The 230,686-nt window shown below is 58.9% G+C and carries 201 protein-coding genes and 2 pseudogenes (2 of these 203 only partly in view); 110 read left to right on the forward strand and 93 right to left on the reverse strand.

Annotation, left to right across the window (positions count from 1 at the left end; all coding sequences use genetic code 11):
- The 3 genes in view from FHT82_RS00255 to atzF are tightly spaced (at most 3 nt apart) and all read left to right on the forward strand, a layout consistent with a single transcriptional unit that may run on beyond the window.
- Positions 1-337 carry the 3' portion of an urea amidolyase associated protein UAAP2 gene (locus FHT82_RS00255; RefSeq protein WP_183725192.1) on the forward strand. It extends 314 nt beyond the left edge of the window, so 337 of the gene's 651 nt are visible here — the last part of the coding sequence; the start codon falls outside the window, past its left edge; it ends in the stop codon at positions 335-337.
- Between the two features lie 2 nt (positions 338-339).
- A complete protein-coding gene (gene uca / locus FHT82_RS00260) occupies positions 340-3,879 on the forward strand; it encodes an urea carboxylase (RefSeq protein WP_183725193.1) in 3,540 nt (1,179 codons plus the stop codon).
- A 3-nt stretch (positions 3,880-3,882) separates the two neighbouring features.
- Positions 3,883-5,688: an allophanate hydrolase gene (gene atzF, locus FHT82_RS00265; protein ID WP_183725195.1), complete on the forward strand. Its 1,806-nt coding sequence runs from the start codon at positions 3,883-3,885 to the stop codon at positions 5,686-5,688.
- Between the two features lie 208 nt (positions 5,689-5,896).
- On the opposite strand, the gene FHT82_RS00270 is transcribed toward atzF, so the two are convergent.
- Positions 5,897-7,072 (reverse strand): adenylate/guanylate cyclase domain-containing protein, encoded by a 1,176-nt coding sequence (locus tag FHT82_RS00270; protein WP_183725197.1) that lies wholly within the window; start codon positions 7,070-7,072, stop codon positions 5,897-5,899.
- Between the two features lie 239 nt (positions 7,073-7,311).
- Here FHT82_RS00270 and FHT82_RS00275 point away from each other — a divergent pair, with 239 nt between their 5' ends.
- Positions 7,312-7,509, forward strand: coding sequence for a hypothetical protein (locus FHT82_RS00275; protein ID WP_183725199.1), 198 nt, complete (start codon positions 7,312-7,314; stop codon positions 7,507-7,509).
- Positions 7,510-7,574: 65 nt separating this feature from the next.
- Here the strand turns inward: FHT82_RS00275 and FHT82_RS00280 are convergent, their stop codons facing one another.
- The 7 genes from FHT82_RS00280 to FHT82_RS00310 all read right to left on the reverse strand — a co-directional run bounded on the left by FHT82_RS00280 (position 7,575) and on the right by FHT82_RS00310 (position 15,854).
- Entirely contained in the window at positions 7,575-9,410 is a 1,836-nt protein-coding gene (locus FHT82_RS00280; RefSeq protein ID WP_183725201.1) for an ABC transporter ATP-binding protein, read from the reverse strand.
- 33 nt (positions 9,411-9,443) lie between these two features.
- Positions 9,444-10,640: an aminotransferase class V-fold PLP-dependent enzyme gene (locus FHT82_RS00285; protein ID WP_183725203.1), complete on the reverse strand. Its 1,197-nt coding sequence runs from the start codon at positions 10,638-10,640 to the stop codon at positions 9,444-9,446.
- 50 nt (positions 10,641-10,690) lie between these two features.
- The gene (locus FHT82_RS00290; protein ID WP_183725205.1) at positions 10,691-11,206 is read right to left on the reverse strand and encodes a RidA family protein; all 516 of its coding nucleotides are present in this window, start codon (positions 11,204-11,206) and stop codon (positions 10,691-10,693) included.
- A gap of 23 nt (positions 11,207-11,229) precedes the next feature.
- Positions 11,230-12,438, reverse strand: a complete 1,209-nt coding sequence (locus FHT82_RS00295) for an amidohydrolase/deacetylase family metallohydrolase (protein ID WP_183725207.1) — start codon at positions 12,436-12,438, stop codon at positions 11,230-11,232.
- Positions 12,439-13,308 (reverse strand): ABC transporter permease, encoded by an 870-nt coding sequence (locus FHT82_RS00300; RefSeq protein ID WP_183725210.1) that lies wholly within the window; start codon positions 13,306-13,308, stop codon positions 12,439-12,441.
- A complete protein-coding gene (locus FHT82_RS00305) occupies positions 13,308-14,249 on the reverse strand; it encodes an ABC transporter permease (RefSeq protein ID WP_183725212.1) in 942 nt (313 codons plus the stop codon). The genes FHT82_RS00300 and FHT82_RS00305 overlap by 1 nt, the downstream gene beginning before the upstream one ends.
- Before the next feature lie 78 nt (positions 14,250-14,327).
- On the reverse strand, positions 14,328-15,854 hold the full coding sequence (locus FHT82_RS00310) for an ABC transporter substrate-binding protein (protein ID WP_183725214.1): 1,527 nt from the start codon (positions 15,852-15,854) through the stop codon (positions 14,328-14,330).
- 739 nt (positions 15,855-16,593) lie between these two features.
- On the opposite strand from FHT82_RS00310, the gene FHT82_RS00315 reads away from it, so the two are divergent.
- The 9 genes from FHT82_RS00315 (at position 16,594) to FHT82_RS00355 (ending at position 29,428) form a co-directional block, all read left to right on the forward strand.
- On the forward strand, positions 16,594-16,863 hold the full coding sequence (locus FHT82_RS00315; RefSeq protein WP_183727185.1) for an SDR family oxidoreductase: 270 nt from the start codon (positions 16,594-16,596) through the stop codon (positions 16,861-16,863).
- A 402-nt stretch (positions 16,864-17,265) separates the two neighbouring features.
- Entirely contained in the window at positions 17,266-17,766 is a 501-nt protein-coding gene (locus FHT82_RS00320) for a hypothetical protein (RefSeq protein WP_183725216.1), read from the forward strand.
- Positions 17,766-19,034, forward strand: a complete 1,269-nt coding sequence (locus FHT82_RS00325; RefSeq protein ID WP_183725217.1) for a hypothetical protein — start codon at positions 17,766-17,768, stop codon at positions 19,032-19,034. The genes FHT82_RS00320 and FHT82_RS00325 overlap by 1 nt, the downstream gene beginning before the upstream one ends.
- Positions 19,035-20,258: 1,224 nt before the next feature.
- Positions 20,259-21,257 carry an NAD-dependent epimerase/dehydratase family protein gene (locus FHT82_RS00330; RefSeq protein ID WP_183725219.1) on the forward strand — a complete coding sequence of 333 codons (999 nt, stop codon included), beginning with the start codon at positions 20,259-20,261 and terminating at the stop codon, positions 21,255-21,257.
- A 33-nt stretch (positions 21,258-21,290) separates the two neighbouring features.
- On the forward strand, positions 21,291-22,469 hold the full coding sequence (locus FHT82_RS00335) for a glycosyltransferase (protein WP_183725221.1): 1,179 nt from the start codon (positions 21,291-21,293) through the stop codon (positions 22,467-22,469).
- A complete protein-coding gene (locus FHT82_RS00340; protein ID WP_183725224.1) occupies positions 22,463-25,474 on the forward strand; it encodes a glycosyltransferase in 3,012 nt (1,003 codons plus the stop codon). The genes FHT82_RS00335 and FHT82_RS00340 overlap by 7 nt, the downstream gene beginning before the upstream one ends.
- A 6-nt stretch (positions 25,475-25,480) precedes the next feature.
- Complete coding sequence (locus tag FHT82_RS00345) at positions 25,481-26,566, forward strand: glycosyltransferase family 2 protein (RefSeq protein WP_183725226.1); 1,086 nt, start codon at positions 25,481-25,483, stop codon at positions 26,564-26,566.
- Positions 26,563-28,305 carry an ABC transporter ATP-binding protein gene (locus FHT82_RS00350; RefSeq protein ID WP_183725228.1) on the forward strand — a complete coding sequence of 581 codons (1,743 nt, stop codon included), beginning with the start codon at positions 26,563-26,565 and terminating at the stop codon, positions 28,303-28,305. Before FHT82_RS00345 ends, FHT82_RS00350 begins: the two co-directional genes overlap by 4 nt.
- A gap of 10 nt (positions 28,306-28,315) precedes the next feature.
- Positions 28,316-29,428 carry a glycosyltransferase family 2 protein gene (locus tag FHT82_RS00355; RefSeq protein WP_183725230.1) on the forward strand — a complete coding sequence of 371 codons (1,113 nt, stop codon included), beginning with the start codon at positions 28,316-28,318 and terminating at the stop codon, positions 29,426-29,428.
- A 44-nt stretch (positions 29,429-29,472) separates the two neighbouring features.
- Here FHT82_RS00355 and FHT82_RS00360 read toward each other — a convergent pair whose 3' ends face one another.
- A complete protein-coding gene (locus FHT82_RS00360; RefSeq protein WP_183725232.1) occupies positions 29,473-30,387 on the reverse strand; it encodes a DMT family transporter in 915 nt (304 codons plus the stop codon).
- A 297-nt stretch (positions 30,388-30,684) separates the two neighbouring features.
- Here FHT82_RS00360 and FHT82_RS00365 point away from each other — a divergent pair, with 297 nt between their 5' ends.
- Positions 30,685-31,887 carry an ROK family transcriptional regulator gene (locus FHT82_RS00365; protein WP_183725234.1) on the forward strand — a complete coding sequence of 401 codons (1,203 nt, stop codon included), beginning with the start codon at positions 30,685-30,687 and terminating at the stop codon, positions 31,885-31,887.
- Between the two features lie 21 nt (positions 31,888-31,908).
- On the opposite strand, the gene FHT82_RS00370 is transcribed toward FHT82_RS00365, so the two are convergent.
- On the reverse strand, positions 31,909-32,823 hold the full coding sequence (locus tag FHT82_RS00370; RefSeq protein ID WP_183725235.1) for a DMT family transporter: 915 nt from the start codon (positions 32,821-32,823) through the stop codon (positions 31,909-31,911).
- Between the two features lie 277 nt (positions 32,824-33,100).
- On the opposite strand from FHT82_RS00370, the gene FHT82_RS00375 reads away from it, so the two are divergent.
- The gene (locus FHT82_RS00375) at positions 33,101-33,841 is read left to right on the forward strand and encodes an AraC family transcriptional regulator (RefSeq protein ID WP_183727187.1); all 741 of its coding nucleotides are present in this window, start codon (positions 33,101-33,103) and stop codon (positions 33,839-33,841) included.
- A 147-nt stretch (positions 33,842-33,988) separates the two neighbouring features.
- On the opposite strand, the gene FHT82_RS00380 is transcribed toward FHT82_RS00375, so the two are convergent.
- On the reverse strand, positions 33,989-34,804 hold the full coding sequence (locus tag FHT82_RS00380) for an oxidoreductase (RefSeq protein ID WP_183725237.1): 816 nt from the start codon (positions 34,802-34,804) through the stop codon (positions 33,989-33,991).
- A gap of 85 nt (positions 34,805-34,889) precedes the next feature.
- On the opposite strand from FHT82_RS00380, the gene FHT82_RS00385 reads away from it, so the two are divergent.
- Complete coding sequence (locus tag FHT82_RS00385) at positions 34,890-35,351, forward strand: helix-turn-helix domain-containing protein (protein ID WP_183725239.1); 462 nt, start codon at positions 34,890-34,892, stop codon at positions 35,349-35,351.
- A gap of 122 nt (positions 35,352-35,473) precedes the next feature.
- Here FHT82_RS00385 and FHT82_RS00390 read toward each other — a convergent pair whose 3' ends face one another.
- The 3 genes from FHT82_RS00390 to FHT82_RS00400 form a co-directional block, all read right to left on the reverse strand.
- Complete coding sequence (locus tag FHT82_RS00390) at positions 35,474-37,495, reverse strand: beta-N-acetylhexosaminidase (protein ID WP_183725241.1); 2,022 nt, start codon at positions 37,493-37,495, stop codon at positions 35,474-35,476.
- Positions 37,496-37,525: 30 nt separating this feature from the next.
- Positions 37,526-37,996 carry a GNAT family N-acetyltransferase gene (locus tag FHT82_RS00395; protein ID WP_183725243.1) on the reverse strand — a complete coding sequence of 157 codons (471 nt, stop codon included), beginning with the start codon at positions 37,994-37,996 and terminating at the stop codon, positions 37,526-37,528.
- Positions 37,997-38,433: 437 nt separating this feature from the next.
- Positions 38,434-38,901, reverse strand: a complete 468-nt coding sequence (locus FHT82_RS00400; protein WP_183725245.1) for an Lrp/AsnC family transcriptional regulator — start codon at positions 38,899-38,901, stop codon at positions 38,434-38,436.
- A gap of 132 nt (positions 38,902-39,033) precedes the next feature.
- Between FHT82_RS00400 and FHT82_RS00405 the strand changes: the two genes are divergently transcribed.
- A complete protein-coding gene (locus FHT82_RS00405) occupies positions 39,034-39,450 on the forward strand; it encodes a DUF2000 domain-containing protein (RefSeq protein ID WP_183725246.1) in 417 nt (138 codons plus the stop codon).
- Positions 39,451-39,950: 500 nt separating this feature from the next.
- Here the strand turns inward: FHT82_RS00405 and FHT82_RS00410 are convergent, their stop codons facing one another.
- Positions 39,951-40,139, reverse strand: a complete 189-nt coding sequence (locus tag FHT82_RS00410; protein WP_183727339.1) for a hypothetical protein — start codon at positions 40,137-40,139, stop codon at positions 39,951-39,953.
- A 297-nt stretch (positions 40,140-40,436) separates the two neighbouring features.
- On the opposite strand from FHT82_RS00410, the gene FHT82_RS00415 reads away from it, so the two are divergent.
- From FHT82_RS00415 to FHT82_RS00430, 4 genes are all read left to right on the forward strand, one after another.
- Positions 40,437-40,931: a GXWXG domain-containing protein gene (locus FHT82_RS00415; RefSeq protein ID WP_246698016.1), complete on the forward strand. Its 495-nt coding sequence runs from the start codon at positions 40,437-40,439 to the stop codon at positions 40,929-40,931.
- A gap of 4 nt (positions 40,932-40,935) precedes the next feature.
- Positions 40,936-41,304, forward strand: a complete 369-nt coding sequence (locus FHT82_RS00420) for a cytochrome c family protein (RefSeq protein WP_183725248.1) — start codon at positions 40,936-40,938, stop codon at positions 41,302-41,304.
- A 189-nt stretch (positions 41,305-41,493) separates the two neighbouring features.
- Positions 41,494-41,940, forward strand: coding sequence for an SRPBCC family protein (locus FHT82_RS00425; protein ID WP_183725250.1), 447 nt, complete (start codon positions 41,494-41,496; stop codon positions 41,938-41,940).
- A gap of 114 nt (positions 41,941-42,054) precedes the next feature.
- On the forward strand, positions 42,055-43,113 hold the full coding sequence (locus tag FHT82_RS00430) for an adenylate/guanylate cyclase domain-containing protein (protein WP_183725252.1): 1,059 nt from the start codon (positions 42,055-42,057) through the stop codon (positions 43,111-43,113).
- 64 nt (positions 43,114-43,177) lie between these two features.
- Here FHT82_RS00430 and FHT82_RS00435 read toward each other — a convergent pair whose 3' ends face one another.
- Together FHT82_RS00435 and FHT82_RS00440 are read right to left on the reverse strand one after the other, a co-directional pair.
- Positions 43,178-51,673, reverse strand: coding sequence for a glucoamylase family protein (locus FHT82_RS00435; RefSeq protein ID WP_183725254.1), 8,496 nt, complete (start codon positions 51,671-51,673; stop codon positions 43,178-43,180).
- A gap of 666 nt (positions 51,674-52,339) precedes the next feature.
- Positions 52,340-53,359, reverse strand: coding sequence for a LacI family DNA-binding transcriptional regulator (locus tag FHT82_RS00440; protein WP_183725256.1), 1,020 nt, complete (start codon positions 53,357-53,359; stop codon positions 52,340-52,342).
- 142 nt (positions 53,360-53,501) lie between these two features.
- Here FHT82_RS00440 and FHT82_RS00445 point away from each other — a divergent pair, with 142 nt between their 5' ends.
- The 5 genes from FHT82_RS00445 to FHT82_RS00465 all read left to right on the forward strand — a co-directional run bounded on the left by FHT82_RS00445 (position 53,502) and on the right by FHT82_RS00465 (position 59,917).
- The gene (locus FHT82_RS00445; RefSeq protein ID WP_183725258.1) at positions 53,502-55,835 is read left to right on the forward strand and encodes an alpha-L-rhamnosidase; all 2,334 of its coding nucleotides are present in this window, start codon (positions 53,502-53,504) and stop codon (positions 55,833-55,835) included.
- Between the two features lie 75 nt (positions 55,836-55,910).
- Complete coding sequence (locus tag FHT82_RS00450; protein WP_183725268.1) at positions 55,911-57,185, forward strand: extracellular solute-binding protein; 1,275 nt, start codon at positions 55,911-55,913, stop codon at positions 57,183-57,185.
- A 63-nt stretch (positions 57,186-57,248) separates the two neighbouring features.
- On the forward strand, positions 57,249-58,112 hold the full coding sequence (locus FHT82_RS00455) for a sugar ABC transporter permease (RefSeq protein ID WP_007823368.1): 864 nt from the start codon (positions 57,249-57,251) through the stop codon (positions 58,110-58,112).
- Positions 58,109-58,933, forward strand: a complete 825-nt coding sequence (locus FHT82_RS00460; protein WP_183725271.1) for a carbohydrate ABC transporter permease — start codon at positions 58,109-58,111, stop codon at positions 58,931-58,933. Before FHT82_RS00455 ends, FHT82_RS00460 begins: the two co-directional genes overlap by 4 nt.
- A gap of 3 nt (positions 58,934-58,936) precedes the next feature.
- Positions 58,937-59,917, forward strand: coding sequence for an ABC transporter ATP-binding protein (locus FHT82_RS00465; RefSeq protein WP_183725273.1), 981 nt, complete (start codon positions 58,937-58,939; stop codon positions 59,915-59,917).
- Positions 59,918-59,920: 3 nt separating this feature from the next.
- On the opposite strand, the gene FHT82_RS00470 is transcribed toward FHT82_RS00465, so the two are convergent.
- Positions 59,921-60,205 (reverse strand): acylphosphatase, encoded by a 285-nt coding sequence (locus FHT82_RS00470; RefSeq protein WP_183725275.1) that lies wholly within the window; start codon positions 60,203-60,205, stop codon positions 59,921-59,923.
- Between the two features lie 207 nt (positions 60,206-60,412).
- On the reverse strand, positions 60,413-61,321 hold the full coding sequence (locus FHT82_RS00475) for a helix-turn-helix domain-containing protein (RefSeq protein WP_183725277.1): 909 nt from the start codon (positions 61,319-61,321) through the stop codon (positions 60,413-60,415).
- 85 nt (positions 61,322-61,406) lie between these two features.
- Here FHT82_RS00475 and FHT82_RS00480 point away from each other — a divergent pair, with 85 nt between their 5' ends.
- The 7 genes from FHT82_RS00480 to FHT82_RS00510 all read left to right on the forward strand — a co-directional run bounded on the left by FHT82_RS00480 (position 61,407) and on the right by FHT82_RS00510 (position 68,419).
- The gene (locus FHT82_RS00480; protein WP_183725279.1) at positions 61,407-62,681 is read left to right on the forward strand and encodes an ABC transporter substrate-binding protein; all 1,275 of its coding nucleotides are present in this window, start codon (positions 61,407-61,409) and stop codon (positions 62,679-62,681) included.
- A gap of 80 nt (positions 62,682-62,761) precedes the next feature.
- Positions 62,762-63,622, forward strand: a complete 861-nt coding sequence (locus FHT82_RS00485) for a sugar ABC transporter permease (protein WP_183725281.1) — start codon at positions 62,762-62,764, stop codon at positions 63,620-63,622.
- Positions 63,619-64,455 carry a carbohydrate ABC transporter permease gene (locus tag FHT82_RS00490; protein WP_183725283.1) on the forward strand — a complete coding sequence of 279 codons (837 nt, stop codon included), beginning with the start codon at positions 63,619-63,621 and terminating at the stop codon, positions 64,453-64,455. Before FHT82_RS00485 ends, FHT82_RS00490 begins: the two co-directional genes overlap by 4 nt.
- A gap of 11 nt (positions 64,456-64,466) precedes the next feature.
- Complete coding sequence (gene ugpC / locus FHT82_RS00495) at positions 64,467-65,552, forward strand: sn-glycerol-3-phosphate ABC transporter ATP-binding protein UgpC (protein ID WP_183725285.1); 1,086 nt, start codon at positions 64,467-64,469, stop codon at positions 65,550-65,552.
- A 35-nt stretch (positions 65,553-65,587) separates the two neighbouring features.
- Positions 65,588-67,591, forward strand: a complete 2,004-nt coding sequence (locus tag FHT82_RS00500; RefSeq protein ID WP_183725287.1) for an aldo/keto reductase — start codon at positions 65,588-65,590, stop codon at positions 67,589-67,591.
- 170 nt (positions 67,592-67,761) lie between these two features.
- Positions 67,762-67,980 carry a hypothetical protein gene (locus tag FHT82_RS00505; RefSeq protein WP_183725289.1) on the forward strand — a complete coding sequence of 73 codons (219 nt, stop codon included), beginning with the start codon at positions 67,762-67,764 and terminating at the stop codon, positions 67,978-67,980.
- A gap of 64 nt (positions 67,981-68,044) precedes the next feature.
- Positions 68,045-68,419, forward strand: a complete 375-nt coding sequence (locus tag FHT82_RS00510) for a hypothetical protein (protein WP_183725291.1) — start codon at positions 68,045-68,047, stop codon at positions 68,417-68,419.
- 33 nt (positions 68,420-68,452) lie between these two features.
- Here FHT82_RS00510 and FHT82_RS00515 read toward each other — a convergent pair.
- Both FHT82_RS00515 and FHT82_RS00520 read right to left on the reverse strand, forming a co-directional pair.
- A pseudogene (locus FHT82_RS00515) lies at positions 68,453-68,662 on the reverse strand (DUF2934 domain-containing protein); the annotation flags it as partial.
- A 253-nt stretch (positions 68,663-68,915) separates the two neighbouring features.
- Positions 68,916-69,689 carry a siderophore-interacting protein gene (locus FHT82_RS00520; protein ID WP_183727192.1) on the reverse strand — a complete coding sequence of 258 codons (774 nt, stop codon included), beginning with the start codon at positions 69,687-69,689 and terminating at the stop codon, positions 68,916-68,918.
- Between the two features lie 318 nt (positions 69,690-70,007).
- Here FHT82_RS00520 and FHT82_RS00525 point away from each other — a divergent pair, with 318 nt between their 5' ends.
- A complete protein-coding gene (locus FHT82_RS00525; RefSeq protein ID WP_183725293.1) occupies positions 70,008-70,271 on the forward strand; it encodes a DUF982 domain-containing protein in 264 nt (87 codons plus the stop codon).
- Between the two features lie 116 nt (positions 70,272-70,387).
- Positions 70,388-71,293: a lytic transglycosylase domain-containing protein gene (locus FHT82_RS00530; RefSeq protein ID WP_348647564.1), complete on the forward strand. Its 906-nt coding sequence runs from the start codon at positions 70,388-70,390 to the stop codon at positions 71,291-71,293.
- A gap of 259 nt (positions 71,294-71,552) precedes the next feature.
- Here FHT82_RS00530 and FHT82_RS00535 read toward each other — a convergent pair whose 3' ends face one another.
- From FHT82_RS00535 to FHT82_RS00555, 5 genes are read right to left on the reverse strand one after another with little or no spacing between them, the layout of a single operon-like run.
- Complete coding sequence (locus tag FHT82_RS00535; protein ID WP_183725295.1) at positions 71,553-72,617, reverse strand: DUF2218 domain-containing protein; 1,065 nt, start codon at positions 72,615-72,617, stop codon at positions 71,553-71,555.
- Entirely contained in the window at positions 72,614-73,456 is an 843-nt protein-coding gene (locus FHT82_RS00540; RefSeq protein ID WP_183725297.1) for an ABC transporter ATP-binding protein, read from the reverse strand. Before FHT82_RS00540 ends, FHT82_RS00535 begins: the two co-directional genes overlap by 4 nt.
- Positions 73,453-74,493 (reverse strand): iron ABC transporter permease, encoded by a 1,041-nt coding sequence (locus tag FHT82_RS00545; RefSeq protein WP_183725298.1) that lies wholly within the window; start codon positions 74,491-74,493, stop codon positions 73,453-73,455. The genes FHT82_RS00540 and FHT82_RS00545 overlap by 4 nt, the downstream gene beginning before the upstream one ends.
- Positions 74,490-75,533 (reverse strand): iron ABC transporter permease, encoded by a 1,044-nt coding sequence (locus tag FHT82_RS00550; protein ID WP_183725300.1) that lies wholly within the window; start codon positions 75,531-75,533, stop codon positions 74,490-74,492. The genes FHT82_RS00545 and FHT82_RS00550 overlap by 4 nt, the downstream gene beginning before the upstream one ends.
- The gene (locus tag FHT82_RS00555) at positions 75,530-76,492 is read right to left on the reverse strand and encodes an iron-siderophore ABC transporter substrate-binding protein (protein WP_246698064.1); all 963 of its coding nucleotides are present in this window, start codon (positions 76,490-76,492) and stop codon (positions 75,530-75,532) included. Before FHT82_RS00555 ends, FHT82_RS00550 begins: the two co-directional genes overlap by 4 nt.
- Before the next feature lie 383 nt (positions 76,493-76,875).
- Between FHT82_RS00555 and FHT82_RS00560 the strand changes: the two genes are divergently transcribed.
- A complete protein-coding gene (locus FHT82_RS00560) occupies positions 76,876-79,005 on the forward strand; it encodes a TonB-dependent siderophore receptor (RefSeq protein WP_183727194.1) in 2,130 nt (709 codons plus the stop codon).
- A gap of 37 nt (positions 79,006-79,042) precedes the next feature.
- Here FHT82_RS00560 and FHT82_RS00565 read toward each other — a convergent pair whose 3' ends face one another.
- The gene (locus tag FHT82_RS00565; RefSeq protein ID WP_183725304.1) at positions 79,043-79,939 is read right to left on the reverse strand and encodes an AraC family transcriptional regulator; all 897 of its coding nucleotides are present in this window, start codon (positions 79,937-79,939) and stop codon (positions 79,043-79,045) included.
- 492 nt (positions 79,940-80,431) lie between these two features.
- Positions 80,432-80,578, reverse strand: a complete 147-nt coding sequence (locus FHT82_RS00570; RefSeq protein WP_183725306.1) for a DUF1127 domain-containing protein — start codon at positions 80,576-80,578, stop codon at positions 80,432-80,434.
- Positions 80,579-80,835: 257 nt separating this feature from the next.
- Here FHT82_RS00570 and FHT82_RS00575 point away from each other — a divergent pair, with 257 nt between their 5' ends.
- Complete coding sequence (locus FHT82_RS00575) at positions 80,836-81,144, forward strand: hypothetical protein (RefSeq protein WP_183725308.1); 309 nt, start codon at positions 80,836-80,838, stop codon at positions 81,142-81,144.
- Positions 81,116-82,024, forward strand: coding sequence for a TIGR03571 family LLM class oxidoreductase (locus FHT82_RS00580; protein ID WP_246698017.1), 909 nt, complete (start codon positions 81,116-81,118; stop codon positions 82,022-82,024). The genes FHT82_RS00575 and FHT82_RS00580 overlap by 29 nt, the downstream gene beginning before the upstream one ends.
- Before the next feature lie 4 nt (positions 82,025-82,028).
- Here FHT82_RS00580 and FHT82_RS00585 read toward each other — a convergent pair whose 3' ends face one another.
- Entirely contained in the window at positions 82,029-82,808 is a 780-nt protein-coding gene (locus FHT82_RS00585; protein WP_183727195.1) for a DUF1194 domain-containing protein, read from the reverse strand.
- A 228-nt stretch (positions 82,809-83,036) separates the two neighbouring features.
- Between FHT82_RS00585 and FHT82_RS00590 the strand changes: the two genes are divergently transcribed.
- Complete coding sequence (locus FHT82_RS00590) at positions 83,037-83,279, forward strand: DUF6074 family protein (RefSeq protein WP_183725312.1); 243 nt, start codon at positions 83,037-83,039, stop codon at positions 83,277-83,279.
- Positions 83,280-83,285: 6 nt separating this feature from the next.
- Here the strand turns inward: FHT82_RS00590 and FHT82_RS00595 are convergent, their stop codons facing one another.
- Entirely contained in the window at positions 83,286-83,588 is a 303-nt protein-coding gene (locus FHT82_RS00595; protein ID WP_183725314.1) for a hypothetical protein, read from the reverse strand.
- A 299-nt stretch (positions 83,589-83,887) separates the two neighbouring features.
- Here FHT82_RS00595 and FHT82_RS00600 point away from each other — a divergent pair, with 299 nt between their 5' ends.
- The 3 genes from FHT82_RS00600 to FHT82_RS00610 all read left to right on the forward strand — a co-directional run bounded on the left by FHT82_RS00600 (position 83,888) and on the right by FHT82_RS00610 (position 86,958).
- A complete protein-coding gene (locus FHT82_RS00600) occupies positions 83,888-85,048 on the forward strand; it encodes an HlyD family secretion protein (RefSeq protein ID WP_183725316.1) in 1,161 nt (386 codons plus the stop codon).
- A 1-nt stretch (position 85,049) separates the two neighbouring features.
- Positions 85,050-86,660, forward strand: coding sequence for a DHA2 family efflux MFS transporter permease subunit (locus FHT82_RS00605; protein ID WP_183725318.1), 1,611 nt, complete (start codon positions 85,050-85,052; stop codon positions 86,658-86,660).
- A 106-nt stretch (positions 86,661-86,766) separates the two neighbouring features.
- Positions 86,767-86,958, forward strand: coding sequence for a hypothetical protein (locus FHT82_RS00610; RefSeq protein WP_183725320.1), 192 nt, complete (start codon positions 86,767-86,769; stop codon positions 86,956-86,958).
- 57 nt (positions 86,959-87,015) lie between these two features.
- On the opposite strand, the gene FHT82_RS00615 is transcribed toward FHT82_RS00610, so the two are convergent.
- The 6 genes from FHT82_RS00615 to FHT82_RS00640 all read right to left on the reverse strand — a co-directional run bounded on the left by FHT82_RS00615 (position 87,016) and on the right by FHT82_RS00640 (position 93,161).
- Positions 87,016-88,086 carry an ABC transporter ATP-binding protein gene (locus tag FHT82_RS00615; protein ID WP_183725321.1) on the reverse strand — a complete coding sequence of 357 codons (1,071 nt, stop codon included), beginning with the start codon at positions 88,084-88,086 and terminating at the stop codon, positions 87,016-87,018.
- On the reverse strand, positions 88,083-88,910 hold the full coding sequence (locus FHT82_RS00620; protein ID WP_183725323.1) for a carbohydrate ABC transporter permease: 828 nt from the start codon (positions 88,908-88,910) through the stop codon (positions 88,083-88,085). Before FHT82_RS00620 ends, FHT82_RS00615 begins: the two co-directional genes overlap by 4 nt.
- Complete coding sequence (locus FHT82_RS00625) at positions 88,907-89,809, reverse strand: sugar ABC transporter permease (protein ID WP_183725325.1); 903 nt, start codon at positions 89,807-89,809, stop codon at positions 88,907-88,909. The genes FHT82_RS00620 and FHT82_RS00625 overlap by 4 nt, the downstream gene beginning before the upstream one ends.
- A 105-nt stretch (positions 89,810-89,914) precedes the next feature.
- Positions 89,915-91,147, reverse strand: coding sequence for a sugar ABC transporter substrate-binding protein (locus tag FHT82_RS00630; protein ID WP_183725327.1), 1,233 nt, complete (start codon positions 91,145-91,147; stop codon positions 89,915-89,917).
- Positions 91,148-91,212: 65 nt separating this feature from the next.
- Positions 91,213-92,115: a sugar phosphate isomerase/epimerase gene (locus FHT82_RS00635; RefSeq protein WP_183725329.1), complete on the reverse strand. Its 903-nt coding sequence runs from the start codon at positions 92,113-92,115 to the stop codon at positions 91,213-91,215.
- A gap of 11 nt (positions 92,116-92,126) precedes the next feature.
- Positions 92,127-93,161 carry a Gfo/Idh/MocA family oxidoreductase gene (locus FHT82_RS00640; protein ID WP_183725330.1) on the reverse strand — a complete coding sequence of 345 codons (1,035 nt, stop codon included), beginning with the start codon at positions 93,159-93,161 and terminating at the stop codon, positions 92,127-92,129.
- A 286-nt stretch (positions 93,162-93,447) separates the two neighbouring features.
- On the opposite strand from FHT82_RS00640, the gene FHT82_RS00645 reads away from it, so the two are divergent.
- Entirely contained in the window at positions 93,448-94,488 is a 1,041-nt protein-coding gene (locus tag FHT82_RS00645; RefSeq protein WP_183727196.1) for a substrate-binding domain-containing protein, read from the forward strand.
- Positions 94,489-94,566: 78 nt separating this feature from the next.
- On the opposite strand, the gene FHT82_RS00650 is transcribed toward FHT82_RS00645, so the two are convergent.
- The 4 genes from FHT82_RS00650 to FHT82_RS00665 form a co-directional block, all read right to left on the reverse strand.
- Entirely contained in the window at positions 94,567-95,523 is a 957-nt protein-coding gene (locus FHT82_RS00650) for a rhizobiocin (protein WP_183725332.1), read from the reverse strand.
- Between the two features lie 181 nt (positions 95,524-95,704).
- Complete coding sequence (locus FHT82_RS00655; RefSeq protein ID WP_183725334.1) at positions 95,705-97,009, reverse strand: HlyD family type I secretion periplasmic adaptor subunit; 1,305 nt, start codon at positions 97,007-97,009, stop codon at positions 95,705-95,707.
- 10 nt (positions 97,010-97,019) lie between these two features.
- Entirely contained in the window at positions 97,020-98,726 is a 1,707-nt protein-coding gene (locus tag FHT82_RS00660; RefSeq protein ID WP_348647565.1) for a type I secretion system permease/ATPase, read from the reverse strand.
- A gap of 442 nt (positions 98,727-99,168) precedes the next feature.
- Positions 99,169-99,762, reverse strand: coding sequence for a transglutaminase-like cysteine peptidase (locus tag FHT82_RS00665; protein ID WP_183725336.1), 594 nt, complete (start codon positions 99,760-99,762; stop codon positions 99,169-99,171).
- Between the two features lie 87 nt (positions 99,763-99,849).
- Between FHT82_RS00665 and FHT82_RS00670 the strand changes: the two genes are divergently transcribed.
- The 4 genes from FHT82_RS00670 to FHT82_RS00685 all read left to right on the forward strand — a co-directional run bounded on the left by FHT82_RS00670 (position 99,850) and on the right by FHT82_RS00685 (position 104,649).
- Positions 99,850-101,517, forward strand: coding sequence for an O-antigen ligase family protein (locus FHT82_RS00670; RefSeq protein WP_246698018.1), 1,668 nt, complete (start codon positions 99,850-99,852; stop codon positions 101,515-101,517).
- A gap of 403 nt (positions 101,518-101,920) precedes the next feature.
- On the forward strand, positions 101,921-102,982 hold the full coding sequence (locus tag FHT82_RS00675; RefSeq protein ID WP_348647566.1) for a polysaccharide biosynthesis/export family protein: 1,062 nt from the start codon (positions 101,921-101,923) through the stop codon (positions 102,980-102,982).
- A gap of 94 nt (positions 102,983-103,076) precedes the next feature.
- Positions 103,077-103,727 (forward strand): hypothetical protein, encoded by a 651-nt coding sequence (locus tag FHT82_RS00680; protein WP_183725340.1) that lies wholly within the window; start codon positions 103,077-103,079, stop codon positions 103,725-103,727.
- 151 nt (positions 103,728-103,878) lie between these two features.
- On the forward strand, positions 103,879-104,649 hold the full coding sequence (locus FHT82_RS00685) for a hypothetical protein (RefSeq protein ID WP_183725342.1): 771 nt from the start codon (positions 103,879-103,881) through the stop codon (positions 104,647-104,649).
- Between the two features lie 17 nt (positions 104,650-104,666).
- Here FHT82_RS00685 and FHT82_RS00690 read toward each other — a convergent pair whose 3' ends face one another.
- A complete protein-coding gene (locus tag FHT82_RS00690) occupies positions 104,667-105,575 on the reverse strand; it encodes a metallophosphoesterase family protein (RefSeq protein WP_348647567.1) in 909 nt (302 codons plus the stop codon).
- Positions 105,576-105,817: 242 nt separating this feature from the next.
- Between FHT82_RS00690 and FHT82_RS00695 the strand changes: the two genes are divergently transcribed.
- The 4 genes from FHT82_RS00695 to FHT82_RS00710 all read left to right on the forward strand — a co-directional run bounded on the left by FHT82_RS00695 (position 105,818) and on the right by FHT82_RS00710 (position 110,891).
- Positions 105,818-106,864 carry a glycosyltransferase family A protein gene (locus FHT82_RS00695; protein WP_183725344.1) on the forward strand — a complete coding sequence of 349 codons (1,047 nt, stop codon included), beginning with the start codon at positions 105,818-105,820 and terminating at the stop codon, positions 106,862-106,864.
- 316 nt (positions 106,865-107,180) lie between these two features.
- Positions 107,181-108,641, forward strand: coding sequence for an oligosaccharide flippase family protein (locus FHT82_RS00700; protein WP_183725346.1), 1,461 nt, complete (start codon positions 107,181-107,183; stop codon positions 108,639-108,641).
- 62 nt (positions 108,642-108,703) lie between these two features.
- Positions 108,704-109,846, forward strand: coding sequence for a glycosyltransferase family A protein (locus FHT82_RS00705; protein WP_183725348.1), 1,143 nt, complete (start codon positions 108,704-108,706; stop codon positions 109,844-109,846).
- 37 nt (positions 109,847-109,883) lie between these two features.
- Entirely contained in the window at positions 109,884-110,891 is a 1,008-nt protein-coding gene (locus tag FHT82_RS00710) for a polysaccharide pyruvyl transferase family protein (protein WP_183725349.1), read from the forward strand.
- A 143-nt stretch (positions 110,892-111,034) separates the two neighbouring features.
- Here the strand turns inward: FHT82_RS00710 and FHT82_RS00715 are convergent, their stop codons facing one another.
- Positions 111,035-112,006, reverse strand: coding sequence for a glycosyltransferase family A protein (locus FHT82_RS00715; protein ID WP_183725351.1), 972 nt, complete (start codon positions 112,004-112,006; stop codon positions 111,035-111,037).
- A gap of 145 nt (positions 112,007-112,151) precedes the next feature.
- Here FHT82_RS00715 and FHT82_RS00720 point away from each other — a divergent pair, with 145 nt between their 5' ends.
- Positions 112,152-113,273, forward strand: coding sequence for an endo-1,4-beta-xylanase (locus tag FHT82_RS00720; protein WP_183725353.1), 1,122 nt, complete (start codon positions 112,152-112,154; stop codon positions 113,271-113,273).
- Between the two features lie 321 nt (positions 113,274-113,594).
- The gene (locus tag FHT82_RS00725) at positions 113,595-114,827 is read left to right on the forward strand and encodes an acyltransferase (RefSeq protein ID WP_183725355.1); all 1,233 of its coding nucleotides are present in this window, start codon (positions 113,595-113,597) and stop codon (positions 114,825-114,827) included.
- 206 nt (positions 114,828-115,033) lie between these two features.
- Here the strand turns inward: FHT82_RS00725 and FHT82_RS00730 are convergent, their stop codons facing one another.
- The 5 genes from FHT82_RS00730 to FHT82_RS00750 form a co-directional block, all read right to left on the reverse strand.
- Positions 115,034-116,398 carry an O-antigen ligase gene (locus FHT82_RS00730; protein WP_183725357.1) on the reverse strand — a complete coding sequence of 455 codons (1,365 nt, stop codon included), beginning with the start codon at positions 116,396-116,398 and terminating at the stop codon, positions 115,034-115,036.
- Positions 116,395-117,558 (reverse strand): acyltransferase, encoded by a 1,164-nt coding sequence (locus FHT82_RS00735; RefSeq protein ID WP_183725359.1) that lies wholly within the window; start codon positions 117,556-117,558, stop codon positions 116,395-116,397. The genes FHT82_RS00730 and FHT82_RS00735 overlap by 4 nt, the downstream gene beginning before the upstream one ends.
- Positions 117,555-118,664 (reverse strand): glycosyltransferase, encoded by a 1,110-nt coding sequence (locus FHT82_RS00740; protein WP_183725361.1) that lies wholly within the window; start codon positions 118,662-118,664, stop codon positions 117,555-117,557. The genes FHT82_RS00735 and FHT82_RS00740 overlap by 4 nt, the downstream gene beginning before the upstream one ends.
- Before the next feature lie 56 nt (positions 118,665-118,720).
- Positions 118,721-119,182, reverse strand: a complete 462-nt coding sequence (locus FHT82_RS00745) for an acyltransferase (protein WP_183727200.1) — start codon at positions 119,180-119,182, stop codon at positions 118,721-118,723.
- Positions 119,183-119,519: 337 nt separating this feature from the next.
- Positions 119,520-120,575: a hypothetical protein gene (locus tag FHT82_RS00750; RefSeq protein ID WP_183725363.1), complete on the reverse strand. Its 1,056-nt coding sequence runs from the start codon at positions 120,573-120,575 to the stop codon at positions 119,520-119,522.
- 405 nt (positions 120,576-120,980) lie between these two features.
- Here FHT82_RS00750 and FHT82_RS00755 point away from each other — a divergent pair, with 405 nt between their 5' ends.
- Positions 120,981-122,462, forward strand: coding sequence for an SGNH/GDSL hydrolase family protein (locus FHT82_RS00755; RefSeq protein ID WP_246698020.1), 1,482 nt, complete (start codon positions 120,981-120,983; stop codon positions 122,460-122,462).
- Positions 122,463-122,546: 84 nt separating this feature from the next.
- Here the strand turns inward: FHT82_RS00755 and FHT82_RS00760 are convergent, their stop codons facing one another.
- Together FHT82_RS00760 and FHT82_RS00765 are read right to left on the reverse strand one after the other, a co-directional pair.
- On the reverse strand, positions 122,547-123,641 hold the full coding sequence (locus tag FHT82_RS00760) for a glycosyltransferase family 4 protein (protein ID WP_183725367.1): 1,095 nt from the start codon (positions 123,639-123,641) through the stop codon (positions 122,547-122,549).
- A 30-nt stretch (positions 123,642-123,671) separates the two neighbouring features.
- The gene (locus FHT82_RS00765; protein WP_246698021.1) at positions 123,672-124,244 is read right to left on the reverse strand and encodes an SGNH/GDSL hydrolase family protein; all 573 of its coding nucleotides are present in this window, start codon (positions 124,242-124,244) and stop codon (positions 123,672-123,674) included.
- Positions 124,245-124,771: 527 nt separating this feature from the next.
- Here FHT82_RS00765 and FHT82_RS00770 point away from each other — a divergent pair.
- Both FHT82_RS00770 and FHT82_RS00775 read left to right on the forward strand, forming a co-directional pair.
- A complete protein-coding gene (locus FHT82_RS00770) occupies positions 124,772-125,968 on the forward strand; it encodes a glycosyltransferase family 4 protein (RefSeq protein WP_348647568.1) in 1,197 nt (398 codons plus the stop codon).
- A 213-nt stretch (positions 125,969-126,181) separates the two neighbouring features.
- A complete protein-coding gene (locus FHT82_RS00775) occupies positions 126,182-128,395 on the forward strand; it encodes a polysaccharide biosynthesis tyrosine autokinase (RefSeq protein WP_348647579.1) in 2,214 nt (737 codons plus the stop codon).
- Between the two features lie 63 nt (positions 128,396-128,458).
- Here FHT82_RS00775 and FHT82_RS00780 read toward each other — a convergent pair whose 3' ends face one another.
- The 3 genes from FHT82_RS00780 to ung form a co-directional block, all read right to left on the reverse strand.
- Positions 128,459-129,067, reverse strand: coding sequence for an alpha/beta hydrolase (locus FHT82_RS00780; RefSeq protein ID WP_183725373.1), 609 nt, complete (start codon positions 129,065-129,067; stop codon positions 128,459-128,461).
- Positions 129,068-129,081: 14 nt separating this feature from the next.
- On the reverse strand, positions 129,082-130,014 hold the full coding sequence (locus FHT82_RS00785) for a VOC family protein (RefSeq protein WP_183725375.1): 933 nt from the start codon (positions 130,012-130,014) through the stop codon (positions 129,082-129,084).
- A gap of 129 nt (positions 130,015-130,143) precedes the next feature.
- Positions 130,144-130,836: a uracil-DNA glycosylase gene (ung, locus tag FHT82_RS00790; RefSeq protein ID WP_183725377.1), complete on the reverse strand. Its 693-nt coding sequence runs from the start codon at positions 130,834-130,836 to the stop codon at positions 130,144-130,146.
- A gap of 290 nt (positions 130,837-131,126) precedes the next feature.
- On the opposite strand from ung, the gene FHT82_RS00795 reads away from it, so the two are divergent.
- From FHT82_RS00795 to FHT82_RS00805, 3 genes are all read left to right on the forward strand, one after another.
- Positions 131,127-132,551 (forward strand): phosphomannomutase, encoded by a 1,425-nt coding sequence (locus FHT82_RS00795; RefSeq protein ID WP_183725379.1) that lies wholly within the window; start codon positions 131,127-131,129, stop codon positions 132,549-132,551.
- Between the two features lie 43 nt (positions 132,552-132,594).
- The gene (locus tag FHT82_RS00800) at positions 132,595-134,022 is read left to right on the forward strand and encodes a mannose-1-phosphate guanylyltransferase/mannose-6-phosphate isomerase (protein ID WP_183725381.1); all 1,428 of its coding nucleotides are present in this window, start codon (positions 132,595-132,597) and stop codon (positions 134,020-134,022) included.
- Between the two features lie 84 nt (positions 134,023-134,106).
- Positions 134,107-135,423 carry a UDP-glucose/GDP-mannose dehydrogenase family protein gene (locus FHT82_RS00805; RefSeq protein ID WP_183725383.1) on the forward strand — a complete coding sequence of 439 codons (1,317 nt, stop codon included), beginning with the start codon at positions 134,107-134,109 and terminating at the stop codon, positions 135,421-135,423.
- A 337-nt stretch (positions 135,424-135,760) separates the two neighbouring features.
- On the opposite strand, the gene FHT82_RS00810 is transcribed toward FHT82_RS00805, so the two are convergent.
- Positions 135,761-138,985, reverse strand: coding sequence for a heparin lyase I family protein (locus FHT82_RS00810; protein WP_183725392.1), 3,225 nt, complete (start codon positions 138,983-138,985; stop codon positions 135,761-135,763).
- A gap of 252 nt (positions 138,986-139,237) precedes the next feature.
- Between FHT82_RS00810 and FHT82_RS00815 the strand changes: the two genes are divergently transcribed.
- Genes FHT82_RS00815 through FHT82_RS00840 form a run of 6 tightly spaced genes read left to right on the forward strand, consistent with a single transcriptional unit; the run spans position 139,238 to position 144,981 of the window.
- Positions 139,238-140,497, forward strand: coding sequence for an ABC transporter substrate-binding protein (locus tag FHT82_RS00815; protein ID WP_183725394.1), 1,260 nt, complete (start codon positions 139,238-139,240; stop codon positions 140,495-140,497).
- Between the two features lie 60 nt (positions 140,498-140,557).
- Positions 140,558-141,427, forward strand: a complete 870-nt coding sequence (locus FHT82_RS00820) for a sugar ABC transporter permease (protein ID WP_183725396.1) — start codon at positions 140,558-140,560, stop codon at positions 141,425-141,427.
- Positions 141,417-142,226 (forward strand): carbohydrate ABC transporter permease, encoded by an 810-nt coding sequence (locus FHT82_RS00825; RefSeq protein ID WP_183725398.1) that lies wholly within the window; start codon positions 141,417-141,419, stop codon positions 142,224-142,226. The genes FHT82_RS00820 and FHT82_RS00825 overlap by 11 nt, the downstream gene beginning before the upstream one ends.
- Before the next feature lie 24 nt (positions 142,227-142,250).
- On the forward strand, positions 142,251-143,000 hold the full coding sequence (locus FHT82_RS00830; protein ID WP_183725399.1) for a glycerophosphodiester phosphodiesterase family protein: 750 nt from the start codon (positions 142,251-142,253) through the stop codon (positions 142,998-143,000).
- Positions 142,997-144,037 carry an ATP-binding cassette domain-containing protein gene (locus tag FHT82_RS00835; RefSeq protein ID WP_183725402.1) on the forward strand — a complete coding sequence of 347 codons (1,041 nt, stop codon included), beginning with the start codon at positions 142,997-142,999 and terminating at the stop codon, positions 144,035-144,037. The genes FHT82_RS00830 and FHT82_RS00835 overlap by 4 nt, the downstream gene beginning before the upstream one ends.
- A 56-nt stretch (positions 144,038-144,093) precedes the next feature.
- Positions 144,094-144,981, forward strand: a complete 888-nt coding sequence (locus FHT82_RS00840; protein ID WP_183725404.1) for a MurR/RpiR family transcriptional regulator — start codon at positions 144,094-144,096, stop codon at positions 144,979-144,981.
- A gap of 89 nt (positions 144,982-145,070) precedes the next feature.
- Here the strand turns inward: FHT82_RS00840 and minE are convergent, their stop codons facing one another.
- Genes minE through minC form a run of 3 tightly spaced genes read right to left on the reverse strand, consistent with a single transcriptional unit; the run spans position 145,071 to position 146,914 of the window.
- Positions 145,071-145,328 carry a cell division topological specificity factor MinE gene (gene minE / locus FHT82_RS00845; RefSeq protein ID WP_183725406.1) on the reverse strand — a complete coding sequence of 86 codons (258 nt, stop codon included), beginning with the start codon at positions 145,326-145,328 and terminating at the stop codon, positions 145,071-145,073.
- A complete protein-coding gene (gene minD, locus FHT82_RS00850; RefSeq protein ID WP_183725408.1) occupies positions 145,325-146,140 on the reverse strand; it encodes a septum site-determining protein MinD in 816 nt (271 codons plus the stop codon). Before minD ends, minE begins: the two co-directional genes overlap by 4 nt.
- A 30-nt stretch (positions 146,141-146,170) precedes the next feature.
- Positions 146,171-146,914, reverse strand: coding sequence for a septum site-determining protein MinC (gene minC / locus FHT82_RS00855; RefSeq protein WP_183725410.1), 744 nt, complete (start codon positions 146,912-146,914; stop codon positions 146,171-146,173).
- 313 nt (positions 146,915-147,227) lie between these two features.
- Between minC and FHT82_RS00860 the strand changes: the two genes are divergently transcribed.
- Positions 147,228-147,857 (forward strand): alpha/beta family hydrolase, encoded by a 630-nt coding sequence (locus FHT82_RS00860; RefSeq protein ID WP_183725412.1) that lies wholly within the window; start codon positions 147,228-147,230, stop codon positions 147,855-147,857.
- Positions 147,858-148,052: 195 nt separating this feature from the next.
- Positions 148,053-149,321 (forward strand): acyltransferase, encoded by a 1,269-nt coding sequence (locus FHT82_RS00865; protein WP_183725414.1) that lies wholly within the window; start codon positions 148,053-148,055, stop codon positions 149,319-149,321.
- Positions 149,322-149,384: 63 nt separating this feature from the next.
- On the opposite strand, the gene FHT82_RS00870 is transcribed toward FHT82_RS00865, so the two are convergent.
- Positions 149,385-149,579: a hypothetical protein gene (locus FHT82_RS00870; RefSeq protein ID WP_183725416.1), complete on the reverse strand. Its 195-nt coding sequence runs from the start codon at positions 149,577-149,579 to the stop codon at positions 149,385-149,387.
- A 580-nt stretch (positions 149,580-150,159) separates the two neighbouring features.
- Here FHT82_RS00870 and xth point away from each other — a divergent pair.
- Entirely contained in the window at positions 150,160-150,957 is a 798-nt protein-coding gene (xth, locus tag FHT82_RS00875; RefSeq protein WP_183725418.1) for an exodeoxyribonuclease III, read from the forward strand.
- Here xth and FHT82_RS00880 read toward each other — a convergent pair.
- The gene (locus tag FHT82_RS00880; protein ID WP_183725420.1) at positions 150,911-151,207 is read right to left on the reverse strand and encodes a hypothetical protein; all 297 of its coding nucleotides are present in this window, start codon (positions 151,205-151,207) and stop codon (positions 150,911-150,913) included. The two genes, xth and FHT82_RS00880, sit on opposite strands and share 47 nt — an antisense overlap.
- A gap of 198 nt (positions 151,208-151,405) precedes the next feature.
- Between FHT82_RS00880 and FHT82_RS00885 the strand changes: the two genes are divergently transcribed.
- A complete protein-coding gene (locus FHT82_RS00885; protein ID WP_183725422.1) occupies positions 151,406-151,960 on the forward strand; it encodes a hypothetical protein in 555 nt (184 codons plus the stop codon).
- A 70-nt stretch (positions 151,961-152,030) separates the two neighbouring features.
- Here the strand turns inward: FHT82_RS00885 and FHT82_RS00890 are convergent, their stop codons facing one another.
- On the reverse strand, positions 152,031-152,294 hold the full coding sequence (locus tag FHT82_RS00890; protein ID WP_183725424.1) for a hypothetical protein: 264 nt from the start codon (positions 152,292-152,294) through the stop codon (positions 152,031-152,033).
- 311 nt (positions 152,295-152,605) lie between these two features.
- Here FHT82_RS00890 and FHT82_RS00895 point away from each other — a divergent pair, with 311 nt between their 5' ends.
- The 3 genes from FHT82_RS00895 to treS all read left to right on the forward strand — a co-directional run bounded on the left by FHT82_RS00895 (position 152,606) and on the right by treS (position 154,969).
- A complete protein-coding gene (locus tag FHT82_RS00895) occupies positions 152,606-152,869 on the forward strand; it encodes a hypothetical protein (RefSeq protein WP_183725426.1) in 264 nt (87 codons plus the stop codon).
- Positions 152,870-152,881: 12 nt separating this feature from the next.
- Positions 152,882-153,256 (forward strand): GFA family protein, encoded by a 375-nt coding sequence (locus FHT82_RS00900; protein WP_183725428.1) that lies wholly within the window; start codon positions 152,882-152,884, stop codon positions 153,254-153,256.
- 69 nt (positions 153,257-153,325) lie between these two features.
- Entirely contained in the window at positions 153,326-154,969 is a 1,644-nt protein-coding gene (treS, locus tag FHT82_RS00905) for a maltose alpha-D-glucosyltransferase (RefSeq protein WP_183725430.1), read from the forward strand.
- Between the two features lie 28 nt (positions 154,970-154,997).
- On the opposite strand, the gene FHT82_RS00910 is transcribed toward treS, so the two are convergent.
- Both FHT82_RS00910 and FHT82_RS00915 read right to left on the reverse strand, forming a co-directional pair.
- Positions 154,998-155,387: a hypothetical protein gene (locus FHT82_RS00910; protein WP_183725432.1), complete on the reverse strand. Its 390-nt coding sequence runs from the start codon at positions 155,385-155,387 to the stop codon at positions 154,998-155,000.
- 252 nt (positions 155,388-155,639) lie between these two features.
- The gene (locus FHT82_RS00915) at positions 155,640-157,151 is read right to left on the reverse strand and encodes an oligosaccharide flippase family protein (protein ID WP_183725434.1); all 1,512 of its coding nucleotides are present in this window, start codon (positions 157,149-157,151) and stop codon (positions 155,640-155,642) included.
- Positions 157,152-157,394: 243 nt separating this feature from the next.
- On the opposite strand from FHT82_RS00915, the gene FHT82_RS00920 reads away from it, so the two are divergent.
- From FHT82_RS00920 to FHT82_RS00955, 8 genes are all read left to right on the forward strand, one after another.
- The gene (locus tag FHT82_RS00920) at positions 157,395-158,066 is read left to right on the forward strand and encodes a hypothetical protein (RefSeq protein ID WP_210276638.1); all 672 of its coding nucleotides are present in this window, start codon (positions 157,395-157,397) and stop codon (positions 158,064-158,066) included.
- Positions 158,063-158,692, forward strand: coding sequence for an HAD family phosphatase (locus tag FHT82_RS00925; RefSeq protein ID WP_183725438.1), 630 nt, complete (start codon positions 158,063-158,065; stop codon positions 158,690-158,692). Before FHT82_RS00920 ends, FHT82_RS00925 begins: the two co-directional genes overlap by 4 nt.
- Positions 158,689-160,182: a glycosyltransferase family 2 protein gene (locus FHT82_RS00930; RefSeq protein ID WP_183725440.1), complete on the forward strand. Its 1,494-nt coding sequence runs from the start codon at positions 158,689-158,691 to the stop codon at positions 160,180-160,182. Before FHT82_RS00925 ends, FHT82_RS00930 begins: the two co-directional genes overlap by 4 nt.
- Positions 160,175-160,930 carry a hypothetical protein gene (locus FHT82_RS00935; RefSeq protein WP_210276639.1) on the forward strand — a complete coding sequence of 252 codons (756 nt, stop codon included), beginning with the start codon at positions 160,175-160,177 and terminating at the stop codon, positions 160,928-160,930. Before FHT82_RS00930 ends, FHT82_RS00935 begins: the two co-directional genes overlap by 8 nt.
- A 111-nt stretch (positions 160,931-161,041) precedes the next feature.
- The gene (locus FHT82_RS00940; RefSeq protein WP_183725442.1) at positions 161,042-162,019 is read left to right on the forward strand and encodes a glycosyltransferase; all 978 of its coding nucleotides are present in this window, start codon (positions 161,042-161,044) and stop codon (positions 162,017-162,019) included.
- A 413-nt stretch (positions 162,020-162,432) separates the two neighbouring features.
- Entirely contained in the window at positions 162,433-162,603 is a 171-nt protein-coding gene (locus FHT82_RS00945; protein ID WP_183725444.1) for a hypothetical protein, read from the forward strand.
- Between the two features lie 71 nt (positions 162,604-162,674).
- On the forward strand, positions 162,675-164,063 hold the full coding sequence (locus FHT82_RS00950) for a sensor histidine kinase (RefSeq protein WP_183725446.1): 1,389 nt from the start codon (positions 162,675-162,677) through the stop codon (positions 164,061-164,063).
- Between the two features lies 1 nt (position 164,064).
- On the forward strand, positions 164,065-164,688 hold the full coding sequence (locus FHT82_RS00955) for a response regulator transcription factor (RefSeq protein ID WP_183725448.1): 624 nt from the start codon (positions 164,065-164,067) through the stop codon (positions 164,686-164,688).
- On the opposite strand, the gene FHT82_RS00960 is transcribed toward FHT82_RS00955, so the two are convergent.
- The 3 genes and pseudogenes from FHT82_RS00960 to FHT82_RS00970 all read right to left on the reverse strand — a co-directional run bounded on the left by FHT82_RS00960 (position 164,685) and on the right by FHT82_RS00970 (position 165,979).
- The gene (locus FHT82_RS00960; RefSeq protein WP_183725450.1) at positions 164,685-165,221 is read right to left on the reverse strand and encodes a hypothetical protein; all 537 of its coding nucleotides are present in this window, start codon (positions 165,219-165,221) and stop codon (positions 164,685-164,687) included. The genes FHT82_RS00955 and FHT82_RS00960 overlap by 4 nt on opposite strands.
- 179 nt (positions 165,222-165,400) lie before the next feature.
- Positions 165,401-165,513 (reverse strand): annotated as a pseudogene (locus FHT82_RS00965) (BA14K family protein); the annotation flags it as partial.
- A gap of 31 nt (positions 165,514-165,544) precedes the next feature.
- A complete protein-coding gene (locus tag FHT82_RS00970; protein WP_183725452.1) occupies positions 165,545-165,979 on the reverse strand; it encodes a BA14K family protein in 435 nt (144 codons plus the stop codon).
- Between the two features lie 264 nt (positions 165,980-166,243).
- On the opposite strand from FHT82_RS00970, the gene FHT82_RS00975 reads away from it, so the two are divergent.
- The 10 genes from FHT82_RS00975 (at position 166,244) to FHT82_RS01020 (ending at position 176,334) form a co-directional block, all read left to right on the forward strand.
- Complete coding sequence (locus FHT82_RS00975) at positions 166,244-167,512, forward strand: DUF763 domain-containing protein (RefSeq protein ID WP_183725454.1); 1,269 nt, start codon at positions 166,244-166,246, stop codon at positions 167,510-167,512.
- 220 nt (positions 167,513-167,732) lie between these two features.
- Positions 167,733-168,005 carry an acylphosphatase gene (locus tag FHT82_RS00980; protein ID WP_183725456.1) on the forward strand — a complete coding sequence of 91 codons (273 nt, stop codon included), beginning with the start codon at positions 167,733-167,735 and terminating at the stop codon, positions 168,003-168,005.
- A gap of 149 nt (positions 168,006-168,154) precedes the next feature.
- Positions 168,155-168,796, forward strand: a complete 642-nt coding sequence (locus FHT82_RS00985) for a Rieske 2Fe-2S domain-containing protein (RefSeq protein ID WP_183725465.1) — start codon at positions 168,155-168,157, stop codon at positions 168,794-168,796.
- The gene (locus FHT82_RS00990; RefSeq protein WP_183727203.1) at positions 168,796-169,641 is read left to right on the forward strand and encodes an aromatic ring-hydroxylating dioxygenase subunit alpha; all 846 of its coding nucleotides are present in this window, start codon (positions 168,796-168,798) and stop codon (positions 169,639-169,641) included. Before FHT82_RS00985 ends, FHT82_RS00990 begins: the two co-directional genes overlap by 1 nt.
- Positions 169,638-170,297, forward strand: a complete 660-nt coding sequence (locus tag FHT82_RS00995) for a glutathione S-transferase family protein (RefSeq protein WP_183725467.1) — start codon at positions 169,638-169,640, stop codon at positions 170,295-170,297. Before FHT82_RS00990 ends, FHT82_RS00995 begins: the two co-directional genes overlap by 4 nt.
- A 1-nt stretch (position 170,298) precedes the next feature.
- On the forward strand, positions 170,299-171,678 hold the full coding sequence (locus tag FHT82_RS01000; RefSeq protein ID WP_183725469.1) for an amidohydrolase: 1,380 nt from the start codon (positions 170,299-170,301) through the stop codon (positions 171,676-171,678).
- 23 nt (positions 171,679-171,701) lie between these two features.
- Positions 171,702-172,802 (forward strand): BMP family ABC transporter substrate-binding protein, encoded by a 1,101-nt coding sequence (locus FHT82_RS01005; RefSeq protein ID WP_183725471.1) that lies wholly within the window; start codon positions 171,702-171,704, stop codon positions 172,800-172,802.
- Positions 172,803-172,805: 3 nt separating this feature from the next.
- Positions 172,806-174,329 carry an ABC transporter ATP-binding protein gene (locus FHT82_RS01010; protein ID WP_183725473.1) on the forward strand — a complete coding sequence of 508 codons (1,524 nt, stop codon included), beginning with the start codon at positions 172,806-172,808 and terminating at the stop codon, positions 174,327-174,329.
- Positions 174,326-175,426: an ABC transporter permease gene (locus FHT82_RS01015; RefSeq protein ID WP_183725474.1), complete on the forward strand. Its 1,101-nt coding sequence runs from the start codon at positions 174,326-174,328 to the stop codon at positions 175,424-175,426. Before FHT82_RS01010 ends, FHT82_RS01015 begins: the two co-directional genes overlap by 4 nt.
- Complete coding sequence (locus FHT82_RS01020) at positions 175,423-176,334, forward strand: ABC transporter permease (RefSeq protein WP_183725476.1); 912 nt, start codon at positions 175,423-175,425, stop codon at positions 176,332-176,334. Before FHT82_RS01015 ends, FHT82_RS01020 begins: the two co-directional genes overlap by 4 nt.
- A 41-nt stretch (positions 176,335-176,375) precedes the next feature.
- Here the strand turns inward: FHT82_RS01020 and FHT82_RS01025 are convergent, their stop codons facing one another.
- Positions 176,376-177,290, reverse strand: coding sequence for a proline iminopeptidase-family hydrolase (locus FHT82_RS01025; protein ID WP_183725478.1), 915 nt, complete (start codon positions 177,288-177,290; stop codon positions 176,376-176,378).
- A gap of 53 nt (positions 177,291-177,343) precedes the next feature.
- Positions 177,344-178,126, reverse strand: a complete 783-nt coding sequence (locus FHT82_RS01030; protein WP_183725480.1) for a LuxR family transcriptional regulator — start codon at positions 178,124-178,126, stop codon at positions 177,344-177,346.
- A 125-nt stretch (positions 178,127-178,251) separates the two neighbouring features.
- Here FHT82_RS01030 and FHT82_RS01035 point away from each other — a divergent pair, with 125 nt between their 5' ends.
- The 7 genes from FHT82_RS01035 to FHT82_RS01065 are packed head-to-tail and all read left to right on the forward strand — an operon-like array spanning position 178,252 to position 185,243.
- Complete coding sequence (locus FHT82_RS01035; RefSeq protein ID WP_183725481.1) at positions 178,252-179,142, forward strand: proline iminopeptidase-family hydrolase; 891 nt, start codon at positions 178,252-178,254, stop codon at positions 179,140-179,142.
- 51 nt (positions 179,143-179,193) lie between these two features.
- Entirely contained in the window at positions 179,194-180,132 is a 939-nt protein-coding gene (locus FHT82_RS01040; RefSeq protein ID WP_183725483.1) for an ABC transporter permease, read from the forward strand.
- Positions 180,129-180,980: an ABC transporter permease gene (locus FHT82_RS01045; RefSeq protein WP_183725485.1), complete on the forward strand. Its 852-nt coding sequence runs from the start codon at positions 180,129-180,131 to the stop codon at positions 180,978-180,980. Before FHT82_RS01040 ends, FHT82_RS01045 begins: the two co-directional genes overlap by 4 nt.
- Positions 180,977-182,680 (forward strand): ABC transporter ATP-binding protein, encoded by a 1,704-nt coding sequence (locus FHT82_RS01050; RefSeq protein WP_183725487.1) that lies wholly within the window; start codon positions 180,977-180,979, stop codon positions 182,678-182,680. The genes FHT82_RS01045 and FHT82_RS01050 overlap by 4 nt, the downstream gene beginning before the upstream one ends.
- Positions 182,681-182,699: 19 nt before the next feature.
- Positions 182,700-184,214 carry an ABC transporter substrate-binding protein gene (locus tag FHT82_RS01055; RefSeq protein ID WP_183725488.1) on the forward strand — a complete coding sequence of 505 codons (1,515 nt, stop codon included), beginning with the start codon at positions 182,700-182,702 and terminating at the stop codon, positions 184,212-184,214.
- Between the two features lie 55 nt (positions 184,215-184,269).
- Complete coding sequence (locus FHT82_RS01060) at positions 184,270-184,464, forward strand: hypothetical protein (RefSeq protein ID WP_183725490.1); 195 nt, start codon at positions 184,270-184,272, stop codon at positions 184,462-184,464.
- Entirely contained in the window at positions 184,461-185,243 is a 783-nt protein-coding gene (locus tag FHT82_RS01065) for an amidase family protein (RefSeq protein WP_210276662.1), read from the forward strand. The genes FHT82_RS01060 and FHT82_RS01065 overlap by 4 nt, the downstream gene beginning before the upstream one ends.
- A gap of 16 nt (positions 185,244-185,259) precedes the next feature.
- Here the strand turns inward: FHT82_RS01065 and FHT82_RS01070 are convergent, their stop codons facing one another.
- The 10 genes from FHT82_RS01070 to FHT82_RS01115 form a co-directional block, all read right to left on the reverse strand.
- Positions 185,260-186,984, reverse strand: a complete 1,725-nt coding sequence (locus tag FHT82_RS01070; RefSeq protein WP_183725492.1) for a M14 family zinc carboxypeptidase — start codon at positions 186,982-186,984, stop codon at positions 185,260-185,262.
- Complete coding sequence (locus tag FHT82_RS01075; protein ID WP_183725494.1) at positions 186,981-187,832, reverse strand: ABC transporter permease; 852 nt, start codon at positions 187,830-187,832, stop codon at positions 186,981-186,983. The genes FHT82_RS01070 and FHT82_RS01075 overlap by 4 nt, the downstream gene beginning before the upstream one ends.
- A 3-nt stretch (positions 187,833-187,835) precedes the next feature.
- A complete protein-coding gene (locus FHT82_RS01080) occupies positions 187,836-188,759 on the reverse strand; it encodes an ABC transporter permease (RefSeq protein WP_183725496.1) in 924 nt (307 codons plus the stop codon).
- A gap of 60 nt (positions 188,760-188,819) precedes the next feature.
- Complete coding sequence (locus FHT82_RS01085; RefSeq protein WP_246698069.1) at positions 188,820-190,307, reverse strand: ABC transporter substrate-binding protein; 1,488 nt, start codon at positions 190,305-190,307, stop codon at positions 188,820-188,822.
- An 83-nt stretch (positions 190,308-190,390) separates the two neighbouring features.
- Positions 190,391-192,223, reverse strand: coding sequence for an ABC transporter ATP-binding protein (locus tag FHT82_RS01090; RefSeq protein ID WP_183725500.1), 1,833 nt, complete (start codon positions 192,221-192,223; stop codon positions 190,391-190,393).
- Positions 192,220-192,750, reverse strand: a complete 531-nt coding sequence (locus FHT82_RS01095; protein ID WP_183725502.1) for a winged helix DNA-binding protein — start codon at positions 192,748-192,750, stop codon at positions 192,220-192,222. Before FHT82_RS01095 ends, FHT82_RS01090 begins: the two co-directional genes overlap by 4 nt.
- A gap of 186 nt (positions 192,751-192,936) precedes the next feature.
- Positions 192,937-196,563 (reverse strand): hydantoinase B/oxoprolinase family protein, encoded by a 3,627-nt coding sequence (locus tag FHT82_RS01100; protein WP_183725504.1) that lies wholly within the window; start codon positions 196,561-196,563, stop codon positions 192,937-192,939.
- A gap of 207 nt (positions 196,564-196,770) precedes the next feature.
- The gene (kduD, locus tag FHT82_RS01105; protein WP_183725506.1) at positions 196,771-197,526 is read right to left on the reverse strand and encodes a 2-dehydro-3-deoxy-D-gluconate 5-dehydrogenase KduD; all 756 of its coding nucleotides are present in this window, start codon (positions 197,524-197,526) and stop codon (positions 196,771-196,773) included.
- A gap of 5 nt (positions 197,527-197,531) precedes the next feature.
- On the reverse strand, positions 197,532-198,368 hold the full coding sequence (gene kduI / locus FHT82_RS01110; protein WP_183725507.1) for a 5-dehydro-4-deoxy-D-glucuronate isomerase: 837 nt from the start codon (positions 198,366-198,368) through the stop codon (positions 197,532-197,534).
- Positions 198,358-199,092, reverse strand: a complete 735-nt coding sequence (locus tag FHT82_RS01115) for a GntR family transcriptional regulator (protein WP_348647569.1) — start codon at positions 199,090-199,092, stop codon at positions 198,358-198,360. The genes kduI and FHT82_RS01115 overlap by 11 nt, the downstream gene beginning before the upstream one ends.
- Before the next feature lie 510 nt (positions 199,093-199,602).
- Between FHT82_RS01115 and FHT82_RS01120 the strand changes: the two genes are divergently transcribed.
- The 4 genes from FHT82_RS01120 to FHT82_RS01135 all read left to right on the forward strand — a co-directional run bounded on the left by FHT82_RS01120 (position 199,603) and on the right by FHT82_RS01135 (position 202,948).
- Complete coding sequence (locus FHT82_RS01120) at positions 199,603-200,601, forward strand: ABC transporter substrate-binding protein (RefSeq protein ID WP_183725511.1); 999 nt, start codon at positions 199,603-199,605, stop codon at positions 200,599-200,601.
- 104 nt (positions 200,602-200,705) lie between these two features.
- Positions 200,706-201,593: a proline/glycine betaine ABC transporter permease gene (locus FHT82_RS01125; RefSeq protein WP_183725513.1), complete on the forward strand. Its 888-nt coding sequence runs from the start codon at positions 200,706-200,708 to the stop codon at positions 201,591-201,593.
- Positions 201,586-202,605, forward strand: a complete 1,020-nt coding sequence (locus FHT82_RS01130; protein ID WP_183725515.1) for a glycine betaine/L-proline ABC transporter ATP-binding protein — start codon at positions 201,586-201,588, stop codon at positions 202,603-202,605. The genes FHT82_RS01125 and FHT82_RS01130 overlap by 8 nt, the downstream gene beginning before the upstream one ends.
- 142 nt (positions 202,606-202,747) lie before the next feature.
- Positions 202,748-202,948: a hypothetical protein gene (locus FHT82_RS01135; protein ID WP_183725517.1), complete on the forward strand. Its 201-nt coding sequence runs from the start codon at positions 202,748-202,750 to the stop codon at positions 202,946-202,948.
- Between the two features lie 274 nt (positions 202,949-203,222).
- Here FHT82_RS01135 and katG read toward each other — a convergent pair whose 3' ends face one another.
- The gene (katG, locus tag FHT82_RS01140) at positions 203,223-205,406 is read right to left on the reverse strand and encodes a catalase/peroxidase HPI (RefSeq protein ID WP_183725519.1); all 2,184 of its coding nucleotides are present in this window, start codon (positions 205,404-205,406) and stop codon (positions 203,223-203,225) included.
- Positions 205,407-205,598: 192 nt separating this feature from the next.
- Between katG and FHT82_RS01145 the strand changes: the two genes are divergently transcribed.
- Together FHT82_RS01145 and FHT82_RS01150 are read left to right on the forward strand one after the other, a co-directional pair.
- Positions 205,599-206,513, forward strand: coding sequence for a hydrogen peroxide-inducible genes activator (locus FHT82_RS01145; RefSeq protein ID WP_183725521.1), 915 nt, complete (start codon positions 205,599-205,601; stop codon positions 206,511-206,513).
- Between the two features lie 137 nt (positions 206,514-206,650).
- On the forward strand, positions 206,651-207,361 hold the full coding sequence (locus FHT82_RS01150; RefSeq protein WP_183725523.1) for an MgtC/SapB family protein: 711 nt from the start codon (positions 206,651-206,653) through the stop codon (positions 207,359-207,361).
- 239 nt (positions 207,362-207,600) lie between these two features.
- Here the strand turns inward: FHT82_RS01150 and FHT82_RS01155 are convergent, their stop codons facing one another.
- From FHT82_RS01155 to FHT82_RS01180, 6 genes are all read right to left on the reverse strand, one after another.
- Positions 207,601-208,374, reverse strand: a complete 774-nt coding sequence (locus FHT82_RS01155) for an SDR family oxidoreductase (protein ID WP_183725525.1) — start codon at positions 208,372-208,374, stop codon at positions 207,601-207,603.
- Positions 208,375-208,385: 11 nt separating this feature from the next.
- Positions 208,386-209,111: an SDR family oxidoreductase gene (locus FHT82_RS01160; RefSeq protein ID WP_183725527.1), complete on the reverse strand. Its 726-nt coding sequence runs from the start codon at positions 209,109-209,111 to the stop codon at positions 208,386-208,388.
- A gap of 24 nt (positions 209,112-209,135) precedes the next feature.
- Positions 209,136-210,410, reverse strand: a complete 1,275-nt coding sequence (locus tag FHT82_RS01165; RefSeq protein WP_183725529.1) for a D-tagatose-bisphosphate aldolase, class II, non-catalytic subunit — start codon at positions 210,408-210,410, stop codon at positions 209,136-209,138.
- A complete protein-coding gene (locus FHT82_RS01170) occupies positions 210,410-211,387 on the reverse strand; it encodes a sugar kinase (protein WP_183725531.1) in 978 nt (325 codons plus the stop codon). Before FHT82_RS01170 ends, FHT82_RS01165 begins: the two co-directional genes overlap by 1 nt.
- A 26-nt stretch (positions 211,388-211,413) precedes the next feature.
- Positions 211,414-212,628, reverse strand: coding sequence for an ROK family protein (locus tag FHT82_RS01175; RefSeq protein ID WP_183725533.1), 1,215 nt, complete (start codon positions 212,626-212,628; stop codon positions 211,414-211,416).
- Positions 212,629-212,692: 64 nt separating this feature from the next.
- Positions 212,693-213,577, reverse strand: a complete 885-nt coding sequence (locus tag FHT82_RS01180; protein ID WP_183725535.1) for a sugar phosphate isomerase/epimerase — start codon at positions 213,575-213,577, stop codon at positions 212,693-212,695.
- Between the two features lie 295 nt (positions 213,578-213,872).
- Between FHT82_RS01180 and FHT82_RS01185 the strand changes: the two genes are divergently transcribed.
- From FHT82_RS01185 to FHT82_RS01210, 6 genes are all read left to right on the forward strand, one after another.
- Positions 213,873-215,306 carry an extracellular solute-binding protein gene (locus FHT82_RS01185; RefSeq protein ID WP_183725537.1) on the forward strand — a complete coding sequence of 478 codons (1,434 nt, stop codon included), beginning with the start codon at positions 213,873-213,875 and terminating at the stop codon, positions 215,304-215,306.
- Between the two features lie 95 nt (positions 215,307-215,401).
- Entirely contained in the window at positions 215,402-216,277 is an 876-nt protein-coding gene (locus tag FHT82_RS01190) for a sugar ABC transporter permease (protein ID WP_183725539.1), read from the forward strand.
- A gap of 4 nt (positions 216,278-216,281) precedes the next feature.
- Entirely contained in the window at positions 216,282-217,118 is an 837-nt protein-coding gene (locus FHT82_RS01195) for a carbohydrate ABC transporter permease (protein WP_183725541.1), read from the forward strand.
- A gap of 4 nt (positions 217,119-217,122) precedes the next feature.
- Complete coding sequence (locus FHT82_RS01200; protein WP_183725543.1) at positions 217,123-217,329, forward strand: DUF2160 family membrane protein; 207 nt, start codon at positions 217,123-217,125, stop codon at positions 217,327-217,329.
- A 61-nt stretch (positions 217,330-217,390) separates the two neighbouring features.
- Positions 217,391-218,452 (forward strand): sn-glycerol-3-phosphate ABC transporter ATP-binding protein UgpC, encoded by a 1,062-nt coding sequence (ugpC, locus tag FHT82_RS01205; RefSeq protein WP_183725545.1) that lies wholly within the window; start codon positions 217,391-217,393, stop codon positions 218,450-218,452.
- Between the two features lie 12 nt (positions 218,453-218,464).
- Positions 218,465-219,190 (forward strand): SDR family oxidoreductase, encoded by a 726-nt coding sequence (locus FHT82_RS01210; protein WP_183725547.1) that lies wholly within the window; start codon positions 218,465-218,467, stop codon positions 219,188-219,190.
- 19 nt (positions 219,191-219,209) lie between these two features.
- Here the strand turns inward: FHT82_RS01210 and FHT82_RS01215 are convergent, their stop codons facing one another.
- The 9 genes from FHT82_RS01215 to pobA all read right to left on the reverse strand — a co-directional run bounded on the left by FHT82_RS01215 (position 219,210) and on the right by pobA (position 228,870).
- Entirely contained in the window at positions 219,210-220,004 is a 795-nt protein-coding gene (locus FHT82_RS01215; protein WP_183725549.1) for an aldolase/citrate lyase family protein, read from the reverse strand.
- Positions 220,005-220,014: 10 nt separating this feature from the next.
- Positions 220,015-221,493: an NAD-dependent succinate-semialdehyde dehydrogenase gene (locus FHT82_RS01220; RefSeq protein ID WP_183725551.1), complete on the reverse strand. Its 1,479-nt coding sequence runs from the start codon at positions 221,491-221,493 to the stop codon at positions 220,015-220,017.
- Between the two features lie 36 nt (positions 221,494-221,529).
- Positions 221,530-222,657 (reverse strand): tartrate dehydrogenase, encoded by a 1,128-nt coding sequence (locus tag FHT82_RS01225; protein ID WP_183725553.1) that lies wholly within the window; start codon positions 222,655-222,657, stop codon positions 221,530-221,532.
- A gap of 382 nt (positions 222,658-223,039) precedes the next feature.
- Complete coding sequence (locus FHT82_RS01230; RefSeq protein ID WP_183725555.1) at positions 223,040-223,756, reverse strand: ABC transporter ATP-binding protein; 717 nt, start codon at positions 223,754-223,756, stop codon at positions 223,040-223,042.
- The gene (locus FHT82_RS01235) at positions 223,737-224,501 is read right to left on the reverse strand and encodes an ABC transporter ATP-binding protein (RefSeq protein ID WP_183725556.1); all 765 of its coding nucleotides are present in this window, start codon (positions 224,499-224,501) and stop codon (positions 223,737-223,739) included. Before FHT82_RS01235 ends, FHT82_RS01230 begins: the two co-directional genes overlap by 20 nt.
- Positions 224,498-225,502: a branched-chain amino acid ABC transporter permease gene (locus tag FHT82_RS01240; RefSeq protein ID WP_183725558.1), complete on the reverse strand. Its 1,005-nt coding sequence runs from the start codon at positions 225,500-225,502 to the stop codon at positions 224,498-224,500. The genes FHT82_RS01235 and FHT82_RS01240 overlap by 4 nt, the downstream gene beginning before the upstream one ends.
- Complete coding sequence (locus FHT82_RS01245) at positions 225,499-226,362, reverse strand: branched-chain amino acid ABC transporter permease (RefSeq protein WP_183725560.1); 864 nt, start codon at positions 226,360-226,362, stop codon at positions 225,499-225,501. Before FHT82_RS01245 ends, FHT82_RS01240 begins: the two co-directional genes overlap by 4 nt.
- Before the next feature lie 94 nt (positions 226,363-226,456).
- Positions 226,457-227,629 (reverse strand): ABC transporter substrate-binding protein, encoded by a 1,173-nt coding sequence (locus FHT82_RS01250; RefSeq protein ID WP_183725562.1) that lies wholly within the window; start codon positions 227,627-227,629, stop codon positions 226,457-226,459.
- Positions 227,630-227,697: 68 nt separating this feature from the next.
- Entirely contained in the window at positions 227,698-228,870 is a 1,173-nt protein-coding gene (gene pobA, locus FHT82_RS01255) for a 4-hydroxybenzoate 3-monooxygenase (protein ID WP_183725564.1), read from the reverse strand.
- A 116-nt stretch (positions 228,871-228,986) separates the two neighbouring features.
- On the opposite strand from pobA, the gene FHT82_RS01260 reads away from it, so the two are divergent.
- Entirely contained in the window at positions 228,987-229,877 is an 891-nt protein-coding gene (locus tag FHT82_RS01260; protein WP_183725566.1) for a helix-turn-helix domain-containing protein, read from the forward strand.
- Here FHT82_RS01260 and FHT82_RS01265 read toward each other — a convergent pair.
- Positions 229,874-230,686, reverse strand: the 3' portion of a protein-coding gene (locus FHT82_RS01265) for a TIM barrel protein (RefSeq protein ID WP_183725568.1). 48 nt of this gene lie beyond the right edge of the window; 813 of the gene's 861 nt are visible here — the last part of the coding sequence; its start codon lies off the right edge, out of view; the stop codon is at positions 229,874-229,876. The genes FHT82_RS01260 and FHT82_RS01265 overlap by 4 nt on opposite strands.

The following is a 230,686-nucleotide window of genomic DNA, read 5'->3' on the forward strand; positions in this document are numbered from 1 at the left end:
GGCCGGCGCCTGCTCCTGCGAGAGCAATACGGTGCGCTTCGGTCATGGCACGAAATATCTGCATGCCTGCCGCGACAACTTCGTCCTCGAAGTCAGCAAACATGGCATGGGCAAGCGCGACATCGTGCCGAACATCAATTTCTTCATGAACGTGCCGATCAAGCCGAATGGCGAGATGACGATCGTCGACGGAATCTCCGCGCCAGGCGATTATGTGGAACTCGTCGCCGAGATGGACGTGCTCTGCGTCATCTCCAACTGCCCGCAGATCAACAACCCGTGCAACGGCTTCGATCCAACGCCGATCAGGGTGCTGATCTGGGATGGCGAGGACTGAGGATGTTCAAGAAAGTCCTGATCGCCAACCGGGGCGAAATCGCCATCCGGGTCATCAAGACCTTGAGGAAGATGGGCATCGCCTCCGTCGCCGTCTATTCCGATGCCGACCGCTTTGCCAAGCCTGCCATGATGGCCGATGAAGCTGTCCGCCTCGGCCCGGCGCCGGCCAGCGAAAGCTATCTCAACGTCGATGCCGTCATCGCCGCCTGCAAGGCGACCGGTGCCGAGGCGGTGCATCCCGGCTACGGCTTCCTGTCGGAAAATATCGGCTTTGCCGAACGCCTCGCCGCCGAAGGCATCGCTTTCATCGGCCCGCGACCCGAGCATCTCTCAGCCTTCGGACTCAAGCACACGGCCCGCGAACTCGCCAAGGCAAGCGGCGTGCCGCTCCTGCCTGGCACCGGCCTGCTCTCGAGCGCCGACGAAGCACTCTTTGCTGCAGAGACGATCGGCTATCCCGTCATGCTGAAAAGCACGGCCGGCGGCGGCGGCATCGGTATGCAGCTCTGCGGTGATCCGGAAAGCCTCAAGGCCTCGTTCGAAAGCGTGCAGCGCACCGCGCGGGCGAGCTTCGGTGATGCGCGTGTCTATATCGAACGTTTTGTAGCCGAAGCCCGCCATGTTGAAGTGCAGATCTTTGGCGACGGGAAAGGCACGGTCATCGCGCTCGGCGAGCGCGACTGCTCGCTGCAGCGGCGGAATCAAAAGGTGGTCGAGGAGACCCCTGCCCCCGGTCTTTCCGCAGCAACCCGCGCTCGCCTGCACAAGGCAGCCGTCGATCTCGGTTCGGCGGTCTCCTACGAATCCGCCGGCACCGTGGAATTCATTTACGACCCCGTGCGCGAGGAATTTTATTTCCTTGAGGTCAACACCCGCCTGCAGGTCGAGCATCCGGTAACGGAAGCCGTCTTCGGCATAGATCTCGTTGAATGGATGATCCGCCAAGCGGCGGGCGAAGACGTGCTCTCCGGCGCCGAGCCCCTGCAGCCGCAGGGTGCGGCGATCGAGGTGCGTGTCTATGCGGAGATGCCGCATGCAGATTTCCGCCCAAGCGCAGGGCTGCTGACGGAGGTGTCATTCCCTGATGATGCACGTATCGACGGTTGGGTCGAGACTGGCACGGAGGTGACGCCTTTCTACGATCCAATGCTCGCCAAGATCGTCGTTTCTGCGGAGGATCGCCCAGCAGCGATCGAGAAGCTGAAGGCCGCGCTTTCGGGCACATCGATATCGGGCATCGAAACCAATCTGGATTACCTCCGCGCCATCGCCAGTTCGGATCTACTCGCCAGCGGCAAGGTGGCGACGACGGCGCTGCGTGACTTTTCCTTCGTACCCGATGTCATCGAGGTGCTTGCGCCGGGCGCGCAGTCGAGTATCCAGGAGCTGCCGGGCCGGCTTGGCCTGTGGCATGTCGGCGTGCCGCCGAGCGGCCCGATGGACGAGCGCTCGTTCCGCCATGCCAACCGCCTCGTCGGCAACGGTGATATGGTTGCGGCGCTGGAACTGACGGTTTCCGGTCCGGTGCTGAAATTTCATACCGATACGGTGGTTGCGCTCGCCGGTGCCAGGATGGCGATAAGCGTTGATGGCGCGAAATTGCCGCATGGCGAAGCCGTGACTATCCGCGCCGGCCAGATCCTCTCGATCGGCAGCATCGATGGGCCGGGGCAGCGGGCCTATCTGGCCGTGGCAGGCGGTTTTGCCGCTCCCGTCGTGCTCGGTTCACGCGCCACCTTCGGCCTCGGCCAGTTCGGGGGCAACGCTACCGGTACGTTAAAGACCGGCCATGTGCTGCATCTTGCCAGAGAGGCCGCTGTCGGGCCGCCGAAACCGGCGACGGAGCCGGCAGAATTGACCCGCGAATGGGATGTCGGCGTTGTCTATGGCCCGCATGGCGCTCCCGATTTCTTTGAGGACGGCGATATCGAGACGCTGTTTTCGACGAATTACGAAGTGCATTTCAACAGCGCCCGCACTGGTGTGCGCCTGATCGGCCCGGCGCCGAAATGGGCGCGCAGCGATGGTGGTGAGGCGGGTCTTCATCCCTCAAATCTGCATGACAACGCCTATGCCATCGGCGCGATCGATTTTACCGGCGACATGCCGATCATCCTCGGTCCGGACGGACCGAGCCTCGGCGGATTCGTCTGCCCTGCGGTGATCGCCCGCGACGAGCAGTGGAAGATGGGGCAGTTTAAACCGGGCGACCGCATCCGCTTCCACCCCGTTTCACGTTCTGAGGATCCGATCGCCGGCCCGGCGGTGCATCGGGTGACGGAAGAAGCGGGCTCGCCGATCGTCGGCCACCGTGACGATGGACCTGTCTCCGTCGTCTACCGCCGGCAGGGTGACGATAACCTGCTGGTCGAGTATGGGCCGATGACGCTCGATATCGCTCTGCGGCTCAGGGTTCATCTCCTGATGCAGGCTCTATCGAAAGCGCGTCTGCCAGGGATTATCGATCTCACGCCTGGCATCCGCTCGCTGCAGATTCACTATGACGGTACGAATTTGACCCGCAAGCGCCTGCTTGGCTTGCTCGCCGAGATCGAGGCAGGCCTGCCGGCAGCCCAGGACGTCAAAGTGCCGAGCCGCATCGTGCATCTGCCGCTGTCCTGGAACGATCCGGACGCGGAACTTGCCATGCGCAAGTATCAAGAGCTCGTTCGGCCGAACGCGCCATGGTGCCCGTCCAATATCGAGTTCATCCGCCGCATCAATGGCCTGGCGGATGAACAGGCGGTGCGCCACGTCGTCTTTGACGCCAGCTATCTCGTGCTCGGCCTCGGCGATGTCTATCTCGGCGCGCCGGTCGCCACTCCGATCGATCCGCGCCATCGGCTGGTAACGACCAAATATAATCCGGCCCGCACATGGACACCGGAAAATGCCGTCGGTATCGGCGGTGCCTATATGTGCATCTATGGCATGGAAGGCCCTGGCGGTTACCAGCTCTTCGGCCGCACCATCCAGATGTGGAATACGTGGCGGCAGACGCCGGTATTCGCCAAGGACAAGCCGTGGCTGCTCGATTTCTTCGATCAGATCCGCTTCTTCCCGGTCAGCCACCCGGAATTGGCGGAAGCCCGCAGCGCCTTCCCGCATGGCGGCTACCCCGTCACGATCGAGGAAACGGAATTCTCCTATGCCGCCTATGAGAGAGAACTCCGGGCGAATGCCGCCTCGATCGGCCGCTTCAAGGCAAGACAGCAGGCTGCCTTCGATGCCGAGCGCCTGCGTTGGAAGGAGGCGGGCCTCGACAGCTTCGTCGCTGACGAAGGCGCAGGGGAAAGCCTGGACGGGGATATTCCCGAGGGATGCTTCGGCGTTGCCAGCGCCGTACCCGGCAATATCTGGAAACTGCTGGTCGAGCCGGGCGTACCGGTCGCGGCCGGCGACACGCTTGCCATCATCGAATCCATGAAAATGGAAATCAACGTCACCGCACATGCGCCGGGCCGTGTCCGCGACCTGCGCGCCGGCCCCGGACGAAACGTCAAAGCGGGCGATATCATTGTTGTTCTGGAGGAATGCTGACCTATGCTGCCGACCATTCTTGATCTGACAAGCCTTCGCGCAGCCTATGAGGCAGGCACAACCCCGCTCGATGTCATCGAGACCGTGATTGCCCGTCGTGCCGCCTCGAAGGATCCGGCAATCTTCATCACGCCGACGCCTGATGACACGTTGCGGGCCGAGGCGCGCGCCCTGATGGAGCGCGCGCCTACGCCAAACAGCCTGCCGCTCTGGGGCATGCCCTTCGCCGTCAAAGACAATATCGACGTAGCAGGTCTGCCGACCACCGCTGCCTGCCCGGCTTTCGCCTATCAGCCCGAAAGGGACGCTACAGTTGTCGCCAGGCTGCGGGCGGCGGGCGCGATCGTCATCGGCAAGACCAATCTCGACCAGTTCGCGACCGGCCTCAACGGCACGCGCTCGCCCCATGGAGCACCGCGGTCGGTGTTCGACGCCGACTATATATCCGGCGGTTCGAGCTCCGGCTCGGCCGTGGCGGTGGCATCCGGCCTGGCCGCCTTTGCGCTCGGAACGGATACTGCCGGCTCAGGCCGTGTGCCGGCAGCCTTCAACAATCTCGTCGGCATCAAGCCGACGCCGGGCCTGCTGCCGAATACCGGCGCGGTGCCGGCCTGCAAGAGCGTCGACTGCATCACCATCTTTGCCGCTGTTGTCGGCGACGGCGTCGCAATCCGCAAGATTGCCGAGGGCTTCGATGCCGCCGACGCGTTCTCCAGGCGTGCCAAGCCGGCTTCGCTTCCGGCCGCCGCCCTGCGCGTCGGCGTTCTCGACGGCGCAGAGCGCGAATTCTTCGGCGATGCCAATGTCGAGACGCTCTACGATCAGGCGATCGAGCGCGCAAAGGCGCTCGGCGCGACGATCGTTCCCTTCGATTATGCGCCCTTCCGTGAGGCGGCTTCTCTCCTCTATGACGGCCCATGGGTTGCCGAGCGCCTGGCTGCCGTCGAAGATTTCCTGGCGAGCAACGCCGCCGATTTCGATCCCACGGTTCGCAAGATCATCGAAGGCGCCAAAGGCAGGACCGCCGTCGAAGCCTTCAACGGTCGCTACAGGCTCGAGGAGCTGCGGCGCGAGACGGAAGCCGAATGGGCAAAGGCCGATCTGCTGCTGCTGCCGACAGCACCGACGACTTATAAGGTCGCCGACATGCAGGCCGACCCGATCGTGCTCAACGGTCGGCTTGGCCGCTACACGAATTTCGTCAATCTGCTCGATTGCGCGGCAATCGCCGTTCCCGCCGGCTTCGGCGACAACGGCCTGCCGGGCGGCGTGACACTGGTTGCGCCAGCCTTCACCGACGATGCGCTGGCTCCCCTTGCCGATGCGCTGCATCGCGCAGCCGCAGCCGGCATGGGTGTCGACCGCACTGCGGCGATGCCTGAGCAGAGCCGTCTCGCCTCACTGACGGACGATACCATCGCCATCGCCGTAGTCGGCGCGCATCTGACGGGTATGCCGCTCAATCATGAGCTGACAACATTGGGTGGCACATTGGTAAGGGGCTGCCGCACCGCAGGCGATTATCGTCTCTTCGTGCTTCCGAATACTATGCCGCAAAAGCCCGGCCTCGTCCGCGAACCGGGGTATGACGGGCATGGACTGGAGATCGAGGTCTGGGCGTTGCCATCAGAGGGCTTCGGCCGTTTCGTTGCAAATATCCCTGCACCGCTTGGTATCGGCAAGGTGACGCTGGAGGACGGTTCGAGCGTATCGTGCTTTCTCTGTGAATCCCATGCTGTCGACGGAGCCGAGGAGATCACGGCTCTCGGCGGCTGGCGGAACTATATGCGCAGCAAATCGGCCGCTTGAATCGGAGGGGTACGGCAGTGAAACTCATAGTTCGACTGCTGATCAATGGACTCGCGGCGCGTGCCGGCGCGCTACGAGGTCGACCTGTCATCTTTGTCCACAGTCCGCTCCATGGCCGAGACGGGACGAAATGATGGCCACCGTGTCGAGCTGCGGCGGTACAAGCTTTTCCATGGCTCCGAGCGGGAGCCGTAGCGACGGCCCAGCTTCAATCCGGCCAGGCATAAATCACGGCTGGACGAGCGACGCCTTTGAGTGGAAAAATGCCGGCTTTCTCGAAACGGCCTGGCGCCTGCAAAACGAAATCGGCGGATGCAAGCAGGCTATGGCCGATTTCGTCGGCCAGCTTCTCCATGCGCGCCGCCTCATTGACCGCTCTACCAATGGCGGTGAAGTCAAGGCGGCGGGCCGCGCCGACATTCCCATAAAAGACTTCGCCGACGTGAAGCACGATATCGACGAGCAGCTCCGGCTCCCCCGCTTCCGCCCGCCTGCGATTGACGTCGGCATTGGCATTCATTGCAGCACGCGCCGCCGATAAGGCGCGGTCACAAGCCTCAGCCGGGTTGTTGATATCGGCGGAGAAGATGGCAAGCAGACTATCGCCCATGAACTTCAATATTTCCCCGCCCGCTTGTTCGACCGGAGCGCCGATCGCCTCGAAGTGCTCATTGAGCCAGGCAACGATGCGTTCGGGCGCATGTTTTTCATTGAGCGAAGTGAAACTCTTGAGATCGGCGAAAAGGATCGCTGCGTAAACCGCCGTACCGTCGCCACGACGGATATGACCGCTCAGAATACGATTGCTGGTCCTGGTGCCTGTATAAACGGCCAGCACATCCGCCGCGACACGCGTGGTGGCGATGCGGCAACAGGCAAGCGACAGCGCCGGCACCAACTTCTCCAGATCGGCGATCAGCCTGTCCGAAAAGCCATCGGGGTCATCAACGGCGATGGAGAAGCTGACGCCCGCGAGCGCTGTATCGCCGGGGAATGAAACGAGCTTCACCAGATAGTCGGTGGCGCCGAGTTCAGCCAACTCGGTCAGTAGCGGAAGCGGCGGAGCGTCCGGTCCTGGCGGCAAGCGCCAGCGGGCATATTGTTGATTATTTGCCAGCAGATAGGAGATGGGAGAGCGCCGGAACAATTCCTGACCCGCCTCATCATGCCCTTGAACCTCGGTCGAGAAGCCGGAAGAGCGATACCAGGCAACCGAAAATCCCCGCTGCAGGGGATCGATCGACGGCATCGCGATCGACGCACGAAGGATAGGATATCCGAGATCCGTCAGCCGTTCTGCAACACCTTGCAAAATGGTCTCGATCGTATCCGTCGATAGTCCTTCGGCGATGATCCAATCTATCAGGTCTTGCAAGCGAGGCATGGTCACGTCCTTTGCCCCCGAATTCGTGGAGGTTTGCCCTTCTACTCCAATTTCGTCATTGGTCCATCGGCCGCGTCACTTCGCCGTTGCAAAAAAATTCGACACCCGCGTCGATTGAGGTAAAATGCATGGAACAAAATCGCCGCTGCCGCGTCATCTTTCTCTTGGACACCAAAGAACCTGTTATCGCCCTAACAAGAAGCACAACCCCCATTTCGAGGAAGGAAAGGAATCTGTCTATGACCGTACGGACTGTTGATGTTGTGCCGCATGACGATCACGTGGTTACGGCCAAAGAGGCCCTAGAGGGACTTTATCTCAGGCTCGAAATGGAGGCGGAGGTTCGGCTCGTCGCCGCGGCGTTGCGCGCCGGCTGGACGGCAAACGAAGCGCTGGACGCAATCGACCAGCTCCGTGCCGACGATACGAAGCATTGAGGCTCGCTACGCAGAACATCGCTGGCCGCGGCCGCGAAATCAGTAGCTGCGGCTTATCGGCGTGCCTAGACGGCCACCAGATGCCCCGGTGATATCTCACGATACTCAAGCGGCTTGATCTTGTAATCAACAGGCCGGATCGGGCTCTTGATCTCGTCGTTGGCGACAGTCCGCTTCTCGCGGCGGCGATCGGGATCGGGAACCGGGACGGCCGACATCAGCTTCTTGGTGTAGTCATGCTGCGGGTTGCCGAAGACGGCTGCCCGTGGGCCGATTTCGACGATTTCGCCGAGATACATAACGGCAACGCGATGGCTGACGCGCTCGACGACGGCCATATCGTGCGAAATGAACAGGAAGGCGAGGTTCAGGCTCTGCTGCAGATCGAGCATCAGGTTGATGACCTGCGCCTTGATCGATACGTCGAGTGCGGACACACTTTCATCCGCCACGATGACTTTCGGTTCCAATGCAAGCGCACGTGCAATACAGATACGCTGGCGCTGGCCGCCGGAGAATTCATGCGGGAAGCGCGAGGCCATGTCGAGCGTCAGGCCGACCTTGGTAAGGAGGTCCGCGACGCGCTCCTTCGCCTGCTTGCCGGTCCCCATCCTGTGCTCCAGATAGGGCTCGGCGATGGCATCGCCCACGCGGATGCGCGGATTGAGACTGGCGAAGGGATCCTGGAAGATCATCTGCACGGTCTTGCGCATCTCGCGCATACCCGCCTTGTCGAGCGCCAGCACATCCTTGCCGTCGGCAATGACGGAACCGCTCTGCGCCTCGATCAACCGCATGATCGCGCGCCCGGTTGTCGATTTGCCGCAGCCGGATTCACCGACGAGCGACAGCGTCTCGCCAGCATGGAGATCAAAGGACACGTTCTCGACCGCATGGACACGACCGGTCAACTTGCCGAAGAGGCCGGAATGAATGTCGAAGCGCTTGGTGAGATTCTTGACCTCCAACACGGGACGGGATGTCGCGGCAACCGTGGCGGCCGTCTCGACCGGACTGTTCGATTCCCCGGTCGCCGTATTGACCACGGGAAAGCGCAACGGCCGCTCATAACCCTGCATGGAACCGAGAACCGGCACGGCTGACAGCAGGGCGCGGGTGTAGGGATGTTTGCCGCGATGGAAAATATCCGCCGTTGCTCCCGTCTCCACCTGCTCGCCGCGATACATGACGACGGTGCGGTCGGCGATCTCGGCCACGACGCCCATGTCATGGGTGATGAACAGGACCGAAGTGCCCTCTTCCTCTTGCAGCATCTTGATCAGATCGAGGATCTGGCCCTGAATCGTCACGTCGAGTGCCGTCGTCGGTTCGTCCGCTATCAAAAGCTTCGGCCGTGAGGCGAGCGCCATGGCGATCATAACGCGCTGGCGCATGCCGCCGGAGAAGCGGTGGGGATATTCATCAAAGCGGGAGGCTGCCGAGGGAATACGCACCTTTTCGAGCAGGCGGATCGTCTCGGAGCGGGCTTCGGTCTTCGACATCGACCTGTGGCAGAGCAAGGCCTCGGAAATCTGGTCGCCGATCGTGAAGAGCGGATTGAGGCTCGTCATCGGCTCCTGGAAGATCATCGCGACGTCGTTGCCACGGACCTTGCGCATCTGATCTTCGGCCAAGCCGAGGAGATCACGGCCGCCGAGCATGATCTTGCCTTCGATACGGCTCGAATCCACCTGCAACAGGCGCATGATCGATAGAGAAGTCACACTCTTGCCGGAGCCGCTTTCACCGACGATGGCGAGCGTCTCGCCCGGTGCTACGTCGAAGGAGACATTGCGAACGACAGGCTTCCAGGCGCCATCGACCAGAAACGATGTCGTCAGATTCTGGACGGAGAGAACCGGCTCCGCCGTTGCGATGGATTGTGCCTCGATGCCTGTCATGATCGCTTCCTCAACTTTCTCGGGACTTCCAGATCAATCCGGCCACTTCAGCACACCGTCGAAGCGACGCTTGCTGCGGTTTTCAAAAGGCGTTGCGATGATCTCGTTGGAGGCGCGCGCCTTGTCGAGTTCCTCTGCCAGACGGCTTGCGACGATCTTCTCTTGACCCGGATGCAGGTTGCAGGGATCGAGATAGAAGTAGCGGTGCTCGACTTCATGGTCGCGCACGATGATCGGCGGAGAACCGCGGCCGAGCGCATCGGCGAGATCCCAGGCGGTGATGTGCGCCTCATCGGTGTCGATGATCACGCGCATGCGATCGAGTGGGTTGTTGGTCGGGTCCGGCTCGATCAAAGCGATCACGCCGGGGCGCCCGTCCAGCGTCTGCTTCCAAAGATTGAGATAGTTCTTCTCACGCTCGCGAATGCCCGTGTGATCGCGCTTTTCCCAGGCTTCCAGCGCCGCCATGACGCCGAAAATGCTTTCCTTGCCGACCTTCATGCCGCGGCCGATGCCCATGTTCTGCAGGAAGGCGTTGCGCACCAGTTCCTTCGTGCCGGCGACGATGCCCGAGGTCGGACCGCCCAGAAACTTGTGGCCGGAATAGAGCGCCACATCGGCGCCCAGCTCCAGGAAGATCTTCAGATCATATTCCGAGGCAGCATCGACGATGACGGGAACGCCCCTGGCATGGGCGATCTCGACAAATTCCTTAAGGTTCAGAAGGCCGTAATCGACGACATGGTGCGACACGACATAGACGGCCGCTGCCGTCTTTTCGGTAATCGCGTGCTCCATGTGGAAGCGGTGCGTAGAGGTCGCCTGACCGACCAGCACCACCTTGCCGCCAGCAAGGCGGATCGCCTGATCGACCGGCGCGCCGTAGCTGACGACGTGTCCCATCTGGACGAGAACTTCGTTCTTTTCGGAGACGATATCCGGCAGCTTTTCGATGGCGAGTAGGTTGTTGCCGGTGATCGCGCCGGCGACAGCAAGCGAAATGCCAGCGGAACAGGATGCGGTCACAAAGCCCGCTTCGCCGCCCGTCAGCCGCGCGATGACGGCGCTCGCCTTGCGCTGCAGATCGTTGATCTCGACAAACTGCGGCAGGATCGACGACATGGCAGCAACAGCTTCGGGAACGACGATCGATGCGCCGAGGCTCGTCATGGTGCCGGAAACATTGATGACCGGGCGAAGACCGATCGATGTGCGGATGTCCTCAGACATGGGTGTCTCCAATTTCAATCTGTTGGGCCGAAACGATCACCGCATCCTCATTAATCCCTGAGCGCGACGATAGCCTCGATTTCGACGGTGATGTTTCCTGGCAGTGAACCGAAGCCGACGGCCGAGCGGGCATGAGGTCCGACCTCTTCGCCGAAGACGTCGATCAAGAGATCCGAGCAGCCGTTGATGACGGCGGGATGATCGAGGAAATCCGGCACGGCATTGACCATGCCGAGCAGCTTGACGACACGCTTGACGCGGGAAAGATCACCGAGCGCCTCATGCATGACGGAAAGCAGATTGATGCCGGTCACCCGGGCGTGGCGGTAGGCGGCCTCGACGTCGACCTCGGCGCCGACCTTGCCGACATGCATGAAGCCGCCCGCCTCGCGCGGCCCCTGCCCCGACAGGTAGAGCATGTTGCCCTCCTGTACATAAGTGACGAAGTTGGCGATCGGCGGCGGCGAGGCCGGAAGCGTAATGCCAAGCGCAGCAAGCCGCTCATAGGGCGACGTGCTGATGGTGCCGGCGGTGGCGGGAGACTGGTTCACGCAAACTCCTGTCATGCGATTTCTTTTATGCTCTGGTCTTATCGGTAGGAATAACCGTGGCTGTGGCGCACCAGCTTGCGGGCGCGCGGCACATAACGGCTGGAGGTGAAGGCCTCGTTGCCGATGACCGCATGACGCGGCTCGAAGAGCTTCTTCAAAACCGAGACGTCGCCATTGGAATCGGTGGCTTCGAGATCGGAATCGACGAGATCGAAGACCGTGAACTCGGCTCGAGCCCCAACCGTCAGACGGTTGTCCATCGACAGCTTGATGACCGAGGCCGGTGCATGGGTGACGGCATCGATCACCTTGTCGAAGGGCATGCCGACCGAGAGCAGCTTCGACATGGTGGTTGCCAGATCCCAGACCGGGAAGTTCATCGAATGGCCATGCAGGTCGGTGGAAATCGAGAAGGGCAGCAGGCCGCGGGCGATTGCCGCTTCCGCCACCTTGAAGGAGAAGGAGGCGCCGCCATGGCCGATGTCGAGGCGAATGCCTTCAGACGCACAGCGTTCGGCGAGGTTGAAGAGGTCTTCGTCCTCCATGATGCTCGAACCCGCCTTGCCGTTGAAGCAATGGGTGACGACATCGCCGGGGCCGAGGATTTCCAGCACCTCGTCGTAAAGTGCCGGCGGTTCGCCGACATGCACCATCATCGGCACTTTCAGGATCTTGGCGATCTTCTTGCCGAGTTTGACGGGGGTGACACCCCAGGAGCCGGTGATCACGTGGCTGGCGCGCACCTTGATGCCGACGATATGCTCGCTGTTTTCTGCATAACATTCGAGGATGCGGTCGAGGTCGATATCCCTGATGTCGCGCAGTTCCGCGACACGGTTGCAGGCAACGAGACCGATGGAACCGAGATTGAGGAAGGCCTTGATGCGTTCCTTGGAGGGCTCAATGATATATTCGCGGAAGCCATGGAAGCTGGCTTCACCGGCAGAGCCGGCATCGACCAGCGTCGTCACGCCGCGCTCAAGACCGCATTCGGACGGGCGGATCGAGATATCGGTGCCGCCGTGCCAGATATGCACATGCAGGTCGACCCAGCCAGGCGAGACGAAGGCGCCCTTGCCATCCACGCGCATCACGTCGTCAGCGACCGAAAGCTGCGGACCGAGCCTGGCGATCTTGCCATCGGCACCCACCAAGATGTCGATCGCGCCATCAGGCATGCCAGTACCAAAGCCGACAGGCTTCACATTGGTGAGGAGGAGCGGCTTGCCCGCCGTTTCACCGGTCATTCAAAGGTCCTTTCGAAGTTTGGGATCGAGCATGTCGCGCAGACCGTCACCGACCATCTGGAGCGAAAGCACGGAGAGAATGATGGCGATACCCGGAAACAGCGTCATCCAGTCGGCCTGACCGATATATTGGCGACCGGCGGCAATCATCGTGCCCCAGGTCGGGATTTCCGGGCTGACGCCGAGGCCAAGGAAAGACAGGCCGGCCTCGGCGAGCATCGCGCTCGCGAAGAGAAACGTCGCCTGCACCAGGATCGGCGAGAGCAGGTTCCTCAGCACATGACGCGTCATGATATGGAAGGTCGAAATGCCAAGCGCTTGAGCCGCCTCGACATAGGGCAGTTCACGGATCACGAGAGTCGAGGCCCGAACGATGCGCGCAAGACGTGGCGCATAGACGATCGACAGCGCAATGATGACTGTCGTCAGCGACGGGCCAAGAGCCGCGACAAGTGCGATCGCCAGCAGAATGTCGGGGAAGGCCATCATTGCGTCGATCAGCCGGGCAATCGGCGTATCGAGGTTCTTGAAAAAGCCGGCAAGCAGGCCGAGCGTGATGCCGATCATGGCCGACAGTGCCACGACCGCAGCTCCAACCAGCAGGGATAATCGACCGGCAAAGATGGTGCGCGACAGCACATCCCGGCCGAATTCATCCGTACCGAAGAAGTAGGTTCCGCTCGGCGGCTTCAGCCGGTTGACGATCGAAAGCTTTGATGGCGAATAGGGAGCAACCCAGGGCGCGAGGATCGCCAGCAGCACGAAAATCACAAGGACGAGGACACCGATAGCGACGGTCTTGCGCTTCAGGAAGCGGCTCAGGAATTTGCGGCCTTCGCTTTCGGCCGGTTTGATCGCGATATCCGTCATCAGTAGCGCACCCTCGGATCAACGAGCAGGTAGAGCATGTCGATCGCAAAATTGATCAGCACATAGAGCGCTGCAATCACCAGAAGCGCCCCTTGAATGACCGGGTAGTCGCGGCGCAGAACGGCTGACACGACGAGATTGCCGACGCCCGGAAGACCGAAGACAGTCTCGGTAACGACTGCACCTGAGATCAGCACGGCAGCGGTCAGACCGAGAACCGTGAGGATCGGGATCAGTGCATTCTTCAGGGCATGTTTGAGGATCACCCGGCGCTCGATCAGGCCCTTGGCCCGAGCGGTCCGGATATAATCGTCGCCGAGAACATCGAGCATCGAGGCGCGCGTGAAGCGCAGGATGAGCGCCGAGGAGACGATGCCAAGCGCGAAGGCAGGCAGCGTCAGGTGATACATGCGGTCGAGGAAGGTCGAGCCCGGTCCGCCATATCCTGACACTGGGAACAGGCCGAAGCGTACGGCGAAGACCTGCATGAGAATGAGACCGAGCCAGAAACTTGGGATGCTTGCGGCAAACATCGCAAGCGTCGTTGCCGCTTGGTCGACGAAGGAGCCACGACGGTAGGCGGCATAGATGCCGATCGGCAGCGCGATAAGGCTAGCGATGACCAGCGAGAAAATCGTCAGGAAGAAAGTCGGTTCGGCGCGATCGAGCAATGCCGAGGTCACCGGCATGTTCAGGAAAATCGACTGCCCGAGATCACCCTTCAGCAACTGGCCGATATAATAAAGATATTGCACGCCGATGGACCGGTCGAGGCCAAGGCTGGCGCGCAGATCGGCAATGTCCTGCGGCGTCGCATCGGGGCCGAGCATGACGGCTGCCGGATCGCCGGGCGTGACGCGCACGATGACGAAGACGATTGTGACGACGAGGAACATCACGACGATCATGCCAAGAAGGCGCTGGAGAATGTAGCGTATCATGAAGTCTATCCCGGTGCCGGGCGGGCACAATGGAAGAAGGATACCGGTGCGGGCACACCGGTATCCCGCGATGGAGCGTTACTTCTTGATGGACGCGTTCCAGAAGTACGGCCACGGAGCCGGATCGACGCCTTCAAGCTTGGTCGACTTGGCCGAGACGGCATTGAAATCGCCGATCTTCATGTAGGGCAACTCGTCATACATGGCCTTCTGAACGTCGGCCCACAGCGCAATGCGCTTCTGCGGATCGACCTCGGACGTGAAGGCATCGACGACGGTCTTGCGCGCCGGTGTATCCCACCAGCCGGGCGAGCTCGGAGACAACGAACCGATCAACGCCGGTTCCGGCAGGAAGGGGCTGTGGGTGATGTAGATATCCCAGAGCTTCGGATCGGTGCGGCGCTGTGTCAGCGTTGCCCAGTCGACGACCTGCAGGTCGACGGCAAAGCCGGCTGTCTTCAGATATTCGGCGGCGACCTGCGCCATCTTGTAGTGGAATTCGTACTGGCGGCTGGTCAGAATGCGGATCGGCTCGCCATTGTAGCCGGCCTTCTTGGCCGCTTCGGCCGCGCCTTCGGGGTCCGCGACATTATAATTGCCCTCGACACCTGCATTGGTATTCCAGACGTACGGCTTGGGATAGATGTCGCCGTCGAGCGTGTAGAAATCCGTGCTGCCGAAAGCGGCGGCGAGCATGTCTTCCATGCTGAGTGCCTGGCGGATGGCCTTGCGGACCTCGACGTTCTTGGCAAGGCCTTCCTTCGTATTGAAGACAAAGACCGGATAGCCGAAAGGCTTCAGGATAACCGGCTGCGATGCGCTCGATGCCTTCAGCTTGTCGAAGGATTCAACCGGGATCGAGTCGACATAATCATACTGGCCGGAAACGGCAGCCTCGACACGCGTGTTCGGATCCGGAACCGGCACGAAGCGGATTTCGTCGAGATATTGGTGGCGGGCACCGCCATAACCATCGCTCTCACCATCGCGCGACTTGTAGCCGTCGAAACGGGCGAGCTGGATATACTGGTCCGCCTTGCGCTCCTTCAGCATGTAGGGACCGGTGCCGATGAATTCCTTCATCGGTTCATCCTGCTTCTCGGAGGGAATGATGATGGCGGCAGAATTGTTGAAGGCGAGCAGCGAGGTCAGCGGCGCATAGGGCTGCTTCAGCGTGATTTTCACGGTTGCCGGATCGACAGCAATGATGGAGTCGATAAAGCCTGCAACCTGCTTGCCGCGCGAGGCGATCTTCATCCAGCGGTTCAGCGACGCGACGACGTCTTCCGAGGTCATGTCGGAGTTATCATGGAATTTAATGCCGGTGCGAAGTTTGATCGTGTAGATCTTACCGTCCGCGCTGATCTCAGGCAGGCTTTCGGCCAGAAGCGGCGTGACATTCCACTTCTTGTCGAACGTGTAGAGCGTTTCGAAAATGTGCTGCGTGACGATACCGACGAGGTCAGCGGTCGAGGACATCGGATCGAGCGTCGGCGGCTCTCCGATCGTCGCGACGTTGATCACGCCACCCTTTTCCTGAGCCATCAAGGTTGTCGGCAAAGCGACCAGCGCAGTGCCGAGAAGGAATGCGACAAAAGTCTTCATTTCATGCTCCCGGTTTAATGTTCCACAATTATGTTATATCGATTTTTATAATAGACTATCGACGGGAGTGGTCCTGTCAATCGGGAAAGTGGTCCTTCAGCGGAAATGCGTCGCTTGCGATTTCATAGCGATGCTCCTCAGAATCTGGCGTTTCGGCCGACAGACGCACTAATGTTCCTTTAGCTTCGGCCGAACGGCGTTAGCCTGAGGTCCTCGGATGTAGTCCATCTTAGGTCCGAGCTCGTGATTCCGAGAGTCCTCAGTCTGAGAAAGGGACCATATCCGCGCTGATTCTCGTCTGACTTGGACATCTGCTGGCGCGAAATCGTGTACGTCGAAGGATCTCGTCGACCTCCGATTGGACGTCCATGAGGCCCCACCCAACCCGCCAAATATTGCCATTTTCGTAGCTCGCCGCCGATGACTCTGAGCGGCAGAATCTTAGAAGTTGATAGTCGCGATGAACGATGCAGTGCGACTTGCTAAAGCCAAACGGCGATGACGAAGATTACGGCATCACTTTGGATGCCCATCAAAAGTCGCAGCTCACTAAGTTACACGCTATGGCGAAGGCGTACAGGTCTGCACTCGACAGCTTGGATTTAGGGGACGAAAGCGCCTCCCATCATCGATATTTTGCTGGACGCAATAAGCAGGGGAAACGCTCTCGCGCTACCCTCACTCATTGGCTTCGCATAGCGGCATTCGATAGGGGAAGAGTGAGCGGTCCAAGAGAGCGATAAGGCTCTTTACGATAACTCTCGCGCTCGAAGTTGTCGGCATGAATATCCGGGTCAATTCCGTGCATCCCGGCGCAATCGCCCCACCCTACGTATCGCCTTACCTGGAAGATCCCGAGAGCCGCCAAACCGTCCTCGCGCGCACTCTTATGAAACGTTCTGGTGAATCGGCCGAGATAACCAAAGTGGTGGCGTTCCTCGCCTCCGATACGTCTTCGTTTATGACTGGCTCCGAAGTGGGCGTCGACGGTGGCTTTTTGTCAACGTGATATCATAAGAAAGGCGTCGGCCACGTTTACGCGCGGCAGCGCCACCCGCCTGCCTCAGCGTTCCGCCTGATCCATCCCCGATAGGACGCAGCCACCGCCCTTTCCGCAGGTCCATTTGTAGTCGTACTCAACAATTCCAACAAAAAACAACTATTGCCGAATGTAAATGTCGGTTGTATTATTGCAAACTGCTACCTGTTAAGATTTCCAGGAGGGAAACAGATGGGTAAAACTTTAATCTTGATCGCTCTTGTGGTTGGAATTTCGTTCGGCTTACCAGGCGTCGTTGACTATGCTCATGCCGGTCCTTGTAATCCGGCCGTGCAGACCTGCGGCTAGTTTCTACAATTAATCTGAACTTCAGAGACTCGGGTTGGCGCGTCTCGGCGCGAGGGCTGGTTCATGTTTCTTTTCAGTCCGACATTCTGGCTTGGTAAAAGTGAGTCCCTCGCCCAAGATTTGGTCGGGTCATTCGTAAAAACCGCGCTGATCGCTGTCTTCGCGTTCGTCGTAATGGAATACGCGAAAGATCTGATGGAACTCTATGACAAGCGTCGAGCGCTTGTTCAGTTTCAAAATAGCACGGTAACAACCACGATTGCCTCGCTGCAAAACAGCTACAACACACAGTTTGGATGCCTGGCAACTTTGGCCCAGTTCAAAAAAGTCGAGTGTTTGAACGGTTTGAGAAACTTCCGGGTCGGGCTGGATTCGCAACAGGATGTCGTTTCCGGCGTCCTGGGTAACCAAGCAAGTGCCCTGGAAACACTAGCTGCTTCTGTCGATGCACTGTTATCCGCTCAGACCGATGCTTTGAGCTCGGACGAATTAGCCAGGCTGTCGAAAGCAGCGAAAAAGAACTTACGATCCGCGATAGATGAGCTCGCTCAGGAGATTCAGTGATGTCCCGTTGGGTCCGTGCATGGGGCTTCTTACTCATTTGTGGCTTTGCCATTGATGCGCTGGCGCAAGAACCTATCGGACGCTGGGTAAAGGTTGGAACCTTCGCGCTTTCAGGTTTCGCGCCTAACGCTGAACGCGAACATACTTACCGGGGCGCGGCGAAAGAGCGCTCTCGATTGCTTTCGTTTATGCCACCAATGACAATTGTATTCCCGGATTTTCTGGGATTGCTTACAAATGCCAACATTCCCAACGGATACGTCGCCGGGATTACCCAAACGGGCACTCCGATCATCGTATTGGACCAAGAACTTTCCAAAACGAAATTCGGCACCTACGACACACATGACGTGGTGATTCATACGGACCATGATGCTTGCAAAGAGCTTTACTGTGATCTGGATGCCGATGGCCGAACGGTCCGGGGAGGTCAATCGTACAAGCTGATGGATGACTCGATTGGAGGAAACATTCACCTTTTCAACGCCCAATCGGAAGCGGACTTTTACTATCGTGAGGAGCGTTTCAAGCAGCTGGAGCGCCGCGGCACGCTGACCCAAATGAAGGGCCGCATTATTCCACGTTGGGAAATTTACGAGGGTTACGCCAAAGAATTGTCTGTGGGATGCGGGGGCAGCCATCCTTCAGGGGCGAAGTTCCAGGCCGACAGCGTGTCCTACGAAAGTTCTCCGGCTACTTGGGCGTTGAATGCACCTCAGTGGAGCGTAAAAGCAGCGGACCTGTTTGTCGGAAGCGAGGTCGAGAAGGTCGGCGACGCTTATGTGGCCGAGCTTACGAAAGGCGTCCACGACGTCACTGCAGGAGATACCCCAAAAGACGGGTACCAATCTGCGATTGATTTTACAGTCTTCGCATACCGCGATCGCGCCACGTCCCCATCGAACTTTGAATACGCAGTCCTCATTTCCATAGTCGCATGCGTAGAGCAGCCGTTTAGTGACTTCGTACCCAGTTATGTTCGCGAAGCCCATTTATATTTCGACGACGAGCGGTTTAAGCTTCCTCAGCAATTGAGTGAAGATAGCAAGTTAGCGCTCTCGAACCGGCTGGAAAGATCGTTTTTGTACAGTGTCAACTCTCCTCGACAATACGAGCGACTTTTCGGCATGCTCGCCGAGGGTCTTGATGCGGAATCTTCAGACGCACGCTCGAACCTAGTCGCGGTCGTGATCGCCAGACTTAACGCAACTTGCGACGGACAGCGTCGCGCAGCATGTGCTCGTATTGTCGATGCAAGCGCCAAGTAGAGGCGTGGTCTTGTTCCAAAACGGACTCAGGGAAGTTGAAATCAACGAGCGAGTGTATCGGCCGCAATGACACACGTAAATCTATCGCGTCATAGTCGAAGTGTCAGCAGATCGAACGATAGGCGAAACTCAACGGACAAGCGCTACTGGCGCATGTCCGTAACATCGCGCGGATTTCAGACCTGCGCATAACCGCAATCGACGTGGTAATCTGCGCCGCTCAGGTCCGAAGCCAGGAAAGCCACAACTTCTGCGACTTCCCCGACTTACCGAGACGACCTAGTGGCGTCCGGCTCGAGAAGTAGCCATAGACGTTCTCAGCTTCTTCAGCGGCTAGCTTCGAAAGGCCTTCGGCTCCCAATCCTCACTGTCGACCCCGCACGGAATAACCGCGCGGATCAAGATTTTCAAATGCGTCAGCAGGCGGGCCATAGCTAAGCGGCCAACTGGCAAAAACTACAGGAACTGTCTTTCGGAAAACCTGGGAAATCTCGGATTTTTTATGATGCCTGCAGGAAGATTTTAAAGGGCCTGGCTATTTCATGCCGTTTCGCGACGGTGCAGGCGACCTGGTGCGTATTGTTGAAGGCGAGAGAAGCTCCGTCGCCTTTGAAGCCCGCCTGACAGCGGCAGTCGGTCTAAATAGGACCGCGTACCCCGAATTCCTGCAAATCTCTCGGGTCTTGCCGAGCCCGATTTTGAAGACAGCCCATCTGGCCTTCTGGAGTTAATTCCAAAATTAAGTGCGCTCTGGCTAGCCTATCGCCGCATTCGTCAATGGCGTCGATACTCACCCAGAAGAAGTACATCATGTCGGACTTAAGTCCGTGTTGTGCGGCGCAAAAAAAAGTTAGAACGCGCTTATGTCGCTTATTATCGAGGACATTGAGGGAGCGTCGAAGGCGGCCGCCGGGATCCACCCTCCAAAACGGCGTATGAGCTGGCGATCACTCCGTCGGTGCATCAATTTGCATATAGAAGCGCGGCAAAAATCTAGAAGCAACTGCCACTCGACCGGCCTCAAGCATCGTTGCGTTCGACGCAAAGGAGTCCGGAGCATCTTTTTCAACTCAGGCGCGGCTACGCAGATTAGTTGCAATTATCGATATTAGACCGAGATTTCAACACTAAATTCCAGAAAAGCGACCATATTATTGACCATTTTCTCAGATTGAAAGCATTCAAACATAAGAAAAGAGAAACGTATCATCTGCTGGAGAAGTCATGAAGAAAGTGCTTGTGGCGGGCGGAGCCGGTTTTCTCGGATCCCATTTGTGCGATAGGCTTTTAAATCGCACCGACATCGAAAAACTGGTCGTTGTTGATAACCTTTGGACTGGCCGTGAGGCGAATATTTCTCATATCCGAGATCCCCGCTTCCAGTTTGTGCGATCCGATGTTGAAAACCTTCAGACGTCGGACAAGTTTGACGAAGTATACCACCTTGCTTCTCCCGCATCGCCACCGTGGTATATGAAGGAACCCAAGAGAACCATTTCGGCAAATCTCATCGGAGCGTTCCGTCTTCTGGACCTTCTGAAAAAAGGAGGACGCTTCTGTTTCACCTCGTCCTCGGAGGTCTATGGCGATCCCCTCGTCTCACCGCAGCCGGAGTCCTATAAGGGCCAGGTCGATTGCACCGGGCCACGCTCATCCTACGATGAAAGCAAACGCTGCACCGAGTCCTTGCTGTTCGAGATGCAGCGCACACAAGGTCTGGACGTTAAAATCGTTCGACCCTTCAACGTATACGGACCGAGGACACGGCCGGACGACGGCCGCGCCGTCTCCAATTTCGTCGCCCAGGCCCTGACCGGCCGCCCCATTACGGTGTTCGGGGATGGCCTCCAATCCCGAAGCTGGGGCTATGTCGACGACATCATTGACGGCTTCGCGCGTTATTTCTGGATGAACGAGACGGATTATAGAGGGCCGCTTAACGTCGGGAACGATCGGGAGATCGCAGTCCTGGAAGTGGCTCAGTATATTTCGCGCCTGATGGGTGGTATTCCGATCGTCTTCGAGCCCTCACCGCCGCACGATCCGACAAACAGACGGCCGGATCTGACGAATGCAAATTATGTAATGCCCGAATGGTCGTGTGCGATCAGCTATGAGGAAGGCGTCGCAAAGACGCTCGACTGGTTCAGGCAGGACATGAAAATCACTGCGGCAGAGGTGGCCGAGGCGGGCTCCCGCCGGCTGGCCAAGGCAGGACGCTAAACAGTTCCCCGGCATCTGGTGCAGAGTGTAACAATGAGCGACGTCATCCCGCATGACATGAAAGACAATGTCTTTCCTGTGCCTATCCGATATCTGGATCTTTCATCGGATGACGTCGGTGCCAATGCCCCGGCCATTGACACCGGGCTTGTCGTCTTCGTCTCCGAAGGCCTTCCCGTCGGTCAGGCCTATATCGAGGGGTCAGAAAGCCCGGCCGCGCTGGCTGCGCACGCCGTGTTGCCAGAAACCGTTGAACACGCTCGGGATGTGATGCACACGCCGATCAGGAACCGCGACGTCAGCCTCCTGATCTGCACCAAGGATCGGCCGGACGAACTGGCCAGATGTCTGGCATCGATCCCCAAGCAGTCTCTGCCTCCGGCTGAGGTCATCGTCGTCGACAACGCCTCAACCGGTGATGGCACGCGCCGCGTCGTGGAGGCGGCCGGCGCGACCTATGTGCGCGAGAACAGGATCGGGCTGGACTATGCCCGCAATGCCGCCGTGCGCGCGGCAAAGACCGAGTTCGTGGCGTTCACGGATGACGACGTGGTCCTGCATGAACGCTGGCTGGAAAACCTGATGAAGGCCTTCGATCGGCCCGAAATCGGATGCGTCACCGGCCTTGTCCTTCCCGGCGAACTTTCCACGCCCGCGCAATTGATATTCGAAACCCATTGGGGATTTGGCAGAGGCTATAAGCGCCTGGATTTCGGCCAGGACTTCTATCGCCAAAGCGCACCATACGGGGCACCTGCCTGGTTGATCGGCGCGGGTGCAAGCCAGGCGTTCCGGCGCAAGGTATTCGACGATATAGGATTGTTCGACGTGCGGCTGGATATGGGTGCGGCAGGGTGTTCGGGCGATTCCGAATTCTGGAATCGCCTTCTCCATCACGGGGGTACCTGTCGCTACGAGCCGACGGCGGTTTCCTGGCATTTCCATCGCAAGGAGATGAAGGGGCTCGCCAAGCAGATCCGCCAATATATGAGCGGCCATGTGGCAGCCTTGCTGGTCCAGTACCAGAACACCGGAAACCGGGGCAATCTGCGGCGCATCCTGGTCGCGTTGCCGCGATATTATCTCCAGAGGTTGAAGAAACGGCTGCCCAACGGAGCGACCTCTGACACCTTCTTTCTCAAGGAGGAAATACTGGGGTGCCTGAACGGCGCCTGGTATGTCCTTCGCCGCTGGAAGATGCCGGCATGGTAACCGCATCGAAGCCGGACATATCGTTCCTCATCCCCGCCTATAACGCGGCAGAAACTCTGGCCGACTGTCTGGGCAGCCTGCAAAAACAGTCGGTGTCGAACTGGCAGGCGGTAGTCGTCGATGACGGTTCGAAAGACGATACCTGGAATGTGCTCGAAGGTTTTGCGAAAGCGGACAGTCGGATTCTGATCCATCGCCAGGCGAATGCCGGCGCATCCGCAGCGCGTAACACTGCCGCCGGGTTTGCGACTGCCCCTTTTTTCTGCATGCTTGATGCGGATGACTGGCTGGATCCTGTTTTTATCGAAAGCATGCTGCCGGTCGCTGCGGATGGCGCTCAGCCGGTGATTGCCTGCTGCAGCTATCGCCGCGTCACACCGGATGGCCGGATGCTGGGGATCGAAATACCCCCTGATCTCGCCGGCGACAGGGCAAAGCGGGAGTTCTCGTCGTTCTGTGCCCAGGCCATTCATACGGTGGTCTTTCCCAAGGATCTTTTCATCAAGCTGGGCGGCATGGATGTCGAGCTGCAGACCTGCGAGGATTGGGATCTCTGGCTTCGCATGGCGTTTGCAGGAGCAGCATTCCGACAGATCGACCAGTGCCTTGCATTCTATCGCATGAAGCCCGGCTCTCTCTCGGGCGATCCGCATAAAATGGTAAGGGACGCGGTCCGTGTTACCACCAGGGCGCAAGCCCTGGGCATGGAAGGGAAACAGCCGGCGGACGATGAGGATGCGCGGTGGACGGCGCCGGCTCTCGGGCAATTGCGGATGCTAGCATGGGCCGCTTCGGCCAACCTGTGTGTGGGGGCCGATCTAACCGCGCTGGCAGAGCTTCTTCCGGAATTTCCCAACGCCGCAGGTTATGAAGGCTTCCTCGCCGCGGTGATACTGCATGGATTGCAAACAGGTCTGGCAGTTGCGAATGCCGCCGATCTCGTCGATCTGCAGGAGCGTTGGAAACCAGCATTCCTCGACATTGTCCAATTGCTCGAGCAGCACTCGCTGCCCGGGACCGGGCGTCGGCTGAAGGAATTCATTGTCTGGTCGATCTCGGCGGCCGACATGTCGCGTTCCTTCGTGCTTGAGCATCTGCAGGTGGCTGTCGTCGATGCTGGCAAACTGATCCCTATTAGCAAGGTGGACGAGGCCGATACGCTGTTGCTGCAGGTCTTTTCCGGAGGGCGACATATCGGATCCTATGTCGGCCCCCTGTGGGGAGACCTCTCTGTTCGCGCTCAACTCAGGCTCATCATCGATGAACTGCGAGCTGGAAGGCGCTTGCCCACGCCTTTGACCTTTTCCTATGCCCGCTTCTGGGTAGCCGAAGCCATTCGCAACGCTAGGGTTTTGGGCAAAATCGCCCGTCAACGGCGGGGGCGACGGCGACAGCTTGGACAGCTTTCCTACGCGATACGTCGGAACGCGTTTATCAAGTCTGCGGCAAAGGGAGTTGGGGACAATGACGCGCGCCTGTTGGAGGTGCAATCGCGTTACGAGCGGCGGTTCACCGGACCGGCTGCTGAGGCGAGCGACGCCTCTCCCGAAACGGAAGGCAAGCAAACGGCTCTGCCGGAAGCCGCGACGAAAGAGGAATATTGGGAACGTGTTTTTGAGCGCCCGGATCCGTGGAATTACCTCTCTGTCTACGAACAGGTCAAATACGAGCAGACGCTGAGCCTTATTCCCGACGGTATAGAAAGAGCGCTCGAGCTCGCCTGCGCAGAAGGAATTTTCACGGCAAAGCTTGCACAGAAGGTCGGTTTCCTGACGGCCACGGATATTTCCCGCCGCGCCATTGAAAGGGCGTCCGAGAGATGTCGGGAGTGTCCGAACGCGGAGTTTCGCGTCCTGGATTTCGTCGGGAGCGAACTTCCGCCCGAGCAGGATCTGATCGTCTGTTCGGAGGTCCTGTACTATATGGACGACGAGAAAATCCTGGAGCAGGTATGCCGGAAGATCGCGACGGCCTTGAAACCGGGCGGTTGCCTTGTCACGGCGCATGCCCATATCCGTCGCGACGAACCCGGCAGAACCGGTTTCGACTGGAATAATCCGTTTGGCGTGGGCACGATCAAGAAGGTCCTGTCGAACCTGCCTGATCTTGTGCTGGAAGAAACGATCGAGACCGAGCTTTACGCGGTTCATCGGTTCGCAAAGCGCAAGTCGGCAACACCGGCCGTGCGTGTCGAACCCTACGGCGTCCCTCTCGATGCCGATGTGGCCAAGCACATCATCTGGGGGCCGGCCGGTGTCGATCGCGGGTCGGCATGGACGAACGAGGCTACGACTTCGGTTCCTGTGCTCATGTATCACAGAATTGCGCTCGACGGGCCGGACGCACTCCGTCGATTTCGGGTCGCGCCGGAGGTCTTTCGCAAGCAGATGCAGTTCCTCCGGCGGCAGGGCTATTATACGCTGACGGCCCAGAACCTGGCCGCGCTGCTGCGTGAGGGCAAACCCATCCAAGGACGTCCCGTCGTCCTGACCTTTGACGACGCCTATCTCGACTTTCTCACCGCCGCCTTCCCCATTCTGGCTGAGAACGGGTTCGGCGCAGACGTTTTCGTGGTAACGGACAAGGTCGGTGGCCGGTCGGATTGGGATGCCGCCTACGGGGAACCGGCCCCGCTGATGTCCTGGGCCGACATCAGGATCCTGCAGCGGCAGGGAATCTGCTTCGGATCCCATTTGGCGTCTCACAGGCCGGCAAGTTCGCTCGACAATGCTACATTGCTGGGCGAAGCGGCTCTGTCGCGCGATGCGCTTGAAAGCCGGCTGGGCGAGGCTGTGACGTCCATCGCCCTTCCCTTCGGCTCCACCGATTTCCGCGTTCCCGGCATTCTTGCTCACACCGGTTACGAGATCGGCTTTTCGACAAAGCCTTCAAGGGTGAGCTCTGCCGACCATGCACTTTCCCTGCCACGCCTTGAAGTTCGCGGCGACCTTCCCCTCGAGGCCTTTGCCGAGTTGATGGGCCAACCCGATGCGTTCATTGGATAGCAAGCGATGAGCGCCGATTTCCTCCCTTTGGTCACGGTCGTCATTCCGGCCTACAATGCCGAGAAAACACTTATTGGGACGCTTCTGAGCGTATCGAACCAGACCTATGAATGCCTCGAGATCCTCGTGGTGGACGATGGTTCACAGGACAGAACCTACGAACTGGCAAGCGAATATCGCCGCAAAGATCTGCGTGTCAAAGTCCTGCGACAGGAAAATGGCGGCGTGGCGCGTGCCCGCAATCACGGAATCCGCGAAGCGACCGGAAGCTACATCGCGCCGATCGATGCCGATGATCTCTGGCACCCCCGCAAGATCGAATTGCAGGTCCGGGCTTTAGGAAACTTACCGGAAGGACGAGGGGTCGCTTACAACTGGTATGCGGCAATCGACGCTGATGATGTGATTTTCAGCCACTCGCGGCCCGTGCTGTACAGAGGCGACGTCTTCGAAATCATGGCTCGGGAAAACTTTATCGGCAACGGCAGCACGCCGCTCATGCCTCGCGCGGATGTCCTGGCATGCGGCGGCTATGATCCGGCGTTGCGTGATCAAAAGGCCGAGGGATGCGAAGACCTGAAACTTTATCTCGCACTCGCCGAAAGGCTGCCTTTCGCCGCGGTTCCTGGTTTTCTGACCGGATACCGATTCACTCAGGGAAACATGTCGAGCAACGCCCACCGCATGCTGAGATCTCATACCCTGGTGATGGCAGAGGTCAAGAAACGTCACCCGCATCTTGCCGCCTCCGTCGCCGTTGCGGAATTCGACACGGCACGATGGTATTTCGACAAGGCGATTTCCAGTGGAGACCAAGATCAGATCAGGAAACTGGCACCGATGATCGCCAGACGGTTCCCTGTGAAATTCGCCGTCCATGGCGCTCGCCTCGTCTGGCGCGCAACCAAGAGTCGAGCGCGGCGACTGGCAAATCGACTGCCAAAGCATCCAACACCATTTGCCCCGCCGATGCTAGACGGAGCGATGAGGATCGCATTTCCTGAAAGCGGTACGTCATTCCATGATCGCGTTGAAGCGGCTGCCGCCGGTCGGGCCGGTCAGCCCATCAAGCCGCACGCTGGTGATGCATGACGACGATCCGAAAATCCGTTTCCGGCAAGCCAACAGGCGCCTTCAACCTGGTCATCGCGGCCCGTTTCCGAGAGCTTCTGCAACTCGTTCCAGGGCTTCGGATGAAGACCTCGGTGATGATCGTCGTCGGCATCCTGAGCGGTCTGATGGAAATGGTCGGGATCACCTTTCTTGTCAGCCTCATTTTTCTCCTCGGCCAGCAGGGTTCTGCTTCCGGCGCAGCTGTCGGCTGGCTTCCCGCATTTTTCGGTGAGTTCGATACCGCGATCTCGAAGCCGATGCTGGTCACCATCCTCATCTGCGCGATCGTCCTCAGGATCGTGCTGGGCTTTGCCAACTCCATCATTGCGAGCACTGTCAGCCATCAGATCAGCGATCGCATTCGGCGTCGTCTCTATTCAAAAATCCTGGCGATCCCGTTCCAGCGCTTTCAGCATTACGAGCGCAGCGACATCATGAATGTGATCGCCACTGAATCCTATGCCGTAGCTTCGGCTCATACGAGCCTCGTTCGTCTCGGGATCAGTCTCGGGACCATTGTCATCTTCGGCGCCGGAATGCTGGTGATGGCATGGCCGATCGCGTTGCTCGGACTTGTCTTCGGCGTTATCCATAACCTGACGCTCGGTCTTTTTGCCGATGCCTACCGGCGTATCGGCGAGACCGCCCTTTCGGCGGTGGAGGACCTGACGCAATTAACATGGACCACGCTTCAGGCCTTAAAGGCGGTGAAAAGCTTCGGCCTGGAAAACCGCCATGAGAGCATTTTCGATGCCCTTTCCAAAGATGTCGGGCAAGCCTGGTCCCGTTCCGACCGTTTGGGCGCGGCAACGTCGCTATTGAGCGAGGCGCTGACATTCGGCGTGATTCTGACGATCATCCTGTCTTCGCAGTTTCTCCCGGTGGATTTCCGCGCAGCCTTGTCGGCCACTGTCCTTCTCTACAGGCTTCAGCCGCATATCAAGGACTTCGACTCTCAGATCCTTGGCCTCCATGCCCTGGAGGCCTCCTTGCAGAACGTTCTCGCGATAATTTCCGAAGCGGATGATGCGCGACAAGCCTCCGACCGGGAAGAGCTGCGACATCTACAAGGCGAGATTGTTTTCCATGATGTTTCCTTCTCTTATGAAGGCAGCAGCCTTCCCGCTGTCAGCCATGTCAGCTTCTCTATCAGGACCGGCGAGACGACCGCGCTGACAGGGCTGAGCGGCTCCGGCAAGACAACCATCCTCAATATGCTTCTCGACCTCATCCAGCCGACGGAGGGTCGCATCACCCTCGACGGCAAGGATCTTTCGACCATCGAACGATCAAGCTGGTTGCGGCAACTTTCAGTCTCGGGCCAGGATGTCGAACTGATGGAGGGCACGGTCCTCGACAATATCCGCTTCCGTCGCGAGATCTCCGAGGAAGATGTCCGTTGGGCCGCCGATATGGCCTGCGCAACTGAGTTTATAGAGAAATTACCCTACGGCTTCGACGAATGGCTGGGCGATGAGGCAATAAGGCTTTCGGGCGGCCAGCGGCAGCGCATTGGCCTGGCGCGGGCGCTCGCCGGCCGGCCTGAGATACTGCTCCTGGACGAAGCGACAAATGCGCTCGACGAGGCGACGGAAGCGAGGGTGCTTTCCCTCCTGCTTAAGGAATATCAGGGCCGAACGCTGATTATCGTCAGCCACCGACCGTCCGTCGCCAGCCTGATGAAGCATCAAATCTGTCTCGTCCCGGCTTTGGCATAAGGAAGAAGCGATGGATCGAGGAGACGCTTTTCATTCCACCCTGCCGCTGGTTTCCGTGGTCATTCCGGCCTTCAATGCTTCGACGTATATCGAGCGCACGCTTCGATCCGCTGCGCGCCAGACCTATCCGGCCCTGGAGATCATCGTCGTCAATGACGGGTCCACCGATGACACGGCCAAACTGGTCGAGCAAATAGCGATGACGGATTCACGGATCCGCCTCCTGTCCACACCAAACCGCGGTGTAGCTGCCGCAAGGAATACCGGAATCGAGACATCGTCAGGTCAATTTGTGGCATTCCTTGACGCGGACGATCTCTGGCACCCGATGAAAATCGAGAAGCAGGTAAACGCTCTCAATCGCTTGTCCCCGCGATGGGCTGCGGTCTACGTGCTGCATTATGTCATCAATCATGACGACGAGATCATTCGCCCCGGCGGGTCCAATGTCGCTCGGGGATATATCTATGCCCGACATCTGACTTTCAAATATATAGGCAACGGAAGCGCGCTTCTTGTCCGACGGGACGTTGCACTCGAGATCGGTGGGTTTGATAGCTCCTACGCAGCAGCGGGTATCGGAGGCTGCGAAGATCTCGATTTCGAACTCAGGCTAGCCGCACGTTATTGCATCGAAGTCGTCCCCGAACGCCTGGTGGGATACAGAGAGTATCCGGGCAATATGTCATCCAATCACGTACGAATGGGCCAGGGTGCCTTGGAAGTTATCAAGCGCTCGCTGGCCGCAAATCCGCAGCTTCCGAGATACGCAGCCAGGAGCGCTGTCGCACTCACTCAAAAATATGCATTCCAGCAGTACAGAGAAGCCAAGAGCCTGCATCTGTCACTCGTGACTGCTTGGGCGATTTTTCAAAGGGATCCACGTTTCATACTTGAATTCGCATGGCAATCCAGCCGGCGCTTCATGAAGCGACTGCTGACACTCAAGACAAGGACAGCGCAGGGTGAAGATCCGCCGCAATCGAATAAATCGAGATTCGACGAGCAGATCACCCCTTCGCCTGTTGAATGCCCGGAGGGGACGGTGCGGTCGCAACGTCATCTGATGCGGCTCACTGTCATGGATGCCAGGCTGGGTTCAATTTGTGAAAGCGCCGAGTGAAAGGCTCCCCGGGGTACTGAAATCGCCACAAGACCACGTGACCTTTAATGCCCGTCGGGCGGCACGTCAGATTTGGACGTGACGTCCACCATGTTCTTGCGATGGAAGATGAAGAGGCCCGCGAGAACGATGATGACAGAGCCGACGAGAATCTGCTTGTCGGGCAGTTCGCCAAAGAAAATGTAGCCAAGGACGATTGCCCAGAGCAGGAGGCTATATTGGAGCGGCGCAAGCAGGGATGCCGGGGCGAGCTTCAGCGCGCGCGTGATCATCATATGCGCGCTACCCGCGACGATGCCGAGCGCCAGCATGGCGGCGAACTCGCGTGCCGACGCGGCACGCCAGTCGCCAATGCTCAGGATCAGACCTGTGACCAGCGCACCGACCGTCTGCCATGTGACGAGTGTGACATCGCTCGTCTGCCGCAGGCGGCGACCAAGGATCAGCGTCAGCGCGAAGGAAAGGCTGCCGATCACGCCGAAGATCGATGGCCAGGACAACATGGCCGTCGAAGGCCTCAGTGCAATCACGACACCGATGAAGCCGATGATGACGGCGAGCCAGCGACGCCAGCCGATCGTCTCGCCCAGGAAGAAATGCGAAAGAGCGGCGACATAGATGGGGCCGGCCATGTAAAAGGTCATCACATCGGCAAGCGGGAGATAGGCAACTGCGGCGTAGAAGAAGGCGACGTCACCCGTCGTCAGGATAACCCGCAGGATTTGCAGCGACACACGCTCGACCTGCAACAGCGAGCGAGGTCCTTGCCTGGCGATCATCGGAGCAAGGATGAGAAAGGAACCGAACGAGCGGATCACCAGGACCTGGCCGACCGCAAAGCTCGCCACCAGCCATTTGCCCATGGCGTCATTCAGCGAAAACAGGAAATCGCCAAGCAGCATCAGAAGTACACCGAAGAGCGCTGCGTTTCCCGCGGTCCGGCTGACGCGCAAATTCATGATTCGTCCCAATTGGTTAGGCTTCTTGTCTCCCATAGAACTTCATCCTGCCATCGTCGATTCCTGACTGAGGATTTTCATGACAGAACTCTAATCATTGAGAGGAATTCCGTGCTTGTTCGGCGTCGTCAATCGCATCGATGGCAGCGACACAGCCGTTAAAGTGATATGTGAAGAGCGACCAGAACAATCGGCATCAACAGTCGCCGCGATCACATTGAAAAGACTGAACACTTCTCCCCTTTCCTGCGTGATCGTCTTGTGGCAATGGTGAGGCTCAAACTCTGTAAAGACATCATGAAAGCGATTTCAGGCACCAATCTCGAGCAGGCCAAGTCACACAACAGGCGTGTCGTGATTGAGGCGATCCGCACCAACGGTCCGCTGTCGCGCGCCGCGATCGCCCGCATGACGGCGCTGACGGCGCAGACGGTCTCGAACATCGTCGAGGAATTGCAGCGCTCGCACCTGCTCGTGCCTGCGAAAGCGCAGAAGCTTGCCCGCGGCCAGCCGATCATTCCCTATTCCATCAATCCGCATGGGGCCTATTCCATTGGGCTCGAACTTGGCCGCCAGCGCGCCAGTGGCGTGCTGACCGATCTCTCGGGCGCCGTCTGCGCGCGCATCGAACGCCATGTCGAACATCCGCATCCCGAACAGGCGATGCCGGTGCTCGGTGCTATTGTCGAGGATCTGCAGCAGGCATTTTCCTTCGATCGCGACAGGCTGCTCGGTGTCGGCATGGCCCTGCCCGGCCGTTATGCAGACGGAGGTATCACGTCACTCAGCCCGCAGAGCCTACCCGGCTGGCAGAATTTCCCCGTCGGCTTTGAGCTCGAACGGCGCGTGAAGGTGCCGGTGCTTGTCGAGAATGACGCAACGGCTGCGGCCATCGGCGAGCGCCTGCACGGTGTTGCCCGCGGCTTCAGCAGCTTCGTCTATCTCTTCCTTGCGGGCGGCGGCGGGATCGGCGCCGGCATGTTCCTCGACGGGCATCTCTACAAGGGCAGCCGGCACAATGCCGGCGAGATCGGCCACATCATCGTCGAGCCGCATGGTCGGCTCTGCAGCTGCGGCAAGCGCGGGTGCCTCGATCGCTACGTGTCGCCGACTGTCGCCTATGAATTCATGGGCATTGCGAATGCGGAAGAGCTTTTGCCGGATCAACTCGACGCGCTGATCGCCAAAGGCGGCGAAGGCCTGGATGCCTGGCTGGATCAAGCGGTCCAGCCGCTGCGGCAGACCGTCGATTTTCTGGAACTGGCCTTCGATCCGCAGACCATCGTGCTTGGGGGCAGCATATCGACATCGCTGATGCAGCGGCTCGCCGAGCGGCTGGAACCGCTGCACATTCCGATCGACCCCAACCAGAAGCGGACGGTACTCCGCGTCATGATCGGCATGACCGGCAAGGATACAGCGATCCTCGGTGCCGCGGCCCTGCCGATATTTTCCGAGACCAATCCACGCTTCGACGTTCTGCAAAAGCCGCTTGGCTAGGGAGATTGTCGACGCCGGCCCTCATTCGCCTGCCGGCAGCCTCTCATCTGCCTGCAGCGGGCGACGGGCTAGAGGTCGCGCAAAGATGACGACGTTCCCGAGAAGCGTCAGTGCTAGGCCGATCAGGCCTAGACCGCTCCAGCGGTAGCCCTCGAAGACCGTCGACAACGACAGAGCGACGATCGGGAACAGGACGGTGGCATAGGCAGCGCGTGAGGAGCCGATGCGGGACACCAGCATGAGGTAGGTGGTGAAGCCGATCACCGATCCGATTGCCGCAAGGTAGAGCAGTGCGGCAAGATAGGTGATGTTGGGCGGCGCCACGATCGGCGTTTTCGTCACGGCAGTGAGGAAGAGGAGGATGATCGCGCCATAGGTCATGCCCCAGGCATTGGCGGTAAGCGGTGAGATTCCGGCAGCGCTGTTTCGACGCGATGCCATATTGCCCAGCGAGAAGAACAGCGTGCCAAGCGCCGCAAGCCCGATCCCTTTCAACGTACCCATATCGAAATCGACGACAACGTCCTGTCCGAAAAGGAGGAGAAGGCCGGTTGCTCCGAGCGCGGCTGCGAGAAGCGTGCGGCCTGTAATGCGGTCGCCGAAGAAGAGGCGCGCATTGACGGCATTGTAGATCGTTGCGAGCGAGAAGATCACGGAGATGAGCCCGGACGGGATAGAGGCGGCTGCGTTGTAGAAACAGATGAAATTGAGGCTGAATAGGCAGAGCGCTTGGGCAAGGATGAAAGGTTGATCGCGTAAGGCAGGGAGCTTGAGCCGCCGCATGACAGCCAGGATGGCGACGAGGATCACTGCTGCGGCCGCAAATCTGTAAAAGACCGAGACCAAGACCGGCACGGGACCGACCTGCATCGCAATGGCGATCCATGTCGTCCCCCATATAAGGACGGTCGCGATGAAGAGAGCGGCATTTGCCATGGAATGATCCTCGTTTTCCCGACCAATAGGCGAGTCGTGAGCAGGCCTCTTGCAGATTCTTGCTATGAAATCGATTTGCCCGGACTTCCTGCTCGCCATGCGGGTCGCCCAACGGTATCGTTCGCACGGCGTGGTCAGGTTTGGGGAAGAATTAGTGAAATATAGTCACCCGTCCGTTTTCGGGTTTTTGTCCGCATCTCCCACTGCGCGGATGTCACAGTCTACCGATTTGGGGTTCGGGCGATCAGCCGCCATCTGGAGCAATGCACACGACAGGATGAGCTATCAGCGGCCGAACGGTCATACGTTCAGTCTCTATCTCAGGGGCGGTGCCGGAACGCGTCGTCTGGATGGCAGCCCCGCAGCGCGTGGCCGTCCGGGAGTCCTGTGCATCATGCCACAGGAGCATTCCTCCGAATGGGAAATCACCGACTTCTCCCAATTCGTCCATCTGTACGTTCCCGACGATCAGATGCGCAGGATGTTTGCGGAGATGTTTGACCGCGATGCTCGGCTTATGGCTCTTCCCGAAGTGACCTTCGCAGATGCACCCGCCTTGGCGCGTACGCTTCTTCAGATGACGAAAGCGATGGTGGCGGGCAGTCATCTGCAGGCTGAAGAAGCGATGACACAGACGATCAACGATTTCTTCGTTGATCCCCGCTATGGCGGGATGCGTCCCTGCACGATCAGCGGCGGGCTCGCTCCTCATGTGCGGCGCCGGAGTCTGGAGTATATCGAGGCCCATCTCGATGAGGCAATCCGCTTGCAGGATCTGGCGGCGATCGGGCAGCTCAGCGCCTTTCATTTTCAGCGGATGTTCCGGGCAAGTTATGGTGTGTCCCCGCATGGCTGGGTGGCCCACCGGCGTGTCGAGCGCGCCAAATCGATGCTGTGCGGCATGGACCCGATAGCGCAGATCGCTTCAGCCTGCGGCTTTAGCAGCCAGAGCCACATGACACGAGCATTTAAGTTGGGCACAGGCGTCACACCCTCTGCCTACCGACAACGGCAGTGAAGCCCCTTCGCTCGAGAACCGTTTGCTCGCTCTGGGCGGCACGGGGCCGTCAGCCTTGAGGGCACCGCCCTTCTTCCAATAGATCAGGAATGCTTTCACGGGACGAACTTTCGTTTTAGTCCTGCGCCGGGAATACGATAGGCAAGCTCAACCGGGAAGCTTGTTGAATTTCCGCAGGCTTTTGTCGACTAAGGACTCGGGCAGAAAGCGGCGGATAAAGCGCACCTGTCCTGCGGCTTTTCCAGCCGTGTAGCGTCTCTTTGGCGACGGCGCATTGGCGGCCCGGACGACGGTTGCGGCCACCACTTCGGGTGCATCGCCGTTGGAGACGATTTCGCGCATCAGCTTTTCGGCGTCAGCGCGTACCGCATCATAGATAGCGAGCGGCCGGTCCGGCCGCGTAATGTTCTCCTCGAAGGAGGTGCGGGTGACACCAGGTTCGACGAGCACGACGCGGATGCCTTGCGTGCGCACTTCGTGGTCGAGGGATTCCGAGTAGCCTTCGATCGCGTGCTTGGTCGCTGCGTAGAGCGCATTGAAGGGCGCCGGGATCAGCCCGAGGATCGAGCTCAGGTTGACGATCCGTCCACCGCGTTGCCGCCGCATCACCGGCAGCACCGCATTCGTCATCCTGATGGTGCCGAAAACGTTGACGTCGAATACGGCTTTCGCCTGCGCCGTCGTCGATTCCTCGGCGCCGCCAAGCAGGCCGATCCCCGCATTATTGACGAGAAGATCGATCCGTCCTGCGCGGCTCAGAACCTCGTCAATAACGCCGTGGACGGATTGATCGTCGATGACATCGCAGATCAGCATCGTGACCCCGTCGGCGGTATCGGGCATCGACTTTCGGCTGGTGCCGAACACACGGTAACCGTCGCGCCGCAGTGCCTTCGCCGTCACCAGCCCGATGCCGGAGGAAGCTCCGGTGACCAGGGCAATACCGCGTTCTTTCTTGCTCATCTCTGCCTTCGTTTTATCGTGGAACATCTATGCGCATTCTGTTACTATTAATTTGATAGTCAGTCACTACTAAAACGATATCGACATGAAGAATCTTTCGGATCAGCCCTGCCTTATCGCCCGCAGCCTGGCGCTCGTGGGCGATGCGTGGAGCATGCTGATCATGCGCGACGCCCATGCCGGGCTGACCCGATTCGATGATTTTCGAAAAAGCCTCGGCATTGCTCCGACGATGCTGACGGGACGGCTGTCATCACTGACCGAGGAAGGATTGCTGGAAAAACGTCGCTATTCCGAGCGCCCGCCGCGCGACGAATATCTGCTGACAGAGGCTGGCCGCGACTTTTTGCCAGTTCTGTTTGCGATCGGCGCCTGGGGCCGCAAACACCGCGGCGGCGGCGAAGTCACCCGTTTCTTCGACGCCGAAACCGGAACCGAAATCGATCCCGTCACCATCGATCGCACGACCGGCGCTCCTGTTGGAACCCGTCCCATTCGCATCGCCAAACCTGGATGCGCCGCTCCGCCGCCGGATCAGCAGGACTGACTGCCAGCGCAGCGCACTTCGGTGTGTCTGCAACGCTCGAGCTCGCCGCTTGAGAGCGATGTCAGTATTTTGCCATCACCATCTCCGGTGATGGGCAAATGATCCTTGATCCTAATCCGAGCTTACGACTGCTGCAGCCCGTAGAGCAGCGGCATCAGCCCGGCGAGCGCCTTGAAGCGTTCCCAGGATTTTGACGATGGCTTCGTCCAGCCCGTTTCGGCAAGTGCTGACAGGCGTGGAAAGACGAGACGGTCGAAGACGGCGCGATCGGTCATCGGTTCGGACCAGATGCAGGCCTGGATGCCGCGAAGCTTCTGTTTCTGCGTTTCGGTCCATCCACCGACCGGATCGAACGCATAGAGTTTCTCCGCGTCCGACGTGCCGGCCCAGCTCGCACCCGGCTCATCCCAGTCCGGCCGTAGCGCCATATCAAGATAATAGACCTGCCCCGGGCAGACGACGATCTCATAGCCGCGGTCGGCAAGCTCGGCGGAGACTTCGACATTGCGCCACGAGCAGAGGTAGCTTTTCGCCTTGTCGATAACGTCGCCATGCGCCGCCTCCTCCCAGCCGCCCGTAATGCAGCCCTTGGAAGCCAGGAAGCTCTGGATGCGCTTCAGGAATTCCGCCTGCAGGATCGCCGTGCCCGAACCATGGATGTCGTCAGCGCCATGCGTATTGGTAATGACATTCAAGCGCTCGGCATGCGCATCGGCGATATCGTCGCCGGCGACCGCACGCAGCCGCGCGAGTGCTTCCGGCGAGCCGGACCATGCGCCGAGCGGCACTTCGTCGGCGCCGATATGGATGGTCTTGAAGGGGAAAAGCTCGATGAGTTCCGAGAAGATGGTCTCGATGACCTGATAGGTCTTTTCGCGTGCCGGATTGATGCAATTATCCGGGAAACCCTGAACCGAGTAGTAGCTGCCTGCTTCTTCCGGATCGCGCAGATCCGGTATTGCCTGCAGCATGGCGTAGCAGTGGCCGGGTATATCAATCTCCGGCACGATCTCGATGCCAAGCTCCTTGGCATAAGCGACGATCTCGCGGATAACGGGTTTGGTGTAGTAACCGCCGGTGCGCGCCGGACTGGAGCCGAGCAGCGGCGGCACGGCAAGGCCGTGGCCCCGCCACGCGCCGATTTCGGTCAATGCCGGATAGGCATCGATCTCGACGCGCCAGGCCTCGTCGTCGGAGAGATGCCAATGGAACCGATTGAGCTTGTTCCAGGCGAGCACCGCCATCAGCTTCCTGATTTCCGCCTCGCCATAGAACTGGCGAGCGACATCGAGATGCAGACCGCGCCAGCCCATCGACGGCTCATCGACGATCTCGCCGGAGGCCGGGAACTGGAAGGTTCGCGGATGCAGGCGCGCGCCGCGCCAGATCTGGCCGAGTGTGATCAGGCCATAGAGGAAGCCGGTACGGCTGCTCGCCTCAACAGTGATCGCCTCCCCTTTAAAGCTCAATCGATAGGCCTCGGAGCCGAAACCAACGGCCTTCTTGAGCGTTACGGCCGCGGCACCCTCAGCGGCCGAGCGGATGATGCCTTCGACAGCGAAAAGATGATCGACCAGCGCTTTGAAGCTATCAGCAGCGGCTTTTGCATCCGGATTCTCAGCCTGGAGCGTGAAGCCTGCCGGCAAGGGCTGCTTTGAGGCGACTGCCACATGGTTCGGCCAGGGGATGATCGACACCTGCACCGGCACGCTGGCCGGCACGGGAAAGATCTCGGCGCCGCGCTTCAATGGCGCATTGCTGGCGGCCGAGCGTGCGGGTTCGAGCGCCAGCGAAACGGTGCTGCCATCCGCAAAGGCGAGATAGGCGTTCGTGGCGCCATCCGTCCAATGGCGGAACTGCCAGCTCAGCGCGTGGACCGAAATCGTCCAGGTTTCGCCTGTGCCGAGAACGAAGCCCTCCGGCGGCTGGAATTCGGTGAAGTTCGACAGTCTCCTGGAAACCGTAGCCCCTTCGACGCGTCCGGCAGGATCGACCCGCCCCGGCCCGCTGATACAGAGCGAGAAGCCGGAAAGCGGCTCGGCGGCCAGGTTCTTGAGGTTCAGGACATAGGAAAAATCCTTGCCATCGGCCGGTGGATTCCAAAGGGTTTCGAGCCGCAGAGCCTGATGTCGCGGTGTGGACATGGTCGTTTCTTTCTGTTCGAAGTGTGGAAATCAAGTCTTGAGCATGCCGGCATAGATGCCGGGAGCGGAATCGGGGATGGGAATGGCACCAACGGCTTTTTCGTAGAAGGCGGATGGGCCGACATCGCCGATGATCGCATAGCCGTAGCCCATGGCCTTCAGGTCATTGAGGCTGGCAAAGAGCAGCGCCCGGCCGATACCAAGCCCGCGAAGGCTCTCGTCCACGCCGGTCGGCCCGAAGAAGTCGGGCGCGGTCGCCTCGTGGCAGGAAAAGCCGACGAGCTTGCCTTCGCGTGTGGCGATGAAGCAGGTCGGCGGCCGGTGCGTTATCGCAACCGTCGCCTCACTTGCCCAGGCTTCGCCGAAATGCTCGTCGATCCAGCGGACAATCAGCTTGAGTTCAGGCGGCAGTGCACGGCGGATGGTGACGCCTGCCTTCGCCATAGCATCAGGTGATTTTGTGTCCTGCGGAAGGGTCGACAAGTTGACGAGATAATCCATTGAAAATGTCCTGTTAGGTCTGCGAGCCGAGCGCACGCATCAGATGATTTGGAGTGATCTGCTAGATGACGGTGGACTCTGGACGACGAACGAACGTTAAGAGTCAATCAAATTGATTTAATTAAGCTAACGCAGGATTTCCGATCCGGTCAATCGTGTGGAAACCAAAAATTTCGGCTTCCAACATCTGAACCTGATTGCTTCGGCACACGCATTGGCGGCCAACTGAAGGATGCCTGGAGAAAATAAATTGTCATATTTATTGTGCGCTGCGAAAAGTTTGGCGCAAGCGCGGCCAGTCAGACTGAGTTCGTTGAAATGTAGTTATTTTGATCCAGCCTATATTGAAGCCATGACGGCTTGTTTTTCAGCACGATCGGCCGTCCAGCATCTGCTGGACGGCTATTCCAACGACGGTCGGGGTTCAGATCAACCTCTTAAAGACCTAGAGGAAAACCTTCGAACGGCTTGATTTCTTTAAGAACGAAGGTGGTCTGCATTTCCTTGATGCGCGGCAGGCGGCGCAGGACAGACATGGCGAAATCGGCATAGGAATCGAGATCGGGCGAGACGACCTGCAATAGAAAATCCGAGTCTCCCGCAATGCTGTAACAGGCAACGACCTCTTGCAGCCGCGCAACTTCGGCGGCAAAGGCATCCGCTTCTGCCTCGTTGTGACCGTCAATCTTCACCCGGATGAAAGTGAGGACTCCGAGCCCGAGTTTGCGTCGGTTGAGATCGGCCCTGTAGCCTTGAATCACACCTGTATCTTCGAGTTGCCGGACCTTTCGCCAGCAAGGAGACGTCGACATGCCGATGCGCTCGGATAGTTCCTGGTTTGTCAGCCGTCCCTCAGCCTGCAGGCTGGAGAGGATCTTCAGTTCAACCGGCTCAAATGTCGTCATTGGTAATATCTAACCGAAAATTGCGTTAAGTGGGTGGAGTCTACCAAATATCATCGCCGGACGGCAATATGAGGTAAGATTCTTCTGTGGGGATCACTTAGGCTGTGCGCATCGCAATCTCAGGTCCTTCCCATGCTCTCCGATATTCGTATCGCCATAGTCGTCGATCCCAAACTCCCACCTGCCCTCATCGCAAATACCGTCAGCGCCATTGGCATAGGCATGGGCGCCAAGATGCCGCTCCTCGGCGCCGAGAGGCTCAGCGACCGCGCCGGCAGGGCCACCGATATCATTTCCAACCGCCCCGTGCCGATTCTGCAGGCCGACGGGCAGACGATCCGCCAGATCATGCTGAAGGCGCTGAGCCAGCAGGAGGAACACGCCATCGTGCCGTTTCCCGGTTTTGCGCGTTCGCTACACGACTATGCCGACTATCAGCGCGGTTTCCCGGACCGGGATCTCAGCGAAGAAGGGATCGATGGACTGGGTCTTGCAGGACCGGCAAAATGGGTGAGGTCACTGACGGGCTCCCTGAAATTGCTCCGTTAGCTTGTCGAGCGAGCGCAGGACGGTCCGGCGCTGATCATCGAAAGTGGCGAGGACATCTTATGGGAATCCAAATTGCAGATACGTTCCTCTACTGCTGTTTGGGTTCAGGTACTTGTTGAGGGGTGTCGCCCGGTCGGATGACCGGCATGTTGCCGGTGGATGGGGCCGGTTTAACCAACCCGCGATCGCCGGTCGGTGGAGGCGTCAGTACGCCTTTGCACCGAGATATGTCGCTTTCCGACCTCCCATTCTCCGCCCGCCGATCTTTGTCGGCTGACGACTGGCTATCCGCCTGACACTCCGGTTGCCGCTCCTTGCTGTCGGCCTGGCTCATGGCAGCCTGCGATCCGGCAACGAGCAACCCGAAGACAAGTCCAAACAAGAGAGACTTACCGGAAAGGCGATGCATCGAAAGTCTGGTCAGGGATATTGGCCGCAAAGTCCACATTGGTGTCACTCCCCGTTCCCGAGAGGCCAAACTGCTGCGCGCTACACGGAGGTCATCGCTTCGCCTCACGAACGCGAATGCCTGGCTTGCCAATCGGCATCAGCCGGGGATCATTGATGCCTGGCCTTATGGCGTCCTGCTCGCTCGACTCCTTGACAGGCGGCCCGCGCCCAACCTTGTTTTCCGGAGCATCGGGAGGTGTCTGCAAATGTTCGCGATGTTGCTTGTCGAGTTTGCTCATAAGCGGCCTCCTTGCATCGGATCAATCGCGTGTCGGGCCGGGTATCCCGCGACGGCTTTTCGGACATGAACGCCGGTTGTTATCGCCGCGCCAGGGCGAGAAAGCGACAATGAACGCCATTATGCCGGACACCGTCTTGCGATTGGTGTGCCTCATATTAGGTCCAACCAGCACGGACCTCGAATGTTCCGGATAGAAACGGAGAATTGCCCTCGGAATCTCCGCAGCCAAGCGCTATGTCGTTCCTGCGTGATCATGAGAAAAGGTGAACTCGTGCAGACGGACCTCCAGAAAGACATGGCGGCTTGGTTCCAGTCGCTCGAACCTGTCGATCCCATAGAGATGATCGGACTTTGGAGAGGTGCCGGCATTCCGTCAGGACATCCACTGGACGGCGTTCTCGAGAATTTGCAATGGTTCGGCAAGCGCTTCCATCCTGACCGGCGGGCAGATCCCCTGCTCTTTCAGTGGCTTCCGGGGCGGCTCGTGGCCATCGATCCGCGCTTCGCCCCTATCGGGTTGGCGATCAGGCTCGCGCCGTTGGGACGGACATCCCTTGCCCGGAACCTGTTTTCACATCTTCACAAGGCGTTCCGCGCAAAGGGCACGACAGCCGCCCTGGAGGTTCGGACATCCGGGCAGATCGCAAGCGCTGCAATGATCTACGACGCACAGCCGATCGTCGACCACTTCAGACGAGTAGCCGATGACACGTTGGCTGGCATGATGTGCGTGCGCGACGACGAAAGACGGTTTTTCTTCACACTCACGAAGATCGACGCCCAGACCTAGAACGATGTTGAGAACAATAGTATGGGCGATCACGGCAGCAGTAGCGGGCAGCAGTTTTGCGGCCGACGTAGATCGTGGTGCGAGAATTTTCCGGGCCTGTTCTTCGTGTCACATTGTCGATGACACCAGAACTACGTTCGGCCCCTCTCTGAAAGGTGTCGTGGGACGGCGGGCAGCGATCATGGACGACTACGTCTACTCTCCCGCCTTGAAGAAAGCCGGCGAAGACGGGCTTGTATGGAACGAGCATGAGCTTGCGGAGTTTCTGGCAAGCCCGAGCAGAAAAATCCCGGGCACAAAGATGCGCTTCTGGGGACTCTGGAGCTTCGAAATCGACGACCTTATCGCCTTCCTGAAGGCAAATCCGTTGTAGCGCAGCGGCGGACTGCGGCAGGCATATATGAGGTCGGCCGCCTTCTCCACGTGAATCCTCAGGATGGGCGCCTCCACAATTCAAGCTCTGGCAACGCATGACACCCTTGCTGCGAACGATCCTCCCCCTAAAATAATCTGGGATACCGCGTCGTACCTCGGCCGGTGCAGACCAAACTGGGAGAAAGCGATGCAAGACGCCCTCGTCGTTCGCCGCGAAACGCATCTTTCCGCGCCGCCTGCTGCCGTATTCGCCCTGCTGACGGATCCGGAAAAGATCCTGCGCTGGATGGGAACAGAAGCAGAGATCGAGCCGCAGCCGGGAGGACTCTATCTCGTCAACGTGACCGGTGCACGTTTCGCTCGCGGTTCTTTTCGTGAAGTGGTGCCGGTCCATCGCCTGGCCTATAGCTTCGGCTGGGATGGCAGCGAGGTGGTGCCGCCGGGGTCGAGCCTAGTCGAGATCGATCTGATCGAACAGCCGGACGGAACGCTCTTGCGTTTGACGCACACCGGCTTGCCCAACGCCGAGCAATGCGCGGGCCATGCCGAGGGCTGGGCTCACTACCTTGGCCGGTTGAGCACGGTTGCGGCCGGACGCGACCCGGGACCCGATTCCTTTTATGGCAGGAAATGACCAGGCTTCTCATTTGAAGAGAGCCGAATTCATGAGGGAGGCGACGTCTGGCTGTGGCCGCCGTCCGGCTGACGTCCGGCTGACATAAGGCGAGCGCTGTGGCATGATCGAGGCATGGATTTGCCCGCCCATCTCGCCTGGCTGATCGATGAGGCCAGCGCTTCGTCCAGCCCCGAACACTTTATAGCCGAGCTTGGCCGGCAGTTGCTTGCCGATGGTCTGCCGCTTGCGGGCGGAGCCCTCACTCTTGCCGTTCCGCATCCGATCATTGCGCGCCGTACTTGGTTGTGGCGGGCGGAGACTGGTGCAGTCATCGAAGCGCTCGACTTTGCCAGCAGCTCGCTCAATAAGGCTGCGGGCGACTGGCTTGCCGGGCTTGGGCCTACACACGAAGGAAAGATCGACCGCGGTTCCGACAGTCCGATGTTGGGCTGGGCCGGAACCCGACCGTTCGGTCCGGCCGAGGCGGATCGTCTGCACCAGACCGCGCGTTTTGCGGCCGCACCCCTGGCAGCTCTGACCGCGCGAACGGCGCTGACAACGCTGCTGGAGGCCTATCTCGGCCGGCGCAGTGCCGCGCAGGTGCAGGCCGGAATGCTCGGCCGCAGCAGCAGCGAAACCATCCGTGCCGCTTTGCTTTGCGCCGATCTGCGCGATTTCACGGCCCTCTCCGAAGCGACGGAGCCCTCCCTTATGATCGCCACTCTCGATGCGTGGTTCGATCGTATTGCCGGAGCGGTCCACGCTTTCGGCGGCGAGGTACTGAAGTTCATTGGTGACGGTGTTCTGGCGATCTTTCCCGTTACCGGCACGCCTAGCGAGGCCTGCGAGGCCTCGCTGCGTGCCGTCACGGCCGCCCGTGCCGGCATGGCCCATCTCGATGCCGCGCGGCAAGCACAAGGCCAGCCGCCGCTGCCGTTCGGCGTGGCACTGCATTTCGGCGAGATGCTTTGGGGCAATGTCGGTGCGGCCGACCGGCTGGACTTCACCGCAATCGGCCCCGCAGTCAATCTGGTCAGCCGGCTGGAAGGGCTCTGCAAGTCCCTTGGCCACCGTGTGCTGATATCAGGCGCACTCGCCGCGCAGACTACGACGCAACTGGTCCCCCTGGGTGAACACCGGTTGCGCGGCATCGCCGATCCCTGCGCTGTCTTCACTTTGCCAAGGGATTGAACGACGCAGGTCGCGGCAATCGCCGGGGCAGTGACATCAGTCAATCTGCCCCGGCAGTAAGTTCTCATTTGGCCGCTATCAAATAGCCCTCGTTCAGATCATCGAGCGCAATACCGTTGATGGTCACAGAGCAGCGACCCGCGTCCACCTTCGAAACGGAAACCTGGTATTTACCGCTCGGCAGTTCAAGCTCCGCCGAGAAGCCGTCCCATCCGGCCGGTAGAACCGGATTGACGTACAGGCGGCCGTTCTCCGAGCGGATGCCGAGGATGCCCTCAATTGCCACGCGGTAGAACCAGCCGGCCGAGCCGGTGTACCAGCTCCAGCCGCCGCGGCCCTTGAGGCCGCCTTCGCCATAGACGTCGCCGGCAATCACATAGGGCTCGATGCGATAGACATCCGCGGAGGATTTATCGAGCGAGTGATTGATCGGGTTCAGCATTTCGAAGGCGCGCCAAGCGTCTTCACCGCGGCCCATTCGGGCGAGAGCAAGGACAGTCCAGGTGGCGGCATGGGTATATTGGCCGCCGTTTTCACGGACACCCGGCGGATAGGCCTTGATGACACCGGGATCGTTGACCGGTTTGACGAAAGGCGGCGTCAGCAGGCGGATGAATTTGCCCTCTTCATCGACGAGCTTGTCGAGGACGGCCTTCATCGCCATGTCGCTGCGTTCCGGGTTACCCTCGCCCGACAGCACACTCCAGGATTGGGCAATCGAGTCGATCTTGTCCTCTTCCGACTGGCTGGAGCCAAGCGGCGCGCCGTTGTCGTAATAGCCACGGCGATAATATTCGCCATCCCAACCGGCCGTCTCGATCGCGGTCTTGAGCTTTTCCAGATGCGCCGTCCAATGGCTGACACGCTGGGTGTCACCACGGGTTTGTGCATAGGCGATGAAGCGGCGCAAGGCGCCGGCCAGGAACCAGCCCAGCCATACGCTCTCGCCGCGGCCGGCCATGCCGACGCGGTCCATCTTATCACACCAGTCGCCGCTCATCATCAGCGGCAAGCCGTTGACGCCAGTCCGCTTGATCGCGAGATCGAGGCCGAGAGCGGCATGCTCGTAGAGCGATGCGGTCTCGTCGGAAACGCGCGGCTGCAGGAAAGCATCATATTGGCCGGGGCTGAGCTGCGCGCCTTCGACGAAGGGCAGCATCTCGTCCATGATCGCGGCATCGCCGGTCGCCGTGCAATATTGATCGACCGCATAGGCAAGCCAGACCGGGTCGTCGGAGATGTTCGTGCGCACGCCAGCGCCGCTGTCTGCCAGCCACCAGTGCTGGAAGTCGCCTTCCGGGAACTGGCGCCGACCGGTGTTGAGGATCTGCTTGCGGGCAATCTCCGGCGAGTGCAGGAGGAAGGCCAGCGAATCCTGCAGCTGGTCGCGCAGGTTCCAGGCGCCGCTCGACTGGTAGAAGGCGGTGCGGGCCATGATGCGGCAGCCATAGGTCTGATAGGGCAGCCAGTTGTTGACCATGAAGTCGAGCCGCTGGTCCGGCGTCGAAACGCGCGTTCGGCCGGTGAAGCTCTTCCAGAAATCGCGGGTCTGGCCGAGAACGTCCTCGAAGCTGACAGAGCGGATCTCGGCAATGAGAGCCGACGCTTCCTCCTGCGAGGCCCCATCGCCCATATAGAAGTAGATATCGCGCACTTCGCCGGGCTCGATCGTCAGATCGAAGGCCATGGCGGCTGCCGGATCGCCGTCGAGATCCATGGCATTGGAGAGGCGCGAGCCCGCCGAGACGGTCCGTGGCTGCTGGATCGTTCCGTGGCGGCCGATGAATTCGCGGCGGCTGGTGGAAACGCTCGACGGCGTTTCGCTTGCCGCAAAGGCCGCGACACGCGTTCCGAAATTCACGCTGAACGGATTGCTCGCGAAGATCGCTCCTCTATCGCGATCGAAGCTGGAGATAATGAAGGGTTTGCTCTTCGTCGGGTTGTTGCCGAGGATCCATTCGGCATAACCGTAGAGACGAAGCTTGCGTGCCTCGCCCGCATCATTGCGGATGCGCAGCTGCGTCAGTTTCACCGATTTTTCCATATGGAGGGTCTGCGTGACCTCCAGGGCGATTTCATCCTGAACTGTTGAGAAGACCGAGTAGCCGAGGCCATGCCGCGCTTCAAAGCGCGTGTCGGAGCGCTGCGCCAGAGACGCATATGGCACGATGACGGAGCCGCGGTCGAGATCCCTCAGATAGAAGGCCTCGCCCGGTCGGTTGGCAACCATGTCATTGGTCCAGGGCGTCAGCTGGTGGTCGCGGGAGTTCTGGCTCCAGGTGAAAGCCGCGCCTTCAGCCGAGACATGGAAGCCAAAGCTCTCATTGGCGATGATATTGACCCACGGATGTGGCGTCTGTTCACCGCCCGACAGGCGCATGACATATTCGCTGCCTTCGGCTGCAAAGCCGCCATAACCGTTCCAGAAGGCGAGATCGCCGCCTTCGGCCGGCGCCGGGGCGCCGGTGCTGCGATCCATTCTCGGTACGAGGGTGGAATCGCCCCACTGGCCGAGCAGCGCCGGCGAGCCGGAAACGGAACGCGCCTTCTGCAGCTGGTCGATGAGGCTGCCGTCGCGGCCGCGCAGCACGACGCGCGAAGCGGCAATGATGGCGTCGTAGGCTTCCGGTGTCGTCAGATCCTTGCGCAGAACATAGATGTTGCGCTGGATGCCCGCCACTTCACTGGCGTGGCGCGCCGCGTCGCAGAGCTGGTCGATGGTGCGCTGCATCTCGGCCGCAGCCTCGCCGGCGCGCTCGTTGAAGATCACGAGATCGACCTCGACGCCGCGCGATTGCAGCAGGCCCTGGGCGCGCAGCAACTCCTTGACGAGATCCGTGCCAAGCTCGTCGGTGATGCGCAGCGTCATCAGCGGCGCATCGCCTGACAGCGTCGCGCCCCAAAGGACGGACTGGGACTTGAGGCCTTCGCGCACCGCCTTGCTGTCGGCACGCAGCGCCATGTCGGGATAGATGATATAGCGCGCAAAGCGCTGGTAGGCGGCTGCCTCCTTCGAGTTGACACCGATCTGGCGCAACTGGCTCTGCGTTCTCGTCCAGGCCTGAACGAGGCCCTGGGCGAAGCTTTCCGGCTGGCGATAGTGCTCCAGCGCAGCCTCGAGTTCGGCGCGATCCGCACCTGCAATCGTCCAGAAGGTCACGCTGACCTTCTCGCCGGCCGGCACACGAAGCGTCCGGCGCAGCGACACGCAGGTGTCCATGGTGAAACCGTCGGTGCCCGAGAGCTCCGCACCGGCATCGAAGGCTGCTGCTTCGGTCAGTGTCCGTCCACGGCCGAGGAAGCGCATACGATCGGTTTCATACTGCGTCGGGCCATCTTCGCCGGATGTGTCGACGATGAGCTGGGCAATGGCGACATCGGGATCAGTCAGGCCGCGCTTCTGGCGCTCGACGAAGATCGCATCGCCGCGGTTGGCGATCTCGGTCTTCAGGAACATGCGTGCAAAGACCGGATGGCCCGTGTCGACGATATCGAGCGTTGCGACAGGCTCCATATACGAGGTCACTTCGATGACACGGTCTTCGGTACCGGTGTTGGTGATCGTCAGGCGGCGGCCTTCCGCATCATAGTTGCTCGCGACGAAGACTTCCATTTCGCTCGTCAGCTCGCCGACGGTCTTGATGAATTCCGCCTTGTCGTCGCTGAAGCTGACGCGGACATGCTCGTTGGCGATCGAGCGCGGCTCTGCGGTCGCAGACCACCACTCGTTCGATGCGGTGTCCCGCAGGAAGACGAAGGAACCCCAGCGATCCTCGGTCGGATCGGCCCGCCACCGGTTGATGGAGAGGTTTTTCCAGCGGCTGTAGCCGGAGCCCGTCGCCGTCAGCATGGTCGAATAGCGACCGTTGGACAGCAGCAGCAATTCGCGTTCGCGCGATGCCGGATCTTCCAGTCGGCGTACTTCCGGACGCATCAGGTCACCCTGAATGGTCGCCGGCGCATCGGTCTCGTGCTTTGAGGCCATCACCGGAATGTCGCGCGGCGCCTTTTCCTGCAGCAGCAATTCAGCAGACTCGATGACGGGATCGGCATGGAAAAGCTCGCGCAGCATGCCATCGAAGGCGACATTGGCAACGGCTGCAATCGACATGCCGTGATGGTGCGCATAATAGTTGTAGACGACAGCGCACTGCTTGCCCTCGGGCACGCGGCTTGCCGTGAAGTCGACAGCATCGTGGAAACCATACATGCCGAGTGCGCCGACCGCCCTCAGCCTGTTGAGGTTTTCAAGCGCCGCAACAGGGTGATACTGGCTCGCCAGAAGCGACGCATAGGGTGCGATAACGGCGTTCTGGCCGAGACCGCGCTTCAGGCCGAGCGTCGGCACACCGAAATTGCTGTACTGGTAGTTCATCTGGTGATCGCGAGCGTTGAAGGCTGCTTCCGAGATGCCCCACGGCGTACCGAGCTTGCGGGCATAATTCATCTGTTCGAGAACGATCAGATTGTTGGTCTGATTAAGAATGCCTCCGCTGCGCTCCTGCATGACGAGCGGCGGCATCAGATATTCGAACATCGAGCCAGACCAGGAGACCAGCGCGCCGCGCGATCCAACCGGAACGACATGACGGCCGAGCTTATACCAATGCTCCGTCGGCAGATCACCCTTGGCGACGGAGAAGAGGCTCGTCAGACGGGCCTCCGAGGCAAGCAGGTCGTAGCAGGCCGCATCAACTTCCTCCGTCTCGACCCGGAAGCCGATCGACAGCAGCCGGCGCTCGGGACGGTAAAGGAAGCTGAAATCCATATCGAAAGCAATTTCGCGGGCGCGATTGCCGACACGGCTCAGTCTTTCGCTGATGGCATCCACCTGCGAATGATCGAAGGCCTTGTCGGCCTGATGAAGTTCGCAGGTTTCCACGAGCTTTTCGGCCCAATGGACAACCTCGTCGCTTTGCGCCGTCTTCACCTCTCGGTCGAGGCTGCCGGCAAGTTCACGGATTTCCCGCGCCTGCCCGGCAAATCGCTCGATCAACCCCGAAGAGAATTCTTTCTCGCGCTTGCCGGTGGCGACTGCCGCTTCGAGGTCGGCAATTCGGCCATCGAGCCGGTCGTGCAGAGGGCGGGCCGACTTGTTGTCTTGCCCAAGCTCCGCAAGCACCTCGCGAAGAATGGCCGCGACATCGCCAATACCATCGAGGTCGGTGTGAATGTGGGAAAGAGGAGATTTGGCCCAGAGGCGGCAAGCCGATGATACGGCAATCAAGTGACCGGCAAAATTGCCGCTGTCGACCGATGACACATATCTGCGGCCAAGCGGCTTCAGCGTATCCGTATGATACCAGTTGAAGAGATGACCCCGATATTTCTCGAGCCTATCAACCGTCTCGATCGTCTGTTCGATGCGCGTGACTGCATCTTCGAACGAAATCCAGCCGAAACGACGCGCCGAAATGACCGACAGCAGATAGACGCCGATATTGGTCGGCGAAGTACGCATGGCGACGACGGCGTGCGGCGTCTGCTGGACATTGTCCGGCGGAAGGTAGTGCTGGCCGGGAACCACGAAGTGGTCGAAGTAGCGCCATGTGCGCCTTGCGATCTTGCGCAGCTCGTTGCGGACATTGTCCGGCACATCGAGCCGATCTTCGGTTTCCGCCGTCTGGCTGACCGTCCAGGCGATAGCCGGCGAGAGCACCCAGAGAATGACGAAGGGAAGGCCGACCATCCAGGCGCTGTCGCCGGAGGAGACCGTAAAGATCAGCGCCAGAATGGCCAGAACCGGAGCCCGCCACATGACCTTGTAATGGCCGAGGATCGTCGTCTGCGCCATGGCCTGGGCACTGGCAGCGGTGCGCCATTGCAGCATCAGCTTGCGGCTGACGAAGAGGCGGTAAAGCGAGCGAATGATGGCGTCAGCCATGACGCAGGCAATATCGGCGATGAAGACGATGCGCATCGCCACCTGGGCGTTGGCATTCTCGATGTCTTTCCAGACAGTGTGCAGATGCGCCTGCAGGATGATGTCGCTGGTGCGCGGAATGATGCCGTTGATCAGCGACAGGGTCGGTGCGACGAACAGACTGAAGATCAGCAGGATCTGCCAGATGAGCGCGCCGAGCGGGTCCATCCAGTACCAGCCGAGCACGGATGCCAGGAACCAGGCGATCGGCGTCAGCGAGCGGCGCAGGTTGTCGAACATCTTCCAGCAGCCGAGCGCAGTGACGCCGCGACGGTCATCGAAAATGTAGGGGAGAAGCTGCCAGTCACCGCGCGCCCAGCGATGCTGACGCGAGACTTCGACTTCGTAGCGGATCGGGAAATCCTCGACCAGCTCGCAATCCGTGACCAGCGCGCAGCGCGCCATCGAGCCTTCGAGCAGGTCGTGGCTCAGAACCGAATTTTCCTTGATCCGGCCCTTCAGCGAAGCTTCGAAGGCATCGACATGGTAGAGGCCCTTGCCGGTGAACGTGCCTTCGCCGGTAATGTCCTGATAGACATCGGAGACGGCGAAGACGTAAGGGTCTAGACCGCGGTTGACCGAGAAGACGCGCTGGAAGGTCGATGCGTCCTTACCTGTCGTCAGCGACGGCGTCACACGGGGCTGAAGTACGCCGTAGCCATCGACGACGCGCTGTTTCTGGGCATCGAAGACCGGGCGGTTGATCGGATGATGCAGCTTGCCGACGAGCTTGGTCACGGTGTCGCGGACGACGCGCGTGTCGCTGTCCAGCGTCATGACATATTTGACGTCCTGCGGCACTACGTTGGCGCCGGGCAGGAAGCTCGTGTTGGACTCGCCGCGCAGCAGCATGTTGAGTTCGTGCAGCTTGCCGCGCTTGCGCTCCCAGCCCATCCAGGCGCCTTCGGCCGGGTTGTATTGCCGGCGGCGATGCAGGAGATAGAAGCGCTGCTTGCCATCCTCGGCATAGCGTGCCTCCAGATCGGCGACCTGGCTCAGCGCATAATCGAGGACTTCAAGATCGCGGGCGTTTTGCTCCTCCTGGGCATCCGGCCAGTCGCTCAAAAGCGCGTAATAGATTTCGCCGCGCGCATTGGCGAGGTAGTGGACTTCGAGGTTGCGGACGAGCTCATCGACATGTTCGCGCTTGCCGATCAGGCAGGGAATGGTGACGAGCGTACGGGCTTCCGCCGGCAGACCCTTCTTGAATTCGTAGCCGACCAGCCGGTCGGGCGTGATGAAGAAGGTGGCAAAGAAATTGAAAAGACCGGTCGCACCTTCGGAGGCCGGAAGCGCGAACATCAGCAACAGCACGATCGTCGCAAAAAGCGGCATGCCGGCATCGACGAAAACCCAGTCGACCACGATCAGCGCCAGCAACGTCAGAAGCAGCACTGGTATGGCGATCGCCAGCCAGTTCAGCTTGCGGATCGCGCGCATGAACCGCAGACCGAGCGTCGGCCGGAAGCCGATTTCCGTTTCGAGCGCCGGGCGACCATTGCCGACGAAGTAATAGCCGACATTGCCGGCTGACGCGGCGAGATCCTGGCTGCCTGCCTTTGCGCGGTCGGCCAGACGGACGGCCGCCTCGGCGATATCCATCTCCGTCTTGTCGGAGCGCTTGGCAAGCTTTTCGATCTGGCGGCGATAGCTGTTGCGGGAGCCGGAATCGAGCTCTGCATAATCCGTCTGCTGCCAGAGCAGCTTGTCGATCGTGCTGACCTCTTCGACCCATTCCGACCAGTCGGTATCGTTGATCTCGCGCAGGCTCTTGATGATGCTCCCCATCAGCGCATTGGCCGCGCCGAGACGGATCTGCTCTGCCGACATCACCGCTTCCGCATCGGTCCCCCTTGCGGAAAGCTTGCTTTCGAGCCAGTTCAGTGCGGCTTCGGTCGGCTCCAGGGCATTGCGAAGGCGATAATGCAACTGAGTGACGAATGTCGTGTCATCGAGATTGGCAGTCAGCGTCTCCAGGAATCCGGCGGATTCGGCATCGCCGAGCGTAATCGCCTGAGTGGCTGCCGCATTGGCGCTTGTCCGCATCTCGCGGCTCTTGTCGATCTGCGACGCCACTCGGCGAAGATTGTCAATCAGCACGTAGCGGACAAGCGAAGGCAGCGCCCAGAGTTCGCCGATGCGCAGCGTCTCCTTGTCCTGGAAACCTTCCGTGACAGCCGCCATGCCGGCATTGCTGATATTGCTGTGTGCATGCGCCATGTAGAGCCAGGCGAGCGCCAGCGTGCGCGGCACCTCCGTCCCGTCAAGTTTGATCTTGCGCAGCTCGCGATAGAATTTTTTCGGAAAGTCGCGACGGACTTCCTGGATCGCTTCCTCGACAATATAATGGTTGTCGAGCAGCCATTCGGTGGCCGGCGTGATGCTCTCGCCGGCATCGACATCTGCAGCGGCGGCGCGATAGACCCTCAGGATCTCGGCCTCGTTCTCCCGGTGCCGCTGGAAGAAATCGAAGTTCGTGAAGCTTGTAACATCAAGCGTACGGCTCTCCGCAAACTGCGCGGCCCGCACCCTCAGCTGGTCGTTCGACAGCAGGGGCGCGCGGATGCCGAAATCGGGATCCGCGGACGATGCTTGAACATGCGCGCTCGAAGCACCCACAATATTTTGAGAGGTCATAGTGTTTTCTCTTCTACTGGGTTCGTGTCCAACGAATGCATTCTTGCGGAACTGGATGCGAGCAGGAGCACGAGCGTTTCGAATTAGGCATCTTCATCGCTTTTGAAAGGGAGTTTACATTCAAACTGGGATTGTTCGAAATGGCGGATAGTGGTCAATAGCGACCACAAAATGAACGGGCGATTAATCGGGTTCCCCATCGCCGAAAATGACCCCACCGGGGAGCAGCAACCGACCGCGAAGACGGATTCCTCGCCCAATAAGTGGCGGCCCCTCCATCCAATTTATCGTGTCAAGACGATCTTTATAACGAGATCGACCAGGCGAAGCCGTAAGCCGGCTTCGCCTGGTCGCGAATCTGAAGATGTGTGGAATTTAACTGGCTGAGCAGACAGCTTTAGGCGGCCAGCGCCTCATCGGTTGGTCCGAAGAATTCGTAATGGATGCGATCGCGGGAAACGCCAAGGCTTAGTAGATCACCAACGATTGCCCGCACGAATGGCTTCGAACCGCAGATATAGAAATCTGCCGTCTCAAGAGGCGACAGCCGCTTTTGTCGGCGTTTTCGACCAGTATAGCGTTGCCGATATGATAGAATGGAAAGATGTATTCAGGGCATTCTTTGCCGCCGCATGATCTGCGGATTTTCAGAAGGCCACATGCCCTTCAGGTGCTTCCGCGCAATTCGACATGCGGCTCGATCAGCAAATGCCGCGCTTCCTCACGGCCATCAATCCTGCCGAGCAGTATTTCGGCTGCGGTTCTGCCCAACTCCGCAGCGTTCTGGTCCACGCTAGTCAGGCCAACGAGCGGCATGGCGGCCATCGGCGAATTGTCGTAACCGATAATCGCAAGATCTTCCGGAACCCTTATGCCGCTCATGCGCGCGGCATTGATCAGCGGCACGGCATCAAGATCGGACCAGACGAAAACTGCACGGGGACGATCTCGCAAGGACAGGAAGTCATCGATCGCGGCGCGACGATCAGTCCCTACCAAAGGCAACCGGATAATGCGCCCCTCAAGACCCGCCGCCTTCATGCCGTCAAGATAGCCCCACTCGCGCTGGAGGGTGACAATGGTCGGCGGTGAATCGGCAAGCTCATAACCAAGCATCGCGATGTCAGTGTAGCCGCATCGCAATGCGGCTTCCACTGCCAGAGTGGCGCCCTGACGATCATCAGAATTGACGGTGTCGTAGGTCTGGGCATGCGGCTCATGATGGGCGATCACTACGATCGGGATTTGACGCGCATAACGCTCCAGCACCCTGCCCGATATCCTCGGAGCAATGATCAGCACACCATCCATCCGGTTGTCGATCATCGATTCGATCATCGATGCTTCGATCGGGCTCGTGGAGCGGCCGATCCCGATCAGCGCCTTGAAGCCATTCTCCGCCAACGTTGCGTTGGCCTCCTCGATGACACCCGCCAGGAATGGGTTCGACAATTCGACCACCAGCACGCCCACCGTCCGCGTGCGGCCGCGCATGGCGCGCGCTGCGACAGAAGGCCGATAATTCAGCTTTTCGATCGAGGTCTCGACCTTCGTTCTCAAGACTTCGCTGACGCCGTAAGCGTTGCGCAAAACTTTCGACACCGCGGCGACGGAGACGCCGGCATCCCGCGCCACATCACGGATCGTGACCCTATCCCTCATCGCGTTAACGGTCTGATTTTTCATTCCAAATTGCCTCACTTTCAGGTGTCGTGAAAATTATAGGCACAAAACCTCTTGCGCGGCAATCGATAGTGTAGAATGATATACATAGAACGATACACACGGAGCAATCGCCGGAGGGATTGGTGATTGAGGGAGGTTCTCAATGAAGACTGTTTCGGCCCACGGCATCGCCGGGGAAGACGGGCTTGCCGGTTCTGCTTTCCAGTTTACGGCATCGATGATCGGCCCGTCCTGCGACGGTGGCCAGGCGACGGCCGGCACCTTCGTGTCGCGTGAATTCACGCTCGAAGCGGTTCCGGCTGAAGCAACGCTGCGCATCTCGGCGCTCGGCCTCTACCGCGCCTTCATCAACGGAAAGCGCGTGGGGAGCGACCTCCTGACGCCCGGCTGGACCTGCTACGACGACCGTATCGCCTATCAGACCTATGATGTCGCAAAGCTCCTGCAACCCGGCGGCAATCGCATCGAGATCTGGCTGGGCGACGGCTGGTACCGCAGCCAGCTCATGTGGGCTTCCAATCCGATCATCAATTGCTGGGGCGACCGGACGGCGGCAATCGCAGAATTGCGCGCCGGCGGTGAAACACTTCTGAAGACGGATGACAGCTGGAAGAGCGGCTTCACCCCCCTTGTCCGCAACGGGATCTATTATGGCGAGGATTACGACGCTCGCATCCGTCCACAGGATAGTCACGGCGTCGAGGTCCTCTCCTTCGACAAGGCTTTGCTCGTTCCGCATGAGACCGGCGCAGTCAAGGAACTGGCCGGTCTCTCTCCCATCGATCGCTGGATGGAGGCCGATGGCCGGATTGTCTATGATTTCGGACAGAATGCCGGCGCCTATATCCGCCTGCGTCTCAAGGGTGTTGCCGGTGCACAGGTGCGCGTCGAACATTCCGAAGTGCTCGGCCCCGACCGCTTCTTCGATAACCGCAATTATCGCAGCGCGCGTGCCGAGCTGATCTATACGCTCTCTGGACAAGCCGAAGAGGAATACGCGCCTCTCTTCACCTTCATGGGCTTCCGCTATGCGCGCGTCACCCTGACAGGCCAGGTTGAATTGATCGCGATCACTATGGTGCCGGTCACCTCGGTGCCAACAAGTGCCGGCGGCTTCACATCAGGTGTTGCGGCCGTCAACCGGCTCGTCGACAACACGATCTGGTCGCAGCGTTCCAATTTCATCGAAGTGCCGACGGATTGCCCACAGCGCGATGAACGCCTCGGCTGGACCGGCGATGCCCAGGTCTTTGCCGGCACGGCCTGCTGGCTTGCCGATAGCCAATCCTTTCTCAAGAAATATCTTCGTGATGTGATCCACGACCAGCGTGCCGATGGCGCAGTCCCGCATTTTTCACCTGATCCGACGCGGCTTCATCCGATCGACGGGCGTGGCGATTGGGCGGGTTCAACCGGCTGGGGTGATGCGATCACCATCATTCCCTGGCAGCTTTACCTGCATTACGGCGACAGCGCCGTATTGGAAGAATGCTTCCCTGCAATGCTTCGCTGGCTCGATTACCTCTGGGGCATCTCGGATGGACCGATCATTCGTCCACCGGCAGTCTGGGGCGCGCATGGCTTCACCTTCGGCGACTGGCTGCAACCGGTCGGGGATAACCGCAAGCCGCGCCCGACCGTGGCGGATGATTGCGCAGCAACCCTCTACCACTTTATTTCAACGCAGTTGACGGCAAAGATCGCTCGTATTCTTGGCGAAAACGTCGAGGCCGCACGGCTCGACAAGCGCGCTAATGAGATCAGGGCCGCGTTCAAGCACGAATTCTTCGCGCCCTCCGGCCGCATTGCGCATAACGACCAGACCTCATGGTCCCTGGCGTTCCTCTATGGCCTCGTTCCGCCGGAATATGAGCCGGCTGCCCGCGACTATTTCCGCAGGGTGGCGGAAGAGACCGATGACGTCATCGGCACAGGCTTCATCGGCACCCCCGCCCTGCTGCCGGCACTGACCCGGCTCGGCATGCTGGACCTTGCCGAAAAGATGTTCCTCAACCGGAAGGTTCCCGGTTGGCTGTATCAGGTCGAGCGCGGCGCGACATCGATCTGGGAGCGATGGGATGCGCTCGCCGAGGACGGCACGATCTATGATCCCGATATGAACAGCTACAACCACTACGCTTATGGCGCGGTATGCCAATGGCTCTTCGAAGATGTTGCCGGCATCAAGCCGCTGGAAGACAAGCCGGGCTTCGAGGAAGTCGCCTTCGATCCCGCGATCCTGCCTGCTCTCTCGCCGGTTTCGGCCTGGCATGACACGCGCTTTGGCCGTATCGAAGCTGGATGGATCCTAGAGGCGAAGACCGTCACGTGCCGCCTGGTGCTGCCGGAGGGTGTGACTGCGCGTCTGCAAGGTAAGGACGACCGCAAGTCGCTGAAGGCAGACGGTACCCTGATCGAGCAGGGTGAGGAGACCAAGCTCGGTGCAGGAGAACATACGATTACGTTTTCTATCTGATGCGGTTGCTCGCGGGTCTTTGATCCGCGGGCAAACAGCCCAACGCATTCCGGTCTTCAAGAGGAGGAAATGACTATGCGAATGACGAAGTGCAGCATCCTTGCAGCCAGTATCATGGCTCTTGCCGCTGGAGTGGCGCATGCAGATGTGACCCTCAGCGTCCTGATCGACACCAATCCGGAGACGATTGCCTCGTTCGATGCCGTTTCCAAAGCCTATATGGAAAAGCATCCCGACGTCACATTTGACGTCGAGCAGCGTGCCGGAGGCTCGGAGGGCGATAACATCATCAAGACCCGGCTCGCCACAGGCGAAATGGCCGATATCTTCCTATATAATGGCGGCTCCCTCTTCCAGGCTCTGAAGCCGCAGGAAACGATCGCAGATCTTTCCGATCTTCCATCGGAAGCCGGTATTCTCGACAGCTTCAAGAAGGTCGTCACCAGCCCGGACGGCCATGTTCGCGGCCTTCCATTTGGTCCCGCCATGGGCGGCGGCATCTTCTATAATAGAAAGATCTATGCCGATCTCGGGCTGACGCCGCCGAAGACATGGGCGGAATTCATGAGCAACAACGAGAAGATCAAGGCGGCCGGCAAGGTCGCCGTGGCGCAGACCTATGGCACGACCTGGACCTCGCAGCTCTTTGTGCTTGCCGACTTCTATAACGTCCAGACCGAGGTTCCGAATTTCGCAGCCGACTATACTGCCAACAAGATCAAATATGCCACCACGCCTGCTGCGCTGCGCGGCTTCGAACATCTTGAGGAGGTCGCGAAGGGCGGCTTCCTCAACGCGGACTTCGGCGCGGCGACTTTTGACGACGGCATGCGCATGGTCGCCACAGGCGAAGCCGCGCACTATCCGAACCTCACCTTCGGTATCGGCAACATCCAGCAGAATTTCCCTGACAACCTGAAGGATCTGGGCTTCTTCGCTCAGCCTGGAACGGACGCTGCCAAAAACGGCCTGACCGTCTGGATGCCCTCCGCGCTCTATGCTTCCGCAAAGTCCGAAAACCTCGAAGAGGCCAAGAAATTCCTCGATTTCGTCGGCTCCAAGGAAGCGTGCGACCTGATGGCGAAGGCCGTTCCCTCAGGTCCCTACCTGGTCAAGGGGTGCGAACTTCCCAAGGACATTCCGCCGGTTGTTTCCGACATGCTGCCTTATTTCGATACTGAGGGACGCAACGGTCCGGCGCTCGAATTCCTCTCGCCCGTCAAGGGACCGGCGCTCGAGCAGATCACGGTCGAGGTCGGGACCGGTATACGCTCCGCCAAGGATGCGGCTGCTCTCTACGATCAGGATGTCGAGAAGCAGGCCAAGCAGCTTGGCCTGCCGAACTGGTAACCTTCCAGCCGATCCCCCACTCACCTCTTTGAGCCCGAGTGGGGGACGCTTCGCGGTGTCCATATGATAAAACGCAAGTCACCCTATCCCTACTGGTTCGTCCTGCCGGCGGCGGTGATATTCACCGTCCTCTTTCTGGCTCCGACGGTCGCCTCCTTCTGGTTCAGCCTCACGCGCTGGGACCTGTTCACCACGCAGTTCATCGGCCTGGAAAACTACCGGCAATTCTTCCGCGAACCCTTCCTGATCCAGGGCCTGGTCAACACCGTCATCTATGCGGTGCTGACCTCAGGCACGAAAACTGTTCTCGGTCTCCTGCTCGCAGTACTGTTGACCTCCGGCCTCTGGGGACAAGGCCTGCTGCGCACCGTGATCTTCTTTCCGGTTCTGGTATCGACGATCGGTGTCGGCATCACCTTCTCGGTGCTCATGCATCCGACCCGCGGATTGATCAATGTGGCGCTCGCCGCCATCGGCATTCATGGCCCCGGCTGGCTGACCGATCCGGCTCTCGCCCTCTATTCCATCGTCTTCGTAGACCTATGGAAGGGTATCGGCCTTGCGACCGTGATCTATATCGCCGGGCTCGCATCGATCAGCCCCGACTATTATGAGGCCGCCCGCATCGATGGCGCGACCCGCACCCAGATGTTCTTCCGCGTGACCGTCCCGCTGGTCAAGCCCGCGACGGTGACGGTCGTGACGCTCTCGCTGATCGGTGGCCTCAGAAGCTTCGACCTGATCTGGGCAATGACGCGCGGCGGCCCTGGCTTTTCCTCGGATGTGCTCGCAAGCGTCATCTACAAGCAGTACCAGGCGGGCTTCTATGGCCTTTCAACGGCCGGAAACGTGATCCTCTTCCTCCTTATCGGCCTCATTGTTCTGCCGCTAACGGCCTGGTTCAATCGCAAGGAGGTGGATCTATGAGCCGCCGCCAGTTCTACACCGGGATTGCGGCATTAGCCGCCTGCGGCATGATTTTCGTGCTGCCTTTCATCTTCATCTTCATCACCGCCGCCAAGACGAAACAGGATGCGGCAACGCTGAGATTCAGCTGGCCGGTCGAGTGGCAGCTCTGGCAGAATTTTATGGAGGTCGTGCAGACCCGCAACTACATGCTGCTGCTCGCCTATTTCAATTCGACCGTCATCACGGTGGCTGCCGTCACCCTGCTGGTGCTGTTCGGCGCCATGGTCGGCTATGTGCTGCAGCGCCGCCCCTCGCGCTGGAATACGGCCATCTATGCCTGCGTGCTCGCCGGCCTGATGATCCCTCCGGCCATCGTGCCGACCATCTGGGTGCTGCAACTGCTCGGCCTCTTCAAGACCCTGTCCGGCATGGTGCTGATCCAGGTCGCCTATGGCCTCGGCTTCACGGTTCTCCTGTTTCGTAGTTTCATCGCGACCATTCCGAGGGATCTCGACGAGGCGGCCATCATCGACGGAGCAAAGCCGTTCCAGATCTTCTTTCGCGTCATCCTGCCGCTTTTGAAGCCGGTCACCGTGACCGTCATCGTCGTTCAGTCGATCGCGATCTTTAACGATTTCACCAACCCTCTCTACTATCTGCCGGGCCGGGAAAACGTCACCGTGCAGCTGACGCTCTATAATTTCCAGGGACAGTTCCAGACCCAGTTCAATCTGCTGTTCATGAATATTCTTCTGGTAACCATTCCGCCCCTGATTATCTTCATTTTCTTCAACCGGCAGATCGTTGCAGGCATGACCGCCGGTGCAGTCAAGGGATAAGCCATGACATCAGTTGTTCTCGAAAGTGTCCGCAAGAGCTTCGGCAGCCTGGAGGTGATGAAGGGCGTCGATCTCACCGTCGATGCCGGCGAATTCTGCGTCTTCGTCGGTCCGTCCGGTTGCGGGAAATCGACGCTGCTGCGCATCATCTCCGGACTGGAGACACAGACGTCGGGCAAGGTCTTCATCGATAGCAAGGACGTCACTTATGCCGAGCCGTCCGAGCGCGGTATCGCCATGGTCTTCCAGTCCTATGCGCTTTATCCGCATCTGACTGTCGCAGAAAACATCGGCTTCGGCCTGTCGCTTGCCAGGCGACCGAAAGCGGAGATCGCCGAACGGGTAAAGCAGACAGCCGATATCCTGCAGCTCTCGCATCTGCTCGATCGCAAGCCGAAGGCACTCTCCGGTGGTCAACGTCAGCGCGTCGCAATCGGCCGGGCGATCATCCGCAATCCGAAAGTCTTCCTATTCGACGAGCCGTTGTCGAACCTCGATGCGTCGCTGCGCTCGCAGATGCGCATCGAGCTGACCGAGCTGCACGCCAAGCTCGGCGCCACCATGATCTATGTCACCCATGATCAGGTCGAGGCGATGACTATGGCCGACAAGATCGTCGTTCTGAACGGCGGTCAGATCGAGCAGGTCGGAACACCGATGACGCTCTACAACAATCCGGCCACTCCATTTGTCGCAGGCTTCATCGGTTCGCCGAAGATGAACCTGTTCGAGGGAGAGATTGCGGCGCGGGAAGGCTGCAAGACCTATGGTATCCGCCCTGAACACGTCGCGCTCTCATCCACTGACGGGAAATGGCAGGGCAAAGTGCGTCACATCGAGCGACTCGGTGCCGATACGGTGGTCTATCTCGATGTGCCGGAATTGCAGACACTTGTCGTACGCACGGACGGCGACCGGCCGGTCAAGATCGGCGAGACGCAATTCGCCTCGCCACTCACCGGGAAGGAACACAGGTTCTCCTGATCTCTATCGAACGATACGAAAGTCGTCCGGCACCTCATCGAGATTTGCCGCCTCCGCCTTTACATCCGACACGGAGGAACCGGCAGGACCGCTCCAGAAACGCTCGAGCATGGAGCCGGTGGCGCCTTGGGAGCCGATGATCAGCGCGCTGACCGAGCCGTCAGCCTCATTCCGCACCCAGCCCGTCAAGCCGAGTTGGAGGGCCTGGCCGCGGGTCCAGACGCGATAGCCGACGCCTTGCACCCCGCCGGTGATGCGCACACGAAAAGCATCCAGGGTGACGGTCATTTGAAGTCCTCTCTGGCAACGAGGTGAAGATGCCGCTGCTGGCCTTCATTGCAAGGGTCTTATTTCGACCAGCGGAGGACCCACACATTCACGACATCTTTTCATGAGGTATCTCTTGACTCTTGGGCAGCTATGCTAGCGCCCGAGCGGGACTAGGCGATCCGCCTCCATGATCAAGTCCCGTTTCGAAGACAAACCAAGGGCGTCTCAACCGGCGGCAGAGAGAGTGCTGATCACCGAGCGCATATCCCGCCGGAAATCCGATGGCGACATGCCGGCAATATTCCGGAAGGATTTGTTGAAAGCACTGATGGAGCCGAAGCCGCTATCCATCGCAATTTGAAGAACATTCGCCCCTTCGCCCATGAGCTGCGCCTGGGCATGTGAAAGACGCAGCAGATTGATATATTTGCTGATCGTCATACCCGTCGTCTTCTTGAACAGGTTCATCGCATATTTCGGATGAAGATCGACTGCACGGGCGATTTCGACAGTGTCGATGTCCTGCAGGAAATTGCTTGCAATGAAATCGCACATGCGCGCGACGCTGCGGGAAAGATGCGAACTGGGCTGCTCAAGTCCCTCGACGCCGGTGCCGGGCACCATCAGATATGATTCCAGGGCAATCCGCTCGATACGCAGAAGCAATTCATCGACGGCATGCTGCGTCTTCCTGACATCATTGGATTTCGCATAGTCATACCAGCGCGGGAAATTTGCCTCATCCGCCGCATCGGTCGCCGATGTCAGCAGAATTTCTCCCTTCATCAGACGTGTGCCTATGGTCGGAGGCAGGCGCATTCTGAAGAAGTAGACGAGCGGCAGATGCGCGCCCGCATACAGGGAATCATCCGAGGAGTCGTCCATCTGGTGTGGCTGCCCTCCCCAGAAAAGGCACATCTGGCCGGCTTTGAGGGTAATATCATGGTCGTTCATCTGGTAGTGGACGCTGCCACGCATTATGTAATTGACCTCGACCTGAGCATGCCAGTGCGGCATGGCCATGACGGGCGGATGGGCATAAAACATCTGCAGCGCCATCGGCATGCCTTCAATGGTGCTGGCACCAGGCTGGTAAACAGGTTTGCCGACGACCTTACTTTCCGCCAATTCCATATTCCCTTTTTATGAGACAGCCGCTTCCGCCGCGTTAGATTAGTCACGTTCGCTTAGCGACGGCAATTGAAAAGGGAGGATTTTCATGCGCTCTAAACTCACCGCGGCAACGACAGCGCTCGTGCTGCTTGCATCCGGATCTGCCTATGCGCAATCCGCCACGCTTACCATCTGGAGCTGGAACGTCGCAGCTTCCGCTCTCAAATCGACGGTCGAAGGCTTCAACAAGCAGTTTCCCGACATCAAGGTCGATGTCCAGGATCTCGGCAACCAACAGGTCTTCGACAAGACGCTCGCTGCCTGCGCCGCCGGTGGCGACGGTCTTCCCGATATCGTCACAATCGAGAATTTCGAGGCGGAGATCTTCTGGAGCCGCTTCCCGGATTGCTTCGCCAACCTGAAGGACCTCGGCTATAACGCCGACATGCAGGCGAAATTCCCCGAGTTCAAGCGCACCGAACTCGAGATCGGTGATGTCGCCTATGCCATGCCCTGGGATTCCGGCCCGGTCACCGTCTTCTATCGTCGCGATTATTATGAAAAGGCCGGCGTCGATCCGAAGTCGATCGTAACCTGGGACGATTTCATTGCCGCCGGCAAGAAGGTCTCGACGGCCAATCCCGGCGTCGTGATGGGCCAGGCCGATTTCAACGGCGATAGCGAATGGTTCCGCATGCTCGCCAATGAACAGGGCTGCGGCTATTTCTCGACCGATGGCCAGTCGATCACCATCAATCAGCCGGCCTGCGTGCAGACGCTGGAAAAAGTCAAGGCGATGAAGGATGCCGGCACGCTGACGGCGGCAAACTGGGATGAGAAGATCTCCTCCAACACCGCCGGCAAGGTCGCAAGCCAGGTCTTCGGTGGCTGGTACGAAGGCACGATCCGTTCTGGCTCTCCCGATCTGTCAGGCAAGTGGGGCGTCTACGCCATGCCCGGCATGAGCGCTGACAGCCCGCATGCGGCTAACCTCGGCGGCTCCTCGCTTGCCATCAATGCCAATTCACAGAACAAGGAAGCGGCCTTCAAATATCTGACCTATGCGCTCACCACCAATGAGGGTCAGGTCACCATGCTGAAGTCGTTCGGTCTCGTGCCGTCGCTGCTGTCGGCCGTTCAGGATCCCTTCGTCAACGAGCCGCAGCCTTATTGGGGCGGCCAGAAGATCTGGGCCGACATCCTCGCCACCCTGCCGAAGATCGTGCCGAGCCGCGGCACGGCCTTCCAGACGGATGCAGATGCCATCTACAAGACGACACAGACGAAATATTTCGCCGGCGGCTATCCCGATGCGAAGACGGCTCTCGACGATGCCGCCAAGCAGATCGCGTCGGCGACAGGTCTTCCGATCGCACAATGAATGGCAAGCCGGGCGCCAAAGCGCCCGGCTTCGCTTGCCGCGGGAGGTGGCTGGCACATTCGTTTCGGTAAGGAGGTACCATGCCGATCAGAAACCGGAGCGCCTATGCGTTCCTTGCACCCTATCTTCTGGTCTTTGCCGCCTTCTGGGTCTGGCCGATCATCAATTCGTTCCTGATTTCCTTCCAGAACACGCGCATCAATCCGTGGAAATTCAGCCTGCAGGCCAATTGGGGGCGCCTCTTCGGCGACCCGGCCTTCTATAACGCCCTTTATAATACGCTCATCATCCTGGTCATCCAGGTCCCCGTCATGATCACGCTTGCGACCGTCATGGCGGTACTGCTGAACTCGCCGCTCCTGAAAGCGCGCGCCTTGTTCCGCTTTGCCTTCTTCGCGCCTGTCGTCGTCGGGGAAGTCGCCTATGCGGCCGTCTTCCGCCTGATGTTCAATCTCGATTTCGGCATCATCAACAAGCTGATCGGCGCGGCCGGATTTGCGCCCGTATCCTGGTTCGACAATGCCAACGCCGCCATGGTCGTCATCATCATCGCCGTCACCTGGCGGTGGGCGGGGTACAATGCCATCATCATCCTGGCCGGTCTGCAATCGATCCCAGAGGACGTCTATGAGGCGGCAACACTCGACCGCGTCAGCAAGCTGCAGCAGTTCTTCCACATCACCCTGCCGCTGCTGAAACCGATCATTCTTTTCTGCGTGGTTCTGTCGGTCATCGGCACGATGCAGCTCTTCGCCGAACCCTTCCTGATCACCAATCGCGGTGGACCGGGCGGCGGCACGGAGACACTTGGCCTGCTTCTCTATCGCCAGGGCTTCACATCGCTGAACTTCGGCTATGCCTCGGCCATCGCCTATACGATGGCAGCGCTCGCAGTGGCCATCTCGCTCCTCAATCTCTGGGTCGGGAGGGATCCGAAATGAGATCCAAGTCGCAATCCCTTCTCATCCGCAAGATCGCCCTGCACGCTTTCCTGCTGCCGCTTGCAATCATCTGGCTCTTTCCACTCTGGATGATGTTCGTTTTCTCGACGATGCCGGATTACGGCATCTTCAGCCCGCAAATCGTTCTCTGGCCCTCGACCAATTTCGTCGCGAATTTCCAGAACCTGCAGGCAGACACCAACTTCATCGGCGCAATGGTGATCTCGATCGTCGTTGCCACGATCTATACCATTTTGTCTGTACTCCTGACGTCCATGGCCGGCTGGGCGCTCGCTCGCTATCGCTTCGTCGGCCGCTCTCTGGTCATCGCCATCATCCTCGGCACCATCACGCTTCCTTATTTCGTCGTCGTCATTCCGCAATTCATCATGGTGGCGCGCGAGTTCAAGCTTGCCAATACCTGGGTCGCGCTCATTGTGCCGCCGCTCTTCAATTCGCTCGGCGTGCTCTTCATGCGGCAATCCTTCTCCATGATGCCAAATGATCTTTTCGATGCGGCACGCGTCGAAGGCGTCAAGGAATGGCAGATTTTTCTGCGCATTGCCCTACCTCTCGCCCGGCCGACCATGGCGGCACTTGCGATCATCCTCTTCCTCGCCTCCTGGAACAATTACCTCTGGCCGCTGCTCATCAATTCGAAGCCGGGCATGATGACGGCTCCGGTGGCGCTCGGCGTTCTGATCGGCCTCACCAAGGTTTCCTGGGGCGGCATCATGGCGGGTGCGGTGCTTTTGACGGCACCGATCCTTGTCATCTTCGTGGCTCTACAGCGTCACTTCATCGCCGGCATTGCGGCCGGCGCAATCAAATAATCGGGGAGCCCATGGCAGAGCTTTCACTTAACAATATCGTCAAGCGCTACGGTGCATTCGAAATCATCCATGGCGCCAATCTGGACGTGAGGGACGGCGAGTTCGTCGTCTTCGTCGGTCCCTCCGGCTGCGGCAAGTCCACCCTCCTGCGCATGATTGCCGGTCTTGAAGACATCACCGGCGGTGAGTTGAAGATCGCCGGTCGCACCGTCAACGACGTTGAGCCGGCGGATCGCGGGATCGCCATGGTCTTCCAGTCCTACGCGCTCTATCCGCATCTAACAGTCGAGGAGAACCTGAGTTTCGGCCTGCGCATGAACGGCAATCCGAAAGCCGATACCGAACGGCGCGTGCGTCATGTGGCCGAGATCCTGCAGATCACAGAACTGATGAAACGGCGGCCAAAACAGCTGTCCGGCGGCCAGCGGCAGCGCGTGGCGATCGGCCGGGCCATCGTACGCGAACCACAGGTCTTCCTGTTCGACGAACCACTCTCGAACCTCGACGCGGAACTGCGCGTGCAGATGCGCGTCGAAATCTCCAGGCTGCACAAGCAGCTCGGCACGACGATGATCTATGTCACGCACGACCAGACCGAGGCGATGACGCTTGCCGACAAGATCGTCGTTCTGCGGGCCGGCAATATCGAACAGATCGGTGCGCCGCTGGACCTTTACGACGATCCGGCCAATCAGTTCGTCGCCGGCTTCGTCGGTTCGCCGAAAATGAATTTCCTCGAGGCCGAGGTGGCAGGTGTGCAGGCAGGTAAAGCAACGGTCGTGCTCACCGGCGACAAGACGGTTCGGCTGGAGGTACCGCTTGCAGACTCGTCCGTAACATCAGGCGCGGCGGTAACACTCGGTATCCGGCCCGAGCATTTCGGCGAGGCGGGCCAGGGCGAAGCGGATCTGACGGTTGCCGTCGACGTCGCAGAGCACCTCGGCAATACCAGCTACATCTATGCGAACTTCGGCGGCGAGCAGCTCATCATCGAGCAACCGGAATCCCGCAGCCTTGGTAAGACCGAGACGCTGACGGTGTCGCTGCCCACCACCCGCACCTTTCTGTTCGATGCCGCCGGCAAGCGGCTTCGCTAACCCATCCCAGGACTGAAAGACGAAAGAGGATAGTCATGACTTCAGATAATCCAATCCGCTGGGGCATCATCGGCCCCGGCACCATCGCCCGCACCTTTGCCGATGGCGTTGCGCATTCGCGCACCGGCAAGCTGGTTGCGATCGCCACCCGCAATCCCGACAAACCGGGTCTTGCCGATGGCTTCCCGGGTGCACGCATCGTCAACGGCTATGAAGCGCTGCTGACCGACAACGAGGTCGATGCGATCTATATCGCCACCCCGCATACCGGCCACGCTGAATGGGCCATCAAGGCGATCCGCGCCGGCAAGCATGTGCTGGTCGAAAAGCCGATCGCGCTCTCCGCCTATGATGCCGAGGCGATCTACCACGAGGCGAAGAAGGCCGGCGTCTTTGCCGGCGAAGCCTTCATGTATCGTGTGCATCCGCAGACGGAAAAGCTGATCGAGCTGGTCAAGAGCGGCACGATCGGCGATATCCGCATCATCCGCTCCTCGTTCGGCTTCAGCATGGGCACCTACAAGCCGGAACACCGCCTGTTTGCCAATGAAACGGCCGGCGGCGGCATTCTCGATGTCGGCGGTTATCCCGTTTCCATGGCCCGGCTGATTGCCGGTGCTGCGGCCGGAAAACCCTTCCTGGAGCCGGAAAAGGTTGCTGGTGTTGCCCATCTCGGCCAGTCCGGCGTTGATGAATGGGCCTCTGCCGTCCTGAAATTCCCGAACGAAATCATTGCCGAAGTCTCATGTTCGATCATGGCGCAGCAGGACAATGTGTTGCGCATCATCGGCTCGCAGGGCCGTATCGAGGTCAAGGACTTCTGGTTCGCTTCCGGCCACAAGGGCGGTGTCGGCAAGATCGAAATCTTCAGGAACGGCGAGCAGGAGACGGTCGAGGTCAAGGAAGACCGCTGGCTCTACTCCTTCGAAGCAGATGCGGCCGGTGACGCGATCCGCGCCGGCGAGAAGGAATTCCGTTCACCCGGCATGAGCTGGGCGGATTCGATCAACAACCTCAAAGTGCTCGACCAATGGCGCGCTTCGGTCGGTCTCGAATATGGTATCGAGAAAGCCGTCAAGCGCACTCTGAACATTGCCGGCGGCACCGTTCGACGCGGCAATTCTATTTCGAAACGGCAGATCCCCGGCATTTCCAAGCCGGCTTCCGTCGTTACCCTCGGCTTCGAATTCTTCCCGAATTTCGCTGCCGCGTCCCTGACCCTCGACACGTTCTATGAAGCAGGCGGCAATATCTTCGATACGGCCTTCGTCTACGGCGGAGGCAAGACGGAGAGCATTTTCGGCGACTGGCACACCAGCCGTCAGGTGCCGCGCGAAGAGATCGTATTGATCGGCAAGGGCGCCCACTCTCCGCTCTGCTATCCTGACATCATCAGCAAGCAGCTCGATCAATCGCTCAATCGCCTGAAGACCGATTATGTCGATATCTATTTCATGCATCGTGACAATACCGACGTGCCTGTCGGCGAATTCGTCGATGCCATGGATGCCGAGGTCAAACGCGGCCGCATCCGCGGTATTTTCGGTGGCTCGAACTGGACGCGAGAGCGTTTCGATGAGGCGATTGCCTATGCGAAGAAGAACGGCAAGGCTGCACCTGCCACGCTTTCCAACAACTTCTCGCTGGCCGAAATGCTCGATCCGATCTGGGCCGGCTGCGTGGCCGCCTCTGACGATGAGTGGAAGACGTGGCTGAACGAAAAGCAGATCCCGAACTTCGCATGGTCGAGCCAGGGCCGCGGTTTCTTCACCGACCGGGCCGGACGCGACAAGCGTGACGACGAGGAGATCGTGCGTTGCTGGTATTCGGACCGCAACTTCGGACGGCGTGACCGGGCAATCGAGCTTGCCAAGAAGCTTGGCAGACATCCGATCCACATCGCGCTTGCCTATGTCATCGCCCAGCCCTTCCCGGTTATTCCGCTCATTGGACCACGCACGATCGCCGAACTCGAAGACAGCCTCTCGGCGCTGGATATCAAGCTGACACCCGAACAGGTGGCGTGGCTGGAGGGCTGATTGCCTCCCCCAGAGAGTATGTGATGAGAAGCGGCAGGCCTGCGTGCCTGCCGCTTTTCTGTTGCGCGACGGAGTAATCACGAACGACAACTAATCCGTCGGTGTTGCATTCTCGCCATTGCCCTCAACCATAGGTCATCTAATGTGAGGCTGCACCAGGGAGCAAGGCGATGACGCGAACGGTTTGGCCGAAGGAAGCGCTGACGTCGGAGGCGATGAACTTTCTCGACGGCATTCACCAGGAATGGTGCTCGACCGCTCGTTGCCGCCGTGACAGCGACTTGGGAATGGCAAGGGCTAAAGCGCTTATCGACTGGTTTGAATTCGGCGTGCGGGATCGCGACGAACTGCTGGGTCTGCTGTCGGAAGATTTTTCCGGTGCCGCCTGAGGTCCCACTTGTTTTTACCGCATTGGCTCTACCTCATTCTGAACAATGTTCGGAGGAGAGACCCTTGCGTAAACGTTTAGTATTATTCGCCATTGTCCTGTTTCCGGCGGCAGCTTTCGCGCAATCCCCCGATCTCGAGGCGACCTGCCAGGCAGTTGCCAAGGGCTTCTTCATGATGGAACAGCTTTCGATCGGCTCCGTGCAGTCCTTTCCGGAACTCAAGCCGCCGGGTGTGCGGATGACTTACTCCACCCGGGCGGGAACCGCTCCGGGTGACATGACGGATACGTTTGAATGCGAATTCGACAAGGCCGACAAGCCGCATCATCTGGTGCGGTTCTGCGTGTCGAATACCTGTTATTCGCCGAATGAAGACGATAGCGACCGAAAGCGCCGCTTCGAGGAGGCACGCATTCTGCTCGAGCGAGCGGAAAAATAATCTACCTATACGCGACTAGCGACGTGAGTGAATATCGCCGCTCTCACCTGCACCTTGCAGCAGAGCGGCATCGTCGCGATCATCCTCGTCGATCAATTCCTGCAATGTCTCATGTTCCTCGTCTTCGCTGAATTCATCAGATGCCTGCAGCCAATGGCGAAGCGCATTCCCTTCCGGACGGCCTTCCTGCTCCCAGATCTCGTAGGCGCGCTGACGAATTGCTTCTTCCTTGTCCCTGGCCATCGTGCTACCTCCAATCTCCGCATCGTCGCCGGCATGGCTTCTCAGCGAGCGGTTTGCGCCCGGCGGTTGGAGCGCTGGCGTTGTCTGCACCCATGGCGTATCTCCTTTGCTCAGAAACACGACAATCCGTCCGATGTTCCGCCGCATAGGCGGCAATGGAGAACACGATCGAGACGGAGATCGGTGGCCCCATCCTCAGAGGGGCCACTCCGGGAGCGATGGGCAGAAGCGCTTGAACACCATCACTTCGCTGCTATCCGAACTTCTCGGTCGTATCCGCCTTACCCTTGACCCAATAGCCTGATGCCTTGATCCAGCTAAGCGGATATCCGCGATCTTCGGTGAGATAAGAGCGGATTGCCCGCACCACCGACGCCTCAGCCGCGATCCAGACGAATGTCTGGGAAACGATGTCGATCTCTGCCAAAGCAGCGATCAGCGGTTCGGCATTCGTCGCATCGGAGAGAGGACGGTAAACCCAGCGCATCATGAGCGTTGCAGCCGTCTCGAACGACTGCTGCTCTTGCGGGTCTGCGACCGCGGCGATTGTCATAATCGTCGTTTCAGCCGAGCTCTCCTCAATTCGCCGACCAATGGCGGGCAAAGCCGTCTCATCGCCGATCAGAAGCCACCTGTTCACTGTACCGGCGACAACGGCCGAACCACGCGGGCCACCGATTTCAAGAGGCGTGCCGACGCGGGCGTCGATTGCCCATTGCGTGACGGGACCCGCCTCATGCAAAGCGAAATCGATGGTCAGACTACGAGCTGCGTTGTCGTAGCGACGCGGGGTGTAATCGCGACGTTCCTCGGCGCCATCGGTACCGGGCACGATGATCTTGATATGGTCGTCGGGTGCCAGGCTCGTGAAATCGGCGAGATCTTCGCCCTTCAGCACGATGCGTCGCATGCCAGGCGTGATATCCGTCACGCTCTCGACCGTCAGGGAGCGGCGGCGCAATTCATGGCGGACCCGCTCGATTGAGGGCGCAGGGAACGGGTGATCTGTGGATTGCTTGTTATCCATCATGTCCTTCCGGGGCTTCGGGAAACGATCCGCAGGACACAGTCGCGCAGATCGAAACCGCAAAGCTGTTCGATCATACGCGTTGAGTGACGTTAACGCTTACGTGGCCGGATCGCATCCGGCCAATGACGGCCTTCTTTAGCGAAGGCTGGAGCGCCGCGCAATGAAAAACTTGAGTTTTAATCTCCATTTTTTGAGGCTGCCCAAACACCAAATCCGACCCGTAACCCTAAAGTTGTCGGATGCACGTTTTTCACACGCGATCGGTATGGTTCTTGCAACGTTACCAATATCCTTACGTTGGGGAGACCAAGTGTAATGGAATGGAACATATACGAGCGCTTTCCGCCTCTGGTGCTGATGTTGGGTGGCCGGGAAAAATACAGAGTCCTCAGAACGTTGAGAGACGCCGCTGAGGTTTTGATAGCGGACTGGCCATCCGAGGACGGCGAGGAATATGTCGTGGCCGTCAAGGCCTGCGTCGATGCCATCACTGGGCAGATCGATGTCAGCGAACTGCAGGATGCCATTCGCCGTGCGGCTGCCGAAGCAGGCATTGCGATCCTGACGGTTGTGCACTGAAGCTCGTCGCCCCCGGCCAAGACCGCGGGCGACGAAGGAAGCTTGCCGTCTTGCCTGAAAACCGCGACGATGTCGTCAGGCAAGGTTTGGCGATGATGAGATGCGGCAGAGTCTTGATGGCTGCGGTGCTGATTTCCGCAGTATGGGCTGCGGCAGCGCCTGCGATCGGCGCTGCCGAGCCGTCCGCTCCAGAAGCGGCTTGCCTTTACCAGGGTGACGCTGGTGACGGGCAAACGCTCTGCATCCGAAAAGATCACTTCAATGCCGATCTCTGCGCCGTCATGGACCGTTTCGCAGCGATCCATAACATTCCATCTGCCTTCCTCGCCCGCCTGATCTGGCGCGAAAGCCTGTTTCGCCCGGAAGCGGTCAGCCCCAAGGGCGCGGAGGGTATTGCGCAGTTCATGCCGGGCACCGCCCGCTTGAGAGAGCTGGAAAACAGCTTCGATGTCGTTCAGGCGCTGAAAGCCTCTTCCCGCTATCTCGACGAACTCAGGCTTCGTTTTGGCAATCTCGGGCTTGCGGCGGCCGCCTATAATGCGGGCGAGTCCGGTCTCGGCCGGTTTCTCTCCTCCGGCCGCCTGCCGATCGAGACCCGCGACTATGTTTTCGCAATCACCGGCCAGACCGTCGAAACCTGGCGGGACAGCCCTCCGGAGACCGCCGCTCCGGACCTGCGGGACGGAATGCCATTCCGGGAGGCATGTGTGGCGCTCGCCGAAACGCGGCAGATGAACGAGCCCGTCCTGACCGGATCGGCCGACTGGGCGCCCTGGGGCGTGCAGCTTGCCGCCCACTATAATCCGTCCGTCGCGGACCGGCTCTTCACGGTATCGGTGGCAAAGCTTCCCGAACCACTGAATGCGGAGCGCGCGGTGATCGTGCGGCAGAGAGGCGGAAATTTCGGATACCGGCCACGCTATGCTGCAAGAATCGGCAGAGAGACGCGTGCCGAGGCGACCAAGCTCTGCAGCACGATACGCGCTGCCGGCGTTGCCTGCACGGTCTTCAGAAATCGCTGATTGCGAAACCCATCCCGGATCGACCTACCCGACTGTTTAGTAACGGAGCGCCATCCGGCGCTGCCAGGTTTGGGGGCTGACATCAAGGGATCGAGATGATCAAAACGGCCGAACCTGCCAACAAGCCTGCAGACACCGAAAGCGCCGAGCAGGAGCAGGACGACTTTCTTGAGGAGTCGCTTGAAGAGACATTTTCGGCAAGCGATCCTATAGCGCCCGGCCACACTTCCCGGGAGCCGTCAAAGGATGCATCCTCACGCTAGCCGGCTTCCCGTTCCCAGTACCAGGCGACATACATGCTTTTCCTATCGTGCCGGCGGGATTTCAGATAGGTGCGCATGGCGCGCACATCCTCCTTTTCGCAGGCAAACCAAACGAAGGTTTCACCCTCGGTTGCGGCAATCGCCTGTTTAGCTTCCTCCAGCAGAACGCCCTTGGCGTCCTTGGCATAATCCCGGCGGTGCAACCAGCGCACCTCGAGCGAGCCTGCCGAGTATAGTCGCTGTTCTTCCGCCTCGTCAGCCACCTCGATGATTGCCTGCAGCCGCGTACCCGCTGGTACTTCCTCGGCGATGCGGGCGATGGCGGGAAGCGCGCTTTCATCGCCTGCAAGCAGGATGGACTGCGCCACCGGAAGATTGCCGCCACCGGGGCCGAGCAGAGCCACCCGTTGACCGGGCTCGGCATCGCGGGCGAAATCGGCGCCGGGCGTTTTGATGCCAAGGGTCGAATGCTGCAGGAAGTCGATCCAGAGTTCGCGTTTTCCGACGTTGACGGTACGGATCGTATAGACACGCACCAGAAGCTCGTCTTCGCCTTCGGGCCAAGCAACGCGGCCATCGGCGCGCAGTCCTGGCCAGACCGGCGTCCTGCCCTTCGGCGGCACGAGCAGGCGCACATGCATGTCGCCGCCGATGAACGGGGTGACATCGGCGCAGGCGAATTTCACCCGGCGCATATTTGGCGTCACGTCCTCTGCGGAAATGACGGTCACCTCATGAATGTTCGGCAATACGGCAAGCGATGCAGGATCGGACCAGGCGAGCTCCAGCGGATCTTCGCCGGCGAAATAGAAGAGATGCTCGGCAAGCATCGTGCGGCTCATCTGCAACGCCGCCTCCGTCGGACAGGAAAGCTCGATCAGCAGCTTGCGGTCCTGAATACGGATCTCGGCAGTGCCGGCTTTGCTCTTGAGAAGCGCAAGGTCGCCGCTCAGCTGCACCTCCGCATGTTCGACGAAGTGCTCGCAGATTTCGCCGAACATGGCAGCCGCATCTCTGGGAAGCGCGACACCCGAGAGCTTGAATTCCTGAGCGATGGTCATCTGCCCTCCTTGTGGAATGCGTGTTGTGGGTCGGCCCTGCCCTCCGCCATGCGGTGGCGACCGATCGGCAGCATGATAGGCCGGCCGGATGTGGGATCGGTGATGATGCGGCTTTGAAGGCCAAAGACCTGTCGCACATTGTCTTCCGTCAGCACATCCTGCGGCAGACCGGACACGTGGACGCTGCCATCCGTCATGGCGACGAGGTAGTCTGCGTAGCGCGCCGCGAGATTGAGATCATGCAGCACCATGACGACGGTGGTGCCGCGCGCATGGTTGAGATCGGTCAGGAGGTCCAGAACCTCGACCTGATGACTGATGTCGAGAAAGGTCGTCGGCTCGTCGAGCAGCAGGATTTCCGTCTGCTGCGCCAGCGCCATCGCAATCCACACGCGCTGGCGCTGCCCGCCCGAGAGCTCGTCGACCGGCCTTTCGGCAAGATCAGAAGTGTTTGTGGCGGTCAGCGCGGCGTCCACTGCCTCGTCATCCGCACGGGTCCAGCGTGAAAACAAGCTCTGATGCGGATGGCGCCCGCGGCTCACGAGATCGGCGACGGTAATACCCTCCGGCGCGATCGGCGATTGCGGCAACAGACCCAGCGTGCGGGCAAGGTCGCGCGGCGGCGTGCGATGGATCGACTTGCCGTCGAGCAGCACTTGGCCCTTGCGCGGCGAAAGCAGCCGCGACATGGCGCGCAGCAGCGTGGACTTGCCGCAGGCGTTCGCCCCGACGATGACGGTTATCTTGCCGGGAGGCACGGCGAGATCAAGTCCATGCAGGATCTCGTCTTCGCCATAACCTGCGGAAAGCCCGGTGGCTGTGAGGGTATGGACGGTCATAGCGAGCCTCCGGTCCGGTTGACGCGCACAATCAGGAAAATCAGGTAGGGCGCGCCGAGCGCACCGGTGACGACACCGACCGGATAGCGGCTCGGCAGCAGGAACTGACCCGCATAATCGCCCGCCAGCACCAGCACCGCACCGACAAGGGCGGCGGGAACGAGGATCGAGCCGTTATTTCCAACGATGCGGGCGGCAATCGGCCCCGACAGGAAGGCGACGAAGGCGATCGGGCCTGTCACAGCCGTTGCCGAGGCGATCATGCCGACGGCGGCGATGATGACCATGACGCGCGTGCGCGACACGCCGACACCAAGGGCGGCAGCCATATCATCTCCGAGCCGCAACGCTTCCAGGTCGCGTGTGCGGCTGAGCAGCAATCCGCCAAAAACGGCAAGCGCCAGAAGCAGCGGAGCCGCCTGGTCAAGCTGGGCGCCGTTGACGCTGCCCGTCAGCCAGCGGATCGCTTCCTGCAGGCTCCAGGCCGGCGCCTGCGACAGGATATAGGCGATGACGCTTTCCAGCATCGCGGATACGCCGATGCCGACGAGGATGAGCCGTGTGCCCGCCACTCCGTTGCGGAATGACAGGCCATAGACCAGCAGCGCCACGCCGAGCCCCGCAATGACGGCGACGACGGAAACGATCGGCCCTTTCAGCGACAAGACGACGATGACGAAGACCGCTGCCGCACTCGCCCCCGAACTGATGCCGATAATATCGGGGCTTGCGAGCGGATTGCGCAACATGATCTGGAAGGCGACGCCACCGAGCCCGAAGCTCAGGCCGGCGAGCACCGCAAGTGCTGCTCGCGGCAGCCTCAGCTGTCCAACGGCAAAGGCCGCTCCCTGCACATTCTCACCGAACAACACGCGGATGACATCGCTGGGCGAGGTGAAGGATTGGCCAAACGACAGAGTAAGCGCAAAGAGCGCGACGACGAGGCAGAGCAACAGAAAAACCATGAACACATGCCGACGCGCCCTGCGGCGGCGGTTGTCGATGATGCTATCGAGGGAAGAGACAGGCACGGTCATAATTCACGCATCCGCTGGCGCCGGACGATGGCAATGAAGAATGGTGCGCCGACAAGCGCTGTGACGATGCCGACATCGAGCTCGGCAGGTCTCGCAACGATGCGCCCGACGATATCGGCTGCGAGCAACAGGCTGGCGCCGCCGATCGCGGAAAAGGGCAAGAGCCAGCGGTGATCGATCCCGACCAGCAGGCGGCAGAGATGCGGCACGACGAGGCCGAGAAAGCCGATCGGACCGCAGACCGCCGTGGTCGCGCCGCAGAGAAGGATGGCGCCGAGTGCTGCAACGCCGCGGGCAAGCGCCACGCGTTCGCCAAGGCCGGCCGCCAGCTCATCGCCGAGCGCCAGCGAATTCAATTTTCGCGCCGACAGCAGGCTGATGAGGAAGCCGATCGCCAGAAACGGCAGAACAGGAAGGATGCGCTCAAAGGTCGCCCCGCCGACCCCGCCGATCTGCCAAGAGCGGATGCCGCCGGCGATGTCATTGCGCGGCAGCACGACGGCAATGACCATGGAGGCGAAGGCGACCGAGGTCGCTGCGCCGGAAAGCGCCAGTTTCAGGGGCGTTGCGCCGCCGCGTCCGAGCGAGCCGATCGTATAGACGAAGACCGCCGAACATCCGGCGCCGAGGATCGCCGTCCAGATATAGGCCTCGTTCGACGAGATATCGAACCACGCGACCGCAACGACGACTGCGAGCGATGCGCCCATGTTAACGCCGAGAATGCCGGGATCAGCAAGCGGATTGCGTGTCACCCCCTGCATAATAGCGCCCGCAAGGCCCAGCGCTGCACCAGCGATGACGGCAAGCAGCGTGCGCGGAATGCGTACCGTCACCGCCGCCTGGCCGATATTGTTCGCATGCCCGGCCAAGGCGGCGAAGATATCGGCCCAGTCCACGTCGCGCGTGCCGACCGTGACCGAGAGCGCACAGAGGCACGCAAGAGCCGCGGTGAGCCCGAGAAGCCAGAGGCTGCGAACCTGGTTAGACCGGGCGGATGCTGGCGGCCGGGATGATGATTTTCGACTGCGCACGATCATTGAGATTTGTCGGGAGACTTTCTGGCGGCGTCTGTAAGCAGTGCCACGTAATCCTTGAGGACCCAGGAGATCGATAGCGGCGTCGGATTGGCGGCTGTGCCGACCGGGTCGCGGCCAAGTGTTACGAGCGCGCCCTTGGAAACAGCCGGCATTCTGGCCATCAGCGGGTTCTTCTTCAGCGCTTCGAGCAGCTGCTGGTTTCCATAGGTCACGACGATATCGACACCATCGAAGGAATCGATGCGTTCGGCGCTGATCGAGCCTGCGAACTTGCCCGGCGTGGAGGCCTCGACGACGCTCTTTGGGGACTTCAGCCCGAGATCGGCGAAAAATTTCACGCGCGTATCGTTGGTCGTGTAGAAATTGACCATGCTGAGATCGGTCGCATTGAGATGCGTGATGAACATCGCCGACTTACCCTGCAGTTCGGGATGGCCGGCGACGGTCTCTGATATTTCGCCCTCGATCGTCTTGATCAGCGCTTCGCCTTCTGCGGCCATGCCGATTCCGGCACTGTCCAGTCGGATCATGTCGCGCCAGTCGGTCGACCAGGGCGCATCCGGATAGGCGACGACAGGGGCGATCTGGCTCAGCGTATCGTAATCGGACTGGCTGAGGCCGGAATAAGCCGCCAGAATCACATCCGGCCGGGTGGCAGAGACCGCCTCGAAATCGATGCCGTCACCTTCGTCGAACAGAACGGGCTTTTCAGCGTGCAGTTCCTTGAGCTTGTCGGCCACCCAGGGCAGCAGTCCGTCACCGTCATCATCACCGAAATTGGCAGCCGCAAAACCAACAGGCACGATGCCGAGCGCCAGCGGCACTTCATGATTGGCCCAGGCGACCGTCGCGACCCGCTCCGGTTTCTTGGTGATGACGGTCGTGCCGAAAGCATGCTTGATGATGACAGGATAGGACGTGCTCTCGTCAGCCCAAACGTTGCCGGGCGCGGTGGCCATCAGCCAGATACAAGTTACCGCCAGCTTCGCGGCCAGAAGCAAAAAGCGCAGCATCACGCAAACTCCGCCAGTTTTTAAGTTGACCTCCACTTTCAGGTTAATCTACCTGCGTCAACGGTCATGCCAGCGCTTCAGGGCCGTGGCGTTGAGATTTCCGTGGGATCCTACAAAACACCGGAAATTTACAATACTGGACAATGGCGCTCAAGTTAGTAGCCGTCGCAGGGGACATCGAACCAACCATTGCGGCTGCCGGTCCGGGAACAAATCTCTCGTTCGCACCGGCCGCCGACATGCCGTTCGGACCGATCCTCAAACCGGCATTCCATTCGGCACCCCTGTCGAAGGGCCGCAACGGCGACACCAAACTCTGGAACGTGAACATGGACATCGAAAGAACAGGCGCTCACTCGCGACAGACCCTTCTCCGCTACCGGAATGCGGTCCTTCTCGGTTGCACGGCGCTTGTCACCCTTGCACCGGGCGCGGTGCTCGGTCAGGAGAGCGGGAATTCCAATACCGTTACCAATCTCGCGCCCATCGTCATCCAGGGCAGCGGCCTCGATACCGACAATGATTCAAAATCGATCGTCGCGACCAAGACGATCAGCGGCAACGGTATGGCGACAGACATTCTCGACACACCGGCCTCCGTCTCCGTCATCACCTCGAAGGAAATCCAGGAGCGCGGTGCGCAGGACACCGAACAGGTGCTGCAATACACATCCGGTGTGACCACCGACTTCTATGGCTCGGACGACCGCTTCGACTATTTCAAGATCCGTGGTTTCGATGCCTATACCTATCGCGACGGCCTGACGCTCGGCGACTCCTTCGGCGGCATCCGTGAAGAGCCCTTCGCCTTCGAGCGCGTCGAAGTGCTGAAGGGCGCCAATTCCACGACCTTTGGCGTTTCCGACCCTGGCGGCGCGGTCAACTTCGTGACCAAGCGGCCGAAGAGCGAGCGCTTCGGCGAGGCCTATGTCACCGGCGGCTCCTTCGATCATCGCGAGACAGGTGTCGATTTTGGCGACAACATCACCGAGGACGATACATTCTCCTACCGCATCACCGGCAAGGTAAAGCGCGCCGACGAGGAATATGACTACTCGCAGGACGACGAGAATTTCTTCATGGGCGGCCTGACCTGGCGCCCGAGCGCCGACACCAATCTGACCGTGATCTATGACCACCTGGACAAAAACGGGGTGCCCGGCAGCGGCGGCCACCCGGTCGGTTCGGATTTTGCGAGAAGCCGCTTCTTCGGCGAGCCTGATTTCAACTATCGCGATGTCAACAGGAACACGCTGAGCGTCATGTTCGATCATGACCTCGGTTCGGGCCTGACCTTGAGCTCGAATGCGCGTTACAGCAATACCAAGAGCAATTTCGGCTATGCCTATATCTCGGCGACGCCGACGAACGGCTCGACCATCGCCGACCGCGCCTTCTTCGCCAATGACCAAGCGGTCGAAAACTTCATCATCGATACCCGCCTGCAATATGAGACGAACTTCGAGCATGTCGACAGCCGCAGCCTCGTCGGCCTCCAATACAACAATCTCCAATCGGACAATGACGGCTATTTCGGCGGAGCTCCTGGCATCGACTGGACAAACCCCGTCTATACCGGCGCACCGACCTCGGTTCCGCTCTACCAGAGCCTGACAAACAACCAGAAGACCACAGCCCTCTATTTGCAACAGGACCTGACCTTCTTCGACAAGCTGACCGCCTCCGTCGGCCTGCGCAACGACTGGCTTGACCTTCAGCAGCAGAACAACATGGCTGGCTCGACGACCGACGCCGATCTCAGTGAGTTCACCAAGCGCGCCGCGTTGAGCTACAAGGTCACTGATCAGGTAGCGACCTATGTCAGCTACGCGGAATCGGTACTGCCGGCCTCGCTGACGCTCGATCCCGAGCGCGGCGAACAATGGGAAGTCGGCGTCAAATACCGGCCCGACGAATTCCCTGCCCTCTTCAGCGCAGCGGTCTACGACCTGACCAAGAACAACATCACCCGCACCAATCCGGCGACCGGCTTCCAGGAGACGATCGGCGAGGTGCGCGTGCGCGGTATCGATCTCGAAGCCAAGGCTGAAGTCACCGACAATATCAGCCTGACAGCCGCCTATTCCTACATGGTCTCCGACATCGTCGAGAACGGCACACTCGGCAACGAGGGCAACGAAATGTCCTTCGTGCCCAATCATATCGCCTCGCTCTGGGTCAATTACGGCATCCCCGGCAACGGCTTCCGCGGCGACATGAACTTCGGCCTCGGTGCACGCTACACGGGCTCCTATTACTTTAACGACGCCAACACCCAGTCGACGGGCAGCAGCATCGCCTTCGACGCCGCCTTCAGCTACAAGATCCAGGAAAACACATCCTTCGATGTGAACGTCAGCAACCTCTTCGATGAAAAGCACGTCGCTTATGGCGGCTTCGGAGCGGATTTCTATAACCCGGGCCGTGCGATCTACGCGACGCTGCGCCAGACCTGGTAACCGGCCGGTCCCGCCTGCATCCTGCGGGTGGGACGGTTTACGAACGGATCTGCCGAATCCGCCGCCAGGCGGCAGGTGTATCGCCGACGATCTGGCGGAAGACCTTGGTCAGATGCGCCTGATCGGAAAAGCCGAGCTGAGCGGCGATATCGGCGACAGCAAGTTCGCTTTCGACGAGCAGCGTCTTGGCATGGTCGATGCGTTTGCCGAGCTGCCATTGCAGCGGCGTCTTGCCCGTCGTCTGCTTGAAGACATTGGAAAACCAGCTTTCCGACAGGCCGACTGTCTCTGCCATCTCGGCAACCGTCAGACGGCAATCGCTCAACCGTTCGACGCGGGCGATCAGCTTGTTCATCTGCGCCTGGGTCAGCCGGCCATTCGGTTGTTCGACACCCTGTCGAGGAATATCCAGCAGACCGCTGACGATACTGCCGACAAGGCTCTCGCCAAAGATCTCATGTTTCGACGGGCTGGAGACCTCGTCGACGACGAGGCGTGCAAGCGTTTCGAGCGCTCCGGTATCCTGCACCTCGACCGGATTGCGAAGTGCCGTCATCGCCGCGGAATTGCCGACCGACGGCGCGAGATATCTCAGGAGCCGGTCCTTATGCATATGCAGGTTGAGATGCGAGAAGCGGTGCGTCGTGCCGCTCGTCGTCCACATCGGCATACCGGGCGGAACATAGACCGCCCGCGTCATAGGCCGGTAATGCTGCTGAAAATCACCGTCGCGATTCGACATGCGGATCTGAGACGAGACATCGCTGAAGAAGATCATGATGCGCGGATCGTCCGAAAGGTAATAGCCCCTGGCGCCCGACTGGCTTTCGGCTTCCCAGAAGACACTCACGAGCCCGTCGAACTGGCGCCACTTGACCGGCGCCATGACTCGGATGCCCTCGGTATGCCAGACCATGGAATGCCAGAAACTCAAACTATGGATCCATCCTTGCTCGGCATCGGCGATATCGCGCTTTCCAACCGCCTTCTACGCCAAAATAACATGAGTTCAATTATCATGTTTAAGAGGCATGGCAAGCGGCGATAGAGGGCCGGTGCGCGTGATCGCTGAAAAAATATAGCTACGCTCTTGGGAATGACCGGCAGATGAGGGCAAGCGCCAAAAAATAAGGCGTCTGCCGAGGGAGGAGATCCGGCAGACGCCTTTTATGACGCGTGGCGGCGGGAGGAGGATGCCACCACGTAGACGCTGGCTCGGGAGGAGGTAAGCCGCGTCTCGGACAAAGCGACGAGGGAGGAGTTTCATCGCTTCGTTGAAAGGAGATATATGCCGAGCCTTGCCACTCTTCTAGGCACATATTTGCAAGGCTGCCATGCGCTATGCGTCAGGTGAAAGGCTCACCAGACAAAAAAGCGCCCGCCTTGGGCAAGGCGAGCGCGTGTTTGAATTCATTCAGCAGCGGTCTTAGCGGCCGATGGCTGCGCGTGCGACGTCACGGATATCGCCACGTGCGATGCCCAGATCGTTCAGCTCGCGGCTCGACATACGGCCAAGCTCAGCAACGGTTTGACGATACTTGCGCCAATTGTTGAAGGTGCGTGCGATGCTCATTTTAATCCCCTTTCCGTGGGTCCAGCGACAGCTGCCAGGTGGCGGCGCTTCGTTCGCTTCGATAAGAAATATATAATATGGGACTGCGAGGAGGAGTAGCGTTCAGACTACAGCTCACCTATGCATCTGATGCATGGCTAAATGAGACGACAGCCCATTCCAGTGCCGTTCCCCTATCCCCGCGTATAGTTGAAGGAAGACCGGCCGAACCCCACGTGAGCTTTACAATCCTCCAATGCCGATCAGGGACACATCCGATGTCTAACTCAGTCTGCGAAACCTATCCTGGAATATGCAGTAAATCCCGCCTCGCCCATCCTCGCCCCACCCGCCTCTTCCATCCCGCAAACGACAACAGCCGGACTGTCGCACGACCGCATATCGCTCCGCCCGCTGCGTCTCTGGCATCCGTCAACAATCCCATGCCACTCATCGAAGCCGGATCGGTTATCTCGATACTGGGACTGCTCATTTTTGCTGCTCATGAAGAGATCATGGCGATTGCCCCGGTGCTCGCTTTCGCTCTCGATCAGTTTCTTGCAAGCGCGCCGGTCGCGCTCTGGTAGCGACAGGCAACGGCAGGACATCGACTTCGGCCTTCAACTGGAGCTCGCCCGGCGCGCCGATGAGCTTGGCTTTGCAGCGATGTGGGTTCGTGACGTTCCCTTGAACAGTCCGGCCTACCCGGATCCCGTCGGTCATTCCGACCCCTGGGTCCTGCTTGGCGCGCTCGCCGCCTCCACCCGATCGATCACGTTGGCAACAGGCGCGATTGTCCTGCCCTTGCGCCATCCCCTGCATGTCGCCAAGGCCGCCCTTTCGATGGACATGCTTTCATCGGGCAGGTTTGTCCTCGGCCTCGGTTCCGGTGATCGGCCATCGGAGTTTTCAGCATTTGACCGCAATGTCGACGACCGCCGGGAATTGCTTCGGGCGAACTGGGCCGCTCTCGAAGACGCGCTTGACGGCCGCGTTGGCAACCAGACAGACGAGAACCAATTCGAAATCCGTCCACGCAGCCGCCGCCGCATTCCCCTGGTCGCAGTCGGTTCATCCTCGCAGTCACTCGAATGGATCGCCAGAAACGCTGGAGCCTGGATGACCTACCATCGACCGTTCGCCGCACAGAAAGACCGGATCGCTCTATGGCAGGGGGCCGTGCAGCGCACGACCGACGAATTCCGCGGAATGGGCCAGGCCATGGCGCTTGAGCTCGTCGATACATCTGCCGACCGTGTCGATGACATCAATCTCGGATATCGGGCGGGGCCGAATGGATTGCTTGCCGCTCTTGTGGCCCTTCGCGAGCTCGGCGTACATCACGTCGCGCTCAACCTGACCGTTGACAGTCGCAGGGTGCTCTCCGACCTCGAAACAATCGCAAGGGAGGTCCTGCCGCGGTTGGAACAGGCAGGACCTGTCGCCGCAATTTCGAAAGCACGATGAGCACTCAGCGATCGAAGAAGTTCTGCCACAGTTTTTCGCCGACAAGGCAGTCCGTTGTTGGCTGATTGGCCGCGATTTTGCGGATCTGCGGTCGGGGCTCGATGCCGCTGATTTCCCAAACCAGCTTCCTGCGGACGGCAACTGCGAAATCCTCGATCTTGTGAACCGGCAAAACAAAGGAGCCGGGGCCGCCGATGACGCAATCGGCATAGTATTTATCAAGCCCTTCCGGCACATCGGATGGTCTCAGCATAATGGCAAGGCCATTGATGACCGCACCCGTCCCGAGCGCCGTGTCGCGGGCAGGCGTGACAGGATCCCCCGAATTGTTGGGACCATCGCCGGAAACGTCGATCACTTCGCGATTGCTTTTGTAGGGGCTGGCGGCGAGCATCGAGACGCCTTGAACGATCGCTGCGGATATGGATGTGCGGCGCTGGGTGGCAATCGGCCTCGCTTCGAGCTTGTCGGCGAAATCCAGCGCATCCTTTTGCGTTTCGATCACCTGCCAGTCGAGGACAGAGCCCGGCACGACATAGCCGGCCCATTCGAAATAGCTGATGGCGATCCGTCCAGTCAGCCCTCCTTTCACGGCGTCGAGGAATTCCTTGTGCCTGAGCGCCTCGACATAGCCCTCGCGCTGTATGCGGACTTCCTCGTAATCCATGGAGCGGGACGTATCGACGGCCAGCACCAGCTCGACGTCGACTTCATCTTGGCTTGATTGCGCGATCGTGGCGGCAGCGCCAGACAGGCTCGCGAGCATCGCAAGTGTTGTCAGCATCATCACTTCCCATCACTGCGTTATCCCGAGAACTCTAACATAGCTTGACGCGGCGGCGACCGCTGCCGCCGGAGTGTATTCTGTCAATTTTCGGTGATGTGGGGTTCCATCGAACGAAGGGGCAGCATTTGAGGAACCATGTCTCCGCGACCGGCTTCACCACTTGTGAAGAACTCATAGCCATTCTGCGGGACACTTGGCGATTCGCCCAGCAATGACGGAGATAGCATGCCGCTTCTGCAGTTTCCCGCCGACCGACGCACAGCCGATATCAGGCGCTGCGCAGAGGCCCTTCAGAACCTTCACGGCGAGGCCGCCAACCGCTTCTGGCGGTCGGAGATGGCCGGGTTCGCGGCCAATTTGAAAGAACAAGGCTGCAGCGATGCTGAGCTCTCGAGGCAGGCCGCCCTGTTCATGGACGCGGTCCAGATGGAGCTTCGGGTCGTCTACGCCGCAGCGGCCGAGCGATAGAAAGCACTAGTTGGGAAAGCGGTTGTAGAAGGATTGCGGGTCGTAAACACACTCGTAGTCGAGCACGCACATTTCCCCATTGGCCGCGCGCACTCTGGCCACGCTATATTTATCGCCTAACCGGCATCGCGCAGGCGGGTAACGGAAACTCCGGCCACCGATGCCCATACGAACAAAGACGGCCTTTTTCTGCTGGATAATCTGCGCGAGCTCGCGGCAGGAATGGTCGCGGGCATTGACCTCCACGGCCTCGACGGCAAAGGCAGCCGTGGGGAGCAGAACAGCGGCCGCCAAAATCAAACTTCTCATAATACCTCCTGGGCGGGTCAGCAGCGCCTGCGGCCTTCAATCGCAACAGCAGCGCTGATGGCGCACGATAAAGGTAGGATTTGGGCGGCTGACAAACCAGATCGGTCCATCCACATTGAAGACGCGCGGGCTTCAGATCTTGCCGCGGGTGGCAAAGCCCAGCGTCTTCAATTGATCGCAATACGCGCCCTGCCTTCACCACCTGGAATTGTTCCCGCAGTTACGAACCCAAAGGGACGTTGCGACATTTTCGACCGGAACCGAAGCCGATGATCCGGCGTTGGTCTCAGGTTTTCAAAATGAAAGACATTGTCGTGCCCCAGAACCAGCCCGCCTTCGCCGGGCAAGATCAGTCCTCCGATCCCGCAAAAAACGAAGCCCCTGCCAAGGCAGTCGAGAAGGACAAGGAAGCCGAGAAGCGGCCTTCAATCATCAGGCGCCATCCGGTCGCGACGCTACTCATCGTTCTTGCGCTGATTGTTCTTGCGGTCGCCGGCTATTTCATCTGGCTCATCTATTTCCATCCCTACGAGACAACGGACGACGCCTTCATCGATGCCCGCAGCTTCTCCGTCGCGGCCAAGGTGTCGGGTTATGTCTCGGATGTTCCCGTCTCCGACAACCAGCATGTCGACGCCGGCGCAGTCATCGCCAAGATCGATTCCCGCGACTACCAGATCGCACTGGACCAGGCGCATGGGCAGGTCGATGTTGCAAAGGCAGCGATTTCCAGCGCCGAAGCACAGATCGCCGCTGCAGCTGCAGCGATCGACGAGGCCAAGGCGCAACAGACCTCCGCAGAAGCCGCCCTTCAGTATGCGCAGGATGAAAACGACCGGCAGCAGCAACTAGTGAAAAGCGGCGCCGGTTCAGAACAGGCCGCACAGCAGGCAACATCCACGTTGCGCCAAGACAGGGCAAGTACGGCCCAGACGCAGGCAAGCGTCACCTCGGCCATCAAGAACAGGGCGGCCGCCGAAGCGCAACGAGCAAGCGCCGTCGCCAGCCTGCATCAGGCCGAAGCCCAGGTCGAAGCCGCCGAACAGAACCTGAGCTACACGACGATCACGGCTGCCCAGCCTGGCCGTGTCGTCAAGCTCAGCGGCTCGAAAGGGCAATATGTTCAGGCGGGACAGGCAGTCTCCATGTTCGTACCCGATGAAATCTGGGTGACGGCCAATTTCAAGGAAACCCAATTGACGGATATGCGACCGGGCCAGCCTGTCGATGTGACGATCGATGCCTATCCGGATCACGTCCTTCGTGGCCGCGTCGATTCCGTCCAGCCCGGTTCGGGCACAGCCTTCTCGCTGCTTCCAGCGGAAAACGCCACCGGCAATTATGTGAAGGTGACCCAGCGCGTTCCGGTCAAGATCGTCATCGACAACTGGCCGAAGGATGTGGCGATCGGCCCCGGCATGTCCGTGGTGCCGACGGTAACCGTGCGCCCGAGGAACTGACATGAGTGATGCCACAACAGCGGATGGCGCCCCGGCATCGGGTGCCAGGCTTGCCAATCCATGGCTGATCGCGCTCGTCGTTTCACTCGCCACTTTCATGGAGGTTCTCGATACGACGATTGCCAATGTGGCGCTGCGCTACATCTCCGGCGGTCTTGCCGTCAGCGCCGACGAGGCATCATGGGTCATCACGACCTATCTCGTTTCCAACGCCATCATTCTCGTCGCCAGCAGCTTCATCGCCAAGCGTTACGGGAGACGGCGTTTCTATCTGCTCTGCCTTGCGACATTTACGGTTGCTTCCATCTGTTGCGGCCTTGCCTGGAACCTGCAATCCCTGCTGATCTTCCGCATGATCCAGGGCTTCGCCGGCGGTGGCATGGTGCCGATCTCTCAATCGATCCTGGCCGACTCCTTCCCGCCGTCGAAGCGTGGCCAGGCCTTTGCCCTCTTCGGCGTCGCCGTGGTCGTGGCCCCTGTCGTCGGGCCAACGCTCGGCGGCTATCTCTCTGACAATTTCTCCTGGCACTGGTGCTTCCTGATCAATGGGCCGGTCGGCCTCTTCGCCTTCGTCCTCGTCTATTTCCTCGTCAACGAACCGGACTCACTGCGACTGGAGCGGGCGAACATGCGCAAGCAAGGCGTGCAGTTTGATATTGTCGGCTTTCTCCTGGTCGCGACCTTTCTCGGCGCACTGGAACTGGTTCTCGATCGCGGCCAGACGGAAGACTGGTTCGATTCGAACTTCGTTGTCACGATGACTGCAGTCTGCGTTACCGCCCTTGCTCTCTCCATCCCATGGCTGATGAACGCAACCAATCCGGTCGTTGACGTACGCTTGCTGGCAAGTCGGCAATTCGGCTCCTGTTTCATCGTCATGCTTGCGACCGGGGCGATCCTGATTGCCACGACCCAGTTCATTCCGCAGGTCCTGCAGGAGAATTTCGGCTACACGGCGACTTGGGCCGGGCTGGCACTTTCGCCCGGCGGCCTCGTGACGATGTTTATGATGTTCGTGGCGGGGCGGATCTCCAACAAGGTTCAGCCAAAGTATCTGATCGCTATCGGCACTGCGATTATTGCGTTCGCAATGTATGATATGACGCGGCTCAATGCCGACCTGAACTTCGGCTTCTTCGTCTGGTCGCGCATCTATCTCGGCTTGGGTCTGCCGCTGATCTTCATTCCGATGACTTCTGCCTCCTATGATGGCTTGAGGCCCGATCAGACGGATCAGGCTTCTGCTCTCATCAATGCGGCGCGCAACACCGGTGGCTCGATCGGCGTTTGCATCGCATCAAACGTGCTTGCCCATCGGGAGCAGTGGCACCAAAGCCGGCTGGTCGAACACATCATCCCCTCCGATCCGGCCTACAATCACGCATTGCAGGGCGCGACGCAATATTTTGCCGATAGAGGGGCGGGGGCTGTCGACGCACAATCGCAAGCCATGGGCTGGATCGGCCAGCAGGTGCAGATCCAGGCGAGTTATCTCGCCTATATCGACGTTTTCCACACACTCATGTGGCTCTCGCTCGCCGTGCTGCCCCTCGCCTTCATCCTGCGCAAGATCAATCTCGATGAAGGATCGAGCGGGCCAGCGGGGCATTGAACTGCTCTTTTTCAACAACTCTTCATATATCCCCTGATCTGGGGGTTCATTCGAATCGCCGCATACACTATATTCGCGGCGTGATATTCACACGAGACAGGTACTGATGACCCCAGAAATGTCCGGCTTTGAATGCACCCGCGGCAATGCCGTTTCCGGCAAGCTCAAGCTTTCAAGCAAACTCCCCTATTTTATCGTCGCAGGACTTGCTGTGGCCGTGTGGGCAAACTCCAGCGAACGGCCTCAGGATGTCGAGGTGGCAGCCAAGCAAGCTACGCCGGCTTCGCTCGCGCGATAAGAACGGCAATGTCCCGCAGCTGAGCGCTGCGGGAACTTATCTGGCAGACGCCGGATCTCAAATTCTGACGCCGCTCGCCTCGTCGAAGAGATGTACCTGCGCCGGATCGACAGTAACACCAATCGTCTGGCCCGGCTGAACCGTTCCCCTGCCTGTTTCGACGATGGTCAGTTCAGGGGTCGTTGCGGCGGTGATGAAGGTCGAAGAACCCGTTGATTCGACCACTTCAACCGGAACATCAAAGCTTCCCTGCCCTTGACCGGTAATACCGATATGTTCAGGGCGGATACCGGCTGTGACCCTCCGGCCTGGCTGGAGCTGATGGTCTATAGAAACCTGCTGCCTCACCGAACCGAGATCGAGCGTCAGGCTCTTGCCATCCTCGCCGACGATTGCCGGTATGAAGTTCATTGCAGGTGAACCGATGAAACCGGCGACGAATTTGTTGGCGGGCTTGTCGTAGAGGTCGAGCGGCCGGCCCTGCTGCTCGATGATCCCATCACGCATGACGACGACATGATCGGCCATGGTCATCGCCTCGATCTGGTCGTGCGTCACGTAAACCGAGGTCGCATGCAGACGATCGTGCAGCGCGCGGATCTCCTTGCGCATATGGACGCGTAGCGCCGCATCGAGGTTGGACAGAGGTTCGTCGAAGAGGAAGGCCTTTGGGTGGCGGATGATGGCGCGGCTCATGGCAACGCGTTGACGCTGGCCACCGGAGAGCTCACGCGGATAGCGCTTCAATAGATGCGAAAGGCCCGTGGTGGCCGCGACCTCCTCGGCTGCCTTTTTCGCCTCCGCTTTTGCAACGCCCCGCATGCGCAGGCTGTAGGTGAGGTTCTCCTCCACGGTCATGTGCGGATAAAGCGCATAGGACTGGAATACCATTGCGACATCGCGTTTACGCGGCGGGACCCCGTTCATCATCTCGCCGGCAATCTTCAGGCTGCCATCGGAAATGGTTTCCAGCCCGGCGAGCGAGCGCAGCAGAGTCGACTTGCCGCAGCCGGAAGGGCCAACGAGCGCGACGAAGGTCCCCTTGGCGATGGAGAGGTCGATATTCTTCAGGGCATGGAAGGCGCCGTAATATTTGTTGACGCCGGCAAGCTCGATCTGAGGGGTCATTTGAGGGCTCCCGAAGTGAGGCCGGATACGATGCGGCGCTGCAAAAGAACAAAAATGGCAAGGATCGGCGTCACATACATCGTGGCGTAGGCCATGATGTTGTTCCATTCATTGGTGTTCGGCCCCATGAAAGAGTTGAGCCCGACGCTCGCCGGCTGAAGCTCGGCCGCCTGGATCATCGACTTGGAATAGACGAACTCGCCAAAGGCTTGCATGAAGATGAGAATGGCGCTGACCAGAATGCCGTTGCGGGCAAGTGGCAGCACGATGTTGAAGAAGGCACCGACACGCGAATTGCCGTCGACGAGGGCCGCCTCTTCGAGCTCCATCGGAACCGCCATGAAGGTGGCCCGTACCAGCACCACGAAGAAAGGCATGCTCTTTGCGGCAATAGCGATGATGACGGCAAGCCTTGGATAATTCAGCATGCCGATCTGGGAGAAGCCGACGAAGATCGGCGTGATCATCAGCGAAGCCGGCAGAACCTGCAGCATAAGGATCAGGAAGAGGCCGATATCCACCCAGATGTTGCGATAGCGCGCCAGCACATAGGCGCAGCCGACACCGAGCACAGTGATAATGACGACCGCGCCGATCGCAATCAACAGCGAGTTCCAGAGATAGAGCCCCATGCTCCGGCTTTCCCAGACATAGGCATAGGTGCCCCATTGCGGCGAGGCCGGCCAGAAGCTCGGGGGTGTGGCGAACATCTCCGAGCCGCTTTTCAGCGCAGTGATGTACATCCAATAGAGCGGGAAAAGGTAGATCGCCGCCATGATGATGGCGATCATGAGCATCAGGCGATTGCGTGCAGTCTCGCTCATCCGCGCACCTCGTGGCGGGTCGAGCGGACATAGACCACGGAGGCGAACATCACGAAGACGATCATGATGACCGAAATGGTCGCGCCCTTGGCGAAGTCATATTGGCGGAAAGACAAATCCCAGGCCCAGTATTGCGTGACGTTGGAGGAGTTGTTCGGCCCGCCCGAGGTGATGGCGGCAAAGAGGTCGAACTGCTGGAGGGTGAAGATCAGGCCGAGTGCGATGATGGCGCCGATCGTCGAACGCATCATTGGCAGCGTAATCGTCCAGAAGCGCTGCCAGGCGGTGGCACCGTCGAGTTCGGCCGCCTCGTAGAGATCGCCCGGAATGCCCGAAAGGCCGACGGAAAGAAGGATCATGTTGAACGAGGTGCCGAGCCAGACATTCGCGATGATGACAGCATAGAGCGAATAGTGCGGGTCCGACCGCCAGAAGATATTACCGGAGATGATGCCGCTTTCCTTCAGAATGAAGTTCAGCACGCCGAAGTCACCCGAGAGGATCCAGTTCCAGATAGCACCGACGACGAGGCCGGGCATGACCCAGGAGACGAGGAAGAGACCACGCAGCCAGGACGCGCCGGGGAAATTCACCCAGAAGAACAGCGCCAGACCGAAACCGATCAGGAATTGGCCGGCGATCGAGCCAACGACGAAGATCGCCGTATTGTACAGGATCGGCAGCGTTTCAGGCTGCGCAAAGAGGTCCACGTAATTCTTGAAACCCACCCAGGGGCGCGAGAAGGTGCCGAGGCTGAACATGTCCACCTCCTGGAAGCTCATCACCACATTGTAGATGAGCGGCAGGCCTGCCATCAGGAACAGAAAACCGAGCGGAAAGGCGACCAGCACGATATCGAAACCGCGGCCGTCCCTGATGCTGGAAAAGGTCCTTCTCATGGGTCCTCCAATGCTCCGAACGGGGCTGCCTTGGCCGATGCCTGAGCAGCCCCTGCCGGGAGGAAAGTCTTGGACGGCCGGCAGGCCATCCGGTGATGCGGGAGATCAGCCGAGAACCGCCTTGATCTTGTCGGCAGCCTGATCAAGCGCATCCTTCGGGCTCATCTGGCCGGTCAGCGCGGCCTGAATGGCGTCCTGGATCGCCTTGGAGATCTTCGGCCACTGCGGATGCGGACCGCGCGGCTTGGCATATTTCAGCTGCTCGAGGAAGACCTTCAGCGCGGCATCCTTGAGCGGCTGGCCGGTCTCGGGGATCGAGATGTCGGAACGGGCCGGAAGCTGGCCGAAGTTCTTGAACATCTTGTCGTCCTGCGAGGCGAAATATTCGAGCGCCTTGAAGGCTTCGGCCGGATGTTTGGTGGTCGAGAAGATCGCCCAGTTGAAATCACCCATGGCCGAAGAGCGTTCAGCACCTTCCTTCGGAACCGGCAGCAGCGTGACGCCCCAGTCGAACTTGGCTTCCTTCATCATGCGGTCCAGTTCCCAGGGACCGGAGATCGCCATGGCGGCATTGCCGGAATTGAAGGTGCCGGTCGAATCCCACTGGCCGCGGGTCAGCGTATCGGGCGAGGCGAGCTTCTCGTCCATGATCGTCTTCCAGACTTCGAGTGCCTTGACCGCGCCGTCGGCATTGATGTGCTCATAGCTGCCGCCGCCCATCTGCGCCCAGGGCAGGAACTGGAAAGTGCCTTCCTCATTAGCCTTGGCCGAGAAGGCGAGACCATAGACGTTCTTTGCCGGATCCGTCAGCTTGCGTGCGTCCTCGACGAGCTCGTCCCAGGTCTGCGGCGGCTTGTTCGGATCGAGGCCCTTCGCCTTGAACATGTCCTTGTTGTAGTAAAGCGCGATCGTATTCGTCGCCTTCGGTACGCCGAAATATTTGCCGTCCCACTCGACCGATTTCAGCGGTCCGGGGAAATAATTCTCGGGCTTGATGACCTTCGAATTCTTGATCATGTCGGAGATATCAAGGAAGGCGCCACGCGAAGAAAACAGCGCATGCTCGGGATTGTCGACAGCGATGATATCGGGCGCCTGGCCGGTGGCATAGGCGCGCATCGCTTCGGTAACGACGTCATCGAACTGAATCAGGCGATATTCGATGGTGATGCCGTTATGCTGATCGTTGAATTCCTTGACCAGGGTCGGCGCCGGCTGGGTATCCTTGTCCAACGACCAGAGCGTCAGCTTGACGTCTTCCGCCTTGGCGGAAAGGCCGAAGAGCGAGACGCCGACAAGAGCCAGCACGCCCAGAACTGCGAATTTGCGGATAGCCATGGTTCTCCTCCTTTGTGGTTATCCTTGCGATGGCCGGCGATTTCCTCCACGCCGACCATATTCACTCACACCGGATCGACGACGAAATCGCCACCCCGGGCATGTTTCAGATGATTGAGTGCATAGACCTGACCGGTCATTTCCAGGGCGTCGCGATAGACCGGATCATGCCAGCCCTCGATGTCGATGGAGCCGGACCAGCCGGCAAGCCGCAGTTCGGAAATGATATCTGTCCAGTTGCTGTCGCCAAAGCCCGGCGTGCGCATGAAGACGAACTTCTCCTTGCCGAAGATGCCGTGCTCCTTGATGACATCCCAACGGATCGTCGCATCCTTGCCGTGGACGTGGAAGATCTTGCTCGCCCATTTGCGGATCTGCGGCAGCGGTTCGATCAGATAGACCATCTGATGGCAAGGCTCCCATTCGAGGCCGATATTGCCATCAGGCGTCTCGTTGAAGATCAGTTCCCAGGCATCGGGATTATGGGCAATGTTCCAGTCGCCGGTCGCCCAATTGCCATCCATGGCGCAATTTTCGAAAGCGATCTTGATGCCCTTGTCGGCTGCACGCTTGGCAAGCTCACTCCAGACCTGTTTGTAGCGCGGCAGGCTGTCGGTCAGCGGCTTATTGCGGATGCGACCGGTGAAGCCGGCAACGCAGGTGGCGCCGAAATGATGGGCGTTGTCGATACAATCCTTCCAGCCCTGCAGTGTCTGCAGGTCCATCTCGGTCTCCTCGAGCGGATTACCGAACATGCCGAGCGTTGAAATCGTGATGTCGCGATCGCCGATAGCGTCCACGCTGCGCTTGCCGAGTTCGGCAAGATCCTGGCCGTTGGTCGTCTGCCAGAAGAAGGGCTCGAAGCTTTCGAAACCCATATCGGCGATCTGCGCTATGCGCTTGTCGGCGCCGCCCTTCGAGGCGCTGACCATGGTACCGATGCGAATGGCTTTGGCGGGGTTGCTCACGTCATCTGTCCTTATGCTGAAATTTCGACGCGCCGCCCGGTCTTGGCGCTTTCGATCGCCCCGAAGACCATGGCGAGGCTTCTGATATTGTCGGAACTGACCGTCTCCGGCCGCTTGCCGGTGCGGATCGCCTCCACGAAGCTTGCAATCACGCTGGCATGGCCATGCGTTTCGTTCTCGCGCTTAGGCGCGGGAACCTCAACGGGTGAAAAGCCATGAAGCAGGCCAGGCTCATTGCCGGAAACCGCCGCCTTGAAGCCATCATCGCCATCCCAGGTCAGCATGCCGTTCGAGCCGACAATGCGCCACTGGCTTTCCCAGCTCGTGCGCTCGCCTTCCGCGCACCAGGAGCCGCGATAGGTGAAGACGACGTCGTCGGAGAATTCGAAGGTGGCGTTGGCCGAAGCGCCGTGGCGATACCAGGAACCTTTGGGATTGCGTTCGACGCAATAGACTGCGAGCGGCTTCTTGCCAGCCACATAACGTGCCGCATCGAACGTGTGGATCGCCATGTCTAGCAAAAGGACATTGTCCATCTCTTCGCGGAACCCGCCGAAATGAGGAGCGATGAAGAAATCGCAATGAATGCCGGTCAGATCGCCGATCGCCCCGCTTTCGACGAAGCGACGCAGGCGGCGCACGCCGGAAATGAAGCGACGGTTCTGGATGATCGCATGAATCTTGCCGGTCTCGGCGGCGAGATCGATGAGTGCGGCCCCTTCAGCAAGCGAAGTCGCCATCGGCTTCTCGCTGAGCACATGGCAGCCAGCCCTCATGGCCGTCGAAACGATATCGAAACGGGCGGTCGGGATAACGACGTCGAAGACGATGTCAGCCTTGGTCTCGGCAATGACGGCAGCGAGATCGTTACCGATGCGAGCCGCGCTCAAGCCGAATTCGTCGGCGAGCTTTTCGGCGGCGGCACGGTTGACGTCGACAAGGCCGACGATCTCGATCGCCTCAGCAAGATCAGGCGTTTCCCTGATAGCGCGCAGCCAGCCTTTGGACATAGCTCCGCACCCGCACAGAATGGCATTCAATTTCACGATTTCCTCCAGCGGTGCGTTTCAGATTCCTCCCGAAACACCTTCCGTAAACGTTTACGATACTAAGCGGAAACGTTTCCTGCTGTCAATGCCAGCGTCGCTCGACAAAATATTGCGAAAAATCACAATGCGAACGGGCGCTTAGGCAAAAACCTTCGGCGATGCAGCAACAAATTTTTCTCAGATTGAGTAAAAATACATTCCGCCTTCACGGCAAATGCTTTCCGTAAACGTTTTCCCATGGCAATAAGATGAGAGGGTCCGCCTACCGGAAGAAAGATTGCAGATGAAGGGTATCCGCCAGCTCGCAGAACATCTCGATATATCGATCGGGACGGTTTCGCGTGCGCTGAACGGCAAGGCCGATGTCAATGAGGAGACCCGCAAACGCGTGCTGGCTGCCGCCGAAGAATTCGGTTACGTGGCCAATCAATCCGGCCGCAGCCTTCGTCAGGGAACGACCAATGTTATCGGCCTGATGATTGAATCCAGCAAGGAAACGGTCGAAAACAGCGACAACTTCTTCCTTGGCGTGACTGGTGGGCTACAGAGCGTGCTATCGCGCCATAAGCTCGATCTCGTCATGCTGCCCTGCCCCAGCGATGAAGACCCTTACGAATATCTGAAGCGTATGGTTGCGCGCCGGGTCGTCGATGCCATGATCATCTCCGCAACGCAACGCATCGACAAACGTATCGATTTGCTCGTCAAGGCGAAGATCCCCTTCGTCGCTCTCGGCCGCAGCTCTTCCGGCGGCGGCAACTTCACCTGGATCGACCTTGATTTCGAAGGTGTCGCGACCTGCGCCGTGGACCGGCTCGTCGGCAAGGGGCATCGCCGCATTGCGATTGCCGCACCGTCAGGGGAGATCAATCTCGGTTATATCTTCGTGGATGCCTATCGGAAGGCTTTGGAACGGCACGGGATTAAATATGATCCGGAGCTGGTTATCCGTGTGAAGTCCAGCGAACAGGGCGGCTACCGGGCCGGCGACGAGCTGCTGCGAATCGAGGATCGACCGACAGCGATTATCCTGATCTACGAACTGATGGCAATCGGCCTCTACCGCCGCCTGGTTGAAGCCGGCATCGTCCCCGGCCGCGACCTCGCCGTCATCGGCTTCCGCGAGGAACCCCGTGCCAAATTCCTGCAGCCGACGCTCACCTGCTTCCGCATGTCGCTGCCCGACCTCGGCGCAGCACTCGCCGAAACCTTGCTTGCGGGCATGCCTGCCTATTCGGAAACCTACCGCAATAGAGTGGGCAATCGGATCTGGCCCCTAGAGCTTGCTCCGGGTGAGAGCGATGCTTTTAGTCTGAACGGCTGAATATTCGAATTACACGCTGAAACGAATATGCCGCCGTACGGCGGCATACTCCCGATCTGAGAAAATCACTTCAGGTGGTTATGCGGTGAACCAGCCATGGAAACCGGTAGCATCCACACCACTCAGCACAATCGTTTCACCCTTATGAGCGACATCTGCACCGACGTACTTCACAACAGCGTCACCACCGAAGTCCGTCGAGGTCCAATCGCTTTCCACAGTACCCACGAGTTTGAGCTTATCCGTAGCTGCGTTGAACCCGTCGATAGTATCCGTGATCAGAGACTTAGCCATGTCGCCCAGGTGGAATACGAACGTATCCGCCCCGCTGCTGGCGATCATGTGATCGATACCGGTGCCACCATCGACTGTCGAGGACTTCAGATGGGTGTCCGAAAGATCGATCGTGTCGCTGCCAGCGCCGGCCTTGATGTCAACAGTTGTGTAGCGGCCATCAACAAAGCCGTTGCCGCCATTGAAGGCAGTCGCGCCGGTGATGCCGCCCGTTCCGGCAGCGCTGCCATCGTTGAAGCCTACACCCGATTTGATCGTGATTGTATCGTTACCGGCGCCGCTGTCTACGGTTACAGCATTTACCCAGCTGCTGTCATTCGTTAGCAGTGAAATGGTAACCGTGTCGTTGCCGGCACCAGTCGAAACGTTTGCACGCTTCACGTTCAGAATCTCGACGGTCGATGAGGCGCTGCCACCGAGATGGACGTCGGCCTGAACAAAATCCTTGAAATAAACATTTTCTGCACTGTCGGATTGCGCCAGAACGTTCCTGACCGAATTCCACTTGCCGACAACATCAAAGTTGAAGGAATTCGTGTTCGGATCGAAGTCTACGGCGACCTCGCTGCCGGGACCTCCGACCACCACAGAATCGACGTCAAAAGTCGATCCGCTCGGGCCTGTCGTTTCATGATGCTCGGTGCTGCCGTCAAGTGCGTTGGAATTCTGGGCTTCGAGGCTCAGAAGATCGGAAACGTTAGAGGCGCCACCGTTACCGAATGTGACTGTAAAACCTGCCATGAGTGTTCTCCATTGCTCCTTCGAATAAAGCTCTTAGTTGCGACGCCCGATTCACTAACTTTAGCAGCTACAAACGCCTAACTTTACTAATAGATAAGCATAAGATTTTGGCAAGTCTGTAACAGTGACGAAAGAGATATTTGCCCGGACCCTTTTTGGGACAATGTTAGGCTTTCTAAGTTCACTCTTCTCGAAATGCCAATCTCAACCTGTCCTTGAAAGGCTTGGCAAAATACGAGATGACCGTCCGGTCGGCGATCTTGATAAAAATCTCAGCAGGCATGCCCGGATAAAGGGATCCTTCGGACAGATTCTTCAGAGTGGCCATGTCCGGTGTTATGCGCAGCGTATAAAATGCTGCACCGGTTCGTGGGTCCGTCTGAAGGTCCGGCGAGATGACGGAAACCTGGCCAGCAATGTCAGGCGTCGTTGTCTGGTTGAACGCCGTAAACCGGATATCAACCGGCTGTCCCTTATAAATCTGGTCAATATCCTTCGGTGCGATGGTTGCTTCGACCTGCAACTCGTCACGCTCCGGGACGATGAGCATCAGAACCTCACCCGGTTGCACAACTGCGTTGATATTATGAACGCCGAGCTGATAAATGCGGCCGGCAATTGGCGCACGAATTTCCAGGCGAGCGAGCTGATCCTTTGTTGCGGCCAGCCGCTCCTCGTACTCCGCGATACTCGCCTCGACGGAGGTCAGATCCTTGGAAACTTCCGATTGCCGGTCCTCGTCGAGCTGCAAGAGCTGGAGATCCAGCTCACCGATCTTGCCTTCGGTTTGCGCGCGGGCCGCGATACCCTGCCCTAATTGCCCCTCAAGTTCGGACTTGCGGCGCCTGTAGTCATTGAGCCGCTGCTGCGTGGTCAGTCCCTTCTTGAAAAGCGTATCGACTTTCTCAATGTCCTCATCAACCAGCTTGACCTGATCGGAAATTGCATTGATCTGGACCGTCAGACCATCGACCTCGTCATTCAACTGTTGCTTGCGGGTCGCGACCTGTCTCTTCATACCCTCAAGCGCATTCTTGCGGCTGGTAAATAGGTTCCGTTCGCTTGCAACCAGCGTTGCGGCCGACTTGGACGTTGTTAGCTCGGACAGTTTTTCGGGAACCGTCAATTCAGACGCATGGGACGCCTCCGCCTGCAATCTCGCGCGGCGCGCATAGAGCTGCGCGAGCGTATTCTCGGCGATCGAAAGGTTTGCCTGCACAACGGTTCCATTCAACCGGACGAGCACTTGATTGGCATCTACCCTATCGCCTTCTTTCACGTCGAGTTCGCTGACTATCCCACCGGCAAGATGCTGAATCTTCTTTGCGTTGCCCTCGACGATGACACGGCCGGACGCAATGACCGCACTCGAAAGCTCGGTCGTCATCGCCCATCCAAAAACACCGACGACCAACCCGAACGCCAGCAGAACGACAGCCGCGACGTGCTTGGCAAGCGGTAATTCTGCTAGATTTCGCAAACGCATGGCGGCTCCATCACATATCGTTCGAAGCGACGGACGATCCGGCATCTTCAATCGCCCGCGGCTGATGGTCGGATGTGACCGGTCGGATATTCTGACGCAGCACCTGCCCGAAAATCTCTTCCTTCGTGCCGAACCGCTGCAACCTTCCAGCAGCGATAACCGCGACCAAATCCACATTGGCAAGCGCACTCGGCCGATGCGCGATTACGATCACAATCCCGCCTCTTGCCCTGATATTGGCGATCGCATTGCTGAGGGCATTTTCGCCTTCCGCGTCGAGATTCGAATTTGGTTCATCCAGCACAATCAGGAACGGATCCCCGTAAAGCGCGCGAGCCAGGGCAATACGCTGCTTTTGACCCGCAGAAAGAGCTTCGCCGTTAGAACCAATCTTGGTCTTGTAGCCATCCGGCAAGTTCAGGATAAGATCATGAACATTCGCCGCTTTAGCTGCATCGATAATCGACGCAGCAGTCGCGTCAGGCCGGAAACGAGCAATATTCTGCGCGACCGTGCCGGCCATCAATTCCACAGTTTGTGGGAGATAACCGAGATATTGGCCGAGCTCATCCATGTCCCACTGGTCAAGGCTTGCACCATCAAAGCGCACTTTGCCCTGACGTATCGGCCAAGCGCCGACAACAAGACGGGCAAGCGTGGATTTTCCGGATGCACTCGGTCCAATCACCCCGAGTGCGTTTCCAGCCTGCAGTTCAAAGGAAACGTCCATTAGCGTAATTGCGGACCCGCCCGGCGGCGAGCCGGTTAGATTCTCGACCGAAAAGGTAAAGGCCGGCCGGGGCAAGGAAAGGGCGACTTCCGTTTCGGGAGCGATCTCGAAAAATTTCTGAAGGCGCCTCCAACCCTGCCGGGCGGATGTGAAGCTTCGCCAGTTGCCGATTGCCTGCTCTACAGGCGCAAGAGCCTTTGCCGACAGGATCGATCCGGCGATGATACTGCCCGCCGTCGCATCGCCATTGACGACCAAGACAGCTCCCACCGCCATGACGCCGGACTGGATGATCATACGCGCCACGCGCGACGCAGCACCGTAGGCACCCAAGATGTCCGCGCCTCGCCGGCTCTGTCGTTTATACTGACCGTGCAGCTCGCGCCATATGGCCATCATAGTGCCTGACATGCCCATGACCTGAATGGCTTCCGCGTTACGGACGCTACCACCTGCAAACATGTTACGCTGGCCACGGGCAATCGCAGCGCTCTCGTTCAGCGACGCCGTGGACCAATTCGTCAGCACCGTTATGACGACCAGGATGACTGCACCGATCAGAACGCTGACGCCGATCCACGGGTGCAGCATGAAACAAATAAGCAGGTAAAATGGCAGCCACGGGAAATCAAACAACGCGTTAGGACCGTTGCTCGAAAGAAATCCGCGAATTTGGTCCAGATCGGAAAGGGCCTGCAGACCGTCACCTCTGACCTCGCCGGAGAAGGGCATTTTGAGAAGCGCCTTATACATGCGCCTTTCAAGTTGCTGGTCCAGAATGTCGGCGACCCGGGTCAACATCTGACCTCGAACCACATCGAACCCCATCTGAAAGCCGTAAAGCAACAGGACAAGGGCACATAAAGCAATCAGAGACGGGACGCTTTTGCTCGGCAGAATGCGGTCATAAACCTCGAGCATGAACAATGAACCGGTCAAATGCAGCAGATTAATGAACCCGCTTGCAACTGCAACAGCAAGGAACACATGCCATGTTCGCGCGAGGGACACCTTGTATATCAACCTATTTACCAAAATAACGCCTTTACGCGCATTCTGATACACAGGTTTACTGCATTGGAAAAGTCATCCAATGCTCATATCAAGAGTCGTCGCTCTAAAATCTCTCTGTATTTCGAGACCATTTTATAATCACTACTAAGGGTATATCGCCTTGAGCAACACGGCTACTTGAGGAATATCTTATTGGTTGTATCAATCCTGACGCGATCGGAGAATCGGCGAGATAGTTGCAATGCTGCCTTCAAAGACAGTTACCGCTGAATGTCAGCGCTGAGCGAGCGCCGTAGAGCGATATTCAAGCGACCGAGTACGATCTTTAGTCTCAAGATACGAGTCCGCAGCCGCAGTCAAACACGGTGTTCGCATTTCGCCGAGATTCTTTCAATCCTGGCCTGCCTAAGCAGCGTTAAAGTTCGTACCATACTCGTGGGTTATCACCCGACTGAATCATCAGCCAGCGAAGGTCCGTATCTTTCCAGCTCTTGATCGCGTTCGTACGGTTGTCGAGCACCAGATCACCACGATCCGTCTTGACGACGAGAACCGCATGACCTTCGCCAGTGGGCGTCTTGGTCACGGCGATGCGCAGTGTCTTCGGCGACCAGCCCATTGCGATGAGATGGTCACGCTTTGTCAGCGCGAAATCCTCGCAGTCGCCAGCCTTTACATTCACTTGCCAGACATCGCCCTGATCGGTCCGGTCGTTAATCGCGCGGATCGAGCGGTTGACGGAGGCGTTGACGGCGCGAAGCTGTTTATCTGCAAAGGGGCTTAGCGAAACTTCGGACGCGCCGCCACGAGCAACGCACTCATTCGGATTTTGCGCACAAAACATCACATGCGCGAAAGGTGCGGCAGTCCGGCGCTTTTCAGATATGTAACTGAATGCCGGTGCCGTCTTCAGACCACGGGCGAAACCGCCGGGTCCGGCTGCCTCAGCAGTCTGAACCGCAAACAGAGATGCAAGCGTCACCGCCGTAACCAGCACATGCTTAAACATTTTCTTACCCCGTTTCGACGACCACTACGCGATCATGTTGAAATCCGGCTTTGATATTTTGATCGAAGCTCTATCCAGCTCCAACCAATGATCGGGACCATACGAGGGAAGAATCTCGTTCCCTTTAAACCGATCCGAACAATTTTAATGGAGTGCGTTTTCTCAAGGCGACAGCATGCATGCCGTCCAATACTGGGATGGCATGCCGCATCGGTATTGGAGAGGGTTGCAAAACTCGCGGAATTCTTGCAGAGACAGGCGCAACGGCGCCGGAGGGGCAGCCGATCCTTCAAAGTTTTGGCCGTGGCTGTTACGGATAGATTAAAGACGATATTTGCCGGCCTCTACTGCACGCTCGTGCTGGCCGCCGTCATTCCCTTCGGCCTGGTCGATGCAACGCCTTTCGCGGCAGTTGCCATCTGTATGTTCGTGCTAAGTGTATCGGCCCTACTGCTTTTCGGAGAACCCCGGCGCGGCCGTTGGGTATTCGTCTGGACGTTGCTGCTTTTCATAATCACCTCGGCCTGGGTCGTCATTCAGACGATACACATGCCCTGGCCTTCTCTGGTCAATTCGATCTGGAAGGACGCAAGCACGCTCGCTGGCGCCTCCAGAGACACGATCTCGGTCGCGCCGGCCGATACACTCGCCTCTCTCCTGGAGATCGCACTGCCCGTCATGACGTTTCTGACCGGCCTCATCATTGCCGACACAGACAGACGAGCCCGCCGTATCCTTATGGCGCTTGCGATCGGCGCGGGCCTCATCTCGCTGTTCGGTCTCGGCCAGTTCCTGCTGTTTCCAAAGATGCTGTTGACCGATTCCAAACGCTATTATCTTGACAGCCTGACCGCGGTCTTCGTCAATCGCAACACAGCTGCGACCTTCCTGGGGCTCGGTTTTTTGTTGCTTGCGACATTCGCTTCTGAAAAAGGGCGTGCCTATTTCGGCTTCTCATCCGCACCCTCGGGCAGTTTCAACGAAGGTCTCGGCTTCTGGCTTTTCACGCTTCTCTGCCTATCGTGCCTGACGGCGCTGATGCTCACCCAATCCCGTGCTGGACTGGTTGTGACGGGCCTTGGCTCCGTCTTTTACATCCCCTATCTTGCCAGCCAATGGAAAGGCAAGCGCTCGAGGCTCTTCTCGCAGGCGACCGGCTCCGTTACCCGAAGGTGGCTGCCGGCAGTCGGGGCAATTGCGCTTGTCCTCGTTTTCATCGCCATTTTCGGCGGCAGGGCTATCCTGCGTGCCGATCAGCGCGGCACAGATGACGGCCGTTTCTGCATATGGTCAGATACGATGCATGCCATTTCTCAGAATTGGTTTCAGGGAACTGGCTTCGGCACGTTCCGGACCGTCTATTCAGCCTACCGGACACCCGATTGTGGAATCGGCGGCATCGTCGACAGGGCTCATAGCGCGTTCCTCGAAGGCTTTTTGACTCTGGGGATAATATTCCCCGTCGTTGCGATTCTGATTTCCTTCGTGCTTATACGAGCCTTCTGGATCGGCTATCGCGCCCGCCATCGGCTACGGCACTATTCAATCCTTGGTTGTTCAGGCGTCTTGTTAACGGCGTCGCATTCTGCCGTCGATTTTTCGATCCAGATTCCCGGTTTCGCCATCTTCTTCATGGCCTTTCTTTCGGCGGTAATTTCAATTTGCTGCGGGCGCGAAGAAAGAGTGAGTAAAAACAGCAGCGATGCATCCTCCGCCCTGCGAATCGGGCAGCCGGCGGAAATCTTTGAAATATGACAATTTATAGGCGCCCTGCCCATAAAAACGCCACTAAATAACATCATAATATTCGTTTGGGTTGCACCCAAAGCACTGCAGAATCTTAACGTATCAACTCCTCCTAATTTACCATAACAGGGAGAATTCATGTTGCCCTATTGCCACAATAACCTTCTGTTAGGTATGCAGTATCTGGCAGAGTTCGGGTATTTACTTGTCTTTTAAGTTGTCGGCGGGCTAGACGGTTTTAGTGCTATTAAAAAGTAGGGTCACGATGGGCATTCCTGTAACTCGACGCGTCGGCATCATTGTACCGATGCTGGTCATGCTTTCCAGCTGCACGTCTCTCCCTAGGTCCGGTCCCGATCACACTGACATCGACCGCAGTGCAGCAATTAAAGTCACTACGCCTGAGCGTAAGGTGGGGATTGATTATGCTCTGATCGATCTCAACAAAGCGATTCTGCCCTATTTCGACAAGATCCCGAGCAGCTCCCTGCGCAGTGGTTTCGGTGGCGGCCGTGGGGGCGCTCCGGATATCCCACTCGGCTTCGGTGATATCGTACAGGTTTCAATTTTCGAAGCGCAGTCCGGCGGTCTCTTTATCCCGTCTGATGCGGGCAGTCGGCCTGGTAACTATATCACCTTGCCTCAGCAAACGATCGACAAAGCCGGTACGATCAGCATTCCTTATGCAGGCCGCGTTCCTGCTGCCGGCCGCATGAAGGAAGAGATCGAACAGGATATCGAAGACAAGCTGGCAAGCCGCGCGATTGAGCCTCAGGTAGTCCTCACAACGACGACCAGCCGCTCCTCGGAAGTAGCCGTCGTCGGTGATGTCAACAATCCGCAAAAGATCGTCCTTTCGCCGGCCGGCGAACGCATCCTTGATGCGATCTCCGAGGCAGGCGGCCTGACGACACCTAATATTGAAACCAACGTCACGCTGCAGCGCCGCGGCAAGACGGCAACGGTCGCTTACGAAACGCTGTTGAAAAACCCATCCGAGAATATCTATCTCGCTCCGGGCGACACGGTTTCAGTTGAGCACGAACGCCGCACCTTCATTGCGCTCGGGGCATCCGGCCTCAACAGCCGCATCGACTTCGAGGATTCGAACCTGACCCTTGGCGAAGCCATGGCGAAGGCCGGCGGCCTCATCGATACCCGCGCGGATCCACGCGAGGTCGTGGTCTATCGCCAGGTTGATCGCGGCACCCTTCAACGCCTGAATATCGACACCAGCCGCTTCAAGGGCGACAAAGTGCCGGTCATCTTCCGGGCCAATCTGCGCGATCCGGCAACCCTGTTCGCAGTTCAGGAGTTCCGCATGGCGGACAAGGACGTCATGTATATCTCCAACGCTCACTCTGTTGAGCTCGTGAAGTTCTTCGACGTCCTGAACTCTATTACCTCGACAATCTCTGGCGTATCCAACGACGCCGCCGATACGCGCTCGGCGGTGGAGTCGCTCGGAGATTAAATATATTGGACAATACTTCTAACACCTGACATTAAACGGACTGGTACGTAATGGAGTTTATGTTATAAGCTCCATTATCTTCTGGAGGCTGGGTATGATAAACACAGGCAAGAATATAGTGAAAGGTGCCGCTGTCTTCGCGTTCGGCGCTCTTTGCTTCGCGACCTCGTCGCTTGCGGGCAACTGCTTTTCAGGTCCGGGCGCGGCGAGCGGTTCGCAGATGGATGCATTCAACGCGACCCCGGCAAGCATTCTGACGGGAAATCCGTCCGATAGCGCGCTCATGGGTTCCGTTCGCGATCTCACGGCAACCGAAACAAATGTAACGGCAGCTCTCCTGACGCTGGCAGCGGCTCCGGCGACGACTGATGCACAAAGGGCGGCTATCGGTGCCGGCCTTGGCCGCGCCGTCAACGTTTGCCGCCCACAACATTCCGATCTTGCCGACGAGATTGCAGCGGCTGTTGCAGCGGCAATCTTGAATAATCCCGCGCTCGGTAGCTTCCGTACGGCGTTTGAAGCTTCATTGACCGGTCAAACCGCCGTTGCGGCGCTTGGTGGCGCTGGAGCCGGTCCGGCGGGTGGCGGTGATATCGGCGGCCCCGGCGCACCTGGCCTGGGCGGTCCGGCCGCAGATGAGGCTAATGATGGCGCTATTCAAGGAGCAGGCTCTCTGAGGACAAGCGCATCGGGCGGCGGCAATTTTACGATCATCCGCAACGACTCCGTCAGTGGCAGCATCTGACCCAAGCCTTTAGCGCTCGATTAGAGCATTTTGGGAGAGGCTGTACGGCCTCTCCTCTCCCCTTCATAGTTTAGAGAACGGCTCCTCCCTCGCGCGAACCTTTGCCGGCATTGGAGCAGATCGCTCCTGCAGCAGGTCAGACCAGTAGGACATGTCGCAACGTGCCAGAGCAAGCGGACAAGCGCGCCCAAGGGGCGTGGTCTGGACTGCGTTTTCAGCTCCTTCTGCACCATCCGTTCTTTTTCTTCTTACGGCAGTCGCGCTTCTTGTTTTTGCTGTCAACGACATAAGGCAATCCGCGCGCTTTGCGGACGTTTTTCTTATCGCCGAGCGACTTGAGCGATCCGAACAAGTCAGCCCTGAAACCCTCGCTAAGACAGCGGCCAATGCCGACGATATCGTCTCCGGCGATTATTGCCGTTCCGATATTATCATGGCGGGCACCACGCTGGTTCTGAACCGGCTGGATGCCGCCAATGAGATCACTGGCTACGATGCCTGGGTAAGGGCCGCTGACGATGCAGAGCGCTACACGCGCCATGCTGTTACTTGCATGCCAACCGAGAGCAATCTCTGGCTCAGATTGGCAATCGTGCGTGCGGTCATCGTTCAAGAGCCAACGGCGACTGCCCGTTTGATGAACATGTCGGCCTGGCTCGCGCCTACCGATGAAGTCGCACTGCTCGCCCGGCTCTATTTCTGGAACCGTCTCAACGTCACAACGCTTGAAAACGCAAGAAATTCCGTTGAAAGCGACATGAACCTTCTTCTCAAACTCGGAGACCCGCGAAAGGTTGGACCGGCGCTGACGCGGATTAGCCCTGCCCTCTTGCCCTATGTAAAGGCCGCCGGCACAAAGCTCACTTCTGAGAAGAAGAGCTCACTGGCATGGTTCGGCCTGAATCTCGACAAGCTGCCATAAGCCCGCCGACACTGCTTTCAGGTAAGTACGACTGCTTGGCGATTCATAATGCGTAGCACGGTAAGCCTACCCGTCGCGAAAGCACCGGTGTCTATGGCGATACGCCCATTTCCAAAAAAGGGCCGCTGTACCGGCGTATGCCCATGCACGACCAGCAACGGCAATTCCGGCCCGCGCGTAAGAAATGGCTCGCGCATCCAAAGCAGATCCGAATCCCTCTGCTGCAGTAAAGGCACGCCTGGCTTAAGGCCGGCATGTACGAAGACGATATCACCGACCGTCAACATCGAGGGCAGCTCCTCAATAAACTGTCGGTGATGGGCCGGAACAGCATCCTGCAACGCACGGTCCAGTGCCGGGATTCCGCCTTGCCGCATCAGATAGGCAACGTCGACTCCATAGGAGGCCAGGGTCTCCGGGCCTGCAAATCGCTGCCATTCGGGAAAACCGGCCGGCTCTTCAAGCAACCGCCGGAAGGCCTCTTCATGATTACCGCAGAGCGCAATCCGCGTAAGCCCTGCATCCGTCGGGCGGCAGAGATGCTCGATCACCTCCCTCGAGCGACGACCGCGGTCCAAATAGTCACCCAGCATCACCACGAGCGCCCTCTCCGAGTGGATCGCAGCGTCCTCTCTGATGCGCCGCTCCGCTTCCAGGAGTAGGTCGTAGCAACCATGCACGTCACCGACCGCATAGATGACGGGGAATTCGTCCGGTTCCAAGCTTAGCCGTGAGCGCATTCTCTCCACAGAGATATCTGCCTGCGTCGCGTCCCTTCCCATTAATTTCTGCACCCAGCCAAAGGCACTGGTCCGGAAATTGTTGCGGCTAACCTTGCTCTCGGCTTTCGATGTTTCGTTCATGTCCACTAACATATTGAAGTTTATCAGCCTGACTAGATTGAGCAGGCACATGTTCCCGGTCATATCGCCGCGGCCATGCCTCGAATATTATAATCGGCCTGGCGATAAAAGCTCTGGCTGGTGCACCAAAGAAAAATTCAACGAATACTTTTATCTTTATTTCGCCATCCTTGTATTGAATCTTGAAAATCAAAGTATTCGAATTTAATTCCGCCGGGACGAAATTACCGCCCCTGATGAAGACGAAATACGTGAGTAAATACATCCGGGCGTACTGAGCACGGCGAAGGCTAAGCTAGGCAGACATGACCGCTCGCGCGCCTAATTTCAGTGTTTCCATTTGTATACCAACCTGTAATCGTCCGCGACTCCTTGAAGCGGCACTTATTAGCTGTCTAAGCCAACCTATATTTCCCTCTGAGATTTTAATCGGTGACGATTCACATGATCGAAAAAGCACAGCAATCGTGAATCGGTTATCGCGACAGGCCAATATCGACATAAAATACTGGAAACACTCCGAGAGTATTGGTCAAGCAGCCAATCTCAACTGGCTGATCGACAATGCAAATTCGGAATACCTGATATTCCTACATGATGACGACAGGCTTTGCGCCAGCGCAATCAAGATACTTTATGAAGCAAAGCTAAAGTATCCTGGCGCGCAGTGCTTCTACGGCAAGCAATATCTGATAGATTATATCGGCAATATATTACCAAATCGTACAGAGCGCTGGAATCAGCGCTACTTTCGTATTCGTGAGTATGCCGGTTTGCAGAGATCAAATCTTTCAGCTGCACTCTCGCAACAATTTCCCAATAATGGCTTCCTCATAGAAAATCAGTTGGCGCGAAAAACACGCTACCGGCCCGAAATTGAGATCGGCCAGGCAGTCGACGCTGACTTCGGTATTCGCGTCGCGTTCGCCGCCCGTCAACGCTCCTTTGTTTACATTGATAGTTTTGTCTCGGAATACAGACTAAATCCGGACTCGATTTCCCAATCGACGACACTCAATCGCCGAGAGGACTTACTATATGAGTATATTGAGAAACTGAAAATTCCAGCCGATGACGAGAAAGCCAGAATAGGGTTTCTGGAGCGGATTGCCGTTGCTGCCGCACTTGACGCCGCACGCGCGGGCCGCCGACGCAGTGCGATCCGGATAATCTTCTCCAGGCGTTACAAAGAAGCCCTCTTAAGCCGCTGGACCCTCTATCGACTCATTTGTACGGTTTCGCCTGCCATCGGCGAAAGGATGAAACGCTTCCTCACACACATCAACCCGGATCTAGGGGGTGATCGCGAACGGCAATGGCGGCAGTTTGGCAACGGGCACATAGAGAAGTAGTATCCTCGGCAACTTCTAGTTACCGGTCTAAATTGGTGATTGTCGCCAGATTGACCTCTTAAAAATGGCTGTATATTGCCTTGCAAAAAATATATTGCTCTGCAAAAAGAGTTTGCCGCTGAACCTTGAGTTTGGCAGGGTGTTCGATATGGTGACGCGGAACCGGCCTCCTCCGCCTCGCACGTTGCAAGCATCAGGCGATGATGGAAAGAGAGGCGAAGATTGATGCGGGAAAATCAGTTGGTCCTCCGATTTTGCCTGAAAAGCATCTCTCCGCCCAAACTTTACCAAGAACGTTCCGACAAGAGTGGCCTTCATGAATGATATGAGCAATTTTCGTCGTCGTGCGGTCAGCGCTCTGTTCTGGTCACTATTCCAGAACTGGGGCGGCCGCGCGCTGAGCATGGTCGTATTTGTCCTTCTTGCCCGCCTGCTCGCGCCGGCGCAGTTCGGTATCGCTTCTTCCGCTTTCCTGGTGATGTCGATGCTTTCGCTGGTCGCGGAATTTGGTTACGGCGACGCTCTTATCCAAAAGCAAGGGCTGAAGGACCAAGACGTCAACATACCATTTTACGCGTCTATGATACTCTCGACGGCACTGGCGTGCATTGCCGCTTTCATGTCCCAGGACATTGCACATCTGATGAATGTCGAAGGATTGGCGCCCTACCTGATCGGAACTGCTGCAATCTGCCCGTTCCTCACGCTCGCAAGCTTTCAGGACGCAATGTATCGACGTCACGTTCAATTCCGCGCGCTGGCCATGCGTACGCTTGCCGGAATCATTATTGGCGGCATTGTCGGTGTTGCTATGGCCCTCATGGGTTTTGGAACATGGGCGTTGATCGGACAGTTTGCCGCCCAGACACTGACAAGCGTAGTTTGGCTATGGGCAAAGCCCGTATGGAAGCCGAACGCCGATCTTACTTGGGATACGTTGACCGGTCTCAGCAAGTTCGGCTTCAACGTCGTCGGACAGCGTCTTATCGATTTCTTCACGTTAAGGAGTATCGATTTTGTTATTTTGCTTGTCTACGGTCCGGCAGCGCTGGCGCTCTTTACAGTATCCTCGCGCCTTTACCAATTGTTATTGCAGCTGCTTCAATCCAGCATTTCAAACGTGGGATTGACGATGCTCTCCAAGGTTTCGGACGATAAGGTACGCCTGCAACGTCTCTACCTGCGCAGTTCGTCGATCGGCGCATTTTTCGGCACGCCCGTTTTCTGCGGCCTCGCAGCACTTGCTCCAGAAGTCAATCACATTATGTTCGGCCAGAAGTGGGCTGGTGCTGAGCACGTCATGGTTCCGTTGCTGCTGATGGGCGGGATTCATTGCGTGCAGTTTGTCAATGCGTCTTATCTGACCGCACTTGGGCGCCCTCAGGCTCTCTTGTGGCTGGTCATTCTGAAAGCCGTATTGGTGCTGCCTCCCCTCTATTTCATACGCATGGATAGTGTGGCCGGCACCGCAATGCTTTACTGCGCAAGTCTTGTTTGCCTCACGCCGTTCTCCTTTGGGGCGACGTTAAATGCGCTTTCGCTCAATTGGAAGGCCATGATCAGGCCTGTGGGCGTGCCTATGCTGGCCTGCGGGGCGGCATTTTTTGCTGTCTACGCTACCCGCACATGGGCAGGCTTGGGCGAATTGAACATCTTATTCAGCCTACTATTATTCGGCGCAATTTTCACCGCCGCATATGCAGTATCCGTCGCAATTCTTGCTTTTGATATCGGCCGCGAAAACGTGCTGTTCCTTCGTAATGCAGTTCGCAGATAAGCAAGCAATAATCTGCTCTAGATAGGTTCAACCTGCTCAAGCAACAAAAGAGGAGATCGAGGATGGATGGCACATCGCTGCGCGTGGCTCAGATCGACGTTCTCATTCCTGCTTACAATGCAGAAACCACCATTGAAGCCGCTGTTGCCAGCATCCAATCTCAGACCATCCGCGATATCAGGATCATCATCGTCAACGACGGCTCGACCGACCGCACGCAGGATATCTTGAATAAGATCGCAGAGGCCGATGAGCGAGTTCACGTTCTAACGACCTCTAATGGAGGAATAGTATCGGCATTAAATGCCGGCCTGGAAATTTGCAACGCCGAGTTCGTCGCCAGACATGACGCAGACGACTTGGCCTACCCCAATCGTTTTGAAGCGCAACTCAACTTCTTGCAGAACGAGAAGGACTGCGTAGCGGTAGGCTCGAACATTCGACATATCGACCAATACGGAAAGTTAATTGGCACACAGTCGAGACTCTATGGGGATGTTCGGCCAGACCCTGATTGGTTTCCTTCAAAGGAACCCTATCTGATGCACCCTTTCCTGATGGTACGTCTCGACGCGATAAGGAAGGTCGGAGGATACCGCTACGTTGTCCATGCGGAGGATACGGATCTCTATTGGCGCCTGCTCGGCGTGGGTCGTTTGCATAATTTGCGTGATATTCACGGGGAGTACCGCATCCACAGCGGCAGCATATCCAGTGCATCCATCGTCAACGGTCGCGTTGCGGCAGTTGCATCCCAACTTGCAGCAATTTCCTATAAACGCCGCCTTCAAGGCGTTCCGGATATCGACTTTTCGCCCGGGCTGCGAACGGATTACGAGCGCGCCAAGACACTCAGCAACATACTAGAGCTTGTGGGGCAATCTCTTTCACCCGATGAGCTCAGCTACCTTAAGGCTGCTGCTTCGGCAAAACTCCTCTCTTTGATGGAGTATAGGCCTTATATCCCGGATCATCAGGATTGCGCCTTAATCGGTGAAGCGCTCGGTCAAGTCGCCTTTTCCACACAGAACATGCGCGAGATAAGCCGGCTCAAAGGCAAAACCGCCTTGCGCTTGTTGAAACTCGGCAGGCTGTCCGATGCCTTTGCGCTGCAACCTTCAGTGGAGAATATTGCGCGAGCCGTCGTAAGCAATTTAAAGAAAAGCCTCTTTAAACGCAATCGATCCACCGCCCTGACAAACTAAAATCGAAATTACAATTCCTGTCGACGGAGAATAGAATATGAGCGTCGTATCTCAACTGCAACAGACGATACTCTCGACCATGAGTGATCTAGTGCCGAAGGATGGGCGCTTTGCTTTGGTGGATTTTCCCGATCACAATAACGTAGGTGATAGCGCTATTTACGTCGGCGAATCCGATCTCTTTAAACGGTTTTCGTTGCGGCCTGCTTACATTTCGTCAGTCCATCACACCAATTGGGCAGATATGGAAAGCGCGATCGGCGACGGTCCTATTTTCATTCACGGCGGAGGAAATTTTGGCGACCTATGGCCGGAATTCAATGATTTTCACGAGGAAATCCTGAGACGCTATCCGAACAGAAGAGTCATCCAGCTTCCTCAAACGATATTCTATGAACAGCCCGAAAAGGCTGCGAGTATGGCAGCGCTTTGTGAAGCACATAAGGATTTCGTGCTGTTGGTGCGCGACCAGCGCAGCTTTGAATTTGCGAAGGAAAATTTCAAGGCCGATATCAGGCTGTGCCCCGACAGCGCTTTTATGATCGAGAAGCGAGACCGGCTGGCGCCTACTCATGAGCTGTTGATGCTTTTGCGGCAGGACAAAGAGACGCGCGGTGTTGACACATCGAAGCATCAATATCCGAAGGATCGTGTATTGGTCGTCGACTGGCCGGAAGAGATTTCCGACAATTCGAAGCTGAACAAGATCAGGTCATATCTCTCGGCCAATGCTCACGAGCCCTGGCTGCTGCTCCCAGGTAACAAGCATCATCGCAGAGGCAATCTGTTGGAGATGGTTGCCCGCACTCGGTTGAAGACTGGCACCGAACTGCTGTCGAAGGGGCGAACGGTAATCACGGATCGTCTTCACGGACATATTCTTTGCACCCTTCTGGATATTCCGCACGTCGTCATCGATAACAGCTACGGCAAAATCAGCGGCTTTGCCAAGGCGTGGGGAACATTCAGCGAAAACCGCTATTTCGCTCAGTCGCTCGATGAGGCAATTTCTATTCTCAAAGAGCGACAAAACCTTGCGATCTGACGCCATCCAGCGATCGGTTTACGAACGCAGAGGAAATAGCTCAAGGCCTGGCGCGCTCACATGCGCGCTGGGCCAATATGGTAAGGTGAGCCTCTCAAACACGCACTAGCGCATCGCCCAAATGCTAGGCTTCCTAGATTTGATCACGGAAGCGCACGCTTCTGAAAACGGACAATCCTCACAAGCTCGGCAGCAAACTTTGCGAAATGCTCCGACAAACCAAGCAAGCCGCCCCACAACCTCTTTTCTGAATGGGTCGTGGTCTGCGCGAGGAATGCCCTTGCACTCGCAATTTCGCGTCCAAGGCGGCGCCACGTGATAGGCCTGTGCGCCGGGCCTGAAGTTTCCCACCAGCCTCGAATATAGGCGGTGCGCGTCTCAGGTTTCAAAAGATACTTCATGTAATAAGCACCACGACCACGATCATAGCTCAGCATGATGTCTGGGACATCGGCTGCCTTTCGACGATGATGGTGAAGAATGACGGGGCGAGGATCATATGCGCCTCGATAGCCAGCCCATACGGCCGCTGCTACAGCATCAATATCCTCGCACGGAAATGGTGTACCGGCTCCGAGGCGGCGATCAAACCCGCCGATTTCGACCAACACATCACGTCTGATCGCCATATTGGCGCCTTGCAGCATGCCTGCGGAAACATAAGCCTTGGCAGGAATTTCAACCCTATGATCCCGCAGGTCAATGGTGACCGGCGCATCATCCGGATCGAAGAGCTCAATACGTCCTCCCATAAAGCCCAATGCCGGATCTTCGCGAAAGACCTCCGCTACACGATCGATGTAGTCAGCCGGTAATATGCAGTCATCATCTGTAAAAGCGACGATTCTGCCACGCGTCGATCGCCATGCCGTATCGCGCGCTGCACCCAGTCCACGCTGAGCCTCATATGCGTAGCGCGCGTTCGGGCAGACTTTCGCAAACGCCTCTATAACGTCCTTCGTTCGGTCCGTGGAAGCGTTGTCGAGGATGACGGCCTCCCACTGATGACTGGAACGCAGTTTCATCAGCGAATCCAGCGTCTCCTCAAGTTGGTCGTGCCGATTTCTCGTGCATATCACCACCGAGACCTCAATCGGGTAATCAGCTTCGGACATCTTCACGCTCCTGCTATTTCAAGGCCATTCTGCCGATTGAAGTTACACAAAAGGGACGTCTATGAAAGGAAAAATTCGTTGGGATTCGGCATTGTCCTGACACATTGAACCTGAAAAATATACGCAATTTCAGGCGGAGAATTTTATGCGCAATAATATTGGTCAGTGGCCTACAAAGCATATTGATCGGCGAACTTTCCTCCTGGCCGCCGGCGCCGGGATCGCTGCCGCTTCCGTTCAAGTCAGCAGGGCCGATGAACCGAGCGAAACACCTTTGCGGCAGAGGGCCGAGAAGAAGGGCCTTGTTTTCGGCACCGAAGTCAACGCCGGACCTTTGTTTAGCCTCAAGCAGTATCAGGATGCCGTGCTACGTGATGCCGCGATGATAGTCCCTGAAAATGAGATGAAATGGAGGCCTACGCAGCCAACGGCACGCCAATCCAACTATTTTAACGCCGACCGAATTGCCAAGTTTGCCAAGGACAATATGCTCCTATTACGGGGCCATACAGCGGTCTGGCATCAAAATCCCCCGGCATGGACGAAAGACATTATCGGCAGCGATGACGGGCAGACGCTCGTTCTCGACCACGCTCGCGAACTCATCAGCCATTTTCGCGGACGCGTCATGGAATGGGATGTCGTGAACGAGGCGATCGCGCCGGAAGACGGCATGCCCGACAATCTGCGCAACTGGGCGCCGTACAACAAGGGAGGCATCGACTTCATAGCGGATTGCTTTCACGCCGCCAGAGAGGCCGACCCGAACGCCAATTTGTACTATAACGACTATAGCGTCTACTATCAGAACCAGGGTCATCGAAGAGATGCGATCTTGAGCTTTCTGGAAAAACTCAGATCCAAGGGTGCGCCGATTGATGGGTTCGGCATTCAAAGCCACTTGATCGCCAACGCGGAATTCGATGAAAACGTCTACCGACGTTTTCTCTCAGAGGTCGCCGACCTCGGCTTGAAGATACGTGCCACGGAGCTTGACGTAAGCGACGTCAGGCTTGAGCCCGATATAAAATTGAGAGACACAATCGTAGCCGCCCACACTAAACAGTACCTCGATGTGTTTTTCAACGAACCCGCCGTCGTCGGCCTTCTTACCTGGGGCATGACGGATCGCTTTAGCTGGCTCCACGAAGGTTGGCCGAGGAAAGATCGCTTGCAACAGCGCTGCTTGCCGCTGGATGACAAATTCGCGAAGAAGCCAATGTGGTACGCGATCGCTGACGCGCTTGACCATGCGCCTTCACGCTAAATTCGAGATGTGATGCGAAGCGGTCTTCAAGACCCGGCGTCCAATAGCGGCCAGCTACAGCACTTCCCGAACTAGCGCGCGTGTGGTCGGGAGACATCCCATCACCCGGTAAGGGGTGGTCGGACGCTCAACTGAATTGCCTGCGCAGACCCATCTGCCTTCCAAGTATAACCCCTATCATTCTATGGGAAAAATCGCCTATTTTCTTATTTTCGTAGAGAAATTAACCGTTTCAAGATCAATCCTGACATACAGACTATCATTGTGAAGTTACTTGTGCCATCCAGCAAAAAATATGCTGTATTAGCTAGGGGGCTTTGCGTGCACATCGGTATTGATGACGTAGTTCATAATAAAAATTTTTCTGCTTGGTTAGATTTTTTCCGCTGGGCGGCGGCATTGGAAGTGGTGATCTACCACATAAATCACCGGTATTTTGTGAAGCTCTTCGAGGTTCCTCACTCTGAGCGACTTATCGGCCACTATTTATTTGCATTCATTTCATCGTTCGGCGGTCCAGCCGTCATCCTTTTCTTCGTCATGAGTGGGTACCTCGTTGGAGGAAGCGTTGCAGGGAGATATCTTCGATCAAGCAAATTCGATAGCGTCGACTATTTCATCACGAGACTGTCGCGGCTCTGGACTGTGCTTATCCCGGCGCTTCTCTTTGCTTTCCTGTTTGACACCCTCGCGCTCGGCATCTTCCACGCAGCAGAGAACGGTATCTTTGCCCTCGACGCAGAGGGTGCCGGCACAGCATTGAACCACGATGCCTGGACGGCAGCGTGCAACATCGCCTTTCTTCAAACGGCGTTCTGCACTCAGTTCGGCAGCAACGGTGCTCTCTGGAGTCTCTTTCACGAATTCTGGTACTATATGACGTTCCCGCTTGTGATGATGGCGTTCTGGGGCAGGAGCGGTGTCATTGCTAAAGTCGCCATGACCATTGCCGCCGCCGCCATCCTGCTGGCCCTGACATGGTTCCAGTTCGTCGGCTTCTCGATTGCCGGCTATGCCGGAATCTGGCTTCTGGGTACCTTTGCGGCGCTCAGATCCAAACCTGTTTTGCCGATCAATGCAACTTTTGCTGCCATAGGCTGTATCGCCTGCCTGCTTGTCTGGCGCGTGCTCTACACGCCAGGTACCGCGACCCCAGCAACGTTTTTTTCCAAAGAAACGGTTCTGGATTACACGATAGCAGCGAGCTTTGCGAATCTCCTGATGGCAATGAGGCAGTCGAAAAAGCTGCTACGTATGCCGCTGCCGCGCCTCAATGAACAACTCGCGGGCTTTTCCTACTCCCTCTACTGCACCCACACTCCGCTGGTTATTTTGATCGGGGCGATATGTGTATGGGCCTTCCAAACCGGGTGGCACATGAAGCCGACGGAGAACACGGATTTTCTTTACGCCGCGCTCGCCGTCGCAATCTGTGTTGGTTTTGCGTTTCTATTTTCTCTGGCGACCGAGCGGAACACTCCGGCAATTCGGGCATTGTTCCGGCGAATGCGAGCGAGAAAAGAATCGCTGGCCTATGAGCAGGAGGCGGGATAAGCCACCTTCGGATGATGGTGATACTGTGAAGCGCCGAATACCGTAGCGCGCATTTGGTGGAAAGCACTCTCAGCATCACCCGCTGCCCCCAAACACCAGTTGTAAGTCGTAAGAAGGTCGCGCGTCCCTTGTCCGAAGACTAGACTGCCGCCGGCGGTGACAACCCAGCGAGCATCCGCCGCGACCGAAAGTACAGGTCCTGAACGTCAACTAAGGGGCGGTATCGCACGCTCGCGCGCAAATGTCTGCTTGGAAACTATGCGCGTCGGCTCTTTCCATGATCTGCGAGCGAGCGTCTGCTGACGCCGACGAAGTCGCTCGCGAACCGGTAGAGCTGCGAAAGCAGCGTAGGAGAAGGCGAGCCAAAACATCTCGTTCAAGGACGGATCGACGATGATTGTCTCCGTATAAGAACGTATGCTCAGCAATATAAATATAGCCGCCGGAAGTGCCATTTCCGGGATACGTCGAATTGAAATGGCGTAGAGCAGCCTCATCCCGATGATCGCCCAAATCGCAACAGCAAAACACAGCCCCGGCAATCCCAACTGCAATCGAAAATCTATCCAGGCATTATGTGCGTGGGGTGCAGGCCAATGCAGTTCCTGCAGAACGATCGGCTTAAAGTATTCCGTTCCCCAGATACCGTTCCCATAGCCCCAGAAAGGATTTTGGTTGATCATGAGGGACGCGAATTCCCAGACCTGCGCACGTCCGGTCAGGCTGGCATCGCGTCCTAGAAGGGTGTAAACGATGCCGCTTGATATGATTATGACCCCGACAACTGAAGCCACGAGCCCCGTGAAGAACAGCAGCACCAAGGGATAGGAAACCCTGTTAACCACGTAGATCAGATAGCCGAGAATGGCCGTGATTACGAATGCAGCCAAAAGCGCCGTTGCCGAATTCGCGATAAGCAACAAGAAGGTGGCCAGACACGCAATAACCACAATGTGGTAAGGATTCAGCAGTTTCATGCGCCACGACACAAGCGCAACGAGGAAGGTCATCGACGCCGTACCTCCCATGACGTTCTTGTGTATCATCGCGCCGCGCCAAGCCCCGCGCAAATCTTCCGAGCTGTAAGAAAGTGACGGCGCTGCGACGATCATAACAAGCGAAATCGTACACGAAATTGCCAAGCCTATGGCGAGAAGCTGAAGGACACGCCGATAGGGTACAAATTCTATGAGATAGACCGCATAGAGTGTGAAAACCAGCATTCGCCCCGTTCTGTTGAACGATTGCCCTGGCTCAGGCATCCAGCGCGATGTGCAAAACGCCCATAGAAGGAAGGCGAACACTATCCAATTGCGCTTCAGCGCAGAAATAGACTTTTGTGGGCTCCGGCTAAAAAGCCACGCAACATAACTCAAGATCACCGTGAGTATTATTGTCGTGTTAAGCGGGCTCCTCACAACAATGGCCGCAAGCGCCGGAGATTTCCAACCAAGATACGAGTCCAGTGGAAAAAGCGTGCCAATCAGAGGAAACGTAATGATAAAAACGAGTGCGAGCTCGCGCGGCGAAAGACGATAAGGAGAAGTCTCCTTTTGCCGGGCAGCATTCATGCTTCGATCCTCGATACCTTCTGCTCTGGTTTAATACCGCTCGTTTCGTCATTTTCCGCGGGATAGCGGTCCGTCAGCTGGGTTTCTCTACGCGGCTCCATGATACGACGCGTAAACCTTATGAGCCGGCGCTCGATAAGATAGTGATAAGAGATCCCAAACGCTGCGGCGACGGATGCGATCATGATCGCAACAATATTCAACGAAAAATATGTCGAGATTCCGAGCCGTGACGATAGGTTTATCGAAAACGAAAGTACGACCGGATGCACGAGGTAAACAGCGTAGGAGGACGCACCGAAGGCGAGAAGAAATCCTGGCACGTTCAGTGGGCGATGACGTTCAATTTCCACTGCTCCAAGAACGAACAACATGGACGCAGTACCAAAAGCCAAACGTCCAACCAGCGGATCGTCCTGAATGTTCACGAAGAACCACGTCAAGAGGAAGAAGACGACGACGCCTAGAGAGGCGAGCACATATGGTACTGGTATTCTCGCATGTCGCAATATCATCGCCACGCCGACACCCATGATAAATTCGATATTGAACGGGCTGAAAAAGAACGAAAACGGAAAGGCCAATGAGCCGATTGCCTGGAACGTCACCAGAAGATTTGCTGTGACGATAGCTAGCGCCCATGCTGGCAAGATCCACAATGCCTTACGGCCGTTCCAGATGATCACGGCAAAGAGCGCGTAGAAAAAGATCTCGTGTATCAATGTCCAGGCCACGCCGAGGACCGGTGGAATTGGATTGGGCAGGAGAAAAATGGACAGGACGATGTTTACCGGGTCGCGCTGGCTTGGCTGCCCTGCCCCCGTGAAGACCAAATAAAGGATGACAAGCGGAAAGAGGATGAACCAATAGGGCGGATAAATGCGGATAAATCGCTTGGCCGCAAAAGAACGGATCCGTTCTCTGCGACCTATATCGCTCCAGTGAATCCAGGTGATGATGAAGCCGCTAAGAACGAAAAAGAAATCCACTCCAACATTAAAGTTATTGAAATGGCTATTAAACGGCTCCGCCCCAAAGAACCGTGGTTCAGACATGATGCTACCAGTGTGGTGGAAAACGACGAGCAGAGCGGCGACTCCACGCCCGACCTCGATGCTGCCGAACTTATCGCGATTGGCATTCTTGTTAACGCCATTCATGCAAGCACCTCACAATAAGATTCCGCGCATCTGGCGACACTGAATGTTTGCCCTCTCGCTTGAAGCTCCGCAGCATCAACCGGACGACCCAAACTGTCGACAATGGCCTTCTCCAAAGCAGCAACGTCACCGACGGGAACAAGAGATCCAAAACGGCCGCCATCCAGAATCTCGGCCGGACCATGCGGACAATCGGTACTGACGACTGGCGTACCGCAAGCAAGCGCCTCGGCAACTACGTTTCCGAACCCTTCAAATCGGGAAGAAAGCACAAAAAGCTTCGCGTGCTTCAAGTAGGCGAGCGCATTCTCGCTGAAGCCTGGCATGGAAATACGCTCCTGAAGACCTAGACTTTTCACAAGTGTCTCCAGCTCTTCCCGCATCGGACCATCACCCAAAATGAGAAGCCTTGCGTCGCTCTGCTTTGAAACGCCTGCAAATGCCTTGATCAGGGTCGTGAAATCCTTTTGCGGCACCAACCGTCCCATGGCTAGAACAATTGGTTGAGGATCGTCAAACCACGGATGTTCCGGCGTCCTCGACGTGCGCTCCTCGAAATCTTCGGTGACGACACCATTGTAGATGACACGTATCTTCGAACGCTTGATGCCTGCTCTGGAAGCAAGGTCATCGGCGACACCGGCCGAAACTGCGACGATGACGTCTGCGAAAGGCATCGCCATGCGATAGAGCGCGGGTAGCACGCGGAATTGCCAGGAGCGCCGCTTCACCTGCTCGGAAAAGGCGTTATGCTGAGTTACGAGTATGCGTGTGCGAACACCGGCCAGCCGTCTGGCTAGAACCGCCATCACATTCATGTGCTCCATATTCGCGATGAGAATATCGGGCTTTTCCTCTTTCAGATAGCGTACGAGCTTGGGCAAGGCACTGAGCTGCCGTTTTGCATCGAGGGCAACTATCCGCGCGCCCTGCTCTTTCACCGGGTCTGTCAGTTCGCCTCCCTCACGGTCGAGGAGGAAGGTGACGTTGAAGCCTGCTTTGGAGAATTGCGGGAGAAGGCGCGCATGCAAGCGCTCCGCGCCACCGCCGGAAAGATCGGGGAGATAGATGGCCAGGGAAGCCCGCTTTGCGCCGTTCTCGGTCATGCTTCTCGCTTTCACAACATTGACGGTATTATCGGCCACCACGGACGGCCGCGATCTCACGCCTGCCGGCTTTGAAGCTCGTCAGCCTCGGCTTCACTGGGGACCTGCTCTACGACCCGTGGAATACGGCCATAGGGATCAAGCCCATTATTGGAGCGTATAACGCGCGCGGGATTGCCTGCGATGATCGAATAGGCCGGCATGTCCTTTGTTACGACGCTGCCGGATCCGACGATGCAGTGATCACCGATCGTCACCCCAGGCAAAATGATGCTTCTGGCACCAATGAAGCAGCGCTTGCCGATGCGTGTATCGCGATACATTCGACGCGTTGTGTCGTGCGCGAGAATAGCAGCGTCAAAAGCGACATAGCTTTCCTCTCCCACATAAATGCCCTTGGGGTGTGTCTTATCAAAGCGTGCAGAGAGCGAAAAATCAGCTGTCGGATGGATGTTCATCCCCCAGAAACGGTTCAGATAAAACCGTCGCGCATCGACCACGATCCGGCGAAGCTTCAAAAATCGGTTCAAACCAGGCAATTCGATGCTCTCCTAATTCTTGCTGCCGTCCACTTCACTTGTCGGAAATGGTGCCGTTAGGTGATGAATATGTCTTAGCAGAGGAGCCAATTGGGGCGGACAAACCGCTACGCAGAAACAGCTAAGTCACAGAGCCGCAGGACGGTGGTTCGACCTCCAATGGTGCAATGCAGCATTCGCTTTCCGATAACACGTACCTTAGCTTGAAGCAACAAAATGGCCAAGGAAAGTCGGATAGATCAACATGTCTCACACTTCATGCCGATCCGTCGGTCAAATCACCCCGCCGGATCACGAATAGAATATTGCGGGACAATCAGGCTGGCAGGCCTTCGGCACTTGAGGTCTCGCCGGACACAATATCAAGCAGCTTGATCGCCCGATTTCTCCAGTTGTAAACCGAGGCGGTTGACCCAGTATTGCGGCGCGCGATCGTACCTTCAGCAAGCCCGCAAAGCAGTGGCCCCACTTCGGCAGGGTCTTCCACGCAATGCAGGACACTGCCGAAATCACGGGCCTTGGGAATGCCGGTCGAGATGACTTCCATGCCAGAATTCAGGCAATGATAGAAACGCAGCGGATCAATGTAATCGGTCAGTGGCGAGCCGACGACGTAAGGCGCAAGGGTAACGGCATAGGCGCCGAGGACCGTGGGCAGTTCGCTGTTAACGTAAGATCCCAGATAGTGGATGTTGGCGTGCGCTGACGTCAGTTCATCAACCTTTTGCTTAACTTTCGGGTCGTCGCTGGCAATGTGTCCGCGTATCTCGAAACGCAGTCCAGGATTTGCCGTTGCCGCCGCTCCCAGAAAATCGAAATCAAGCCGCTCGTCCACGCTCGCCAGGATCAGAATTTTTTTCCAATCCGGCGCTGGCCGCTCGATAGCTGTCACCGAGGAAGCATTACCGAGATGACGCGACGTCGGGAAAAGTCGCTTTAGTGTCGGCGCGGCGTGAACAACAACATCCGAGCCGCCGAGAAGAATGGTCTGCGCGATCTGCGCCTTCACGCGCGAGTAGCCAGTGCGGCCATACAGCAAGTCATCGTGCATATCCAGGCACCATAAGCCGCCACAGAGCACCCGCAGCATTCGGCTCATTGCCGGGAAAACAAGATTGGTGGAGTTGACGAAGAGCAGCGGTCTGCGGTCGCGGAAATTATGACGCATGAAGCTCAGGAATTTCGGCAGTGAGAAAACTCGCTTCTCCTGGCTATTGTCCATATCGATGACGACGGGGCGCCGCTTCAAAAAGATGTAGAAGACCTTATGCCCAAGAAGATGCAGCTCTTCCGCAAGCGGCAGGCGGAAATCCTTGGCAGGATCGCGGCAGGTTAAGAGGACGATGGTCCATCGACCCTTGTTCTCTTCCAATGTCAATGTCCTCCTGATCGAAAACGGAAAGCGGGTCCGCACAAAATATGCCCGCATGGCATATCAGCCGAAGCCAGCGAAAATATGAAAAATAACAAGTTCCGCCAATCTTCTGCCCACATCCTGGAGAGGCGGCCAACAGGCCACGGATGCCTTGTCTCCGCGCTCATGCAATGCCTTATCTCAAAAGCTTCATTTGAATGCAGACAGGAAATCATGTTCAGCATATTGGGAGGAGCGACGGATAATTGTCGTTTTCATCCGGTAGCATTCGACAGGATATTTCCTTGCGCGTCAACGACCGTGCTGCGAATAAACTGCTTCTTCCGAAAACCTACCCGGTGGGCTTCATAGATGAACCGACGACCTGCGACACGCCGTGAACTCCTGCAAGGAGGAGCTGCGATGATCGGAATCGGCGTTGCTTTTCCTCCAAAGGCAACAATAGCCGCAGCTCTCCCACTTCCCTTGTCCGGCGCCGTTATCGACGAAGACTCAGTCACTGGCGCAATCGACACCCACCGTCCACTGCCTGCCCTTCCCCTTCCGACCGGAACCAGGGTATCGGCCATTGGCGACAGCCATATCGGCTACGGTGTTTATGCGGGCTCTCCTTTGGTGCCAAACCCAGGTAATACATTCGCCGTAGGCTACAGCATGGCGAACGGTTTCATCGAATGGACCCGCGCACTCGATCCCCGCTTCGACCATGATAGCTGGTACGATACAGCCGACCCGACCGGTCGCAATATTTCCGGAGCAAACCAGGGGATATTCGGAGCCCATCTCGAATGGAGTAATGAGGCATCCACCGGCATTCTCACCCGTCTCCCTGCGCTTCTTGCGAAACGCCCTGCTGTTATCATCCTGGAGGGAGGGACCAATTCGGTAAATTCAGGTGATACTGCCGGAAAGAACAGCCCTGCAGCCGCAGCGGAAATCATAGCCAAGCTCGACAAGGCGCTGCGGCTGGCGCGAGCCGGGGGTGTATGGGTTATCCTGATGACGATCTATCCACGGGGTGATTGGCCCAAGAACGACGCCCGCCACAGGGCCGTTGCCGATTCAAACAATTGGATAAAGGCCCAGGAAGGACGCGATGGCGTACTCGGCATTGTCGACGGCAATGATGATATTCTTGCACCAGGCGGCGTCCAAGACCTCAGCATGTACGAGAAAGACAAAATTCATCTGGCGCCAAAAGGCGCGCGGAGGATCGGTAAGGAAAAGCTGCTGCCTATCCTACAGTCCGCTATCAGCGCCGGATCCACGTTCAATTTCGATCCAGCCGTTGAAAATCTTGCGGGCGAAAGCATGGGACGATTGAGCGGAGCAGAAGGCGGGAAAGCCAGCCCGGCAATCACGGGACAAATTCCGAGCGGTTTCCGATGCGGCATCGGGCGTAATGCCGAGACCGTTGCCTGCTCCATTGACGAGCTTGAGGGCGCCATCAAGGGCGCGCGTCTAGCTGTGACGCCGACCGACGATAACGATGCGGCCTACACACATATGCAGTTCAACGCCGACCCGATCGCGACTACAGGGAAGCTGGCGCCAGGCGACTGGATATACGCTGCTATGTTCGTGGAACAGCTAGCCGGTGATCAGTTGGGTACGGCGCGAATCGTCTTCAAATTGCGGCAGGACAAAAAGCTCCTCCAGAGCGTTGGAGGGCTTTGGACCTCATCCGGCGATTTCGCGCATTCGATCGGGGCCGGCAGCGAAGGCTGGTGGATCAAGACCAACCCCTTCCTGATGCCCGACTTGCCCTTCGACAACCTGAAATGCGATCTGGACATCACTTCAGACAAGAACGGCACACCTTTCACAATCAGGCTATCCCGTTTCATCATTAGAAAAATCGCTGATCCGCGGCTGGTGAGCTAACTTCCAATCATAGGTTTCTCCGAGTATGTGGACACACTCGGAGAACTATCCCGACCGAGGCAATGCGCTTCAATGACGAGCAAGCTACGACCGGCCTTCCAGCGTTTGGCCGCTGGCCGTCCCTTGCCGTTTGTCGGCGCCTGAGGCTTCTTCATAAATGCGATGAAGCAAGGGCAATATGACGCGATCGCAATAATGTTTTTCCACCCGCATTCTGCCGGCTTCGGCGAGACGCGTGCGAAGTCCTTCATCACTGACGAGAGCAGAGATTGCGTTCGCGAGCCCGTCTTTATCGCCGGCGTCGACCAGCAGGCCGTCGACGCCGTCGGTGATCAACTCTGGTATCCCGCCTACGCGCGTGGTGATAACCGCAACACCGGCAGCCATCGCTTCGAGCACGCTCATGGGCAATCCCTCGTTATAAGAGGGAAGAATATAGATGCCGCTTGCCTCCAGCAGCGCCTGCTTCTTCTGCCCGTCGACCCAGCCGGCCAATATCACGCGACCGTCCATGGAGAGGGTTTTTACGAGCTTGCTGGCCTCCTCAACTTGGCCATTGCCGCCGATCACCAGCTTCGCATCCGGATGATCTGGAGCTATCCTGGCGAAAGCCGGGATGAGGTCGAACGTTCCTTTGCGTGGTCCGATCAGCCCGAGGAAGAGAAGATCATGCGGCTTCCTTATCTGCGGATCTGCAGGGGGCGGCACAATCACATAATTCGGAACGACAACGATGCGCGCCGCTGGCGCGATCCCGCCAACGAATTCCCGCCAGCTTTCCGAAAGCACAATGACGCGCGTCGCCTTCTCAAGGTGACGCCGGATAAGTCGGCGCAGAAACGGACGCTGGCTCTCATAGAACGGCTTCATCTCCGAACCATGCAAATGCAGGACTACCGGTATGCCGAAAAGCCTTGCGAGCGACGTAAACAGCCCCTTGCGCCAAAAGCTGCCGCGCATTGCTGAATGAGCGTGCACAAGCTCGACGCGCTTGGTCGTCAACAGCCAGAGATAGACGATGAGTGCGCGCAGCAGCACGAGCTGCTTTACAAGAAAATTGCCATCCACATAGGAGGCGACGAGACGGACATCTTCTTTTTCAAGAAACCCGTCACGCTCATAGGCTTCGACGACGCTGCGCATGCCGCCGCGCGCGGCGCACCAAACCATGATCTTCATAAGCTTGTCCCTTCGATAAGGTCGACTGGTTCAATTCTGACATTTGCCCGATGCGATCTCCTGGGTCAAACCAGGAACGATGACGGCGGATGCCGCCTGCGGCAACGGATGCGAGCCGTCCGGGATAGCCGCAGAAAGCTCATCCGGGGCGAGCTCGGCCCAGGCCGGCTGGTTATCGTAGAAATCAAGGCCCATCTCGTTCGCAAGCTGACGATGGGCATCGATATAGCTGTTGATGAACGGACGAATGAAGCCCCTGATTCCAAAGATCGGATTCATTCCCATGACGATGATGCGCGCATGAGGCAATTGCTGTTTCAGCTGCCCCAGGATCATCGCCATGTTCTGACGACTGCGCCCTACAGTCATAAAGCGATTTAGAGCAGCATCGTTAGCATAGAATTCAACGAGTACGACATCAGGTTTCGCCGCTATCACGTCCCCTGTTTTTTCCAGAGCCCATTCAGATGTGGCACCACTGCGTGCAACTGCATCTACCAGAACCGGACGCCTAAGGCACTTAGTCAGCGCCTCTTGCAAAGGTAACTGCCAACCGCCCCGCTCGGTCAGAGACGTTCCGAAGGTCACGATTTTATAAGTCATGTCGTCTGCTCTGCTGATTGAGGCAACTTGGCCAGAGATCACACCCAGGATAAGCACAAGGCAAAGGCCAATTCCGAGCCATATTCGCATCATTTCCTCACCTGTTTGTGCAAATGATGTCTTCTTCCCGTCTTAATTCTCTTCGCTGTCCGCTAGCCTCAAGGACCATATCGAAGAGCGTATCCCATCGGGACATTAACCGCGCACCCCAAAAAAAGCCTCACTTCGATGGCATTTTTTTTGCACTGCAGCGAGGAATACGATAACGTCACGCTTAATTAGGTGTGAAGAGCTTTTGCAACAAAGTTTGTGCGATAGGTTGGAAGCTCTTGATTTAATTGCTGACGTTAGGCGTTGTTAACTGATGGATACGCAAGTCGTTTGGTGAAACGAGCACGCTGCATCGAGAACTCTCACAAATTGCGAGGCTTCGCCTCAACGTGAGGGTCGGCCAGCAAGGCTAAGTACTGCAACTTCAAATCAGCCCTTATTCAACTCGAATCATAGGACCAGATATGCCTTCCTGCGTGATTATCGTTGAAAATCTCCCAGTCCCGTTTGATCGACGAGTATGGCAAGAGGCGTGCGCGTTGCGGGATGCGGGCTGGCAGGTTTCTGTGATATGCCCGAAGACAGAACAGTATCCCGAGAAGTTTGAGATTATCGACGATATCGAGATCTTTCGGCATCCACTCCCACTCGAGGCTCGTGGAAAACTTGCCTTCCTTGCCGAATACAGTGTGGCATTGTTCTACGAATTCACCCTTCTCTTCAAAGTGCTTCAGAGAAGAGGATTCGATGTCATCCAGGCCTGCAATCCCCCGGATTTGATTTTTCTGGTTGCGCTCCCCTTCAAGCTGTTCGGGAAGAGCTTTGTTTTTGACCACCACGATGTAAGTCCGGAACTCTTCGTCGCAAAATACGCGAGGCGCGGCTTCTTCTATCATCTGCTGAGACTTGCCGAACGGCTGACTTTCCTCACGGCAGACCTCGTGATTTCGTCCAATGAGACTCACCGTGAATTGGCGATGTCGCGAGGAGGAAAGAAAGGAGAAGATGTCGTATCCGTTTACAGCATTCCGGATAAGTCCCGAATTCGCCGCGTTGCGCCGAATTTAGAACTTCGTGGCGGCGCCCGCGTCGTTTTGGGCTATGTTGGAATTATCGCAGATCAGGACGGTGTCGATCACCTGATCCGTTGCGTTCACCAGCTCGTAAAGGTTCACTCAGTTTCTGATATAAAAGCAGTTGTCGTGGGAGATGGTCCGGCACTTGAAACGGTTAGAAGTCTTGCTGCAGAGTTAGAGATAGAAGACTTTGTCACCTTCACTGGATATTTGCGCGGAGAGCAGCTACTCGCCGCGTTAAGTACCTTTGACATAGGGATCATACCGGATCCGGTAAATGAATATAATGACAAGATAAGCATGAACAAAGTTTTCGAGTACTCCGCGCTTGGAATACCCTCCGTTTCCTATGATTTGCGCGAAACGAAACGCTTGCTTAAATCGGCGGGGCGCTACGCCGATGCACCGACGCCCGAAGCCCTTGCAAAGGCTTGCTTGACACTAATAACGGATGACAACGCTCGAGCAGAAGCTGGCCGGCGCGCAAAAGCGTTGGCGGAAGCTGACTTCAATTGGGATCACGAAGCGCAAAAGTACGTCGACGCTTATTCTCGATTCCTTAAGCAGGAAGAGGTTAGCCTTCAGACTGGCACTTGATGAAGAGCTGTCATATTCTATTGCGGATATTGATATCCCACTCGGAATATTGATATCCCGGTCAATTGTATTGCCTGAAGATGGGCGCTTTTAATGTGTTCGATCGTACATTCACTTGAACTTGTTAGCTAACGGAGGCCCGGATTGCTATCGCCAGATAAGGTCTCGGCGCATGCCGATGAAGATTGGGAAAACGCCGGCGCCGGCGATACCATTGATGTCGAACGGCTTGTTGCAGTCGCACGCCGTCAATGGCGTGTCGTTGCAGTCTGCATGGGAATCTTCGCAATCTTGGGCCTCGTCTATATCCTGACGGCGGTACCCAAATACACTGCGTCGACAAGCGTTCTCATCGATCGCGGCAACAGTCAAATTGTGAACCAGATGCAGGCCAATGTCGCCGCAGCTCTTCCGATTGAGGACGACGCCTCCGTGCTCAGCGAGGTCGAGCTTTTCAAATCTGACTCGATCGGTCTAGCCGTTGTCGACAAACTGAAGCTCCTCGACAATCCGGAATTTACTTCGCCGGCCCGTTCGCCAATCAGCATGCTTCGCTCGCTTCTGAACTTTCGCACTTGGTTTGCCAGCGATGACGTCGCAGCCGACGATCTTGACACCTTGCGCCATAACGCAGCCGACAAGATCGTTACTGACATGGACGTCGATCGTATCGGACGCTCCTACGCACTTTCAATCAGCTACACTTCGACATCTCCTGAGCTGGCGTCGAAAATTGCGACCTCTATCGCCGAGGCCTATCTCGTCGACAAACTAAACTCGAAATACGATGCCACCCGTCGTGCCTCCGAGTGGCTTCAGGAGCGTATCGACGAACTCAAGCAGAGGGCGCTCGATTCAGATCTTGCGGTCCAAAAGTTTCGGACTGCGCATGGCCTTCTCTCTACCGGCGGTCAGTATCAGCTTCTTAGCGACCAGCAGCTTTCCGAATTGACGACCCAGTTGATCGGCGCGCAGGCCGATACAGCTAGAGCGCGGGCAAAGTACGAGCGTGTGAAATCGATCATCGATAATAAGCGCACTGACGCCATCGTAACCGACGTTCTCGATAACTCGATCTCTAACGATCTGCGCAAGAAATATTTGGAAGCTTCAAAGCTTGAAGCTGAAATATCTGCTCGTCTCGGGCCGGATCACATTCAGGCCGTTCGCCTTCGCAGCGAGATGGCTGAATATCAACGGCTGATGTTCGAAGAATTGAACCGTATCGCTGAGAGCTATCAAAGCGAGCTTCAGGTCGCGCAAACTCGTGAAAAGTCCCTTCAGGACAGTGTCACGCAAGCGAGCAGCGTAACGGCCGCGGCCGGTGAAACTCAGGTTCAGCTTCGAGAACTCGAGCGCACTGCAGATACTTATCGCAACCTCTACCAGACCTTCCTCGCCCGCTTCCAGGAAGCAACTCAGCAGCAATCCTTCCCGATCACCGACGCGCGCATCATCACCAGAGCACAGGTGCCGACGGCTCCGAGCGCGCCGAAGAAGCCATTGATCCTTGCTCTGGCTATGGCGCTCGGCGCAGCCTTCGGCGGTGGGATCGGCGCCTTCCGTGAATTCCGCGACCGCTTCTTCCGTACTGGCGAGCAGGTGCGGGACGTGTTGTCGCTCGAATACATTGGCCATATACCGGCTGTCGACGCGAAGGAAGCGAGCAGCGGCGCCAGCGAGCCGGAATCTGCCCGTGGCCTGCAAAGCGGTAACGGGATAACCAATTACGTGGTCAATCATCCACTTTCAGCCTTCGCTGAAACGATGCGTAGCGCCAAGATCGCCGTTGACATGGAAAATCCAAGCTCACGCTGCAAGGTGATCGGTGTGATTTCCAGCCTTCCCGGTGAAGGCAAGTCGACCGTCGCCATCAATCTTGCACAGCTTCTTGCCATGCAGGGCTCGCGGACTTTGCTGATCGATGCCGACCTTCGCAATCCGGGCGCAACGCGCGCTATCGGCCGCCATGCGGAGCAAGGCATTCTAGAAGCCTTGCTGGAAGGTAAGCCACTGAAGGATGTGCTGCTGCTCGACAGCAAGACAAAGCTCGCCTTCCTGCCGGCAGTCGTCAAGCGCCGCGTGCCGCACTCCTCCGATCTGCTCTCCTCCTCCATCATGGTCAATCTGCTGGAAGAGCTGAAGGTGCACTTCGACTACATCGTTCTGGACCTGCCGCCGCTCGGCCCGGTCGTCGATGCCCGGGCGGTTAGCCCGATGCTGGATGCATCGCTGGCCGTTATCGAGTGGGGCCGTACGTCACGGCGCGTCGTTCGCACCACCTTCGCAGTTCAACCCGAACTCATGGAAAAGTGCATCGGCGTCGTACTGAACAAGGTCGACACCGAAAAACTGAAGCTCTATCGCTCCTATGGTTCCGGCGAGTATTATTACAATCGCTACTCGGCCTACTACCACGAAGCGTAAGAGCGCTTTCCAACTGGAATCTGAAACGCATTATGCGGCGAAATTCGCCGCATAATTTTTTGATCAGGCGTATTCCGCAAAGAATTTACCGATCGCCTCTATTTCATTCGTCCGGATATCGTGACCGCCCGAATGCCATTCCAACAGCACAGCGGCCTTTTGGGCCTCGAAATAGTCGGAAAGCGCATCGGTCAACGCGACCGGCGAGATCGGGTCGCGCTGGCCTGCCGTGATCAAGACCCTTCGACCGCCGAGATCGGGATTGGCGCGCGGCCGAAAAGGGATGAGCGGATGGAGCAGTGCTGCCGCATCGAACAGGCCCTTTTCGATCAATATGTTCGCCAGAATGTTGGCGCCGTTCGAAAAGCCGAGCCCGAGAATTTCGGAGGCGCCGTGTGTCGCCGCCAGATCCTGGACATAGTCAGTCATCTTCGCAGTCGCCCGCGCGAGGTCGGCCATGTCGTAGACCCCTTCTCCGGTGCGCTTGAAAAAGCGGGCTGCTCCATATTCAGAGACATCGCCGCGCGGCGAAACGATTGTTGCTTCCGGCAGCAGTCGCCTGCCGAAGTCGAAGAACTGGTTCTCGTCGCCGCCTGTTCCGTGCAGCACGAAAAGGATGGGTTTGCCGGGCGCACCGGCATGCAGCCGGTGCACATAACCATTGTCGGTCATTGTCCTGCCTCCGCTTAGGCTTCGAGCGGCTGCAGATGCTGCTCAATAAGGGCGCGCAGATGAGCATGCTGTTGCGGCAGCTTCAATGCCTCGCCGAGATGAGCCGTATCCTCGTCGCGGTCGAAACCGGGCTCGTTGGTTGCGATCTCGAACAACACGCCGCCGGGCGTGCGGAAATAGATCGCCCAGAAGTAATCGCGATCAATGACCGGGGTGACCTGATAGCCCGTATCCATCAGCGCCTTGCGCACCTCAAGCTGCTTTTCGCGGTTTTCAACGGCGAAGGCGACGTGGTGGACGGAACCGGCGCCCGGGAGCGCACGAGCGATATTGGGCATGGTTTCGAGATCGACGAGATGCGCACCGTTGCCGCCGGGAATGACGAACCGCTTGACGCCGTCTCGTTCCTCCTGAACCTCATAACCCATGAACTTCAGAAGTTCGGCGGTGGCGCCATCATCCTTCAGCCGCATGGCGACCGAGTGGAAGCCTCTGATAGCCTGATCCTCGCTGATGCCGCCATGTGTCCAGGGAGCGCGGGTATCGTCCTTGACTTCGACGAGGGCGAAACCATCCCCGTCAGGGCCAGCAAAATTCAGGCGCTTTTCACCGAAGGTTTCCTCGGTTTTTAGACCGCCAACGTTGAGTTTCGTCAGCCGATCGCTCCAGAACCCGAGCGAGCCCTGCGGAACCGAGTAGACCGTGGTACCGACTTCACCGGTACCCGGGCGGCCCTGCGGCATCTTCGGGAACGGGAAGTAGGTCATGATCGTGCCCGGCGAACCGGTCTCGTCGCCGTAATAGAGGTGATAGATGTCGGGAGCGTCGAAATTGACGGTCTTCTTGACACGGCGCAGGCCCAGCGCATTGGTGAAGAACTGGTTGTTGGTGCGGGCGTCCTCCGCCATCGATGTGACGTGGTGCAGACCCTTGATTTGATCGAGCATTTGAGACCTCTTTCTGCCCGCATCGGGCGGGCTTTCGATGGGTCATAGATGAGCTCTTCCGCCCGTTTCTCATAGCCTGGCAAGCCGACACGCATTGTCTCCATTTTGTGAACGACGATGCGGGAGCGTTCACGGATTGGCGGGAAGCTGCCAGTCGATCGGCTCGCGACCGTGCGACTGCAGGAATGCATTCGCCTTGGAGAAATGCCGGGATCCGAAAAAGCCGTTATGAGCCGAGAGTGGCGACGGATGCGGCGCCTTAAGCACCAAATGCCGCCTTGCATCGACAAAAGCCGCCTTCTTTTGAGCGTAAGAACCCCAGAGCATGAAAACGGCAGCTTCGCACTCATTGTTCACCTTGCGGATAACAGCGTCGGTAAACTGCTCCCAGCCCTTGCCCTGATGCGACGCAGCCTGCGCCTCCTCCACAGTCAGCACGCTGTTGAGCAGCAGCACTCCCTGTTGAGCCCAATGTTCCAGGAAGCCGTGCCGCGCCGGCAGAATGCCGAGATCCGTCTCCATCTCCTTGTAGATGTTGACGAGCGACGGTGGAATGCGCACGCCAGGCCGCACACTGAAACACAGCCCATGTGCCTGCCCCACGCCGTGATACGGATCCTGTCCAAGGATCACGACCTTGACCTTCGCAAGCGGGGTCAGGTCGAGCGCGCGGAAATATTCACTGCCCTTGGGGAAAATCCGCCGGCCGAGTTCCTTCTGCTCCAGCAGGAAGGTCTTGAGCTGCTGCATATAAGGACTTGCGAACTCACCGGCGAGAGCCGCCTTCCAGCTCTCTTCTAGAGTGACTGACGTCTCGTTCACGACGCAAACCTCCGGGATCAACGCACTTGATGTAGGACTGCGGTTCTAGCAAAAGTGTCTATACCCGCAATACGCAACGGTTGCAGCGGAATATTTTCCGTCTCGCAAAGGCGAGCAACCGTCATAAATCTGAAATTCATTAATATTAGCAAAAGCTCTGGTAACGACGCGTAAATGATGGCAATACTTCGCTTATGCCGCCGGCCGGTTTAACTATGTCCTAATTTTGCTGTTTACCCAAGCAAATCAGCACAGTAGAAACGGTTGTTCACAGCGCGAGGGTGTTTCGCATGAAGTTTGGGACAAGCGGCCTTCGCGGTCTGTCAGCGGATCTCAAAGGACGCTCATCGGCGCTCTATGCCACGGCTTTCGGCAAATATTTGCTGCAGAGCAAGAAAGCAGAACAGGGCGATGTCATCCTGATCGGGCGTGACTACCGCGACTCTAGCCCGGAGATCGCGGGCAATTGCGCCGGCGCACTGGCAAGCCTCGGATTCAAAATTCTCGACTGCGGTACCGTTCCGACGCCGGCACTTGCACTTTATGGCCTCGAGAGAAAGGCCGCGTGCCTGATGATAACGGGTTCGCATATTCCAGCGGACCGCAACGGCATCAAGTTCTATCGTCCTGACGGTGAGATCGACAAAGCAGACGAAGCCGCCATTACCCGGTTTGCAGCCGAGATCGAAGCCTCCGGCGAAGCTGTCGTCAGCGCGCCCGCCACCTGCGAGGATCACTCTGCGCCGTGCCTGCAGTTCTTCTTCGAGCGCAATACGGCCCTCTTGCCTGAAGCCGCGCTCGCCGGCATGAAGATCGGCGTCTATCAGCACAGCACCGTCGCCCGCGACCTGATGGTCGATATCCTCGCCTATTACGGTGCCGAGGTCGTCGCCCTTGGTCGGTCCGAAACCTTCATTCCCGTCGATACCGAAGCCGTTTCAGAAGAGACGATCGCCCTCCTGAAGGGCTGGGCTTTAACGCACGGCCTTGATGCGATTGTTTCCACCGATGGCGACGGCGATCGTCCACTGGTTGCCGACGAGACCGGAATGCCGCTGCGCGGCGATCTTCTCGGGCTGATCGCGGCGAACTTCCTGGGCGCCGGAACCGTCGTCACGCCAGTCACCTCCAATTCCGGCATTGAGGCGGCCGGGCCTTTCACCGTCATCCGCACCCGCGTCGGCTCCCCTTTCGTGATTGCCGGCATGGAAGAAGCGGTTGCCGCCGGCAAGGATCTCGTCATGGGCTTCGAGGCGAATGGTGGGATGCTGACGGCAACACCTTTCGATATTAACGGCCGTAATGTGCGGGCATTGCCGACACGTGATTGTTTCCTGCCGATGCTGGCGACGCTTTCGCTTGCTGCGATCCGCAGGGAGCCGCTTTCGGCCATTGCAACCTCCTATAAACTGCCCTTCGCCGCGGCCGACCGCCTTGAGAATTTTCCGGTCGAAACCAGCGCAGCCTTGATGAACTACCTGCGCGCATCCGATGCCAATCTTGCGGAGTTCCTGCAACCCATCGGGGAAGTCGGTTCAAAAAGCGATATTGACGGCTTGCGCGTGACGCTGCGTGATGGCCGCATCATTCATTTCCGTCCGTCCGGCAACGCACCGGAAATGCGGTGTTACGTAGAAGCTGAGGGCGAGACAGCCGCCTCAGACCTATTGAACGCCGGACTAACCCGAATTAAGCGCTGGGCAGAAGCCCGGTAAGCATGCGACAAACTTGGCCATACATTTCGAGGAAGAACATCCTATGACACAGAAAATCGTCCCCGTGATCATGGCTGGTGGCAAGGGTACACGCCTTTGGCCGCTCTCGCGTGCAACCGCACCGAAGCAATTCATCCAATTCGTCGGGGACAAGACGCTGTTTCAGGAGACTTTGGTCCGCGTTGCCGATCCGGTCCTTTACGAGGCCCCCATCGTCGTAACGAATGAGGATTTTCGCTTCCTCGTTGCAGAACAGGCCCGCGAACTCGATATTAAGCTTGCCGCCGTCTTGCTGGAACCTGTTGCCCGCAACACTGCTGCGGCAGTGGCAGCAGCAGCAACTCTGGCCTCCGAGCATTTCGGCAAAGACGCCATTATCCAGATGCTGGCATCTGATCACGAGATTCTTGCTGATGAAACCTATTTCGACGCCATCCGCGCGGCACGGGATGCAGCAGCCAAGGGCAAGCTTGTTACCTTCGGCATCACGCCGACCGAACCGGCGACCGGTTATGGTTATATAGAGGCCGGCAAACAACTTTCGGCCGGCACGCACGAGGTCAAGCGCTTTGTTGAAAAACCGGTTCGCGAAAAAGCCGAGGAAATGTTGGCCGCCGGTGGTTTCTACTGGAACTCCGGCATCTTCATGTTCCCAGTCACTGAGCTGCTTTCCGAAATGCAGGACTATGCACCAGATGTTCTGAAGGCAGCCAGCAAGGCTGTTTCCGGAGCGACACGTGATCTGGACTTTACACGTCTCGACGCAGAACAATTCGCAAAAAGTCCTGACATCTCCATCGATTACGCAATCATGGAAAAGACGTCCAAAGCGGTGGTCGTGCCGTCTGCCTTCAAATGGTCGGATCTGGGCAGTTGGGATGCCATATGGAAGACCGGCGTTCAGGACGAAAACGGGAACATTGCCGCTGCCAACACGACTGTTGTCAACACCCGCAACTCGCTCGTCATGACCCATGGCGTGCATCTCGCCGTCCAGGGCATGGACGATGTCGCAGTCATTGCCAGCGAGGACGCTGTCTATGTCGGCCCGCTGAAGGAAAGCCAGCAAGTCGGCAGCCTCGTCAAGCTGCTTGCCGGCCAGAAGAAGACGTCGAAGCTGACAGAGACGCATCCCACCTCCTATCGCCCGTGGGGCGGCTACACCTCGATCTTCAACGGCGATCGTTTCCAGGTGAAGCGTATCTTCGTGACACCCGGCAAGAAGCTGTCGCTACAGAAGCACCATCACCGCTCGGAGCACTGGGTTGTGGTGAAGGGAACGGCGGAGGTCACGATCGGCGACAACGTGCAGATGCTGCGTGAAAACGAATCGGTCTACATCCCGCTCGGCGAAGTCCACCGTCTCGCAAATCCTGGCAAGATCCTCCTGGAACTCATCGAAGTTCAGACCGGCTCCTACCTCGGCGAAGACGACATCATCCGCATTGTCGACGAGTTCGGCCGCTCTTAACATTTCCTTAAAACGCCATTTAGGCTTGATTTGTTGCGTTGCAGCATATAGCCCAAGTGGCGTTATTAACTTGGAGATAGCTTCATGCGTATCGTTATGATTGGTTCCGGCTATGTCGGCCTCGTTTCTGGCGCCTGCTTTGCCGACTTTGGTCACCACGTGACTTGCGTCGACAAGTCCGAAGCAAAAATAACAGCGCTAGAAGCCGGCGAAGTGCCGATTTTTGAACCTGGGCTCGATGCTATCATTCAGCAGAACCGTGAAGCTGGGCGCCTGGATTTCTCTAAAAATCTCGCCCCTTCCGTCGGTGAAGCGGACGTCGTCTTCATCGCTGTCGGCACGCCTTCGCGCCGCGGCGACGGCCACGCGGATCTGACTTATGTCTATGCTGCGGCGCGCGAAATCGCTGCCGCTGTTAAGGGCTTCACCGTCGTCGTTACCAAATCGACCGTGCCCGTGGGTACGGGGGACGAGATCGAACGGATCTTCCGCGAAGAGTTTCCGGAAAAGGATATTGCTGTCGTCTCCAATCCCGAATTCCTGCGGGAAGGTGCGGCTATCACTGACTTCAAACGTCCTGACCGTATTGTGATCGGCACCGAGGATGCCCGTGCGATCGAGGTCATGCGCGAGGTATACCGCCCGCTCTATCTCAATGAAGCGCCGCTCTACTTCTGCGAACGCCGCACCTCCGAACTCATCAAATACGCCGCAAACGCATTCCTTGCGATGAAGATCACCTTCATCAACGAGATCGCGGATCTCTCCGAAAAGATCGGTGCCGACGTCCAGAAGGTCGCTAAAGGCATCGGTATGGACAAGCGTATCGGCGACAAATTCCTGCATGCTGGCCCGGGCTACGGTGGCTCGTGCTTCCCCAAGGATACGCTCGCCCTCGTCAAGACCGCGCAAGACTTTGACAGCCCTGTCCGTCTCATCGAGACGACAGTCGCGATCAATGACAATCGCAAGCGCGCCATGGGCCGCAAGGTTATCGCCGCCTGCGATGGTGACGTGCGCGGCAAAAAGATTGCCGTTCTCGGCCTCACTTTCAAGCCGAACACAGATGACATGCGCGACGCGCCGTCGATCACCATTGTTCAAGCCCTGCTTGATGGTGGTGCAACGGTCCACGCCTACGATCCCGAAGGCATGGAGGCCGCAAAAGACATACTCGGCCCGATCACTTACGGCAAAGATCCCTATGAGATTGCCGTCGATGCAGACGCAATTGTCATTGTCACCGAGTGGGAGGAATTCCGCGCGCTCGACCTCAAGCGCCTCAAAACCGTTATGAAGGACCCGGTCATTGTCGATCTCCGGAACATCTATCCGGCAAGCGAAGTCGCCAAGCATGGGTTCGGTTATTTTGCCATCGGCAGAAAGCCCGAGAGAAGGTAGGAACGAGTTCCTGCTGAGCAGGGGCTGCGGAATTGATGATTCCCATCCGGCGTGCCTACTGCAGAATAGGAATAGCGAACCACCTTCGAAGGTGGTTCCGTTAGCTGCATTATGTGGCGCTGCCGCCTCAACCTTGCGAACAAAATGAAGCCACTGTCTCGGCCTCATTCAGCAACTACAATCCCGTTCTACGGCACAGGACGGGATTCGTCCGGCAGAAAGACAGGTCACGAGATCTCAATCTGTACAGGAGTTCGGCGTAGCGTAGGAATGGTTGAACGCTTCGCCGAATCTCCTAATGAGTTTTTCCATGCCAACGACGACGAGATATCTCTCCCTATACGAAGAGGAAGTCGTCAGAAGACAAGTTCGCCATCGCGACCTTGGAGATCAACACGCTGTTATGATCATCGAAGGTGATGAGTGTTCCTGTGGAGGTAGAGCTCATCAACGTATATAGGCTGGCGTAATCGTCCACCAGCGAACTGTCGAAGGCAATTCGGTCATGAATGGTCCCGCCATGCGGCTGAAAGCCGGAGATCGTATCCTGGCCCGCCTGATTGTGGAACATGAACGTGTCGTTGGCAATGCTCGATCCGATCAGTGTGTCTTTCACGCCCTCATGCGATGTCAGGATCACACCTTCGGCAAAGGCCGTCTGCGTATGGGCGCCGTCGACATTCGTCTTGTCGGTCCATTGTTTCTTGCCGTCGATACCATAGTGCGACTGCTCGATCGTGCTTGGTGACGCTCCGTCCCCGGCATAGACGAACAGGATGTAGTCGCGGGAATGGTCGGAATGCGTCGTGTCCGAGACCGTCTGTCGCCCATTGATGTCGAAGTTGCTGCTCTCCTGCGATCCATCTGCGTTCAGATGGTATGACTGGGAAATGGTGTGCGCAGCGTCTCCGTACTTACGGACGCTGTCGATGAGCTTGCCGGCAGCATCGTATGTCTGAATTTGTTGCGCGTAGTCCCTGCCGGTAATCGCAAGACTTGCCTCGACACGTCCACCATCGGCATAGCGGATGCTGTAGCCGGTTTCGTTTCCGGTGGCAGGATCAAACCGATGTGTCTCCTTCGAGCCATCAGCATTATAGACCGAGAACTCCTTGAGATGCTCATCGGGCGCATAAGTTTCCGTTTTGATCAGCTTCTGACCTGCCGCGTAGAAAAGCGCAGTTGTAAGCTGACCCGCCGTGTCAAAATTGCGGATCTCGCCCGCGCCGGTACTGTCGAAATGTTCGGTATGGGCGATCGTATGAGCCGGGTCGCCATACTTGCGCACGAGATCGGTGACCTTACCGTTGGAATCGTAGCTGATGATCTGCTCGGCATAATCCTTGCCGGTGACCGCTAAATTGGCTATCACGCGGCTGCCGTCCGCATTGCGGATCGAATAGCTGAGTTCCTTGCCAGTGTCGGCATCGTAGCGATGCGTTTCTGTCGATCCGTCGCTGTTTCGAATCTCCTGATAATAGGTGTTGGTTACGGGGTCGTAGGTGCCAAGGGAGGGATCCGGCACGAGGATATCGGTTCCGATGAGGTTGCCGGTGGCATCGTAATGGCTGATCCTGGCCACAGTCGTCGTGCCGGCAACATAGGTGGCTACGTCATAGGAATGGTCGGCAGCATAGAGCGTATAACCCGTGGCCGGACCGGTGCTGTTGGCATAGGCAAATACTTTCAGCGTCGGGTTTATTCCGAATGTCTCGGTGCTGATAAGCCTGCCGTTCTGGTCAAGCAGATCCTTCGAGATCATCGCGTTACTGGCGTCATAGGTGACGATCTGGCCTGAATAGGACTGACCGGTGATACCGAACGTGCCTTCGACATGCGACTTGTCCGGGTGCACGATCGAAAAACTCGTTTCCTGACCGGCGGTGTTATAACGGTGTGTTTCAGTCGTCCCGTCCGGTTCCCAACTGGCGGACAGGATCTTTATGTGCCCAGGCGCGAAACGCTCCTGAAGAATCAGTTTGCCTGCCGGGTCGTACGTATAGGCTTCTTCGACATAGTCTTTGCCGGTGATGCCGTAGGTGGTGCGGGTATAACTCTTGTCTGCGTTATAGATCGTTTCGATCGTTTTTGCCCCGGAGGCCGGATCGAAATAGGTGACAGTCTTGCGGGAACCGTCGTCGTTGAAGGTCTGCTCGAACTTCAGTCGGTTCAGGGAATCATATTGCTCGTACTCGATCAGGACGCCGTTCTTGGTGATATTGATATCCGACGAACCGTCTGTCTTCCAGGTCTGGGTCGTGGTGACGCCATCGGCGCCGATTTTCTGATCGAATACTAACTTGCTTCCGAGATATCGCTCGGATTCAATGACCTTGCCTTGCTCGTTGTAGATATAGACCTGCCGGTCATAGCTGCCGCCTGATACCGCCGTGCTGGTCTTGAAGGTAACATCGTCGCCTGCGATCTTGTTCAGGACGCCTGAATTTATATAGAGGCGCATCACATAATCGGAGGGAACCGTCAGCATATGCGTGTCGGTGAGGATGATCGATTGGACACTCGCATCCTTCATGATGCTGTCCATGCGTCCGACGATTTCTGCAGCCGTGCCGATCTCGATGCCCGCCGGGGCGGCGGTAATACCGTAGCGACCCGACGAATCGACCGCGACCGCGCTCAGACTATGCTCGCCCGTCGTCGCAAAGACGATGTCGGTCGTATACCGCCCCATGGCATCTGTTTCGGCGGTGGCGATCACCGTGCCGTTTTCGTAGATCACGACTGTCGTACCGAGCTTGGCGGTGCCGCTGATCGTTGCCGAATTAACTCCCGATGGATCGTGCGCGGCATTGCTCACTAGGACGGAAGGGGCTCCGATATAGGCGTCCGGATCGGGAAAGTTAACTGTGGAGCCAGTCTCGATATCCAGATCGCCGTAGACTGCTGCAACGGATTCCGTCGCGTTGGAATGGCGATAGATGCCTTCGGCCCAGTAGACCCCCTGGTCCTGAATGTAACCAAGCGGCCCCATATAGTCGACAATCGTCACTCCGTCGCGTGTTACGACAAGCCGGCCGTTTCCGTCAGGATCGAACGTGGCCTTGATATCCATGTCATAGTTGTGCCCACGCTGGATATCGTAAGCGTCGGTAAAGATCACCTGTTGAACCGGGTTGCCGTTAGCATCGCTGAAGCCGATGCTGATGCCCATCTTCTCGCCCGTTAGCGTGATGGAGAAGGGAGGAGGGACGACAAGCGCACCCTCGTGCACATTCTGATGAAGCTGGCCGAGCACCATGAAATAGGCCGTATTGGGCTGGCCGGGTTCGAGCATGAAGTCATAGGAAACCTGTAGCGGCGTCCCGTAGGTGATCGGTTGCCTGTCGGCGATCTCGATGCGCTCGGAGTCGTGATTGTTGGCCGCATCCCATGGGGCTTGGTCTCCGTCGTGCAGCTCGAAGCGGATGGCGCCGCTCCGCGGCACCGACAAGGAATAATCCTTGCCTCCACCCTGATACTCGAAGGGTTGGTCGTCCACTTCGATGGAATAATAGCCTGTAAGAGAGCTGTTCCAGTCTTCCGGCTGAATGATGGTGACCATTTCTCCGCCGCCTTTTGTTGTTGGAGGAATGCCAACAGGGTCCCAAAGGAATGTTAAGGAGGCCGAAAACAAAAAGCTTAAAATTTAATGTTTTTTTCTACAGCGCACGGTCGAATTGAAATAACTCAACAACCTTAAGTGCTTAAGGGGGCCTCAGTCACAAAAAATTCATGCAGGCTTCAAGAAACTGTTTCGTCCGCGGGCTACTCCTCGCCAAAACGGAATGCAATATTTTTTGCAGAGGAGAAAATTATGTCAAACAAATTGCAGAATACGGTCGCAGTCGGCGTTGTTGCCCTGATGTCCATGGTCGGTTCGGCACATGCCGATACGACGGTGAAGTTCTGGCACAGCTTCAGCAAATCCTCCGGCGAGGCGCTCAACAAGATCATCGCCAATTTCGAAGCCGCCAATCCAGGTATTCATATCGAGAGCGAGTTCGTCGGCGATTATAATGATATCGTCGCCAAACTGCAGGCCGCCATTCCCGCTAAACGTGCGCCTGATGCCGTCATCATGGAAGTCACCCGCTACGGTCTCTTCGCCGACCGCGGCGCCCTGATCGACCTTACGCCCTATTTCAATGCCGACCCGTTGAAGGACGACCTTTACGACTATGCGCGTGAGGTTGGCGTCTACAACGGCAAGAACTACATCGTGCCGTTCAACTCCTCCACGCCGGTCCTCTACTACAACAAGGATATCCTGGCGCGCGCCGGCTTCACGACCGAACCGCCGCTGAAGACTTTCGCAGATATTCTTGCCGTTTCGAAGACAATCACGGAGAAGCTCGGCTCGGAAGGCATCACCGGCATCGCGGCCCCCGGCCAGTTCGCCCGCTGGGGGCTCGTCATGTCCAATGACAGCGAGCTCATCGATTCCAAGACCAACGATATCCTGCTCGACTCGCCGAACACGATCGAAGCCTATCAGTGGATGGCGTCGCCGGTTCATGACCAGAAGGTTGCCTCTCCGGATGGCGTCACCGATGAAGATGTCGGTCGTGATGCTTTCTTCGCCGGCAAGGTCGGTATCTCTCTGAATTCCACGGGCGATTACGGCGGCGCCAAGAAGGCGCTCGGCGACAAGCTCGAAGTGCGTCCAATGCCCTGCAACAAGGTCTGCTCGGTTCCGATCGGCGGCGCCGGTATCGGCATTCTCGCGACTTCGCAAAAGGACGTTCAGGACGCCGCTTACAAGTTCATCAGCTATGCCGCCTCGCCGGAAGCCAATGCGATCTGGTTTGCTGCGACCGGTTATCTGCCGATCAACAAGAAGAGCGCGGCACAGCCAGTTGCCGCCGAAGCGCTTGCCAAGAAGCAGGGCATCGATGTTGCCATCAAGCAGCTCGAATTCGCCCATGGCCGCGCTCGTCCGCCCGTCGTCACCTGGATGCGCACGACCGAGTACAAGATGTGGGAAGCCATGGCGCTCGGCCAGCGCGATGTCACTGACACGATGAAGGACTTCGCCGCGCAGACCCGCGAAGAAGCCAAGCGTTCCAGCAACTAAGCCCCTCTCTTCGGCAAGACGACGGACCGTGAGGCCCGTCGTCTCAACTGTCTCGGTCCCATGCTGCGCAAACTCACACCCTATCTCCTCGTCGCACCGCTGATCCTCTTCATCATGGTCTTCACCTATATCCCCGTCATCACCAGTGTGAACCTCAGCTTCCGACACTGGGACTTCCTGTCGCCGACCATGCCCTTCGTCGGCTTCGAGAATTATCGCCTGTTGCTGAATTCGCGCGACTTCTGGAATTCGCTTCAGGTCACAGCGATCTTCGCGCTGATTTCCGTGCCGATCCGACTGGCCTTGGCGCTGGCGGTCGCAAGTTATCTCGTCCGCGAGACGTTGCCCTCACGCCTCTTGCGCGGCGCGCTCTTCCTTCCGTCGGTCACGTCAACCGTCTCGATCGCCGTCGTCTTCTCCTGGGTCTTTGCCACCGATTACGGCATGGTCAATGCCGCACTGACCTCGCTCGGTCTCGGCAAGGTGCAATGGCTGCAGGATCCGCAACTCGCCCTCTGGGTACTGATAACAGTCAATACGTGGAAACAACTCGGCTACGATATCGTCATCTATATTGCCGGCCTGCAGGCTGTGCCGCAGGAACTCTATGATGCTGCCGCAGTGGACGGCGGTCGGCGTTTCCATGTGTTCCGGCGAGTCACCGTGCCGCTCGTGATGCCGACCACCTATTTCCTGCTAGTGATTTCCGTCATCGAGGCCTTCCAGGTCTTCACCATCGTCAACATCATGACCCATGGCGGCCCTGCGGGTGCTACCGACATGCTCGTCAACCTGCTCTATCGCGTGGGTTTCACCCTCTTCGACATCGGCAGGGGTTCGGCGCTTGCCGTCCTGCTCTTCATCTTCCTGATTGTGCTGGCGCTGATCAAATCCTTCGTCATCGGCCGGAGGGTCCATTATGAAGCTTGAGAACCCGATCGTCACCGGTCTCGCGCTTCTTGCGGGGCTGATCTTCCTGTCGCCTGTGCTCTATTCCATCTGGATGTCGTTCGAGACGGCGCAGTCCTATTACACGGGCCAATATGAGTTCACGCTGGACAACTACGTTCGCGCGGTCGCCGAGTACAATTTCGCCCGTTATCTCATGAACAGCATCATCGTCTCGGGGCTTGTGACGCTGCTCGGGATCACGGTCGCGACCATGGCCGCCTTCGGCTTTGCCCGCTACCAGTTCCGCGGCGGCAACCTTCTCTTCGGTGCAACGGTCGCCACGTTGATGATCCCGAGCCATATCAGTCTGATCCCCAACTATCTGACGCTTGCCAAGGCAGGACTGCTCGATACTTATTCCGGCCTCATCCTGCCGGCGATATCGAATGGCTTTGCTGCCTTCTTCCTGCGTCAGTACATCAAGGGCATTCCCAAGGCGCTGGACGAGGCGGCCTATATGGATGGGGCAACGCCGCTGCAGGTGCTTTGGCGGGTGATCGTACCGATTGCCCGACCCGCCATCTTTTCGATGGGCCTCTACATCTTCATCACCGAATGGAACAACTACATCTGGCCGCTCGTCGCCGTCGGCAAGGAAGACCTCTACACGCTGCAGATCGGCCTTGCCCGCCTCTACCGCATCAATCCCGGTGAGGGCCTTGTCGACTGGCCACTCGTCATGGCCGCCTGCACCCTCAGCATGCTGCCCGTGCTGCTCGGCTTCCTGCTGGTCGAGCGCCATCTCGTGCGCGGCATCACGCTCGGCGCGGTCAAGTAGATCATGAAGAAGGACAAGCATAGAATGACACGCATCGCTTCGCACCGCGGCGGTACTCTCGAGTTCGGCGACAGCACGCCGCAAGGCTTTGCGGCTACGGCAAAAATGCCGTTGGAGGAGGTGGAATTCGACGTCCATCCCACAGCAGATGGTGCGATCATGGTCCATCACGACGCAACGCTGGACGGCACGACGGATCGCAGCGGCGCAATCGCCGCCATGAGCGAGGCAGAGGTTCGCGCGGCCATCATCAACTATGGCGCCGGCGGACATCCGATCTCGCTTGTCGAGCTCTGCGCCATCTATGCCGACAGTTCCGTGGATTTCCGCTGCGAGATCAAGCCTGGCGTCGATGGCCGCCCCTATGAGAATTTCGTGCCCCGCGTCGTCGAAACGCTGGCGCGCCACGGCATGCTCGAAAGGACGATCTTCTCCTCCTTTCTGGTGGAGTCGCTGGATGCTCTTTCCCCCGCCACGAGCCGGCCGAAGCTCTGGCTCGTCAGCCCTCCGGTGCTGCGTCAACTCGGGACCTCCGCGGTGATCGAAGTCTCGAAGGCGCATGACATTCCCGAAATCGGCGTCCATGTGGATACAGCCGATTCCGCGCTGATGGCCGAGGTCAGGGCCGCCGGTCTCGATTTCGGCTGCTGGGCGGCCCATTCGACCCGGCAGATCGAAAAGGTGCTGACGCTCGGCGTCAAGGTCTTCACGACAGACCGGCCAAGTCTTGCCATCGCCATTCGCAATCGCCTCGAAGCGGAGACCGCGCAATGAGTGGCATCACCCTTCGGGACATCAGAAAGTCCTATCCCGGCGGGCCGGAAGTCCTGCACGGCGTCTCCATGGATATCAGATCTGGCGAATTCATCGTCATCGTCGGCCCGTCAGGCTGCGGTAAGTCCACCCTGCTGCGCCTGATTGCCGGCCTGGAACGCTGCAAAGAGGGCGATATCGAGATCGGCGGCCAGCGTGCGAATGATCTTGCCCCGCAGGACCGAGACATCGCCATGATCTTCCAGAACTACGCGCTTTATCCGCACATGACGGTGCGCGAGAATATCGCCTTCGGCCTGGAACTGCGCGGCATGCCGAAGGCCGAACGCAATGTTCGGGCCGAAGGCGTGGCCAAGACGCTCCAACTCGAACCCTATCTTAACCGAAAGCCGGGCGCGCTTTCCGGCGGCCAGCGCCAGCGGGTAGCGATGGGCCGCGCCATGGCGCGCAACAGCTCCATCTTCCTGATGGACGAGCCGCTGTCGAACCTCGACAATGCGCTGCGGGTCGCCATGCGCACCGAGATCAAGGAACTGCATCGCCAACTCGGCGCCACCATCGTTTACGTCACTCATGATCAGACTGAGGCGCTTTCGCTCGCCGATCGGATTGCTGTCATGAAGGACGGCGACCTGCTGCAGTTCGACACGCCGGAAGCAATTTACGATCGGCCGCAGAACCGTTTCGTCGCAGGCTTCCTCGGCGTTCCCTCAATGAATTTCCTGCCTGTCGAACATCTGCCCGGCTGGCAGGGCCGGCTGGGCCTGACGGCAGGGCTCAGGCCCGAATCCATGGCGATATCAGCCGAAAAACCGCATGAGCCTGCCCTGCCTGTCCGCCTCATGCTGTCGGAGATGACGGGTTCTGATATCATTCTGCATTGCGACAGTCCGGCCGGACGCATCACGCTCACCAGCCCACGCAAGGACGTGCCGCGCCATGCCGACAATTTCTGGGTCATGTGCGACCTTGACCAGGCTGTGTTTTTCGATAACCAGAGCGGGAGCCGCGTCGATCTTTCATCCGGAGATCGTTGAATCTAGAAGCCGCTGGCCGGGTCAAGTTCGCAAGCAGCGCCGCAAGAAGTGATGCAATGGAAAGACAGAACGAAATTCCGCAACTTCTCGGCGATCTTATCAGCCGCAACTCGACAAAGCTCACCGAGGCTGATACCCGCCTTCTCGATGTGATGATGCAGGATCCGATCCGCGCGGCAATGGAGAACGGCAAGGCCGTCTCCTTCCGTGCCGGCGTGCATCCCGCCTCGGCCGTGCGGCTTGCGCGCCGTCTCGGTTTCAAGGGTTATCCCGAATTCCGGACCTTCCTGCAGGCAAGCCTCATCGAAGGCGGCGGCGATTTTGAAAGCCCGGCTGCACGCATGGCCGCTCGCCTCGTCCAGGCGGAAGAAGGCGGCGTACTCTCTTCCGTACTCGACAGCGAGATTGCCGCGCTCCAGCAGGTGCGCAACGCCGTCGCCGATGCCAATGTCAGAGGATTTTCGGAGATCCTGCGCGATAGCCGTCGCGTTCTCGTCTTCGGACGCGGCCACTCCGCCGCTCTCTCCTCGCTGATTGCCCTGAGGCTCAATCGCTCCGGCTATCCGTCGGTCGATCTAGCAAGCCAAATGCATCTGATCGCCGAAGCACTGGCAACGTTGGGACCTGGCGATGTCGTCTGGCTGCTCGCCTTCCGTAAGGCTTCACCGCTGATCCATCAAATCAGGGAGATTGCAGCCGAAAGAGGCGCCAAAGTCCTGGCGCTCACCGATCTGCTCAGCGCGCGCATCGATCCTGTGCCCGATTGCCAAATTTCGGTTTCCCGCGGTGAAGCGGGTGAATCCCAGTCGCTCGTCGTTCCGATGACGATCGCCAATGCGGTCATTCTCGATCTTGCGGCCATCGATGACGGACGTTCGCTGCGCGCGCTCAGCGCCTTCAAGGCTTTCCGCGCGGATTGCGGTCTGTCGCCGGTCATTCTGTGACTATAGCCATCTGTTGCCTATAATCATCAAGATGATGATCGAGCACTATTTGGGAGACATTTCTGTCTCCCAAATGATCTGTTCAAGCATCAGGCTGCCCGAGCGGCCTTGGCGGGAATCTCTACATCGATTTCGAGGATCGAGACGTTTTCGCCGCGATCGATTCTAATCTGCAGACGGTCCCCTTCGATTTCGACGTGTTTGGCGATAACCGCAAGGATTTCCTCTCTGAGAACGGATACGAGATCCGAACCGGGAGACGCGCGTTCATGCGCCAGAAGTACCTGCAGACGTTCGCGCGCGATCGGTGCAGTTTTCTTCTTCTGAAAGAAATCGAATACGCTCATGCTGCCCTCCGTCCGAAGATCTTGCCGAACAGACCGCGCTTCTCGCCGGGTATCGTCACCGGGAGAACCTCGCCATTCAGGCGACGGACCGCCTCAAAATAGGCTTTTGCGGGCGCGCTGTTCTGGTCCGCAAGCGTTACCGGAGCGCCGAGGTTGGACGCGCGCAGCACATCCATGCTCTCCGGGATGATGCCGAGCAGCGGGATCGACAGGATCTCGAGCACGTCATCCACCTTCAGCATGTCACCGCGTTCGGCGCGGGTGACATCATAGCGGGTGAGAAGCAGGTGCTTTTCAATGCGCTCACCCCTCTCCGCCTTTTCCGTCTTGGCGTCCAGAAGGCCGATGATACGATCGGAATCGCGCACCGAGGAGACTTCCGGATTGGTGACGACGACGGCGATATCGGCATGGCGCATAGCCAGCGTTGCGCCGCGCTCGATACCAGCGGGACTGTCGCAGATGACCCAGTCGAAATGCTTCTTCAGCTCGTTGATGACGCGCTCGACGCCTTCTTCGGTGAGGCAATCCTTGTCGCGGGTCTGGGATGCCGGCAGAAGGAACAGCGTTTCCAGCCGCTTGTCGCGGATCAGCGCCTGGGTCAGCTTCGCGTCGCCCTGAATGACATTGATCATGTCATAGACGACGCGACGTTCTGCCCCCATGACGAGATCGAGATTGCGAAGACCGACGTCGAAGTCAACGACGACAACCTTCTCGTTCCTCTGCGCCAGCGCTGCCCCCAACGCTGCAGTCGAGGTTGTCTTGCCAACGCCACCTTTACCCGAGGTTACAACAATGACCTTTCCCATATCCCTCTCCTGTTTCAACCATTCACCCTGTTAAATCAGTCGCGACGCCATGATCGCGTCGTTCTCAAGCCATAATTGCGCGGACTGACCGCGCAGCTCGGCCGGCAGGTCGTCGGCCGTCTTGTAGATTCCATCGATTGCCAGAAGTTCGGCCTCCAGCTTGCGGCAAAAGATGCGCGCCGCCGAGTTGCCGACCGATCCGGCAAGCGCCCGTCCACGAAGCGCGCCGTAGATATGGATCGAGCCGCCGGCGATCACCTCGGCACCCGATGCGATGGACCCGATGACAGTCACATCACCTTCGGGAAAGATGATCGACTGGCCGGAACGCACCGGCTCATGCAGCACCAGCGACGACACAGGGGCGCGGACAATCGGTGCAGCAATCTCCTGCACCTCTGCCGGCTTCGCCTTACGCGACGCCTGCCCTTCGGCCTGGACCTCTGCTGTCGGCACGTCCACATCCGCTGCCGGACGTCCGCCAGCCATACCCGGCGGCATGCTGGCGTCGAGCTGCGACGGCCGCGCGCCTTCGATGCCCATCACCCTGACATTGCGCTCACCGAGAGCCTGAACCATCGCCTTCAGCGCGGCACGGTCCAGCGAGAGCTCGGTGACGTCCAGAACAACTGGCCTACCGAGGAAGAACCCGGCAGAGCGAGCAGCGAGGTCGTCGAGACGAACGAGCCAGTCCTCGAACGGCAGATCGGGCGTCAGCACGACTGCAAGAAACGATCTGCCTTTGATACGAATGGAGCGTGCGTCGGTTAACACGTTAGTAAACTTGGTTAATTTCGATTTAAAAGCTTTAGCTGCTTCATGGTTAACAAATCGTTAACACGAGGTCGACGGGACCAAAAAATGGCCCTCCGAAACAGCGGCGACCCGTTCACCGAATTTCGCACCTCATGCCAGTTGCAGCTTAGGTTCTTCCAAAAAAATCAGAGCTTTCCTCGATTTCACACGCAATAGGAAACGGGAAGATCGTCCTTCGAGCGAAATGCCAGCTCTTGCTAAAATCGCATGTTCGCCCGCAGAGTAATGCTACCAGTATGATGGACTCACAATCAGAGCATTCGGAAAAGGAATGACCAGCTTTTTGATCACAGGGCCGGAAACGGCCACCTTCACGATCCTCCTGGCTCATGGCGCGGGCGGGGCGATGGATTCTGCGTCGATGACGGATCTATCGAAAGCACTCGCAGACGGCGGCTTCCGGGTAGCGCGCTTCGAGTTCGCCTATATGGCGCAGCGTCGCCTGACTGGAGCGGTCAAGCCTCCCCCGCGTGCCGACCACCTGCTCGATGAATATCGCACGGCGATCAGCGAACTAAACGCCGGCAAACTCATCATCGGTGGCAAGTCGATGGGAGGCCGCGTTGCAAGCATGATCGCCGATGAGAGTTTTGCGGCGAAGAAAGCCCGGGGCCTGCTTTGCCTCGGATATCCGTTTCACCCGCCGGGAAAGCCGGACCAACTTCGCACCGCGCATCTGGAAGGCCTGCGCATGCCCACACTGATCTGCCAGGGAACGCGTGATCCCTTCGGATCAAGGGAAGAGGTCGCATCCTATAAGCTCTCAGGTGAGATTGATCTGCTCTGGCTGGAAGATGGCGACCACGATCTCAAGCCGCGAAAGAAGATCTCCGGATATTCCGCAGGCGACCATTTGCGGCGACTGTCCGAGTATACGGTAGCTTGGGCAATGCGACTGTAGCGAACGGACCAACGCTCGCCGCACGCGACATTTCTTCCCATATCAGCCGCTTCCTCAAAATTTAATCTTATTCAGTAAACACTTTTAAAAGTTTGCTTGGTCGAATGCCGCCTCGCGCATCAGCGCAGAAATCAGTTCCTGAACAAAGCGGTTCTCAATTGAACACGCGCTTTGTCATCCGGCGGGAAGTCAATCATGGGCGCGATCGAAGGCAGGAAGATTGATGGCAATCTTTCCATCTATCTTGATCTGCTGCGACTAGGCGCAGCCGTCGTCGTATTTCTCTCCCATGCGCATGTTTTCCTGCTCCCCTCCATCAAGATCGGCCCTCTTGGTTGGGGGCGGGAGGCTGTGGCGGTCTTCTTTGTTCTCTCCGGATTTGTCATCAGCTATGTCGGACGGGTGAGCGAAAAGGAATGGCGCATATACCTCGTCGCCCGCCTCGCTCGAATAATGCCTGTTGCTCTGCTGGCAATCGCGGTGATCTTTGCGGCCGACAGCATCGGAATGCACCTCAATGCCTCTTATTATGATGTCATCAACACCGGATTTTTCACTCCGGTATCAGTCGAATCGGCACTGGCTTATGTGACCTTCACGAACCAATTGTGGTTCGCACATGTCGTTTTTGGCAGCGGCGAACCATACTGGTCGTTGGGTTTCGAAGTTCAATACTACCTGTTTTTCGGGCTGTTCGCCTTTTCGCCGCGGCACGCGAAAATCCCGTTGCTGTGCCTCTGGGCCGCTGTCGCCGGCCCGAAAATCCTGATGTATATGCCGCTGTGGCTCATGGGCTGGTTGACGATGAAATGCGTCATCGAACGTCCGCCATTTCGGCGCCCCATCTCCATCGCGATGATCGTCGTATCGCTCGTGCTGTTCTTCAGCCTGAAATTTTTCGCCGATCGCACTGCGACCAACATGTACGAGACCTGGTCACTGTCTCAGGAAGCGATCAATTTCGTCTACTTCAACCTCATCGGCGTTGCCGTGGTCCTGCACCTCATCGGTGCGGCATCGTTGCTCTACCAGGCTCCGGTACTGTTCGAGAAGACAGGCCCGGCGATCAGATGGCTGGCTGGCGGCAGTTTTACGCTCTATCTTGTCCACCAGCCGCTCATCCTCATGTGTGCGGCCTTCCTGCATCCGGTGGAGGAGCATGTTCCGATGGCGGCTGCCCTGCTCGTCGCCTGCTTCGTTCTTTGCTTCCTGTTGGCAGAGGTAGCGGAACGCCGAAAGAAGTTCTTCGCCTCACTCATCGTAAGTCTGCTACCGGTGCTATCGCGAACGGGCCAGAAAACACGCGTCAATATTGCTTCTGACACCGCCTCCTCAGGCGATACAGCACCGGCGACTTCACAGCTCATTCGAGTTCTCGAGGAAATGCAAAACGCTCTCGATGGAGAGGAAAAAGTGGGCGGCGTTCATGATGCACAACCTAGCGACCGCGCATCGCGGGCTTGAGCGATCGAACCTCCAACGCCTCTCGGATCGCCTGATCTGATGCACTCGCAACCATCTTCCACCTCAGTGAACACTCGGGAGCTTCACCGCGGAGGCGAAATCCTCCGCCACCAGTTCGCTAATCGCGATCAATGTTTCCTCGATCGTAAAACCGGAGGCGACAGTCGCCTCGATCAGATCCTGCAGATCCGGTCCGATAGCCTCACGGCAATCGTCAAGCCTGTCGTCGGAAACTGTCAGACTACGCAACTCTTCCATGATGTCCCTTTCCAGAATAGTGAGCCGGAATAGCCGCCGACATATTGCGGCGGCGCTGTTATTTATCAGCCTGTGGACGGCGCGGCGTCTTGCGGCTGGCAGAAGCCCTTCGCGCTTCCGCTGGCATCCCTCGACACTCATTCTGCGCGAATGGCGCAATCGAAGGGCAGCCTTAGGTGAAACGATCAGAGGGTCGCGCTTTGCGATCACGCTGCGCCAGCGCAGCGGCAATCTATGCTGAACCAGCCACTGGTCGATGTTTGCGAAAGTCTTGGCCGACCGCGCATCCTCTCCTCAAGAGGAGATCCTGTGGTCTTGTGGGTCCCTGCCCAGCCGATACGGGCGATCTCACGTAAGTAAGAGCGATATGGCGGTCATGCAAGGCAGCGCGGTCCGCCTCAACAACAGGCCAACGGGAACTTTCTGAAGCTACGCACATTCCATTCGCCGAGTGCGGGCCGTGTCAACCGGACGCGACAGGGATGGCGAACATGGCGATTTTTCCGGTTTCCCGCCATGGCTAACGAAATGGCAGACGAGCACCCGACCTGTCCGGTCCGCCTCGCCGTCTGGAGGTCGATTGAAAATAGCCACCTATAATATCAACGGAATCATCGGCCGCCTTCCGATACTCCTGCGATGGCTGGAAGAAGATGCGCCAGACGTCGTCTGCCTTCAGGAACTGAAGACTTCCGATGATAAATTCCCGCAACGGGAGATCGAACGTTCAGGCTATTGCGCCGTTTGGCATGGTCAAAAAAGCTGGAATGGTGTGGCGATCCTTGCGAGAGACGTTTTGCCGGTGCTCACGCGGCAAGGTCTGCCGGGAGATCCGGACGACAGCCACAGCCGTTACATCGAGGCCGCCATAAATGGCCTGTTGATCTGTTGCCTCTACCTTCCAAACGGCAACCCTGCACCCGGCCCCAGGTTCGACTACAAGCTGCGCTGGTTTGATCGACTGCATCAGTATGCCGGAGAGCTTCTAGACCTCAAAGTTCCGACCCTGCTCATCGGCGACTTCAACGTCATGCCGACAGACATGGATGTCTATTCCCCGGCACGATGGCGCGATGATGCCTTGTTCAGACCCGAGGTCAGAAAAGCCTATGCCAGGCTGGTTCAACAGGGATGGACGGATGCGCTTCGCCACCTTCACCCGAACAAGCGGATCTACACCTTCTGGAAGTACTGGAGAAACTCATTCGAACGGGACGCGGGACTGCGGATCGACCATATTCTTCTCAGTCCCGACGTCGCTGGACATCTTCGCTCTGCCAGCGTTCGGCGCAATCCGCGGAGCTGGGAGCATACGAGCGATCATGCGCCCGTCATGATTGAGCTCGACCTGCCTTACGCGACCGGCGGGAATCGGTAAATCCACAAGTATAGAGCGCCGGCGAAACCTCTTCGTCCGCACGATCGGGAAAGAGTTGGCGGCGCATGCGATCGAGGGCCTCTGCTTCCTTGCGCGTTCTTGCAAGCAGATCGGTGGTGACATCACCGTAGCGTAAGCCATCCGCCGGGGCGACGCCGACAGTACCGCCGCTCGACAGGAAGTCACAGAAGGATCGCACCGATCGAAGACGCGTGGTGATCTCGATATAGTAGCTATCGTGTCCGGCCATGCTCATCTCCCTTCGCTCTCAAAGGTTAACGCGCACTGCGTCAATATGATGGCACTATTCGCGCCTTTCAGCGGTACCATACCGAAAGCACCGCGTCATGATCGCGGCCATTGGTTATCGCGCCCGCACAGGACGTTATTCTCTTTTGGAAGGAACATTCACCCGCCGACCGCCTTTGTCCCCTCAAGGAGAATTGCCATGGCCAACGCTCGGACCACCTTCCATGAAGTCATCTCGGAAATCGAGGTGCTCGCGACTTCGAATGCAACAGACCATTCCGGTCGCTGGACGGTCGAATATCTCACTCGACGCGAGATCTTCTATCAGTTTTCGGGAAATCGCAGTCTCGAAGGCGGGGATGCGACCGGGCATCGGTTTGACGGTACACGCGATACACTGACGGCCTTGCCCGCAAATCTGCTCGTTCCCGCCATCGCCGACTTCGACAACAATACGATCATGGCCTTCTACATCGGAGCAAGCACGTCGGTAGCGGCAATCGCGCGGGAAGCAGTCGATTGCTCCGTGCGGGCGCCGGAGGTCCTGCTGGTGGACATCACCATCGATGACGAAGATCTGCTTGCAGACACAAGATCCCTGACAAGATTGGCATTCGTCGGGCTCGATGCCAATGAAGGATGGTCGCCGCTTGTTCCATGTGCAGACGTCCTGAGCATCAGCGACATGCTCCATCCGTTCTGGTGCCACGGCAGACAGGTGGCGCGAAGAGGTCTACTGCAGATCAGGATCTGACGAGCGATGTCGCGCCAACGGTTCAACGTCCTGCCGCTGGTCCTGTTTTGAGCGACCGCCGGATCGTCGCTCAGTCAAATAATTCACCCCGTCCAATCTGTCCTTGCTTCGCATCGATATCGCTGATTGCCGGATCGTCAGCGGGATCCGGGTCACTGGTGTTTGCGTCTTTGAGAGACCGCGCTGCCTCAAAGAGCGCCACAGCCATTTCATCCGCGCCCCAACCCGCGGCATTAGCATCGGCGATAAGCGCCTCCAGGGCAACGCGGGCGGCATCGGTCGCTTCCTGAAAACGACGGGTGGGATCATTGCTTGTCGGTACTGGAAAATTCATATCCGTTCCTTTCGAGGGTTCGAACAAGATGTGGTGCTTGAAGTGAACGCAGCGGACCGCAAATAGATGCGTCGATCGTCTCGACGCGCGACCAGCAAGCCACGGCTATGTCGCCCACTGCTTCTCAAGAAGGCATATGTTCTTCGACGGATGCCGGCGGAGCGAAGGCCGGAGTAAACCATTCGGTAAGGCGACAGTGCGGAACCGAAGGAAGGGAGGCTCCGGAACCAATCGCCAGCATATCGGTTGATACACTGATCTCCATGCTACGAGAGAAGCGAAACCGGCAGAATGGCCGGAGGGAGGTTTCGATGGATCTGAACGGAGCAAAGGTGACGCATCGGCAGAACGCCTGGCATGTCGATTTCTTCGGCGACGCCGGTGAGCAGCTGACGGTGCGCCTTCCCGAGGCGGCGGCGCTGAGTGAAGAAGACGCAATCGATCGCGCCAGGGAAATGATGGTGCAGCTCACGCCCTTCGGTACCCGAGGCGGCGAGCCAAGCCTCAATCGCTACGACAGTTTGAGCAACGGCAATTTCGACGACGATCAACCGCCTTTCGGGGTGAAACATTGAGGGAGGCCTTGGATGACCATACGTCACGGGAGCTGCAATTGCGGCAAGGTGCGCTATCAGGTGGAGGGCGAACCGAAGCGCGTCGGGCTTTGCCATTGCACTGACTGCCGGCAGGAGAGCGGCGCAGCCTTTACCTATTACGCGATCTGGCCGGCGACCGCCTTCAAGACAACGGGAGAAACCGCAGTGCATCAAGGCCGCCGTTTCTGCCCGACGTGCGGGTCGCGGGTTTTTGCCTACGACGAAAACGAGGCCGAGATCAAACTCGGGACCCTGCAGGATGCGCCGACCAGCCTCAAGCCCACCTATGAGCTCTGGATCAAGCGGCGCGAACCTTGGCTGCGGCCGGTCGAGGGTGCGGAACAGTTCGTGGAAGATCGAATTTGATAGGTGTCCGATGTCGAAGTTCGGCAATCCAGGACACCAGGTGAGTCAGCGGAAGACCAAGGGATCTCGATGTCGGATAATGGGCTGCAGCATCCTCTTTGGCACAAAGATGCAATCATTTATCAATTGCACGTCAAATCTTTTTTCGATGCCAATGGCGACGGGGTCGGCGATTTTGAGGGATTGACGCAGAAGCTAGATTATCTGGCGCAGCTCGGCATCAATACCATCTGGCTACAGCCATTTTACCCGTCACCGGACAAGGATGACGGGTATGATATTTCCGACTACACGGGCATCCGGCCGGAATTTGGGACAGTCGATGACTTCAGCCGGTTTGTCGGGGAAGCCCACGCGCGGTCGATCCGGGTCATCGCCGAGCTTGTCATCAACCACACGTCCGATCAGCACCCTTGGTTTCAGCGGGCAAGACAGGCGCCTCCCGGTTCGCCCGAGCGCGCGTTCTACGTCTGGTCGGACACTGACAAGAAATTCAAGGAAACCCGCATCATTTTCGTCGATGCCGAGAGGTCGAACTGGACTTGGGATCCTGTGGCGAAATCCTATTTCTGGCATCGCTTTTATACCCATCAGCCGGATCTCAACTATCGAAACCCGGCGGTTGTCGAAGCCCTGCTGAACACCATGCGCTTCTGGCTGGATCTCGGCGTCGACGGTTTTCGGCTCGATGCCATTCCGCATCTTGTCGAGCGCGACGAGACGCGCAACGAAAACCTGCCCGAAACCCATGCTCTTCTGAAGCATATCCGAAAGACATTGGATGCCAGCTACCCCGGCAAGGTGCTTCTTGCCGAGGCCAATCAATGGCCGGAGGAAGCGCGCCAATATTTCGGCAAGGGCGACGAATGCCATATGGCTTTTCATTTTCCGCTGATGCCGCGGATATTCACGGCGATTGCCAAAGCTGACAAGCAACCGATCGTCACCATCATCGGTCAGACATATGACATTCCGAAGAGCTGCCAATGGGCGATCTTCCTGAGAAATCACGATGAACTGTCGCTGGAGATGGTCAGCGAAGAGGAACGCAATTTCCTCTGGGATACCTATGCTGCAGACAAACGGGCGAGGCTCAATCTCGGCATCCGCCGCAGGCTAGCGCCATTGATGGGCCAGGACCGCAGGCGCATAGAGCTCCTGCACATCCTGCTCTTATCATTGCCGGGCAGCCCGGTGCTCTATTACGGCGACGAACTGGGGATGGGTGACAATATCGACCTCGGAGACAGGAACGGGGTGCGCACGCCGATGCAATGGGCGCCAGACAGGAACGCCGGCTTTTCGACTGCGCCTGAGGAGAAGCTTCCGCTGCCGCCGATCGACGATCCGCAATATGGCTTCAGGGCGATCAATGTCAGGGAGCAAGACAGCGATCCGCATTCGCTGCTCAACTGGCTTCGCCGCATTCTGCGGCTGCGCACCGCGCACCAGGCCTTTGGGCGGGGAGCGATCCGCTTCCTCGAAAGCGGTAACCCGGCGGTCATCGCCTATTTGAGGGAATATGGTGAGGAGAAATTGCTCTGCGCCGCCAACCTGGCGGACGCGTCCGTCGCCGCCGACGTGCAGCTCGTCGGGTTGAGGGGCCGCACCCCCGTTGAACTCATCAATGGCGAGGCATTCCCCGAGATTTCCGAAACCGACTACCGGCTGACCTTTCAGCCCTACGGTTACTATTGGCTGCGCCTCGATTGAACTTTTGGCTCAAAATGCCTAATCACGCTTAGTCGAAACGAAAAAGGCCGAGAGGCATCCTCGTCATTCTCCGAGAAGGCAGCGACCGCAATCGTCTGGCCACCAGGAGCGTTACGGCAATGACGCCGGCGAGCTTGAGCCAGGGATAGTTTCCAGGCTGCTCACGGGCGCTCGTATCCGCCCGTTGGGCGCGTGCCGAAATGGAGGCCTTCGCCTGCTCGCGGAGGAGAGCGAGGTGTCTGCGCAGCAATGTTAGATCTTCCTGCAATCTTGCGAGCTCGCCGGTCTCCTGCTTCTCCGCCGCATAATCGACCGGAAGCAACCTGGCCTCTTCCGTTTCAGTGGCCTCTTCAATGTCGGCAAGATGTTCGTCAAGTTCGGTCTTCGTCTTGAATCCGCGCGTCCTTATATCAGTCATAGGCACCTCCCATCCGGCGGGTTCACTATCGCAAGATGAGAACGCACTCAGCCGTCATAAGTTCGAAGCTTGCCGACACATCCCGTGTGGTGCTCAGTTTCACGGCAACAGCCGGTCGAGTGGGGTGATTTCACCACCATTTGAGAGTGGAATAAGCCTCACGGCTATGGCTGTATGGTGGCACGGCTTTCGAGCCAGTGGCTGATAGCGGACAAGGAAACTCGGCTCTAACAAGCACCCGCATCCAAGTCTTTATCGCGCATCCGTCACATGGTTGAGTTCCGCCATCAAGGCGCGACCGCTGGACCATGCGATGAGGATATAGGCGAGCCCCCCCACCACAACTCCCATGAACAGATCCACCAATGGAAGATTTAGACTGCCGCCAGTCATGTGCAGAGCTAGGCCGACCGCACCGACCATGACACAGGCACCCAATCCGGCGGGAAGGATCCGGCGCAACAGCGATGGCCAGCGAAATCTCGTGCCGCGCTGCAGGAAATACAGGGATACGGCAGTCGTCAATGCCGCAGCCACGACTTGCGCGACGGCGATATTGAGCAGTTGCGGCCCGATCCAGCCCGCGACTGCGAGGCAGGCGAGGCTGGTCGCCGTAAACAGCATGTTCAGGCGCGGCAGCAGGGCAACGCGGCCGATGATGCTGAGCACAGGCTCGTTGAGCATCTGGATGACGGCAATGCCGCGCGCGGCGGCCAGCAGGATGAGGACCGGCGCCGCTGCGAGCCATTGCGCGCCGAGAGCCACGCTTACGAGCTGTTTCGATATCACGGCAAGGCCCATGAAGACCGGAAGCGCTGCGAAAGCCGTCGCAGCCATGATCAATCCCATCAGACGGCTGAGGCCTTCCTCACCGCCGCCCGCCTCACCCTGCTGGCGGGAAAAGTAGCTCCATGCCAGCATCCGCACGGGTTCGGAAATCAGCTCGGTGACGGCGCCGACGATGCGGCTTGCCATTCTGTAGAGGCCGACTTCCGTCGCGCCGATGAAGAAGACGATCAGGAATTCCGCGCCGTAACTTTGCGCAAATTGCATCAGGCGCGATGCCAGCAACCGTGTGGAGTAGGCCAGTGCCTCGCGGGCAGTTGTGAGCTTGAATTCGAAGCGAGGAAGCCAGCGCGCAAAGCCCGTGGATATCAGCAGCGCAACGAGCACGACGCAACACCGTCCTGCCGCAAGCGCGACGATGCCCCAGCCGAGCAACAACCCTCCGGCGGTCACGAGAAGGCCCAAAAATTCCGAAGCCGCCTGGTAGCAGGCAAGTTCACGGAGCCGTCGCCCCCTCACCAGCACGCCGCTTTGGCAGATGATGAAGGTACCGGGAACGATTGTGGCCATCAGCAGCAGAAGGGTGAGGAAAATCGATCCGCTGGGCTGCAGCCAGATAAGGGAAATGGCAAGCCCGAGGAAACCGAGAATGGTGAAGGCGAGCCCGCTTGCAAGCGCACAATAGAGAACCGTACCGGGCAGCTCCCTATCGTGCGGCGCAGCGATAAGATATTCACTCCATCCGGCCTCGGCAATCTTTGATTGCAATAATACGGTCGAGGAGACCATGGCAAAGATACCGACCTCGGCCGGTGAGAGGACGCGAGCGGCGACCAGCAACGTGCCGATGCCGCAGAGTTGGCTTACCAGACGCGCGCCCGAAACCCACAGCGCATCCCGTGACGTAGACGCACTGCGTGGCTTGTGATCTTCACCTTCTCCGGACACTGCAGTTGACGCAACACTAGATGTGCCCATGGTCACATGTTCTTTTTAGTTAAAACCGAGGTAAATTCCTTACTTCTACGCGCTTTGCATGTGTTACCAAAGTAACAACTTTGGTGTATATTCTATGTTGACGACTTATACTCACTTCTGCATAGTTAAAATGAAATTACAATCATGCATGTGAAATTTGGTCGGCAGATGCATGGATTTTATCCAGCTGTTTGTAGCGACACAAAATCGTTTGCTGGCCGATTGGGCCGGAAGGGCATGATCATGATGATACTCGCACATCGCGGCTGGTGGCAGGCGCCCCATGAGCGGAATAGCTTAGGGGCATTCGAGAAGGCATTTGCAGCCGGACACGGCGTTGAACTTGATGTTCGCGATCTGAATGGCGAACTGGTTATTTCACACGATCCTCCCACAACCGGAGCGCTGCCTTTCGAGCGCGTTCTTGAGTGCTATGCGAAAAATGGCGCCCCCGGACGGCTGGCCATCAACATCAAGGCGGACGGTCTCTGCCCGGTTCTCGTGCCGATGCTGGAACAATATAGTGTGACGAAACGCTCCTTCGTTTTCGACGCCTCGGTTCCCGATCTCAGGCCCTATCTCGACAGCGATATCCCGGTCTTCACCCGCTTCAGCGAGGTCGAGTTCTACCCGTCCTTCTACGAACGCTGCCAGGGTGTCTGGGTGGATTCCTTCACCGAAAAGCCGGCATCCATCGAACGCGCGATCGATGATCTACGACGCGGCAAATATGTCGCGATGGTCTCGCCGGAACTGCATAAGCGCCCGCATGAGGCAGTCTGGGCCGCCTGGTCCGGCGCATTGCGGCAGTCTGCAAAGAGCGGTCTTTCACTCGAGCGGCTGATGATCTGCACCGATCTGCCCGATGCAGCCGAGCAGAGCTTTGCCTGGATGGTTGAGGAGGAAGTCACATGATCCGTGCTGTTTTGTTCGACATGGATGGCGTGCTGATCGATGCCAAGGAATGGCACTACGAGGCACTGAACCGGGCGCTCGATCTTTTCGGCATGCCGATCGACCGCCAGGCGCATCTGACCACGTTCGATGGCCTGCCGACCCGGCGTAAGCTGGAAATCCTCTCCCGTTCCAATGGTTTGCCGAAGGGGCTGAACGAGCTGATCCACGACCTGAAACAGGACTATACGATGGAGCTGATATACACCCGCTGCAAGCCGGTGTTTGCTCATCAGTATGCGTTGAGCCGCCTCAAACATGACGGCTACAAGATCGCGGTCTGCTCGAATTCGATCCGTGTCACCATCGAATCCATGATGCGGCGCGCCGGATTGATGGAATATATCGACCTCATCGTCTCCAACGAGGACGTCACCCGCGCCAAGCCGGACCCGGAAATGTATGTGACGACAATGGAGCGCTTCGGTCTCAGGCCGGATGAGTGCCTGATCCTCGAGGACAATGAATACGGCCTGAAAGCCGCACGTGACAGCGGAGCTTACGTCATGCAGATCGGCACACCGGCCGACGTCGTTTACGGCCGGATCGTATCGGAGATCAAGCGTGTATCGGAGGTGATGGCATGATCGTCCTGTTCCCCACCACGGGCGCAAGCCCCCATTTCAGCCCGGAAGACTATGCTTATCCGCGCCCGCTCATCGAAGTCGCCGGAAAGCCAATGATCCTTTGGGCCATCGAGAACTTGAAGTCGCTCGGCGGCGACACGCGTTTCCTTTTCGTCGTCGATCAGCAGGATGCCGTCAAATATTCCTACGAGCGGATCTTCGACCTGAGCACGAACGGCCGTTCCGAGGTGGTCATGCTGAAAGGCCCGACGGCCGGCGCGCTCTGCACTTGCCTGATGACCATTGACAGGATCGATCCCACCGAGCCGCTGGTCATCGCCAACAGCGACCAGATCATCGACACCCGCCTTGCATCCGTGATTGCGGAATTCGAGGCGGCCGAGGCGGATGCTGGTGTCATCACCTTCGAAACGGTCCACCCGCGCTGGTCCTATGCGACGCTCGGCGACGACGGTCTTGTCAACCGCACGTCCGAGAAGGATGTCATCAGCAACAAGGCGATCGCCGGATTCTACTATTTCCGCGAGGCCCGGATCTTCTTCAAGGCCGCGACTGCCGCCTTGCGGCATGGGGTCACGGTGGACGACCGCTATTATGTCAGCTCCTCGCTAAACGAAGTGATCCTGGATGGCGGCCGCGTCGTTTCCGCAAGCGTTCCGGCAGACCGCTACCACAGCTTCTACAATCCAAAGATGATCGAGAATTTCGAGGTCAACGGGGTCCGCCGCCTGTCCTCCGCACAGGCCGCACGGCCCGTGCAACTGGTGGTGCCGGCCGCCGGCCGGGGCAGCCGCTTCGCCAAGGTCGGGTTTACCCGCCCGAAACCCTTCATCGACGTACTTGGCCGGCCGATGATCCAGCATGTGCTGGAAAATACCCTGCCGCCCGGCGGACAGCCGACGGTCCTGCTGCTGCGCGAACATCTGGACAGCCAAACGGATGCGGTGGCCGAGCTTCGCTCGCAGGGTGTCGGGATCGTTTCGGTCGATCATATCACCGAGGGCACCGCCTGCACCGTTCTTCTGGCGCGCCAGCACCTCGACGAGGAGGCACCCCTTCTCATCGCCAATTCCGACCAGGTCGTGGATATGCGGATCGTCGATTTCATCGACGACTGCATGTCGCGCGATCTCGACGGATCGATCCTCGTTTTCCGCGATCCGAAGCGCGATCCGAAATGGTCCTTCGCAGAAACCGATGCGGCAGGCTTTGTGCTCAGGGTTGCTGAAAAGCAGCCGATCTCCGAACTGGCGACGGTCGGCATCTACTTCTTCCGCCGCGCCGGCGATTTCATGAAGGGTGCTCTCGACATGATGGTGCATAACGACCGCACCAACAACGAGTTCTATGTCTGCCCCGCCTATAACTACGCCATCCGCAACGGCGCACGCATCGGCGTTTACGAAATCGACGTCAGAAACATGCACGGGCTTGGTACGCCCGAGGATCTGGCAGAGTACCTGCAAAGCCGTGAGCCTGCCTATGCCTGACGTCGGCATCGGACCGGGCGCGACGGCGCCGTTGAACATCATCATTCCCATGGCCGGGAGTGATTTCGAACGGCCTGACGGCTCGGTGAAGGCGGAAATACCGGTTGGAAAGACGACATTGCTTGGCGCCACGCTGGAAGCGCGCTCGTGGTGGACCACAGCAGCAGTTCCTGTTTTCGTGCTACGGGATCAGCCCGGATCGCGGCGCTATGCGCGGGAAACATTACTGAGGCACTATTCGACCGCGCGGATCGTATGGCTGTCCGAAATGAGTGGCGGCGCTGCCTGGAGCGCTGCGGCCGGTACCGCACTCGCTGCCTTTCCGGATGCACCCGTCGTCGTCGATCTCTGCGATATCATCTTCGACAGCGATGCGGACATTGCTGCAATCTTTGCCGCCGATCCCAATCTCGGCGGCTTGGCGCTCACATTTGGCTCCCGCCATCCGCAATACAGCTATATCAGGCTTGGAGATGATGGCCGTATGCTGGAAGCGAGGGAGAAGATCGTTATTTCCGGCAATGCATCGGCAGGCGTCTATGCCTTCCGCAACGTCGCCGTTTTTCATCTGGCTCTGGCACATAGCCTGCAGAACCGGGCGAGCCTTGCGCATAACGGCCTGCTTTTTGTGTGCCCGATGCTGAACGGCGTTGTCGCACACGGTTTCGATGTCCGGACGCTACCGGCGCGTGACGTGTTCGATGTCAAGATCGCAGACGCGGCCCTTGCCGGCTGGCGTCAAAGATGAGGGAAATACTGGCGCCGTTCCGCTTCGAAGGGTCACGGAGCCTTGCCAACGATCCGCTCGACACGCGTTCGCGGGGATCAGGGGACCTAGCAAACCGGATGGGAGTTCATCATGACAGCCGGGACATCGAGCAAATTACCCTCTCTCGCCGTTATCATACCCTGCTTCAACAATGCTGAGACACTTGCCGAAGCGCTCGACAGCGCTCTGGCCCAGGATTATCCGGATTTCGAGGTGCATGTTTGTGACAACGGCTCCACGGACGGCAGTCGGGAAATGATCGCATCCTACTCATCTCCACTGCTGAAGCCGGCCCTGCACCGGAACACCGTGCCGCGCACGGACAATTGGAATCGCGCCTATACTGCCGGCGCGAATGCGGATTACCTCGTCACCTTGCATGCCGACGACCGTCTCGCGCCGGGGGCGTTGCACGCCATCGGGCGCGCGGCAATGCGCCACCCTGCCCTGATCCACGGCCGTTTCCGGCAGATTACCTATGGAGGCGATCCCATTCCCGGCCGTCGCTTCGGGTGGAGTTACAGCAACAGCGGCGAGGCGTTTCGGGAACTGCTGCTGCTCAACAATATGGTCGCGATGCCGGGTGCGACCATCCGCACGGACGTGTTCTTCCGGGCAGGCCGCTGGGACCCGGCCTGGCAGTATCTGCAGGATATGGAGCTCTGGTGGCGCTGCGGCGAACTCGGAGAAGTGGCATTCGTCGCCGACATGCTTGGCGACCACAGAGCCTATAAGCATCCGCAGGCGCTGCACCGGCATGCCGAAGAACATCTTCGCTGGACGACGCGCAAGCTTCGAACCGCCCCAACACGCCGGCTGCGGCAGGCCGCTGCGGATGGACTGAATGCCTATCTCGAACGCCTCGAAGCGGAAGTGGATGGCTTGCCGGAGATTGCTGCCAGTCTGGTGGACCCTGTCAGGGCTGCCCGTGCGGCTCTGACGAAAGCGCCGGGCACGCGTGTCGATGCCCTCCGCCGGCAAAGACTGCTGCGCATACGTGCTGCCTCGCGCTCAGCCATCGCTAACATCTTTGGAAGACTTTCGCCTTGGCAGGCCCCGTCGCGCTGACGGACGATGGAATTCGCCAATCCAGACCGACCTGTATCGCTGCGGGCTGGCCTGCATACCGCCATTTCGGGGCGGCCAATTGATAGTGGGCTGCGATTACCGCCATCCGGGCGTCCACATCCCGTTGCAAGCGAATCCATGTCTGGGCGGTGCGGCGGTCACCGTGATCTCTTGTGAGAGGGAAGCGGTATTTGCCGCATCTGACACCGGATCAGTTGACGACCTGGATCATCTTGTTGGAAGAAGGCTCGACGATGACGCGCCTCCTTTGATTTCGAGGCGGCCTCACACTCGGACCTCAGTCGGATTCACTTCGGCCTTTGGTCTGATGATGCTCGGACTGGGGTCCCAGATCCGGAACGCACCGTCTCTCCCGCCCGTTCGGCTCCTTGTCGAAAGAGGAGTTTTCAGCCATGGCCGACAGGAACGAAATCCCGGAAATTTCCAGCGCGTGGAACGCATCCCTGCTGGCGCTCGTCATCTTTCTAGCCGTCATGCTCTATGTCTTCGGCGCTGCCATGTCAGGCGACACCGATCAGTTGACCGCCAGCATTCCGGGCGCCGACATGATCGAGGTCCGGTGAAGAGGTCAGGTGAACTGGAAAAGTCCGGCCGATGCGATAGTTTGAGTGAATCGTCGTAACTCAGGTTGGAAATGAACTGGCTCACACGCTGGAACGCCCGCTCCCTCGCCTCCCAATTCTTCATCATGGGAGGGCTTGTTTCCCTTGCCGCGATGTTCCTCATCGGGCTCGTCGTCACCCATCTCATCGAGGACGCCGTCATTCACAATTCGGGTGCTGCGACGGCGCTTTACGTCGACAGCGTCGTCGCACCGTTGCTTCCGGACATGCAGAAGGAATCGCTGCTCGACGAAGCAAGCGCCCAGGCGCTCGACGAAACGCTCGGCCAGGGCGCGCTCGGCCGTCGTCTCATTTCGTTCAAGCTGTGGCGCCGCGACGGCACTATACTCTACTCCAATCAAAAGGAACTGGTGGGGAAGACGTTTCCGGTAAACGACAAACTCGCTCAGGCATTTGCGGGCTCGCTGGTCGCTCGCTACGAAGTCGCGAGCGACCCTGAAAGCGCCGAGGAGCGCAGTCTCGGCAGGGCGCTCATGGAAATCTACAATCCCGTGCTGCAGCCGTGGTCGGGGGAGGCTGTGGCCGTGCTTGAATTCTACGAGACGGCGGAAGGGCTGGAAGACAGCCTCGTCTGGGCAAGGCTCTGGAGCTGGCTGGCCGTGGCCGGTCTGACTGCCATCTTCTTCCTCGTTCTCTCCATTCTCGTCTTTCGGGGCAGCCATACGATCGAAGTCCAGCGTAAAGCGTTAAAGGCCAGAGTGGACGAACTCTCCGCACTTCTTGCCGAAAATCGCGGCCTGCAGCGCAGGCTTCAATTGTCCTCCCAGCGTGCAGCAGCCTTGAACGAGACCTATCTGCGCGGCATCGGCGCCGACCTGCATGACGGCCCGGCCCAGCACATCGCCTATGCCTCGTTGCGGCTCGACAGCGAGTTGCTCGTCGATGCCGCGACACAATCGGAAACACGCGAGAAGGAACTCGCCTGGATCCGCTCCAGCCTCGCCGAGGCGATGAAGGAGATTCGCGACATCTGCAAGGGGCTGGTGCTGCCGCAAATCGAGAACGCCTCGATTACGGAAATCGTGAAACGGGTCGTCGAGGCTCATCAACAGAAGACCAACACCACCGTCGACACGACAATCGACGAGGACGATCCGGAACTTGCCCCCGCTCTCAAGATTTGTATCTACCGCTTCATTCAGGAGGCACTTAACAATGCCTATCGCCATGGTGGCGGCGTTGACCAAGCCGTCATGGCCACATCGCATGATGGCCACGTCCGTATCGAGGTCCGTGACCGGGGTGAGGGTTTTGACCCGACGCAGGTGAGGTCGGCGAGCTTAGGCCTTGTCGGTCTTAGGGAGCGTATCGATAGCCTTGGCGGTGAATTCGACATAAAAACCGGCGAAGGCGGAACGACTGTCATCATGACCTTCGAGCCTATGGAAGCGGAGGAATAGAATGACATCCATCAAGGTCGCCGTCGTAGACGACCATCCGCTGTTTCGCGAGGGGGTGACACGCAGCCTCTCCGAGGTCAGCGATTTTGTCGTCGTCGGAGAAGGCGCCAACACATCTGACGCGGCAATGATCGCCTCGGATGCGCATCCGGACGTGCTGCTTCTCGATGTGTCTATGCCCGGGAACGGGCTCTCGGTGATCGAGGAGATCCTTTCCATAAGCCCGGATACCAAGATCCTCATGCTCACGGCCTCAGAGGAAGTCGATACGCTCGTCGAAGCGCTCCAACGCGGAGCAAAAGGTTACATTCTCAAGGGTGTTGGTTCCCGCGGTCTGGCGGAAGCGATCCGCACCGTCTTCAAGGGAGCCCGGTACGTCTCCCCGGCGATGTCGGCGAAGGTCATGGAATATTCATTGAGCGGGCAGGCATCGGACAGAGACATGCTCACCCCTCGGGAGCGCGAGGTGATGGACCTCGTTGCGCAAGGTCTCTCAAACAAACACATCGGCCTGCGTCTCGATCTACAGGAGAAAACGGTCAAGCATCATATGACCCAGATCCTGACAAAGCTCGGCGTCACGAACAGGACGGAAGCTGCCTTGCGGTGGCGTGAAAAACGCTAGCGCAGCAGGCGCGCAAGCCGCGTGCTGTCAGCCGATGTCGCCCGCCTATTGATGATCGTGCGGCCTTTCGAGTCCTTCATGATGTAGCGTCCTGCACGAAGAGTTTCAGTTATTCCATTCGTATGCCGGACATCGATCGAGCCATCCGTATCTTCGGTCACGCGTGCGCCTGATGTTGAGGGCACACGATCCGTACTACCGGCTCCATTCGAGCTAGATCGGCTGTTCCCACTGCTGTTGCCGTTGCCGCCCGAATTTCCGTTGCCATTACCCCCGCCGCTGCCGCCATTACCATTTCCATTCCCCCCGCCGTTGCCGCCGTTTCCATTCCCTCCGCCACTGCCGTTTCCATTTCCCCCACCATTCCCGCCGTTGCCGTTTCCATTCCCTCCGCCATTGCCGTTTTCGTTCTTTGCGAATGCAGTCAGACTGGCCAGCGACGGAAACGAACCCGTGACATCGACCTTCAGCGGCACAACGGCAAGGACACTCGCGCCGCAGCCTTTCAGGAAATTGCGCTTGGAGATCACCATAGTCCCTGTCGTTCTTCCTTGAGTGTCAACTTGAAAACAGGAATGAGATTGACCGCTTGCTCCGAAATTGCAAGACGGTCAGACATAGGTACCAATGCGGATAGGACTTTGGTCCCGGCTCTCTGATCAAGATGAGCGACGGTCGCTGCAGAAGAAGGCGGCCTTATCATATATGTCCGTCAAACAACGGGAGAAATGCACTGGCGTCTCGGCCCGCTGAACGGCCGATAGGTATTGTCCGAAGCGCGATAGGAATCATAGCGGGGGCGCACCATGAAATATGTGGGTCGGAGCTCGTATCGGCTTCCGGCAACCCTGGAAAACTACCTTTCAGCCGTCACGCAAGGTTTTCGGGGACCACCGTCAAAAGGCTGGTACGTATTGTCAGCGACGTTGTAGGACCGGTAACGCTGCCGGCATAGGCTGAGATGGTGGCCATCGGCCGTCCATTCCTGCTTCGGCGGCTCAATCGCCCCTGTCACGGTTGCGTCAGGTGGCGCAATGGCCAATACGCCAACCAAATTGGCAGGTTTTAAGGATTGGTTATTGTCGACAACGGCCTGCTGCGGCGGAAGGCGCTCGTAATTTTGAGCCTTGGGGTCGACGCGCATCGGTGTCGTCGTCCAAAGCGGCGCGTCGAGATTGGCAAAGTGATGTGGTTCCGGATCGCGCAAGGCGTAGGAAGCAAATCCGTGGCCGCCAATCAGAATGGCACCAAGCGCCGCCAGACAAATGGATGATGCAGCAAGCGACTTCATGACGCGATCTCACATTCCTGCTCCACATAGAAATTGGGAATGCCGGGCTCGGGTTCCGTGACGGGCTCAAAAAAATTGCGCTTTTTGCTCTTGTTTCGTGACTGCGGGATGTCCCTGCCCGTGCGGCGCGATCCCCTCGGCCGCTAATTCCGGAAGGCACCCACAGCGGATAGGAATTTATTGCCATCGCCCCGATTTTGACGGATAGCTGTTTTATCGAGCGATCGGATCCGTCGTAGCAGATCGTAGGCAGAAAGAGGAAGCATGTCGCAAAGAGCGGGCAGCGCCGACCTCCCCCTTCACGGAGGCCGCGTGCCACCATGGCTGGGCAACCGCATGACCACGCTTGGCGCGCTGATCACCGAGGCGATCGTTCACCATTACGGGCGTGACGAGTTTCTGCAACGGCTCGCCCATCCCTTCTGGTTCCAGTCCTTCGGCGCCGTCATGGGCATGGACTGGCATTCCTCCGGCATCACGACCAGCGTGCTCGGCGCGCTGAAGCGCGGGCTGAAGCCGCTATCGAAAGAACTCGGCCTGCACGTCTGCGGCGGGCGCGGTGCGCAATCGCGCAAGACGCCGGACGAACTGATGGCGATCGGCGATCGCACCGGTCTTGACGGTGCCGGCCTTGCAAAGACAAGTCGCCTGGTCGCCAAGGTGGATAGCGCGGCGGTGCAGGATGGTTTCGATCTCTATCTGCACGGCTTCATCGTTGCCGATGACGGGCATTGGGTGATCGTTCAGCAAGGTATGAACGGCGACAAGCGTCAGGCGCGGCGCTATCACTGGTTTTCCGAAGGACTGGAGAGCTTCGTCAACTCCCCGCATGCGGCCATCGAAGGCCGCTCGCAAGGCGAGATCATCAATCTGGCCGACCGACGCGCGGAAAAATCCCGCCACGATCAGCTCGATCTTCTCACAGCGCTTGGGCCAGACCGCATTGTCCGCGAGGCGGCAGCCCTTGCCCTGGCCGCCGATCCTGCGCCCGCGCTGGAGCCAGTCGAACAGCCGATGCTGCCGCATCTCATCATGCCCGCCCATCACGACGTGCGCGAAAGCGACGTCAATATGCGGCGTCTGCACGGCAACCTTGCCGCAGCTGCCGATCGCGGACCGGTCGATTTCGAGGATCTTCTTCTCGTGCCCGGCGTTGGCGCCCGCACAGTCAAGGCGCTGGCGCTCGTCGCCGAAGTCGTGCATGGCGCGCCCTGCCGCTTTTCCGATCCCGCCCGCTTTTCCATCGCCCACGGCGGCAAGGACAGGCATCCCTTCCCCGTACCGCTCAAGGTCTACGACGAAACGATCAATGTGATGAAATCGGCGGTCATGAGAGGCAAACTTGGTCGCGAGGAGGAACTGCAGGCCCTGCGCCGTCTGGACGACCAATCGCGCAGCATGGAGCGCTACGTCACCGGCCCTGACCTCAAGGAAATCGTCGCCGGCGAATTCCGGCAATCCTCCGCCTTCGGCGGCCGAAGCGTCTTTGGCTGGGAACAGCCGACTGGCGCACCTTCGGGAGAGAGTGATTGACAGAAGCGTCCCAGTCCTGAGGTCTCTCTCTCTCCATTTTTTCCGAAACGGCCAGCCGATCAGCAGCTTAACCCAGGCCTCGACATCGTCGCCGCTGCTCATGTCAGGGCGTCGCCGCCTTCCAGCGTCGATGCTGCCAGAATAGAGCGTACAATCAGCCCCTTTCACAAACGCGCCGAGCCGCTATGCTGTCATCGCAGACTGAAGGATGGATAATTCAATGATGCAGGCACGGCAGGGGGAGTTGCGCGAGCGGATGACGATCCTTGGCGATGTCAATTCTGCCTCATTCGTCCCATGGATCCGTCGCCATGCTGACAAGCTCGGACTGTCCCAGGATTTCTTTCACACCGGAGCCGACCGAATCGAGCTTGAGGTCGCGGGACCTGTGGAACTGATCGACATGCTGGAAATGGGGTGTTCGCTCGGCCCGATCGATGTCTGGGTGGACGAGATTCAGCGCAAGATTGTAGATCCGACCGATACACCGTAATGCGGCAGCATTGATCTGCTGCCTTTAATTTAATCATTGTTGCTAATGCGATTTTTTTATGCAAGCCTCTGGCAACTGAGGTCGCGAGCTCGGCAACAGTGCGCGGCCAGCGGCGCTAAGGTATTGGTAAAATTGAGGAACTGAAAGTTATGCCATCTGATACGGCCGGCTCCTGGACGCCTGTCGCCCTTTCTGCTGATCTGCCGCCGGCAACCGTTATACCGGCATGGACGCCAGCAGGATCGATCGCCCTCTGGCGCAGTCAATGGGGGCGCGCATCGGCATCGTCGGATCGCTGTCCGCATCGCGGGATGCGATTGTCCCACGGCTTCGTGCGCGGCGAGGTCCTCTCCTGCATCTATCATGGCTGGAGCTACTCTCCGGCGGGAGGATGCGTTCGCATTCCCGCCCATCCCGATCTCGTGCCGCCGGAAACGATCCGCGTCGCGGTCCAGACAGTCGAAGAATTGGATGGCGTCATATGGGTCGCTGCTGGCCAGCCGGCAACGCAGCCGCCGCGCCTTGGCGATCTCATTCCATTGCGCTCGCTGACGGCCGAGGCCGGCATCGCGGAAATCGAAGCTGTGGCCGGCGCAAAGGCGAATGCCGACGGACTTATCAGCGTCGCGGATTATCCATGGGTCCGGCTGTTGCCGACGCCACAGGGGGATTGCACGCTGGTTCATCTCCTGATCGAGCAAAGTCGCAGCATTGAGGATCGGGTTGCCGCGTCCCGCATTGCCGAAGCCCTGCGCCGCCGGGCGGAAGCACGCCAGAAGGAGGCCGCATGATGAAGGCCGGCGCGATGATCGACGAATGGTATCCGGTCGGCCTTTTCAGCCGGCTCACCGAGACGGGAAACAAGACCGCGCTGATGGGCGAACCGATCGAGGTGGCACGCGCGCAGGACGGAGCGGCGCGCGTAACATCCGGCGATGGGCGCGCACTCCCTGTCCGTGTTCGCTACGGCCATGTCTGGTCTTCCCTCGGCAATCCCGTCAAGGAGCTTTTTGCCATTCCCGAAGCGGATCAGCCCGGCCGCCGTTTCGTCGATGTCGGCGGGGTGCGGGTGCGCTGCTCGCCGCTACGGGCGGTCGAGAACTTCCTCGACATTGCCCATTTCCCCTTCGTCCATACCGACATTCTCGGCGCCGAGCCCCATACGGAGGTCGAAAACTACAAGGTAGAAATCCGCGAAGATGAGGATGAGGTCTGGGCGACGCAGGTGAAATTCTACCAGCCGCAGGCAGCCAAGTCGGCAACCGGCGGCATTACCACCGAATATATGTACCGCGTCCCGGCACCGACCTGCTCAGTGCTCTACAAGACCTGCCCTCCCCGGCCCGGCGAATGGGATGTCATTACCCTCTTCGTCCAGCCGCTTGCGGAGGACCTCTGTGACGTATGGCCATGGATGGCCCTTTTCGACGACGAAACGCCCATGACAGACCTCATCCATTTTCAACAGATGATTTTTCTGCAGGATCGCTCGATCCTCGAAAACCAGATCCCGGCACTTCTGCCGCTCGATCCCGGCATGGAAATCCCGACCCGGGCCGATCTCACATCGGTTGCTTACCGGCGCTGGCTGAAGCGTCACAACTATACCTACGGGGCACAGTTGGTCGCGCAATGAAGCTCTACGACTACATTCTCTCTCCGAGCTGCTACAAGATTCGCCTGATGGCGGCGATCCTCGGCATCAAGCTGGATATCCGACCAGTCGATTTTCATCCCGGCGCCGAACATCGCGGTCCTGAGCTGCTTGCGCTCAATCCCGCTGGCTCTATCCCAATCCTTGAAGACGGCGATCTCGTCCTGACGGAATCCTCCGCCATTCTCGCCTATCTCGCCGCCGGAAACGCCCCGGAATGGCTGGGCACCGGCACGCCTGAAGAGACGGCGCGGGTCCAGCAATGGCTCTCCTTCTCGCATCGGCTGACGGCTAATCTCGGCGGTGCGCGACTGCATGAAATGCTTCTGCGCCCCGGCAATATCGAGATCCTGCAGGCGCAGGGGATTGCAGCGCTGCGAGAATTGGAAGCCAGTCTCTTCGAACAGCAGCTTCGCGGCATGCGCTTCCTGGCGTCGAACCGCGCCACGATCGCCGATATCGCCTGCTTCCCTTATGTGGCGCTGGCGCCCGATGGCGGCATCTCGCTCGATCCATACCCAACGATCCGGCTCTGGCTGCGTGCCATCCGCAGCATCGACGGCTTCATCGAAATGCCCGGCATTCACAGGTTGCACGAGCTGAAACCCGATCCTCATCCCGCAAAGGAGGAGAGGTGAGATGGCCGGCTACCTCCTGAAAAATTGCGCAGCCGTCATCGTCGACGAGGGCAGTGGCCCGGCCGTACACCGGAATGTCGATCTGCTCACGGATGGTCCGGCGATCCAGGCGATCGGAGCGAACCTGCCGGCCGAAACACTGCCCGCCGGCACGATCGTCCAGGACGCGACCGGCTGGTTCGTCTATCCGGGGCTCGTCAACACGCACCATCACTTCTTCCAGTGCTTCGTGCGCAACCGGGCCGATCTCGACTGGACGAAGCTGTCGGTCATCGAATGGCTCGATCGGATCTACCCGATCTTCTCGCGGCTGACCGAGGATTGCTTCTACCATTCGTCAGTCACGGCCATGGCCGAGATGATCAAGCATGGCTGCACCACGGCCTTCGATCATCAATATTGCTTTCCTCGGCACGCCGGAAAGCGCCTAATCGATCGCCAGTTCGAGGCCGCCGAGCTTCTTGGCATGCGTTTCCACGCGGGGCGTGGCGGCAACACGCTGCCGAAATCCGAGGGCTCGACGATCCCGGATGCCATGCTGGAGACGACGGATGAGTTCATCGCCGATTGCGCCCGGCTGATCGACAGCTACCACGATGCCGCTTCCTTCAGCATGCGGCAGGTGGTCGTCGCGCCTTGCCAGCCAGTCAATTGTTATCGCGAAACCTTCGTTGAATCGGTCGCATTGGCCCGCGATCGCGGCGTGCTAATGCACACGCATGTCGGCGAGGGCGAAAGCCCCGTGATCGAGGCACGGTACGGGATGCGTACGGTCGACTACTGCGCCGAACTCGGCTTTGCCGGCCCCGACACTTTCTATGCCCATTGCTGGGAGCTGACACACGACGAATTGCGAAAGATGGCGGCAAGCGGCACAGGTGTCTCTCATTGCCCCGAGCCGGTCTATCTTGTCGGCGCAGAGGTGACCGATATTCCGGCAATGTCCGCCTTTGGCCTGCGCATCGGGCTCGGCTGCGATGGCGCTGCCTCGAACGACAATTCAAACCTCATGCACTGCATCCATTCCGCCTACATGCTGCAATGCCTGACAGCATCGACGCGCACCCATCCGGTCCCGGCACCCGTCGACTTCCTGAACTATGCGACGGCGGGCGGCGCAAGCCTGCTGGGCCGCAGCGATATCGGGCGCCTTGCCCCCGGCATGGCCGCCGATCTCTTTGCAATCGATACGCGGCGGATGGACTATGTCGGCACGCGGCATGACCCGCTGAGCCTGATAGCAAAGGTCGGCATCGGCATGCCGACCGATCTCACCATGATTAATGGACGGATCGTCTGGCAGGCCGGTGAATTCGCCGGCCTCGACGAATTCAAGCTTTTCGCGGACGCCGAAGCAGCACTCGCGACTGTGGAATTCTGAACAACCAAAAGAGGGGAACTGACATGTCCAACAATCTGACCCGCAGAACACTGATGAAGAATGCGGCTGCCGCCAGTCTCGCAACGGCCTTTGCCGGCCGCTCCGCATTTGCGGCCGACGAACCGCTCGGCATCGCCCTCGTCGTTCCCTCGCCGATCGGCGACGTCGGCTGGGGCCATGCCCTTGCCGCCGGCCTCGATCCGATCAAGGCAGCCTATGGCGACAAGGTGAAGGTCACCATCCTCGAGAACATCGCCGAAGGGCCGGATGCGGATCGCATCATGAACAAGACGGTCGCCGATGGAAACCATTTCCTGATCGCCGGCTCCTTCGGCTATCAGAACGGTGCGCTGCAGATCGCCCGCCGCAATCCGAAGGTAACGGTCCTGCATGCCTCTGGCTTCCAGGTCGCGCCGAACTTCTCGCCCTTCGCCGCCAAATATTTCCAGGGAACCTACCTGCTCGGCATGGCGGCAGCAGCCTTGTCCAAGACCGGCAAGCTCGGCTCGGTTTCGGCCTTCGCCATTCCCGAACTGATCACCTCCATCAACGCCTTCACGCTCGGCGCACAGTCCGTCAAGCCCGACATCGAAGTGTCCGTCGTCTGGGTCAATTCCTGGTTCGATCCGGCAAAGGAGCAGGAAGCCGCCAAGGCGCTGATTGCGCAGGGTTGCGATGTGATCTTCTCGAACGCGCAAGATACGCCTTCGGTGATCTCAGCCTGCGAGGAAGCTGGCATCTATGCCTTCAACCTAAACTCCTCGATGAAGAAATATGCCGAAAAGACCTATCTCGGCTGCGTTGCCACCGACTGGTCGCCCTTCTTCAAGGCTTCGGTCGATGCCCATCTCGCCGGCACCTTCAAGGGCGCCAACACCTTCCTCGGCGTTGCCGACAAGGTCGTCGAAGTCGTCGACTGGAACCCGGCAATCCCGGCCGATACGATGACGAAGATCAAGGAAGTCGAAGCCAAGATTGCCGATGGCAGCTTCTCGCCCTTCACCGGCCCAATCACCAAGGCCGACGGCAGCGAAGGTGCTGCTTCGGGTGCGACGCTGACGGACGCCCAGATCGTCGCGATGGACTGGCACGTCAAGGGTGTCACGACGCCGCTGCCGAAGTAAACCATGGTGAGCCCGCTCCTGTCGCTGCGCGGCATTTCCAAGAGCTACGGCCAGATCCGTGCGAACCAGCAGATCGACCTCGACGTCGCTCCCTGCTCGATCCATGCCATTCTCGGAGAAAACGGGGCTGGCAAATCGACCCTGATGAAGCTGATCTACGGCGTCGAACAGCCGGACAGCGGAACCGCCGCCTGGAACGGGCAGAACCTCAGCCTTGCCTCTCCCGCAGAGGCAAGGCGCGCCGGCATCGGCATGGTCTTTCAGCACTTCTCGCTGTTCGAAAGCCTGACGGTCGTCGAGAACATCAGGCTCATCGTGTCCGGCAAAACGCGCGAACTTGAGGAACGCATTCGCAAGCTCGGGAATGAATTCGGCCTCGAGGTCGATCCGCTCGCAGATGTGCATTCGCTTTCGGTCGGCGAACGGCAACGGGTGGAGATCATCCGATGCCTGATGACCGACCCAAAACTGCTGATCCTCGACGAGCCGACATCGGTGCTGCCGCCGCAGGCCGTGGAGAAGCTTTTCGAGACATTGCGTCGGTTGCGTGACGGCGGCGTCTCCATCCTCTTCATCTCGCACAAGCTGGAGGAAATCCAGTCGCTCTGCGACCGCGCCACGATCCTGCGCGGCGGGCGCGTGACCGGCCGTGTCGATCCGCGCGAACATGACGCTCACGAGCTTGCACGCATGATGATCGGCCGTGACATGCCGGAGCCCATGCCGGCGCTGCCTTTGGCTGAAGGAGAGAAGCGTCTGGAGCTTATCGGCCTCGACTATAGGCCGGCTGATCCTTTCGCCGTGCCGCTCGCCAATGTCAGCTTGACCCTGCGCGCCGGCGAGATCCTCGGCATTGCCGGGATTTCGGGAAATGGTCAAAGCGAACTCGCCGGCCTGATTTCGGGCGAAACCATCCTGCCGCGGGCTCAACGCGACCAGATTTTCATGATGGGTAAGGATGTCGGCACGCTCGATTCTGCCGCGCGTCGTCAGCTGGGCTTCGCCTTCGTCCCGGAGGATCGTCTCGGCCGGGGTGCGGTTCCCGAAATGTCGCTCACCCTCAACAGCCTGCTGACGGCCCACCCCTTGAACCTCGTCAAGCGCGGCCTTCTCGACAAGGCGCAGGCAACCGACTTCACCAATAACTGTATCCGGGATTATGACGTGCGCACGCGCGGTCCCGAAGCGGAAGCCGGTTCGCTTTCCGGCGGCAACCTGCAGAAATTCATCGTCGGGCGCGAAATCATGCTGGCGCCAAAGCTTCTTTTCCTCGCCCAACCCACATGGGGCGTCGATATTGGTGCGGCCTCGGCGATCCGCAAGCGGCTCGTCACCCTTCGCAATGAAGGCATGGCGATCCTCGTCATTTCCGAGGAGCTCGAGGAACTGTTCGAGCTCAGCGATTTCATACAGGTCCTGCATCACGGCACGCTGAGCCCGCCGCTCGTCACGCGCGACACCAAACCCGAGGAGATCGGCCGATACATGATCGGAGCACAGTTACAGCGCGAGAAGGCCACCGCATGAGCAGACCCTTTTTCGCTGCCCTGCCCATACTGGTGCGCCGCGAGCGCGCTTCGCTTGCCGCTACCCTGCTCGCCCCGCCGATCGCGCTGATCATTACCATCACTCTCAATCTCGGCCTCTATATCGCCATGGGTCGCGATCCAGCCGCGGTCATCTATGCGATGCTGATCGAGCCCTTCTTTTCCTGGGCGTCATTCTCCGAGGTGCTCCTGAAGACCGGACCGTTATTGCTTATCGCACAGGGACTTGCGATCGGCTTCCGCGCCAAGGTCTTCAATATCGGCGCCGAAGGGCAATTCGTGCTCGGGGCAATCTTTGCCTCCGCCATTCCGATCTGGTGGCCTGACGCCACCGGTCAATGGATTTGGCCGGCGATGCTGCTGCTCGGCACCATCGGCGGCGCGCTCTGGGCATCCCTCACCGCCTTCTGGCGCGTCCGGCTCAATGCCAACGAAATCCTCGTCTCGCTGATGCTGAGCTTCGTTGCCGCGCAGCTTCTCAACTATCTGTTGCTCGGCCCCTGGAAGGATCCGAACGGATTCAATTTCCCGCAGTCGGTCATGTTTCAGTATGACGCGATGGTGCCGATCCTGATCGAGGGCACGCGCGTCAATGTCTCGCTGATCCTTGCCGTTCTGCTGTCGATTGGCGCGTGGATCTTCATGCAGAAGAGCTTCATCGGCTATAAATTGCAGGTCGGTGGGCTGGCGCCACGTGCGGCAAGCTATGCCGGCTTCAAAGAGGGCTGGGCGATCTGGCTTTCGCTGCTGATCGGTGGCGCGGCCGCCGGTCTTGCGGGTGCAGCCGAAGTCGCTGGCCCGCTCGGCCAGCTGCAGCGCTCGATCTCGACCGGTTACGGCTATGCGGCGATCATCGTCGCCTATCTCGGCGGATTGCATCCGATCGGCATCGTCATATCCTCGGTCGTCATGGCCGCACTTTATATCGGCGGCGACAATGCCATGGTGTCCGCCAATCTGCCGATCGCCGCCGTGCGCGTTTTCCAGGGCAGCCTGCTTCTCATTTACCTCATCGCCATCGCCTTTGTGCGCTACCGCCTTGCGTGGCGACCGACCGCCATCAGGAGCCCGACATGAACGCCATCGAGTTCATCCTGGCCGGAATGCTGGCGGCCGCGACACCCTTTCTACTGGCGGCGCTCGGCGAACTGGTGGTCGAACGCGCCGGAGTGCTTAATCTCGGTGTCGAAGGCTTGATGGCATTCGGCGCCGTCATCGCCTTCATCATCGTCTATCATGGCGGCGGCCACATTCTCGCGTTTCTCGCGGCCGGGCTCGGTGGCATCCTGCTATCGCTGATCTTTGCGGGGGTCATCCTTGGCTTCAACGCAAACCAGGTCGCGACGGGGCTTGCGATCGGCATTCTCGGCCAGGGCCTGTCGGCGCTGTTCGGCAAGAGCTATGAAAGCCTGACGGTCAAGGCATTGCCGAAGATAGCCATCCCCGGCCTTTCGGACATTCCCGTCATCGGCGGCCTCTTCACCCAGGATATCATCGTCTGGCTTTCGCTTCTGGTGACCGTCGCGATCTGGGCAAGTTTTGCCTATAGCAAGGTTGGGCTGGTCATTCGCGCCGTCGGCGAAAACCCGAAAGCCGCCCACGCCATCGGTTATCCTGTTATCGCCGTGCGTTTCGCCGCCGTGGCATTCGGCGGCATGATGGCGGGCTTTGCCGGCGCCTATGCATCGACGATCTATACGCCGCTCTGGGCGGACGGAATGATCGCCGGCCGCGGCTGGATCGCCATTGCGCTTGTCGTCTTCGGAACCTGGCTGACCGGCCGGATCTTTCTCGGAGCCTGCCTCTTCGGTGCCGTATCGCTGATGGGGCTTGCCGCGCAGGCAACCGGGCTCGACCTGCCCTCGCAACTGCTGGCCTGCCTGCCCTACCTGGTAACGATCATCGTGCTCGGCATCATCTCGGCAGACCGCCGACTGCTGAAGCTCAACGGCGTCGCCTCACTCGGCGAACCGTTCGAGCGGTAAAGAAGACGCGGGCAGCGCCAGCGGCGCAGGCCGCCGAGCGATCAATCATGCCTGGTAAGGAAGGCCGAGACGACGTCGAGGCAAAGCTCCTTTTCCTCGACATGCGGCATGTGGCTGGAATTCTCGAAGAGCACCCATTCGCAACCTTTGACGCGATCGACATAGGGTTTGACGACCAGCGGCGTCGCCTCATCATATTTGCCGGAGATCAAAAGCGTTGGCGCCGCGATGAGCGGCAGGCGATCCTCGATCGTCCAGTCCTTCATCGTGCCGATGACGTGGAATTCGGTCGGGCCGTTCATGTTGCGGTAGACGGTATTGTCTTCGTCCATGATCGCGAAGGTGCGCGCGACCTCCGGCGGCCAGGGCACGACGCGGCAGACATGCCGATCGTAGAAGACACGCGAGGCGGCGACATAGTCGGGGTCGGTGATGGTGCCGGCTTCCTCATGCTTCAGCAGCGCATCTTGCACTTCCTGCGGCAACTCCTCGCGCAGGCGGTTTGCCTCCGCCACCCAGGTGTGCATGTTGGCCGGCGAGTTGGCGATGACGAGCGCCTTCAGGCCTTTCGGCTGGCGCACGGCATGTTCGGCACCGAGCATGCCGCCCCAGGACTGGCCGAGGAAGGCGTAGCGATCCTGAATGCCGAGATGTTTCAGCAGCGCGTCGAGCTCTTCGAGAAAGAGCGACGGCGTCCAGAAATCCGGTCCCTTTTCAAGCAGGCGCGTGGAGTTGCCGTTGCCGAGCTGATCGTAATGAATGATCGCGCGGCCATCGAGCTCGGCTACACCTTTGAAGGAATCGACGTAGTCATGCGTGCAGCCGGGGCCGCCATGGGCGACGACAAGCGGCAGTTTTTGAGAATCCAGTGAACCGGTGATGCGATACCATGTCTGGTATTCGCGAAATGGCAGATAGGCTTCCTTCGTCGGAACTGCGGCCACAAGTCTCTCCATCCTAGGTGCAACGATGAAAGACCATAGCGTCGCCGAAACGGTGAAGGCAGCTATCAGAAGTTATAGGATGGTCGTTCTTCCAGCAGACGGTAGTGCGTGGCGCGCACCACGGCCTGTGTGCGGTTGCGGGCGCCGAGCTTCTTGGCCGCGGCATTGAGATGCATGACGACTGTCGGCACCGACCGGTCGATGATGCGGGAAATCTCCTTGGCCGAAAGGCCATCGGCGGAATGGCGCAGACACTCGCGCTCCCGCTCCGTCAGGCGGATCTTCCCGACGCTCAGCGCCTTGGCGTCGAAAAGCGAATAGGCAGCCTCGTGAAAGACATGGGCCAGCAGGTTGAAATCGGCAATGTAGCGCAGTGCATGACGCTCGAAATCGCTGTTGGCACCGAAGCGAATACCGGTCACGGTCGCATAGTCGCCGCGCGGCATATGGACGGGAACAGTCACACCCGTCGACATGTCGCGCTCGCTGAGATAGCGCGTTACCGGCGCCGTGTCGTCGCTCATGAAACGGTTGATGAGGGTGTCCGCATCCCTGTCGTAATTCCAAAAGAAGGGGGCTGAGGTACGCAACGCCACCTGCTGCACGGGATCAATGCGGAAATAGCCGCGATCGAACCAGTATTCCCGCATGTCCTCGGAAATATTGCGCAACTTCAAGAGCGAAGGGACCATGATCCCGCCGTCGAGGTCGTAAGGCACCGGCGTGTAGTCGTAGATCAGGGCCTCGAAGCCGATCCCTTTCATCGCCTCGAAAACCTGATCGATACGACCATCAAGGGTCTGATGGATGGCGAATTGCCGTCTGATCGTTCCGATTTCGTCAAGCATGGCAGGCTCCCGGTCGGTGGTTTACCACCCTATCACTTCTTATAGCTGGCGAAGACTGAGGTTTAAGGTAAAAATTTAGCCATGCCCAATTATTGAGCAAGCGAAATCTTCTGCCGGAGCGGTCAATGTGGCGTGAAATCGAGCCCGAGGCGCGACATGAAATCGAAGTCGACGGCTATAAGGTGGTCGCCTACAGTTTTGGAAGCGGTAGCGAGACTATATTCTGCCTGAACGGCGGCCCCGGCCTGCCCTGCGACTACCTGCGTGAGGCTCATTCCTGCCTCATCGATAAGGGCTACCGCGTGGTGGCTTTCGATCAGCTCGGCACCGGCGCCTCCGACCGGCCGACGGACCGATCGCTTTGGACCATCGGCCGCTATGTCGAAGAGACGGAGACGGTGCGCAAGGCGCTCGGCCTCGGCAAAGTGCATATGCTTGGTCATTCCTGGGGCGGGTGGCTGGCGATCGACTATGCGCTGACCTATCCGGAAAACCTGCAGACGCTGATCCTCGAAGACACTGTCGCCGACATGCCGCATCTGATTTCCGAACTGGAGCGGCTGCGCGCGGCCCTCGGTCCGGAGACGGTGGCGATGATGCAGAAACACGAGGCGCAGGGCACCTACAATCATCCGGAATATCTGGCGGCGGTGACGATCCTCAATTACCGCCATGTCTGCCGCTTGCCGGAATGGCCGGCCCCCGTGCGCCGCTCTCTCGACGACTGGAACATGGGGCCTTACGAAACCATGCAGGGGCCGAACGAGTTCCTCTATATCGGCAATCTGAAGGACTGGAACCGGATTCCCGACCTGCCGCGTGTGACGACGCCGGTGCTGATCACGACTGGCGAGCATGACGAACTGACACCGGCCTGCGCGCTGCGGATGAAGCTTGCCCTGCCGAACGTCGAACTCAAGGTCTTCGCCAATGCCAGCCACATGCCCTTCTATGAAAATCCGCATGATTATTATCCGGCGCTGGTCGATTTTCTATCGCGGCACAGGGCAAGCTGATGCAGGGTAAGGTGATCGGTACCCGACGAAGACAAGGGGGCGAGCGCCGCCATGCATCGTTATAAGTTCATACTGACCCGGCCGGTTCAGTTTCTGCCCGTTATCTTCGGCATCAGTGTCATCACCTTCATTCTGGTGCGGCTGATCCCCGGTGATCCCGCCCGCAACATTCTCGGCACGCGCGCCACGCCGACCGCACTTGCCAATATCCGAGCCCAATATGGCCTCGATCAGCCGATGTGGCTGCAATATTTCTATTTCCTCAAAAACCTCGTAAATGGCGAGATGGGCAAGTCGATCCTCTACAAGATCGATGTGCTGCCGCTGATCGCAACCCGCATCGAGCCGACGATCGCGCTAGTGCTGACCAGCGTCATTCTGTCGATCCTGATCGCCGTGCCGATGTCAGCGATTGCCGCCCGCAATTCCGGCCGGGCGCCTGATCATGTAGTACGCGTCATCTCCACATTCGGGATCGGCTTTCCGCCCTTCTGGCTCGGCCTGATGCTGATCATTCTCTTCAGCGTCGAACTCGGCGTCCTGCCGGTCTCCGGCTACGGCACGACACTGGCCGACAAGCTCTCCCATCTCATACTGCCAAGCCTGACAGTGGCATTGTCGCTGTCTACGGTTCTCACCCGCAGCCTGCGCTCCGCCATGATCGAATCCTTGAAATCCGATGTGGCGACGGCGGCGCGCGCTCGCGGCATGCCTGAGAGCATCGTTTTCTGGCGTCACGTGCTGCCGAATTCGCTCGTGCCGACCATCAATCTTCTCGCCGTCAACATCGGCTGGCTGATCGGCGGCACGGTCGTCGTGGAAAGCGTCTTTGCCCTGCCCGGCATGGGGCAACTGCTGGTACGCGCCATCTTCTCGCGGGATTACATGGTCGTGCAGGGCGTTGCCATGACATTCGCGTGCGCCACCGTGCTCGTCAATTTCATCGCCGACATCGTCACCGTCGCTGTTGATCCGAGGGTGAAGCTATGAGCCTCGAAGCCATCGCTCCCCAGCCGGTCGCCTGGCGCCGTTTCCTCGGCCGCCGGCTGACGCTCGTGTTCGGCTCGGCCATTCTGCTGTTCTTCCTGCTTCTGGCGATCGCGGCCCCGCTGGTGGCGCCCTATGATCCGATCCTGCAGAATGCCGATGTCCGACTGCAGGGACCGTCACTCGCCCATCTCTTCGGCACGGATAATTTTGGCCGTGACATCCTCTCCCGCGTCATCTGGGGGGCACGCATCGATTTGCAGATCGCCGTCATCGGCGTCCTCTTCCCCTTCCTGATCGGCACGACCGTCGGCACCATCGCCGGCTTCTTCGGCGGCCTCGTCGATGCGATTTTCATGCGTCTCGTCGATATCATCCTCGCCTTCCCGTTCCTTGTGCTGATGCTGTCGATCATCGCAATCCTCGGGCCGGGTCTCAGCAGCTTTTATATCGCCATGGCGCTGGTCGGCTGGGTCTCCTATGCGCGCCTCATCCGCGCACAGATGCTGGTTCTGAAAAGCAGCGACTACGCGGTCGCAGCCGTCAGTCTCGGCATCAGCCGCACCCGCATCATGTTCCGCCATCTTCTGCCGAATGCGATTGCCGGCTCCATCGTCTTTTCCATGTCCGATGCCACATTGGTGCTGCTTAGCGGCGCGGCCGTCAGTTATCTCGGCCTCGGTGTGCAGCCGCCGCTTGCCGAATGGGGCGTCATGGTCGCGGAAGGCCAGAGCTTCATCACCACGGCCTGGTGGATCACGCTTTTCCCCGGCCTTTCGATTGTCTGCCTTGCCTTAGGTTTCAGCATGCTGGGTGATGCGCTCGGCGAACTTCTCGGAGTTCACGAATGAGCGCGTCAGTGCTTTCCGTCCGCGATCTGACGGTCAAGGTTCATCTTGATGGTGGCGTGCGCACGCTGATCGATCATGTTTCCTTGGATCTCGCTAAGGGCGAAATCCTCGGCCTCGTTGGCGAAAGTGGCTCGGGCAAGAGCCTGCTCTGCCGTTCGCTCGTCCGGCTGCTGCCCTCCTCGCTGATCAAGATCGAGGGCGGCACCGTCCTGCTCGAAGGACGCGACCTGACGACGGCAAGCGATGCCGAGATGCTCGATGTCCGTGGCGGCGAGATCGGCATGATCTTCCAGAACCCGACGAGCCATCTCGACCCGGTCATGCGCATCGGCGACCAGATTTCCGAAGGTATCCGCTATCACCAGAACCTGGGCGCGAAGGAAGCGCGGGCCGCCGCCATCGAGATCCTGACGCAGGTCGGCTTTCCCGATCCCGTGCGCCAGTATGACAGCTATCCGCACGAATTTTCGGGCGGCATGCGCCAGCGCGCGATGATCGGCGTGGCCCTCTCCTGCAATCCGAAAATCCTGATTGCCGACGAGCCGACGACGGCGCTCGACGTGACCATCCAGGCGCAGATCCTGAAGCTCTTGCTGGAGATCCGCGACAAGCGTGGCCTGTCGATCATCCTCATCACCCACGATCTCGGCATCGTCGCGCAGACCTGCGACCGCATCGCCGTTATGCGCAGCGGCAGGCTGCTCGAACAGGGACCGAAGCGCGCGATCCTCTCGCGGCCCCATGACCCCTATACGATCAATCTGATCAACAGCCATCCTTCCATGCCGGATGAGATGATCGTACCCGTTGCGGAAGTCGCCTCTCCCGCCGCATCGGCCAAACCTCTCCTCGAAATCGATGACCTGTATGTGCGGTTCAAGGCCGGTGGCAGTCTCTTTAAGGGCAGCACGAAGACGGTGAGTGCGGTTTCGGGCGTCAGCCTTCAGGTCATGTCTGGTGAGACCATCGGCATTGTCGGCGAATCCGGCAGCGGCAAGAGCACGCTCGCACGCGCCGTCCTCGGACTGACACCGATTTCCTCAGGCCATGTCTCTTTCGGCGGCATCGATCTTGCTCAGCAACGGGCAGCCGGTCTCGCAAAGCTGCGGCGCGAGACGGCCATGGTCTTCCAGGATCCCTATAACGCCCTCAATCCGCGGCTCACCATCGGCCAGATGCTTGCCGAAGTGCTGAAGGTGCAAGGCAAGGTTCCAGCCTCGGCCATTCCGGCGCGAATCGGTGAACTGCTCGATCTCGTCGGGCTGGAGCGGGAATTCGCCAATCGCAAGCCTCGCAGCATGAGCGGCGGCCAATGTCAGCGTGCCGGTATCGCTCGGGCGCTCGCCGTCGAGCCGAAGCTCATCATCGCAGACGAATGCGTCGCAGCCCTCGACGTGACCATCCAGGCCCAGATCATCGGGCTCTTTCGCGAACTGACCGCGAAGATGAACCTGACCCTGATGTTCATCGCCCATGACCTGGCGATCGTGCGCAATCTCTGCGAACGCGTCGTCGTCATGTATCGCGGCGAGATCGTCGAGGAAGGCCGTTCGGATGAGGTCTTCGCGCGGCCGAAGCACCCCTATACCGCGGCGCTGATTGCCGCCATCCCCGACATCGATCCGGACAAGCAGCTTCTGAGCGGTGCGAGCTCGGAAGACGAACTGATGTCGGTCCTGCCCGTCAAACGCATGCCATAACAACGAAGGGAACGAACGCATGATCACTAGAAGGAAATCAATCGGGCTTGCAGTGCTTCTTGCAGGCCTGACGCTCAGCACATCTTACGCCGAGGCCGCCGGCGTGCTTACCATCGGCCGCCGCGAGGATTCGACCACCTTCGATCCGATCAAGACGGCGCAGAACATCGACAACTGGGTCTTCTCCAACGTCTATGATGTATTGATCCGCGTCGACAAGACCGGCACCAAGCTGGAGCCCGGCCTTGCCGAAAGCTGGACGGTCTCCGACGACGGCCTGACCTATGTCTTCAAGATCCGCGACGCAAAATTCTCCGACGGTTCGCCGCTGACGGCCGAGGACGCCGCCTATAGCCTGCTGCGCATCCGCAATGACGAGGGTTCGCTCTGGAGCGATTCCTACAAGGTGATCGATACGGCTGTCGCCACTGACCCGCATACGCTGACAATCAAACTCAAGAACCCTTCCGCGCCCTTCCTGTCGACGCTGGCACTGCCGAATGCCTCCGTCATCTCCAAGGTCGGCATGGAATCCATGGGCGCGGACGCCTATGGCGAGAAACCGGTCGCGTCGGGTGCCTTTACCGTCGAGGAATGGCGTCGCGGCGACCGTATCATCCTGAAGAAGAACCCGAATTTCTGGCAGGCGGACCGGGTGAAGCTCGACGGGGTCGAGTGGATCTCGGTGCCTGACGACAATACCCGCATGCTGAACGTGCAGGCGGGCCAGCTCGATGCGGCCATTTTCGTACCCTTCTCGCGCGTCGAGGAGCTGAAGAAGGATGCCAATCTCAACGTGCTGATCGATCCTTCGACACGCGAAGATCATCTCCTGATCAACCATGCGCATGGTGATCTCGGCAAGAAGGACGTGCGCCAGGCTCTCGACCTGGCGATCGATAAGAAGGCAATCGTCGAGGCCGTCACCTTCGGCCAGGGCACGGTCGCCAATTCCTACATTCCGAAGGGTGCCCTATACCACTACGCCGACAATCTGCAGCGCCCCTATGATCCGGAAAAGGCCAAGCAGATGCTGGCTGATGCCGGCGTTTCCAATCTAACGCTGAACTACCTGATCCGCGCTGGCGACGAAGTGGATGAGCAGACGGCCGTTCTCGTGCAGCAGCAGCTAGCCAAGGCCGGCATCACCGCCAACCTGCAGAAGGTCGACCCCAGCCAGGAATGGGACATGACCGTTGCCGGCGATTACGACATCTCCGTCAATTACTGGACCAACGACATTCTCGACCCGGACCAGAAGACGACCTTCGTGCTCGGCCACGACTCCAACAACAACTACTCGACCAACTACAAGAACGAGGCGGTGAAGGAGCTGGTCGCCAAGGCCCGCCTGGAACTCGATCCGAAAAAGCGCGAGCAGATGTATATCGACCTGCAGAAGACGGCGAAGGACGACGTCAACTGGATCGACCTCTACTACAGCCCCTATATCAACGTGGCGCGCAAGAACGTCGACGACTTCTACCAGAACCCGCTTGGCCGTTTCTTCCTGGAAGACACGGTCAAGAACTGACAAATTGCGGATTTGCGATCATACTCCGCCGCTCGACATGCGGCGGAGTATTCCGATGACGGGGGCGGTGATGACGGCGGATGAAATCGCATTCATGAGCGTAGCCGAGCTCGGGCAAGCCTATAGAAGCGGTTCGCTTTCGCCTGTCGATGTCGTGCGCGTCAGCATTCAACGGCTGGAGAGGCTGGAACCTGCCCTGCGGGCGGCTCGATCCGCATCCCGGCCTCTTATTGCGGCATCGTCGGACTGAAGCCGACATTCGGGCTGGTGCCTCTTAACGGCGTCTTCCCGCTCTCCTGGAGCCTCGATCACGCCGGTCCCCTGGCACGCGACGTCACGGATACGGCACTGTTGCTCGAAGTACTGGCCGGCAGGGCATTTCCACTTTCTGCGCCTTCGCTGCAAGGCGTCAGGATCGGCGCGGTGCAATTCCATTGCGACAGTCCCGAGTTGACGCCGGCGGTCGCCGCCAATCTCGCCGAAGCACTCAAGCGGCTTGAAGCAGCGGGTGCAATCGTCAAGCGCATCGACATCCCGGAGCTTGCGCTTGCCAATTCGGAATTGCGCCGGATCATTCTCCCCGAGGCCTCCGCGATCCACGCTCCGCTCTTCGCCGAAAATCCGGCAGGCTATGCGCCACGCACGCGATCACAGGTGGAGGCCGGTTTCGAAGCGAAGGCGGTGGACTACATCAGAGCGCAGGAATTCCGCGTCAAGCTTCGCAATGCCGTCGAAGCGGTATTCAGCGACATGGACGTGCTTCTCGGACCGAGCGTACCCTTCCCCGCGCCGATCGAGGATCCGGAATTCACCGAGGACGGCGAGGAAGGCGAAATGCTTTCCAGCGGCTTCGCCAACATGACCGGTCAGCCATCCCTCAGCCTGCCATCGGGCCTGGATGGGCATCTGCCGCTTGGACTGCAATTGACCGGCCCGGTCGGCGGCGATGGAAAACTGCTGCAGATCGCGCTCGGCATCGAGGCCGTACTCGATGCTTACCGCAGGCCATCCCCTGCGGCAGCTCACTAGGTCGCTGCGCTTTCCGTCACACCGACGGAAAATCGCTGTTGGCCGCCAGCCGGCGATAGACCTCAACGGCATAGAGCACGGTGCGCGTTTGCGCCTCGTGGCAATCGACGAAGGCCTGCTCGTAAACCGTCTCGTCGGTCGCTTCGGTGATGATCGTTACCGGTGCCTGATAGAGCGAACTGACTTGCTTGAGAACCGGAATGCCGTAGCGCACTTCGAAGGGAGCATTCGGCATGTGAAGGCGGACGCAATCGATCTGCCTGGCATTGAATTCGACGAGGCTCTTATCCTCGGCCAGACGTTTGGCCACCTCTTCAAGGATCGTCTCGCCGATCGCCTCCCAGCCCGGATGAGTGCAGACAATCAGGAAGAAGCCTTTCGGGATGGTCCAGAGTTCGAAGCCGCGCGGCAGGTAGCCGGACATAGGCCGGGTCCACTCATGGGAAGGATAGCCGTGCAGATTGAGATGCAGCTTGGCGGATGACAGCTCGAGGGCCTTGCCGCGTGCCTCGCGCTCGTAGATCGGCGGCGGAACGGTGAAGGAGAGATCGTCACCGAAGGCCGTGTAGCGGGCGGCGTGATGCATATGGAACGGGTTCTCGACGATCAGCCGCTGATGAAGCTCATATCCATCGACATTCTCCACCGGAACGATGGCAAAGTGCTGGTTGGGATCGGCAGCGAGCATTTGTGCGGCGCGCAACGCCCCGACCGGACCGCTGGTCTCATTGGCATGCTGGCCCGAGGAGATGAGCACGGCTGGCCCCGGCCCCTTGTGATAACGGCCGAGCACTTCGCGCCCCTCGCGCGAAATGGCCTTGATCTGCTCGCCTTCGATCTTCGCGAGTTCGCGGCGGATCTGACCGATCTTAAGCGGTCTCGTTGCCGTGGCGATATCGATATCCTCGCCTGTGGTCTCCTCGTGTTCGCCGAAGTCCTCGTCGGTCATGACGATGCGTGGATTGCCGTCGGTGCCGCTGATATCGGGAACGACCTGGCCCGGCCTTGCGCCGCCCCGCCCCGCCATCGCGCCCATCTCGGCATCCAGGCATTCGCGCAGACTGAAAAACAGGTCTTCATGCATGGCTTCGCGCAGACTGATGCTCTCGCTGCAGAAATCGAGATCGAGATCCCTGGCTGGTAAGTCGACTGTGATGCGCAGCCGGTCGAAATAGGGCTGCTTGCGCGCCCATGTCTGCTGCCTGACGGCATCGATGGCTGCCAGAAACATCGTCTCGAAATCGGTCTTCAACCGTTCGCCGCTATGCCAGCCGCAGCAACGCAGCACCGGCCTGCCGACATGGTCATCCTCCACCACGTTGGGGGCAAAGACCGTATAGGCCTTCATCTCTCCCACCTTCGTGGTCAGCGTGACATCATAGGTGAGATCGAGCGTGTTGGCGTGAAAGGCAATTTTGGCATCGCCAACGAGAGCCGCCAGCGGATAGGCCTCGATCAGGAAGCGTTGCGGGTCGGCGGCAGAATGAACGGGATAACCGATCTCCACCTTGGCAAGAGACGCGATATGCAATTCCTCAAGGAAGAAATAGACGAGCGGCTTGTAGGAGCTACGGATGCGCGCCGTAATGCCGACGGCGGCCAGCTTTTCTTCTGCAGCCTGCCGCGAGGGCGCATCGTCGAAGACCCACGCTTCAACCGGGATGCCCGGCGGATTGGCGATCAGCTCGGAAACAAGCACGTCGAGCGTGCGCGGAACGTCGAGATCGAGAATAGTGCTCATTTTTCCCTCGTCGGATCGAGATAGTCACGAAGCCAGTCACCGAGCAGATTGAGCCCGAGGACGGTGAACATGATGGCAAAGCCCGGGAAGACGCTGACCCACCATGCCGACTGCACATAGGTGCGGCCGTCGGCGAGCATGCCGCCCCAGCTTGGAATGGAGGCGTCGACGCCGAGGCCGACAAAGGTCAGACTGCTTTCGAGCAGGATGTTATTGGCGACGTTCAGCGTCATCAGCACGATGATCGGGCCGATGATATTCGGCAGGATATGCACGAGAATGATCCGCATGCGACCGACGCCGATCGCTCGCGCCGACTGGATGAATTCGCGATCGCGCAGGGAGAGCACGAGACCGCGCACCAGACGGGCATATTGCACCCACTGGGCGATAATCATCAGCGAAATGAGGATCGGCAGGCCTGGCCAGACGATGGCGATGAAGGTCAGCGCCATCAGCATGAAAGGCATGGCCAGCTGCACATCGGCAATGCGCATGAGGATCATGTCGGCGACGCCGCGAAAATAGCCGGCAATCAGCCCGGCGATCGTGCCGACGATGGTCGCGCCGGTGACCGACAGCAATCCGACGATCAGAGAAATCTTGCCGCCGGCGGCAATGCGCGCCAGCACGTCGCGGCCGAGGGGATCGGTACCGAAAATATGATTGAGGCTGACGAATGGCGGCAATAGTCGGGCGCGAAGATCCATCATGTCCGCCTTGGTTCCGAATATCACATCGGAGAAGACGACAAGCAGAACCATTCCGGCGGTGAGGAGGACACCGAGGATGAGCTCCAGCGGCGTATGGCGGAAGAAGGATCGGGACTTCGTCTGAGAGGATGCCATGGCTCACTTCCTCCCGATGCGCGGATCGATGATGCCATAGGCAATGTCGATCACCAGGTTGGTCAGCACGATCAGCAGCGCCAGCACGGTGATCGTGCCTTGCAGCACGGGATAGTCGCGCGACGAGATGGCATCGAAGGCAAGGCTGCCCATGCCCGGCCAGTTGAAGACACGCTCGACGATGACCACCCCGCCGAGCAGATCACCGAATTGCAGACCGACGAAGGTGAGCAGCGGAATGAGGCAGTTGCGCAGTGCGTGCTTGTAGAGCACGACCCTGTCCTTGAGCCCCTTGGCGCGGGAGACGAGAATGAATTGTGCCGACAGGGTCTCGAGCATGGCCGAGCGCACGATGCGCACATTGACCGCCGAGAGGATGAGCGCCAGCGTCAGGCAGGGCAGAACCAGGCCCGAATAGGCCAGAAAGCCGCTGGACGGCAGCCACTCCAGCTTGATCGAGAAGATCAGCACCAGCATGATCGCCAGCCAGAAATTCGGGAATGATAGCCCGACAAGCGACAGGATGCGAACGATCTGATCCGCCCAAGAGCCCGACTTGACCGCAGCATGAATGCCGAGCGGGATGGAAATGACGAAGGAGAGGATGAGTGACAGGAAGGACAAGAGCAGGGTTGCCGGCAGGGCCTGAGCAATCAGGTTCCAGACCGGCGTGCCGCCGAAAAAGCTTTTGCCGAAGTCGCCTTTGACGACGCCGGAGATGAAATTCAAATATTGCATGTGGAACGGCTGGTCGAGACCAAGGCCGACACGAATATTCTGCAGATCCTGCTCGGTGACGGCAGCGCCGCCGCTGACGAGCATGGCTGTCGGATCACCGGACAGCCGGATCGCATAGGAAACGAGCAGCGTGACGACGATCACGACGAAAAGTGCCTGCAAGAGGCGTTTGGCAATATAGGCTGGCATGGCGTGACCCTGCGGAGGAAATGGCTGCCTGCCGCAAGACAGGCAGTCGAGCGGGGTTGGTTAGTCGACCGATACGTCTACGAAACGGAAACGCACGTCCGGGGTCGGCGCCAGGTTCTTCACGCGCTTGTTGATCGCGTAGAGCGTATTGCCGTTGTAGAGGGGCATCTCGAAGGCCTGGTCGGCTGCATAAGCTGCGACCTCGCCCAGAATCTTCTTGCGCTCATCGACATTATAGGTCGAGCGCTGCGCTTCAAGCAGTTGATCGAGCTTGGCGTCCTTGATGTAGGGATTCCAGAACTGGCCGCTGTGATAGAGCAGATAGGCCGTATTGTCGAAGTCGAAGGTCCAACCGCCCCACTGAAACTGGTAGAGCGAACCGGTTTTGCCGTGCGCGATAATGTCGGTGTAATAGACGTTGGTCTCATAGGACTTCAGCGAGGCATTGATGCCGACGGCCTGAAGATAGGCGGCGACCGTCTGGGACACTTCGCGGAAGGTCGCGTCGGTGCCGACGAAGGAAAGCTCCAGGCTGGTGTCGGGTTTCACACCCGCCTTGTCGAGGGCTGCCTTTGCGGCTGCGGGATCAAAGGGTATCGGCTTCAGATTGGGATCATAGCCAAGCGACAGCGAGCTCTGAAGGCTTGCAATCGGGTTGCCGTTACCCTGCAGGATCTGCTCGATGATCGCCTCGCGGTCGACCGCCTGGATCAGCGCCTTGCGCACCGCCGGATCCTTGGTGATACCGTCGGTATTGTTGAAGCGCAGCATGGCGACGTCAGGACCGGTGATGCTTTCCACTTCCAGCTTGGGATCCCCCTTGATCGTATCGATCAGGCTGATCGGCACGAGCGTTGCAATATCGATGCCGCCCGACTGCAGCTCGGAGACCTGGGTCGCGGCTTCGGAAATGAAGCGGTAGACGAGGCCGGAAAGCTTCGGTGCGCCGCCCCAGTAATCGGGGTTGGCTTCCAGCGTCAGGCTGATCTTCGGCTTGTAGTCGGCGAATTTGAACGGGCCGGTGCCGACCGGATGCAGGTTGAAATATTCGTCACCCTTCTCCTGGATATATTTCGGCGGCACGATCATGCCGCCATAACCGGCAAGCTTGGTGATCAATACCGGATCAGGGCTCTTCAGGATGAAATCGACGGTGTAATCGTCGATGACCTTGACCTCGCCGATCGAGGTGTAATTGGCCTGCTGTGGCCCCTTGGCACCTTCCGGCCCGAGGAGACGGTCGAAGGTGAACTTGACGGCTGCGGCGTTGAAGTCCTCACCGTCGTGGAATTTCACGCCCTTGCGCAGCGTGAAACGGATGCGCTTGTTGTCGTCAAGGAATTCCCAGGCTGTGGCGAGGCCGGGCTGCAGCTTCAGGTCCGTGCTGCGCTGGACGAGACCGTCAAAAATATTGCTGCCGATACGGCCCCAGGTCAGCGTGAACGTATCGATCGGATCCCAGCTGCCGTCATCGCGTTCGAGCGCGACGGTCAGTGTTCCGGCAGCGTGGGCGGCATTGATGGTTGCAGCAAGCGGCAGGACCGACATTGCGGCGGCAAAAAAGAGATTTTTATATCGCATTTTCAGTTCCCCATTTTTCTTTTTCGGTGACTGTTCTGGTGCGGCCTGTCCTATGGGAGGGTTTCGGACAGCTTCTGCGGCTCGGCCGCAACGAAGTGGGAGGACGAGAATCGGCTGTATTGCAGAAGCGCCGGTTCATCGCCGATTTTCCGGACCGGGCTCGGTATCGCGCCGGTCAGAAGCGTGGTGTCGATGTTGCGATCGGGATCGGGGACAGGAATGGCCGACAGCAGTTTGCGCGTATAGGGATGCTGCGGGTTCTCGAAGATTTCCTTCCGGGTGCCGATCTCGACGATCTGGCCGAGATACATGACCGCGACGCGGTGACTGATTTTCTCGACCACAGCCATGTCATGGGTGATGAAGAGATAAGAAAGCCCGCGCTCCCGCTGCAACTCCAGAAGCAGATCCAGGATCTGTGCCTGGATCGAAACGTCGAGCGCGGAGACCGATTCATCCGCGATGATCAATTCCGGATCGCTGGCGAGCGCACGGGCGATGCAGACACGTTGGCGCTGGCCACCAGAGAGTTCATGCGGAAAACGCGTTCTGTATTCGCGCGGCAGGCCGACGCGATCGAGCAGGGCGAGCGTGCGAGCCTCGACCGCCGCCTTGTCCGGCTGCAGCTTGTGCACGATCATAGGCTCGGCGATGCTGGCACCCACCCGCTGGCGCGGATCGAGTGCCGCGTAAGGATCCTGGAAAATATACTGGATCTTCTGCAGCAGGGAGCGCTTGTCGCGCGGATCCATTTCGGCGACATCGCGGCCACGGAAGCGGATCTTGCCGCCAGTCGGCTCCATGATCTGCTGCAGCATGCGGCCGGTCGTCGATTTGCCGCTGCCGGATTCGCCGACAAGTGCCAGCGTCTCACCGGCGGCAATCTCGAAGGAAATGCCTTCAACCGCATGGATGCGATGCGTCAGGCGGCCGAACAGGCTTCTGCGCGCAGCAAAGCGCGCCGTCAGACCATCGACCTGCAGCAGCGGCAACTTGCCGTCGAAGCGGGCCGCTTCCAGTGCCTCACTATTCGGCGGCGCCTTGCCCGACATACTGCCGAGACGCGGCACGGCCGCAAGCAGGGCTTGCGTGTAAGGATGCTGCGGATTGGAAAACAGCGCCCGGACCGGGGCATCCTCCAGCTTTTCGCCGTGGCGCAGCACGATCACGTCATCAGCCATCTCGGCTACAACACCCATGTCATGGGTGATGAAGATCACGGCCATGCCGAGCTCACGCTGCAGTTCGCGGATCGTATTGAGGATCTGCGCCTGGATTGTCACGTCAAGCGCAGTCGTCGGCTCGTCGGCGATCAGCAGCTTGGGACGGCAGGACAGCGCCATGGCAATCATCACGCGCTGGCGCATGCCGCCGGAGAGCTGATGCGGATAACGTTTCATCATCGCATCGGCATCGGGAATGCGAACCTTTTCCAGCATGTCCCGCGCGATACGATTGGCCTCAGCGCGCGTGGTCTTCTGGTGCAGGAGAATGGCTTCGACGATCTGGTCGCCGATCGAAAAAACCGGATCGAGCGAGGTCATCGGCTCCTGGAAGATCATGGCGATCTCCCCTCCCCGGATCTGCCGGATGCGGTCGGGGCTCGCGGTCACCAGATCGACCGGCCCGTTGCGGCTCTGGAAGAGGATCTCGCCGCCGCTGATGCGGCCGCCGGAAAAATCGGTGAGGCGCATGATCGCCCTCGACGTTACCGACTTTCCCGAGCCGGATTCGCCGACAATGGCGAGCGTCTTGCCTGGTTTGACATCAAAACTCAGCGATTTGACGGCCTGAAACTGGCCGGACCTGAAGTCGACGGACAGTGAGCGAACCGAGAGAATGGCGGAAGCGGGAACGCTGTTGCTCTCGGTCGATCTACTCATAAGGTTGCCGCTGACCTCGCTGCCTGCTCGTAATATCCCGACAGAGCTCTGAGATGGGAGGCAATGTCGGAGAGTTCATCCTGTGAAAGGCCTGAGAGCTTGGTCGCCTCCACCAGCAACCGCTCGCGGATTTCGGAATAGCGCGTCAGCGCCTCCAGGCCCTTGTCGGTGACCTGGATCACCTTTTCCTTTCCGGATTTTCCGGTTTTGACGAGCCCAGCCGCATCGAGCTTCTTCACCGCGTAATTGGCGATATGCGTGTCTTCGATATCGAGCACGAGGCAGAGATCGGAAAGCGTCTTCGGCCGGCCGCGATGACGGACGGAATGGATTATGAGGATTTCCACCGGCGACAGGCTCGGCACCCCGGCAGCGGCCATACAGCGCACCATCCAGCGATTGAAAGCGTGGGAAAAAAGGATCGATCCGTATTCAAGTTCGGAGAGGGCAGGAGAACTGCCGAGCGCCAGATGGGCGGACGACACGATCAATTCGCGGGGGGCTTTTCGTTCCTTCGGTTTATCCAATGAACTCTCTCATCTCAGAACTGAAGTACGTTGAGCAGGTTAGCCGGAAGCGATAATTTGTCAACAAATTATCGCTAAGATTCCTCTATTCTGCCGTCGTTTCTCCTGCCCCATTCCTACATGCGTTCGACATATGGGAGCGCGGCTCTATTTCATTGATTCTAAATCATTTTAACTGAACACGCTTCAGGCATCGGGTGGCCCGTATCCGCCGCCTGTCGGGGTCACGATCGTGAAGGCTTCGCCCGCTTCCAGCACTGTATGAGCAGCACCACTCAGTTCATCGATCGTACCGTCGTTGCGACGAACGTAGTTGCGGCCGGTCTGTCCGGGCTCGCCGCCCTTCAGGCCGAAGGGCGCAACGCGGCGATGGCCGGACAGAACGGCAAATTCGAGCTTCTCAAGCGTGCGGATCGTGCGCTGCGTGCCGTTGCCGGCATGCCACTGGCCGCGACCACCGGAATTCGGACGGATGTGGAAATCCTCGAGCACGACCGGAAAACGGCTCTCCAGGATTTCAGGATCGGTCAGACGCGAATTGGTCATATGCGTGTGCACCGCGTCCGCACCATTGAAGCCGGGGCCGGCGGGAGCACCAGAGCAGATGGTTTCGTAATATTGGTAGATGTCGTTGCCGAAGGTCAGGTTGTTCATCGTCCCTTGCGCCGCGGCCATGGCGCCAACCGCGCCGATCAGGCAGTTTGTGACGGCCTGGCTGACCTCGACATTACCGGCGACGACCGCTGCGGGATAGGCCGGCGTCAGCATCGTACCTTCGGGGATAAGGATACGGATCGGCCGCAGGCAGCCGGCATTCATCGGAATATCCGCTTCGACCAGCACGCGGAAGACATAGAGTACGGCAGCCCGCGTGACCGGTGCCGGCGCGTTGAAATTGTCGAGCCGCTGCGTCGACGTGCCGGTAAAGTCGACTGTTGCCTCGCGCTTCTTGCGATCGATGGAGATCTTGACGACGATTTTGCAGCCCTGATCCATCTCATAGGAAAACTCGCCGTCCGGCAGCCGGTCGAGCACGCGGCGCACGCTTTCGGCAGCGTTATCCTGCACATGGCCCATATAGGCGTCGACCACATCCTCGCCGAAGTGCCCGATCATCTTCTTAAGCTCGGCCACGCCTTTTTCGTTGGCAGCAACCTGCGCCTTCAGATCATTGACATTCTGCGCCAGCGTACGCACCGGATAACGCGCACCGGTGAGGAGATCGGCAAGGGCGTCTTCCCGGAAACGACCGCGATCGAGCAGCTTGAAATTGTCGATATAGACGCCTTCTTCCTCGATATGGGTCGCAAGCGGCGACATCGAGCCGGGCGAAATGCCGCCGATATCGGCGTGATGGCCACGGCTCGCCACCCAGAAGCGGATGCGCGTACCGGCATCGTCGAAGACAGGCGTGCAGACGGTGAGGTCAGGCAGATGCGTTCCGCCGTTATAGGGCGCATTGATCAGGAAAACATCGCCCGGATGAATGACCGGGTTTTCACGGATGGCAGTCCCGACGGATGCATCCATGGAGCCGAGATGTACCGGCATATGCGGCGCATTGGCGACGAGATTGCCTTCCGCATCGAAGACCGCGCAGGAGAAATCGAGGCGTTCCTTGATGTTGACGGAATAGGCCGTGTTCTGCAGCGTCACGCCCATCTGCTCGGCAATCGACATGAAGAGATTGTTGAAGATCTCGAGCATGACCGGATCTGCCTTGGTACCGATCGCCGTGCGCTCCGGCAGGGCCTTGATACGGGTCAGCACGATATGATCACGTGCCGTCAACTTCGCCTGCCAGCCATCTTCCACGACGATGGTCTGGTTCGGCTCGATGATGATGGCCGGTCCCGTCACCGTCTGGCCGGGGATAATGCTGTCGCGCTGAACGACTGCCGCATTATGGCTCTCGCCCTGCGAATGGAAGCGGATATGACGGATGGCCGGGGCTTCGCCACTGCCCGCCTCGCCACGGTCGACATCGATCTCCGCGGCCGCACCGCCGATGCATTCGACCTCGGCCGCCTCAACGACCAGCGGCTTATCCTCCGCGACAAAACCGAAGCGGCGCTTGTGCAGCACCTCGAATTCCTTACGAAGCCGCGCCGCATCGTCGCCTTGCGGGAACAGCGCCTCGACCGCCAGCAGCGTATCGGTGCCGGCATAGCGGATATGGGCGCGAAGCACCGTCTTGATCTTCTCGACATCCACGCCCTGCGCCACCAGTTCCGGCAGGCATTCGCCCTGCAACTCGCGTCCGAGTGCGGCAATCGCTTCAGGTGCCGCCTCATCAAGCGGCACGCCGAGCGCTTTCTGGCGGGTGGAGCGGATATCGGCAAGCCCCATACCATAGGCTGACAGCAGCCCCGACATCGGGTGCAGCAGGATGCTCTTCATGCCGAGCGCGTCTGCCACAAGGCAGGCATGCTGGCCACCGGCGCCGCCAAAACAGTTCAGTACGTAACGCGTCACGTCATAACCGCGCTGGACGGAAATCTTCTTGATCGCCTCGACCATATTGGCAACGGCAATGCGGATGAAACCATCCGCCACCTCTTCGGGGCTGCGCTCATCGCCGATCTCGGCGGCCAGTTCGGCAAATTTCTGCCGCACCGTCTCGACATCGAGAGGCTGGTCCTGGTTCGGGCCGAAGATCGCCGGGAAAAAGTCCGGCAACAGCTTGCCCGCCATGACATTGGCATCGGTGACCGCAAGCGGTCCGCCATTGCGATAGCAGGCCGGCCCCGGATAGGCGCCGGCGGAATCCGGCCCGACACGGAAGCGGCCGCCGTCGAAATGCAGGATCGAACCGCCGCCTGCCGCCACCGTATGGATAAGCATCATCGGCGCGCGAACGCGCACGCCGGCAACCTCCGTTTCGAAAGCGCGCTCATATTCGCCATCGAAATGCGCAACGTCCGTCGAGGTGCCGCCCATATCAAAGCCGATTACATGGCCGAAACCCGCCTGCTCACCGGTCTTGGCAAGACCAACGACACCGCCGGCCGGGCCGGACAGGATAGCGTCCTTGCCCTGAAACATGTCGGCCGCCGTCAGACCGCCGGAGGACATCATGAACATGACGCGCGCGCCGGTGCGCGCTACATCGAGCTCATCCGAAACCTGGCGCACATAGCGACCGAGCACTGGAGAAAGATAGGCATCGACAACGGTCGTATCGCCCCGGCCGACCAACTTGATCAGCGGCGAGACCTCATGACTGACGGAAACCTGCTCGAAACCGATGGCGCGGGCAATGCGCGCCGCTACCGCTTCATGCTCCGGATATTTATAGGCATGCATGAAAACGATGGCGACAGCGCGGTAGCCCTTAGTGCGCAGATCGCGCAGCGCCGCTTCCGTCGATGCTTCATCGAGATGAAGCTCGACCGTACCGTCAGCCAGTACGCGTTCGTCGAGCTCGACCACATCCTGATAAAGCGCTTCCGGCTTTATGATCTCCGTCGCGAAGATATTCTTGCGCTCCTGGTAGCCGATGCGCAGCGCGTCGCGGAAACCCTTTGTGGTGATCAGCGCGAGGCGTTCGCCCCTGCGCTCCAAGAGCGCATTGGTGGCGACCGTGGTTCCCATGCGCACCTCGCCGATCAGCCCGGCCGGTATCGCTTCGCCGGCAGTGAGACCCAGATGCTGCCTGATGCCGTGGACGGCGGCATCACGGTAGGCTTCGAGGTTTTCGGAGAGCACTTTTCGAGCATGAAGCGCGCCGGATGGGTCGCGCCCGACGACATCCGTGAAGGTACCGCCACGATCGATCCAGAAGTCCCAACTACCAGCCGCAATGCCCGACAAAATCGCCTCCGCCAATCGTTTCCGACATCACTAAGAAATTATCGATAAATCGTCAACGTTTTTGCGACAGAGATATGCGATGCGGCCCGGAATTGTTGTGCACCAAAAACGAACGCCGCGGCCTGGGAGGCCGCGGCGATAAGATTGGGATTATCGTGACCAGCGCTCCAAGACGCCACTATTGGCCGGAACAGGCATGCTGTCGCGTCAGCGCGCCAGCCAGCCTCCGTCGACCGGCAGCACGGCGCCATGCACGTAGTCGGATGCCGATGATGCCAAGAAGACCACGGCACCGCCGATATCGCTTGGCTTACCCCAGCGGCCGGCCGGAATGCGGGCAAGGATGCTCGCGTTGCGATCGGCATCTTCGCGCAGTGCCGTCGTGTTATTGGTGACGAAATAGCCGGGCGCGATGGCGTTGACGTTGACGCCCTTGCCGGCCCATTCGCAGGCGAGCAGCCGCGTCAGCCCCGCAAGGCCGCTCTTCGAGGCCGTGTAAGACGGAATGCGAATGCCGCCCTGGAAGGAGAGCAGCGAAGCGATGTTGATGATCTTGCCGCGGCCTTTTTCGAGCATGTGGCGAGCCGCCGCCTGAGACAGAAAGAAGGCTGTCTTCAGGTTGACATTCATCACCGCGTCCCAGTCTTCCTCGGTGAAATCGATCGCGTCGGCACGACGGATGATGCCGGCATTGTTGACGAGGATATCGAGACCACCAAAGCGCTCCAGCGCCTCCGCGACGATCGGCTTGACCGGTTCGATCGTGCCAAGATCGGCCTTGATCACGTGGAATTTGGTGCCGGCGCTTGCGACCAGCGCCTCCGTCTCATCCATCGACGAACGGCCGACGGCGACGATCGACGCACCGGCCTCAGCCAATGCGACGGCGATCCCCTGCCCGATGCCGGTATTGGCGCCGGTGACCACGGCGATCTTGCCAGAGAGATCGAAAAGAGCCTGCATCGCCATCACTTGAGATCGCCGATTGCGATATGGTCCATATCGGTGAAGCTCTTGTTGTCGCCGGCCATCGCCCAGATGAAGCTGTAGTTCTTGGTGCCCGCGCCGGAATGGATCGACCAGGGCGGCGAGATGATCGCCTGCTCGTTAGCAACGAGCATGTGCCGCGTCTCACGCGGTTCGCCCATGAAATGGAAGACACGCTGGTCGGCATCGAGGTCGAAATAGAAATAGGCCTCCATGCGCCGGTCATGCGTATGACTCGGCATCGTATTCCAGATGCTGCCGGTCTCCAGGCTGGTGAAGCCCATCGTGAGCTGGCAGGACTGGCAGACTTCCGGATGAATATACTGGTAGATCGAACGCTTGTTGGCGGTCGCCGCCTCGCCCGGCGTCAGATGCCGCGCCTTGTCGCGCGTCAGGAGCACGGTCGGGTGGCTTGCATGGGCCGGCGTCGAAACGAGGTAGAATTTCGCGGAATTGCCGGCATCCGCACTTTCGAAGCTGACATCGACGGCGCCCTTGCCGATATAGAGGCAATCATATTTCGCCAGTTCGTAGGCCTTGCCGTCAACGACGATGCGGCCCGCATGACCGACGTTCAGCACGCCAAGTTCGCGCTCCGCCAGAAACGTCTCCTGGCCGATGGCCTTCGGCGCCGTCAGCGCCAGAACCGCGCCGAGCGGCGCTGCACCACCGATGACCATACGGTCATAGTGGGAATAGGTGAGCCTGATCTCGCCTGGTACAAACACCGTCTCGACCAAGAAGTGACGCCGCAGCGTTTCCGTATCGAAACCGCGCACCGCTTCGGGATGGGAGGCGTGCCGTACGTCAATCTGCATTGCAATGATCCTTCTCTCCTCCGGATGCCGCCATCGACGGGGCATCCTCAATGAAATAAGCGGGGTCGAGCATCTCGGCCTTTTCGACTTCGTGCAGGAGCTTGCCGAGATGGAATTCCATGGCAGTCTTCGCACCGTCCTTGTCGCCCGCTCGCATGCAATCGATGACGGCGGCATGTTCCTCGATGACGCGCGTCAGACGGCCCTGCTGCGGCAGCGTCAGCAGGCGATAGCGATCACTGTGAACCTTGACTTGCTGGATGATCGCCCAGATGCCGGGAAAGCCGGCGATATTGCTGATGAGCTGGTGAAAATCATTGTCGATGACATGGAAGGCCGCGACATCACCGTCGCGGTGACAGGCGTCGAGATCGGCAAGATTGCGTTCCAGCGCCCTGAGACCCGCCGGCGTCATTTTCTCGACCGCGATCGAAACCGTTGTATCCTCTAGCGCCTTGCGCACGAGGATCGCTTCGTAAAGCGCCCGGCGCGGAATACGGGAAACGAACGTGCCCGACTGCGGGAAGACGTCAACCAGACCGTCATCGGAAAGGCGGATGATCGCCTCGCGGATCGGTGTGCGGCTGACGCCGAACTGCGCTTCGAGCTCCTTCTCGTTCAACAATTCCATCGGCTTGCGGCGCAACGATACGATCTCATCGAGAAGCGCATTGTAGACCAGCGTCGCCGCTCGCGGTGCGGCTGCGCGTTGATGCGAAAGCACTGTGACGCCTTGAAGAGATCGTTTTTTGCGCATGATTCCGGTGGGCGAATTCATCGCGTTCCTTCACCGGCAAGATCCGAAAATCGAGGATCCGAAACCATCGACAAACGCCTCCCTGCAGCCCGACTAAAGAAGTAATATATTAGTATCCAACCTCTGACAAGCGCGTCCTTCGTTCATGGAAATCATTGAAAATCGCTTGTGATAAGTTGGCCCGAGAATGGGGGCAGCGATTGATGCGCTCGTCTTCAATGATCGACAGGCACAACCAGCCGTTCAACCGAATGGCATGGCGCCGCCGCGGAAACAACCACAGAGCGATTACGTCTGGCCACCGTTCCGTCAGCGACGCCGTATTTAAGACAGCATTGAAAGAAGGCTCTAATGCGCCATTTTTTGGCGTAACCAGAATGGCCGTTGCAGCCCTAAAGCAGGCTCAATGCAGGGGTCGGCGCGCGGTGCCGCCGGCGCCCGGGTTCAGGATGCACCGCGACCAGAGGGAACAAAAAAATGAAAGTACTTTTGGCATCCACCATTCTCACAGCTGGCGCCATGCTCGCGGGCGGCAGCGCTTTTGCTGCCGATTGCGGCAATATCACAATCGCAAGCATGAACTGGCAGTCGGCAGAAGTGGCTGCGAGCCTCGATAAGTTAATCCTCGAGGAAGGTTATGGCTGCACGGCGGAAATCGTCAGCGGCGATACCGTCCCGACGCTGACCTCCATGGCGGAAAAGGGAGAGCCGGACGTTGCACCGGAAGCCTGGGTCAGCCTGCAGCCGGAACTGGTCAAGCGCGGCCTCGAAGGCGGCAAGGTCGTCGAGGGCGCCAAGATCCTCTCGGACGGCGCGATCCAAGGTTGGTGGATCCCCAAATACATCGCCGACGCCCATCCCGACATCAAGACCATTCCGGATCTCCTGAAACATCCCGAGCTCTTCCCGGCACCGGAAGACAAGAGCAAGGGCGCCGTTTTCAATGGCCCGCAGGGTTGGGGCGGCACCGTCGTCACATCTCAGCTCTTCAAGGCCTATGGTGCAGAGAAAGCCGGCTTTACGCTCGTGGATACCGGCTCGGCCGCTGGTCTTGATGGCTCGATTGCCAAGGCATATGAAGGCAAGCAGGCTTGGGTCGGCTATTATTGGGCACCGACCTCGCTCCTCGGCAAATACGAAATGGTCAAGCTAGGATACGGAACGGAATACGACGCCGCCGAATGGAAGCGCTGCACCTCGGTTGCCGATTGCGCCGATCCCAAGCCGAATGCATGGCCGGCGGATGACGTGCAGACGCTGATCAGCAAGACCTTCGCCGATCGCGGCGGCCCGGCCATTGATTACCTCAAGAAGCGCGCCTGGACCAATGACACCGTCAACAAGCTGATCGCCTGGATGACCGACAATCAGGCAACCGGCGAAGATGGCGCCAAATACTTCCTGAAGAACAACGAGCCTCTCTGGAAGGATTGGGTCTCGCCAGAAGCCGCAGAGAAGATCAAGGCTTCGCTTTAGTCACTCGGACATAACATGGGCAGCTTATCGCTGCCCAGACAATCCTTCGGCGCGACGGCCAAAACAACAATCGGCCGCCGCCATTATCTATTTTGGGAACCGCTATGGATTGGCTCTGGAAATTTCCGACCATGAACGACGAGACGCTGCGCGCGCTGAAAAAGAGCGTGGATGAAGGATTTCGCGCCTTCACCCGCGCCTATGGCGACGGCATCGAAGCAGCCTTCAACCCGCTGCAAAGCTTCCTCATCTGGGCTGAACGGTTGCTGACCGGCACGCCCTGGCCAATCGTACTGATCGTCTTTGCTGCCATCGCCTGGTTTGCCAGCCGCAGCTGGAAGGTGGTCATCGGCTGTGTGCTGACGCTTCTTGTCATTGGCTATTTCGACATGTGGCAGGATACGATGAAGACCGTGTCGATGATCTTCGTCTGCACTGTGCTCTCCATCGTGATCGGCCTGCCTCTCGGCATCCTGATGGCGCGGTCGAATACGATGCAGAGGATCGTCAACCCCATTCTCGACGTCATGCAGACAATGCCGAGCTTCGTCTACCTGATCCCCGTCGTCATGCTTCTGGGTATCGGCCGTGTGCCCGGCGTCATTGCCGTCGTCATCTATGCCTTGCCGCCGATGATCCGTCTCACCAATCTTGGTATCCGCATGGTGGACGAGAATGTGCTGGAGGCGGCCGATGCCTTCGGTTCATCGAGCTGGCAGAAACTTCGCAACGTCCAGCTGCCACTGGCGCTGCCGACCATCATGGCCGGCATCAATCAGACGATCATGATGGCGCTCGCCATGGTGGTCATCGCCTCGATGATCGGCGTTCAGGGGCTCGGACAACCGGTTCTCAAGGCTATCTCCAACCAGTACTTCACCCTCGGCGTCTTCAACGGTCTCGCCATCGTCGGCATTGCCATCATCTTCGACCGCATCAGCCAGGCCTATGGCCTGCGGCTCCAGAAGCACCGGGAGATCGTGCATGGCTAGCAATTCGATTGAAATCCGGAGCCTCTTCAAGATCTTCGGCCCGCGCGGCGGCGACTATGTGGAAGCGGTCAGCAACGGCATGTCGAAGACCGAGCTCAACAGAGAACATGGCCATGTTCTGGGTCTGAAAGACATCAACATCACCATCCCCGGCGGCAGGATCACCGTCATCATGGGCCTTTCCGGCTCCGGCAAGTCAACGCTGATCCGCCATATCAACCGGCTGATCGACCCGACGTCGGGGGAGGTGCTCTATGGCGGCGAGGATGTCTGCCGCATGGATGCCCTGCAGCTTCGCGAATTCCGCCGCCGGAAGACTGCCATGGTCTTCCAGCGTTTCGGCCTGTTGCCGCATCGCAACGTTCTGCAGAACACCGTCTATGGTCTCGAAATCCAGGGCGTTGCAAAGGCGGAGCGTGAGGAACGGGCCAATGCCTGGATCAAGCGCGTTGGTCTGGAGGGCTTTGATGGGCACTATCCGAACCAGCTTTCCGGCGGCATGCAACAGCGCGTCGGCCTGGCGCGGGCGCTTACCAATGATGCCGAAATCCTGCTGATGGACGAAGCCTATTCGGCGCTCGATCCGCTGATCCGCGTCGACATGCAGACCGTCCTCCTCGATCTGCAGAAGGACCTGAAGAAAACGGTCGTCTTCATCACCCACGATCTCGACGAAGCTCTCCGGCTCGGGGAGAAAATCGCCATCCTGCGCGACGGCGAGGTCATTCAGCAGGGTTCGGCGGCTGAGATCGTCCTCAACCCGGCCAACGATTACATCGCCGCCTTCGTCAAGGAGGTCAATCGCGGTCGAGTTATCAAAATCGGTGCCGTCGCGAAGCAGATCTCGGTCGAAAGCCAGCTGCAACTTGCCGAAGACATGGATATCGAAGGAGCATTGCGGGAAATGTCGCGGGCCGATGTCCCTTCAGCCCTGGTCGTCTCGCAAAATGGCCAGCCGCTCGGCGGCGTTTCGCTGCAGCAGTTGCTGGCGCTGCTCCTGCATCAGGCATGACAATCTTAAGCAATCAGGCGGCATGCGCCTCAAATGCGTGCCGCTTGTTTAAACATGGTTAATTTTTTCATTATAATCATCTTATAGAAGGAACCGAACGATACGTCCGGGTGTTGATGGCACGCTGAGGAGGACCCTGAAGATGTTCAAATTTTTCTCGATCAAGCCGTCGAATGAAGACTTCGACGCCGATACCGGCACCTATGCCGACGGCATGACCGACCGCTACCATCGTGATCTGGCCGGCCGGACCGAACACCGTGTTCGCTCGGCCCATGAGCGCGATTACGGCGCAGCCCGCGAGATCGTCGAACATGCGCCTCATGGCGCAGTGGGTAACTGACCGGCGTATCGTCTCTCTTTGCTGATATCAGGCGTACCGACATACCTGCGTCTCTTGCGAGGCTACGGACCGGTTCCGGGCGGACAAATTCAGAGCATGCGACTGCGCCGATCGCAGCCGTCTCCGAAAGAGAAAACGGGCTGAAAAATCGAACGCCCAATACCGAACAGCGATGTTCGATCACGCTACAGCATCGAAATCTCAATACATAGATTCAAAGGACGCTAACGTCTGGACGCGGCGGCACCCGCCGCGTCCAGACAGGGCTTTTCAATCAGACGAGGTCGAAGCGATCGGCGTTCATGACCTTGTTCCAGGCGGCGACGAAGTCCTTGACGAACTTCGCCTTGGCATCCGACTGGCCGTAGACTTCCGCAAGGGCGCGAAGCTGCGAATGCGAGCCGAAGATCAGGTCGACGCGGGTGCCCGTCCACCTGAGTTCCTTCGTCTTGCGGTCGCGTCCTTCGTAGACGCCGTCCTTGCCGGCAACCGGCGCCCAGACGGTGCCCATGTCGAGCAGGTTGACGAAGAAGTCATTCGTCAGCACTTCCGGACGCGCGGTGAAGACGCCGTGCTCCGGCTTGCCGGCCGTCAGCACCCGCAGCCCGCCGACGAGCACGGTCATTTCCGGTGCGGTCAGCGTCAGGAGCTGGGCGCGGTCGACGAGTGCTTCCTCGGGCTTCATGAACTGCTGGCGCTTGCCGTTCACATAGTTGCGGAAACCGTCGATGCGCGGCTCCAGAACCGCGAAGGACGCAACGTCGGTCTGCTCCGCGGTTGCATCCATGCGGCCCGGCGTGAACGGTACGACGATGTCGTGACCACCGGCCTTAGCCGCCTTTTCGACACCGGCCGCACCGGCCAGCACGATCAGATCGGCGAGCGAGATCTTCTTGCCGCCGGTCTGGGCCGCATTGAAGTCCTTCCGGATGCCTTCCAGAACACCCAAAACCTTGGCGAGCTGTGCCGGGTCGTTGACCTCCCAATCCTTCTGCGGCGCAAGACGGATGCGTGCTCCATTGGCGCCGCCGCGCTTGTCGGAGCCGCGGAAGGTCGAGGCGGAGGCCCAGGCTGTCGAGACCAGTTCCTGCACCGTCAGGCCGGAAGCAGCGACCTTGGCCTTGAGACCGGCAATGTCCTGGTCGTCAACGAGCGGATGGTCGACGGCCGGGATGACATCCTGCCAGATCAGGTCTTCGGCGGGCACTTCCTTGCCGAGGTAGCGCACCTTCGGTCCCATATCGCGGTGAGTCAGCTTGAACCAGGCGCGGGCAAAGGCGTCGGCGAACTGATCCGGGTTTTCCATGAAGCGGCGCGAGATCTTCTCGTAGACCGGGTCGAAGCGCAGTGCGAGGTCGGAGGTGAGCATTCGCGGCAGGTGCTTCTTCGAAGAATCGAAGGCATCCGGGATCGTGGCGCCAGCGCCCTTTGCCACCCACTGATGGGCACCCGCCGGGCTCTTTTCCAACTCCCATTCATAGCCGAACAGGTTCCAGAAGAAATTATTGCTCCACTTAGTAGGAGTGGTCGTCCAGGTGACTTCCAGGCCACTACCGATCGCATCGCGACCGACGCCGCTGTTGAACGTGCTCGCCCAGCCGAGACCCTGGGCCTCGAGCGCGCCGCCCTCGGGATCGACGCCGACGAATGACGGGTCGCCGGCGCCATGGGTCTTGCCGAACGTGTGGCCACCGGCGATCAGCGCCACGGTCTCTTCGTCATTCATCGCCATGCGGGCGAAGGTCTCGCGGATGTCGCGAGCGGATGCGAGCGGATCGGGCGTGCCGTTCGGGCCTTCCGGGTTGACGTAGATCAGGCCCATCTGCACGGCGCCGAGCGGCTCTGCCAGTTCACGTTCGCCGCTATAGCGCTCGTCGCCGAGCCAAGTGCCTTCCGGACCCCAGTAGAGCTCTTCCGGCTCCCAGACGTCGGCACGGCCGCCGGCGAAACCGAAGGTCTTGAAGCCCATGGATTCGAGCGCGACGTTGCCGGTCAGGATCAACAGGTCGGCCCAGGAGATGCTGTTGCCGTATTTCTGCTTGATCGGCCACAGCAGGCGGCGGGCCTTGTCGAGGTTGACGTTGTCAGGCCAGGAATTGAGCGGCGCAAAACGCTGCTGGCCCTGACCGGCGCCGCCGCGGCCGTCGGTGATGCGGTAGGTGCCGGCGCTGTGCCAGGCCATGCGGATGAACAGGCCGCCGTAATGACCGAAATCGGCCGGCCACCAGTCCTGCGAATCCGTCATCAGCGCATGAAGGTCCTTCTTCACCGCATCGAGATCGAGCGCCTTGAACGCTTCGGCATAATCGAAATCCTTGCCCATCGGGTCGGAAAGGCCGGAGTGATGGTGCAGCATCTGCAGGTCGAGCTGGTTCGGCCACCAGTCGCGATTGCCTCTGCCGCGTGCTCCCGAATGATCAACGGGACATTTGCCCGCGCTCTCTGGTTTCTGGTCCATAGTTTTCTCCTGTTGCTTCAGACGACCATTCTGCAGCCGCCTTGTCCGTTAAACTATCGGGGGCTGATCGCGTGCCCACACCTCGTCCCGGTTCGATCGGGGTCGGCACGCATCCTCCCTGTTCCTCCCTTTTATCGGAAGCATGTGATAATTTTAAGTTGGATTTACTGATGGCTGCGATAAGTTGGCCTTATGACCAATATTACCCTCAAGCAGCTTCGCTATTTCGAAGCCCTGGCACGTCACGGCCGTTTCCGGCATGCGGCCGATGCCTGTGCGATCTCGCAACCCGCTCTGTCCATGCAGATCAAGGAGCTTGAGGAAGAGCTCGGCGGAAATCTCTTCGAACGCGGTGCGCGCGAAGTGAAATTGACCGCTTTCGGACAGCTCTTTGCGCTGAGGGTTCGCGACATTCTACGGGCTGTGGACGAACTCGGCGACCTCGCCCGTGCCTCGCAGGACAGGTTGTTGACGCGGCTGAGGATCGGCATCATTCCGACCATCGCCCCCTATCTGCTCCCGGCGATTATCAGCGACCTGAACAGAACCTTCGATAATATCGAAATTCAGGTGCGCGAAACGCTGACGGCCAGGCTGGTTCATGAAGTGGCGCAGGGCGAGCTGGATCTGGCGGTGGTCGCATTGCCGGTATCGGAGCCATCGCTGACCGAAATCAGGCTGTTCGAAGAGGAGTTCCTGCTGGTCCGACGGCGCGAAGACGAAGGCAAACCGGTGCCGGAACCCGAGGCTCTGCGCGAAATGCGCCTGCTTCTCCTGGAGGAAGGGCACTGCTTTCGCGATCAGGCCCTGTCCTTCTGCGGAATAGAATCGACGCGTCCCCGCGAAATCATGGAGGGCAGCTCGCTCTCGACGCTGGTGCAGATGGTCAGCGCCGGTATCGGCGTCACCCTCATCCCCGAAATGGCGGTGCCGGTGGAGACGCGCTCGGCGGATGTCTCCATCTCCCGGTTTCGCACGCCCCAACCCTTGCGAACGATCGGAATCATCTGGCGCAATTCGACGCCTCTGGCCAAGCAGCTGCTCCAGATTTCCGAGGTCATTCGCCATTCGGCCGGAAGCCTGCGCCATCAGGTCTCCGCGGAATGAACCCGATCCTGCACTTGCCGATTCCGTGACGGATTTTACTGCCCCACTGGCCGGCTTGCCGGCCACGCTCTAGCTTCCCGCATTAAACGATCGGCAGCGATCCCGCGTTCTGAGCGCTGATCCGCGACAAGGGGAGCATGGAATTGGATTTGATCGACCTGATGCCGATCACGCCGAGCTGGACGGACATCGCAATCCGTCTGGCGGCAACGATTATCGCCGGCGCATTCATCGGCCTCGACAGGGAACGTGGGGGACATGTCGCGGGATTGCGCACGACCATCCTCGTCGGACTAGCGGCCTGTCTCTCGATGATCCAGGCGAATATCCTCCTGGCGACGAGCCAAAGCGTGAACGGATCAATGGATATATTGCGCTTCCCACTCGGCGTCCTCACCGGCGTGGGCTTTATCGGTGGCGGGGCGATCCTGAAGAGGGGCGACATCGCAACCGGCGTGACTACGGCGGCCACGCTGTGGCTGATCACGGCGATCGGCCTGTGTTTCGGCGGCGGGCAAATCGCTGTGGGTTCCATTGTTACCGTCCTGGCCGTCCTGATCCTTTCTCCGCTGAAGCAGGTAGACCGGTGGATATCAGGCCAACAGAAAGGCATGGTCGCAATCAGACTGCCGGTCGAGGCCGGCATTCCTGATCTGAAGAAGGCGGCTATCGAGCTTTCAGAAGCGACCTTCACAGAGCTCAGGGACAGCGATGAGGCGTACCGAGAGCTAATCTACGAGATCAGATGGACATCCGTTCAAGGCATTCCGGGTGCTGACCAAATTGCTGCATCTTTGGAAACGAACTTTCGCGTTACCCGCTTCGAGCATCGCACGACCGGAGCTTAGCAGCCAACGTCATCACGATCACAACGATGCGGCGCGTGAGAGGATAGGGATCGAAGTATTCAAGACATGGGATCCCGGTGATCTGGACAATCTGGTCCGCCTGATGCGGAAGTTTTCCGATGCCGTGAAGGATGATCCGGTCAAAAGCTGACGAACCACCGTGCAGATGGGCAGGCTGGCGGGAGAAAGCGAAGCGTCAGCAGAATCGCCGGCGCCTTGAGACTCTCACCCGACCCGGTCTACCAGCAGGTGAATCCCGCATCGACATTGACGATTGCTCCCGTCATCAGGCTTGCCGCACCGGATGCGAGAAAGAGAACCGCGCTTGCGACCTCCTCAGGCGTGCCCATTCGCCCCATCGGCGTATCGGCGAGCCAGATCGGAATCCGCTCGCGATTGGCTTCGACGGCTGCAACCATCGGCGTCTCGATATAGGTCGGAGCGACCGCATTGATCCTGACACCATGCTGAGCCCATTCGGCGGCCATGGAACGGGTGAGGTGGTGAACGGCAGCCTTGGAAACGTTATAGGCCGTCTGCGGCTGCGGCCGATTGCAGATGATGCCGGACATCGAGCCGAGATTGACGATCGCACCCCGTTTCATCGCCACCATATGGCGGCCGAAGGAACGCGAGCACCAGAAGACGCCGTTGACGTTGACATTCATCATCCGCAGCCAATCGGCATCCGTCACATCTTCGGCCGCAATCCCGTTCTGCCCAATCCCCGCATTGTTCACCAGGATCGTTGCCGGGCGGCCACTGCCGGCGAGTTCATTGGCGATCGCCTCCATGCGGGCGGAATCGGTCACATCGCCGAGACGCAGCTCGACGTCGTATCCCTGGTCTTTGAGCGCCAGAGCCTGCTCGGCGTCGGATTCATTGCGCTCGATGACGACGACGGCTGCACCGGCTTCGGCGAGTGCGTGAGCGCAGCAAAGCCCGATGGCCCGCCCGCCGCCGGTGACGACGGCGCGCTCGCCGTCAAGGCGGAATTTTTCCTGATAGCTCATCGTCAAGCTCCTCAGATGTCGAATGCGCTTGGAAGAACCACGATGTCGCGGATCGTCACGTTGCGCGGACGCGTCAGCATGAACATGATCGCATCCGCCACCTCCTTGGGTTCGATCAGGGCGCCGGCCTCCTTGGCCTTGCGCAGGTTCTCTTCCGGCCAGTCGGCAAGCAATGCGCTGATGACCGGTCCCGGCGAAACCGAGCCGACACGAATACCGCTTTTCAGCAGTTGCCTGCGCATCGTCTGGACGAAGCAATGCATCGCCCATTTCGACGGCGAATAGACCGGCTCCCAGGGAACGGGCGCATGGCCCGCGACCGAGCTCGTGACGATGATGTCGCCGATGCCGCGTTCGATCATGTGCGGAATGACCGTCCGGACATTCTTGATGACGACATTGACGTTCAGGTTCAGCATCCTGTCGATGGCGTCCAGATCGGCATCTGCGAGGTCCCCGCCGATATAGGTGCCGGCGTTGGCATGCAGAATGTCGAGCTGCCCAACCTTAGACAACACGCGGTCAAGAAGCTTAGCGCAAGCCTGAGGATCCAGCAGGTCCAAAGCGAGAGGTATCGCCCGCTCACCAAGGCGTTCGCAGGCCGACTGAAGCGCCTTCTCGTCGCGGTCAACGAGAACGACCGTGGCGCCTGCCGCGATCATTGCCTCGGTCGACGCCATTCCGATACCCGACGCCGCGCCGGTGATTGCCGCGACCTTCCCTTTCAACTCGTTCATTCTTTCCTCCTCGGTTGAGCAGCGCTATCTGCCTGCGCCGCATGCTGCATGATAGTCGGCAAGACTCTTCGTCACCCGCCAGATCAGAACCTCCACAGGATCCAGCGGCATGTCACAAAACTGCTGGGCGGCCGGCATGTACTGCCGGAACAACGGAAACGGCACGGATTTTCCGGCAAGCGCGTCGCAAAGGCGTGCGACGGCGGATTGAGCCTCTTTCGACGCCCAATAGTATCGGATGCGATCGGACAGCGAATAATGCCGAAGCCAGCGCTGCTCATTCTCCGTGCCGTGATAGTGCCGGCTCCAGTTTTCCCGATGCGCCAGCATGAGCGCTTCCATCGCGGCGTAAAGCGGACGCTCGCCATAATCAGGCACGAGATCAGAGGCGATCAGATCCAGCCCATAGAGCGCCTCGCGCAGCACGAAGGTCAGCTCTGGCCCGACCTTGAGAATGGGAAACCCATCTTCGACCAGCGCGGTCAGCGGATCGGTGCCCTGATAATCGGTGGAATGCGCTTCGAACACGAATTGCGGCTCGTCCCCGAGCACCTGTTTCAATGCGTCGATCCTGCTGCGGTCGTAGCGGATGACGTTGTGGTTGCCGAACTCGACGCCGGGCTGCACCACCAGGCCGATAGCGCGCGCAAACGCCTCCGCAAGGCCGGCCTCAGCGAAGACACGACGATGGACATCGATGGTTCGCCTGGCAGCGGAAGCCGCAGTCGGCTCGATCGTGGTCAGCGCATGATCCGCACCGCCGGGAGGAGGAACCTCGGTGCCGATCACATAAACCGGCATGGCGCCCCCTGCCCTCCTTGCCGAGGTCTCCGCGACAGCGGCAAGGCGGGCAGCGCGATGGGCAGTCGTCTCGTCGTCCAGCGCGGCGGGTTCGCCCATGCAGCCCATCGACGCGTCCAGATGGATCTTGCGAAATCCGGCATCGACATAGGCCGCCACCATCCTTTCGGCTTCAGCCATGGCCTCTTCGGCCCCACGGTCCCGCCAGGGATTTGGCCCGAGGTGGTCGCCCCCAAGCATGATGAGGTTTTTCGGGCAGCCCTCCTCTTTGGCGATGCGCAGCACGAGGGCGGCAAAGTCCGCAGGGGTCATTCCGGTATAGCCGCCCAGATGGTTGACCTGATTGCAGGTGGCTTCGATCAGGACCGTGCTCGCATGGTCACGCCCATGACGCAACGCTGCCCGCAGTACGATTGGGTGGGCCGAACAGACAGAGACGATACCCGCGGGACGCCCCTGGACCCTGAGTGCAGCCAGTTCGTTGAGTGCTATCTGCATCAGGAGCGCCTTTCCGTCGAAGCGATGAACGCGTCGAGCTCCTGACGGGTGCCAGCGCCTTCCATCGGACCGCGAACGGTCACGTTGCGCGCACCGGCGGCCGAACCATAGGCGAGAGCCTCGCCTGGAGACATTCCGAGCCGCCGGCAGGTGAGATAGGCGCCGCCGAAGCAATCGCCGGCACCGGTCGGATCGACCTCCTTGACGAGGAATGCAGGAGCATCGATCCGGTCTCCGTCCCTGCCGAAATAGGTCGCGCCCTCCGCTCCGCGCTTCAGCACGATCTCCTTCACGCCGATGTCGAACAGGCGGCGGATCGCCGCGGCTTCGCCCGCGATGCCCGCGGCGCGCTCGAGCTCTTCCCCTGACGGCAAAAGAAGGTCAGCGGCGGCGACAAGCATCGAAAATCGGCGCTCGGTATCCTCATCGAGCTGCAATTCCTTGCGGATGTTCGGATCGACCGAGAGCGTGCCGCCTCGCGTCTTCACAATATCGACCGCCTTGTCGATTACTTCCCGAGCGCTCGGAACGGAGAGAGCCGAACCCATCACATGGAGATGTCCGCTGCGGTTGATGAGATCGGCGACACCCTGAGACCAGCCGAAGCGGGCGGCCGCGGATTTCGCGATATTGTAGACGAAGTCACGGGAGCCGTCCTTGCGGTAACGGACGAAGGCGCTTCCAGTCGGATAGTCAGGATCGATGGCAATGGTAGACACATCGACGCCATCGCGCCTGAGGCGGTCGATATTGACGCGACCGAAATCGTCATTGCCGACCGCACCCACCATTGCCGCCGCTCCGCCAAGCCGGCCGCATTGCGAGATGAAGATCGCCGGCGCCCCGCTGGCAAACGGGCCGACAAGCGGCTGAGCTTCCAGGAATCCGTCTCCGGTTGTCGTAGCAACGATCTCCACGAGGATCTCGCCGACGCAAACCGTGGGACCGAGATGATCCGGAGCCAACACTGAAGCCATTGCCATCCTGCTTTCGATAGATGTCGTTAAATCGCTGTTGACCGTTGTATTGCACCGTCTTCGCCACCGAACTCCTCGTTTTCGAGAGAAAGGAAGCGCCGGTGCAGCATGCATGCCGCCCCGAAGGCGGAACCGAACTCCGCATCGCCATCGACGACGATCTCGGGTGTCGGAAAAGGAATATTCTGGCCCTCCGACATGTGGACCGCCACGCGGGCAGCCACCATCGGATAGAGCGAGGCCACGGAACCGCCCAGCACGATCCGGTCCGGGTCGAGCAGACGACAGGCCTGAAGCAGCGCATAGGCAAGATGCCGCGACCAGATCTCCGCTATGTTTACCGCGTCCGGAACGCGATCGCGAACGTCGGTGAGGAACTCCTGCAGGTCTGCGTCGGTGCGGCCGGTCGCTTCCCGGTACTGCCGGATCAGCACTTCGCGGCCGATCAATTGCTCGAATTTCTGTCCCCCGCTTCCCGGCACGAGGGTATGGCCGATTTCGCCTGCAAGGCCATGACCGCCGCGAAACAGCTTTCCGTCGATCATGATCCCGCCGCCGACACCGGTCTCCATCAGTAGAAAGAGCGTCACACCGGCAACGCCGTGACGATAGCTGTCACCGATGGCGAAGGCGTTGGCATCGTTTTCGACCGCGATCGGCACCTCGGCCGGAAAGGCGCTGCGGCCGATCTCCTTCAAAGGCACCTCCCGCCAGCCGATGATCGGCGCAAGCGTGACAATCCCTTCCGGCCGGATATGCGCCGGCACGGATATGCCGAGCCCCCGACAACGCTCAATCATCTCCTTCGACATCGCGTCCACAATGAGCTCGACGCCGCATGCCACCGCCTCCTCCACGGTCGAGGACTGCGCGTGGAAGGCCAGCCTGCGACAGGCCCGGACATCTGCCGAAAAATCGACGACGACAGCAGATATATGCTCGACGCCAAGTTCGATCCCGGCGAAGAACGCGGCATCCGGAACCAGTTTGAGCATGATCCCCGGACGGCCGGCGCGGGATTGCTCCGGGCGCTGTCTGCTGTTCTCCTCCGACTCCTGAACAAAGCCGCTCTCCGTCAGTTCGGCAACGATCTCGCCTGACGACGAACGGTTCATTCCGAGCTTCCGCGCCAGATCGGCCCGGCTCAGGCGGCGATGGCTGTAGATCGTCTGCAGGGCTGCGACGATGTTGTTCTGCCTGATCCTGCGCGGCGAGCTTCCGATGGAAACGGTGTCGTTCATGTTCATTTCTCTTCAAATCGACTGCTTCAGCCTACACTTGCGAAGCAGATCGGCAGAAGGATTATCAGGGGCGAGCGTTCGTGACGCGGCGACGTTTCGCTTCTTCATACTTCAATTCGATATAGCGTTTGGCATGGGCCGCCAGCGGGTCGTTATCGGTCCACGTGTCGCGCCAGATTGCACAGGCAAGCGAAAGGCCTTCATCGACGACGGCGGTCGAAAAGCTTTCGAACACGATGTCGCGCCTGTAGTCGATATCGAGCAACGCATCGAAGATGAGATCGAAATTGATGACACCGTCGCCAAGATAGCCGCGATTGCTTTCGCCGATGTGGAAGTAGCCGATCTTGTCGCCGGCGAGCCGGATCGCTGCAGCGGGATTTGCTTCCTCGATATTCATGTGAAAGGTGTCGAGATGCAGTCGGACATGGTCCGATCCGGTCTCGGCGATGAACTTCAATCCCTGGGCCGCCGTGTTCAGAAGGTTCGTCTCGAAGCGATTGACGATCTCCAGGACGAGATCGACCCTCGCTTCCTTCGCGACATCAGCAGTCGCAGCGATCGTAGCGACGCTGTTGTCCCAGCCCTTCTTCGTCGGCTGGCGGTTGTACTTGGTGTGCGCGGAATAGAGAATACCGCCGAGCTTGTTTCCGCCGATGTCACGGACCGCACGCACCGCATCGGCCAGCGTCTGCTTGCCGGCGGATACAGCAGCGGCATCCTCGCTCGAAATATCCTTGTCGACCGGCAGCCCCATCGTCACGCCGATCTCGACATCGAGCGATTGTGCGAGCTTCGCCAGACGGTCGAGATTGAACTTCTCGGGGCGCAGATAAGCGAATTCGATCGTGCGATATCCATGCTCGGCCGTTTTGTTAAGGGCCATTTCAAGGCCCTCCTGTGTTTGGCCGCCTGTCCATACAAATGAATGGATGCCCAATCGGCGCATGGCTTTTTTCCTCCGCTGAAAGCCTTCAATTGCGCCACAGCTATGCCATTTAGTATGGTAAAGCAACAAATAAATTCACAGATTCTGATTTTGCCAGTGCGAGCAAATTCGTTGCGTTGCAGCATTTTAGTTTGATAGTCCTGCATTTGTTATTTTCGCCGGAATTAGTTCTCACCAAAATCAACAACATAGCCGTGATATTTGCAGGTTTAGACAACAAATATTGCGTGGGCAGCATTTTTCGTCTACAAAATGGCTCGGCGAAATGATCTCGCTGCTATCTGGGAGGATTGAAATGAATTACGCTCTGAAGGCCAGCGCGCTTGCGCTGACGCTCAGCCTCGCCACCGCCGCTTCGCCGGCCTGGGCAGACTTCTGGTCTGACGCCGGCGCCAAGTTCAAAGGCGTGACCTTGCACGGCGTGACCGAAAGCACGCCGCCATCGAACTACATCAAGAACGTGCTCGCCCCGGAATTCGAGAAGAAGACCGGCATCAAAGTCGAGATCGAGACAACGTCCTGGGATCAGATGTACGACAAGGCCATCAAGGACATGGAGGCCAAGACCGGCATCTATGACATGGTCTACATCGAACAGGACATCATCTACTCGTATCTGTCCCGGAATTTCCTCGTCAACATCACTCAGACGCTGAAGGATCAGGCGGATCTGAAGGCGCCGACCTACGACGACGCCAACTTCACCAGCTTCGCCGACTATTTCAAGGATAAGAAGGGTGATCTCTTTGGCGTCCCGATGGAAGCCTTCCTGAAGACCTACCTCTATCGCAAGGACCTTTTCGACGATCCGAAGATCAAGGAAGCCTTCAAGAAGGAAACCGGCAAGGACCTCAAGCCGGCGACCACGCATGAGGACTACACGCAGATCGCCGAATTCTTCACCAAATACGGCAAGGATAACGGTATTGAGCTATGGGGCACCACGGCTCAGGCCCATACAGGTCACGCGGCGTCATGGTATGAATTTTTCGAATCCATCGCGCCGACCTTCGGCGTCTATAACTGGGGCATCGACGCCGGCAACAACTATGCTGCAACCGTCGAGCATGGCGGCGCGATGAACAGCGACAAGGCGAAGGCCGCGCTGAAATACTGGCTGCACCTGCGCGATATCGCTCCACCGGAATCGACCCAGTCCACCTGGACGGAGACTGCGACGACCTTCGCTGCCGGCCGTGTCGCCCAAGGATTGATCTACGGCGAGAACGCGGCATGGATTGCGAGTGATCCTGCGCAGTCGAAGGTGGTCGACAAAGTAGGCTTTGCCCTGCCGCCGCTCGAACCGGGCGTTCTGGAAGATGCGAAATCCGGAAAGGGCTATATCGGCTATTACGACGGCGGCGCTTTCGGCCTGCCGATTACGTCCAAGAACAAGGAAGCGGCCCTGCTCTTCCTCGAATTCATGGGTCAGAACGATGTGCAGCCCGATTGGGCGATCGCGGCACCCCGCATCACCAATAAGGCGACCTTCGATGATCCGAAGGTCAAGGCGATGGATGTCAAGCTCGGCGGCTTCTACACGATGCTGAAGGATGAAGGCAAACTCTTCGCCGGCGCACCCCCGTATCCGTTCCACGCCCAGTTGCGTGAAGCAACCCTGCCGATCTTCTTCGACATCCTGACCGGCAAGATCGCGCCCGACGAAGGCCTCGACCAGATGGCCGCCAAGACGGAAGAGGAGCTCACGTCGCTCGGCTATCGCAAATAAATCATCCTCCCCACCTTGGCGGGTCGTCTTCGCTTGGCGACCCGTCTCTTTCTTGGCTCGATAGGCCGCCCCAGGGGGCCAGAGAGGATGAGGCAATGCATTCACAAAAGCTTGGATGGCTGTTGCTGTCACCGACGATCCTGATCCTCGGTCTCTTCGGCATCTTTCCATTCATCTACGTCGTCTGGGTTTCGTTTCACCAGTGGAACCCATTCGCCGCAAATCCGCTGATGGTCTTCAACTGGGCCTCGAACTACCGCACCCTCGTCTTCGACAAACAGTTCCTCGCCTCGCTGGGAATCACCATCGCCTTCGTCTTCTTTGCCGTCGTTTCCGAACTCGTCCTCGGATACATACTCGCGCAGGCGCTGATGAAGGATTTTCCGGGAAAAGCCTTCTTCCGCACCATCCACACCCTTCCTCTGATCATGGCACCCATCATCGTCGGATCGGTGTGGAAGCTGATGACGACCCCGTCGATCGGCATCATCCCATATCTCTTACGAAGCTGGTTCGGGTATGATTTGAACATCGGCCAGAGCGCCGCCGCGGCCTTCACCATCACCGTTATCATGGACGTCTGGCACTGGACACCGCTGGTCACCCTGTCCCTGATTGCTGCTCTGGTTTCGCTTCCGCCCGATCCCTTCGAGCAGGCGCAGATCGATGGCGCCGGCAAGAGCCAGATCTTCTGGCACATCACGCTCCCTCTGATCCGTCCCGCCCTGCTGGCCACGGTGTTCATTAGGCTCATGGACGCGCTGCGCACGGTCGACGAAGTCCTGATGCTGACCGGGGGCGGTCCGGGGTCGTCGACGCGCTACATCGGCGTCCACATCTTCAGGGAAGTCTTTCCGAAGACGAACTACGGCTACGGTTCGGCGATTTCGGTCGTCGTGCTTTATCTCACCATCGTCGTCTGCTGGCTGCTCTACGTTGGCCTGATTGCTCCCCGCGCGAAGAGAGGTTGATTTGATGCAGAGACAGGCCCCCTGGCTTTCGGTTCTCTTGTGGACGCTGATAAGCTTTGCAACCCTCTTCCCGATCTATTGGCTCTTCGTGATATCGGTAAAGCAGCCCTTCGACCTGTTCTCGACGCCAGACGTCGTCATCAGCAGCTTCTTCTGGAAGAACTATCAGGACGTGCTGACGAACGAGACATTGCGGCGATACATGATCAATTCGCTGGTCATCTCGTCTGGAAACGCAGTCCTGGTCACGACCCTCGGCTTTCTTGCCTGTTACGCGCTGAGCCGCTTTGATCTCGCCGGCAAGGAAAGCATTTTCTTCTGGACGATCACCAACCGCATGGCGCCCCCGGCCGTCTTCCTGCTGCCGCTTTTCCTGTTGCTGACGCAGGTCTACAGGATCGGCGACTTCTCACTGGCGGATTCCAGGCTCGGCATGATCCTGGTCTACTGTTCCTTCAACCTTCCCTTTGCCATCTGGACGCTGCGTCCGACTGTAGAGGGCATTCCCAAGGAACTGGACGAGGCGGCCTATATGGATGGCGCAAGCCCCTGGATGGTCCTCTACGACATCGTCTTTCCCTTGGCGCGACCGGGGCTTGCAGTGACGCTCATCCTCACCTGGGTCTTCGCGTGGAACGAATATCTGCTCGCCGCGACACTCACCAACTTCAACGCCCGCACACTCACCACCGGCCTGTCGGAATACGTGACGACGACAGGGACGGCCTGGGGCATTATGGCCGCGATCTCGATGCTGACATTGATCCCGGCGCTCATCGTCTTCTCGGTGGTGCAGCGTCACATCGTTGCCGGCCTGACCTTCGGCGCAGTGAAAGGATAGCGAGATGGCTTCGGATTCTCGAAACAACGAAAAACAGCCGGGCTTCCTGCCGATCGAGACGAACTGGTTCGACCGGCTGTTCATCTCCGTCGTGATCTGGGTCGCACTCTCCCTGTTCTGGATGCGGTTCATCGAACCGTTCGGGCTTTCGGTCTGGTTCGCCGTCGCAATCTCCGCCGTGCTCGGCGCCTACATCATCCGGAAGGGGTGAAGCGGTGCATTCTGTCAACAACATCAATACGCAAGCGGTGCTGCATTAGGGAGAAACGAGATTGGCAAACGTACAGGTCAGCGACGTCACCAAGAGATATGGCGCTCTTCAGGTCATGCACGGCGTCAGCGTCGATATCGAGGATGGTGAATTCGTCGTGCTGGTCGGCCCATCCGGCTGCGGCAAGTCCACGCTGCTGCGCATGATCGCCGGTCTTGAAACGGTCAGCAGCGGCGACATCAGGATCGGCGGCCGCGTCGTGACGAACGCTCCGCCGAAGGAACGCGACATCGCCATGGTCTTCCAGAGCTATGCGCTCTACCCTCACAAGACGGTCGCCGAGAACATGGGCTTTCCGCTGAAGATGCAGAAACGCCCCAAGTCGGAGATCGACGAAAAGGTCGGCAGGGCAGCCGAGATCCTCGACCTGACACGCTATCTCGACCGCTACCCGAAACAGCTGTCAGGCGGACAGCGCCAACGCGTCGCCATGGGCCGGGCCATCGTCCGCGACCCGCAGGTTTTCCTGTTCGACGAACCGCTGTCCAACCTCGATGCCAAGCTTCGCGTCACCATGCGCGTCGAAATCAAGGAACTGCATCAGCGGCTGAAAACCACCACCGTCTACGTCACGCATGACCAAATCGAAGCAATGACGATGGCAAACAAGATTGTCGTCATGCGCGACGGAAGGGTGGAACAGGTCGGCAAACCGCTCGACCTGTACGATTTCCCTGCCAATCTCTTCGTGGCCGGCTTCATCGGCAGCCCATCGATGAATTTTCTTCAGGGCAAGATCGCGACAAGGGACGGCAAGCAAATCGTCATCACCGACCAGGGCGTCATCCTGCCCGTGGACCGCGTGAATGCTGAGGACGGCAAAGCAGTGACTTACGGCATTCGCCCGGAACACATCACCATCAGTGACGACGGCATTCCGGTGGAAGTTTCAGTATACGAGCCAACCGGCTCCGAAACACTGATCTTCGGCCGTGTCGGCGGCACCCCGATCGATGCCCTCATCCGTGAACGCATTGAGGTCGCACCCGGTAAAACGTTGCACTTTCATATTGATCCGAGACGCGTTCATATCTTTGATCAGGCGACGGGACAGCGATTGTAAAACGAGGATCACATGAATTTTGAAGGTAAAAAAGTCATCGTCACCGGCGCCGGCAAGGGCATCGGCCGTGTCGTCGCAGAGATATTGGTCAAGCGCGGGGCTGCGGTCGCAGCACTGACCAGAAGTGCTGACGATGTCGTTTCCTTACGGGAGGATTTGGGCTGCCGGGCCATTCAGGTCGATCTTGCCGATGCGAAAGCCACGCGGGAGGCTGCGCAAGCTGCACTGCCAGCGGATCTTCTGATCAACTGCGCCGGTACGACCGAGCTGCAATCCTTCCTGGACACCACGACAGAGGCCTTCGATCATCTGATAGCCGTCAACACGCGCGCTCCGATGATCGTCGCACAGGAATTTGCGCGCTCCCTGATCGAAGGGGGTCGCAAGGGCGCCATCGTCAATGTCTCCTCCGTCGCCGCCTTTGTCGGCATTCCTGATCATGCCGCCTATTGCGCGTCGAAGGGCGGTCTTGATGGCCTGACACGCGTCATGGCCAAGGAACTGGCGCCGAAAGGCATCCGCGTCAATGGCGTACATCCGACGGTGACGCTGACGCCGATGGCGATGAAGGCGTGGAGCGATCCGGAAAAAGCCGCCGGCATGCTGAACCGCATCCCGGTCGGACGGTTCGCGGAGTCCGAGGACGTGGCGGAGGTGATCCTCTTTCTGCTCTCGGACGAAGCCGCGATGGTCAACGGCATCTCCATGCCTGTCGATGGCGGCTACATGATCGCCTGAGACCGTATATGCCTATGGATCAGCCGCCGGAGGCAATCTTCCTGGCGGCGTTGATCTGTTTGCGGGCGCCGGAGCGCAACTGCGCGGTTTCCGCGCCGGCGATGACAAAGGCGAAGCCGAATTTCAGAAGTTCGCCGGCGCGCTCACCGTCACCGGCAAAGGCGCAGGCGAATTTTGAATGCGCGCGGCAACGCGCAACGGCATGCCGCATGGCGCTGTCGATCTCGGCGGCATTCGGTGCGACTTGATCGCCGTTGGAAAGTGCGATGGAAAGGTCCGAAGGACCGATGAAGATGCCATCGATGCCGGGCACGCCAAGAATATCGTCGATTGCTTCGAGCGATGCACGCGTCTCGACCATGGCGATCGCGACCGTCAGGTCATTGGCATTTTTGAGGTAGTCGTCGGCGGAGAGACCGGTATGGTTGAGAGCCAGCGAAGGACCCCAGCTGCGTTCGCCGACGGGCGGGTATTTGGTGGCCTTGACGAAGGCCTTCGCATCCTCGGCCGAGTTGATCATCGGCGCGATGATGCCCGACGCACCGGCATCGAGCAGACGCGAGGCAGAGGCGAAATCGCCGACCGGAATACGGGCGAGCGCCGGCTTGCCGGCAATACGCACATGACTGACGGCGGCGGCGGCCGACGGCAGATCCCACATGCCATGCTGCATGTCGAGTACGACGGCATCAAAGGCTTCCTGGGCCAGATGATTGACCAGCAGCGGATCGGGAATGCCCACCCAGGCGGAAATCATCCCGCTTGCATGGTTCCTGATCCGGGCTGCAAAGCCGTCGATGTCAGTTGCACTCATGGCATTCTCCTCAGTTCGTCAGGCCACCAATGGCCATGTATTTGACCTCGAGGAACTCTTCGATGCCGTATTTCGAGCCTTCCCGGCCGATGCCGGACTGCTTCATGCCGCCGAAAGGAGCGACGGCCGTCGAGATGAGTCCCTCGTTGATACCGACAATGCCGAATTCGAGAGCCTCGGCAACCCGGAAGATGCGGCCGACGTCGCGGGCATAAAAATAGGCGGCAAGACCGAAGGGGGTATCATTCGCCATTTCGATCGCTTCCTCCTCCGTCTTGAAGCGGAAAAGCGGGGCAACCGGGCCGAACGTCTCGTCGGAGAAGATTTCCGCTGCAGGGGAGACATCTGAGAGAATGGTGGGCAGGTAGAAATTGCCGCCGCGCTGATCGCGCTTGCCGCCGGAGACGATTTTTGCGCCGTGTTTGACGGCATCCTCGACATGCGTCTCGACCTTCTTGACCGCCGCCTCGTCGATCAACGGGCCGAGGGTGACGCCCTCCTCCATGCCGTTGCCGAGCTTCAGCCTGGCAACGGCGGCTGCGAGCTTTTCGGCAAAGGCGTCATGCACCTTGTCCTGCACGAGAATGCGATTGGCACAGACGCAGGTTTGCCCCGTATTGCGGAACTTGGAGCCTATGGCACCCTTGACCGCCTCGTCGAGATCGGCGTCATCAAAGACGATGAAGGGCGCATTGCCGCCGAGTTCCATGCTGGTCTTCTTGATGGTCGGCGCGCATTCGGCGAGCAGCTTGGCGCCGACTGCCGTGCTGCCGGTGAAAGTGAGCTTGCGCACTTTCGGGCTGCTTGTGATCGCGGGACCTGTTTCCGATGAAGGACCGGTAATGACGTTGCAGACGCCGGCCGGAAAGCCCGCCTCTTCCGCAATGACGGCAAGCGCCAGAGCCGAATAGGGCGTCTGGCTCGCCGGACGGATGACGCCGGTGCAGCCTGCCGCCCAGCCGGGACCGGCCTTGCGGGTGATCATCGCCGAAGGGAAGTTCCACGGCGTGATTGCCGCGAAGACGCCAACCGGTTGTTTCTGCACGATCAGCCGACGCCCCGGAACTGGCGAAGGGATCGTGTCGCCATAGATGCGTCTTGCCTCTTCGGCGAACCATTCGATGAAGCTTGCGGAATAGACGACCTCGCCGCGGCTTTCGGAGAGCGGCTTGCCCTGCTCGATCGTCATGATCGCGGCAAGGTCCTCAAGATTCTCGTGCATCAGCTCGGCGAGCTTCCAGAGATGATTGGCGCGCTGCTCGGCGGTCAGCGCCGCCCATGCCTTCTGCGCCTTGTAGGCGGCATCGATCGCACGGTTCGTCTCGACCGCACTCATGGCCGGCACGGTGCCGATCACCTCGCCGGTGGCGGGATTGGTGACATCGTAGCTGCGGCCGCTATCGGCCTGCACCCACTGGCCGCCGATATAATTCGCTTCGCGGAAAAGCTCCGGACGGCGGAGCTTGTAGCCTGAAAGTCTGTTGGTCATGACCGGATACCTTCCATAAACGCGGCGGCCGGGAGATCAGACGGCCGGAATATTCTCGTTATCGGGGGCGAAGTTCGATCCCCGCAGCGCTTCGCAAACGGCGCGCGTCACATCCGCCGTGGTTGCCTTGCCGCCAAGATCTGGAGTGAGAATGCCGGCAGCGCAGACCTGTTCCACCGCCGAGATCAGTATCTTTGCCGCAGTCGCCTCGCCGAGATGTTCCAGCATCAGCGATGCCGTCCAGAAGCTTGCGACCGGATTGGCGATGCCCTTGCCGGTAATATCGAATGCCGAACCGTGGATCGGCTCGAACATCGAGGGAAAACGGCGCTCGGGATCGACATTGCCGGTCGGCGCGATGCCGAGAGAGCCCGCAAGTGCCGCCGCGAGATCGGACAGGATGTCGGCATGCAGGTTGGTCGCAACGACAGTGTCGATGCTCTTCGGTTTTGCGACCATGCGGAAAGTCATGGCATCGACCAGTTCCTTGTCCCAGGTGACGTCGGGGAAGTCCTTGGCGACCTCGGCGGCGATCTCGTCCCACAACACCAGGCCATGGCGCTGGGCGTTGGACTTGGTAACGACCGTCAAGAGTTTGCGCGGGCGCTTCTGCGCCTCGCGGAAGGCGAAACGCATGATGCGCTCGACGCCCCGGCGCGTGAAGATCGAAGTCTCGGTCGCCACCTCCTCTGGCAGGCCGATATGGGCACGGCCGCCATGGCCGGAATATTCGCCCTCGGAATTTTCGCGCACGATCAACCAGTCGAGATCGCCTTCTTCCACACCCCTCAGCGGGCTTTTCACGCCGGGGAAGATGCGGGTCGGGCGGATATTGGCATATTGGTCGAGACGCTGGCAGATCGGCAGGCGCAGGCCCCAGAGCGTGACGTGATCCGGCACGTCAGGCGCGCCGACGGCGCCGAAATAGATGGCGTCAGCCTGCTTCAGCAGGGACAGCGCATCGTCAGGCATGAAGGCACCGGTCTTGCGGTAGCGCTCGCTGCCCCAGTCATAGTGATCGATGTCGAACACGAAAGTACCGCTTCGGGCGGCCAGCACATCCAGCACTTCAAGGCCGGCGGCGATGACTTCGGGGCCGATACCATCGCCCGGAACGGAGGCAATGCGATAGCGGCGGGGCGAGGTGTTGGTATTGGCGTTCATGGGATCCCCACTCATCGTCAGATAAGGCCGCCATTGATCACAAGCATCTGCTTGGTAACCAAGCGGCTGTCGTCAGAGGCAAGCAACATTGGCCACGCCCTCGACCTTGATCTCCTCGGGAATGCATTGCAGCTTCGCCCAGTTCGGCGATCTTGCTTTCATGGCTCTTGAGTTCTTGCACAGTCCACCAAGATACCCAACAATATTGTTGCGATATTCGCTGCCTGCCTTGGAGGTAGCAGCATGGCATGATGATCGACTATGGAAAAGGGCGATCGCGAGAAGCTTGTCGAGATCGTCGGCCGCCATATCCAGCCGTCGAAGGAAGCCTGTCTGCGGCTGGCGAGCACGCAGTGGGCGCGTCCCTTCCGCTAGGTTTCAGTCAGTGCAATCCGCCGACCCCGAGGAAACGCTCCACGGCATCGTGATCGGCTGACAGTTCCGACGGCGTGCCGCTCCAGGCAAGCCGGCCGCGCTCCAGGATAATGACGTGATCGGCGAAATCGAGGGCGCTCTGGATGCGCTGCTCCACAAGCAGGATGGTCATGTCGCCAGCCTTGGCAAGCTCGGTGAAAGTGACCATCAATTCCTCGCAGATGACGGGCGCCAATCCTTCCAGCGGTTCGTCAAGCAGCAGCACGGATGGGCGGCCGAGAATGGTGCGGGCCGTCGAGAGCATTTGCTGCTCGCCGCCCGAGAGCTGGTTGCCAAGGTTCTTGCGTCGCTCCTTCAGCCGCGGAAACATCGCATAAGCTTCCTCCAGCGCCGTCCTCGGGCGTCCCTTCAGGCCGACGAACAGATTTTCCTCGACCGTCAGGGTCGGGAAGATACAGCGCGCCTGCGGCACATAGCCGAGACCGCGATGCGCGCGCGTTGCGCTCGGCGCATCGGTGAGATCAGCTTCACCGAGCCGGATGCGCCCCTCATAACGTTTCGTCTGGCCGGCGAGCGTTGCGAGCAGCGTCGTCTTGCCCATCCCGTTTCGGCCGAGCACGGCGAGGCGACAGCCCGAGGGCACCGAGAAGGAGACGCCTTCGAGCACTTTTGTCGGACCGTAGCCGGAAGAGAGATTTTCAACCTCAAGCGACATGGCTGGCATTGGCGTAGCTCCCCAGATAGGCCTCACGGACACGTGCATCCTTCGTCACTTCGGACGGCGCGCCATCAAAGATGATAGCGCCGGCCGCAAGCACGATGACGCGTTTGGCGAAACGGAAAACGAGGTCCATGTCATGTTCGATCATCAAGACGGCGAGATCGGCCGGAAGATCGGCCAGCGCCTGTTCGATACGACCTGTATCGCTTTGCGGTACGCCGGCTGCAGGTTCGTCGAGCAGCAGTACCTTGGGCTTGAGCGCAAGCGCCAGCGCGATTTCCAGAAGCCGCTGCTGGCCATAGGCGATTTCGGCGACCTTGCGATGCATCAGCGGCCCAAGGCCAAGCTTGTCGAGCAACTCATCGACCTCGGCCATGACATCAGGCATGGCCAGAAAATTACCGATGAGGCGCCCGGTTCGCCCCTTCCGGCGCAAGACGGCAAGCGCGACATGCTCGGCAGGCGTCATGTCCTGGAACAGGCGAGTGACCTGGAATGAACGCACGAGCCCTCGTCTCACCCGACCAATCGCATCCACTTTCGTCACCATCTCGCCGGCAAGCCGCACCTCGCCGGAATCGGGCGCCAGATTACCGGTAACAAGATTGACGAAGGTCGTCTTGCCGGCCCCGTTCGGGCCAATCAGCGCGATGCGGTCGCCTGGCGACATGGAGAGCGAGACATCGTTGGTGACCGCCAGACCGCCGAAGGCCTTCTTAAGATGGGCGACTTCGAAAACGGCGCTCATGGACGGGCCTCCTTACGGCGGGCGACGAGGGCAGCCGCGGTACCGTAAATGCCCCTGGGTGAAAAGAGTACGACCGCAATCAGCAAGGCACCGATCATCGTCAGCCAGTGGAAAGGATTGGCGGCCGAGACATAATCCTCGAACAGCATGAAGATAACAGTGCCCGACAGTGCACCAAACAGCGAGCCCGTGCCGCCAAGCACCAGCATGACCAGCGCTTCCGCCGATTGGGTAAAGGAGAGACTGTCGAGACCGACGACCTGGGTGGAGATCGCGTTCAAGGCGCCGCCGACGCCGGCAACGGCACCTGAGAGCACGTACATTTTCGCAAGCGCTGCTTTCGGAGACGCGCCTATGGCGCGGATGCGCAGCGGATCCTCCTTGATGCCGCGGCAGAGCATGCCGAAAGGCGAGCGCACGAGCAGGCGCAACAGCACGAAGACAATCAACAGCAGAACGATGCCGAAGACATAGGCCGTGTGGCCGTAGAGATCGAATTCGAACATGCCGAAAATCGGATCAGGCGAAATGCCCGACAGACCGTCGCTGCCGCCCGTCCAGGAGGACGCCTTGTTGGCGAATTCGTGGAAGAGGTTGATGAGCGCGATCGACAGTACGAGCTGCGGCAAGCCATGGGCGCGCAGAATGACGGCGCCGCAGATAAGGCCGGCAATTGCACCGCCGAGAATACCGGCAAACGTCATGAGCAACGGATCGTTGATGCCGTAATGAGCCGAGAGAATACCGGCTGCATAGGCGCCGGAGCCGAAGAGTGCGGCGTGGCCGAGGGTAGCGATGCCGGCATAGCCCGTGACGAGATCGAGCGACAAGACTAGAAGCGCAATGGCGATAATGCGGGTCAAGAGTGCCAGATTGTCCGGAAAGGCAAAATAGCCGACGATAGCGGCGACAATGATGACGGCAATGCCCGAGAGATCGCGGCTGAGGGCACTGCGGCGGCGCTGCACCAAAATTTCTTTATCATGCATGGCGAGCGTCATTTCGCCCTCCCGGCAAGGCCACGCGGGAAGATGCAGATGATGGCAATAACCGCGAGATAGAAGAAGAATTCGCCGAATTCCGGCATGAGATAGCGTCCTGTCGTATCGATCGCGCCAAGCAGCAGGCAGGCGATCAGCGCGCCCGGAATGGAACCCGCACCGCCGACCGAGACGACGACGAGGAAGGTCACCATGTAGCGCAGCGCATAATAGGGCTCGACCGGCAGCAATTCGGCACCGACAACCCCGCCAAGTGCGGCAAGGCCGACCGCAACGCCGAAACTCACGGCATAGATGATCTCGGTGCGTACGCCGAGAGCCGCAGCCATCGGTGCATTATCGACCGAGGCACGCAGCTTCACACCGAAACTCGTCCTGTCGATCACGAACCAGAGGCCGAGGGCGACGGCCAGACCGCAAACGATGGCAAAGAGCCGATGCACGGGAATAGTGCGAAAGCCGAGATCGGCCGACCCCTGCAGCGCCTCGGCAAGCGGAATGGTCTTCAGCGTCGGTCCCATGAGGTAGTTGGCGATGCCGATGACACAGAAAGTAATACCGATCGTCATCAAGACCTGTGTCAGTTCCGGCGCGCCATAGATGCGCCGATAGAGGAAGCGCTCGATTGGAATGGCGATGATGATCGTTGCTGCAACGGCGGCAACGATTGCGACTGTATAACCAAGCCCTAGATCGCGGGCGACATAAGAGGCCACATAACCGCCAATCATCGCGAAGGCACCATGCGCCAGGTTGACGACACGCATCAAACCCATCGTCACCGAAAGGCCGATCGATATGACGAAGAGCACCATGCCATAGGCAAGTGCATCCACAGCTATGCTGAAGACTGTCTGCATGGAACTACCCTGCTCTAAATGCGGCGAACCCTACTGGAAGCCGGCGGAAAGCTCCGCCGGGTCCGTCGCATGTCTCTTTCGAAGTCAGCGGCCTTTACTTTGCGGCAGCAAGACCCGGATCGCCCTGCTTTTCGAAAGTCTGGACTTCCTTGTTGATGTAGGTCCCGTCATCGGCCTTGGCGACTTCGCGCAGATAGATGTTCTGGGTGATATGGCGGCTTTCCGGATCGATGGAAACCGGGCCGCGCGGGCTGACCCACGAGAGACCCTTGACCGCATCGACCGCCTTCTGTGCATCCTGCTTGCCGCCCGTCGCTTCGATCATCTTGTAGATGACATACATGCCGTCATAGGCGCTGACGGCCGGGAAGGAGAGCTCGGCCTTGTTGCCGATTGCCTTGGTTGCGGCATCGACGAAGGCCTTGTTCTCCGGCGAGTCATGCGACACCGCATAGTGGAACGTCGTCTGGATGCCGAGTGCGGCGTCGCCGAGCGCCGGCAGGTCGGATTCCTGCGTCAGATCACCGGGCGCGAAGAACTTGATGCCCGCAGCCTTGAGGCCGTTTTCATTGTAAGCTTTGACGAAGCCGAGCGTCGTCGGACCCGATGGCAGGAAGGCGAAGACACCCTGTGCGCCGGAATCCTTGATGCGCTGCATGATCGGGCTGAAATCGTTGGTGGCAAGCGGCATGCGGATCGCCTCGACCACCTGACCACCAGCCTTTTCGAAGCCGGCCTTGAAGGCGTTTTCGGCATCGACGCCCGGGCCGTAATCGCTAACGACCGAGATCACCTTCTTGACGCCGGAATCGAAGGCGACTTTGGCGATCGGCGTCGAGGTCTGCCAGGTGGTGAAGGACGTGCGCACGACGAGCGGGCTCTTGGTGACGATCGCCGAGGTCGCAGCGTTCATGATCACCATCGGCACATTGCCCTGCTTGAGGATCGGCGTCACGGCCATCGCATCCGGCGTGAAATAGAAGCCGGCGAGATACTGCACCTTTTCCTTGACGATCAACTCCTGCGCCAGCGCCTTGGACTGGGCCGGATCGGCCTGCGGCACGTCGCGATAGACGACCTCGACCGTATCATTGCCGACCTTGTTGCCGTTCAGCGCCATATAGGCGTCGATACCGGCCTTGAAATTCTTGCCCTGCAGGGCAAATGGACCGGAGAACGGCCCGATCACGCCGACCTTGATCGTATCGGCATAGGCAGTTCCGCCGAAGAGCAGCGCCGCGACCGCGGCCATAACGAGCTTTTTCATGATGTGAGTTCCTCCCTCTATCAAAGGTGCCGCCCTCCATGGCATTGCACCGGTCTTAAATCATTCCGTCAGAACGGCAATCCGACGTAATTCTCCGCAAGCGCCGTCGAGGCGGCGCGCGAATGGGTAAGATAGTCCAGTTCCGCTTCCTGGATCTTCTGGTCGAAATCATCCGTATCCGGGAAACGATGCATCATCGTCGTCATCCACCAGGAGAAACGCACGGCCTTCCACACACGGGCGAGCGCCTTCTGCGAATAGGCGTCTACCCCGGCACTGGAGCGATCACCGTAGAACTCGCTCAAGCCTCCGAACAGATAATGCACGTCGCTGGCGGCAAGGTTCAGCCCCTTGGCACCGGTCGGCGGCACGATATGGGCGGCATCGCCGACCAGAAACATGCGCCCGAAACGCATGGGCTCGGCCACGAAGGAGCGCAGCGGCGCAATCGACTTTTCGAACGAAGGCGCAGTCTTCAGCGCTTCAGCGTGATGGGCTGGCAAGCGGCGGCGCAGTTCGTCCCAGAAACGGTCGTCACTCCAGTCCGCGACCTTTTCCTCGAGCGAACACTGGATGTAATAACGGCTGCGGGTCGCCGAACGCATTGAACAGAGCGCAAAGCCGCGCGGATGGTTGGCGTAGATGAGCTCATGATTGACGGGGGCGACATCGGCAAGCAGGCCAAGCCAGCCGAAGGGATAGACCTTCTCGAAGGTTCTGATTGCCTTTTCCGGAACCGCCTTGCGGCTTGCGCCGTGGAAGCCGTCACAGCCGGCGATGAAATCGCAGTCGATGCGGTGGGTGACGTCGCCCTTCTCGTAAGTCACGTAGGGTGTGCTGCCATCGAAGTCGTGCGGCGTCACATTAGCGGCGTCGTAGATCGTAACGGCGCCGCTTGCCTCGCGCTCCACCATCAGGTCACGTGTCACTTCGGTCTGGCCGTAGACGGTTACGCGTTTACCGCCGGTCAAGCCGTGGAGATCGATGCGGTGATCCCGCCCGTCGAAAGCCAGCGAAAAACCATCATGCGGCAAGCCTTCGGCGTGCAGGCGCTCGGCGGACTTCGCCTCTTCCAGCAGGCGGACCGTGCCTTCTTCCAGAACGCCGGCGCGAACGCGCCCGAGGATATAATCCTTACCTACGCGATCGAGGATGACATTGTCGATCCCAGCGCCGGTCAGCAGCTGACCGAGCAGCAGGCCTGATGGCCCCGAGCCGATGATGGCGATTTGGGTGCGCAATTGCTTCCTCCCCACAATTTGTCTTTTGCCAAATTCTGACCTGCCACCTCTTATGCGGCAATGGACTTTCCCACCGAAAAATTGCACAAAACGAACATGGGAACGGGAGGAAACCCATGACGAGACATGTGCCGACCTATGAGCTCTACGGCGAGACATCGGGCAAGGAACCCGATTTCTGGCTGCACTGCGAAACAATTCCCTCGCGCAGCAGCCTTCACCATTGGGAGATCAAGCTGCACAGGCACGCGAGTTTCTTTCAGATATTATACATCGACGCCGGCGCGGGCGATGCCATTTTCGGGGAGCGCAGCCACAGCATCCAGCCGCCGGCAGTCGTCACAGTTCCTCCCGGGCTTGAGCACGGCTTCCGTTTTTCGCGGGATATCGACGGCCTCGTCATCACCATGCTGAGCGCCAATCTCAGCAACCTTCCCGGCGACCGCAGCCGGCTCGGCGAGTGGCTTGCAGCCCCGCATCTCACCGCACTCGATCCTGATGATCCCGACGCCGCCTATCTCATGCAGAGCCTGAGGCGGCTCGGCGATGAATATCGGAACAACCGCAGCGGCCGCAGCGAGCTTCTCGCCTCCTATGCCGCATTGGCGCTGCGGCTGACGGCGAGAATTTCCTATCAGGAGGATATCAGCCAGTTCCCCACCGATGAAAACGAACGGCGGATGGAGCACCTGACTGGCCTCATCCAGCAGCATTTCCGCTCGCACCGACCTGCTTCATTCTATGCCAGGGAAATCGGCATTTCGCCGACCCATCTCAATCGTATCGTCCGATCGATGACCGGAAAGACGGCTCACGACCTGATCGCCGGCAAACTCGTCGACGAGGCCAAGCGCGAGCTCGTTTTCACGCTCGCGAACGTTCAGGAGGTCAGCTATCGGCTTGGCTTTGCCGACCCCGCCTATTTCTCCCGCTTCTTCCTCAAGCACGCGGGCGAGACGCCCAAGGATTGGCGCAAGCGGGCGAAGAACAGGCTCGAACGAGCCTAGGCTGTGCGGCGCGCCGAGGCGTCCTCAAGGAAGTCCTCGATGAAGCATTTTTGCAGCAGGACGCCATCCCACTCATCCGCAAAGAATGGCGAGTCGTAGATCAGCGTGTAGGGTCCGGCGTAACCAGCCTTTTCGCACATTTCCAGGCAATGACGGTAATCTGCGGCATCAAGCCCGGAGGCATTGTAATCCGCCTTGGCATGGCAGATTTCGGCCCGGCGCATGATATTCGCCAGCCCTTCATATTTCGCCGGCGCCGCCCAGTTTCCGAGGTCGCCATTGAGACCGATCTTGCCGTCGAGTTCATCAAGCAGCCAGTTCATTTCCCTCGGTGAGGGCAGAAGGGCGAACCAGTTTTCGGTAACAAGGCGCACGCCGCTTCCCTCCGCTTGTCCGGCCAGCCACTTCAGATGCCGCGCGGAACGCGCAAGGTTCTCCTCGTCAGGCGCCTGCTTGCCGGCGATGACGCGGATGCGCTCGGCACCGAGCTTCTTTGCGATATCGATCCAACCGGCAATCCAGCCTATGTCACGTTCCGCCGTCTCGGCATTGCTGGGATCGCCATCCTCGACGAGCAGCGTCTGGAAAAGGATGTTGGAGGCCTCCAGCGCATCGCGAAATTCGGCGAGATAAGAGGCATCCAGGCTCGGCAGATGGAACGAGCAGACCTCCAGCCGGCCAAGTTCGCGTTCGGCGAGCATGCCCGGCACTTCGAGCAGGCTGACGGTGCCCGGCCCATAGGGCTCCTGGCGTGTCGCGCTTTTCTGCGGATCGGGACTATAGGGGTAGGTTGCACCCAGCATCCGGTG

It is taken from the genome of Rhizobium sp. BK275, assembly GCF_014193555.1.
In the GTDB taxonomy this organism is placed as follows: domain Bacteria; phylum Pseudomonadota; class Alphaproteobacteria; order Rhizobiales; family Rhizobiaceae; genus Rhizobium.

Bases quoted from the DNA above. Each gene is read 5' to 3' on its own strand.
- FHT82_RS00795 (WP_183725379.1), top strand. From the start codon at position 131,127: ATGAAGTTTGGGACAAGCGGCCTTCGCGGTCTGTCAGCGGATCTCAAA.
- FHT82_RS00270 (WP_183725197.1), bottom strand. From the start codon at position 7,072: ATGCCTCGCTTGCAAGACCTGATAGATTGGATCATCGCCGAAGGACTA.
- FHT82_RS00310 (WP_183725214.1), bottom strand. From the start codon at position 15,854: ATGAAGACTTTTGTCGCATTCCTTCTCGGCACTGCGCTGGTCGCTTTG.
- FHT82_RS00450 (WP_183725268.1), top strand. From the start codon at position 55,911: ATGCGAATGACGAAGTGCAGCATCCTTGCAGCCAGTATCATGGCTCTT.
- FHT82_RS01210 (WP_183725547.1), top strand. From the start codon at position 218,465: ATGAATTTTGAAGGTAAAAAAGTCATCGTCACCGGCGCCGGCAAGGGC.
- FHT82_RS00665 (WP_183725336.1), bottom strand. From the start codon at position 99,762: ATGTTTAAGCATGTGCTGGTTACGGCGGTGACGCTTGCATCTCTGTTT.
- FHT82_RS00925 (WP_183725438.1), top strand. From the start codon at position 158,063: ATGATCCGTGCTGTTTTGTTCGACATGGATGGCGTGCTGATCGATGCC.
- FHT82_RS00285 (WP_183725203.1), bottom strand. From the start codon at position 10,640: ATGTCTGAGGACATCCGCACATCGATCGGTCTTCGCCCGGTCATCAAT.
- FHT82_RS01230 (WP_183725555.1), bottom strand. From the start codon at position 223,756: ATGCCAGCCATGTCGCTTGAGGTTGAAAATCTCTCTTCCGGCTACGGT.
- FHT82_RS00455 (WP_007823368.1), top strand. From the start codon at position 57,249: ATGATAAAACGCAAGTCACCCTATCCCTACTGGTTCGTCCTGCCGGCG.
- FHT82_RS00425 (WP_183725250.1), top strand. From the start codon at position 41,494: ATGCAAGACGCCCTCGTCGTTCGCCGCGAAACGCATCTTTCCGCGCCG.
- FHT82_RS00550 (WP_183725300.1), bottom strand. From the start codon at position 75,533: ATGATCGTGCGCAGTCGAAAATCATCATCCCGGCCGCCAGCATCCGCC.
- FHT82_RS00890 (WP_183725424.1), bottom strand. From the start codon at position 152,294: ATGAATTTTCCAGTACCGACAAGCAATGATCCCACCCGTCGTTTTCAG.
- FHT82_RS00930 (WP_183725440.1), top strand. From the start codon at position 158,689: ATGATCGTCCTGTTCCCCACCACGGGCGCAAGCCCCCATTTCAGCCCG.
- FHT82_RS01080 (WP_183725496.1), bottom strand. From the start codon at position 188,759: ATGCCAGCCTATATTGCCAAACGCCTCTTGCAGGCACTTTTCGTCGTG.
- FHT82_RS00375 (WP_183727187.1), top strand. From the start codon at position 33,101: ATGAGCTATCAGCGGCCGAACGGTCATACGTTCAGTCTCTATCTCAGG.
- FHT82_RS00900 (WP_183725428.1), top strand. From the start codon at position 152,882: ATGACCATACGTCACGGGAGCTGCAATTGCGGCAAGGTGCGCTATCAG.
- FHT82_RS00330 (WP_183725219.1), top strand. From the start codon at position 20,259: ATGAAGAAAGTGCTTGTGGCGGGCGGAGCCGGTTTTCTCGGATCCCAT.
- FHT82_RS00595 (WP_183725314.1), bottom strand. From the start codon at position 83,588: ATGAGAAGTTTGATTTTGGCGGCCGCTGTTCTGCTCCCCACGGCTGCC.
- FHT82_RS00300 (WP_183725210.1), bottom strand. From the start codon at position 13,308: ATGACGGATATCGCGATCAAACCGGCCGAAAGCGAAGGCCGCAAATTC.
- FHT82_RS01040 (WP_183725483.1), top strand. From the start codon at position 179,194: ATGCATCGTTATAAGTTCATACTGACCCGGCCGGTTCAGTTTCTGCCC.
- FHT82_RS00465 (WP_183725273.1), top strand. From the start codon at position 58,937: ATGACATCAGTTGTTCTCGAAAGTGTCCGCAAGAGCTTCGGCAGCCTG.
- FHT82_RS00410 (WP_183727339.1), bottom strand. From the start codon at position 40,139: ATGAGCAAACTCGACAAGCAACATCGCGAACATTTGCAGACACCTCCC.
- FHT82_RS01160 (WP_183725527.1), bottom strand. From the start codon at position 209,111: ATGAACGAGTTGAAAGGGAAGGTCGCGGCAATCACCGGCGCGGCGTCG.
- FHT82_RS00405 (WP_183725246.1), top strand. From the start codon at position 39,034: ATGCTCTCCGATATTCGTATCGCCATAGTCGTCGATCCCAAACTCCCA.
- FHT82_RS00880 (WP_183725420.1), bottom strand. From the start codon at position 151,207: ATGGCCGGACACGATAGCTACTATATCGAGATCACCACGCGTCTTCGA.
- FHT82_RS00885 (WP_183725422.1), top strand. From the start codon at position 151,406: ATGGCCAACGCTCGGACCACCTTCCATGAAGTCATCTCGGAAATCGAG.
- atzF (WP_183725195.1), top strand. From the start codon at position 3,883: ATGCTGCCGACCATTCTTGATCTGACAAGCCTTCGCGCAGCCTATGAG.
- FHT82_RS00670 (WP_246698018.1), top strand. From the start codon at position 99,850: ATGATCGGGACCATACGAGGGAAGAATCTCGTTCCCTTTAAACCGATC.
- FHT82_RS00505 (WP_183725289.1), top strand. From the start codon at position 67,762: ATGACGCGAACGGTTTGGCCGAAGGAAGCGCTGACGTCGGAGGCGATG.
- FHT82_RS00940 (WP_183725442.1), top strand. From the start codon at position 161,042: ATGACAGCCGGGACATCGAGCAAATTACCCTCTCTCGCCGTTATCATA.
- FHT82_RS00935 (WP_210276639.1), top strand. From the start codon at position 160,175: ATGCCTGACGTCGGCATCGGACCGGGCGCGACGGCGCCGTTGAACATC.
- FHT82_RS00655 (WP_183725334.1), bottom strand. From the start codon at position 97,009: ATGCGTTTGCGAAATCTAGCAGAATTACCGCTTGCCAAGCACGTCGCG.
- FHT82_RS00475 (WP_183725277.1), bottom strand. From the start codon at position 61,321: ATGGAATTGGCGGAAAGTAAGGTCGTCGGCAAACCTGTTTACCAGCCT.
- FHT82_RS01090 (WP_183725500.1), bottom strand. From the start codon at position 192,223: ATGAGTAGATCGACCGAGAGCAACAGCGTTCCCGCTTCCGCCATTCTC.
- FHT82_RS00650 (WP_183725332.1), bottom strand. From the start codon at position 95,523: ATGGCAGGTTTTACAGTCACATTCGGTAACGGTGGCGCCTCTAACGTT.
- FHT82_RS00445 (WP_183725258.1), top strand. From the start codon at position 53,502: ATGAAGACTGTTTCGGCCCACGGCATCGCCGGGGAAGACGGGCTTGCC.
- FHT82_RS01180 (WP_183725535.1), bottom strand. From the start codon at position 213,577: ATGCGCCGATTGGGCATCCATTCATTTGTATGGACAGGCGGCCAAACA.
- FHT82_RS01010 (WP_183725473.1), top strand. From the start codon at position 172,806: ATGGTGAGCCCGCTCCTGTCGCTGCGCGGCATTTCCAAGAGCTACGGC.
- FHT82_RS00340 (WP_183725224.1), top strand. From the start codon at position 22,463: ATGGTAACCGCATCGAAGCCGGACATATCGTTCCTCATCCCCGCCTAT.
- FHT82_RS00525 (WP_183725293.1), top strand. From the start codon at position 70,008: ATGGAATGGAACATATACGAGCGCTTTCCGCCTCTGGTGCTGATGTTG.
- FHT82_RS00780 (WP_183725373.1), bottom strand. From the start codon at position 129,067: ATGACCGACAATGGTTATGTGCACCGGCTGCATGCCGGTGCGCCCGGC.
- FHT82_RS00700 (WP_183725346.1), top strand. From the start codon at position 107,181: ATGAATGATATGAGCAATTTTCGTCGTCGTGCGGTCAGCGCTCTGTTC.
- FHT82_RS00600 (WP_183725316.1), top strand. From the start codon at position 83,888: ATGAAAGACATTGTCGTGCCCCAGAACCAGCCCGCCTTCGCCGGGCAA.
- FHT82_RS00740 (WP_183725361.1), bottom strand. From the start codon at position 118,664: ATGACCGAGAACGGCGCAAAGCGGGCTTCCCTGGCCATCTATCTCCCC.
- FHT82_RS01020 (WP_183725476.1), top strand. From the start codon at position 175,423: ATGAACGCCATCGAGTTCATCCTGGCCGGAATGCTGGCGGCCGCGACA.
- FHT82_RS00680 (WP_183725340.1), top strand. From the start codon at position 103,077: ATGATAAACACAGGCAAGAATATAGTGAAAGGTGCCGCTGTCTTCGCG.
- FHT82_RS00540 (WP_183725297.1), bottom strand. From the start codon at position 73,456: ATGACCGTCCATACCCTCACAGCCACCGGGCTTTCCGCAGGTTATGGC.
- FHT82_RS01170 (WP_183725531.1), bottom strand. From the start codon at position 211,387: ATGGCTTCAGTGTTGGCTCCGGATCATCTCGGTCCCACGGTTTGCGTC.
- FHT82_RS00755 (WP_246698020.1), top strand. From the start codon at position 120,981: ATGATCGGAATCGGCGTTGCTTTTCCTCCAAAGGCAACAATAGCCGCA.
- FHT82_RS00630 (WP_183725327.1), bottom strand. From the start codon at position 91,147: ATGGCTATCCGCAAATTCGCAGTTCTGGGCGTGCTGGCTCTTGTCGGC.
- FHT82_RS00365 (WP_183725234.1), top strand. From the start codon at position 30,685: ATGAAAGCGATTTCAGGCACCAATCTCGAGCAGGCCAAGTCACACAAC.
- FHT82_RS00840 (WP_183725404.1), top strand. From the start codon at position 144,094: ATGGAAAGACAGAACGAAATTCCGCAACTTCTCGGCGATCTTATCAGC.
- FHT82_RS00955 (WP_183725448.1), top strand. From the start codon at position 164,065: ATGACATCCATCAAGGTCGCCGTCGTAGACGACCATCCGCTGTTTCGC.
- ugpC (WP_183725285.1), top strand. From the start codon at position 64,467: ATGGCAGAGCTTTCACTTAACAATATCGTCAAGCGCTACGGTGCATTC.
- FHT82_RS01055 (WP_183725488.1), top strand. From the start codon at position 182,700: ATGATCACTAGAAGGAAATCAATCGGGCTTGCAGTGCTTCTTGCAGGC.
- FHT82_RS00995 (WP_183725467.1), top strand. From the start codon at position 169,638: ATGAAGCTCTACGACTACATTCTCTCTCCGAGCTGCTACAAGATTCGC.
- FHT82_RS00430 (WP_183725252.1), top strand. From the start codon at position 42,055: ATGGATTTGCCCGCCCATCTCGCCTGGCTGATCGATGAGGCCAGCGCT.
- FHT82_RS01215 (WP_183725549.1), bottom strand. From the start codon at position 220,004: ATGAGTGCAACTGACATCGACGGCTTTGCAGCCCGGATCAGGAACCAT.
- FHT82_RS01060 (WP_183725490.1), top strand. From the start codon at position 184,270: ATGACGGGGGCGGTGATGACGGCGGATGAAATCGCATTCATGAGCGTA.
- FHT82_RS01000 (WP_183725469.1), top strand. From the start codon at position 170,299: ATGGCCGGCTACCTCCTGAAAAATTGCGCAGCCGTCATCGTCGACGAG.
- FHT82_RS01260 (WP_183725566.1), top strand. From the start codon at position 228,987: ATGACGAGACATGTGCCGACCTATGAGCTCTACGGCGAGACATCGGGC.
- FHT82_RS00835 (WP_183725402.1), top strand. From the start codon at position 142,997: ATGAGTGGCATCACCCTTCGGGACATCAGAAAGTCCTATCCCGGCGGG.
- FHT82_RS00555 (WP_246698064.1), bottom strand. From the start codon at position 76,492: ATGGCCACCGCGCCCGGCAACGTTTGGGCTGACGAGAGCACGTCCTAT.
- FHT82_RS01145 (WP_183725521.1), top strand. From the start codon at position 205,599: ATGACCAATATTACCCTCAAGCAGCTTCGCTATTTCGAAGCCCTGGCA.
- FHT82_RS00490 (WP_183725283.1), top strand. From the start codon at position 63,619: ATGAGATCCAAGTCGCAATCCCTTCTCATCCGCAAGATCGCCCTGCAC.
- FHT82_RS01200 (WP_183725543.1), top strand. From the start codon at position 217,123: ATGGCTTCGGATTCTCGAAACAACGAAAAACAGCCGGGCTTCCTGCCG.
- FHT82_RS00305 (WP_183725212.1), bottom strand. From the start codon at position 14,249: ATGATACGCTACATTCTCCAGCGCCTTCTTGGCATGATCGTCGTGATG.
- FHT82_RS00610 (WP_183725320.1), top strand. From the start codon at position 86,767: ATGACCCCAGAAATGTCCGGCTTTGAATGCACCCGCGGCAATGCCGTT.
- FHT82_RS01005 (WP_183725471.1), top strand. From the start codon at position 171,702: ATGTCCAACAATCTGACCCGCAGAACACTGATGAAGAATGCGGCTGCC.
- FHT82_RS00470 (WP_183725275.1), bottom strand. From the start codon at position 60,205: ATGACCGTCACCCTGGATGCTTTTCGTGTGCGCATCACCGGCGGGGTG.
- FHT82_RS01185 (WP_183725537.1), top strand. From the start codon at position 213,873: ATGAATTACGCTCTGAAGGCCAGCGCGCTTGCGCTGACGCTCAGCCTC.
- FHT82_RS00335 (WP_183725221.1), top strand. From the start codon at position 21,291: ATGAGCGACGTCATCCCGCATGACATGAAAGACAATGTCTTTCCTGTG.
- FHT82_RS00690 (WP_348647567.1), bottom strand. From the start codon at position 105,575: ATGACCGGGAACATGTGCCTGCTCAATCTAGTCAGGCTGATAAACTTC.
- FHT82_RS00320 (WP_183725216.1), top strand. From the start codon at position 17,266: ATGTTTCTTTTCAGTCCGACATTCTGGCTTGGTAAAAGTGAGTCCCTC.
- FHT82_RS01075 (WP_183725494.1), bottom strand. From the start codon at position 187,832: ATGGCATCCTCTCAGACGAAGTCCCGATCCTTCTTCCGCCATACGCCG.
- FHT82_RS00800 (WP_183725381.1), top strand. From the start codon at position 132,595: ATGACACAGAAAATCGTCCCCGTGATCATGGCTGGTGGCAAGGGTACA.
- FHT82_RS01045 (WP_183725485.1), top strand. From the start codon at position 180,129: ATGAGCCTCGAAGCCATCGCTCCCCAGCCGGTCGCCTGGCGCCGTTTC.
- FHT82_RS00860 (WP_183725412.1), top strand. From the start codon at position 147,228: ATGACCAGCTTTTTGATCACAGGGCCGGAAACGGCCACCTTCACGATC.
- FHT82_RS00945 (WP_183725444.1), top strand. From the start codon at position 162,433: ATGGCCGACAGGAACGAAATCCCGGAAATTTCCAGCGCGTGGAACGCA.
- FHT82_RS01245 (WP_183725560.1), bottom strand. From the start codon at position 226,362: ATGCAGACAGTCTTCAGCATAGCTGTGGATGCACTTGCCTATGGCATG.
- kduD (WP_183725506.1), bottom strand. From the start codon at position 197,526: ATGCAGGCTCTTTTCGATCTCTCTGGCAAGATCGCCGTGGTCACCGGC.
- FHT82_RS00910 (WP_183725432.1), bottom strand. From the start codon at position 155,387: ATGACTGATATAAGGACGCGCGGATTCAAGACGAAGACCGAACTTGAC.
- FHT82_RS00275 (WP_183725199.1), top strand. From the start codon at position 7,312: ATGACCGTACGGACTGTTGATGTTGTGCCGCATGACGATCACGTGGTT.
- FHT82_RS01135 (WP_183725517.1), top strand. From the start codon at position 202,748: ATGTTCAAATTTTTCTCGATCAAGCCGTCGAATGAAGACTTCGACGCC.
- FHT82_RS00345 (WP_183725226.1), top strand. From the start codon at position 25,481: ATGAGCGCCGATTTCCTCCCTTTGGTCACGGTCGTCATTCCGGCCTAC.
- FHT82_RS00355 (WP_183725230.1), top strand. From the start codon at position 28,316: ATGGATCGAGGAGACGCTTTTCATTCCACCCTGCCGCTGGTTTCCGTG.
- FHT82_RS01175 (WP_183725533.1), bottom strand. From the start codon at position 212,628: ATGAACGACACCGTTTCCATCGGAAGCTCGCCGCGCAGGATCAGGCAG.
- FHT82_RS01015 (WP_183725474.1), top strand. From the start codon at position 174,326: ATGAGCAGACCCTTTTTCGCTGCCCTGCCCATACTGGTGCGCCGCGAG.
- FHT82_RS00615 (WP_183725321.1), bottom strand. From the start codon at position 88,086: ATGACCCCTCAGATCGAGCTTGCCGGCGTCAACAAATATTACGGCGCC.
- FHT82_RS01050 (WP_183725487.1), top strand. From the start codon at position 180,977: ATGAGCGCGTCAGTGCTTTCCGTCCGCGATCTGACGGTCAAGGTTCAT.
- FHT82_RS00960 (WP_183725450.1), bottom strand. From the start codon at position 165,221: ATGGTGATCTCCAAGCGCAATTTCCTGAAAGGCTGCGGCGCGAGTGTC.
- katG (WP_183725519.1), bottom strand. From the start codon at position 205,406: ATGGACCAGAAACCAGAGAGCGCGGGCAAATGTCCCGTTGATCATTCG.
- treS (WP_183725430.1), top strand. From the start codon at position 153,326: ATGTCGGATAATGGGCTGCAGCATCCTCTTTGGCACAAAGATGCAATC.
- FHT82_RS00975 (WP_183725454.1), top strand. From the start codon at position 166,244: ATGTCGCAAAGAGCGGGCAGCGCCGACCTCCCCCTTCACGGAGGCCGC.
- FHT82_RS00325 (WP_183725217.1), top strand. From the start codon at position 17,766: ATGTCCCGTTGGGTCCGTGCATGGGGCTTCTTACTCATTTGTGGCTTT.
- FHT82_RS00730 (WP_183725357.1), bottom strand. From the start codon at position 116,398: ATGAATGCTGCCCGGCAAAAGGAGACTTCTCCTTATCGTCTTTCGCCG.
- FHT82_RS00985 (WP_183725465.1), top strand. From the start codon at position 168,155: ATGCCATCTGATACGGCCGGCTCCTGGACGCCTGTCGCCCTTTCTGCT.
- FHT82_RS00535 (WP_183725295.1), bottom strand. From the start codon at position 72,617: ATGACCATCGCTCAGGAATTCAAGCTCTCGGGTGTCGCGCTTCCCAGA.
- FHT82_RS01025 (WP_183725478.1), bottom strand. From the start codon at position 177,290: ATGGAGAGACTTGTGGCCGCAGTTCCGACGAAGGAAGCCTATCTGCCA.
- FHT82_RS00280 (WP_183725201.1), bottom strand. From the start codon at position 9,410: ATGACAGGCATCGAGGCACAATCCATCGCAACGGCGGAGCCGGTTCTC.
- FHT82_RS01030 (WP_183725480.1), bottom strand. From the start codon at position 178,126: ATGCTTGACGAAATCGGAACGATCAGACGGCAATTCGCCATCCATCAG.
- FHT82_RS01165 (WP_183725529.1), bottom strand. From the start codon at position 210,410: ATGCAGATAGCACTCAACGAACTGGCTGCACTCAGGGTCCAGGGGCGT.
- FHT82_RS01220 (WP_183725551.1), bottom strand. From the start codon at position 221,493: ATGACCAACAGACTTTCAGGCTACAAGCTCCGCCGTCCGGAGCTTTTC.
- minD (WP_183725408.1), bottom strand. From the start codon at position 146,140: ATGGGAAAGGTCATTGTTGTAACCTCGGGTAAAGGTGGCGTTGGCAAG.
- FHT82_RS01120 (WP_183725511.1), top strand. From the start codon at position 199,603: ATGAAAGTACTTTTGGCATCCACCATTCTCACAGCTGGCGCCATGCTC.
- FHT82_RS01125 (WP_183725513.1), top strand. From the start codon at position 200,706: ATGGATTGGCTCTGGAAATTTCCGACCATGAACGACGAGACGCTGCGC.
- FHT82_RS01070 (WP_183725492.1), bottom strand. From the start codon at position 186,984: ATGAGCACTATTCTCGATCTCGACGTTCCGCGCACGCTCGACGTGCTT.
- FHT82_RS00530 (WP_348647564.1), top strand. From the start codon at position 70,388: ATGGCTGCGGTGCTGATTTCCGCAGTATGGGCTGCGGCAGCGCCTGCG.
- FHT82_RS01150 (WP_183725523.1), top strand. From the start codon at position 206,651: ATGGAATTGGATTTGATCGACCTGATGCCGATCACGCCGAGCTGGACG.
- FHT82_RS00440 (WP_183725256.1), bottom strand. From the start codon at position 53,359: ATGAAAAATCAGACCGTTAACGCGATGAGGGATAGGGTCACGATCCGT.
- FHT82_RS00480 (WP_183725279.1), top strand. From the start codon at position 61,407: ATGCGCTCTAAACTCACCGCGGCAACGACAGCGCTCGTGCTGCTTGCA.
- FHT82_RS00620 (WP_183725323.1), bottom strand. From the start codon at position 88,910: ATGAGCGAGACTGCACGCAATCGCCTGATGCTCATGATCGCCATCATC.
- FHT82_RS00685 (WP_183725342.1), top strand. From the start codon at position 103,879: ATGTCGCAACGTGCCAGAGCAAGCGGACAAGCGCGCCCAAGGGGCGTG.
- FHT82_RS00720 (WP_183725353.1), top strand. From the start codon at position 112,152: ATGCGCAATAATATTGGTCAGTGGCCTACAAAGCATATTGATCGGCGA.
- FHT82_RS00645 (WP_183727196.1), top strand. From the start codon at position 93,448: ATGAAGGGTATCCGCCAGCTCGCAGAACATCTCGATATATCGATCGGG.
- FHT82_RS00400 (WP_183725245.1), bottom strand. From the start codon at position 38,901: ATGACGACATTTGAGCCGGTTGAACTGAAGATCCTCTCCAGCCTGCAG.
- FHT82_RS00625 (WP_183725325.1), bottom strand. From the start codon at position 89,809: ATGAGAAGGACCTTTTCCAGCATCAGGGACGGCCGCGGTTTCGATATC.
- FHT82_RS01155 (WP_183725525.1), bottom strand. From the start codon at position 208,374: ATGAGCTATCAGGAAAAATTCCGCCTTGACGGCGAGCGCGCCGTCGTC.
- FHT82_RS00820 (WP_183725396.1), top strand. From the start codon at position 140,558: ATGCTGCGCAAACTCACACCCTATCTCCTCGTCGCACCGCTGATCCTC.
- FHT82_RS00585 (WP_183727195.1), bottom strand. From the start codon at position 82,808: ATGCTGACAACACTTGCGATGCTCGCGAGCCTGTCTGGCGCTGCCGCC.
- FHT82_RS00605 (WP_183725318.1), top strand. From the start codon at position 85,050: ATGAGTGATGCCACAACAGCGGATGGCGCCCCGGCATCGGGTGCCAGG.
- FHT82_RS00370 (WP_183725235.1), bottom strand. From the start codon at position 32,823: ATGGCAAATGCCGCTCTCTTCATCGCGACCGTCCTTATATGGGGGACG.
- FHT82_RS01250 (WP_183725562.1), bottom strand. From the start codon at position 227,629: ATGAAAAAGCTCGTTATGGCCGCGGTCGCGGCGCTGCTCTTCGGCGGA.
- FHT82_RS00390 (WP_183725241.1), bottom strand. From the start codon at position 37,495: ATGTCCACACCGCGACATCAGGCTCTGCGGCTCGAAACCCTTTGGAAT.
- FHT82_RS00980 (WP_183725456.1), top strand. From the start codon at position 167,733: ATGATGCAGGCACGGCAGGGGGAGTTGCGCGAGCGGATGACGATCCTT.
- FHT82_RS00815 (WP_183725394.1), top strand. From the start codon at position 139,238: ATGTCAAACAAATTGCAGAATACGGTCGCAGTCGGCGTTGTTGCCCTG.
- FHT82_RS00950 (WP_183725446.1), top strand. From the start codon at position 162,675: ATGAACTGGCTCACACGCTGGAACGCCCGCTCCCTCGCCTCCCAATTC.
- FHT82_RS00395 (WP_183725243.1), bottom strand. From the start codon at position 37,996: ATGGATTATCTCGTCAACTTGTCGACCCTTCCGCAGGACACAAAATCA.
- FHT82_RS00765 (WP_246698021.1), bottom strand. From the start codon at position 124,244: ATGACTTATAAAATCGTGACCTTCGGAACGTCTCTGACCGAGCGGGGC.
- FHT82_RS00420 (WP_183725248.1), top strand. From the start codon at position 40,936: ATGTTGAGAACAATAGTATGGGCGATCACGGCAGCAGTAGCGGGCAGC.
- FHT82_RS00415 (WP_246698016.1), top strand. From the start codon at position 40,437: ATGGCGGCTTGGTTCCAGTCGCTCGAACCTGTCGATCCCATAGAGATG.
- FHT82_RS00520 (WP_183727192.1), bottom strand. From the start codon at position 69,689: ATGGATAACAAGCAATCCACAGATCACCCGTTCCCTGCGCCCTCAATC.
- FHT82_RS00575 (WP_183725308.1), top strand. From the start codon at position 80,836: ATGTCTAACTCAGTCTGCGAAACCTATCCTGGAATATGCAGTAAATCC.
- FHT82_RS01035 (WP_183725481.1), top strand. From the start codon at position 178,252: ATGTGGCGTGAAATCGAGCCCGAGGCGCGACATGAAATCGAAGTCGAC.
- FHT82_RS00380 (WP_183725237.1), bottom strand. From the start codon at position 34,804: ATGAGCAAGAAAGAACGCGGTATTGCCCTGGTCACCGGAGCTTCCTCC.
- FHT82_RS01235 (WP_183725556.1), bottom strand. From the start codon at position 224,501: ATGAGCGCCGTTTTCGAAGTCGCCCATCTTAAGAAGGCCTTCGGCGGT.
- FHT82_RS00920 (WP_210276638.1), top strand. From the start codon at position 157,395: ATGATGATACTCGCACATCGCGGCTGGTGGCAGGCGCCCCATGAGCGG.
- FHT82_RS00560 (WP_183727194.1), top strand. From the start codon at position 76,876: ATGGACATCGAAAGAACAGGCGCTCACTCGCGACAGACCCTTCTCCGC.
- FHT82_RS01225 (WP_183725553.1), bottom strand. From the start codon at position 222,657: ATGAACGCCAATACCAACACCTCGCCCCGCCGCTATCGCATTGCCTCC.
- FHT82_RS00895 (WP_183725426.1), top strand. From the start codon at position 152,606: ATGGATCTGAACGGAGCAAAGGTGACGCATCGGCAGAACGCCTGGCAT.
- FHT82_RS00545 (WP_183725298.1), bottom strand. From the start codon at position 74,493: ATGACCGTGCCTGTCTCTTCCCTCGATAGCATCATCGACAACCGCCGC.
- FHT82_RS01190 (WP_183725539.1), top strand. From the start codon at position 215,402: ATGCATTCACAAAAGCTTGGATGGCTGTTGCTGTCACCGACGATCCTG.
- FHT82_RS00705 (WP_183725348.1), top strand. From the start codon at position 108,704: ATGGATGGCACATCGCTGCGCGTGGCTCAGATCGACGTTCTCATTCCT.
- FHT82_RS00360 (WP_183725232.1), bottom strand. From the start codon at position 30,387: ATGAATTTGCGCGTCAGCCGGACCGCGGGAAACGCAGCGCTCTTCGGT.
- kduI (WP_183725507.1), bottom strand. From the start codon at position 198,368: ATGCAGATTGACGTACGGCACGCCTCCCATCCCGAAGCGGTGCGCGGT.
- FHT82_RS00735 (WP_183725359.1), bottom strand. From the start codon at position 117,558: ATGAATGGCGTTAACAAGAATGCCAATCGCGATAAGTTCGGCAGCATC.
- FHT82_RS00830 (WP_183725399.1), top strand. From the start codon at position 142,251: ATGACACGCATCGCTTCGCACCGCGGCGGTACTCTCGAGTTCGGCGAC.
- FHT82_RS00760 (WP_183725367.1), bottom strand. From the start codon at position 123,641: ATGAAGATCATGGTTTGGTGCGCCGCGCGCGGCGGCATGCGCAGCGTC.
- FHT82_RS00710 (WP_183725349.1), top strand. From the start codon at position 109,884: ATGAGCGTCGTATCTCAACTGCAACAGACGATACTCTCGACCATGAGT.
- FHT82_RS00865 (WP_183725414.1), top strand. From the start codon at position 148,053: ATGGGCGCGATCGAAGGCAGGAAGATTGATGGCAATCTTTCCATCTAT.
- FHT82_RS01195 (WP_183725541.1), top strand. From the start codon at position 216,282: ATGCAGAGACAGGCCCCCTGGCTTTCGGTTCTCTTGTGGACGCTGATA.
- FHT82_RS00435 (WP_183725254.1), bottom strand. From the start codon at position 51,673: ATGACCTCTCAAAATATTGTGGGTGCTTCGAGCGCGCATGTTCAAGCA.
- FHT82_RS00805 (WP_183725383.1), top strand. From the start codon at position 134,107: ATGCGTATCGTTATGATTGGTTCCGGCTATGTCGGCCTCGTTTCTGGC.
- FHT82_RS00500 (WP_183725287.1), top strand. From the start codon at position 65,588: ATGACTTCAGATAATCCAATCCGCTGGGGCATCATCGGCCCCGGCACC.
- FHT82_RS01240 (WP_183725558.1), bottom strand. From the start codon at position 225,502: ATGACGCTCGCCATGCATGATAAAGAAATTTTGGTGCAGCGCCGCCGC.
- minE (WP_183725406.1), bottom strand. From the start codon at position 145,328: ATGAGCGTATTCGATTTCTTTCAGAAGAAGAAAACTGCACCGATCGCG.
- FHT82_RS00990 (WP_183727203.1), top strand. From the start codon at position 168,796: ATGAAGGCCGGCGCGATGATCGACGAATGGTATCCGGTCGGCCTTTTC.
- FHT82_RS00870 (WP_183725416.1), bottom strand. From the start codon at position 149,579: ATGGAAGAGTTGCGTAGTCTGACAGTTTCCGACGACAGGCTTGACGAT.
- FHT82_RS00295 (WP_183725207.1), bottom strand. From the start codon at position 12,438: ATGACCGGTGAAACGGCGGGCAAGCCGCTCCTCCTCACCAATGTGAAG.
- FHT82_RS00385 (WP_183725239.1), top strand. From the start codon at position 34,890: ATGAAGAATCTTTCGGATCAGCCCTGCCTTATCGCCCGCAGCCTGGCG.
- FHT82_RS00810 (WP_183725392.1), bottom strand. From the start codon at position 138,985: ATGGTCACCATCATTCAGCCGGAAGACTGGAACAGCTCTCTTACAGGC.
- FHT82_RS01130 (WP_183725515.1), top strand. From the start codon at position 201,586: ATGGCTAGCAATTCGATTGAAATCCGGAGCCTCTTCAAGATCTTCGGC.
- FHT82_RS00290 (WP_183725205.1), bottom strand. From the start codon at position 11,206: ATGACAGGAGTTTGCGTGAACCAGTCTCCCGCCACCGCCGGCACCATC.
- FHT82_RS00715 (WP_183725351.1), bottom strand. From the start codon at position 112,006: ATGTCCGAAGCTGATTACCCGATTGAGGTCTCGGTGGTGATATGCACG.
- FHT82_RS00570 (WP_183725306.1), bottom strand. From the start codon at position 80,578: ATGAGCATCGCACGCACCTTCAACAATTGGCGCAAGTATCGTCAAACC.
- FHT82_RS00485 (WP_183725281.1), top strand. From the start codon at position 62,762: ATGCCGATCAGAAACCGGAGCGCCTATGCGTTCCTTGCACCCTATCTT.
- FHT82_RS00350 (WP_183725228.1), top strand. From the start codon at position 26,563: ATGACGACGATCCGAAAATCCGTTTCCGGCAAGCCAACAGGCGCCTTC.
- FHT82_RS00825 (WP_183725398.1), top strand. From the start codon at position 141,417: ATGAAGCTTGAGAACCCGATCGTCACCGGTCTCGCGCTTCTTGCGGGG.
- uca (WP_183725193.1), top strand. From the start codon at position 340: ATGTTCAAGAAAGTCCTGATCGCCAACCGGGGCGAAATCGCCATCCGG.
- FHT82_RS01085 (WP_246698069.1), bottom strand. From the start codon at position 190,307: ATGTCGGTCCTGCCGCTTGCTGCAACCATCAATGCCGCCCACGCTGCC.
- FHT82_RS00695 (WP_183725344.1), top strand. From the start codon at position 105,818: ATGACCGCTCGCGCGCCTAATTTCAGTGTTTCCATTTGTATACCAACC.
- FHT82_RS00460 (WP_183725271.1), top strand. From the start codon at position 58,109: ATGAGCCGCCGCCAGTTCTACACCGGGATTGCGGCATTAGCCGCCTGC.
- FHT82_RS00785 (WP_183725375.1), bottom strand. From the start codon at position 130,014: ATGCTCGATCAAATCAAGGGTCTGCACCACGTCACATCGATGGCGGAG.
- FHT82_RS00970 (WP_183725452.1), bottom strand. From the start codon at position 165,979: ATGAAGTCGCTTGCTGCATCATCCATTTGTCTGGCGGCGCTTGGTGCC.
- FHT82_RS00915 (WP_183725434.1), bottom strand. From the start codon at position 157,151: ATGGGCACATCTAGTGTTGCGTCAACTGCAGTGTCCGGAGAAGGTGAA.
- FHT82_RS00590 (WP_183725312.1), top strand. From the start codon at position 83,037: ATGCCGCTTCTGCAGTTTCCCGCCGACCGACGCACAGCCGATATCAGG.